Source organism: Amycolatopsis samaneae, assembly GCF_039541975.1.
Taxonomy (GTDB): domain Bacteria; phylum Actinomycetota; class Actinomycetes; order Mycobacteriales; family Pseudonocardiaceae; genus Amycolatopsis; species Amycolatopsis samaneae.
In genome coordinates, this window is sequence record NZ_BAABHG010000002.1 from 57672 (window position 1) to 288357 (window position 230686).

Below are 230686 nucleotides of genomic sequence, written 5' to 3' on the forward strand. Positions count from 1 at the left end.
GAGTCGAACCCGAGTTCCCGGAACGCCCGGTCCGGCTCGACCGCCGCGGCACCGTCGTGCCCGAGCACCCCGGCGACCCGCGCGCACACCAGCTCCAGCAGGACCCGCTCCCGATCCGGGCCGGCGAACCTCCGCCCGTCCCCGGCGCCGGTCGCGCGCACGGCCCGGCGCGCGGGACGCGGGACCAGGCCGCGCAGCAGCACCGGGACCTCGCCCTGGCCGGTGCGCAGCGCGGCGACGTCCGGCCGGAACGGCACCAGGTTGGCTTCGGGCGAGGTCATCGCGGTGTCGAACAGCGCCAGGCCCGTCTCCACCGAGAGCGGCGGGAGACCTTGGCGCCGCAGGGTTTCGGCGATCCCCGCGCCGGCCAGTTCCGCCATCCCGGGAACCTGGTCCCACAGGTGCCAGGCGAGCGAGGTCGCGGGCAGGCCCGCCCGGCGGCGGTGCTGGGCGAGGGCGTCGAGAAAGACGTTCGCGGCCGCGTAGTTCCCCTGCCCGGCGGGGAGCACGAGACCGGCGGTGGAGGAAAACAGGACGAAGGCGCCGAGGTCGAGGTCCCGGGTCAGCTCGTGGAGGTGCCACGATCCGTCCACTTTGGACCGCCACACCGGGTCGAGCCGTTCGGGCGTCAGCGCGGTGACCAGGCCGTCGTCGAGCGCGCCCGCGGCGTGCACGACCGCGCGCACCGGATGCCTGGCCAGCAGCCGCGCCAGCGCGTCCCGGTCGGCGACGTCGCAGGCGGCCACCTCGACCTCCGCGCCGAGCCCGGCCAGCTCCGCCCGCAGCGCCTCCGCCCCGGGGGCGGCGGGGCCGCGGCGACTCACCAGCAGCAGCCGCCGGACGCCGTGCGCGGTCACGAGGTGACGGGCCACCAGCGCGCCGAGACCGCTGACGCCCCCGGTGATCAGCACCCGCCCGGTGCCGTCCCAGGGCGTGCCACCGTCGTACTCGGGCGCCCTGGCGAGCCGGGGAATCCGGATTTCCCCCTGTCGCAGCGCGAGTTCCGGCTCACCGGAGGCCAGCGCCGCATCGAGCGCGGCCGTCGAGGCGTCCGAACCGTCGGAGTCCAGCAGGACGAACCGGCCGGGATGCTCGGCCCGCGCGGCGCGCACCAGCCCCCACACCGGGGCCTGCGCCAGGTCGACGGCCTCGCCGTCCCCGGTCACCACGGCGTTCCGGGTCACCAGAGCCAGCGTCGGTGCGGGCCGCTCCGCACCGTCCAGCCACGCCTGGATCTCCGCCAGGACCTCACCCGTCACCGCACGGGCCGCGGCGAGGACCTCACCGTCGTGGTGCGGCACGGACCACACCACCGCTTCCGGGCTTTCCCCTGCCGCGGAAGGTTTTTCGCCAAGGGGGACCCACCCGAGCCGGTACACCGGGCCGGCCGTCACCGGCGACGGGACCACCGACGGCCTCGACGTCAGCGCGTCGACCGTCGCCACCGGGGCGCCGTTCTCGTCGGCGATCCACAACGCCGACAGTTCGCCACCCCGCGGCCCGCGCACCCGCACCCGCGCCGCCGTCGCGCCGGAGGCGTGCAGGATCACCCCGCGCCAGGAGAACGGCAGAAGCGTTTCGGTGCCGCCGTCGAGCAGGTCGGCGTGCATCGCCGCGTCCCACAACGCCGGGTGGAGCCCGAACCCCTCGCTCCCGATGCCTTCGGGCAACGCGACCTCGGCGTACACGTCGTCCCCGTGCCGCCAGGCGGCCGTCAGGCCCCGGAACGCCGGGCCGTAGCCGTAACCACGGCCGGCCAGCCTGGTGTACGCGTCGTCGACCGGCACGGGGGTCGCCCCCGCGGGCGGCCATTCGGCCAGGCTGAACGCGGGCGGCGGCGCGTGCGGCAGGAGCACGCCCTCGGCGTGCCCCACCCACGACGCGGCGGACTCGTCGCCCCGTGAATAGACCTTCACCGTGCGCGCGCCCGACTCGGCTGGTTCGCCGACGGTGACGCGCAGCGCGACACCGCCGCGCTCGGGCAGCACGAGCGGCGCTTCGAGGACGAGTTCCTCGACGAACCGGCATCCGGTCTCGTCGGCGGCGCGCACGGCCAGTTCGGCGAACACCGTGCCGGGCACCAGGATCCGGCCGTCGATCCGGTGTTCGGCCAGCCAGTGCGTGGTGTCCACCGACAGGCGGCCGGTCAGCACGAGCGCGTCCGAGCCCGGCGCGGCGACCGCCGCGCTCAGCAGCGGATGGCCGAGTGGGGTGAGCCCGGCGTCGGCCAGTCCGGCGCCGGACCGGGTGATCCCGTCCAGCCAGTAGCGCCTGCGCTGGAAGGCATAGGTGGGCAGGTCGGCGTGCGCGGACCCGCGGCCGCCGAAGAACGACGGCCAGTCCACCGCCACGCCCCTGGCGTGGAGGCGGCCCAGCGCGGTCAGCACCGCGCGCACCGCGTCCCGGCCCCGCCGCGCGGCCGGGACGAACGCCGCGTCCGGGGCCGAACGCGGCCCCGCCGCGGAAAGGACGGCGTCCGGGCCGAGTTCGAGGAAGGTGGTGACCTCCAGGCTCGCGAGGTGCCGCACGCCGTCGCCGAAGCGCACTGCCTCGCGTACCTGGCCGACCCAGTACTCCGGGGAAGCCACGTCCCCTGCCGACGTCCCGGTCACCATGGACACCAGGGCGATCTCCGGTGCGGCGAAGGAAAGTCCGTCGACCACACCGCGGAACCCACCGAGCATCGGATCCATCAGCGCCGAGTGGAAGGCATGGGAAACCGCCAGCCGCCTGCACTTCCGCCCCTGTGCCCCGGCACGCGCGGCCACCGCCAGCACCGCCTCTTCGGCACCCGAGACCACCACCGCGTCCGGCCCGTTGACCGCCGCCAGGCTCACGCCCTCCGGTAGCCACGGCACGACCTCCGCCTCCGGCGCCTCGATCGCGAGCATCGCACCGCCCTCGGGCAACGCCTGCATCAACCGGCCCCGCGCCACCACCAACCGCGCCGCATCCGCCAGTGAAAGCACTCCAGCCACATAAGCCGCCGCGATCTCCCCCACCGAATGACCCGCCACAAAATCCGGCCGCACACCCCAACCCTCGAACAACCGAAACAACGCCACCTCAACCGCGAACAACCCCGGCTGCGCGAACTCCGTCCGATCCAGCACCCCCGCGTCCCCGCCCCAGACCACCTCCCGCAACGAACGACCCAGCTGCCGATCCAACTCCGCGACAACCTCGTCGAAAGCCGCGGCGAAAACCGGGAAAGACTCATACAGCTCACGACCCATCCCCACCCGCTGCGCACCCTGACCCGTGAACAGGAACGCGAGCTTGCCTTCGCGTGCCGAGTCGACGATCGCCGGGCCTTCCAGTCCGCTGAGGACTTCTTCGCGGGTCGAGGCGAGCACGACGGCGCGGTGCTCCTGCGCCGCCCGGGTGGTCGCCAGCGCGCGGGCGTAGTCCGCCAGTGACCGCGCCGGTCCGGATTCCACAGTGGACCTGAGACGCGCCAGCTGGGCTGTGAGCGCTTCCGGCGTTTTCGCGGATACCACCCACGGCACCGGGCCGCCGCCCGGGCCGGGTGCCGGACCGCCCTCGGCCTCCTCGCCGGGGGCCTGTTCGACGATGACGTGCGCGTTGGTCCCGCTGATGCCGAAGGAGGACACCCCGGCCCGGCGCGGCCGTCCGGTCTCCGGCCACGCACGGGCCTCCGTCAGCAGTTCCACCGCGCCCGAGGACCACTCCACCTGCGGGGAGGGTTCGTCCACGTGCACCGTGGCGGGCAGCACGCCGTGCCGCATCGCCTCGACCATCTTGATGATCCCCGCGACCCCGGCGGCGGCCTGGGTGTGCCCCAGGTTCGACTTGACCGACCCCAGCCACAACGGGCGTTCACGGTCCCGGCCGTACGTGTTCAGCAACGCCTGCGCCTCGATCGGGTCACCCAGCGTGGTGCCCGTTCCGTGGCCCTCGACCACGTCGACGTCCGAAGTGGACAGACCGGCGCTCGCCAGCGCCCGCCGGATCACCCGCTCCTGCGACGGGCCGTTCGGCGCGGTCAGGCCGTTCGACGCGCCGTCGGAGTTGACCGCGCTGCCCCGGACGAGCGCCAGCACGCGATGGCCGTTGCGCCGGGCATCGGAAAGGCGTTCCACCAGCAGCAGCCCGACGCCCTCGCTCCAGCCGGTCCCGTTCGCCCCGGCGGCGAACGACCGGCACCGGCCGTCCGGCGACAGCCCGCGCTGACGGCTCATGTCGACGAAAGTGTCCGGAGTGGACATCACGGTCACCCCGCCGGCCAGCGCCAGCGAACACTCGCCGGACCGCAACGCCTGCGCGGCCAGATGCAACGCCACCAACGACGACGAACACGCCGTGTCCACCGTCACCGCCGGCCCCTCCAGACCGTAGCTGTAGGCCACCCGCCCGGAGACGACGCTGGCGAGGCTGCCGTTGCCGTGGTAGCCCGCGATCTCCTCCGGCAGCGTCCCCAGCCGCAGTCCCCAGTCGTGGTACATGACGCCCGCGAACACGCCGGTGTCGCTGCCCCGCACGGAGTGCGGGTCGATCCCGGCCCGCTCGAAGGTCTCCCACGTGACTTCGAGCAGCAGCCTCTGCTGGGGGTCCATCGCCCTGGCCTCACGGGGGCTGATGTCGAAGAATCCGGCGTCGAACTCCGCCGCGTCGTGGAGGAACCCGCCCTCCCCGGTGTCGCTCCGGCCGGGTACACCGGGTTCGTGCAGGTCCGGATCCCAGCCGCGGTCGCCCGGGAACGCGGAGATCGCGTCGCCGCCGACCGAGACCAGCCGCCAGAGCCCTTCCGGCGAAGTGATTTCGCCGGGGTAGCGGCACGCCATGCCGACGATGGCGATCGGCTCGTCGTGCGTGGCGGCGACCACCGGGGACCGCGGCGTCACCGGGGACTCCTGGCCGAACCGGCCGGCCAGATGCCGGGCCAGCGCGGCGGGGTTCGGGTGGTCGAAGGTGAGGGTCGCGGTGAGCCGCAGGCCCGTCGCCGCGTTCAGCCGGTTGCGCAGTTCGACCGCGGCGAGCGAGTCGAACCCGATCTCGCCGAACGCCCGCTCCCTGCCGACCGCCTCGGCACCGTCGTGCCCGAGCACCGCGGCGACCTCGGTGCGTACCAGGCGCAGCAGGGCCTCCTCCCGGTCCTTTCCGGACAGTGCGGCGAACCGCGCGCCCGGCGTCCCGTGCTCTGGCACCGGCGCTTCGCCCGCCACCCGCCGCCTCGGCGCGCGGACCAGCCCTCGCAGCAACGCGGGGATCTCGGTACGGCGCCGGAGCGCACCCGGATCGACCCGCACGGGGACCACTCCCGGCTCGGTGCCGGCCAGTGCCCGGTCGAACAGCGCGAGGTTCTCCTCCACCGTCAGCGGCGGCAGCCCGAGTTCGCCGAGCCGCCGGACCGCGGCGTCGCCGAGCCCGTCGCCCATGCCGCCGGCACCGGACCACAGCCCCCAGGACAGCGAGAGGGCCGCCTGGCCATGGGCGCGCCGGTGCGCGGCCAGGCCGTCGAGGAAGGCGTTCGCCGCCGCGTAGTTGGCCTGCCCGGCACCGTCGAGCACGGCGGCCGTCGACGAGAAGAGCACGAACGCCGACAGGTCCGAGGTCAGCTCGTGCAGGTTCCACGCGCCGTCCACCTTGGGCCGGAACACCGAGTCGAGCCGCTCGGGAGTGAGCGAGCCGAGCACCCCGTCGTCCAGCACCCCGGCCGCGTGCACCACGGCCCGCACCGGCCAGCGGGCCAGCAGCCCGGCCAGTGCCTCCCGGTCCGCGACGTCGCAGGCCACGACGTCGGCTTCCGCGCCCAGTTCGAGCAGCTCCGCCTGCAGCCGGGCCGCGCCGGGGGCGTCCACTCCTCGCCGGCTCGTCAGCACCAGCCGCCGTACTCCGTGCGTCAGCACGAGATGCCGGGCGACGACCGCGCCGAGCCCGCCGGTGCCGCCGGTGACGAGCACCCGGCCCGCCTTGTCCCACAACGGTTCCCGGTCGCCGGCGGGTTCCTGGGTCGCGGCGAGCTCGCGCAGGCGCGGCACGCGGACCACGCCGTCCCGCACCGCCGCCGCCGGCTCGCCCGAGGCGAGCACCGCCGCGACGGCGGCCTCCTCCCCGGCTTCGCCCTCGACGTCCACCAGTACGTACCGGCCGGGGTGTTCCGCCTGCGCCGCCCGTACCAGGCCCCAGACCGGCGCGTGGGCAGGCTCGAGGTCCTCCCCGGGTGCCACGGCCACCGCCCGGCGGGTCACCACGACGAGCCGCGCGTCCGCGAACCGCTCGCCCTCGGCCCACTCCCGGAGCACGCCGAGCACCTCGGCGGTCACCGCGCGCACCCCGGCCGGGACATCCGGGGCGACGTGGACGGGACACCGGTACAGCACCGCCGGCGGGACGGGATCGCCCTCGGGCAGCGCGGGCCAGACGGGCGGCGCGATGGCCGTCCCCGGCATCGCCGCGGCCGGCGGTACCCACCGGATCGCGAAGCCCGGGCTCACCGGGTCACCGGCGACGAGCCGCCCCCCTGGCAGTTCCCGCACCAGATAGGAGTCCACCGTGGCCACCGGTTCCCCCGCCGCGTCCGCGATCCGCAGCGACACCTCGCCGGGGGCGCCGGCGACCAGCCGGACCCGGATCGCCGACGCGCCGGTGGCGTGCAGGGTCACCCCCCGCCAGGAAAACGGCAGCCGGAGGACACCGTCCCCGGACTCACCGGTGGCGAAGTCCGCGGCGTGCAGCGCGGCGTCGAGCAGAGCCGGATGCAGCCCGAAGGCGCCCGCATCGGCCTTCAGCTCGTCGGGCAGCGCCACTTCGGCGAACACCTCGTCGCCGCGGCGCCACGCGGCCCGCAGCCCCCGGAACGCGGGCCCGTAGCCGTAGCCGGCCCCGGCGAGGTCGTCGTACAGCCCGCTCACGTCGATCGGCCGCGCGCCCGGCGGCGGCCATCCGGCGGGACCGGGATCGGGAACCGCGGCCGGGACCGCGGGCGCGAGCACCGCGGTGGCGTGCCTCGTCCAGGGGAGATCGGCGGACGTGGTTTCGGCGCGGGCGTGGAACTCGGCGGCGCGGCGGCCGTCTTCACCCGCCGCGCCGACGACCACCTGCAGCGCGACCGGGCCGTCCTCGGGCAACCGCAGCGGCGCCTCCAGCGTGATCTCCTCCACCGTCGCGCAGCCGACCAGCTCGCCCGCCCGCAGGGCGAGTTCGAGAAAGGCGGTCCCCGGCAGCACCGGCGAGCCGGCGATCACGTGCTCGGCGAGCCAGGGCTGGGAACGGGACGACACGCGGCCGGTCAGCACCGCGCCGTCGGATCCGGCGAGCTCGACGACCGCGCCCAGCAGGGGGTGCCCGGCGTCCGCCTGCCCGAGGCCCGCGGCGTCGACCGCCGGTTTCGCCTCGGTCAGCCAGAACCGGCGGCGCTGGAAGGCGTAGGTCGGCAACGGGACACGTCGCGCGCCCGTTCCGGCGAAGAAGTCCTTTCCGGACAGTCCGGCGCCCCTCGCGTGCGCCAGCGCGGCCGCCGACACCACCTCGCGCCGTTCCCCGTGGTCCCGGCGCAGCGCGGGCACGAACGCGGCGGTCCCGGCCCGGTCACCGAGGCAGTCCTGACCGAGCGCGGACAACACCGCGTTCGGCCCCAGTTCCACGAACGTGCCCGCGCCCTGGCCGGCGAGCCCGCGGACGGCGTCGGCGAACCGCACCGCCTGGACGACATGGCGTACCCAGTAGTCCGGGGAGCACAGCTCCCCGGCCGTGGCGGGCAGGCCGGTCACGGTCGAGACCAGCGGTATCCGGGGCGCGGCGTAGCGCAGGATCCGCGCCACCCGGCCGAATTCGGCCAGCATCGGTTCCATCAGCGGTGAGTGGAACGCGTGCGACACCCGCAGCCGTCTGGTCCGGCGGCCGAGTTCGCGGAACCGCCGTTCCAGCGCCAGCACCCCGGCTTCGCCACCGGAGACCACCACCGCTTCCGGGCCGTTGACCGCCGCGACGGCGACGTCGCCTTCGAGCAGCGGCAGTACCTCGGACTCCGCCGCCCGCACGGCGAGCATCGCGCCGCCACCGGGCAGCTCCTGCATCAGCCTGCCGCGAGCCGCCACCAGCGTCGCGGCGTCGTCAAGGGAGAACACCCCGGCCACGTGTGCCGCCGCGATCTCGCCGATCGAATGCCCGGCGACGAAGTCCGGCCGCAGGCCCCACGAGTCCAGCAGCCGGGCCAGCGCGACCTCCGTCGCGAACAACGCGGGCTGGGCGTAGGCGGTCTCGTCGAGCAGCGCGGCGTCGCCGGTGCCCTCGGCCGCGAACAGCACGTCCCACAGCGACACCTCCAGCTGGAGGTCGAGATGACCGATCGCTTCGTCCAGCGCGTCCGCGTAGACCGGGTACACCTCGGCCAGCTCCCTGCCCATCCCGAGCCGCTGGCTGCCCTGTCCGGTGAACAGGAAGGCGAGACCCCGGCCCGGGACGCCGGTGAACACACCGGGCGCGTTCTCCCCCGCGGCCACCGCCCGCAGACCGCGGACCGCCTCGTCCAGGTCCTCCGCGACGACCACCGCGCGGTGGCCCAGCGCCGCCCGGCCGGTCGCGAGGGAGAAACCGAGATCGAGCGGTCCCGGCGCGCCCGGACCGTCCACAAGGGACAACAGCCGGGCCGCCTGCGCGCGCAGCGCGTCCGCCGACCCGGCGGAGATCATCAGCGGCACCGGCCCGCCGGGGGAACCTTCCGGCGCTTCACCGCTTTCGATGTTCTCGGTGTCCTCGACGGGCGGCTCCTCGATGATCACGTGCGCGTTCGTGCCACTGATGCCGAACGCCGAGATCCCGGCCCGCCGGGGCCCGTCACCCCGTTCCCAGGCCACCGGCTCTGTGAGCAGCCGCACGGTGCCCGCCGACCAGTCGACATTCGGTGTGGGCGTGTCCACGTGCAGCGTCTTCGGCAGCAGCGAATACCGCATCGCCATGATCATCTTGATCACGCTGGCCACCCCGCCCGCCGCCTGGGTGTGCCCGAGGTTCGACTTCACCGAACCCAGCCACAGCGGCCGGTCCCCGGCCCGCCCGGCGCCGTAGCTCGCGATGATGGCCCGTGCCTCGATGGGGTCGCCGAGCGTGGTCCCGGTGCCGTGCGCGTCGACCGCGCCGACCTCGTTCGCGGCGAGCCCGGCCTCGGCGAGCGCGTCGACGATCAGCCTCCGCTGGGCGCGGCCGCTCGGCGCGGTGAGCCCGTTGCTCGCGCCGTCGGAGTTCACCGCCGAGCCCCGCACCAGAGCCAGTACCCGGTGGCCCTCCCGGCGCGCGTCGGCCAGCCGCTCGACGACCAGCAGGCCGACCCCTTCGGCGAACCCGGTGCCGTCCGCGGCCGCCGCGAACGCCTTCACCCGCCCGTCCGGGGCGAGCCCGCGCTGCCTGCTGAACGCGGTGAACATGCCGGGACTGCCCATCACGGCCACCCCGCCGACCAGCGCCAGCGAGCACTCGTCGCGCCGCAGGGCCTGCGAGGCCAGGTGCAGTGAGACGATCGAGCCGGAGCAGGCCGTGTCGACGGTGACCGCGGGGCCCTCCAGCCCGAGCACGTAGGCGATGCGGCCGGACACGACGCTCGGCGCGTTGCCGGTCATCAGGTAGCCGTCGAGCCCCTCCGGCGCGTCGTGCACCCGGACGCCGTACTCGTGCACCTCGGCGCCGACGAACACTCCCGCGCGGCTGCCCCGCAGCGACGCGGGGTCGATGCCCGCGTCCTCCAGCGCCTCCCACGCGGTCTCCAGCGCGAGCCGCTGCTGCGGATCCATCGCCAGCGCCTCACGGGGGCTGATGCCGAAGAAGTCCGCGTCGAACTCCGTGGCCGTGTCGAGGAATCCACCACGGCGCACGTAACTCTTGCCGACGGCGCCGGGATCGTCGTCGAACATGCCGTCGAGGTCCCAGCCGCGGTCGGCGGGGAACTCGCCCAGCACCGACCGCTCTTCCGCGACCAGCCGCCAGAGGTCCTCCGCGGACGCCACGCCGCCGGGGAACCGGCAGCCGACGCCGACGATCGCGAGCGGCTCGTCCGCCGCGTCGTCCCGGACGGCCCGCGGCGGCACGTCGGTGGTTTCACCCAGCCCGAGCAGTTCGGACCGCAGGTGCCCGGCCAGCGCCGCCGGTGTCGGGTGATCGAACGCCACGGTGGGAGGCAGGTCGAGACCGGTCGCCTCGCCCAGCCGCACGTGCAGGTCGACCAGCGCGAGCGAGTCGAGCCCGGCGTCGCGGAACGCGCGGTCGGCGGCGATCGCGGTGCCGCCCTCGTCCGGCCTGGTCCTGCGCAGCACCGCGAGCGCGTGCTCGCGCACGAGCTCCAGCAGTGCGCGGATCTGCTCGGGAACCGGCAACCCCGCCAGCTTCAGCGAAAGACTTCCGGACTCGTTCATCTGCCTACCCCACGCTGTCCCGTCCTGACGGACCTGGCCGGCCCCCGGCCGGAGTCCGGCCACGGACTGTCGAATTTCCTTTGCATGTAGGACAAGTCCGCGAGCAGGGACGACGAGGTCACCCGTCGTCCCCGCCCGCTCCGCACCACCGGGGACAGCGGCAGCGAGCCGAGGTCGGCCCACTGGAGCCTGCCCTGCTCGTCGAGGTAGCTGCGCGTCCGGCCCCGGTTGTCCGGGTGCAGGCAGTACGGGATGTCGAGATAGCCGCGCGCGAACGCGGTGAGCAGGGCCCGCCCGATGTCCTCGTCCAGGTTCAGCACGGCCTCGACGAGGGCGGCGGCTTCCCGGTAGGTCTGCGAGTCCCCTTCGGGCGGCCCGCCACCCGGCGCCGCCGCCGTCCCCGCCGCGCTCGCGTGCTCGAGCGCCGCGACGTTTTCCCCGATGGTGGGAATACGCCGCGACTCGGCCACGGTCTTGACGATCATCCGCTCCGAGCCGGTGGTCACCGCCAGTTCGGCGGCCTGCCCCAGCAACCGGTACGCACCCGCGTCGGTCGTCGGGTACAGCCCCATGTACGCGTAGATCACGACGTGCCAGTTTTCGACCGGCAGCAGTTCGGCGCACAACCGGCGCAGCGCGAACACCGCCTCGACGTCCTGGTCCAGGTTGGTCTGCTGCGCGTAGCTGACCGAAAGACTGCGTATCCCGTGTGCGAAGAAGAACAGGGCCTCCAGCACACTCATCGCCACCAGCTGGCTCGGCGGGCAGAGCTGGCCCAGCAGGCACCCGCCGAACGTCTCCAGATGCGGCTCGACGCCGAACTCCCGGAGCCCGGCGAACCGCTCGGCGCACTCGGCCCAGTTCCGCACCGACTGGGCCAGCGCCGTGCGGCCGTAGGGCAGGCAGTAGGAGACGGGGCCGCCTTCGGTCGCGTTCATGCGCATCGCGACCAGCGCGGCGAAGATGTCGTGCGGTACGGCCGAACCGTGACGGACCTGGACCGGGAACCCGGCGTCGACGATCCCGGCCAGCACCGCGGTGGTCGTCGCGCGGTCGTGGGTGACCAGGGGATAGCCGTTGAGGGCCATACCGTCGCGCAACGCGCGGTCCACCGCGCCCAGCTCACCGACGCGGGTGTAGCTGTCGAGCGTGATCGTGCCGACGGTGCGCGCGTCCGCGTACTTCGTCGCGAGCAGCCCGGTCCGCATCTCGGCCGGGGTGCCGAAGCCCATCCGTGGTTGCACGACCAGCGCGCGGGATCCGCCGTGCGCACGGACGAACCGCCCGAAGTCGGCCGGCCCGGAGCAGGCGGACACGTGCTTCCCCGTTCCGGCGTCCCCGCTCATCCGGGCAGGCCCGAGTCCGTCGTCAGCCGGGGCGCCGCCGGGAACGTGTCCACGAACCGGCGGAACGCCGCGAGGCCGCCTCCGTTGTCCGGGAAGACCGCGTCGAACCCGGCTTCGGCCAGTTCCGCCACGCGCCGCGGGTCGAACTCGGCGGAGATGTCGAGCTTGCCGCCGATCACCATCGGCGTGGCCACCAGTTCGGGCGCCGCGCGCAGCGCGCGGACCACCCGCAGGCCGTCCTGGTAACCGTGCCCGTTGACACTGCTGAGCACCAGCAGCTCCGGCAGCAGCGCGGTGGTCCGCTCGACGAGCACCTCGTCGGGCACGCACGGCCCGAGGTTCACCACGGTGTAGCCGAGTTCCTCGATCACCAGCTGCAGGAAGACCAGGTTCCAGGTGTGCGAGTCCGACGCGACACCGCTCACGACCACGGTCCCCCGGTGGCGCACCGGAGCCGCGGCCGCGCGGGCGAGTACCTCGTCCGGCTTCACCACGGCCTCGGACGCGAGTCGTAGGAACGGTGGTACTCCAGCCGCGACACCGACACGACCTCGTCCCCGCGTACCAGTACCTCCGTCGGCGCGGGCCTGCCCAGGAACGCCAGCAGGCTGGCGGTGGGCCCGTACGCGCCGGCGTTCGGCACGCTCACCCGATCGCCCGCGGCGAGCGGGGGCAGCCCGATCTCCCGGCCGAGGACGTCCCCCGGCGTGCACAGCGGGCCGACCAGGCTGCCCGGCTCCAGCTCCTCGTCGGTGCCGACGCGCACGGAGACCGGCAGCAGCCTGCCGAGCCCGGACATGCCGCCGAAGGTGTTGATCCCCGCGTCCAGGATCACGAACCGGCGGCCGCGGCTCGTCTTGACGTTGACCACCCCGGCCACCAGCGTCCCGCTCGTCCCCGCCAGGAACCGCCCCGATTCACACGCCAGCCGGGGTTTTCCCTTACGCCACGCAGGAAGGAACTCGTCGAGCGCGTCCTCCAGCGCACCGCGCAGCCGGGGGTACCGCCCGCGCGCGCCCGCCGTGCCGTAGGGGGCGGCGAACCCGCCGCCGATGTCGAGGAAGCGCAACGGCAGGTCCAGTTCCGCCGACAGGCCGGCGGCCAGCGCGATGGTCTGCCGGAACTCGCCGATGAGACTGTCCTCGTCCCTGGCGTTGCTCAGCGGGAAGAAGTGCAGGCCGGTGATCCGCACACCGGGCGTCCGCAGCAGTTCCGGCAGGACTTCGCACAGCGTCTCGGCGTCGAAACCGAACTGCGACGGGGTGCCGGTCATCCGGATCGCCGTGGTCGCCGAGGCGGTGGCGCTGTTGATCCGCAGCAGGCAGTCCGCCTCGGCGCCCTGTTCGACCGCGGCTTCACCGACGTGCCGCACGTCGGTGACCGAATCGGTGGAGAACGTCCGCACCCCGGCACCGAGCGCCTCGCGCAGTTCGCCCGGGGTCTTCCCCGGCCCGGTGTACAGGCAGTCCGCGCCGGTGAACCCGGCGGCGAGTGCCGCGCCGAGTTCGCCGGTGGAGCTGATTTCCGCGCGACAGGCCGGAACGTCGCCCGCCGGGTCCGGCTCCCGGAGCGCGCGGACGAGCCCGGGATGGGGATTGGCCTTCAGCGCGTAGAAGAGTTCGAAGCCGTCGGGCAGCGCGGCGAACAACTCGCGGCGCGCGGCGTCGACCTCGTCCAGGTCGTAGACGTAAAGCGGGGTGCCGAACCGTTCGGCGAGTTCGAGGGGGCCGCTCACCGCGTGCTCCCGTCGAGCAGCGCGGCCAGTGCCTCGTGCGCGTTCTTGCCGTGCTGGGTCAGCGGCAGCTCCGCGACGACCCGGCACCGGGAGGGCACCTTGGCCGGTTCCAGCCGCTGTGCCAGCTCCTTCAGCACGACCTGGGGCTCCAGTTCCGACTCGACGAACAGGACGAGGTCCCGGTCGCCGGTGGGCGGGAGCGCGGCGGCCATGCGGACCCCGGGGACGTCCATCGCCGCGGCCTCGATCTCGAGCGTGCTCATCCGAATGCCCTTGCGCTTGAACATGTCGTCGCGGCGGCCCTCGAAGTAGAGGTAGCCGTCGGCGTCGACGCTGCCGTAGTCGCCCGTGTGCAGGCAGGGCTCGCCGGACAGTGGGTCCCGGCGGAAGGTGTGCGCGGAAAGGTCCGGGGAGCGCCAGTAGCCTGGCATCACGTGCGGCCCGATGGCGACGATCTCGCCCACTTCGCCCGCCGGCAGGCTTTCGCCGTCCGGGCCGAGGATCCGCACCCGGGTCCCCGGGAGCGGCCTGCCGACCGACCCCGGCCGCGTCCGGTCCTCTTCCGGCGGCATGACCGAGACGCGCTTGCACTCGGTCTGGCCGAACTGCCGGACCACCCGCGCCCCGGGGAAGGCCCGCCGCAGCGCGTCGATCGTCGGGGCGGGCAGCGCCGCGCCGGTGTTGGTGAACATCCGTACCGGCGGCGCGGGCTCGGTCTCCCGCGCGGCGAGGGTCGCGATCATCGTCGCCAGTGACGGCACGATCGGCACGACGGTGGCACCGCACTCCCGCATCCGCCGGAGCAGCAGGAGATCGGACTCCTCACCGGCGAGCACCAGTTCCGCGCGGCCGAGCCCCGCCAGGAGCACCTTGTACAGGCCGTAGTCCCAGGAAAGCGGGAACCGGCAGAACACGACGTCGTCCGGCCGGTAGCCGAGCACCGCCTGGATCGCCGAGGAGGCGAAGGTCATCTGCGCGTGCGGGCAGATGACCGCTTTCGGCGCCGAAGTGCTCCCCGAGGTGTAGACGAGGACGGCGACCTCGTCCGGCCGCACCGGCACCCGGACCGGGGGCGGGTCCCCGGCGGCCAGCTCCGCCACCTCGGCCCGGACCGCCTGCCCGGGCCACACCGGCACCGGGGTCAGGTCCCGGAACCCCGCGGCACGGGAGCTTTCCGCCACCACCAGCGCCGGTTCCGCGTTGGCCAGCACCGAGGCCAGGTGGAACCGCTTCATCGCCGGGTTGAGCGGAACGAAGATCACACCACAGCGGGACGCGCCGTAGAACATGGCCACCAGCTCACGCACGCTGGGCAGCTGCACCAGCACGCGGTCGCCGCGGCCGACGCCGCGCGCGCGAAGCCAGTGCGCGAACGCGTGGCTCATCCGGGCCAGTTCCCGGTAGGTCCACGCGCCGTCCGCGTCCCGCACGGCCGTCGCCTCCGGGGCGTGTGCCACGGCGTCGTCCAGCAGGTCGTGGACCAGCCGGACGGTGTGCTCGAAGCCGGCACGCGGACCGGCCGCTCCTACCTGGGTTTTCACTACGGCTCCTTGCGGCTCCGGTTCCCCTGTCGGCATCTCGCCTCGAGAAACCCTTCCAAAACCTCGAAGAATCGCGCTGGCTCCTCCAGGTGCGGCAGATGGCTCGAGTCCTCGAGCACCTCCCACCGCACGTCCGGGATCAGGTCCCGGAACGGCCGCACCACGGCCGGGGTCGCCTCGTCGTGCCGCCCGGAGATCACCAGTGACGGCACCGTGATTTCCGGCAGCGCCTTCGTGACAGACCAGTCGCGAAGGGTCCCGACGACGTGGAACTCGTTGGGCCCGTTCATCGTCCGATAGACGGTCGGGTCGTTGTAGATCTCGTAATAGGACGCCTGGTAGTCCCGCGGCCACGGCCTGAGCCGGCAGACGTGCCGCGCGTAGAACACCGCGGAGGCCTGGCGGTACTCCGCGCTGTCGGTCGTCCCGGCGGCTTCGTGCCGTCGCAGTACCTCGTCGACGCCCGGGGGAAGCGCGTCCCGCAGGACCTTCATCTCCCGCGACCACAGGGGGTAGGACGCCGGCGAGCTGACCACGACCAGCCCCCGCAGGCCGGCGGGCCGGGCCGCGGCGTGCGCGGCGGCCAGCGCCCCACCCCATGAATGTCCACAAAGGACGTAGTTGTCCGCGATGTCCAGCCGCCGGAGCAGGTTGTCCAGTTCGGCCAGGAACAGCCGCACCGTCCAGAAGCCGGGATCCGCGTCCGGCAGGTGCGTCGATCCGCCGTTCCCGAGCTGGTCGTAGTGCACGACCGGCCAGCCGCGCCCGGCCAGCCCCGCGAGGTTCGCGAGGTAGTCGTGCGTGCTGCCCGGTCCACCGTGCACCACGACCACCGCCGGCGGTTCGCCTCCCGGCGTACCGGTCAGCCGATACCAGGTCCGGTGCGCGCCGAACGGAACCGTCCCCTTCACCAGCGGTGGCACCGCGTACCTCCGCGAACTAGTGGGACGCGATCGTGGTCGTCGCCGTCTTCCGGAACGCGATCTGCGCCGTCGCCGTCTGCCGGTTCGCGTCGGTGACCCCGACGACGCAGCCCGACGCGACGGTGGCGCAGTCGACCGGGCCGACCACCTTGCCGGTCAGCGGGTCGGTGCCGGTCCACTGCCGGTGCACGGTGAAGGGAGTGGTGCCGTCGCCCTTGGCGTTGGACTGGTAGACCGCGGCGTGCTCGAGGTCGCACAGTTCGGTCCCGCCCGAGGGCGTGGCACATTCGACGGCGGCCGCCTGCGCATTGGCGGCGAAGCCACTACTCGACACCGTGACCACGGCACCGTCGGTCAGGTCGTTGTTCGGCGTCACGGACACGGACGGCGCGGACGGGCTCGCCATCGCGGCGGGTGCCAGCGCACCCCCGATCGCGACAGCCGCGACGCCGGTCAGGACGACACGACCGGAACGCTTGAGCCAGTTCGACATCATCAGCTTCTCTCCATTCGGCAATTACTCGTCGCACGCCGGGAACGGTTTCGCGGCGTGGTGCGGACCGGCCGGGGATCTCCCGTGTCAGTCCTCGGTGACAGTCACCGCTCCGGTGGGGCAAAAGCGCTCCGCCTCGAGCACGGTCTCCCACAGCTCCCGCGGCGGCCCGGCGGCCAGCAGCACCACCCGGCCGTCCCGCTCGTCCTGGTCGAAGACGCCGGGTTCGGTCAGCACACACGTACCCGATCCGACACACCGTTCACGGTCCACGACGACCCGCATCGGCACTCCCCGCTACCAGGCGACCGGCAGTTCGTGGATGTCGTAGACGAGTTCGTCGTCCGACTTGAAGCGCACCTGGTCGAGCGGCACCGCGAGGCGGAGACCGGGAAGCCGCTCGAACAGTGTCGTGTAGACGACTTCCAGTTCGAGCCGCGCGAGGGTCATCCCCACGCACTTGTGCACGCCGTGCCCGAAGGCGAGGTGGTTGTTCGAGGCGCGGTGGAAGTCGATCCGGTCGGGATCGGGGAACACGTTTTCGTCGTGGTTGGCGGAGTTGAGCGAGGCCATCACCCCGTCGCCCGCCTTGATGACCACGCCGCCCACCTCGATGTCGGCCGTCGCGACCCGCGAGGTGCCGCCGGTGTCCGCGATGGTGATCACCCGCGCGAGTTCGTCGACCGCCCTGCCCATGAGGGAGGGGTCGGCCTTCAGCTCGGCCAGGCGCTCGGGATGCTCGAGCAGGGCCAGCGTGCCGAGCGAGATCATGTTCGCCGTGCTCTGCCCGGCCGCGATCAGCACCAGCGCCAGCGAGGTGATGTCGGCCAGTTCGAGCTGGTTTTCCTCGCGGTTCTTGAGAATCAGCCTGCTGATCAGGTCGTCGGCGGGGTCGGCGTCCTTCTCGGCCACCAGCTTGGCGAGGTAGGCGCCCATCTCCTGCTGGATCCGCGCCTGCTGCTCCGGCGTGCTTTCCCGCGCCGTGACCTGCGTTCCCCAGCGGCGCAGGTCCTCGCGGTCCGCGTACGGGACGCCGAGCAGCTCGCACATCACCAGCAACGGGACCGGCACCGCCAGCGCCGAGGACAGGTCCGCCGGCGCGCCGTGCTCGATCATCGACGAGATCCGGTCGTCGACGATCCGCTGGATGTGCGGGCGGAGCGCCTCCATCCGCCGGACGGTGAACTCGGGGATCACCATCCGGCGGTGGACGGTGTGCACCGGCGGGTCCATGTGGAACAGCGTCAGCGGCGCGGCCTGCACCATTTCGTCGGGAATCTGGAGCTGCAGGGGGAATCCGGGCGCCTTCATGTTCGCGCTGATGGCCGGGTCGCTCAGCACCTGGCGAACGTGGTCGTACCGGGTCACCAGCCAGACCTGACGGCCGTTGAGCTTCAGGCTGACCTTTTTGATCGGTTCCGAGGCACGCAGCGCGGCGTATTCGGCCGGTGGTCCGAACGGGCACACCCTGGCCATCGGAAACGGGGGGAGTTCGTCTTTCGTGGCGGAACTGGTGTCACGAAGATCAGTCACGGCGCCCTCTGGTTTCTTCGCCCGGGAAAAGGCTCGGTCGGTCCGGAGTCAAACGGCAGATATTCGCCCCGGGCCACGCCCGTTCGTGCCGTCGAACGAACACTAATCGAGCGGACGCGGCGTCCCCCACCCCTAGCGGCCCCTAAGATCGGGGCCAGGACAGGCGATCCACCGAACGCGTCCGTCCATTCACGAACCGGATCCCTCCCGGTCGCCTTCCGCGGCCGCGCGAGCGAGCGCGGCCCGGTCGATCTTCCGGTTGGAGTTCAACGGGAACTCCCGCAGGTGCTCGAAGCGCTTCGGCATCATCCCGTCGGGCAGCACGTCGCGCAACTGCCCGGCCAGCAGCACCGGTGAGACGAATCGCCCGGTGTGATAGGCGATCAGCTCGACACCTTCGTCGGTGGTCCGGGCGACCACGACCGCGTCGTCCACCCCCGCGCAGCCGCGGACGGCGTGCTCGACCTCGGCGGGCTCGACCCGCCAGCCGTGAATCTGCACCTGCGCGTCCAGCCTGCCGAGGTAGACCAGTTCCCCGTTGCCCAGGCGCCGGACGCGGTCCCCGGTGCGGTACCAGTCGCGGCCGTCCCGGCGCAGGAAACGGCCCCGGTTGTCGGCGGGGTCGAGATATCCGGTCATCAACTGCGGTCCGGTGACGCACAGCTCGCCCTCGGCACCGGACTCCTCGCCGTCCGGTCCGAGCAGGACGTGGTCGTGTCCTTCGTGGACGGTCCCGATCGGCGCCAGCCCGTTGACGCACAGGCCGGGCGAGGTCTCCGGCGACCAGCTGTGCCGGGTCACGGTGACGGTGAGCTCGGTCGGCCCGTAGATGTTCTCCACCGTCGCGCGCGGTGCGGATTCCTGCCACTGCGCGGCGTCCCGCGCGCGCAGCGCTTCGCCCGCGAACAGCGACCACCGCAGGGTCGGCATCACCGAGGGCGCCAGCCGTCCCGTCCGCCGGACGAGGGAAATCGCGCTGGGGGTGGAAAACCACACGGTCATCGCGCGTTCGGCGACGAACGCCGGCAGGTCACGGTAGGCGTGCGGCGGCACCGGATGCACACTCGCCCCCGCGCCCCACGCGCAGAACAGATCGAAGATGCCACAGTCGAAGTTGAGGTCGAAGGTCTGCGAGAAGATGTCCTCTTCGTGGAAGTCGTACCGCTTGTCCAGCAGCTCGAAGTAGTGCCGGGTGCTGCCGTGCCGGATCGGGACGCCCTTCGGCCGGCCCGTCGAGCCCGAGGTGAACAACAGGTACGCGGGATCGGTGCCGGCCACCGGCCGCGGCTCGGCGAGCCCGGCACGCGGGCTGAGCGGGATGTGGTGGCGGCTGTCGAGACAGGCCGAACCCAGCGCCAGCACGGGAAGGTCGGGCTTGGCCCCGGCCAGCCCGGCGAGTCCCCTGTCGTCGGCCAGCAGCGCCGAGACCCCCGCCGCCTCGATCATCATGGCGGTCCGGTCCGCCGGGAAACCCGGGTGCAGCGGTACCACCGCGGCGCCGGTGTAGAGCGCGGCCAGGATGCCGACGTAGGCGTCGACCCCCTTCTCCATCAGGACACCGACGGCTTTCGGCGGTTCCGGCGTACCGTCGAGCAGCGAACCCGCGCACACCAGCGCCTTCTGGTGCAGCTCCTCGTAGGTGAGCCGTCGCGCGCCGACCCGCAGCGCGGCCCGGCGCGGCGAGCGCGCCAGCCCGCGGAGAAAGCGGTCGTACAGTGCGACGCCGATCGTTTCCTTCATGTGCCACCGCCCGGGAAGTAGGGGTCGTCAAGGGTTGTCCGCCACGCGCCGATGGCCTTTTCTCGTCTGAGACGACCAGCAGATCGAACATGGCAGGAAGATTCGGAGAAAATCATGTGGGACGACCGGTTCGAGAACATCCTGCGCAAATACCTTCCGTTCCTTTCCGATGACGAAACGCTCGCGAAGGAGACCTCGCTGCGCGACCTGGGTCTCGATTCGCTCGGCACCGTGGAACTGCTTTCCTCGCTGGAAGGGACGTACGGGGTCCGGTTCGTCGACGAGGCGCTCACCATGGAGACCTTCGCCACCGCCGGGGTCCTGTGGGACACCCTCGCGGAACTCCGCGGCGCGGCCGCCTGAACGCGGTGCGGGTCCGTCCACGACGGACCCGCACCGCGGCTCACCCGGCCGTCCGCCGCCGCCGGGGCCGTAACGCCCGCCGGGGGTCGACCGCCACCACCTCGAAGTTCGCCGTGGTGACCCCTACCCGCCCGAACAGGCGATCCGGTCCCGCGACGTACACCCTGCCCACGCCAAACCCGCGCAGCGCGGACACGACGTCGGGCCACCGCACCGGCCGGACGTAGCCGTCGAGGAGCATCCTCCGTACCCCGTCCCCGGTGCGCAGCACGGTCCCGTCCTGGTCCGCGACCACGGGCACCACCGGGTCGCGGAAGGAAACCTCGCTCAGGACCTCCGACGCCACTTCGTCGCGCAGCTCGGCGAAGGCGCTCGAATGCAACGGCGGCCACATCGTGTAGAGCGCCATGCCGCCGCCCGCGCGCACCCGTTGCCGGAACCAGTCGAGCGCGTCCTTCCGCAGCGACACCATGTGGAAGCTGTCGTCGACGTAACACGACATCTCGTGCCATTCGCCGCGGTCGTCCAGCTCGCCGAGGATTTCCTCCAGCACCGAGCGCGGCGTGCGGGCGAGCGACTGGGTCACCACGTCCTGGTGCGCCCGCGCGAAGTACCGTTCCTCGCGGCGGGCCAGTTCCCCGGTCAGCCACAGGGCTTCGGGAAACCCGAGCGCGCCCGAGTGGACGGCGGCGGCCTTCTCCCCGAAGCTCGGCCCCGTGCAGAAGTCCGGGGCCAGGCCGAGGTGCTCTCCCGCCCATTCGGCCAGCGCGAGGCAGTTCACCAGCATGGCCAGCTGCGCGGACACCGAGTAGTCCCGTTCCTCCTCGGCGTAGCGGTCGACCAGCGAGTACCCGAGCACCCGGTCGGCCTCGGCCAGCAGCCCGCGGGCGAACGGGTCGACGAGCATGAACTTCGCGACGTCGGCGAACCCGGTCGGGCCCATGCCGGGGAAGACCACCGCGGTCCGGGTCTCGGCCGGGGCGTTCACAGGGTGCCCAGCCATTCCTCGACGAGCCGTGCCGTTTCGGCCGACTTCCCTTCCAGCATCGTGAAGTGGTTCGCCAGCAGTGTCCGGCAGGTCTGGGTGGAGTCCCACGGCTCGGCCAGCACGGGCTCGCCGCCCGGCCCGGGTTCGGCGAACCATTCGAGGCATTGGACGAACAGCACCGGCGCGCCGATCCGGCCCGGGTCCACCAACGGCATCAGCTCGCCGTATCTGCCCATTGTGGACAGCCGGGCGCTGTCGAACCCGCCGAACGCCGACTCGCGTTCGAGCGCTCCCGCCAGGAAGTCCCCGCTCAGCTCGGCGCCGCCGCCGGTGAACCGGTCGAGACGGTAGCTGTCGAGCAGGACCACGCCGGCCGGCTCGACCTCCCGTACCGTTTCCAGCCGATGGGCGACCGCGTGGGCGAGCAGCCCGCCCGCGGAGTACCCGAGCAGGACGAACGGTTCGCCCTCGGCCGCGAGGAGCACGCTCTCGGTGAGCCCGTCGATCGCGGCCGCCGCGGTGGCGGGCAGCGGCTCCCCCGCGGCGAACCCGGACAGCGGGACCGCCGAAACCGTGCGCACGCCCCGGAAGGACGCCGCGATCCGCGCCAGCTGGTACGGCCCGCCGGTCACCATCGGCGTGCTGACGCAGATCAGCCGCGGCCCCGCGGGCCCTTCGGCCAGCTTCACCGGCGCGGGCGGCCGGTCGAGCTCCGCGGCCGAACCGAAGCTCGGGCGGACGGCGGCCACGGCGCGCAGGAGGTCCATCGCCCGCTCCACGGAAGCCTCGGCGAGCGCGGTCCGGAACACCTCGCTGAGCGTGTCCGCGCCGCGCGGAGCCACCGCGCCGGGCGAGGCCGCGCGCCCGCCGTCCCCGGTGTCCGGCGACGCGGCCAGTTCGGCCAGGACGTAGCGCGCGAGGGCCGCCGGGGTCTTGTTGTCGAACACCACCATCGGCGGCAGCCGCAGCCCGCCGGCCCGGCTGAGCCCGTTGCGCAGTTCCATGGCGGTGAGCGAGTCGAAACCGGACTCGAGGAAGTCGCGCTCGGGATCGACGTCGTCCGGGCCGGCGTACCCGAGGACCGTCGCGGCGTAGGTGAGCACGAGGTTCCGCACCACCTGTTCCTGTTCCGCCTCCGGCAGCCCGGCGAGCCGACCGCGCAGGGCGCCCTCTTCGACCGCGCCCGTGGCGGTCCGGCGCCGGACCGCGGGCGCGAGGCCACGCAGCAGCGCGGGGACGACCTCGGTGCCGGCCCGCAGGGTCACCGGATCCACCCGCATCGGGACCAGCGCCGTCCGGCCGGTGGCCAGCGCGGCGTCGAACATCCGCAGGCCCTCCGCCGCGGAGAAGGCGGGCAGCCCCTGCCGCCTGATCCGCTGCAGGTCGGCCTGGCTCAGCCACTGGCTCAGCCCCGTGCGGACGTCCCACAGGCCCCAGGCCAGCGCGGTCGCCGGGAGTCCTTCGGCCCGCCGGTGCGCGGCCAGCGCGTCGAGGAAGACGTTCCCCGCCGCGTAGCCCGCCTGCCCCGCGGCCAGCACCATGCCGCCCGCGGACGAGAAGACCACGAACGCGGTGAGGCCGAGATCCTTCGACAGCTCGTGCAGATGCCAGCCACCGTCGGCCTTCGGCCGCAGGCTCGTCGCGAGCCGTTCCGGGGTCAGCGCGCCGACCAGTCCGTTGTCGGCCGCGCCCGCCGCGTGCACGATCGCGGTCAGCGGCCGCTCCGCCGGGATCGAGGCGAACAGCCGCGCGACGGCCGCCCGGTCCGCGACGTCGCAGGCGGTCACCGTGACCCGCGCGCCCAGCGCGGTGAGCTCCTCGCACAGTTCCGTCGCGCCCGGGGCCTCCCTTCCCTGCCTACTGGTCAGCACCAGGTCGCGGACGCCGTGCCGGGTGACCAGGTGCCGGGCCACCAGCGCGCCGAGACCACCGGTGCCGCCGGTGATCAGCACCGTGCCGTCCCCGGTGAGGCCCGGCGGGACCTCGGTGTCCGGCTCGGGTACCGGGACCAGGCGGGGAACCAGCGGCTCGCCACCGCGCACCGCGAGTTCCGGTTCCCCGGACGCCGCGGCGAGGGCGAGCACCCGTGCCGACTCCGGGGCACCGTCGGTGTCCACCACCACGAACCTGCCGGGGTGCTCCGCCTGCGCGGCGCGGAGCACACCCCACACCGGCGCTTCGGCGAGGCTGACGGCGGCGCCCTCCTCGGTGACCACCGCGTTCCGGGTCACGACCGCCAGGGTGGCCGCGGCGAACCGTTCGTCGGCCAGCCAGTCCTGGAGCACACCGAGCACGCGGCCCGCGATGTCGTACAACGCGGGCAGTGGTTCGCCGTCGGGCGGCCCGGCCTCGAAGACGACGACGTCCGGCACCGCCCCCGCCGGCTGGAGACCTTCCCACGGACCCCAGGACACGGGCTCGGCGGGGAGCCGCGGGCGCTGCCAGTCGATCCGGAACAGGGAGTCGCCCCCGCGCCGCGCCGCGGACAGCTGCTCCTCCGGCACCGGACGGGGAATCAGGGAATCGACCGTCCACACCGGACTGCCGGTGCCGTCGGCGACCTCCACCGTGACGGCGTCCGGCCGGCCCCGGTCGACGCGCACCCGCAGGGCCGACGCGCCGACGGCGTGCAGCCGGACGCCCTCCCACACGAACGGGAGCACGGTCTCCGTGCCCCGTCCGCCGCCGTCGTCGATCAGCGCGACGTGCATCGCGGCGTCCAGCAGGGCCGGGTGCAGGCCGAACCGCCCGGCCTCGGCCCGCACCCGCTCCGGCAGCTCGACCTCGGCGAACAGCTCGTCGCCGCGCCGCCAGGCCGCCCGGAGCCCCCGGAACGCCGGCCCGTAGTCGTATCCCTGTTCCCCGAGCGCTTCGTAGGCACCGTCGATCACGATCGGGCTCGCGCCCGCGGGCGGCCACTGGGTCAGGTCGAAGGAACGCTCCGCCCCGCCTCGTGCCACTGTCCCCTCGGCGTGCAGGATCCACGGCGCCCCGGGCTCGTCCTCGGCGCGGGAACGCACGCGCACCGGCCGCCTGCCCGCGTCGTCCGCCTCGCCCAGCTCGACCCGCAGCGCGACCCCGCCCCGCTCGGCCGGCAGCAACGGGACGTGCAGGGCCAGTTCTTCGATGTGGTCGCACCCCGCCTCGTCGGCGGCCCTGGTGACCAGCTCGGCGAACGCGGTACCCGGCAGCAGGACCGTGCCCCGGACGCCGTGGTCGGCGAGCCACGGGTGGGTCCCCGGTGACAGCCTGCCCAGGAAGGTCAGCGCGTCCGAGTCCACCGCGGGGACCACCGCGCCGAGCAGGGGGTGGTCCACGGCGGTCAGCCCGAGCGAACCCGCGTCCCCGCCCGCCTGTTCGTCCCGGGTCCAGTACCGCCGGCGCTGGAAGGCGTAGGTCGGCAGCTCGATCCGGCGCGCGGCGCCGAAGTTTTCCGTCCAGTCCACCTCGACGCCCCGGACCTGCGCTTCGGCCAGCGAGGTCGTGAACCGGTCCACGTCGCCGTGCGCACGGCGCAGCGAACCCACCACGGCCACCTCGGCACCGGCGTCGGCGAGCGTCTCCTGGACGCCGACGCCGAGCACCGGATGCGGGCTCACCTCGACGAAAACCTGATGGCCGTCCTCGAACAGCGCGCGGGTCGCGTCGGCGAACAGGACCGGTTCCCTGGTGCTCGCGTACCAGTAGGCGGGGTCCATCGCCCCCGGCTCCAGCAGCCCGCCGGTCACCGTGGAGTAGATCGGGATCGCGGCCCGTCGCGGGACGACCGGTGCCAGGATCTCCCGCAGTTCGCCGGCGACCGCCTCCACGCGCGCGCAGTGGGTGGCGACCGAGGTCGCCACGCGCCGGGCCCGCACGCCTTCCGCGGTGAGCTCGGCTTCGAACTCCCCCAGCGCTTCGCTGTCGCCGGCGACGGTGACCAGCGCCGGGGAGTTGACCCCGGCGAGGAAGAGCCGGCCCTCCCACCGGGTGAGGCGCTCGGTGACCTCTTCGACGGGCAGCGCCACCGAACCGAGCTCGCCGTGGCCGATCAGGCGCTCGGCGAACAGCTTGCTGCGCTCCGCGATCATCCGCGCCCCGTCCGCGAGGGAGATCGCGCCCGCGACGCACGCCGCCGCGACCTCGCCCTGGCTCGTGCCCACGACGGAAGCCGGTTCCACCCCATACGAACGCCACAACGCCGCGAGCGACACCATCATCGCGAACAACGCGGGCTGCACGACGTCGATCCGATCCAGGGAGGGCGCGCCATCGTCACCGCGGAGGACCTCCAGCAGTGACCAGTCGAGGAAGGGTTCGAAAGCCTTCGCGCACGCCGAAACCTCCGCGCGGAAGACCTCGCTGGTCTCGTACAGCTCGCGGCCCATTCCGGTCCATTGGGAGCCCTGCCCCGGAAAGACGAACACCACCTTCGGGTCACGCACCGCGGTACCCCGCACCACGTTCCCCGCGGCCCCGCCGCCGATCAGCGCGTCGAGACCGTCGAGCTGTCCGGCGCGGTCACGGCCGAGCACCACCGCGCGGTGACCGAACCGCGCCCGGGTGGTGGCCAGCGAGAACCCGACGTCACCGGGATCGGCGCCGGGCTCCCCGGCGAACGCCCGCAACCGCCGGGCCTGCCCTGCCAGTGCCTCGGCACTCTTCGCGGTGAGCAGCCACGGCAGCGGTCCCCGGCCTTCCCCGCCTTCCCGGTCGTCGCGAGCGGCTTCGGGGCCGTCGGCGGCGGGCGCCTGCTCGATGATCACGTGCCCGTTCGTCCCGCTGATCCCGAACGACGAGACGGCGCCGCGGCGCGGGCGGCCGGAGTCCGGCCACGCGCGGGCCTCGGTCAGCAGCCGGACCGCGCCCGCGGACCAGTCGACCTGCGGGGTCGGTTCGGCCACGTGCAACGTCTTCGGCAGCACCCCGTGCCGGATCGCCTGCACCATCTTGATGATCCCGCCGACGCCCGCGGCGGCCTGGGTGTGCCCGAGGTTCGACTTCAGCGAACCCAGCCACAGCGGCCGCTGTTCGTCGCGGTCCCTGCCGTAGGTGGCCAGCAGCGCCTGCGCCTCGATCGGGTCCCCCAGCGTGGTACCGGTACCGTGCGCCTCGACGGCATCGACGTCCATTGTGGACAGACCGGCGGCGGCGAGCGCCTGCCGGATGACCCGCCGCTGGGACGGCCCGTTCGGGGCGGTCAGCCCGTTCGAAGCGCCGTCCTGGTTGATCGCGCTGCCGCGGACCACCGCGAGCACCGGGTGACCGTTGCGCCGCGCGTCCGAGAGGCGCTCCACCAGCAGGACACCGGCCCCCTCGGACAGCCCGGTCCCCTCGGCGTCACCGGAGAAGGCCCGGCAGCGGCCGTCGCGCGCCAGCCCGCGCTGCCTGCTGAACTCGACGTACATGTCGGGTGTGGCCATGACGGTGACCCCGCCGGCCAGCGCCAGCGCGCAGTCGCCCGACCGGAGCGCCTGGATCGCCGAGTGCAGCGCCACCAGCGAGGACGAGCACGCCGTGTCGACGGTCACGGCCGGGCCCTCCAGCCCCAGCACGTAGGACACCCGCCCGGAGGCGATCGCGCCGGCGGAGGTGTTGTAGGCGTAGTCGTGGTACATCAGCCCGGCGAACACCCCGGTGGGGCTGCCCTTGAGCGATCCGGGGTCGATCCCGGCCCGTTCGATGGCCTCCCAGCAGGTCTCCAGCAACAGCCGCTGCTGGGGGTCCATCGTCGTCGCCTCGTTCGGGCCGATCCCGAAGAACGCGGCGTCGAACTCGCCCGCGTCGTGCAGGAATCCCCCTTCCCGGGTGTAGGTCGTGTTCGGGGCCGCGCCGTCCGGGTCGTACACGGAGCCGAGGTCCCAGCCCCGGTCGGCGGGGAACTCCGACACGGCGTCGACCTCGTTCAGGACGGCGTGCCACAGCTCGTCCGGGGAACTCACCCCGCCCGGATAGCGGCAGGCCATGCCGACGATCGCGATCGGCTCGTCGTGGGCGGGGATCCGGGGGGCGGGCACCGGCACCCGGTCGGTCCCGGTGCCGGCGAACGCGGCCACGATCTCGGCCGCCACCGCGCGCGCGGTCGGCTGGTCGAACACCAGGGTGGCCGGGAGCCGGAGACCGGTGGCGGTGTTGAGCTGGTTGCGCAGTTCGACGGCGGTCAGCGAATCGAAGCCGAGTTCCTGGAACGCCCGGTCCGGTTCGATCGCGGCGGCCGAGGCGTGCCCGAGCACGGCCGCCACCTGGGACCGGACCAGGTCGAGCACGATCCGGTCGCGGTCCCCCTCGTGCGCGCCGGCGATCCGGCGTTCCCAGTCGGGCACGTCGGTCCGCGGCGTGCGAAGGCGGGTTCCCGCCGTCCGCAGGAGACCGCGCAGGAGCGCGGGGACCTCGTCGGTCCGCGCGCGCAGCGCCGGGACGTCCACCGGGAACGGCGCGACGAGCGCGTCCCCGGAGGCCAGCGCGGCGTCGAACAGGGCGAGGCCCTCTTCCACCTCCAGCGCGGGCAGGCCCTGCCCGCGCATGCGCCGCAGATCGGTTTCGCTCAGCCACTGTCCCATCCCGGTGCCCGCCCAGAGCCCGAACGCCATCGACGTCGCCGCCAGGCCGTCCGCCTTCCGGCGGAGGGCCAGCGCGTCGAGGAAGACGTTCGACGCCGCGTAGGCGCCCTGCCCGCCTGCCAGCACCATGCCGCCGGCGGAGGACAGCAGCACGAACATCGCCGGCGCGGCGGACGCGGTGAGTTCGTGCAGGTGCCAGGCGGCCTCCGCCTTGGGCGCCAGCACGGCGTCGAGCCGGTCGGGGGTCAGGGCGGACACGAGGCCGTTGTCCGCCACCCCGGCCGCGTGCACGACACCGGTCAGCGGATGCCCGGCGGGAATCCCCGCCAGCAGCGCGGCGAGCGCGTCGCGGTCGGCGACGTCGCAGGCCACGACCGTGACCCGGGCACCCCGCTCACCCAGCTCGGCGACCAGCTCCGCGGCGCCGGGCGCGTCCGGGCCCCTTCGGCCGGCGAGCACCAGCCGCCGGACCCCGTGCCCGGTCACCAGATGCCTCGCGAGCACCGCGCCGAGCCCGCCGGTCCCCCCGGTGACCAGCACCGTACCCTCGGGGTCGAGCCGAGGGCCGCCGTTCCCGCCGGGCGCGGCCCTCCTGGTGAGCCGCGGCGCCCACAACTGTCCACTTCGGACAGCGAGTTCGGGTTCGCCGGAGGCCGCCGCCGCGGCCAGCGCCGCGGTGGACTCCGCCCGCCCGTCGAGGTCGACCAGGACGAACCGGCCGGGGTTCTCGGCCTGCGCCGACCGGACGAGGCCCCAGACCGCGGCGTGGCCGAGGCCGACCTCGGAGCCGCCGGCGTCGACCGCGTCCCGCGTCGCCACGACCAGCCGGGAACCCGCGAAACGTTCGTCGGACAGCCATTCCCGGATCGCGGCGAGCACCTGGTGCGCCGCCTCGCGCACGCCGGCCGGCGGGTCGGCGTCCGGCTCCGCGCAGGTGAACACGACGACGCCGTTCTCGGTGCCGTCGCGGGAAACCCAGGGTTCCACCGGCGCGGGGTCACCGTCCGGCGTGGCGACGGGAACCCAGTTCACCGAGAACAGCGAATCCGGGCGCGGGCCGCGCAGCGCCGCGGCCGGAACCGGCCTGCCCGCCAGCGAGCCCACCGTCAGCACGGGCCGCCCCAGTTCGTCGGACACCGCCACCGAAACACCGTCGCGCGTCGGCGCGATCCGCACCCGGACACTCGTGGCGCCGCCCGCGTACAGGGAGACCCCGGCCCAGGCGAAGGGCAGGACGGTGCTCTCCTCCCCACTCTGCCCGGCCAGCATGGGGGCGTGCAGGCAGGCGTCGAACAACGCCGGGTGCAGGCCGAAGCGCCCGGCGTCCGCGCGGGCCCGCTCGGGCAGGGTGACCTCGGCGAAGACCTCGTCCCCCTCGGTCCAGGCCGCCTTGAGTCCCCGGAAGACCGGTCCGTAGCCGTAGCCCCGTTCCCGCAACAGCTCGTACGCGCCTTCGAGATCGACCGGGCTCGCGCCCGCGGGCGGCCACTCGGCGGACTCCGGGCCCGGCGCCTTCGCGCCGGTGCCCAGCAGTCCCTCCGCGTGCAGGGTCCACGGCGCGTCGTCCGGCTCCTCCGGCCGGGAGTGGACGGTCACCTCGCGCGTGCCCGACGGGCCGGGCGCCCCGACGGCCACCTGCAGCTGGACCGCGCCACGCCGGGGGACCCCGGTCCCGGCCAGCACCAGCGGCGCGCGCAGGGTGAGCTCTTCGAGCAGATCGCATCCGGCCCGTCCGCCCGCCCACAGGGCCAGTTCGACGAAACCGGTGCCGGGAAGCAGGACCGCGCCCAGCACGGCGTGATCGGCGAGCCAGGGGTGGGTGCCAACGGACAACCTCCCGGTGAGCACCAGCCCGCCGTCGTCCGCGAGGGTCACGACCGCGCCGAGCAGCGGGTGCTCCGCCGCGTCCAGGCCCATCGAGGCGGTGTCCGCGCCGAGAAGGGGGTCCTGGAGCCAGAAGCGCTCGTGCCGGAAGGCGTAGGTCGGCAGGTCGACGCGTTCCGCGCCGGGACCGGACAACGCCGCCCAGTCCGGGGAAAGGCCGGAGACGTGCAGGCGTGCCACCGCGGCGAGCAGCGCGAGTTCCTCGGGCCGATCCCTCCGCTGCGCGGAAACGGCCAGCGCCGTCGTGACCGTCTCGCCGACCACCGGGGACAGGGCCGCGTCCGGTCCCAGTTCGAGGAACCGCGTCACCCCGCGAGCGGCCAGGAACCCCACGGCGTCACCGAAACGAACGGTGTCCCGCACCTGCCGCACCCAGTACCCCGGCGAGGTCATGTCCGCCCCGGACGTCCCGGTCACCGCGGACACCAGCGGGATCCGCGGCTCGGTGAAGGAAAGCCCGGAGACCACCGCGCGGAACTCGTCCAGCATCGGCTCCATCAGCGTCGAGTGGAAGGCGTGGGAAACCGCCAGGCGCGTATGCCGGCGTCCGGCTTCCGCCGCCCGCGCGGCCACCGCGAGGACGTCCTCCTCGGCACCGGACACCACGACCGCGTCCGGCGCGTTCACCGCCGCGACGTCCGCGGTGCCGGGCAGCCACGCCAGCACCTCCGCCTCCGGCGCCCGCACCGCCAGCATCGCGCCGCCCTCGGGCAGCGCCTGCATGAGACGCCCCCTGGCCGCCACCAGCTTCGCGGCGTCCCGGAGGGAGAGCATCCCGGCCACCTGGGCCGCCGCCACCTCGCCGACGGAATGGCCCACGAGGAAGTCCGGCCGGAGCCCCCACGACTCCACCAGCCGGAACAACGCCACCTCGACCGCGAACAGCCCCGGCTGGGCGAACTCCGTCCGGTTCAGCGGGTCCGCCTCCGTGCCCCAGACCACCTCCCGCAGCGGGCGCGCGAGGTGCGCGTCCAGTTCCGCGGCCACCTCGTCGAACGCCTCCGCGAACACCGGGAACACCTCGTACAGTTCACGGCCCATACCGGGACGCTGCGCGCCCTGGCCGGTGAACAGGAAGGCCAGCCCGCCCTCGGGGTCCGCGGTCCCGGTGACGAGCTCGGCGGCGGGATCACCGCCGGCCAGCGCCGTCAGCCCCCGCGTCAGCTCCTCCCGGTCCCGCCCGACGACCGCCGCGCGGCTCTCCAGCGCCGACCGGCTCGTCGCCAGCGAGAACCCGACGTCCACAGTGGACAGATCGAGATCGGACTCCACAAAGGACAGCAGCCGGGCGGCCTGTGCGCGCAGCGCGGCCGGTGTCCGGCCGCTGACCGGCCACACCGCCGGCCCGGTGGACGAGCGCCCTCGGGGGCGATCGAGGGGCCGCTCGTCCACCGGGGCCTGTTCGAGGATCACGTGGGCATTGGTCCCGCTGAGACCGAACGACGACACCGCCGCCCGGCGGGGATGTCCCGTCTCCGGCCACTCCGTGGCCTCGGTGACCAGCTCCAGCGCCCCCGAAGACCAGTCCACCTGGTCGGAAGGCTTGTCCACGTGCAGGGTCTTCGGCACCACACCGTGCCGCATGGCCTCGACCATCTTGATGATCCCCGCGACCCCGGCGGCGGCCTGCGTGTGCCCGAGATTCGACTTCAGCGAACCCAGCAGCACCGGCCGCCCGCGTTCCCGCCCGTACGTCGCCAGCAGCGCCTGCGCCTCGACCGGATCGCCCAGCGTCGTGCCCGTCCCGTGCCCCTCCACGACATCGACCTGCTCGGCCGAGAGCCGCGCGGCCGCCAGCGCCTGCCGGATCACCCGCTCCTGCGAAGGACCGTTCGGCGCCGTCAAGCCGTTCGACGCGCCATCGGAGTTGACCGCGCTCCCGCGGACGATCGCCAGCACGCGGTGGCCGTTGCGCCGGGCGTCCGACAACCTCTCGACCACCAGCACGCCGACGCCCTCGCCCCAGCCGGTCCCGTCCGCGGCGGCCGCGAACGACTTGCACCGGCCGTCGGGGGCGAGGGCGCGCTGCCTGCTGAACTCGACGAACACCCCGGGCGTGGCCATCACCGCCACCCCACCCGCCAGCGCGAGCGCGCACTCACCGGTACGCAGCGCCTGGACGGCCCAGTGCAGCGCCACCAGCGAAGAGGAGCACGCCGTGTCCACGGTCACCGACGGGCCTTCGAGCCCCAGCACGTAGGACACCCTCCCGGAGGCCACGGCGCCCGTGCTGTTGTTGAGCGCGTAGTCGTGATACATCATCCCGGCGAACACGCCGGTCGAGGTCTCCTTGAGCGACAACGGGTCCAGCCCGGCCCGTTCGAGCGCCTCCCAGGAGGTTTCGAGGAGCAGGCGCTGCTGCGGATCCATCGTCAGCGCCTCGTTCGGGCTGATGCCGAAGAAGGCGGGATCGAACGCGGGCGCGTCGTGGAGGAACCCGCCCTCCCGTGCGTAGGTGGTGTTCTCCCGGGTGCCTTGGGGATCGTAGAGCGCGTCGACGTCCCAGCCGCGGTCCTCGGGAAAGCCGGAGACCGCGTCCACGCCGTCGGCGACCAGCCGCCACAGCTCGCCGGGCGAGGCGATCCCGCCGGGATACCGGCACGCCATCCCGACGATGGCGATCGGTTCCTCCAGCGTCGCGGAAAGCTTGCGGTTGCGCAGGCGCAGCCGTTCGGTCTCCTTGAGGGAGGCGCGAAGGGCCTCGACCAGTTTCTGCTCCGAACTACTGCTCATCCCAGTCTCACATTTCCCGCGTCGCGTCGTCGAACGCCATCGTGATCAGGCTTTCGGTGTCCATCTCGTCGATCGAATCCCCGTTTCCGTCCACTTCGGACGGTTCCGCTGTGCCGGCGGCGCCCGCCAGTTCGAGCAGGGGTTCCAGCAGTCCGGCGTCCCGCAGGCCGCGGAGCGGGACGGCCCGCAGGATCCGGCGGATCCGCTCCGCCTCGTCCCCGTCCTCGCCGCCGGGCTCGGGGGCCAGCTCGCGCCGCAGGTGCGCGGCGAGTGCCTTCGGCGTCGGATAGTCGAAGATCAGGGTCGCGGACAACCGGAGCCCCACGGCCGCGCTGACCCCGTTGCGGAACTCGACCGCCGAAAGCGAGTCGAATCCCAGCTCGCCGAACGCACGGTCGCCCGGCACCGCCGCGGGGCCGGCGTACCCGAGGATGGCGGCCACCTGCCCGCGCACGATCTCGAGCAGCGCCGCCTCCTGTTTCTCCGGCCGGAGACCGGCGAGACGCCGGCCGAGCGGCTCCGCGGCCGCTCCGCCGGCCCGGCGAGGACGAGGCCGGAAGAGCCCGCGCAACAGCGGCGGGAGGTCCCCGTCCGCGGCCGGGGCGTGCGGGTCCATCCGCATCGGCAGCACCGAGGGCAGGCCCAGCGCCGTGGCGAGGTCGAACAGCTCGAGCCCCTGTTCGACGGTCAGGCCGTCCGCGCCCGACCGCCGCAGCCGGCGGCGGTCGGACTCCGCGAGTTCACCCGCCATGCCCTCGTCACCGGCCCAGGGGCCCCAGGCGAGGGACTGGGCGGGCAGACCGGCTGCCTGCCGATGAGCGGCGAAGGCGTCGAGGAACGTGTTCGCCGCCGCGTAGCCGCCCTGCCCTGCCGCGCCGAACACCCCCGCCGCCGAGGAGAACAGCACGAACGCCGACAACTCCATGTCCGCGGTCAGCTCGTGCAGATTGAGCACCGCGTCGACCTTCGGGCGCAGGACCCCGGCGATCCGGTCCGGGGTCAGCGAACCGATCACCGCGTCGTCGAGCACGCCCGCCGCGTGCACGACCCCGGTCAGTGAACGCCCGGTGAGAAGCTTGGCCAGCGCGTCTCGGTCGGCGACGTCGCAGGCGGCGAGCTCGACCTCGGCGCCCAGCGCCGTCAGTTCCGCCCGCAGCCGGTCCGCGCCCGCGCCGTCCGGGCCGTTACGGCTGACCAGCAGGAGATCACGCACCCCGTGCCCGGTGACGAGATGCCGGGCCACCCGCGAGCCCAGCGCCCCGGTGGCGCCGGTGAGCAGCACGGTACCGCCCCCGGCGAAGCTCCCCGCCGGTCCGGCACCGTCCGCCCGGACCCGGGCGAGCCGCGCCGCGCGAGCCTCGCCGAGGCGCACCACCACCTGCGGCTCGTCGACCGCGAACGCGGCCGGCAGGTCGTCGCGCGCGCAGTCCGCCAGCACGATCCGGCCGGGATGCTCCGACTGCGCCGAGCGCACCAGGCCCCACACCGCCGCGCCCGCGAGATCGGTGACGTCCTCGTGCGGCAGCGCCATCGCGCCCTCGGTGGCCACCACGAGCGTCGACTCGGCGAACCGCTCGTCGGACAGCCAGCGCTGCAGGACGCCGAGGGTGCGCGCGGTCGCCTCTCGCACGGAGCCGGCGTCACCGCCCGGCACCGGCGTGAACACGACCACCGGCGGCGGTGTGCCGTCCCCGAGCCGTTCCCAGTCCACAAAGGACGGTTTGACCGGCCGGACGGCCGGGGCGGGAACCCATTCGAGCGCGAAGAGGGACTCCGCGGCCGCGGTGGAGGTCCCGGCCGTGGCCGGGCGGGAGGTCAGCGAGCCCACCGTGGCCACCGGCGCGCCGTCGAGACCGGCGAGTTCCAGCGCGACGGCGTTCTCCCCGGACGGCGTGATCCGCGCCCGCACGGCGGTGGAGCCGGTGGCGTGCCAGGCGACGTCGGCCCACGCGAACGGGAGCAGGGCGGGAGTGTCCCCGTCCCCGGCGATCATCGCCGCGTGCAGGCAGGAGTCCAGCAGCGCCGGGTGCATCCCGAACCCCTCCGCGCCGGGCACGGCCTGCTCGGGCAGGGAGACCTCCGCGAAGACCTCCTCACCGCGCCGCCAGAGGGCCGTCACCCCCTGGAAGACCGGACCGTAGCCGAACCCGTGCCCGGCCAGCCGTTCGTAGGCGCCGTCGAGGCTCACCGGAGTGGCACCGGTGGGCGGCCACGGGCCCCGGTCGGGCGGGGGCGGCGCGCCCTGGGGCCCGAGCAGCCCGTCCGCGTGCGCCGTCCAGGACGCACCGGGGCCGTCACCGCGCGCGTGGACACGCACCGGGCGCATGCCCTGGTCGTCGGCGTCGCCGACCACGACCTGCACCGCGACGCCGCCGTCCGCGGGCAGCACGAGCGGCGCCCGCACCGTCAGCTCCGCCAGCGCGGAGACGCCGGCCTCCTCGCCCGCCCGGATCGCCAGTTCGGCGAAAGCGGTACCCGGCAGCAGGACCGCGCCCAGCACTTCGTGATCGGCCAGCCACGGCTGGGTGCCGCGCGAGATCCGGCCGGTCAGGACGACCCCACCGGACTCCGGTGCCGGGACGGCGGCGGAGAGCAGCGGGTGGGCCACGGCCTCCTGTCCGGCCGCCGCGGCGTCGGCGGTGAGCGTCCCCGCGGTCAGCCAGTAACGCTCGCGCTCGAAAGCGGAGGTCGGCAGGTCGACACGACGCGCGCCGGCGAAGAACGCGGCCCAGTCGACGGCGCCGCCGGCGACGTAGGTCCCACCGAGCGCGGTGAGCACGGTGTCCGGTTCGGCGCGGTCCCCGCGCAGTGCCGGGAGGACCACCGCGGACCCCGCCGCATCCGGGACCATGGCCGACAGGGCGCCACCGGGACCGAGTTCGACGAAGGTGCGCACACCTTGGGTGGTCAGGAATTCGATCGCGTCGGCGAACCGGACGGTGGCCCTGGCCTGCCGCACCCAGTACTCCGGTGAAGCGAAATCCTCCGCCACAGCACCGCTCACCGTGGAGACCACCGGAATCCGCGGCTCCGCAAAAGAAAGCTCCGAAACCACCGCACGGAAATCCTCCAGCATCGGATCCATCAAAGCCGAATGGAACGCATGCGACACACTGAGCCGCCTGCACTTCCGGCCCGCCGCCCCGAACTTCGAAGCAAGCTCCTCGATCTCCGCCACGGGACCGGACAACACCACCGACTCCGGACCGTTGACCGCCGCCACACTCACGCCCACCGGCAACCACGGCACCACCTCGTCCTCAGCCGCACGCACCGAAAGCATCGCGCCCCCCTCGGGCAACGCCTGCATCAACCGGCCCCGCGCCACCACCAACCGCGCCGCATCCGCCAGTGAAAGCACTCCAGCCACATAAGCCGCCGCGATCTCCCCCACCGAATGACCCATCACGAAATCCGGACGCACACCCCAAGCCTCGAACAACCGGAACAACGCCACCTCGACCACGAACAACCCCGGCTGCGCGAACTCCGTCCGATCCAGGACCTCCACTTCCCCACCCCAGATCACCTCCCGCAACGAACACCCGAGCCACCCGTCCAGTTCGGCCACCACGACATCGAAAGCCCCAGCGAAAACCGGGAAAGACTCATACAGCTCACGACCCATCCCCAACCGCTGCGCACCCTGACCCGTGAACAGGAACGCCATGCGACCGTCGGCCGGGGAGCCGACGGCCACCCCGGGCCCCGTCTCGCCACCGACCACCGCGCCCAAGCGCCGCACCAGTTCGTCCCGATCCGCGCCCACGACCACGGCGCGATGCTCGAACGCCGCACGCCCCGTCGCCAACGAGAAACCCACGTCGGCCGGGGACAAGCCCGGTTCGGACTCCACAAAGGACAGTAGCCGCGCGGCCTGCGCCCGCAGCGCCTCCCCGGTCCTGCCGGACACCGGCCACACCACCGGCGCGCCGTCCGGAACCCGGTCCCCGGCGATCTCCGCCGGGACCTGTTCCAGGATGACGTGGGCGTTGGTGCCGCTGATGCCGAACGACGACACCGCCGCCCGGCGCGGCCGCCCCGTCTCCGGCCATTCCCTGGCCTCCGCCGCCAGCTCCACCGCTCCCGCCGCCCACTCCACCTGTCCGGACGGCTCATCCGCGTGCAACGTCTTCGGCACCACCCCGTGCCGCATCGCCATGACCATCTTGATGACCCCCGCCACCCCGGCCGCGGCCTGGGTGTGCCCCAGATTCGACTTCACCGACCCCAGCAACAACGGGCGTTCACGGTCCTGTCCGTACGTGGCCAAAAGCGCCTGCGCCTCGATCGGGTCCCCCAGCGCGGTGCCGGTACCGTGCCCCTCGACCACGTCAACGTCCGAAGTGGACAGTTCGGCGTTCGCCAGTGCCTGCAGGATCACCCGCTCCTGCGACGGGCCGTTCGGCGCCGTCAACCCGTTCGACGCGCCGTCCTGGTTCACCGCCGAACCCCGTACCAGCGCCAGCACCGGATGCCCGTTCCGCCGGGCGTCCGACAACCGCTCCACCAGCAGCATCCCGACGCCTTCACTCCACCCGGTCCCGTTCGCGTCCGCGGCGAACGACCGGCACCGGCCGTCCGGCGACAGCCCACGCTGGCGGGAGAACTCCACGAACGTGTCCGGCGTCGCCATCACGGCCACGCCACCGGCCAGCGCCAGCGAACACTCGCCGGACCGGAGTGCCTGCGCGGCCAGGTGCAGCGCGACCAGCGACGAGGAGCACGCCGTGTCCACGGTGACCGCCGGCCCCTCCAGACCGAGCACATAGGACACCCGGCCCGAAGCCACCGCTCCCGCGGAGTTGTTGTGCGCGTAGTCGTGGTACATCATCCCGGCGAAAACGCCGGTGGCCGTGCCCTTCACCGAACGCGGATCGATGCCCGCCCGCTCCAGCACCTCCCACGAAACCTCCAGCAACAACCGCTGCTGCGGATCCATGTACAACGCCTCGTTCGGACTGATCCCGAAAAACCCCGGATCGAACTCCCCCGCACCAGCGAGAAAACCACCTTGGCGGGTGTAGGACTTCCCGGGTTTTCCCGGTTCCGGGTCGTACAGGTTCGCGAGATCCCAGCCGCGGTCTGCCGGGAACCCGGCGATCGCGTCACGCGCGCCCGCCACCAGATCCCACAACCCCTCCGGCGAATCCACCCCGCCCGGATACCGGCCCGCCATCGCCACGATCGCGATCGGCTCGTCCCGGCTCGTGGTGACGGCCCTGGCCACACGTGTCCGCGCACCGGTCCCGGCCGCCCCGGCGGCGAGATGCCCGGCCAGCGCACGAGGGGTCGGATGATCGAACACCAGCGTGGCGGGCAGCCGGACGCCGAGCGCGTCGCCGAGCCCGTTGCGGAACTCGACCGCGGTCAGCGAATCGAAGCCGAGATCACCGAACGCGTGGTCCGGTTCGATCGCCTCCGGTCCCGCGTGCCCCAGCGTCGCCGCGGCCTGACGCCGGACCAGGTCCAGGGCCGCCGCCACCCGCTCGCGCTCGGGCAGCTCGGCGAGCCGCTGTCCCCACCTGCCGTGCTCGGCCGGACCGGACGCGGCGGACCGCCGCGTCCGGCGCCCGGTCAGACCGGCGAACAGCGGTGGCAGCTCACCGCCGGACGCCCGCAGCCGCCCGAGGTCGAGCCGCATCGGCAGCAGGGCGGGCGCGCCGGCCGCGATCGCCACGTCGAACAACGCGAGTCCCTGCTCCGCCGACAGCGCGCCGACGCCCAGCCGGCTCATCCGCTTCCGGTCGGCCGGCGCCGGTTCGCCGCCCATGCCCGCCTCGTTTGCCCACAGTCCCCAAGCGAGCGACTGCGCGGCCAGCCCCCGGCCGCGCCGGTGCGCGGCCAAGGCGTCGAGGAACGCGTTGGCGGCGCCGTAGTTGGCCTGCCCGGCGTTGCCCACCGTGCCCGCCGCCGAGGAGAACAGCACGAACGCCGACAGCTCCATGTCCTCGGTCAGCTCGTGCAGGTTGACCGCGGCGTCGACCTTGGGCCGGAGCACCTTTCCCAGCTGCTCCGCGGAAAGCGTGCCGAGCACGCCGTCGTCGAGGACACCGGCGAGGTGCACCACCGCGCGCAGGGGACGGTCCCCGGGGATCGCGGCCAGCACGGCGGCCAGTCCGTCCCGGTCCGCCGCGTCGCACGCGACGACCTCGACCCGCGCGCCGAGCGCGGTCAGCTCCCCGGCCAGCTCGGACATGCCGGGTGCCTCCCGGCCCCGGCGTCCGGTCAGCAGGAGGTCACGCACGCGATGGCCGGTGACCAGATGCCGGGCGAGCAGCCGCCCCAGCGCGCCGGTGGCGCCGGTGAGCAGCACCGTTCCCGAGGGGCCGAAGGTCGCCGACGGCTCTTCCGCCGCCATCGGCACCCGGCCCAGCCGTGCCGCGTGCGGCACCCCGGCACGGACGGCGACCTGCGGTTCGCCCGTGGCGAGTGCCGTCCGGAGGTCGGCCGCGGCGCAGTCGGCGAGCACGACCCGGCCCGGTTCCTCCGCCTGTACCGCGCGGACCAGGCCCCACACGGCGGCGCCGGCCAGATCCGTCACGTCTTCGCCGGGGAGCGCCACGGCGCCCTCGGTCCGGACGACGAGGGTGGAGGCGGCGAAACGCTCGTCGGCCAGCCATGTCCGCAGGACCTCCAGCACGGCCAAAGTGGCCGTGTGCGCCACGCCCGCACCGGTTCCGGCCGGGGGACGCAGCACCACGAACTCCGGGACCGGGCCCTCGCCGAGCGTGTCCCAGCCGACCGGCGTGACGTCGGCCGCGCGCACCGGGACGGCCGGCCACTCCAGCCGGAACAGCGACTCGTGGAACGCCGCGCGCGCGGCGTTCAGCTGCTCCGCGGTGATCTCACGCAGCGCCAGCGACGTGGCCGAAAGCACCGGCCGGCCCGCGGAATCCGCCACCGTCACCGAGACCGCGCCGGACGCGACCCCGGCCAGCCGCACCCGCAGTGCCGAAGCGCCCGCCGAGTGCAGCGTCACTCCCGTCCAGGCGAACGGCAGCGCGGCGCCGGACGGCGGCCCAGTCAGCGCGACCGCGTGCAGCGCCGCGTCCAGCAGCGCCGGATGCACTCCGTAACCGGCCGCGTCACCGGCTTCCGGCAGCGCCACTTCGGCGAAGACCGCGTCACCCGTCTTCCAGGCGGCGCGCAGCCCCTGGAACAGCGGGCCGTAGTCCAGCCCTGCCTCGGACAACGTCGCGTAGAACCCGGTCAGGTCAAGCGATTCCGCGTCCGGGGGCGGCCAGCTGGTCAGCTCGGCCTCGGGCTGGGTGGCCGCCGGGGCGAGGACACCGGTCGCGTGCCGCAGCCACGGCGCGCCGGGGTCGTCCTCCGCGCGTGAATGGATGGTCACGCCGCGAGTGCCGTTCTCGCCGGGCGCGGTCAGCACCACCTGGCAGATCACCGCGCCCCGCTCCGGCAGCGCCAGCGGCGTTTCGAGGGTCAGCTCGGCGAGCTCCGCCGCACCGGCCTGATCACCGGCGTGCACGGCCAGTTCGAGGAAACCGGTGCCCGGGAACAGCACCGTCCCGCCGACGACGTGATCGGCCAGCCACGGCTGGGTGGCCAGCGACAGCCGTCCGGTGCTCACCGTCGTGCCGGAGTCCGCCAGCGGCACGGTCGCGCCGAGCAGCGGGTGCCCCGCCGGGGCCAGGCCCGCCGACCCGGGATCGCCGTCGGCGCGGGCGCTGGGCAACCAGAAGTGCCGGTGCTCGAAGGCGTACGTGGGCAGGAGGGTGCGACGGGCTCCGGACCCGGCGAAGACCGCGTCCCAGTCGACCTTCCCGCCGCTGACCTGTACCGCGCCCAATGCGGCGTAGCAGGCTTCCACCTCCGGCCTGTCCCGGCGCGAAACCGGTACGGCCAGCGCGGCTTCGACCACGTCGGGCACCATCGCGGACAGCGCGCCGTCCGGGCCGAGTTCGACGAAGCGCGTCACGCCCTGGGCGGAGAGAAACCCGGCCGCGGCCGCGAAACGCACGGTCTCGCGCACCTGCCGCACCCAGTAGTCCGGCGAGGTCAGCTCGTCGGCGAGCACGCCCGAGACGGTCGAGACCACCGGGATCGCCGGCGGGGCTGGGGAGAGCTCCGCCGCCACGGCCCGGAATCCGTCCAGCATCGGGTCCATCAGCGCCGAGTGGAAGGCGTGCGACACGCTCAGGCGCGTGCACTTCCGTCCCCTCCCGGTGAACCGGTCCGCCACGGCCTGGACCTCGGGCTCCGCCCCGGACACCACAACCGATTCCGGCCCGTTGACCGCCGCGATCGACAGCTTCGCCGAGACGAACGGCGCCACCTCCGCCTCGGTCGCGCGTACGGCGAGCATCGCGCCTCCCTCGGGCAGCGCCTGCATCAACCGGCCACGCGCGACCACCAGCTTCGCCGCGTCAGCCAGGGAAAACACGCCGGCGACGTGTGCCGCCGCGAGCTCCCCGACGGAGTGACCGGCCACGAAACCGGGCCGCACGCCCCAGCTTTCGAGCAGCCGGAACACCGCCACCTCGACCGCGAACAAGGCGGGCTGCGCGAACTCCGTGCGGCTCAGGAGGACGGCGTCCCCGCCCCACACCACCTCGCGCAGTGGCTGCCCGAGGTGCCGGTCGAGTTCGGCCACCACGGCGTCGAAGGCGGTGGCGAACGCGGGGAAGGCGTCATACAGCTCACGACCCATGCCCGGCCGCTGCGCGCCCTGGCCGGTGAACAGGAACGCCGTGCCGCCCTCGGCCGGGGAGCCGGCAACCACCCCGGGCCCCGTTTCGCCACCGGCCACCGCGCCCAGCCGCCGCGTCAGCTCCGCGCGCCCGGCTCCCACCACCACGGCACGGTGCTCCAGCGCGCTCCGGCCGGTGGCCAGCGAGAACCCCACGTCGGCCGGAAGAAGCCCGGGTTCGGACTCCACAAAGGACAGCAGGCGGGCGGCCTGGGCCCGGAGCGCGTCCGGTGTCTTTCCGGACAGCACCCACGGCACCGTGGCGTCACCGACGGCGCGGCTCGCCGGGGAGTCCGCCGGAACGTCTTCGAGAACGACGTGGGCGTTGGTGCCGCTGATGCCGAACGACGACACCGCCGCCCGGCGCGGCCGCCCCGTCTCCGGCCACGCGCGAGACTCGGCGACCAGTTCCACCGCGCCGGTGGTCCAGTCCACCTGCTCCGAAGGCGCCTCCGCGTGCAACGTCCTCGGCACCACACCGTGCCGCATCGCCATGACCATCTTGATGATCCCCGCCACCCCGGCGGCGGCCTGCGTGTGCCCCAGATTCGACTTCACCGACCCCAGCAACAACGGGCGTTCACGATCCCGGCCATACGTGTTCAGCAACGCCTGCGCCTCGATCGGATCACCCAACGCGGTGCCGGTACCGTGCCCCTCCACCACATCGACGTCCGAAGTGGACAGTCCAGCGTTCGCCAGCGCCTGCCGGATCACCCGCTCCTGCGAAGGACCATTCGGCGCCGTCAACCCGTTCGACGCACCATCCTGGTTCACCGCCGAACCCCGCACCAGCGCCAGCACCTGACGGCCGTTGCGCCGGGCGTCGGACAGCCGTTCCAGCAACAGCAGGCCCACTCCCTCGCTCCAGCTCGTCCCGTTCGCGTCCGCGGCGAACGACCGGCACCGGCCGTCCGGCGACAACCCGCCCTGGCGGCTGAACTCGACGAAGACCTCGGGCGTCGCCATCACGGCCACCCCACCGGCCAGCGCCAGCGAACACTCGCCGGACCGCAACGCCTGCGCGGCCAGATGCAACGCCACCAACGACGACGAACACGCCGTGTCCACCGTCACCGCCGGCCCCTCCAGACCGAGCACATAGGACACCCGGCCCGAAGCCACCGCTCCCGCCGCGCTGTTGTGCGCGTAGTCGTGGTACATCATCCCCGCGAAAACGCCCGTATCACTCCCCCGCACCGAACGCGGATCGATGCCCGCCCGCTCCAGCACCTCCCACGCAACCTCCAGCAACAACCGCTGCTGCGGATCCATGTACAACGCCTCGTTCGGACTGATCCCGAAAAACCCCGGATCGAACTCCCCCGCACCAGCGAGAAAACCGCCCCGGTCCACATAACTCGTGCCCGGCCGCACACCGTCCGGGTCATACAGGTTCGCCAGATCCCAGCCCCGATCGACCGGGAACCCGGCGATCGCGTCCTCCCCGGCCGCCACCAGATCCCACAGACCCTCCGGTGAGACCACCCCACCCGGATACCGGCCCGCCATCGCCACGATCGCGATCGGCTCGTCCCGGCTCGTGGTGACCGGCGCGACGGCCCGTGCCGCCACCCCGCTCCCGGAGATCTCGCCCAGCAGGAACCGGGCCAGCGCGATCGGGTTCGGGTGGTCGAACACCACCGTGGCGGGCAGCCGCACCCCCACCGCCTCGCTCAGCGTGTTGCGGAATTCGACCGCGGTCAGCGAATCGAAGCCGAGTTCGCTGAACGCGCGGCCGGGATCCACCGCCGACGGCCCGGCGTGGCCGAGGATCGACGCCGCGCGGGCACGCACGAGGTCCACCAACGCCGTTTCGCGGTGTTCTTCGTCCAGTCCGGACAGCCGGCGAGCCGTTTCGCCGATCGCCGCCCCCTCGCCGACGGCCCGGCGCGAGCGGACGCGGACGAGACCGCGGAACACCGCGGGCAGCGCGTCCCCCGCCCCGGCCAGCAGCGCGAGATCGAGCCGGGCGGGCACCAGTACCGCGACGTCGGCCGAAACCGAGCGGTCGAACAGCGCCAGGCCCTCCTCGGCGGTCAGCGGGCGGACGCCGGTGCGGCCGATCCGCTGCCTGCCCGCGACACCGAGCCTGCCCGCCATGCCCGCCTCGTCGTCCCACAGTCCCCAGGCCAGTGCCTGGCCGGGCAGGCCGAGGGCCCGCCGGTGGGTCGCGAGCGCGTCCAGGAACGCGTTGGCGGCGGCGTAGTTGCCCTGTCCCGGCGCGCCGAGCACGCCCGCGGCGGAGGAGAACAGCACGAACGCCGACAGGTCCATCCCCTCGGTCAGCTCGTGCAGGTTCACCGCCGCGTCGACCTTGGGCCGCAGCACCGTGTCGATCCGTTCGGGCGTCAACGCCCCGAGCACGCCGTCGTCCAGGACCCCGGCCGCGTGGACGACCCCGCGCACCGGCCGCCGCGCCAGCAGCTCGGCCAGTGCCGCCCGGTCGGCCACGTCACAGGCGGCGAACTCGACGTCGGCGCCGAGGCCCGCCAGTTCGTCCCGTAGTTCCCCCGCGCCGGGGGCCGCCGCGCCCCGGCGGCTCACGAGCAGCAGGCTGTCGACGCCGTGGGCGGCCACGAGATGCCGTGCGACCAGCGCGCCCAGCGTCCCCGTCGCACCGGTGACCAGGACCGTGCCCCCGGGCGCGAATCCGCGCGAGGACGCCGGTTCCGGGGCGGGCACCCTGGCGAGCCGGGCCGCGAAGACCTCGCCCCCGCGCACGGCCACCTGCGGCTCGCCCGAGGCGAGCACCGCCGGGAGATCGCCGGGCCCGCAGTCGGCCAGCACGATCCGGCCCGGGTGTTCCGCCTGCGCCGAGCGCACCAGGCCCCAGACCGCCGCCCCGGCCAGGTCGGTGACGTCCTCGCCCGGCAGGGCCACCGCGCCCTCGGTGACCACGACCAGTGTGGCCTCGGCGAACCGCTCCCCGGACAGATACTCCCGGAGCACCGCGAGTGCCCGGTGGGTGGCCGCGCGCACGGCTTCCGGGCCGGTGCCCGGTGCGCTCCGGAGGACGACCGCGTCCGGGGTGGCCGCTTCGTCCGCACCGTCCCAGCCGGTGACGGAGACGGGCGAGCCCTCGGAGACCGGGACGGGAGTCCAGGCAGGCCGGAACAGGGCGTCGGGAACCCCGTGCGTCCCGGGCCCGTCCGCGACGATTTCCCGCAGCACCAGGGAATCGGCGGAGAGGACGGGATTCCCGGCCTCGTCAGCCACCGTGATCGCGTACCCGCTCGCCCCGGCAGGTGCCAGCCGGACCCGGACGCGGGAGGCGCCCGATGCGTGCAGGGTCACCCCGGACCAGGCGAAGGGCAGCCGCGCGGTCCGTTCTCCGCCCGGCCGTAGCGCCACCGCGTGCAGGCCGGCGTCGAGCACCGCCGGATGCAGTCCGTACTCCGCCGCGTCCCCGGCCACCGGCAGCTCGACCTCGGCGTAGACCTCGTCCCCGCGCAGCCAGGCGGCCCGCAGTCCCCGGAACACCGGGCCGTAGGCCAGCCCGCCTTCGGCGACCCAGTCGTAGAAACCGTCGAGCGACACCGCGGACGCCCCCGCCGGTGGCCACTCGGCCAGGCCGGGCGCCGCCGCCTTGGCCCGCCGCGGGCCGAGCACACCCTCGGCGTGTGCGATCCACGGCGCGCCGGGCTCCTCGGCGCGCGACCGGATGCCCAGTGTCCGCCTGCCCGCCGGCCCCGGTGCGCCGACGGTCACCCGCAACGCGACGCCGCCGCGCGCGGGAAGCGCCAGCGGCGCCCGCAGGGTCAGCTCTTCGAGCGAACCGCAGTCGACCTCGTCGCCGGCGCGGACCGCCAGCTCGACGAACCCGGTTCCCGGGAACAGCACCGCACCGGCCACCACGTGATCGGCGAGCCAGGACGGCGCGGACATCGCGAGCCTGCCGGTCAGCTGCACGTCCCCGGAGTCCGGCGACACGACCACCGCGCTCAGCAGCGGATGCCCGGCGGATTCCAGGCCGCTGGCCGTCACGTCGCCGAGCCCGGCCACCGAGCCGGCCCACGCCACGCTCCAGTAGTCCGCGATGTCGACCCAGTAGCGGTCCCGCCGGAACGCGTAGGTGGGCAGTTCCACGGCCTTGGCTCCCCGGCCGGCGAAGAACTCCGCCCAGTCGACGGCGATCCCGCGGACATGGCACACGCCGAGGGCCGAAACCAGCTCGCGCACCTCACTCCGGTCACGCCGCGACACCGGCACGAAGGCGACGTCCGGGCCCGCGCTGTCCGGCGCCACGCCCGACAGCACGCCGTCCGGCCCCAGTTCGAGGACCGTGCCGACACCGCGTTCCCCGAGTTCACGCACGCAGTCGGCGAAACGCACGGTGGCCCGGACCTGGTTCACCCAGTACCCGGGGGAATCCAGATCCTCGACGGCGGTTCCGCGCACCGTCGAGATCACCGGAATCTCCGGCGCGGCGAAGGAAAGCCCGGCCACCACCTCGCGGAAGCCGGCCAGCATCGGATCCATCGCCGCCGAGTGGAAGGCGTGGGACACCTTCAGCCGGGCACATTTCCGTCCGAGTTCCTCGAAACGCCGGGCGACGGCGAGCACGTCGGGCTCGGCGCCGGAGATCACCACGGACTCCGGCCCGTTGACCGCCGCGACCGAGACCTTTTCCGAGACGAACGGCAGGATCTCGGCCTCCGCCGCCCGGATCGCCACCATCGTGCCGCCTTCGGGCAGCGCCTGCATGAGACGTCCGCGCGCCACCACCAGTTCGGCCGCGTCGGCGAGGGAGAGCACACCGGCGACGTGCGCCGCGGTCACCTCGCCGATCGAGTGCCCGGCCACGAAGTCCGGCCGGACGCCCCAGCTCTCGAACAGGCGGAACAGCGCGACCTCGACCGCGAACAGGCCCGGCTGCGCGAACTCCGTCCGGTCCACCTCGCCGGTGTCCGCGCCCCAGATCACCTCGCGCAGCGGGCGGGCGAGCCGGGCGTCCAGCGCCGCGGTGACCGCGTCGAAGGCCGCGGCGAACGCGGGGAAGGTTTCGTACAGTTCGCGGCCCATGCCCGGCCGCTGCGCGCCCTGGCCGGTGAACAGGAACGCCGTGGACCCGGTGGCCGCCCGGCCGGTACCGCCGTCCTCCGCCGCCAGCGCGGCGAGCGAGCGGCGCAGTTCCTCGCGGGTCTCCCCCACCAGCACCGCGCGGTGCTCGAAGACCGCTCTCGACGTCGCCAGCGAGAACGCGACGTCGAGCGGAGACACCTCCGGCTGTTCGTCCACTGTGGACAGCAGGCGCGTGGCCTGTGCGCGCAGGGCCTCGGGGGTCCGTCCCGAAAGCACCCAGGGCACCACGCCCCCGGTGCCGGGCAGGGCACGGGCCTGGTCCCCGGCTTCGGCCTGTTCGAGGATCACGTGCGCGTTGGTGCCGCTGATCCCGAACGAGGAGACCGCGGCCCGGCGCGGACGCCCGGCGACCGGCCATTCCCTGGCCTCGGCCAGCAGTTCGACCGCGCCCGAGGACCAGTCCACCTCCCGGGTCGGCGTCTCGGCGTGCAGGGTCTTCGGCAGGACTCCGTGCCGCATCGCCTCGACCATCTTGATGACACCGGCGACCCCGGCCGCGGCCTGCGTGTGCCCGAGGTTCGACTTCAGCGACCCCAGCCACAGCGGCTCGCCGTCGCGGTCCCTGCCGTAGGTCGCGAGCAGTGCCTGTGCCTCGATCGGGTCCCCCAGCGGCGTGCCGGTGCCGTGCGCCTCGACGACGTCGACGTCCGAAGAGGACAGTCCGGCGCCTGCCAGCGCCTGCCGGATCACCCGCTGCTGCGCCGGGCCGTTGGGCGCGGTCAGCCCGTTGGACGCGCCGTCGGAGTTGACCGCGATCCCGCGGACCAGCGCCAGCACGCGATGCCCGCGACGGCGCGCGTCGGAGAGCCGCTCGACCAGCAGCAGGCCGGCGCCCTCGCCCCAGCCGGTCCCGTCGGTCCCGTCGGCGAACGACTTGCACCGGCCGTCGGCCGCCAGCGCGCGCTGCCGGCTGAACTCGACGAACATCTCCGGCGTCGCCATGACCGCGACGCCACCGGCCAGCGCGAGCTCGCACTCGCCGGAACGCAGCGCCTGCGCGGCGAGGTGCAGCGCCACCAGCGACGAGGAGCACGCGGTGTCCACCGTCATCGACGGCCCCTCGAACCCGAACACGTAGGACACCCGGCCCGAGGCGATCGCGCCGGTACTGCTGTTGGCGGCGTAGTCGTGGTAGGTCATCCCGGTGAACACCGCGGTCCGGCTGCCGCGCAGCGACGCCGGATCGATGCCCGCGTGTTCGAAGGTCTCCCAGGCCGTCTCCAGCAGCAGCCGTTGCTGCGGGTCCATCGTCAGCGCCTCGTTCGGGCTGATCCCGAAGAACGCCGGGTCGAAATCGGCGGCGTCGTGCAGGAAACCCCCGCTCAGGGTGTAGCTGGTGTTCGGCCGGTCGCCGGCGGGATCGTAGAGCGCGTCGAGGTCCCAGCCCCGATCCGGCGGGAACTCCGAGATCGCGTCCCCGCCCTCGGCGACCAGCCGCCACAGGTCGGCCGGGGAGGCGACACCGCCCGGGTACCGGCACGCCATCCCGACGATCGCGATCGGTTCGTCCGTGACGGCCGCCGGGGCCGTCGCCGCGGCGAGGTCCTCGTCCCCGGCGACCTCGGCCAGCAGATGCCGGGCGAGCACCTCGGCGGTCGGATAGTCGAACACCAGCGTGGCGGGCAGGTGGACACCTACGGCGTCGGCGAGCCCGTTGCGGAACTCGACCGCGGTGAGCGAGTCGAAGCCGAGTTCGCTGAACGCGCGGCCGGGATGCACCGCCCGCGCGGACTCGAAACCCAGCACCAGAGCGGCCTGGCCGAGGACGACGTCGAGCAGCGCGGCCTCCCACTCCGCCTCGGGCAGCGCCGCGAGCAGCCGCCGCAGCGCGCTCGCCGTCGCGCCGGGAGCACCGCCCGCCGCCGCCCGGCGCCGCGCGCCGAAGGCCAGCCCGCGCACCAGTTCCCCGGCGCCTTCCCCGTGCGCGCGCACCGCCGCCAGATCGAACCGCACCGGGGCGACGGCCGCGGACCTCGCGCCCATGGCCCTGTCGAACAGCGCCAAGCCGTCCTCGGGAGTCAGGGGGACCAACCCGCCCTGGGAAATCCTCGCCCGCCCCGCGCCGCCGAGCCCGCCCGCCATCCCGCCCTCGACCGCCCACAGGCCCCAGGCGAGCGAACACGCCGGCCGCCCCTCCGCCCTCCGGCGGGTCGCGAGCGCGTCCAGGAAGGCGTTGGCGGCCGCGTAGTTTCCCTGCCCCGGCGCGCCCAGCAGCCCCGCCGCGGAGGAGAACACCACGAACGCCGAGAGGTCCATGTCCGCGGTCAGCTCGTGCAGGTTCCACGCGCCCTCGGCCTTCGGGCCGAACACGACGTCCACCCGCTCCGGTGTCAGCGAACCGATCACCCCGTCGTCCACGACCCCGGCCGCGTGCACCACCCCGGTCAGCATCCGGCCGGCCAGCACACCGGCCAGTGCCACGCGGTCGGCCACGTCGCACGCCGCGAACTCCACCTCGGCGCCCAGCGCGGTCAGCTCGTCCCGCAGCTCGGTGGCGCCGGCGGCGTCCGCGCCTCGCCTGCTGACCAGCAGCAGGCTTTCCACGCCGTACGCGGTCACCAGGTGCCGCGCGACCAGCGCGCCCAGCGATCCCGTCGCGCCGGTGACCAGCACCGTGCCGCCGGGGCCGAATCCGGTGCCCACGCGTGCCTCGTCCAGCGGCGCGCGCACCAGCCGGGCCGCGCGCGAAACGCCGTCGCGGACCACGACCTGGGACGCGCCCGCGGCCACGACGGCCGCGAGGTCCGGCTCGCCCCGGACGTCGGCCAGCAGGATCCGGCCGGGGTGCTCGGACTGCGCCGACCGCACCAGGCCCCACACCGCCGCGCCCGCCAGATCGGGTGCCCCCTCCCCCGGCAACGCGACGGCGCCCTCGGTCACCACCAGCAGCCTGGCCGCGGAAAACCTCTTCTCGGCAAGGAAATCCCGCAGGACCGCGAGCGTCCGCCGGGTGGCCGCGAGCGCCGCCGCGCCGTCGGCGCCGGGAGCACAGCGCAGCACGACGACGTCGGGGACCTCGTCCGAAACCTCCTCCCAGTCCACAGTGGACACTGGAACCTCGGCGGCTCCCGGCGTGACCGCCCACTGGACTTCGAACAGCGAATCGGTGAAGCCGCTGCCCGGTTCGAGGGACGTCCGCCGCATCGTCACCGAGCCGATCGAGGCCACCGGGTCGCCCGTCGCGTCGGCGAGCACCAGCGCGACCCGGTCGGTGTCCAGCGCGGTGATCCTCACCCGCACCTCGGCGGCTCCCGCGGCGTGCAGCTCGAAGCCGGACCACGCGACCGCCTGGGCGTTCTCGTCGACGCCGAGCAGTGTCGCCAGACGAAGGCAGGACTCCAGCAGGCTGGGATGCAGGCCGAACCGGGCCGCTTCGCCGCGGATCCGGCCGGGCAGGGAGACCTCGGCGAACAGATCGTCACCGGATCGCCAGACGACCGGTGACTCCGGGAGCGCCGGGCCGGGATCGAGCTCCCTCGCGTCCGCGGGCGGCCACTCGGTCAGCGCTTCGGCCGCGCCACGCCCGCCGAGCAGCACCCCGGTCACCTGGCGGGTCCACGGCCCGTCGGGCCCGGCGACTTCGTCGCGCGCGTAGATCGTGACGACGTCGCGGGCTTCCTCGGGAGTGACGACGACCTGAAGCCAGACCCCGCCGGTTTCGGGCAGCACCAGCGGCCTGAGCACGGTGAGTTCGTCCAGCACGGCGCGCCCGCTCTGGTCACCCGCGCGGATGGCGAGTTCGGCGAAAGCCGCCGGGGGGAAGACGACGACGTCCTCCACCCGGTGCTCGGCCAGCCATGGCTGCGCGGCGACCGAGACCCGGCCGGTGAGCACCACGCCCCCGGAGTCGGCGAGAGTGATGGCCGCGCCCAGCAGCGGGTGGTCGGCACCGGCCAGACCCGCCGAGGCGAGGTCGCCCACCACGGACCGGGCGTCGATCCAGTAGTTCTCGCGCTGGAAGGCATACGTCGGCAGATCGGCGCGGCGCGCCCCGGAACCGGCGAACACCGCGGCCCAGTCCGGGGCCACGCCCGCCACGTGCAGCCGCGCGAGGGCGGCGAGCAGGCTGTCCGGTTCGGCCGTTTCCTTACGCAGCAAGGGAACGGCCACCGCCGGATCCACGATCGCCGGGACCATGGCGGACAGCACCCCGTCCGGGCCGAGCTCGGCGAACCGCGTCACCCCCGCCCCGGCCAGGAACCCGACACCGTCCCCGAACCGGACCGGCTCCCGCACGTGCCGCACCCAGTACTCCGGGCTGCCCCACTCCACGGCCGGGCCACCGGTCACAGTGGACACTCCGGAGATTTCCGGTTCGGCGAAGGAAAGTCCTTCGACCACGGCGCGGAACTCCGCCAGCATGGGGTCCATCAGCGCCGAGTGGAACGCGTGGGAAACGTCGAGCCGTCTGCACCTGCGGCCCCGCGCCCCGGCGAGCGCCGCCACGGCCAGCACCCCCGGTTCCGGGCCGGACACCACGACGGCGTCCGGCCCGTTGACCGCCGCGAGGTCCACGCCGTCCGGCAGCCAGGTCAGGACCTCCGCTTCGGGAGCGCCGACCGCGAGCATCGCGCCACCGGCGGGCAACGCCTGCATCAGGCGCCCGCGCGCGACCACCAGTTCGGCCGCGTCGGCCACCGGCCACACGCCCGCGACGTGGGCCGCGGCCACCTCGCCGATCGAGTGCCCGGCCACGAAGTCCGGCCGCACGCCCCAGGACTCGAACAACCGGAACAACGCCACCTCGACCGCGAACAGCCCCGGCTGCGCGAACTCCGTCCGGTGCACCGCCTCGGCGTCCTCGCCCCAGAGCACCGCGCGCAGCGAACACCCGAGCCGCGCGTCCAGCTCCGCGACCACCTCGTCGAACGCCTCCGCGAACACCGGGAACGCCTCGTACAGCTCGCGGCCCATGCCCGGCCGCTGCGCGCCCTGGCCGGTGAACAGGAAGGCCGTGGCCCCCGCGTCCGCCGTGCCGCGCGGCACGCCGGGCCGGGCCCGGTCCCGCGCCACGGCCGCCAGCCCGGCCAGCGCTTCCGCACGGTCCCCGGCCAGGACGACCGCGCGGTGTTCGAACGCGCCGCGGCCGGTGGCCAGCGAGAACCCGACGTCCAGCGGCGCCGTCCCCGGCCGGTCCTCCAGGTGCGCCAGCAGGCGCGCGGCCTGCTCCCGCAACGCTTCGGGCGTGTGGCCGGACAACGGCCACGGCACCGGGCCGGGCAGCCCGCCGGACGGGGTTTCGGCGGGCTGGTCGTCCGGCGCCTGCTCCAGGATGACGTGCGCGTTGGTCCCGCTCAGCCCGAACGCGGAGACGCCGGCTCGTCGCGGCCGCTCGGCGACCGGCCACGCGATCCGCTCGGTCAGCAGCTCGACCCGGCCCGTCGTCCAGTCGACGTGGCTGGTCGGCTCGGTCACGTGGAGGGTCTTCGGCAGCACGCCTTCGCGCAGCGCCATGACCATCTTGACGACCCCGGCGACCCCCGCCGCGCTCTGGGTGTGCCCCAGGTTCGACTTGACCGACCCCAGCCACAGCGGCCGGTCCGCCGGACGGCCGCGGCCGTAGGTGGCCAGCAGCGCCTGCGCCTCGATCGGGTCCCCCAGCGTGGTACCGGTACCGTGCGCCTCGACGGCATCGACGTCCATTGTGGACAGACCGGCGGCGGCGAGCGCCTGGCGGATGACGTCGCGCTGTGCCGATCCGTTCGGCGCGGTGAGCCCGTTGGACGCCCCGTCCGAGTTGACCGCGCTGCCCCGGACCACGGCGAGCACCGGATGCCCGAGCCGCCGCGCGTCGGAAAGCCTCTCCAGCAACAGCATCCCGGCGCCCTCGGACCAGCCCGTGCCGTCGGCCGAATCGGAGAACGGCTTGCAGCGGCCGTCCGGTGCCAGCCCGCGCTGCCTGCTGAACGCGACGAACGGCGCCGGGGTGGCCATCACCATCACCCCGCCGGCCAGCGCCATCGCGCACTCACCCGACCGCAGCGACCGGGAGGCCAGGTGCAGTGCGGTCAGCGACGACGAGCACGCGGTGTCCACCGTGACCGCGGGTCCCTCCAGCCCCAGCGTGTAGGCGACCCTGCCGGACACGACGGCGGACACGTTGGTGGTGGCCATGTACTGCTCGGCCAGTTCGGGCACCGACTCCAGCAGGGAGCCGTAGTCCTGCACCCCCGCACCGGCGAAGACGCCGACGCGGGATCCCCGCACCGAAGCCGGATCGATCCCGGCGCGCTCGAAGGCTTCCCAGCAGACCTCAAGCATCAGCCGCTGCTGCGGATCGGTGGCCAGCGCCTCGCGCGGGCTGATCCCGAAGAACCCGGGGTCGAACTCGCCCGCGTCGTGGAGGAAACCACCGGCGTGCACATAGCTGGTCCCGGTGCGGTCCGCACCCGGGTCCCGGAGCCGTTCGAGATCCCAGCCGCGGTTGTCCGGGAAACCGGTGATCGCGTCCCCGCCCTCGGCGACGAGCGCCCAGAGATCCTCCGGCGAGCGCACCCCGCCCGGGTACCGGCAGCTCATCGCGACGATCGCGATAGGTTCGGCCGCCGCCTCCTCGGTCTCCCGCAGCCGCCGGCGAGTCTGCTGCAGGTCGGCGGTGACGCGCTTCAGGTATTCGAGCAGCTTCTCGTCGTCGGGCATCGCAGTCCCAGGTCCCTTTTCCGGTCGCTCAGGCAAGGCCGAGTTCGTTGTCGATGAGGGCGAAGACGTCGTCGGCCGTGGCCGTCTCGAGCCGTCCCCCCAGGTCCTCGCCGTCGTCACGGGACGCGGTGAGCTTCGCCAGCACCGCCCGCAGCCGGCGGGTCACCTGCTCGGCGTCGTCCGGGGTGAGTCCCGGTACCGTTTCCTCGAACCGGTCGAGCACGGTGTGCACGTCGGTGGTTTCGCCCCCGCCCAGCTCGCCCCGCAGGTACTCGACCAGTGCCGACGGGCTGGCGTGGTCGAACGCCAGCGTGGCGGGCAGTTTCCTGCCCACCGCGGCGCTCAGCCGGTTGCGCAGGTCGACCGCGGTGACGGAGTCGAAGCCGAGATCCTTGAACGCCCTGCCGAGTTCGAGCTCCGTCGGCTCTTCGTAGCCGAGGATCGCCGCGACCTGCTCACGCACCAGGTCGAGCAGCGCGCGCCCGCGCTCGGCGGCCGTCATCGCCGCCAGGCGGGCCGCCATCCCCGCCGGATCGCCCGTCCCGGCCGCGGCGTCCTCGGCCAGGATCTCGCGGACCTCGGGCAGCGCGTCGAGCAGCGGGCGGGCGCGCGCGAGTGTGTACGCCGGCGCGAACCGCCGCCAGTCGAAGGCGGCGGCCACGAGGGTGGTCTCGTCCTGTTCGACCGCCTGCCGGAGCACCCGGATGGCCGCTTCCGCCGCCATCGGCTCCAGGCCGAGCCGCTTGAGCTCCGCACCGGCCTCCCCGCTCGACATCCCGCCGTCCCAGGCTCCCCACGCGATGGAGGTCGCGGGCCGTCCCCTCGCCCTTCGCCAGTGGGCGAACCCGTCGAGGTAGGCGTTCGCGAAGCCGTAGGCGGCCTGCCCGACACTCCCCCAGACCGCGGTGCCGGAAGAGAACAGCACGAACGCGTCGAGCGGCCGGTCACCGAGCACCTCGTCCAGGTTGCCCGCGCCCGCGATCTTGGCGTCGCCCACGGCCGCGAACTCGCCGGGTGACGCGTCCGCCAGCGGCGCGCCGAAGCTCGCCACCCCGGCGGCGTGCGCCACGGCCGTGAGTGGCCTGTCCGCGGGGATCGCCGCGATCAGGTCCGCCAGCGCGGCCCGGTCGGTGACGTCGCAGGCGGCGATCGTGACCTGGGCGCCCGAGTCGATCAGCTCCGCTTCGAGTTCGACGGCGCCGGTCGCCGCGCGACCGCGCCGACCGGCCAGCACCAGGTGCTCCGCGCCGTTCCGGGCCAGCCAGCGCGCCAGCCCGGCACCGAGACCGCCGGTACCCCCGGTGATCAGGATCGTGCCGCGCGGACGCCAAGGGCGTTTCGCGGCGACGTCGCCGAGGGGCGCGCGGACCAGGCGCCGGGCGAACAGCCGGTCACCGCGGACCGCCACCTGGTCACCGGCGGTCCCGGACAGGGCCGCCGCCAGCGCCGCCGGCGCGGCGGCGGGACCACCGAGGTCCAGCAGCCCGCCCCAGACCTCCGCCCGTTCGACGGCGAGGACCGCGCCGAGGCCCCACAGCGCGGTCTGACCGGGGTCCACCGGATCGCCCGCCCCGGCGACCGCGAAGGCGCCCGCGGTCACGCACCACCGGCGGGCGGCGACGCCGAGGTCGTCCAGCGCCTGCAGCAGGCCGATCGTGGCCACGCTCCCGAGGGACAGCGCCGGGTGAGCGGGATGCGCCCGCCCGTCCAGGCCGAGCAGCGACACCACACCGTCGGGTTCGGTGCCGCCGAACCTCGTGCGCAGCCACTCCCGCAGCGTCACCCTGTCCACTTCGGACGGTGCGACCGCCCGCGTCACCCCGGCGCCGAGCCCGGTCAGCGCCCCGGCGACCGCCTCCGCGAGTTCCCCGGCCCCGGCGGGAAGCACGACGAGCCAGCGGCCGTCGAGCCGGTCCGGTCGTGGACCGGCCACCGGCTCCCAGGTCAGCCGGTAGCGCCAGCCGTCGGTCATGGCGGCCGCGCGGCGCTCGGCGCGCCAGGCCGACAGCCCGGGAGCGACGGCCCCCAGAGCCGCGGCGTCGACCTGGAGACGCTCCGCCCACGCCGCCAGCTCACCGCGTTCGACGGCGTCCCAGAAGGCCGCGTCCCCGGGATCGGTGACCGCCCGCCCCTGCCCGGCCGGTGACCGGTGCCAGTAGTGGCGCCGCTGGAAGGCGTAGGTGGGCAGATCCACCGGGCGGCCACCGGGCAGCGTCACCGTCCAGTCCGGCGACACCCCACGCACGTGGAGTTCGCCGAGCGCGGAGTAGAACCGGTCCAGCCCGCCGTCGTCGCGGCGGAGCGTACCGGTCACCACGCCCGCGTGGTCCAGCGTGTCGAGTGTCTCCTGCGTGCTCATGGTCAGCACCGGATGGGGGCCGACCTCGACGAAAGTGGTGTGCCCCAGCTCGGTCAGTGTCCGCACCGCGGCGGTGAACTCCACCGTCTCGCGCAGGTTGGCGTACCAGTACGCGGCGTCCGCTTCGTCCGCGCCGAGCCACTCCCCGGTCACCGTGGAGAGCATCGGGATCTCGCCGTTCCCGGGGGACACGGGTGCCAGTTCGCGCAGCAGCCGTTCCCGGATGTCCTCGACCTGCGTGGAATGCGAGGCGTAGTCCACCGGGATCCGCTTGGCCCGGACGCCGGCCTCGGCCAGCTCCGCGACCAGCTCGTCGAGGGCGTCGCCCCCGCCGGCCACCACCACCGAACCGATCCCGTTGTCCGCCGCGATCGAAAGCCGCCCGGCCCAGCGCTCCAGCCGGGCCCTGGCCTCCGCAGCGGGCAGCGCGACCGACACCAGGCCGCCGCGCCCGGCGAGCACGTCGCCGATCGCGATGCTGCGCAACGCGACCACCCTGGCGGCGTCGGCGAGCGACAGGACACCCGCGACCGTCGCCGCGGCGATCTCGCCCTGCGAGTGACCGAGCACCGCGTCGGGCCGGATCCCGCAGGACCGCCACAGCGCCGCCAGTGCCACCATCACCGCCCACAGCGCCGGCTGGACGACGTCCACCCGCGCCGGGTCCGGTCCCCCGGCCTCGCCGCGGAGCACCGCGGTGAGCGACCAGCCGACGTAAGGGGAAAGGGCCTCCTCGCACGCGGCGATCCGGTCGGCGAACACCGGTGAGGTGGCGAGCAGCGACCGCGCCATCCCCGGCCACTGCGAACCCTGGCCGGGGAAGACGAAGACCGTCCTGCCCACCGGACCGGCCTGCCCGACGACCACCGAAGCGGCGGTTTCCCCGGCGGCCAGCTTCCGCAGCCCGGCGAGCAGCGTCTCGAGGTCCCGGCCGACGACCACCGCCCGGTGCTCGAAGTCCGAGCGCCGGGTCACCAGCGAATACCCGATGTCCAGCGCCGCCAGGTCTTCCTGGGTGTCCACATGCGACAGAAGTCGCCCGGCCTGCGCACGCAGCGCTTCTTCGGTCCGGCCGGAAAGTACCCAGGGCAGCGCGGCCACCTCGTCCCCGTCCCGTTCCTCGCCACCGGATCCGGCCGGGGCCTCTTCGAGGATCAGGTGCGCGTTCGTGCCGCTGATCCCGAACGAGGACACCGCGGCACGGCGCGGGCGATCGACCGCCGGCCAGTCCTCGGTCCCGGTGAGCAGCCGCACCGCGCCCGAGGCCCAGTCCACCTTCGGGGTCGGCCGGTCCAGGTGCAGCAGGGGCGGCAGCACACCGGCGCGCAGCGCCTGCACCATCTTGATCACCCCGGCCACGCCGGAGGCTCCCTGCGCGTGGCCGATGTTCGCCTTGATCGAGCCCAGCAGCAGCGGGCGGTCGGCCGGTCGGCCGGCGCCGTAGGTGGCGAGCAGCGCCTGCGCCTCGATGGGATCGCCGAGGGTGGTGCCGGTGCCGTGGGCCTCGACGGCGTCGACCTGGTCCGGCGTCAGCTGGGCGTCCGCGAGCGCCTGCCGGATCACCCGCTGCTGGGAGGGACCGTTCGGCGCGGTCAACCCGTTCGACGCGCCGTCGGAGTTGACCGCGCTGCCCCGGATCACCGCGAGCACCGGATGCCCGAGCCGCCGGGCGTCGGCGAGCCGCTCCACGACGAGCAGCCCGGCGCCCTCGCCCCAGCTGGTGCCGTCGGCGGCCGCGGCGAACGACTTCGACCTGCCGTCCGGGGCCAGGCCCCGATCCTGGCTGAACCCGACGAACGAGTCCGGGGTGGCCATCACGGTGACACCGCCCGCCAGCGCGAGCGAGCAGTCCCCGGCACGCAGGGCGCGCATCGCGGTGTGCAGAGCCACGAGCGACGACGAGCAGGCCGTGTCGATCGTGACGGCGGGCCCCTCGAGGCCGAAGGCGTACGCGACGCGGCCCGAGGCCACGCTGGCCAGCGCCCCGGTCGCCGAGTCGCCGGGGTAGTCGTGGTAGACGACCCCGGCGAACACCCCGGTCGCGCTTCCCTTGAGGGACACCGGGTCGAGGCCCGCGCGTTCGAAGGCCTCCCAGGCGATTTCCAGCAGCACGCGTTGCTGTGGATCGGTTTCCCGCGCCTCCCGGGGGCTGATCTTGAAGAACTCCGCGTCGAACTCACCGGCGTCGTGCAGGAACCCGCCTTCGCGGACGTAGGTCCGGCCCGGCGTCGCGGGTTCCGGGTCGTGGATCCCCTCGACGTCCCAGCCGCGGTTGCGCGGGAACGCCGAGATCCCGTCCGTGCCGGAGACGACGAGGTCCCACAGTTCTTCGGGGGTGGTGACACCGCCGGGGAAGCGACAGGCCATCCCGACGATCGCGATCGGCTCGTGCCGTTCGGCCTCGGCCTCGCGCAGCCGCCGTTTCGTCTGCTGAAGATCGGCGGTGGCGCGCTTGAGATACTCACGAAGTCGCTCGTCATTGCCCATCTGCGTCCCCAGCCAATCTCGAAACCATCCGTGGACACCCCGAGCCGCTCGGAACGGCGGGCGCCCGCGCCCCGATACCGAGTGTTTTTCCCTCTGCACAAGGAAGACCGGGAACGTGTCCGACGCTAGTGAGCACCGTGGCGCGCTGCCAACCCCTGCGTGTCCCGCACCTGCCCCTAAAGCAGCTTCAGTACCGGGCTGCGCACCTCGAACCAGGTGGCGACGTCGAGCATCCACTCCAGCGCGAACCGCACCGGCATCGGCAGCGGCGACTCCATGCCCACCGCGGCGGCGATCCTTTCCCGGTCGAACACGTCGAAGACCCGGCTTCCCGGTTCGGCGAGCAGGTCCCGGGCCTGTTCCCGCAACGCGTGGACGTACTTCGGGTCCTGTGTGGAGGGATAGGGGCTCTTGACGCGCTCAAGCACCGACCGCGGCAGCGCGTCCGCCGTCGCCGCGCGCAGCAGGCTCTTTTCCCTGCCGTCGAAGGCTTTCATCGACCACGGCGCGTTGAACACGTACTGCACCAGCCGGTGGTCGCAGTAGGGCACCCGGACCTCCAGGCCCACGGCCATGCTGAGCCGGTCCTTGCGATCGAGCAGCAGCCGAAGGTAGCGGGTCAGGTGCAGATAGCACAGTTCCCGCATCCGCCGCTCCTTCGGATCCTCCCCGTCGAGCCGCGGCACCTCGCGCAACGCGGACGCGTAGTGGTCCCGGATGTAGGTCCCGCCGTCCAGGACGCGGGCGAACTCGGGGGCGAAGAACGCCGACGCGGTGCCTTCGACATCCTTCTTCTTCGCCGGATCACCCATGAACGCCGCGACCCACGGGAAGGTTTCGGCGTTCACCACGTTCGGATCGTGGAACCAGCGGTAGCCACCGAAGGTTTCGTCGGCGGCCTCACCGGACAGTGCCACCGTGGAGTGTTCTCGGATGGCTTTGAAGAGCAGGTAAAGCGAGTTGTCGAGCTCGCCGACACCGATCGGCACGTCCTTCGCCTCGATCGTGGCCCGCCGGACGGCGGGATCGGCCAGCGCCTGTCCACTGAGGACGATGTCGCGGTGGTCCGTGCCGGAGTTCGCCACGACGTCGCGCACGAACGGCCCATCCGGGGTGTCGCGCAGGTCGTCGGGCACGAAGTTCGCGGACTGGCCCACGAAATCCACCATGAAGCTCCGGATCGGCGCGCCGGCCGGACCGGGATGCCGCGCGGCCAGCGCCGTGACCGCGCTCGAGTCCAGACCGCCGGAAAGCAGGGCGCACAACGGAACGTCGGACACGAGCTGCCGGGCCACCGAATCGTCCAGCAGCTCCCGCACGGTCGCGACCGTCGTGTCGAGGTCGTCGGCGTGCGCGGCCGCTTCCAGCCGCCAGTAGACGTGTTCCCGAAGCCCGGTGGCGTCGACCGTCACCACCGTGCCCGGCCGGACCTCCCGCATGCCGGCCCAGATCGCGTGCCCGGGCGTGCGCGAGCTGGTGAACAGCTCCCGTACCCCGTCCGTGGTCAGCATCGGCTCGGCCGACGGGTGCGCCAGGATCGCCTTCGGCTCCGAGGCGAACAGCATCCCGTCGGCGGTCCGGTGGTGGTAAAGCGGCTTCACGCCGAGCCTGTCGCGGACGAGCACGAGCTTTTCGCTCCGCCCGTCCCAGATGGCGAACGCGTACATACCGTTGAGCCGTTCCGCCATCGCCTCGCCCCACTCGAGGTAGGCGTGCAGGACGACCTCCGTGTCGCTGCGGGTGTCGAACCGGTGCCCGCGGCGACGCAGCTCGTCGCCGAGTTCGGCGTAGTTGTACACCTCGCCGCTGTAGGTCAGCGCGACCACGTCGTCCCCGGCCTCGGCCGTCATCGGCTGCGCGCCGCCGGGCGGGTCGATCACCGCCAGCCGCCGGTGACCGAGCCCGGCCCGCCGTCGCATCCAGAGACCGGAAGCGTCGGGGCCGCGGCACGCCATGGTCGCGGTCATGGCTTCGAGAACCTGCCGTTCGCGTGTGAGGTCACGCTCGAACGACACCCAACCGACGATTCCACACATACCGCTTTGCCTCCTGGGGCGGACGAGTTTCGGCGCCCCCGGCGAGCGTCGCCTGGTTTCGGCGGCCCTGCCCGTCCGAACCCGGCGGGAGCCGGCCGACGCCGAGGACGTCCAGATGTTCCCGATTACATCGGCGAACCCCGACAGTAGGAAAACCGTTCGCCTGCCGACACCCCTACGCGCCCCTAGCCGCACCCGTACCCGGTGCCGGAAAGCGCTATCGGCGACAGGGTGGCCGGTGTCGCGACAAGGCCACGTTCAGTCGTCGAGCCTTCCGGGAAGATCGCTCCTGCTGGTGACCCCCAGCTTGCGGTATATCCGCGTGAGGTGCTGCTCGACTGTGCTGACCGTGACGAACAGCTGACGCCCGATTTCCCGGTTCGTGTGGCCCAGCGCGGCGAGTTCGGCGACCCGCCGTTCGGCGCCGCTGAGCAGTGGCGGCTCGAGATCCTCGGCCGTACTCCCGTCCGGCTCGCCGGTTTCGGGGGCGACGTCGTCCGGGGCGGGGGCCCCGGCGTGGCAGAACTTGAGTTCCTGCGCGGCTCGCCGGGCGAGCAGCCGCGCCCGGTCGAACTCGCCCAGCTCCTGACAGGTCGCGCTCAACGCGGTGAGGGTCTTGGCCAGCTCGAGCCGGTCACCGGCGGCCTGCAGGCATTCGATCGCCTGCTTGAGCATGACCGGCCGGTCCGGCACCGGACTGGCCGCGGCGAGCACGCGCAGGGTGATGCCCTGGGTCCGCGAGTCCAGGGCCCTCGGGTGGTCGAGCTGCTGCCTGGCCAGATCACGCGCCACCGTCGTCCGCCCCAGCAGGAGGTTGGCCTCGGCGAGGTCGGTCCGCCAGGCCACCAGCATCGGCATGTCCAGTTCCCGCTCCCGCATCAGGAGACCGCACCGCTGGAAGTCGCTGATCGCCGCGAGAACGCGCTCGGTGCGGAGATGGTAGCGGCCGCGCGCGTGCAGGTAGCGCAGCCCGCCGAGGGTGGCGAACATGGCTTCCGGGACCGGCTGCCGGACGAGCTCGGCGGCCACGTCGAACCGGCCGAGCTCGGTGTTCGCCAGCAGCGACGTCGTCAGGGGATACCCGATGAGCACTCCCCAGCTCCGCGCGGGCAGCAGCTCGAACGCCGCCTTGACCTGCCGGGCGGCCGTGTCCGCCTCGCCGCGCCGCAGCGACAGGCCCGCGCGGATCGTGCCGAGCATCGCCTGCCAGGTCACCGCGCGCCGCCGGTCCGCCTCCTCGATCAGCCTCTCGCACCACCACGCGGCCCGGTCGCCCTTGCCGCCGTAGACCAGCGCCAGGATCGCGATGCCGACCGCCTCCAGCGTCGTGTCGCCCAGCCGGCAGCTCTGCAGGACGTGCTCCGCGCTCGCCGTCGCGGGCTCGCTCCCCCCGTCGGTCCACAGCCTGGCGAGGACGTTCGCCGCCGAGGCCCACGGATCACGCCCCGACTCCGAGGTGACGTCACTGAAACGCCCGTGCGAAGAGCCGTAGGACCACTCGTAGGCCAGTCGCAGCTCGGCCTCCACCTGGGCACTCGAGGAGTCCGCCGATCCGTTGAGCAGATCCAGCGCCTTCACGGTCGTCTCGCCGTCCCCCTGCCACAGGGAGTGCCGGACCACGGTGACAACGTCGTCACCGGCCAGCGTGCCCGCGAGCACCGCGTCCCGCAGGCGCGCGACATAGGGCGCCGCCGCCGAGGGGTTGACCCGCCAGGTGGCCTGCGCCAGCACCTTCGTGATCTTGATCTGCTCGTCGTCGTCCACGGCGGCGGTCAGGGCGAGTTCGAGGTACCGGCGGCCGAGAGAGATGTCGTCGCCGGCCAGGGCGACCGCCGCCGCGTCGCAGAGGACACCGACACCCCAGCTCGCCGGAACCTGGTCCGCGGCGAGCAGGTACCGGGCGACGCGTTCGGCGGAGAATCCCTGCCAGAAGAGCAGTTCACCGGCCCGGACCCGCAGGCGCGCGCGTTCGGGCCCCGAGAGGCTGTCGAGCACCGCCACCTCCGCGACCTCGTGCCGGAACCGGCAGGCGGCGGTGAGCAGTCCGGCGGCGGTGAGGACGTCGATGACCTGCCTCGCCCCCTCGGCCTGGATTCCGGCCAGCCGCCCGACGAGATCGAGCGTGGCGTCGTCGCGAAGGATCGCCACCGCCTGCGCGACGGTCAGCAGCTCGGGCTCCCACCGGTGCAGACAGGCCAGCACGGCCTGGCCGAAGGCAGGCCCGGCGACCGGCGGGCCCCCGGCCTCCCCACCCCAGGAATCCTCCACCAGCGCGTTGACGAGCATCGGATTGCCCCCGCTCAACCGGCGGAACTCCGCGGCGAACGAAGCCGCGCCCGGATCCGCGGTCTTCGCCACCAGCTCGGCAATCGATTTCTCCGACCACGCCGGCAGCCGGAACCGGTGATGAGGATGACGGGTGAATTCCGAACGGAACCAGGCCACCTCCGGATCCGGCCGATCCCATTCGGTGAACACCATCAGAATCGGTGCCGATCTTATCCGGCGTTGCACGTAAAGGAACTGCCTCAGCGACCAGCGGTCCGCGTGGTGGAGATCATCGACGGCGATCACGACCGGGCAGGTCCTCGCCAGTTCCAGCAACGCCGCGCAGACCTCCCGCACAGTGGAGACGCCGAGAGTTTCGATCGCACACTCGTCCCGTCGCTCGCACCCCGCGCCCGCCGAGCACTCGGTGAGCATCCGGGAAATACCTTCGGTGAGCCCCGCCGGCAGTCCGATTCCCCGGAAGAGCTGGTCGACGACCCCCATCTGCAGGCCGGTCTCCATTTTCGCCCCGCTCGCGGTCAGCAGCTGAACGTCGGCTTTTCCCGCTTCCTCCAGGAATTCGTTCAGAAGTTGCGTCTTTCCGCTCGCCAGCCCCCCGTCGACCAATACCGAACCGCCGGATCCGCCTACGGTTTTTTCGGTCAATTCACGCAAAAACACCAAAGCTTCGTCATATGAAGTTATCACCATTCCACCCCCTAGATCTCTGCCCCACCACCCCCGCACAGTGGCGCCCCCACGGCCAGCTACCCGCAGTCGCCATCCTAACCGCAGTTCCGCCCGAAAGGGTGACGCCGATCAACATCGCGGCCAGGCCACGGAGGCGAACATCCGATTACCCCAAAAGACCCAACGCGCCAAATTCCTTAGTCAGATTCAGGAAAATCAGCGGTTTTCGTCGTCAACTCACCAGTAGGGCCGATTATCGTAGACCGCACCCGAACACCCGGCGGGCCGGCGAGCCGACCGCCGGTGTAACACCGGCCGACACGGGGTCTGACGTTTTAACCACCACTTGACACAGTTCCCGGGTCGTCCGGTGTCCGGCGAGTCGCCTGCGCGTCACCCGGTCGCGCTCCGTGATCGGCATACACCGTACGCGCGACCAGGTCGCGGACCGCCCCGCTCCGGCCGCCTTCCGGAGCGCGAGCTCCCGGAAACCGGGATCCGCCCCGCTGTATGCCTGCGAATACGCCGTTCTACCATCGAACGGTGCCGCCACTGGAGAAGCTGATCGCCCGACTGCCCTATCCCTCCGCCGCGGTCCAGCGCGCGGTCGCCGTCGCGGCGGTCATCGCCCAGGCGGGGATCGGGGTGACCGGGTCGGTCGTGCGGGTCACCGGATCGGGCCTCGGCTGCCCGACCTGGCCCACCTGCGTCGAGGGCAGCATCGTCCCGGTCGCGCACCCGGAGCTGCACGCGCTCAACCAGTGGATCGAGTTCTCCAACCGCATGCTCACCGGCGTCGTGATCGCGGTGGCCGCGCTGTGCGTCATCACCGCGTGGCGGGTGCGGCTCGACCACCCGGAGCGCCGCCGCCTGGTCAAGCTCGCCTGGACGATGCCCGCGGGCGTGGTGCTGCAGGCCGTCGTCGGCGGGATGACCGTGCTGGCCAAGCTCGAATGGTGGACGGTCGCGATCCACTTCCTCGTCTCCACCCCGCTGGTGTGGTGCGCGGTGCTGCTGCTGCGCGCCTTCGGTGAGGGCGACGACGAACCGCGCTGGCTCGTCCCGCCCGCCGGACGGAAGATGCTCGTGGGGCTCATCGTGACGATGTGGGCGGTACTGATCGCCGGGACCACGGTCACCGGGGCCGGGCCGCACGGCGGTGACCTCAACACCCACCGGCTCGCCGCGCCGATCGCGACGCTCGCCCAGGTCCACGGTGGACTGCTGGTGGTCTACCTGATCGTGCTGGCGATGTTCGGCCTGCTGCTGACGCGGTCCGGCGCGCCCCGCGACCTGTGGCGCCGCTACGCGATCGTCTGGATCGTCGCGCTCGCCCAGGGCGGGCTCGGCTCGTTGCAGTACGCGCTCGGGGTGCCCGAGGCGATGGTCTCCTTCCACGTCCTCGGTTCGGCGCTGGTGATCATCGCGACCGCCGCGCTGTGGTGCGGCGCCCGCGACCGCGGCCCGGTCACCTCGCGCACCGCGCCGGAGCGGGAACTCGCCGCCACGAGCTGAGCCGCACCGGACTTCCAGCGGCCATCCGGACGTAATGTCGCGTCGGCGTCCCCGCCAGCCCGCGCGCCTACGCTCCGCCTCGGTACTCCCGCGAAGCGCCGAGGTGACGCTCCCATGAAGTCCAGCCCCGTCCGGTCCGGCACCGAGAAATCCGGCACCGTGAAATCCGGTGCCGAGAAGTCCGGCACCGCCCCGAAACCACTGATCTCCGGCCGCCGCGGCGCCGGCGAGATGATCGTCCTCAAGACCTTCCTGCTCATCCCGTTCGCGGCGCTGCTCGCCGCGCTCCCGCTGGCGTGGGGCTGGGGACTGTCCTGGCTGGACCTCACGCTGGCCGCGGTGTTCTACACCGTGGGCACGCTCGGGGTGACCGTCGGGTACCACCGCTACTTCACCCACGGCGCCTTCAAGACCGGGCGCCGCCTGCGGATCGTGCTGGCCGTGGCGGGCGGCATGGCGGTGCAGGGGTCGGTGATCTTCTGGGTCGCGAGCCACCGCCGTCACCACGCCTACGCCGACCGCGAGGGCGATCCGCACTCGCCGTGGCTGTTCGGGACCTCGCCCGTGGCGCTGCTGCGCGGTTTCTGGCACGCGCACATGGGCTGGCTGTTCCAGCGCGAGGTGACCAACTACGACCGGTTCGCGCCCGATCTGGTCGGCGATCGCGACCTGCGGTTCGTCAACCGGTACTTCTGGCTGTGGATCACGCTGAGCCTCGCGCTGCCCGCCGTGCTCGGCGGGCTGGTCAGCTGGTCGTGGTGGGGCGCGGTCACGGCGTTCTTCTGGGCGGGCCTGGTCCGGATCGCGTTCCTGCACCACGTGACGTGGTCGGTGAACTCGATCTGCCATCTGGTCGGCGACCGGCCGTTCGCCAGCAGGGACAAGGCCGCCAACTTCTGGCCGCTGGCGATCCTGTCCATGGGCGAGTCGTGGCACAACTCGCACCACGCCGACCCGACCTGCGCGCGGCACGGGGTGCTGCGCGGGCAGCTCGACGTCTCGGCGCGGGTGATCTGGCTGTTCGAACGCTTCGGCCTCGCCAGCGACGTCCGCTGGCCGCGCGCGGAACGCCTTGCCGCGAAACGGATCCCGGCCTAGGCGAGCTGCTGGCGCACGGCGGAGGCGAACCGCAGCGGCGCGCCGGGGTCGGCGTGGCGGAAGCCGAGGGACGGCTCGGCGAGCTCCAGTTCCAGCAGCAGCGGCGCGCCGTCCTCCCCGCGCACGAGATCGACCCTGGCGTAGAGCAGTTCGGCGCGCAGAATGCCGAGCAGCGCCGACGCCGCGTCGAGCGTGTCCTCGGCCAGCGCGCGCAGCTCGGCCGCCGGTTCGGTGGCCGCGAGGGTCTCGGTGAGGTAGAGGCCGGACGCGTCCAGTTCGGCGCCGAGCATCGCGCTCTTGGTGAAGGCGTGCGAGTAGATCCCGCCGAAGTACACCAGCGCCGTCTCGCCGTGCGTGTCCACACTGGACTGGTAGGGCTGGACGAGCGCGGTGTGCCCGTCGTCGTGCAGCGCGGCCAGGTGCGCCCGCGCGTCCTCGCCCGCCCCGGCGGCGAACCGCGCCGCGCCACGGGAACCGGCGCCCACCGACGGTTTGACGACGAAGTCCGAGCCGGGCCAGCGCGCCTCGTCGCCGGGCTTGACCAGTTCGGTCGGCACCACCGGCAGCCCGGTGCCGATCAGCTCGGCGAGGTAGGCCTTGTCGGTGTTCCAGCGCACCACCGGCGCCGCGTTCGCCAGCGCGGGCACGGACTCGCACCAGCCGAGGAACTCCTCGCGGCGCTCGGCGTAGTCCCAGCTCGCCCGCAGGACGACCACGTCGGCGGCGGCGAAGTCCACGGACTCCTCGTCCCACGACGCCCAGCGCACGCCGAAGCCGAGGTCGGCCAGCGCGGCGGGCACGGCGTGCTCGTCACCGTCGCCTTCGGGCAGCTGGGGGCAGCCGACGAGGATCGCCGAGAAGCTCACAGGCCGGCCATCCGGCGCCGGTGGTCCGGCCCGATCTTGGCGGCGTTGACCGTCTCGCTGTCCCAGGTGGCCGCTTCGAGGTCCTCGACGCCCGCGACGAGCGCTTCCCCGGCGTCGGTGTCCGCGACGACGACGTCGCCGAGCGCGCCATCGGCGCCCACCAGCACGACGCGGGCACCGGCCCGGCCGATGTTCTCCACCACCGCGCGCGAGGGCTTGCCGTGCCGCTTGACGAAGTCGCGCGCGGCGGAGAGCTGGCGCGCGGTCGGGACGCTCGGGTGCTCGGTCTGCTCAGCCACGTCCGGGAGCTTAACCGGCCGACGGCCATGGCGCGGAACAACCGTGGCCTCGGCCATAGTTACCACTGGCGGACCCACCCCCATGCGAGGAGGAACGATGCCCACCGCAGTACAGGTCGTCCGGCCCGGTGGCCCGGACGTGCTGGAGATCGCCGAGGTCGAGATCGCCGGGCCGGGGCCGGGCGAGCTCCTGGTCGACGTCGCCGCGGCCGGCGTGAACTACATCGACACCTACCAGCGGGAGGGCATCTACCCGATCCCGACGCCGTTCGTGCCGGGCCTGGAGGGCTCGGGCACGGTCGCCGCGGTGGGCGCGGACGTGACCGGCTTCACCCCCGGCGACCGCGTCGCCTGGCAGGGGTCGATCGGGAGCTACGCCACGCGCAAGCTGGTCCCGGCCGAGGTCGCGGTGAAGGTGCCCGAAGGCGTTTCGGACGAGGTCGCGGCCGCGACGATGCTGCAGGGCGTCACCGCGCACTACCTGGTCGCCTCGACCTACGAGGTCAAGCCCGGCGACGACGTGCTGATCCACGCCGCCGCGGGCGGGGTCGGCCTGCTGCTGGTCCAGCTGGCGAAGGCGCGCGGCGCCCGGGTGATCGGCACGGTGTCGACCGAGGAGAAGGAACAGCTCGCCCGCGAGGCGGGCGCCGACGACGTCATCCGTTACGACCGGGAGGACTTCGCCGCGCGTGCCAGGGAGCTGACCGGCGGCGAGGGCGTCTCGGTGGTGTACGACGGCGTCGGGAAGTCCACTGTGGACGGCAGCTTGGCGAGCCTGAAGGTGCGCGGGCTGCTGGCGCTGTTCGGCGCGGCGAGCGGCCCGGTGCCGCCGATCGACCCGCAGCGGCTCAACTCCGGCGGCTCGCTCTACCTCACCCGGCCGACCTCGGCGCACTACGTCCGCACGCGCGAGGAACTGGACTGGCGGGCCACCGAGCTGTTCGAGGCCGTGACCGACGGTGCGCTGAGCATCCGGATCGGCGGCCGGTACGCGCTGGCCGACGCGCGGAAGGCGCACGAGGACCTCCAGGGCCGCCGCACCACTGGCAAGCTCCTGCTCCTCCCCTGACCCGCACCGGACGGTCGTGGTCCGTGAATGCCACATTGAGGGACTCAGAGTCCCTCAATGTGGCATTCACGGACGGGCACGGAGTCAGTTCCGCGCGGGTTTGCGCAGCAGGTACAGGTAATAGCCGATGTGGTCACGGAACAACGACCGCATCAGCGGCAGCAGCCGATCCATCTCGGCGGTGAGCCCGGTCCCGTACCGCTCGGCGATCTCGTCGCGTTTCTCGGCGTAGAGCAGCGCCATCAGCTCGCCGCTGAACTCACAGCTCGGGGTCATGCTCTCGGCCTTGACCAGTTCGAAGCCCGCGGCCTCGGCCATCCCCAGCGTCTCGGTCAGCCGGACCGGGGGCGGGCAGCACCAGGTCCGGCGGTACGCGTCCAGGCCCTCCGGCGGCGGTGTCCCGCGGAGGGTGAAGTCGTTGAGCAGGAAGTGACCACCGGGCCGCAGCACCCGCGCGGTCTCCCGGAAGGCCCCCGGCCGGTCGGACAGATGCGCGTACGCGTCGACCGCCAGGGCCGCGTCGAACGTCCCGTCCGCGAAGTCGAGGGCCATCACGTTGCCGAGACGGAACGAAACGCGCTCCGAAACGCCGTGTTTCCGCGCCGTCCCGGTGGCCGTGGTGACCTGCTCCCGGCTGACGGTGATCCCGGTGACCCGGCCACCGCGGTGCTGGGCCATCCGGACCGCGGGCAGGCCGGTGCCGCACCCGATGTCCAGCAGGTGCTCGTCCGCGCGCAGCCCGAGGGTTTCGACGTGATAGGCGGTCTGCCGCTCCTGTGCCCGGTTCGCGAGATCGCCGAGCGTCGAGGAGGGCTCGCGTTCCCCCGGCCGGGCCCACATGCCCACGTGCAGGCCGACATCGCCGACGGTGAGCCCGTACAGATCACCGAACTTGTCGTAGTTCTCGCCGACTTCCTCCGGACTCGGCGCGGGTAATCCACTGGTGGCCTGATCGCCCGTCACTGTCATCGGCATTTCCTCCCCAACAGGTTCGCGCTATGACGCACATCACGCTAGCAGCCGGGGAGGCTTCGCCGCGATCACCGGAAATCAGATCTGGCCGTTGTTGACGATCTTGCCGTTCTGCACCCGGTAGCTCCAGACAGGCACGTCGGAAAGCTCGCCCTTCTCGTCCCACTTGAACTTCTTGGTCAGGCCCTGGCCGTCGTAGTTCTTGACGAAGTCGAGCAGACCGGCGCGATCCTTGGCGCCCTTGTCGATACCTTTCAGCAGAATCGTCGCGACGTCGTATCCCTCGGCCGAGTACGTCCCCGGGTCGTGCCCCTCGGCCTTTTTGTAGTTGTCGGTGAAGTCCTTGAAGTTGTCCTCCGGCACGCACGGGCAGGTGAAATAGGCGCTGCCCGCGGCACTACCCGCGTTCTTGACGAATTCCTGGTCCTTGACGCCGTCCGTGCCGACGAACTTCGCGGTGACACCCTTGTCGTGCAGCTGCTGGGCGAACGGCGCGCCCTCGTTGTAGTACCCGGCGTAGAAGACCGCGTCCGGCTTCTCACTGTTGACCTTGTTGACCACGGCCGAGAAATCGGTCTGCTTCGTCTTGATCTTGTCCGAGCACGAAGCCTTGGCGCCGAGCGCCTGCTTCGTCTGCGCCGCGAGGCCCATGCCGTACTCGGAGTCGTCCTCGATCACGCAGACCTTGTTGGCCTTGAGCTTGTCGGTGATGAACTTCGCCGCGGCGCGCCCCTGCACGATGTCGTTGCCCATGCCGCGGAAGAACGTCTTCCAGCTGTGCTCGGCCAGTGCCGGGTTGGTCGCCGAGGGCGTGATGTGCACGAGACCGGCCCGGAAGAGCAGATCACCGGTCGCCTTCGACTCGCCGGAGAACGGAAGCCCGATCACACCGATGATCGCCGCCTCGCTGACGGCCTGGGTGACCACACCGGGCGCCTTGTCCGGCTTGCCTTCGGTGTCGAACCGCTTGAGGGCGACCTGGCAGCCGGGGTTGGCCTGGTTGTGCTGCTTCACCGCCAGATCGACTCCGTAGACGATGTTGAGGCCGAGCGCGGCGTTGTCACCGTTGATGGTGCCGATGTAGGCGAGCGTCGCCCCGGAGCACTGGGCCTTGCCGTCGCCCTTGGGATCCGCCGCGTTCGCCGCCTGCTGCGGCGCGGACGCCGACGAGTTGGTGGTGCCACCGGGGCCGCCCTGGTCACGAGCCTCGCACGCGCCGAGCACCGCCACCGCGGCCACCGCCGGTACGAGAATCCGCGTGAATCGACTGTTCGCCATTCTTCCTCCCCAAAACCGATCACCCGGCGCCGGCGCGCCGGACACTGACCATCGCGGACGCCGTCCGGCGTGCCGCGCCCGTGTTCCGGATCAAGGAATTCAGCCACCCGGCCCGGATCCTAGACCACGAATGTCGTGATCAGAACACGAAAGCCGGCGACCGGTCCCCGCGACAAAACCACGGCGAGCGGCACCACGTCACCCGTTTCGTCTTTACGGCACCATCGCGGGCACGCACTTTCCGAAAACTCGTTTCGATCACGCCGAAAGTGCGAAATCCGCGCCGTGTGACGAAAGGCGCGCGTCTGCCCTGATCCGGTCAGTGCCGGCGCTGGGCCTCCTCCAGATAACGCAGGACGGCGGTGACCCGCCGGTCGGCCCGGTCGGCCGGGGCGAGGTCGAGCTTGGCGAAGATGCTGCGGATGTGCTTGTGGACCGCCCCGTCGGTGACGAACAGCCGCTCGGCGATCACGCCGTTGCCCAGGCCTTCCGCCATCAACGCCAGTACCTCGCGTTCCCGAGCGCTGAGCCGGGTCAGGCGAGGGTCGGGGCGGGTCTTGGTCATGAGCTGGGCGACGACCTCCGGGTCGATCGCGGTGCCCCCGCCCGCCACCCGTCGCAGCGCGTCCAGGAACTCCTCGACCCGGCCGACCCGTTCCTTGAGCAGGTAGCCGAGCCGGGAACTTCCCTGCGCCAGCAGATCGGTGGCGAAGGCCTGTTCGACGTAGGCCGAAAGCACGAGCACCGCCAGCTCCGGCTGCCGCCGCCGCGCCTCGACCGCGGCGGCGATGCCCTCGTCGGTGTGCGTCGGCGGCATCCGGACGTCCACAATGGCCACTTCGGGCCGGTGCGCGTCGATCGCGGCCAGGAAGCCACCGGGGTCGCCCGCGGTGGCCACGACGTCGAGGGACTCCGCGCGCAGCAGCAGCGTCATTCCCTCACGCAGCAACAGGTCGTCCTCGGCGATCACTATCCGCACGGCAGGCTCACCGTCAGGGTCGTGGGCCCGCCCACCGGGCTGGTCAGCGCGAACGTGCCGTCGTGGGCTTCGACCCGGCGGCGGATCCCGGCGATCCCGGACCCGCCGCGCTCGTCCGCGCCGCCGCGGCCGTTGTCGGTGACGGTGAGCCGCAGCGCCTCCCCCACCCGGCGCAGCCGGACAGCGGCGCACAGGGCGTCGCTGTGCTTGGTGACGTTGGTCAGCGCCTCGGCCACCACGAAGTAGGCGGTCGCCTCGACCGAGACCGCGCACCGCGTGGGCAGTTCGGCCTCGACCCGGCAGTCCACCGGGCACGCGGTCGCCAGCGAGACGAGCGCGTCGGGAAGGCTGCGGTCGGCCAGTACCGGCGGCAGGATGCCGCGGACGACGCCGCGCAGCTCGTCGAGCGCCTGCTCGACGGTGTCCTGCGCCCGGTCGAGCATGGCGTCCGCCTCGGCGGGATCCCTGGCCAGCGCGCGGCGGGTCGCGCCGAGCAGGACGTTGACCGCCACCAGCCGGTTCTGCGTGCCGTCGTGGAGCGAACGCTCGATCCGGCGCAGTTCGGCTGCGTGCGCGTCCAGCGCGGCGGCCCTGGTCGCGGTCAGCCGCGCCACCCGCAGCGCGAGATCGGCACCGGGCCCCGGCGAGAGCAGGCGGCGTCCCGGCCACGCCTGCAGCCACGCCATCACCGGCACCACGAGCAACGCGACACCGAGCCACCCCACGCCGAGCAGCGCCACCAGCAACGCGTCCGACGTGCTCCGCACCTCCACGAGATATGCCGTGTCGGTGGCCCTTTCCGGTGGTACGAGGCGCCACCACAGCACGAAGGTCAGATCGGTCACCACGTACAGCGACAGGGTCACCCCCAGCACCCCCAGCGCCAGCCCGACCGTCGCGTGGCAGAGCACCCACCGCAGGTCCCGCCGTACCGCGGGGTCCCGCACGGCGGCGACCAGCGCGGCGGGCACCGGCCCGGGATCGACGATCTCCGTGCCCCAGCGCGAAAGCCGGGCACGCTCCCGGTCGGCGATCACCCGCACCATCCGCAACGTCGCCGGGGCGAGGTACAGGCCGACACCGACGAGGCACAGCGCCGTGGTCACGGCCAGCACGAGCACCAGCCCCGCCGCCAGCACCGCCGTGCCGAGCCCGCCGACGAGGTGTTCGAAGGCGTCCATGCTCGTGCGGGCGCGGGCGGCCAGCGCGCCCGGCCGCACGGTGTTCGCGGCCCTGCGGATCGCCATGCGCGCCTCCCCTGTCCGACGCGTGCCAGCAGACCACAACCTCCGCGCCGGGCACAGGACCCGGCCCGAAAAGTACAGCCTGCTGCACCCGATTCGTCCAGACCACGGGATCGTCCCCGACGACGCCGCCGATTAGCGTCGGTGCGGTCCAGACAACGTTCGATCAGGAAGCGCGGCCGATGAACGACCCCCAGCAGCCCGACGAAGGATCCGAGCCACGCCGGGGAAAACCGGGCGGAGCCGGGCGCACGCTGCTGTGGCTGGCACTCGCCGCCGGCGTGGCCGGGACCATCGCGGTCTCCTCCAGCAACCTCGGCGCCGCCGCCGAGATCCCGTTCGGCCTGGTCACCCTCGGCTGCGCCGCCGCGCTGATCGTCCACCACTACCGGTACCGCCGGTAGCGGCTTTGCCACGGCGGCCCGGCGGGGCCGGAGCGGGGGGAAACACCGTGAAAACCGTCGAGGTCGCGATCCTGACGTCCGACCGGATCAGCAGACATGGCGCGCGAAGCCTGCTGGAGCGGCATCCGGAGGTCACCGTGCTCGACGACGCCGATCGCGCGCGGGCGAGTGTGCTGCTGGTGATCGAGGACGTCGTCACCGAGCCGGTGCTCGCCCGGTTGCGGGAAGCGGGCGCGGAACGGGAACACCCGGCGCGGGCGCACTGCGTCGTGGTGACCGACCGGTTCGACGAGGCGGGCATCCTGGCCGCCGTGGAGTGCGGGGTGACGGCGATCCTGCCGAAGGCGGAGATCGACTCCACCGGCCTGATCACGGCCGTCCTCGGCGCGAGGAACGGAACCGCGCACCTGTCCCCCCGGCTGCTGGGGGCGCTGCTGGCGCGGCTGGACCAGATACGGCGGGAACTGCTCGAACCGCGGGGACTCACGCTGTCGGTCCTGTCGATGCGGGAACGTGACGTGCTCCGGCTGGTGGCCGAAGGGCTGGACACCGTGGAGATCGCCGGGAAGCTGTCCTACTCGGAACGCACCGTGAAGAACACGCTCTACGGCCTGATGGCCCGCCACGACCTGAAGACCCGCGCGCACGCGGTCGCCTACGCCCTCCGCGCCGGCGCGCTCTGACGATCCCCTTCCCTTGCCCGGCAAGGGGATCCCGGCCCCGCGCTCACCCGTTCAGGAGACGGATCGGGGCGCCGGCGCCCGATGCCGCTCAGTGATCATCGCTCGCGATAGCGGCACCGCCCTCCCTCCATGGCCCCGTGCCTGGGCCGTGCGGGTGGGACCCCGGCGGGCCCGGCGAGCACAGCCCGTAGGCAATCACCGGGGAGCCTCATGCGATCGGATGCCGTTACCGGGTATCGCCGGAAAGGATGGTGTTGTCCTCGCGGCAGGACAGCGCGGAAGGGCGGTTGTAGCGTCGGTCGGCGGTGCCCTGGACAGCTGATCGGAAGGAGCATTCCGTACCGATGACGAGCCAGGTGGTCGGCGGCGGAACGCTGGCGCTGCGGATGACACGGACCCTGTTCGTCCTTTGTGGACGATTACCCTCGCTGGCCGTGACGGCGGTCCTTTCGCTGTTCCGGCGCGGGCACGACGGACGCGGGCGCTGGCTGGCGGACACCTTGGTCGCGCTGGGTCCCGCGTACGTGAAGGCGGCCCAGCTGCTCAGCACCCGCGCGGACCTCCTGCCCCCGCCGGTGTGCCGGGCACTGCACCGGCTCTACGACCGGGTCCGCCCGGTGCCGCCGCGCACGGCGGCGCCGATGCTGCGCTCGCGGCTGGGCGCCACCGGGACCCGGCTGGTCGGCGCGGGCAGCGTCGCGTGCGTGTACCGGTGTGTGCTGCCGGACGGCCGCGAGGTCGCGGTCAAGGTGCGCAGGCCGGGTGTCGACCGGTCGCTGCCCGCCGATCTCGCGCTGTTCGAGCGGGGCGCGGCGCTGCTCGCGCGGCTGCCGTGGCTGCGCGGCGTCCCGGTGACGGAGATCGTCACGCGGCTGACCGCGAGCATCCGCGCCCAGCTGGACTTCCGGCGGGAGGCGGAATCGCTCGACGGCTTCCGCGCCGCGCTGTCCTCGATCGCCGGGGTCACCGTGCCCGCCGTCGACCGGGAGCTGTCCACCGGTGACCTGCTGGTGATGGACTTCGTGGCCGGTCTCGTCCGGCAGGGCCCGGGGGAGCTGGACGACGCCGAGCGCGGGCGCGCGGTGGTGACCGCGCTCCGCGCGGTGTACCGGATGCTCTTCCTCGACGGCGTGGTGCACTGCGATCTGCATCCGGGCAACCTCTACCTCCGCCCCGGCGGCACGATCGTCATCCTCGACGCGGGGTTCACCGTGCGGCTGACGGACGAGGCGCGGGAGAAGTTCGCCGCGTTCTTCTACTGCATGAGCCAGGGCGACGGCGAGGCCTGCGCCGACATCGTGCTCTCCACCGCCGGGGACACGCCGGACGCCGATCGCGGCGCGTTCCGCGCCGGCCTCGCCGCGCTGGTGACGGCGCACACCGGCAGGCGAGGGGGCGAGTTCGACCTGGTTTCGTTCGCCACCCGGCTCTTCGACCTCCAGCGGCGGCACGGGTTCCACGCCGATCCGCAGTTCGTGTTCCCGATCCTTTCGCTGCTGGTGCTGGAGGGCACGGTGCGGGAGTTCCACCCGGACGTCGACTTCCAGCGGGAGGCCGAGCCCTTCCTGGTGACCGCGCTGATGGAACGCGTGCTGGTGACCCGGGGCGGGGCCCGGTGAGCGCCGGTGTGGTGGCGCGGCTGCTGCGCCAGGACATGGGCCGGGTCGACTTCGGGCCGCGCCGGTTCCGGCTGCGCCCCGGCCCGGCACGAGAGGTGCTCGAAACGGCGGGGCGGGCGTTCCTGACCGGGCTGAACGCCTCGCTCGAAACGAGCGGAGACGCGCTCGCCGCCCGGATCGCCGGACTGGGCCCGGAACTGGCCGGTTTCGCGTTCGAGGGGGCCGGGATGGGCTGCGCGCTGCTCGACCTGCTCCTCCCCCGGCGGCGCCACCGCGTCGATGCCCTGCTGCGCGGCCCGGCGGCGGGTCATCCGCATCTGGTGCACGTCGGCGTGGGCTGGGCGTACGCGCGGCTGCGGCTGCGGCCGGTGCGCGGCCCGGCGGGCGCGGACCCGCTGCTGCGCTGGCTGGCCTGGGACGGATTCGGCTTCCACCAAGGGTTTTTCCACGCCGACCGGGTGATCGGGCGGCAACGCGTGGAGCGCGGGCTCCACCGTGACGTCCGGCGGGTCCGCGACCAGGGACTGGGCCGCGCGCTGTGGTTCTGCGAATGCGCCGACCCCGACGGGGTGGCGTTGCGCATCGCCGAGTTCCCCGAGCCGCGGCGGGCGGACCTGTGGAGCGGGGCGGGGCTCGCCGCCACCTACGCGGGCGGTGCCGACGCGGGGGAACTGGCCAGGCTGGCCGAGGAGTCCGGGCCCTACCGCGCGCATCTCGCGCAGGGCAGCGCGTTCGCCTGCGCCGCGCGGCGAGTCGCCGGGATCGTCCCCGCGCACACCGACAAGGCCGCCGAGGTGCTGACGGGTGCCGACGCCGCCACCGCCGCGTCCTGGACCGACCGGGCACTGACCAAGCTGGGACCCCGGCCGCACGCACTCGCGCACTACCAGCGCTGGCGGGCGGAAATCCGGCATCTGTGGGAGAGGAACAGCCGATGAGACCGTTCATGCGCCGCCACCTCACCCGGGTGGTCGCACTGGCGGGCTGTGCCGCGGTGTTCGCGTTCACCGTCGCCCCCGCGCCGTCCTCGGCCGGGGAATCCGCGCTGGCGCAACGCTTTTCGTTCGCCGCGCACGCGGTCAGCCCGCCGGACGCGCCGGACCAGCGGCGGGTGCGGACGGTCGCCCCCGCCTACGAGCGGATCCGGTCGTGGATCTCCTCGGTGGGCGCGGCCACGGCGCTGTTCGCCGCGGACGGGGGCCGGGTCTCCCACGACGTCTGCCTGGTCGATCCGCGCACCGACACGGTGACCGTCGAACCCGCGCCGACCACCGGGGCGCGGTACCAGCCGTTCACCCTCACCCCGGCCGGTCTCGAAACGCCGTCCTACGCGGCGCCGATGGGCTGTCTTCCGGTGGACGTGGACGAGGACGGCTGGCAGGACGTGATCGTCTACTACTGGGGCCGGTCCCCGGTGGTGTTCGGGCGGGTCCCCGGCACGCCACCCTCGGCGGCGGCGTTCCGCCCCCGTGAGCTGGTCAGCCCGTGGCAGGTGTGGAACACCAACGCCGCCACGGTCGGGGACTTCGACGGCGACGGGCACGTCGATCTCGTGTTCGGCAACTACTTCCCCGACGGCGCCCGCGTGCTCGACCCCACCGCGCGGCAACCCGAGCTGGTGATGAACGACTCGCTCTCGCACGCGACGAACGCGGGCACCCTGCGGCTGTTCCGGTCCACCGGCGCCGGCCGGTTCGCCGAGGCGCCCGGCGCGTTCCCGGCGGAGGCCAGGACCGGCTGGGCGCTCGCGCTCGCCGCGCAGGACATCGGCGGCCGCGGGCTGCCGGACCTCTACGTCGCCAACGATTTCGGGCCCGATCACCTGCTGGTCAACGAATCCACCCCGGGACACCTCGCGTTCCGGACCGCGACCGGGACGCGGCACGCGGCGACGCCGAAGTCGAAGGTGCTCGGCACCGATTCGTTCAAGGGCATGGGCGTGGCCTTCGCCGACCTCGCCGCGCACGGTGTCCCGGACATCCTGGTCAGCAACATCACCGAGCCGTATGCCTTGCAGGAAAGCAACTTCGCCTTCGTCGCCACCGCCGACCGCGCCACGGCCGCCGAGCGGCTGCGCGCGGGCGACGCGCCGTATGACGACCACAGCGAGGACCTCGGGCTGGCCCGCTCGGGCTGGTCGTGGGACGTCAAGGCCGCCGACTTCGACAACGCCGGGTCCGACGAGGTCATGCACGCCACCGGGTTCGTCGCCGGGACGGTGAACCGGTGGGCGCAGTTGCAGGAGACGGCGATGTCGAACGACCTGGTGCTGAGCCACCCGGCGCTGTGGCCGCGGTTCACCGAGGGCACCGACCTGTCCGGCCACGACCGCAACACGTTCTTCGCGCGCGGCGAGGACGGCCGGTTCGTGAACGTCGCCGAGCGGGCCGGGGTCGGCACGGACGCGGTCAGCCGGGCGTTCGCCGTCGGCGACGTGGACGGCGACGGACGGCTGGACTTCGTCACCGCCAACCAGTGGGCACCGTCCACTTTGTACCGCAACACCGCGGCGGCCGGGGCCTTCCTCGGCCTGCGGCTGCTCCGCCCCGCCGGGGACGCGGCCTACCGGGCGGGCACCGCCGGTCCGCTGACCCCCGCGATCGGCGCCGAGGCGCAGGTACCCACACCGGACGGGGGCACCCGGCTGCAGGAGGTGTACCCGGCCAACGGGCACAACGGGGTCAACGCCCCGGACCTGCACTTCGGCCTGGGCGCGCGGCCACCGGAAAGGGTGCCGGTGCGGCTGGCGTGGCGGGACGGCTGCGGCCACCACCACACCGCGACGGCGTCGCTCGCACCCGGCTGGCACACCCTGCGCCTCGGCGCGGACGGGACGATCGAGGAGGAACGGTGAGCAAGTCACCCGCCGAGCGCCGGTCCGCGGCGCTGCGCCGGTTCGGGATGTCGATCACGGCGCTGACCGTGCTCGGGCACACCGTGCTCGGGTTCGAGCAGGCCTACCTGACCCCGGTCGTCGCGGCGCTCGCCGCGCTCGCCGCCGAGATCGTCCTCGAATCGGTGGAAGCCGCCGTCGAGCGACGCCGTCCCCGCTATCTCGGGAAACCGGGCGCGGTGGTGGACTTCCTGCTCCCGGCCTACATCACCGGCATCGCCTGCGCGATGCTGCTGTTCGCCGACGACCGGTTCATGCCGACGGTGCTCGCCGCGGTGGCGGGTGTGGCCACCAAGTACGTCTTCCGCGTCCGCGTCGGCGGGAAACTCCGGCACGTGCTCAATCCGAGCAACGCCGGGATCGTGCTGGTCCTGCTGCTGTTCCCGTGGGTCGGCATCGCGCCGCCGTACGAGTTCACCGAATGGGTCACCGGCGCCTGGGGTGCCGTGGTGCCCGCGCTGCTGCTGATCGCCGGGACGATGCTCAACGCGCAGCTGACCGGGAAGATCCCGCTGATCCTCGGCTGGGTCGGCGGCTTCCTCGCCCAGGCGGTGCTGCGCACGCTGATCACCGACATCTCACTGGTGAGCGCGGTCCTGCCGGTCACCGGCACCGCGTTCGTCCTGTTCACCAACTACATGATCACCGACCCCGGCACCACCCCGTCCAGCCGCCGCGGCCAGGTCCTCTTCGGACTCGCCACCGCCGCGGTGTACGGGGTGCTGGTGCAGTTCCACGTCGTGTTCGGGCTGTTCTTCGCGCTGACGATCACCTGCGTGCTGCGCGCGGTGGTGCTCGTCGTGGCCGCCCGCCGGAGTCCACAGTGGAACGTGCTGGTGCCGGCGCCGAGGGCCGAAATGCCGGTGCAGGCCAGGGAACCGGCGTGAGCCGCCGGGAACACGGCGAGCCGATCGCGGTCACCGGGATGGCCTGCCGCTATCCGGACGCCGACGATCCCGCCCAGCTCTGGGAGGTCGTGCTCCAGCGGCGGCGCGCGTTCCGCAGGCTGCCCGCCGAGCGGCTCGACCTCGAGGACTACTGGGCCGCCGACGCGGCCGTGCCGGACCGGACCTACAGCACCCGGGCGGCGGTACTGGCGGACTGGCACTTCGACCGCGACGAGTTCCGCGTCCCCGGCCCGGTCTTCCGCGCCACCGATCCGGCGCACTGGCTGGCGCTGGAGACCGCGGCACGCGCGCTCGCCGACGCCGGGCGGCCGGGGGGCGCCGGACTGGACACGGACCGGGTCACCGTGGTCGTGGGCAACAGCCTGACCGGGGACGTCACCAGGGCGAACGCGCTGCGCCTGCGCTGGCCCTACGTACGCGACGTGCTGCGCGCCTCGCTGTCCGAAGTGGACGACGCGGCGCTGGAGGCGGTCGAACGTCGTTATCTGGCGGCGTTTCCCGAGGTCGGTGACGAAACACTGGCCGGGAGCCTCGCCAACACCATCGCGGGCCGGATCTGCAACCACTTCGGCTTCCACGGCGGTGGGTACACTGTGGACGGTGCCTGCGCCTCCTCGGCGCTCGCGGTGATCACCGCCTGCCGCGCACTGGCCACCGGTGCCGCCGACTTCGCGCTGGCCGGTGGTGTCGACCTGTCGCTGGACCCGTTCGAGCTGGTGGGTTTCGCCAAGACGGGCGCGCTCGCCGCCGGGCCGATGCGGGTCTACGACGAGCGTTCGGCCGGGTTCTGGCCGGGCGAGGGCTGCGGCATGCTCGCGCTCGTCCGCGCCGGGGACGCGCGCGCGGCCGGGATGCCGGTGTACGCCGAGATCCGCGGCTGGGGCGTCTCCTCGGACGGGCGTGGCGGCATCACCCGCCCCGAGGTGGACGGGCAGGTGCTCGCGCTGCGCCGGGCGGCCGCGATGGCCGGGATCGGCCACGGCGAGGTCGGCCTCTACGAGGGGCACGGCACCGGGACCGCGGTCGGGGACCTCGTCGAGCTGACCGCGCTGAACCGCGTCCGCTCCGGCGCGGCGCCCGCCGCGCTCGGCTCGGTCAAGGCCAACATCGGGCACACCAAGGCCGCCGCCGGGGTCGCCGGGCTCGTCAAGGCCACGCTGAGCGTCGCCTCCGGTCTGCTGCCGCCCTCGACCGGGTGCGAGCGGCCGCACCCCGCGCTCGGCGAGACCCTGCGCGTGCTGTCCGCGCCGGAGCCGTGGCCCGGCGGGACGCGGACGGCGGGTGTCAGCGCCATGGGGTTCGGCGGGATCAACACCCACGTGCTGCTGAGCGCGCCCGGCCCGGCACCCCGGCGGCATCCCGCGCGGCCGGTGGTCGCCGAGCCCGCCCCGGAGGTGGACGTCGTCGCCGTCGGCGGCCACGACGTCGCCACCACGGTCGCCGCGCTGACCGAAATCGCCGCCGCCGCGCCCCGGTTGTCGTACGCGGAGCTGCACGACCTCGCCTGTCACCACGGCCGCCGGACGGCGGTGGGCCCGGTCCGCGCCGCGCTGGTGGTGCGGACCCCCGAGGAACTCGCCGAATTCGCGGCCAAGGCGGCGGCCGAGCTGCCCCATGTCCCTTGTGGACGGTTGTCCTCGGCGCCGGGGCGGTGGCTGGGCAACGACGTGGCGGGCCGGGTGACGCTGTTGTTCCCCGGCCAGGGCGCGAGCGGCGCGGAACCGGCCGACACCGCGCTGGCCCAGCCCGCGGTCTACCGCGCCTGCCTGTCCGCGCTGGCCGGGCTCGACACGCTGGGGGTGGCGCCGGTCGCCGCGATCGGGCACAGCCTCGGCGAGCTCGCGGCGCTGACCTGGGCGGGTGTTCTATCCACTGAGGACGGTGCGCGGCTGGTCGCCGAACGCGGCCGGATCATGGCCGGGCACGGCGCCGGTGGCACCGGGATGCTCGCCGTGACCGCCGACGCCGCCACGGCCGAGGAGCTCTGTGCCGGGACCGGCGTGGTGCTCGCGGCGGACAACGGCGCGCGGGCACAGGTGCTGGCGGGCCAGCTCGCGGAGCTGGACGCCGTGGCGGAAGCGGCCGCACGGCGCGGCGTCGCGACCCGGCGGCTCCCGGTCTCCCACGGGTTCCACAGCGCCGCCATGGCCGCCTGCGCCGGGCCGCTGCGCGAGGTTCTGCGGGAGATACCGGTCTCGGCGGCGGACCGCACCGTGCTGTCCACTGTGTACGGACGCGCGCTCACCGCCGCCGACGACCTGACCGAGCTGCTGGTCGCCCAGCTGTGTTCACCGGTGCTGTTCCGTGACGCGGTGCGGGCGGCCGAGGCGGGCACCGACCTGTTCTGCGAGGCGGGCGCGGGGCACGCGCTGACGAGCCTGGTGTCCGGGGAGTCGGCGGTCCCGGCGGTCGGCATGGACCCCGGGGCGCCCGGTGGCCGGGGCACGGCGGAGTCCGCCGGCGCGCTGTTCGCCGCCGGCGCGGCCAAGGAACTCGCCCCGCTGTTCGCCCGGCGCGCCGCCCGGCCCATCGACCTGGGCCGCGTGCCGGTGTTCCTGGCGAACCCCTGCGCGGCGGTGGCACCGGTGGTGCCCGCGCCCAGGACCGCCGGGGAAGCGGCCGTGCCCGCCCACGACGCCGCCGCGACGGTCACGCGCCTGCTGGCCGAGGCCACCGAACTCGGCACCGCGCTCATCCGGCCGGGAGCCCGGCTGCTCAGCGACCTCAACCTGAGTTCGCTGCGCGCCACGCAACTGCTCACCGAGGCGGCCGGGGCGCTGGGCCGGAAGCCGCCCGCGCTGTCGACGGCCTTCGCCGACGCCTCGGTCGCCGAGGTGATCGCCGAGCTCGAACGGCTGCCGGAAACCGACGAGCCCGCCGAGGGCGGCCCGGTCCCCGGCGTCCGGCCCTGGCAAGGCTGTTTCACCGAAACCCTCGTCCCGGTGCCGCCGGAACCGTGGCACCCCAGCGAAACCGTGTACCTGCCCGACCACGAGGACGTGGGGAAGCTGCTCGCCGCGGCACGGACCGCCCTCGATCGAGGTGCCCTCGTCGTAGTGACGCACGACCGGGCGTCCGCCGGCTTCTTCCGCTCGCTGCACCAGGAACACCCCGGCCTCGGCCTCACCCTCGTCCGGGTCCCGCCGGGGACGACGGACTTCTCCGCGTTCCACGCCGAGCCGGGCCGGTTCCGCGAACTCGTCGTGAGCCAGGACGGCGTACTCGCCGAACCGGCCGAGACACCACTGGCCCTGCCCGCCACTCCCGGCGAGCTTCCCTTCGACGAGCGGGACGTGCTGCTGGTGAGCGGCGGCGGCAGGGGCATCGGCCACGCGTGCGCCCGCGCGCTGGCCACGGCCACCGGCCTCACCCTCGCGATCCTCGGCCGCGCCCACCCGGACACGGACCCGGGCCTGAGGTCCACTTTGGACGCCCTGCGTGCGGACGGGATCCGCGTCGCCTACCAGTCCGCCGACGTCGCCGACGCCGAGGCCGTCGCACTGGCCGTCGAGAAGCTCACCGCCGAGACCGGGCCGGTCACCGCGCTGCTGCACGCGAGCGGTGTCAACACGCCCGCGCGGTTCGCCGAACTCGGCGAGGACGACTTCGCCCGGCATCTGTCGCCCAAGGTCACCGGGCTGCGCACACTGCTCGGCGCGCTCCCCCACGAGCCGCTGCGCTCGCTCGTCACCTTCGGCTCGGTGATCGGCACCCACGGCATGCCGGGCGCGAGCCACTACGCGCTCGCCAACGGGCTCCTCCGCGAGGAGCTGGCGCGCTGGGCGGCGCGGCTGCCAGGCCGCCGGGTGCTGAACATCGACTGGACCGCGTGGTCGGGCACCGGGATGGCCGATCGTCTCGGCGCGACGCGGGCGCTGGCCCGCACCGGCACGACGCCACTCCCGGTCGAGGAGGGGACGCGACTGTTCCTGCGCCTGCTCGCCGCTTCCGGGCTGCCGCCGAGCGTGGCGGTGCACGGCAGGCTCGGCGCGGGCGGCACGCCACCGGCGACCGGCGGCCGGTTCCTGGAGCGGATCCGCGTCCGGCACCCGGACGTCGAACTCGTCGCCGACACGACGCTGTCGGCGGCCACCGACCGCTGGCTGGCCGATCACCGGGTGGACGGGCTGCTCCTGCTGCCCGCGGTCGCCGGGCTGGAGGCCATGGCGCAGGCCGCCTCCGCCGTCGCGGGCCGCGCGCTGACCGTCGCGGAGCACGTCCGGTTCGACCGGCCTGTCCTCGTGCCCGGCACCGGCGAGCTCGTCGTCCGGGTCTGCGCGCTGCGCGAGGGCGAGAAGATCACCACCGTGCTGCGCAGCGCGGAGTCCGGCTTCGCGGCCGACCACTTCCGCGCCGAGTTTCCCTTGCACCCCAGTGCTTCCCGGCCCGATCCGGGGCCGGTGCCCGCGCGCGGCGCCGTCGATCCAGGGGAACTGTACGACCGGCTTCTGTTCCACAGTGGACAGTTCCGGCGGGTGGGCGCCGCCGCCGTGCCGGATCCGTGGTCCTGCCGGGCCGGCATCGACGCGCGCGAGGGCGATCCGTGGTTCACCACCGTGCTCGGCGATCCGGCCGCCCACGACGCCACCATCCACGTCCTGCAGGCCTGCGTCCCCGCGCGCAGGCTGCTACCGGTGGGCTGCGACCGCGTCGAGACGAACCCGGCCGCCCGTGGCCGGTGGACCCTGCGCGGTGTCGAACGCGCGGCGGCGGACGGCCACTACACCTGGGATGTGCTCGCCGAGGACGACGGCGGCGCGGTCGCCGTCGCGTGGACCGGGCTGCGGCTCGCGGACTCCGGGCCGCTCCCGCACGACCGGCCGTGGCCCGCCGTGCTGCTGTCCGCGCTGCTCACCCGCGCCGCGGTCGCGCTCGGCCTGGACCACTCGGTGCGGGTGTCCGTCGGCGAACCGTTCACCGTGACGGTCACCGGCGACGGCCCGGTCACGAGCGCCTGGGCACCGGTCGATCCGGCGGCCGCGCCCGGCGACCCCGGGCTGACCCGGCTCATCGCGGGCCCGTGCGCGGAAACCGGGGACACCGTCGCCGCGCGGGCCGTCACCATCGCGCGCTGCCTCGCACAGCGGGGCGTTTCCCCTTCGGTGGCAGAGTTTTCCGGGTTCTACGACGGCGGCTGGCTGGTGCTGCGCGCCGGGGGCGCGCTGGTCGCCTCGGCCGTGGTCCCCGTCGCCGGGCAGCCGCATCCGGTCGCGATCGCGGTGCTGGCCGGGGAGGCCACACAGTGACCCCCGCCTACCGTTATCGCCACCCGGTCACGCTGGAGGAGACCAACCTCGTCGGCAACGTCTACTTCGCCCACTACGTGCGCTGGCAGGGACACTGCCGGGAACGCTTCCTCGCCGAGCACGCCCCCGATGTCGTCGCAGCGCTGTCGGACGGCTTCGCCATGGTCACCACCACCTGCGGCTGCGACTACTTCGGCGAGCTGACCGCGAACGACGTCGTCGAACTGCGCATGACCCTCACCGCGCTCGAAGGCCACCGGGTCGCGATGGCCTTCGACTACTTCCGCACCGAGGTCGCGCTCCCGCAGCTGGTCGCCCGCGGCCACCAGGCCATCGCCTGCATGACCCGCGGCCCGGCCGGGCTGGAGCCGGTCCCGGTGCCCGAGCAGCTCCGGACGGCCCTCACGCCGTACTTGAAAATCCAGTAGTACGCTGGGGCGGTGGAACGCCACTACCGCCAGTACTGCGGGCTGGCCGCCGCGCTCGACACGGTCGGCGAGCGCTGGACGCTGCTGATCGTGCGGGAGCTGCTGCTCGGCCCCCGCCGCTACACCGAACTGATCGCCGATCTCCCCGGCCTGGGCACCAATCTGCTCGCCGACCGGCTGAAGAAGCTGTGCGCGGCCGAGATCGTCGTACGGGAGGACACCGGGGCCTACCGGCTCGGGCCACTCGGCGAGCGGTTGCGCGAACCGGTGCTGGCACTGTCCAAATGGGGCATCGGGCTGCTCGGCGAGCCCACGCCGGAGATGATCACCCGGCCGCACTGGGCGCTGCTGGCGGTCCAGGCGATGGCCGACGCGAGCAGGCTGCCGGAGCTCGCCGAGACCTACGAATTCCAGGTGGACGACGAGGTTTTCCACCTCACCGTCGACCACGGCGCGCTGCTCACCGCGCGAGGCCCGGCCGCGTCGCCGTCGATGCGCGTCCGCACCGACGCGACCACGTTCGTCCGCATCGGCGCCGGCGCCATCGGGCCGTTCGCGGCGCTCGCCACCGGCGACCTGTCCTTCACCGGCGACCCGGACGCCGTCCTACGCTGCTCGACTGTGCTGGGCCTGGTGAACGTTCCAGCCGATCAGCCCCGTCCGTCGCCGAAGTGCTGAAGGACGCTTTCAGTGCGTTGGGCGTGCTGAAGGACGCCTTCAGTGCACTGAACGCACCGATGGCGTCCTTCAGCACACCCGAGGATCAGAGGCCGCCGACCTTCACCGGGAACTTCTGGATGGTCGCGATGGTCGTGTCCGGGTCGTCCGGCAGCACCAGGTCCACCGGGTTCTGCAACTGATAGAGATCACCCCGCGGCGGGAACTGGGTCAGCTTCCCGACCAGCAATCCCGGGTCCTTCGTGGTCAGTACCAGCGGCTCGTAGGCCTTGCTGGAGCGGATCCCGGCCTGGCGCAGCAGAGCGTCCGGCTGGTCGATGGTCATGGTGAAGCTCAGCACCATGACCTGCTCGAACCTCGGCGGGAACCGTTGCGTCAGCTTCAACAGGCTCTTCGCGTCGACATCGATGTCGTTCTGTTCGATCGTGATCGTGCCGCCCTGGCTCACGCCGTCCCCGCCCGGCAGCTCGGCACTGACCCGGTGCCCGACCACCCGCAGCCGCACCGAGTTGATCGGATCGTCCGGGTTCACGTCGACCCGCACCTTGATCCCGCCCCGGAAGTCGACGCTGACCAGCGCCGTCCTGATCTGCAACGGGGTGTTGATCGCGAGGCAGCTGCACGGGATCTCCGCGCCGATCGGCGGGAGACCGGTCTGCTGCTGACCGGCCTGCGCGGCCTGGCCGCCCAGCAGGCCACCGGCGGCTACGCCGCCGACCCCCATCGCCGCCGCCGCGGCGGCTCCCTTCAGGAAGTCCCGCCTGCCCGAGCCGGGCCGGCTTTCCTCGTCGTCATCGTTCGGAGCAGGCATCGTCAACCTCCGCAGTCTGATGTCGAAAGAGTCCGCCCGCTTGAATTTAAGATAGTTGTCCGCGCGGGGACAGGGCGCTCGGCACGATCAACACGGACGTGTCCGCGCGTGCTGACCCACCGCCGACGATGAACACGAAGCCTTGCCCCGTCGAGGGACCCCGGCCACGCGATCGGGGCACGCCTCCGCGACGGCCTACCCGCCCGGTACCGGCTCGAACGGCCGGTGGTCCGGGACGCACCGGGTCCCGGGCGCGGGAAGCCGGAGATCGACGAGGTACTCCTCGCGCAGCCGGTCGGCGCAGGCGCTGCCGAGCGGGTTGTGCCCGTGCCCGTCGACCACGACCAGCCGGGCGTTGCCCAGCGCGCGCCGGGCGTCGTGGGCGAAGGCCACCGAGGTGACCGGGTCGAAGCGGTTGTTGACCAGCAGCGCGGGAGTCCGGGAACGCAGCGTCCACGGCCCCCGGTGCCGCTGCGGGTAGCCGCCCGGCGGCGCGGCCCAGGACGCGCAGGCCTGGAGCTGGTACAGCCAGTGTCTGCCGTAGACCGGCGCGGCCGTGTCGAACGCGCGCGCCAGCGCGGGCCACGCCCCGGGAACCGGCGGGAACTCGTTGTCCGCACAGGAAATCGCCGTGTAGGAGTCCAGGAAGTCCAGCCGGAAGCCGGTGACCCGGTAGATCTCCCGCAGCGGCGCCGGATCGCCGTCCGGGCCGCGCTCCAGCCCGGCGAGCAGCTCGGCCAGCGCGGGCCAGCCTTGCGCGGTGTCGTAGAGCAGCTGCGCGTGCAGCGGGACGACGTCGGCGTAGCGCAGTTCCAGCGCGTCCGCGCCGCGGCCGACGGTGACCGGCCCGCGCTTAAGCCGGGCCAGCACGGCGGCGTTGCGTGCCAGGGTGTCCCCGGCCAGCGGGCACCGCGCGGCACCGGCTTCGGTGCACAGCCGCGCGAACTCGCGCAGCACCTCCTCGGTCCCCGCCGAACGCCGCCACAGCATCCCGAGCGTGTCCCCGGTGTACCCGGCGGGGTCGATCATCGCGTTCAGCTGCAACGCGCGAACCCGGCCGGGGAACAACGCGCCGTAGACCTCGCCGAGATAGCTGGCGTACGAGCCGCCGCTGAACGTCGTCTCGCGATCGCCGACGGCGCGACGCAGCAGATCGAGGTCGCTGGCGGCGTCGACCGTGGTGAGGTGCCCGATCAGCTCCGCGTCGTGCGTGGCGCAGCCGCGCGCGAGCTCCCGGCTTTTCCGTTCGGCCAGCCGTTCCTCCGCCGGATTCGCGGGCGGCAGCGCCGTGCCCGCCCAGAACCGTTCCTGCTCGGCGGGCGAGGCGAAACACCGCACCTGACGGCTGCGGCCGATCCCCCGCTGGTCGAAACTCACCACGTCGAACCGGCGAGCCAGCTCACCCCCAGCGAGCTGCCCCTGTTTCGCCGCGTCGAACCCCGACCCGCCGGGCCCGCCCACCGCGGTGAACAACGTGCCGATCCGCCGGGCGGGATCGGCGGCGGGCTGCCGGATCACCGCCAGCGGCAACCGTTTCCCGTGCGGGCGGGTGTAGTCCAGCGGCACCAGGGCCACCGCGCACCGGTACCGCTCCAGCCCCGGTTCCCGGCACGGGCCCCAGTCGAGCACCGGGGTCTCGGCCGCGTCCGCCCGCGCGGCCGCCGCCGATCTCCCGGCCGCCGACACCGCCGGCGCGGCGGTACCGAGCAGGAGCAGAACCAGCGTGCCGAGCAGCGCCTTCCGGAAGATCACCCCCGGATCATGGCCGCGACGGCGAACCGCCGTCGTCCGTCGAAAGAAGGACGGCCCCTCACCCGGAAGACGCTGGCAATTGTGCCGAGGCGTCACCCCGGCCCGCCCTGTCACCCTCGAAGCATGGGGATCACGCGCACCGGGAACCGGACCGCCCGCACACTCGCCTGCGTACTCGGTACGGGCGCGCTGCTCGCGCCCGTACCGGCGTCGGCCGCCGCCGCGCCCACGCTCGGCATCGCCTCGCCGAATCTGGTTTTCCTCCAGGGCCACAACACCATCGCGCTCAGCTCGACGGAACCACGGGTGCGGTGGAGCGTCGCCGACGCCGACGGTCACCCCGCCGCGTCGGGGACCGCGGTGCTGGACCGGCGGCACGGCGTCATCGACGTGAGCGCGCTCGGTCCCGGCTACTACCGCCTCCGGGCGACCGCCACCACCGCCGGGACGAGCACGACCCGCGACACCGCTTTCGCCGTCCTGACCCCAGTGCCGGACGGCGCGCTGAATCCCGCCTCGCCGTTCGGGGTCAACACGCATTTCGCCGGGCGTAGCTGGGACATCGGCTACGAAAAGCCGTTGCTCGACACGATCGCCAGGATCGGGTTCGGGCACCTGCGCGAAAGCATGGAGTGGAACTCGGTCGAGAAGACCCGGAACGTCTACACCGTTCCCGCCGCCTATCAGGACATCCTGGTCACCGCGAAGCACAAGGGAATCACCCCGATGCTCATCGCCGCCTACCACAACCCCTTCTACGACGGGAACAAAACGCCCAGCAGCACCACCGGGCTGAACGCCTTCGCCAGGTTCGAAAGCCAGTGGCTGGCGCACTTCCGGAAACTCGGCGTCACCCAGGACATCGAGACCTACAACGAGTACTACGGCGGCTTCAACACCGGCACCTGCGGCGCCACCCCCGCCTGCCAGTACCGGCTGATCAAACCGGCGTACACGGTGACCAAGAAGGAGAACCCGGACGCCAACGTCGTCGTCGACGTCAACAGCAGGCCGGAATGGCACGTCCCGCTGTTCCAGCAGGGCGGACTGTCCGCAATGGACACCGTGAACACGCACATCTACGCCTGCAAGGACGGGCCGGAGGGCGTCGTCGACGCCAAGATCGCCACGCTGCGGCAGAACGTCAGGAAGTACAACCAGGGCAAGGACAAGCCGATCTGGATGACCGAGACCGGCTGCACCACGACCCCGAGCGCGGGCGGCGACGAGGCCAAACAGGCCGACTACGTGATCCGCGCCGAAACCCTCGCGCTGGCGGCGGGCGTCGGGCAGGTCTACCTCTACGACCTGCTCGACGACGGCACCGACCCGAACGACAAGGAACAGAACTTCGGCCTGCTGCGCAAGGCCCGCGACGGCGTCGCCGCGCCGGCACCCAAACCGGGGCTCGCCGCGCAGGCCGTGCTGATCCGGATGCTGTCCGGGCTGCGGCCGAGCGGACGGGACACCCTCGCCGCGTCGTCGTACTCCTACCGGTTCGGCGCCGGGCCGGACGCCACCCGCGTGCTCTGGTCCACCGGCACGGACCGCGCCACCGTCACCGCGTCCGGACCCGTGCGGCTGACCGACCGGTTCGGCCGCGCCCGCACCCTGATCCCGTCGGGCGGGCGGCTGACGCTGTCCCTCGACCGGCACCCGGTGTTCCTCACCGGCCCCGTCCAGTCCGTCACCCCCGGCTGATCGGAGGCCCGCCCCTGAGGATCGGCTGTGAATTCCGCGCGCCGAGCACTTTCGCGACGCTGTCCGCGTTGTCCGGTTAACGGCGGCGAAAAGGTGTCGACGGGAGTGAACTGCCATGGGTGTTCTCGGAACGCTGCTCGGGTTCGTGGTGACGCTGTTCATCATCGTGCTGGTGGGGCGGATGGTGCTGGACTGGGCGGGCGCGCTGGTGGACAGCCCGCCGTGGACCCGGCGGGCGCGGCGGCTGGCGCACGCGGTGACCGAGCCGGTGATCGCGCCGGTCCGGCGGGTCGCGCGGCCGGTGCGGGTCGGCGGGATCTCGCTCGATCTCGCCTTCACGATCGTGTTCGTGGCCGCGCTCATCGTCCGCGGGATCCTGTTCAGTCTGTGACCCGGCGACCACCGCGGGCATCGAGGGTTACGGCAAACGAGTGAACATGGCCGAGACGGCGCCGAGCACCGTCATACGGACGGTGCGCGCCCGTCCCCCCGATGCCCGCCCCGACGTCCCCCGGGGCGGGACCCCTGCAGGGCGGTGCGGGTCGCGATCCCCCCAAGCGACCCGCACCGCCCGCCCCCGGCCCCGCTCAGTCCACTTCGGACGGTCGAGCGGCGGAAAATCGGACGCGACGGCGGAGAGCGGTCGCTACACTCCGCGACCATGGGCCATCTGGAAGCAGCACACGTCGAATACACCCTGCCCGACGGGCGGACGCTGCTCGGCGACGTCTCGTTCCGGGTCGGCGACGGCGCGGTCGTGGCGCTGGTGGGCCCCAACGGCGCCGGGAAGACGACGTTGCTCCGGCTGCTGTCCGGCGAACTGCGCCCGCACGCCGGGTCGGTGACCGTCTCCGGCGGGCTCGGCGTGATGGCCCAGTTCGTCGGCTCGGTCCGCGACGAACGCACGGTGCGTGATCTGCTGATTTCGGTTGCGCCCCAGCGCGTCCGCGACGCGGCGATCGCGCTGGACGCCGCCGAGGAACTGATCATGACGGCCGACGACGAGGCCGCGCAGCTGAAGTACGCGCAGGCGCTGGCCGACTGGGCCGAAGCGCGCGGGTACGAGTCCGAAACGCTCTGGGACGTCTGCACCACCTCGGCGCTCGGGATGCCCTACGACAAGGCCCGGTGGCGGCTCGTGCGGACACTGAGCGGCGGCGAGCAGAAACGCCTCGTCCTCGAAGCGCTGCTGCGCGGCCCGGACGAGGTGCTGCTGCTCGACGAACCGGACAACTACCTGGACGTACCGGGAAAACGGTGGCTGGAGGAGCGGCTGGGACAGACCCGTAAGACGGTGCTGTTCGTTTCCCACGACCGGGAGCTGCTCGCGCGGGCCGCCGAGAAGATCGTCAGCGTCGAGCCGGGCCCGGCGGGCAGCGACGCCTGGGTGCACGGCGGCGGGTTCGCCACCTACCACGAGGCACGCAAGGAACGCTTCGCCCGCTACGAAGAACTCAAGCGGCGCTGGGAGGAGAAGCACGCCCAGCTCAAGCGGCTCGTGCTGGACATGCAGCAGTACGCCGCGCGCAGCGACGAGATGGCCTCACGCTACAAAGCCGCCAAGACCCGGCTGCGGAAGTTCGAGGAGGCGGGCCCGCCCGCCGAACCGCCGCGGCCGCAGGACATCCGGATGCGGCTGCGCGGCGGCCGGACGGGCGTGCGGGCCTTCACCTGCGAGCGGCTGGAGCTCACCGGGCTGATGAAGCCGTTCTCGCTGGAGATCTTATTCGGCGAACGGGTCGCGGTGCTGGGCTCCAACGGCTCGGGCAAGTCGCACTTCCTCCGGCTGCTGGCGGGGGAGGACGTCGCGCACACCGGACTGTGGAAGTCCGGGGCGCGGGTCGTCCCCGGTCACTTCGCCCAGACCCACGCCCATCCGGAGCTGACCGGACGGACGCTCGTCGACATCCTCTGGACCGAGCACGCGAAGGATCGCGGCGCCGCGATGGCCGTGCTGCGCCGCTACGAACTCGAGCGCCAGGGCGACCACGTCTTCGACAAGCTGTCCGGCGGGCAGCAGGCGCGGTTCCAGATCCTCCAGCTGGAGCTGGCGGGCACCACCGCGCTGCTGCTGGACGAGCCGACCGACAACCTGGACCTCGAATCCGCCGAGGCGCTGCAGGACAGCCTGGAGACCTACGAGGGCACGGTGCTCGCGGTGACCCACGACCGCTGGTTCGCCCGGACGTTCGACCGCTACCTCGTCTTCGGCTCCGACGGCGTCGTCCGCGAAACCCCGGAACCGGTCTGGGACGAGGGCCGCGTCGTCCGCGCCCGCTGAAGCCCTCTGAAGGCCACCTTGAGGGACTTGAGTTCCCTCAAGGTGGCCTTCAGAGGCCGTCACGGGCCGGTGTCGCCGGAGACCTTGACGGCGTCGGTGACGAACACCAGGGTCTCGTTGGGCTTGACGCCGTTGCCGCCCTGGCGGTAGCCGAGGTCGGGCGGGATGATCAGCAGCCGCCGCGCGCCCTGCTTGATGCCGGCCAGGCCCTGGTCCCAGCCCTGGATGACCTTGCCCGCGCCCAGCGGCAGCGGGAACGTCTCGCCACGGTCGAACGAGCTGTCCAGCTTCTTCTTGTCCGACCAGGTGACCAGCGTGTAGTTCATTTCCAGCTGCTGGCCGGGCCGGGCGCCCTCACCGGTGCCGTCCGAGAGGTCCTTGGTGACGAGCTTCTTCGGCGGGGTGCAGTCGTCCGGGATGGTGATCGTCGGCGCCTCGCCGAACTTCCCGGTGGTCTTGACGTCGTCCGCCGTGCACTCGCGACTCGGGCTCTGCGCGGCGGCGGGGGCGTCCTTCTGACCGCACGCGGTCAACGCGAGGGCGGCCGTGGCCAGCGCGGCGCCCATCGCGGCGATCTTGCCGATGTTCTGCATGCGGGCACCTTAACCAAGCGCGGACAGTGCCGGAACCGTCGATCCGGTGGAGATCACGCCGAGCCGCCTCGTCGCCCTGGTGAGGGCCACGTACAGGTCGTTGAGGCCACGCGGCGAGTCCGCCACGATCTCGTCCGGCGCGAGCAGCAGCACGGCGTCGAACTCCAGGCCCTTGGCCCGCTCGACCGTGAGCACGCTCACCCGGTCGCCTGCGCCGTCGAGCAGCGCGCGGACCTCGTCGAGGCGGGCGGCCGGGGTGAGCACCGCCACCGTCCCACCGTCCACAGCGGACAGTTCGGCGGTGACGAGGCCCGGCAGCTCGGCCGCGACGTCGGCCGGGGTGACCGACCACGGCGCGACCCCGCTCTCCCGCACCGAGGAAGGCGCTTCCAGCGCGGGGTCGACCTCGGCCAGCACCCGCGCCGCGACGGCCATGATCTCGGCGGGCGTGCGGTAGTTCACGGTGAGCTGTTCGAGCCGCCAGCGATCCGCGACATACGGCGAAAGCACCTCGCCCCAGGTACGCGCCCCGCCCGCGGCGCCGGTCTGCGCGACGTCGCCGACGAGCGTCATCGACCGGTTGGGCGAGCGGCGCATCAGCAGCCGCCAGTCCATTGCGGACAGTTCCTGCGCCTCGTCGACGATGACGTGCCCGAAGGTCCACGTCCGGTCCTGCGCGGCGCGCTGGGCGGCGGTCAGCTCGCTGCGGGCCTGCTGCCGCTCGGCGAACAGCTCGGCGTCGAGCACGTCGGACACGCGCAGCAGTTCCTCGTCGATGATCTCCTCGTCCTGTTCGAGGATGTCCAGCACGCCCTCGGCGTACGCGCGGTCCTCACGCTCGCGGCGCTTGCGCTCGACGCGGGCCTCGGTGTCGTCCACGCCGAGCAGCTCGGCCAGCTCGTCCAGCAGGGGAACATCCGCGGGAGTCCACCGTGCGTCGCGACCGCTCTTCAAACACGAACGTTCGGCGTCGGACAGGAGTTTCCCCGCCGCACTGTCCAACCGTTCACTATCGGCGAACAGGTCGTCGAGCACGCCTTCCGGGGTGAGGACCGGCCACAGTGACTCCAGCGCCGCCGCGATGTTCGCGTCCGCGGCCAGTTCCGCGCGGATGTCCTGCACGTCCCGCGCGTCGAGCAGGTCCTCCCCCAGCCGTCGCGCGGCCTGGCGGGTCAGCGCGTCGAGGACGTCGGACACGAACAGCCGCCGCGCGAGGTTGTGCGGACGGCGCGAGCGGCGGGCCCGCGTCCGCGCGTCGACACAGGTCCTGCGGTCCAGCCGCAGCAGCTCGCGCTCGTATTCGATCTCCAGCACGGGTTCCGGGACCCGCTGCCGGTCGCGGACGGCGTTGGCCAGCACGTCGGCCAGGACGATCCGGCCCTTGATCTCGGCGGCCTCGCGGGACTCGACGCCGGTGGCGTCCAGTCCGGGATAAAGCTGCCCGATCGTGGCGAGCAGCACGCCGGTCTCCCCCAGCGAGGGCAGGACCTGCCCGATGTAGCGCAGGAATGTGCTGTTCGGCCCGACCACGAGCACGCCGCGCGTGGTGAGCTGCTGGCGGTGGGTGTAGAGCAGGTAGGCCGCGCGGTGCAGGGCGACGGCGGTCTTGCCGGTGCCGGGCCCGCCCTGTACGACCATGACCCCGCCCAGCGGCGCGCGGATGATCCGGTCCTGTTCGGCCTGGATGGTCGCGACGATGTCGCCCATCTCACCCGTGCGGCGCTGCTCCAGCGCGGCGAGCAGCGCGGCTTCGCCCGCCAGGCCGAGATCCTGGCCCTGGTCGGCGGCGGTGAGATCGAGGATTTCGTCGTCGAGGCCGGTGACCTTACGGCTCAGCGACCGGATGTGCCTGCGCCGCCGCACCCCTTCGGGGGACGCCGCGGTCGCCAGGTAGAACGGCCGCGCGACCGGCGCCCGCCAGTCGACCAGCAGCGGCTTGTAGTCGTCGTCGGAGTCGAACAGGCCGAGCCTGCCGATGTAGGTCGTCTCCTCGGCGTGACCGGGGACGAAGTCGAGCCGCCCGAAGCACAGCCCCTGCTCGACCGAGCCCAGCTGGGCCAGCCGATCGGTGTACAGCGTCGTCGCGACGTCGCGTTCGGTGCGCGCCTGCGGGGTGCCGCCGGTCAGCTGGAGGGTTTCGTCAAGCCTGCGCTGTGCCTCGGCGCGTTCGGCGTCGAGCTTGCGGTAAAGGGTGGTGACGTAGTCCTGCTCGCGAGCGAGTTCCTCGGTACTAATGGTTCAGCTCACGAACGAACGCGGACCACGCGGCGGCCGGGACGGTCAGCGCGGGCAGGGCCGGGACCTTGGAGTCCCGGACACCGACGGCCACCTCCCCGAACGCCACCTCGACACAGTTGGCCGTCGAGTTGCTGTAGCTGCTCTTGAACCAGTGGGGACCTGGCAGATCGTATGAACTCATGGAGCTATTGTCCCATGCTGGGGCTCAGGAAAACCGCTTGGCGGCGGCTGTGAGCAACTCGACGGACTCCTCCGGACCGGGACACAGTTCCGTCAGCGTCGCCCAGGTCTGTGCGTAGATCTCGATGTGTTCCGGCTCGTCCAGGAACAGGCTGGACACCTTGTTCTCCAACAGAACCAAGCTCGCTTCGTCGTCGTACTCCAGGATCGTGAACGAGCCCGCCAGACCAGGATGCAGACCGGCCTCGGTCGGCAGAATCTGGATCGAAACATGATCCTGACCGGCGCTGTCGACCAACCGACGCAGCTGGCGAGCGTGTGCACCACGCGCGCCGAATGGCTGGCTGAGCACACCTTCGCCGACAATCACCTTGAGTTCCAAGGGTTTTGACTTCGACAGCACGCCCTGGCGCGCCATCCTGCTGGTCACCAACGCATCTACCTCATCGGCCGAAAGCCCGTTCCCCGTTGCCTCGATGATCGCTTTGGCGTACTCGGGTGTCTGGAGCAGGCCAGGAATCACCAACGGCTCGTATTGCATCAGGCCGCTGGCTTCGGCTTCGAAGTCGACCCAGGTCTGCCAGTCCTGGGGCTGGTTCGGGGTGTTCATGCGCAGCCAGCCGCGTTGCTCGGCGTGCCGGGCGATGTCCATGATCTCGACGCGGCGCTTCGCCGACACGCGGTAGAAGTCGAGAAGCTTCTCCAGATCGTCCATGTAGAAGCCGATCTCGGCGTTCTCCATGCGGTTGACCTTGCTGGCCGACAGTTCGGTCTGCCTGCTCACCTCGGCCGCGCTCAGCCCGGTGGCCGCGCGCAGCCGCCGCAACAGGATCGCCATCCGCCGGGACTTCACCGACGGACCCGCTCGACGAGCCACTCCACACCTCCGTAATCGACTGGTCTAGAGTCAACCCCGCCGCAGTTGATATCGCCAGCACCCTCACTCTATCGAGGGATTGCAGATAAATCTGACGCACGTCAATATTACACCTATGACCAGTGACCTTTCCGATCTGTCGGTGTTCACCCTGGACGCACCTCAGCGCGAGTGGTTCGTCCGCTGCACGGACGCCCACCTGCGACTGCGCGTCTGCTCGGTCGAGGCGAACAACGGGGAACTCGCGATCGTGAGCCCGGACGAGGAGATCTTCATGTTCTCCCGCCGCGACATCGCCGAGCTCCAGACAGCTCTCGCCGCCGCCATCACCCAGGCCGCGCAGGACCTGGCCGACGCCTGACCGTGGAGCGGCGGAGGGCGGGCGAGATGTTCGCTACTTGCCCGGCGCGCCCTTGATCGCCCGGTCGGCGGCGTCGATCCTTGACACGTGCTGGGAAGCCACCAGGGCACACCAGATCGGCGGCAAGCTCCAGCACGGATCGCTCGCTGAGGCCGAAGCGCACCGCCAACTCACTCGGTCACAGCTCCCCAGCGGCAGCAGCCCAGGGAATGGCCCGAGGCTGCGTGCCGCTGACAAGGAATTCCTTGAGCCCGGCCGCCACAACACCGACCGGCAGTCCCGATCCCGGTGGGAACTCTTCGTCCTGCGAATCGTACTCCGGCGATTCCGGATCGCCGTCCGCGAACACCAGCCCCACCGAGTCCGAGGTGTACGAGATGTAAGCGAAGCTCTCGTGCACACCGACGTGAAGAAGCTGACCTGTCCAGACGTCCTGCCTGATGTCCGGTCCCCAGACTTTCGCGGTACCGGCTCGCGGTGACCGCAGTCGCTCCACGAGTTGGTCCGCCTCGGCGGCAGTGCTCACCACGACGTTCTCACCACCGACGTGACCGGCCGGGTCGTCGGGATAGATGTCCCAGATGGCGCGGAAACTCATGCGGGATCCTCGTCTCCGGTGTAAACGCGTCGCGTGCCGTCAGGTTCGATCACGGTCAGTGTAGTACCCGGCGGCAGGTAGGTTGCCAGTTGCTTGTCGCAGGTCAGAGCCCAGTCGCTCTGATGCGCAAGTGTCCCGCATACCTCCCGGTCCATTCTGAGAACCTCGTGTTTCCCAGCTCCACTTCCCGACGTCCGCATGCGCATCGCGAGCTTGATCTCCACATGTTTGGACAGATCCAGACTTGCACGGGAGTCAGGAGGAATCAGACCGCGGGCGCGGGCGAACTGTTCTGCGGCGTGCCACCATTCGTCACCCCGGCCGCTGCGGAGTACGACATCCTCGCCGTCACGAGTTCGCCAGCGGCCTTCCGCTTTGGCCTTCAGCAGCCCTCGTGGCACCGGAGTATCCGCAGACGGCAGCACACCCCTCGACACACCTGTTCGTTGGATCGGTTCTCGCGGCGGGGCGACAGGCTGCGTGTCGCCACGTGAAGAGTCGATCTTGACGGTGCGATAGTGGCCGAGTAAGGCTTCGGCCGCGTCAAGCAGCGGAGCCGTTACGGTGATCGAACGAACAGCTTCGTCGCCCGGAACGGTGAGCTCGCTCCGAGAAGCGGGAGTGTCAGCGATCTGCCCAAGCAGTTCTTGACGTTGTTCCTGAAGGCGCAGCGCCCGCGCCATGGCCACCTTCGCGGCCGCGATCTTCCCGGTTACAAGCGCCAGGGTGGCCTTTAGGTTCTCGAACCCAGAGTCCACCCCCACACGCTCCGCCCGCTGGCCGACACCTGACGCGACCATACGGACGGTGAATCCGAATTAGCAACGCCCCGCGTCGTATCCGCACGGGGCCACCGGAGGCATCACCGTGGCCGCGAGCCCTGTCGCGAAGTCTCTGAAGGCCACCATGAGGGCGTTAGAGTCCCTCATGGTGGCCTTCAGAGACCACGGAAAAGCTAGAAGGGCAGGCCCAGGACTGGCAGGCCGATGGCGGAGTCGACGGCCAGCGCGACGAACACGATCATCAGGTACGTGTTGGAGCGGTGGAACAACGACATCGGCTTGGTCTGCTCGCCCCGGCGGACGGCGGCCTGCAGCCGGTGCGCGTAGAAGAGGAACCAGGCGCCCGCCAGCACCGCGAACGTCGCGTACAGCCACGAGGTCACCGGGAGCAGCAGCAGCGTCCAGGCCACCATCACCCACGAGTAGATGACGATCTGGCGGGCGACGTGCTGCTCGGTGGCGACCACCGGCAGCATCGGCACCCCGGCGCGCTCGTAGTCCTCGCGGTACTTCATGCCCAGCGCCCAGGTGTGCGGCGGGGTCCAGAAGAAGATGACGCCGAACATCACGAACGCCGGCCACTGCACGGTGCCGGTCACCGCGGCCCAGCCGATCACCACCGGCATGCAGCCCGCGGCACCGCCCCAGACGACGTTCTGCGAGGTCCGCCGCTTCAGGCCGAGGGTGTAGACGAAGATGTAGAAGAGGATCGTCGCGATCGCGAGGATCGCCGAGAGCAGGTTCACCGTGAAATACAGCACGACGAACGACGCGGCCCCGAGCACCAGCCCGAAGATCAGCGCGTTGCGCCGGGGCACCGAGTCCTTGACGAGAGGCCGCCGCTTCGTGCGGTTCATCACCTTGTCGATGTCCGCGTCGATCACGCAGTTGAGCGCGTTCGCGCTGCCCGCGGCCATCGTCCCGCCGACCAGCGTGGCCAGCACCAGCCACGGCGACGGGATCTCGCGGCCGGCGAGGAACATCGCGGGGATCGTGGTCACCAGGAGGAGTTCGATCACCCGCGGCTTGGCGAGCGCGGCGTAGGCGCCGACGACCTGGCGGACGGTTCGCCTGCCACCCCGCGGAGTTTCACCGGTCGGGCGGACGGCGCTGGTGTCGTCACTGCGTCCGTGCGCAGCGTTCACCAACGACATTTCACTCCCTGTGTCAGGTCGGGCGGGTTACCGGCCCGGGTGAGGTGTGGTGACCCGGAACACCTGCCTGGTTGAACCCTTGAACGATGGTAGACGTGCTGGTTCCCGTGGGTGATCGCGGGTCCCGCGCGAGGCGAACCACTAGGCTGACCGCGAGGGCCCGCGTCCTGCCCTGCGCGAGGCTGCCAGCAGGAATATCGTCCCTTCCGGATCGATTGAGATGTACAGGCAGCGCGCCAGGCACCAGCGAAGTACCGGAAACCAGCACAACCTCATGACGAGGAGTTCGATCTCAGTGTCCGAAACCGCCTCCACCAGCGAGAACAACCCCCTCCTCCGGCGCGCCGTGCCAGCCGACTGGACCGACACCGACACCCGCGCCGTGGACACCGTCCGGGTCCTCGCCGCGGACGCGGTGGAGAACTGTGGCAGCGGGCACCCCGGCACCGCGATGAGCCTGGCGCCGCTGGCCTACACGCTGTTCCAGCGCAGCCTGCGGCACGACCCGGCCGACCCGCACTGGGCCGGGCGCGACCGCTTCGTCCTGTCGGCGGGGCACTCCAGCCTGACCCTCTACATCCAGCTGTACCTCGCCGGGTTCGGGCTGGAGCTGGAGGACCTCAAGCAGCTGCGCAAGTGGGGCTCGCTCACCCCCGGCCACCCGGAGTACCACCACACCAAGGGCGTCGAGACCACCACCGGCCCGCTCGGCCAGGGCCTGGCCAACGCGGTCGGCATGGCGATGGCCGCCCGCCGCGAGCGCGGACTGTTCGATCCGGACACCGCGCCGGGCGAGAGTGTCTTCGACCACTTCGTCTACGTGATCGCCTCCGACGGCGACATCGAGGAGGGCGTCACCTCCGAGGCGTCGTCGATCGCGGGCCGCCAGCAGCTGGGCAACCTGATCGTCTTCTACGACGACAACAAGATCTCCATCGAGGACGACACGAACATCGCCCTCTCGGAGGATGTCGCGGCGCGGTACGAGGCGTACGGCTGGCACGTGCAGACCGTCGAGGGCGGCGAGGACGTCGTCGCGATCGAGGCCGCCATCGCCGCGGCGAAGGCCGAGACGGCGCGTCCGTCGTTCATCGCGCTGAAGACCGTCATCGGCTACCCGGCGCCGACGAAGATGAACACCGGCAAGGCACACGGCGCCGCGCTGGGCGCCGAGGAGGTCGCGGCGGTCAAGAAGATCCTCGGCTTCGACCCGGAGCGGAACTTCCAGGTCGACGACGAGGTCATCGCGCACACCCGGCAGGCCCTCGACCGCGGCAAGAGCGCGCGGGCGACCTGGCAGGAGAAGTTCGACGCCTGGGCCGCGGCGAACCCGGAGCGCAGGGCGCTGTTCGACCGGCTCTCCGCCCGCGCGCTGCCGGAGGGCTTCGCCGAAGCGCTGCCGTCGTGGGAGCCCGACGCCAAGGGTGTCGCGACCCGCAAGGCCTCCGGCGAGGTGCTCAACGCGCTCGCCGGGCCGCTGCCCGAGCTGTGGGGCGGCTCCGCGGACCTCGCGGAGAGCAACAACACCACGATGAAGGGCGCGGACTCCTTCGGCCCCGTCGAGGCAGGCACCGACATGTGGAAGACCAGCCCGTACGGCCGGACCCTCCACTTCGGAATCCGCGAGCACGCGATGGGCTCGATCCTCAACGGCATCGCGCTGCACGGCGGGACCCGGCCCTACGGCGCGACGTTCCTGATCTTCTCCGACTACATGCGCCCGCCGGTCCGGCTCGCCGCGCTGATGGGCCTGCCGGTCACCTACGTGTGGACGCACGACTCGATCGGCCTCGGCGAGGACGGCCCGACGCACCAGCCGATCGAACAGCTTTCCGCGCTGCGCGCGATCCCCGGCCTCAACGTCGTCCGCCCGGCGGACGCCAACGAGACCGCCTACGCGTGGAAGGCCGTGCTCGAGGACGTCGAGCACCCGTCCGGGATCGCGCTGACCCGGCAGAACGTGCCGGTGCTGGAGGGAACCGACGCCGAGGGCGTCAAGAAGGGCGGCTACGTGCTGGCCGAGGCGTCCACCGGCGCCCCGGAGGTCGTGCTGATCGCCACCGGTTCCGAGGTGCAGCTCGCGGTCAAGGCCCGCGAGACCCTGGAAGCCGACGGCATCCCGGCGAGCGTCGTCTCGATGCCGTGTGTCGAGTGGTTCGACGCGCAGGAGCAGTCCTACAAGGACGCGGTGCTCCCGCCGTCGGTCAAGGCCCGCGTGTCGGTCGAGGCCGGTGTCGCCCAGTCGTGGATCCGGTTCACCGGCGACGCCGGTGAGAACGTGTCGATCGAGCACTTCGGTGCCTCCGCCGACGCGGCCACCCTGTTCCGCGAGTTCGGTTTCACCGCCGAAGCCGTCGTCGACGCGGCCCGCCGGTCCCTCGCCAAAGCCAAGAACGCCTGAATTTCCGAAGGGGATGAACAACAGTCATGAGCACCACTGATCGGCTCGCGCAACTGTCGGAAGCCGGTGTTTCCATCTGGCTGGACGACCTCTCGCGCGAGCGCCTGGACTCGGGCAACCTCGCCGGGCTGATCCGCGAGAAGCACGTCGTCGGTGTCACCACGAACCCGACGATCTTCGCCAACGCGCTGGCCAAGGGCGACGCCTACGACGCGCAGGTGCGTGAGCTGGCCGCCCGCGGCGCCGACCTCGACGGCACGGTCCGCGAGCTGACCACCACCGACGTCCGCAACGCGGCCGACCTGTTCCGCGACGTCTACAACGCCACGAACGGCGTCGACGGCCGGGTGTCCATCGAGGTGGACCCGCGCTTGGCCAACGACACCGCGAAGACGGTGGCCGAGGCCAAGGACCTGTGGAAGACCGTCGACCGGCCGAACGTGCTGATCAAGATCCCGGCCACCGAGGCGGGGCTGCCCGCGATCACCGCGACGCTGGCCGAGGGCATCAGCGTCAACGTCACGCTGATCTTCTCCGTCGAGCGCTACGAGGCGGTCATCAACGCCTTCTTCGCCGGGCTGGAGCAGGCCAAGGCCAACGGCCACGACGTCAAGGGCATCCACTCGGTCGCCTCGTTCTTCGTGTCCCGTGTGGACAGTGAGATCGACAAGCGGCTGGAGAAGATCGGCACCGAGGAGGCCAAGGCGCTGCGCGGCCAGGCGGCGATCGCCAACGCGCTGCTCGCCTACGCCGCCTTCGAGAAGCTGTTCACCTCCGACCGCTGGTCGGTGCTGGCGGCCGAGGGCGCCAACGCGCAGCGTCCGCTGTGGGCGTCCACCGGGGTCAAGGACCCGTCCTATTCGGACACGCGCTACGTCGACCAGCTCGTCGTGCGCGACATCGTGAACACGATGCCGGAGAAGACCCTCGACGCGGTCGCCGACCACGCCGAGATCGACGGCGACAAGGTGACCGGCAAGGGCGCCGCCGCCCAGGAGGTGTTCGACAAGCTCGCGAGTGTCGGCATCGACATCCCGGACGTCTTCCGGGTCCTCGAGGAAGAGGGCGTGGAGAAGTTCGAGAAGTCCTGGCAGGAGCTGCTGGACACCGTCACCGGACAGCTGGCCAAGGCGAAGGGCTGAAGCGCACGATGGCAGGGGATGTGACCGGCGTCGAGATCGTCGACGCCGAACTGGCGGAGAAGGCGGCGCCCCTGGTCGAGCGGCTCGTGGCGGACAAGGCCGCCTCGAAACTCGCCGCGAAGGACGCGACCCTGTGGGGCGCGGACGCGGAGCCGGAGGCGTCGATCCGGCTGTCGTGGACGACGCTGCACAAGACGTCGCGGCCGCTGATCGGGGAGATCGAGACGCTGCTCGCCGAGCTGCGCGCCGAGGGCGTCGACCGGGTGGTCCTCGCGGGCATGGGCGGTTCGTCGCTCGCGCCCGAGGTGATCACCGCGACCGAAGGCGTCGCGCTGACCGTGCTCGACACCACCGACCCCGGCCAGGTCGCCGACGCGCTCGCCGGTGACCTGGAGCGCACGGTCCTCGTGGTGTCGTCGAAGTCCGGCGGCACCGTGGAGACCGACAGCCACCGGCGGATCTTCGCGAAGGCCTTCGCCGAGGCGGGAGTCGACGCGGCGCGGCGGATCGTGGTCGTCACCGACCCGGGCTCGCCGTTCGCGGAACTGTCCGAAAAGGAGGGTTACCGCAAGACCTTCCTCGCCGACCCGCACGTCGGCGGCCGTTACTCGGCGCTCACCGCGTTCGGGCTGGTGCCCGCCGGGCTGGCCGGGGTGGACGTCGCGCGGCTGCTGGACCAGGCCGCCGCGGCGGCCGAGCAGCTCGCCACGGACTCGGCGGACAACCCGGCGATCCGGCTCGCCGCGGCCTGGGCCGCGGCACACGAGGCCGGGGCCGAGAAGGTCGTGCTGGCCGACACCGGTTCCGGGATCAACGGTTTCCCGGACTGGGCCGAGCAGCTGATCGCGGAGTCGACCGGCAAGCTCGGCACCGGGCTGCTGCCGGTCGCGGTCGAGAACATCGAGGCGCCCGGCTTCGCCGACGCGAAGTCCGACGCCACCCCGGTGGCCGTCGGCCCGGCCGCGGGCGCCGCGAAGGTCGCCACCTCGGGCCCGCTGGGCGGGCAGTTCCTGCTGTGGGAGTTCGCCACCGCGCTCGCGGGACGGCTGATCGGGATCAACCCGTTCGACCAGCCCGACGTCGAGGCGGCGAAGAAGGCGGCGCGGGCGCTGCTGGACGACCCGGCGAAGCTGTCCGGCGGCGAGACCGCGTCCAATGTGGACGGCGCGGTGGAGATCTTCGGCTCGGAAGGCGTTGCCACCGAAGGAAGTCTGGGCGAGGTGCTCCGCGCGTTCTTCGCCTCGGCGCCGGACGCGGGCTACCTCGCGGTGCAGGCCTACCTGGACCGCCTCGACGACGCGTCGACCGCGTTGCTGCGGCCCGAGATCGCCAGGCGCACCGGGCTGCAGACGACGTTCGGCTGGGGACCCCGGTTCCTGCACTCGACCGGCCAGTACCACAAGGGCGGTCACCAGAACGGGGTATTCCTGCAGATCACCGGCGCGGTCGCGGAGGATCTCGCGGTGCCGGAGCGGCCCTACACGCTGGGGCAGCTGCAGCACGCGCAGGCGCTCGGCGACGGGCAGGTGCTCGCCGAGCACGGCCGCCCGGTGCTGCGCCTGCACCTGACGGACCGGGCCGCGGGCCTGGCCGAACTGGTCCGGGCGGTACAGGAGGCCGGCGAGTGAACTGGAAGAACCCGCTTCGCGATCCGAGGGACAAGCGGCTCCCCCGGATCGCCGGGCCGTCCAGCCTGGTGATCTTCGGCGTCACCGGCGACCTGGCCCGCAAGAAGCTGATGCCCGCGATCTACGACCTCGCCCACCGCGGGCTGCTGCCCGCCGGGTTCTCCCTCGTCGGGTTCGCCCGGCGGGACTGGGAGCACCAGGACTTCGGCGAGCTCGTGCACGATTCGGTGCGGGAGCACGCGCGGACCCCCTTCCGCGAGTCGGTGTGGAACCGGCTCGCCGAGGGCATCCGGTTCGTCCAGGGCACGTTCGACGACGACAACGCCTTCGACCGGCTCGCCGAGACGGTCCGTGAGCTCGACGCCGAGCGCGGCACCGGCGGCAACACCGCGTTCTACCTGTCGATCCCGCCGAGCGCGTTCCCGGTGGTCACCAAGCAGCTGGCCCGGTCCGGGCTGGCGAACGCCGACGCCGACACCTGGCGCCGGGTGGTCATCGAGAAGCCGTTCGGGCACGACCTGAAGAGCGCGAAAGAGCTGAACCAGATCGTCAACGACGTCTTCCCCGAGGAGTCGGTCTTCCGCATCGACCACTACCTCGGCAAGGAGACGGTGCAGAACATCCTGGCGCTGCGCTTCGCGAACCAGCTGTTCGAGCCGATCTGGAACGCCAACTTCGTCGACCACGTGCAGATCACCATGGCCGAGGACATCGGTCTCGGCGGTCGCGCGGGGTACTACGACGGGATCGGCGCGGCACGCGACGTCATCCAGAACCACCTGTTGCAACTGCTCGCCTTCACCGCGATGGAGGAGCCGCTGTCGTTCGAGCCGCGGGCGCTGCGCGCGGAGAAGGTCAAGGTCCTCGCCGCGACCGAGCCGATGGGCCCGCTGGACCGGACCACCGCGCGCGGGCAGTACGCCGGGGGCTGGCAGGGCGGCACGAAGGTGCCGGGCCTGTTGCAGGAAGCCGGTTTCGCGAAGGACTCGAAGACCGAGACCTACGCCGCGGTGACGCTGGAGGTGAAGAACCGCCGCTGGGCGGGGGTTCCGTTCTACCTGCGCACCGGCAAGCGGCTCGGGCGCCGCGTCACCGAGATCGCCGTGGTGTTCAAGCGGGCGCCGCACCTGCCGTTCGACTCGACCTCGACCGAGGAACTGGGGCAGAACGCGCTGGTGATCCGGGTGCAACCGGACGAGGGCATCACGCTGCGGTTCGGATCGAAGGTGCCGGGGACCACGATGGAGGTCCGCGACGTCACGATGGACTTCGGGTACGGGCACGCGTTCACCGAGTCCTCCCCCGAGGCCTACGAGCGGCTCATCCTCGACGTGCTGCTCGGCGAGCCGTCGCTGTTCCCGGTGAACGAGGAGGTCGAGCTCTCCTGGGAGATCCTCGACCCGATCCTCGCGCACTGGGCGAAGCTGGGGACCGCGCCGGAGCAGTATCCGCCGGGGACCTGGGGGCCGCCGTCGGCTGACGAGATGATGGAACGGACCGGTCGTCACTGGAGGCGTCCATGATTGTCGATTTGCCGTCCACCACGACGTCGCAGCTGAACAAGAAGCTCGTCGAGATCCGTGAACGCGGTGGCCAGGTGGCGCTCGGCCGGGTGCTGACGCTGGTGATCGTCGCGGACGACGACGACAAGCTGGAAGAGGCCATCGAGGCGGCGAACGAGGCCAGCCGCGAGCACCCGTCGCGGGTGATCGTGGTGGCCAAGGGCGCGCGCACGGCGGCGCCGCGCATCGACGGCCAGATCCGGGTCGGCGGGGACGCCGGGGCCAGTGAGGTCATCGTGCTGCGGCTCTACGGGCCGCTGGCCGCGCAGGGGCAGAGCGCGGTGGTGCCGCTGCTGCTGCCGGACGCGCCGATCGTCACCTGGTGGCCTGGTGTCGGCCCGAAGTCGCCCGCCAAGGACCCGCTCGGCGAGCTGGCGCAGCGCCGGATCACCGACTCGGCGGCGGAGAAGAACCCGGTCCGTTCGCTCACCACCCGCGCGAAGTCCTATGTGGATGGTGACACGGACCTGGCGTGGACGAGGCTCACCCGCTGGCGCGCCCAGCTGGTGTCCGCTTTGGACCTTCCGCCGTACGAGAAGGTCACCGGTGCCACGGTGACCGGCGAGGCCGATTCGCCGTCGACGGAGCTGCTCGCTGGCTGGCTCGCCGAGTACCTCAAAGTGCCGGTGAAGCGGGTCAAGAGCTCCAGCGCGCAGGGCATCATCTCGGTGTCGCTGGAACGCCGCTCGGGCGCGGTGGTGCTGCACCGGCCGGACGGCCGGGTCGGCACGCTGACGCAGCCGGGCCAGCCGACGCGGCGGATCGCGCTGCAGCGGCGGACCACGCCGGACTGTCTGGTCGAGGAACTCCGCAGGCTCGACACGGACGAGATCTACGAGGCGGCGCTGAAGGGCCTCGGGAAGTTCTCGGCCGGGACCAACGGCAAGGCGGCGGCGAAGCCCGCTTCCCCTGCCGCGGCGAAGAAGAAGGCGGCGGCGGGAAAGGCCACTTCATGAGCAAGACCGAGGTCGTCGTCTACGCCAACGCCGAGCTGCTCGCCGCCGCGGCGGCGGCCAGGCTGGTCACGCGGCTGGTGGACGTGCAGGCCGCCAAGGGATCCGCGTCGGTGGTGCTGACCGGCGGCGGGACCGGGATCGCGGTGCTGCGGGAGCTGCGGGACTCCGCGGCACGGGACGCGATCGACTGGTCGCGGCTGGACGTCTACTGGGGTGACGAGCGGTTCGTCCCGGCGGATTCGGACGAGCGGAACGAGAAGCAGGCCCGCGAGGCCCTGCTCGACCACGTCCCGCTCGACCCGGCACGGGTGCACGCGATGGCTGCCTCGGACGGCGAGTTCGGTGATGACGTGGACAGCGCTGCCGCCGCCTACGCCCAGGTGCTCGCGGCGAACGCGGGCCCGGAGGACCACGGGGACGTCCCGTCGTTCGACGTCATGCTGCTGGGGCTCGGCGGCGAGGGGCACACCGCTTCGGTGTTCCCGGAGTCGCCGGCGGTCTACGAGACCGAGCGTTCGGTGGTGCCCGTGCGCAACTGTCCCAAGCCGCCGCCGACCCGGGTTTCGCTGACCCTGCCCGCCATCCGCCGCGCGCGCGACGTGTGGCTGATGACCGGGGGCGAGGCGAAGGCCGACGCGGTGGCGCTGGCGTTGTCCGGGGCGGGTGAGGTCCAGCTCCCGGTGGCCGGTGCCCGCGGGCACCGGCGGACCCTGTGGCTGCTCGACCGTGGTGCGGCCGGAAAGCTCACGAAGGTCTACCAGCCACCGACCGCGTAACGTTTCCGCTGTTCGAAGGCCCCGGCGATCCGATGATCGCCGGGGCCTTCGTCGTGTGACTCGCGTCCCTTCGGCATATCTATCACTTTTGCTACGATCGTATGCATGACGAACGAAACTGAGATCCGGATGCCCCTCGACACGAAGGCGGTCATCTGGATCTTCTGCGGTGCGGCGGGCGCCGGTCTCGGCTTCGCCGTCCCCTGGCTCCTCCAGTTCGCCGCCAAACACCCGATCCCCTACGCGGACACCCTGAAGTTCCTCGGCTCGTTCGACTCCCCCGCCATGGTGATCGGCCGCCCGGCGGCGCTCGCCGTCGTCGGCCTCGTCATCGCGTTCTTCGTCACCTACCACAGCGCGACCCTGCGCATCTCGGACGAGCGCATCACCATCATCGAAGGCGACGACACCCGGGTGCTCACCCGCGAGCAGATCGGTGGCGTCTTCCGCCACGGCGGCAAGGTACGGATCGAATCCCTGGAGGGACGCGTCCTGTTCGACGACGACGTCGAAGGCAAGAAGACGACGATCGCCGCGGCATTCCGCAACCACGGCTACCCCTGGGAAAGCAGTTGAGTCCCGAGGCAGGATCAAGCACGCTGGGGCACCCGCGCGCCGAGCAGAAGGCACGACAGTTTGTTCCCCTCCACGATCACCGACTACTGAGTCTCTACCCCCTCAAAGAGAGAGATCCTTTACGCGACAGCATTTTCGTCGTCATCATCGATCCCGATTTGACCGAGGACTCCCGCGATGTCCACGGCGCTGGGACTCGGTTCCGGGCAGCAGCACGACGAGGCGATTTCCGTTTTTACTTCACAGACACCGCGCGGGAAGCACTGCCTACATGAGCAGGGCGATCGGCTCGACTGCACGGCGCACCGTAGACCCCTGGGACGACGCGCCGATCGCGGACCTCGGAGCCCTTACGCTGCCTCAGTTTCGCGGAAGGGCCACGCGCGACGCGTCGCACGCGCCCTCGCACGCCACCGCCATCGGGCGGGACCACGAACCGCAGCTCGACAACCACGCCTCCGAGGCGCTGGCCGATTCGGTCGGCCTGACCAGGTTCGGCACCTGGGACGTCCTCGCGTCCGACTCATAGCCCGCGAGCACATCGACAGAAACCCTTACACACCAAGGAAAACATCCCGCAAGAGATTCAGCCGATCGATAGCACATGTGTTCGATCGGGCGGCGTAGTGTGGAGGTATGGCAGTCCAGTGCAGTACCTCCGCATCGCGCACCGAGTGGTGGCGCGAGGATGCCGACTGCCTGCTGTCCGAACTCGTCCGCACCGAACGGCAGCAGCGGCGATTGGCGGCGCGGCAAGGAGAAATCCTGGCCGAGCTGGAACGCCGCGGAGTCCGGGAGGTCACGGGGTATGGGAGTCTGGCGCGGTTGTTGTGTGAGACGTTGCATCTTCCGTTCTCCGAGGCGAAAGCCCGAGCGGCACGGGCGGTGGCGTTGAACGGCACCCGCGATCTCACCACCGGCGAACAACCCCCGATCGCGCCCGCCACAGCACTCGCGGCGGCAGACGGTGCGATCGGGGCGGCACAGATCGACAAGATCCTCAGTGTTCTCGGGAAACTCCCCAAGACACTGCCAGGGGGCGAGCGGGAGCAGGCGGAGAAGATCCTCGCCGAGCTGGCTCGTGCGGCCGGGCCTCGGGAGATCGACAAGGCCGGGGCCCGGTTGTTGGCCCAGCTCGATCCGGACGGCCCGGAGCCGAAGAACCCGGACCCGAAACCCTTCCGGCCCGAGTTCTCCATCGCCCCACACCGCGACGGCGGACACCAGATCAAAGCCCACGTCGACGACGAAACCTCCGCACGCCTCCAGGCAATGCTCAATCCCCTGGCGAAACCCCGCCCCGCCACCGAAGCCGAAGGCCGCGACACCCGCTCACCCTGGGAACGACGCGGACACGCCTTCTCCGAACTGGTGCGGATGTGGGCTGAGCTTCCGGAGTTGCCGACTCAGGCCGGGGAAGCCACCCATATCGTCGTCACCGTCGGGCTGGAGGAACTGCGGACCGGGATCGGACAGGCCACCCTCGACCCGTCGGGCGAGATCACCGCCGCCCAAGCCCGACGGCTGGCCTGCGACGCCAAGATCATCCCCATGGTCCTGGGCACCCACAGTGAACCTCTTGATGTGGGCCGGGCGCAGCGACTCGCCACCCCGGCCATCCGCCGCGCCCTGATCCACCGAGACCGGGGATGCGCCTTCCCGGGCTGCGAAGCCCCCGCCTCCCAATGCACCGCGCATCACATCGTCTACTGGGCACATCACGGCAAGTCCAAAGTGGACAATCTGGTCCTCTTATGTTCCGTGCACCACAAGGTGATTCACCGGTCCGAATGGGAGGTTCGCATCGCCACCGACGGGCTACCGGAGTTCCTGCCACCCGCCTGGCTCGACCCGACCCGTACGCCTCGACGCAATACCATCCACCGAACCTGAGCCGGGGGCGATCCATTGACTTCAAGCCCACTGGAAGTTCTACGGTCGCACCCATGACGCCGGTGGAAAGCGAAACCCAGTCCCATGAAACCGACATCGAGGAGATCAGGCAGGTGATCGCCGAGTTCCAGCACGCCTATGAACATCACCTCGTGGACGAGTACATGAGTCTGTTCAAACAGGACGCGATCGCCACGATGGCCGGCGGCAAGGTCCTGATCGGCCAGGACGAGCTGGCCGAGCATGTGCGCACCGCGTTCGCGCGGAAGGCCGAAGGCGCGTCGACCTATGAGCTGGTGCACGTGCTGTTCATCCGCCCCGACGTGGCCGCGGTCAAACTGCGTCAGGTGCACACCAGCTACACCGACGACCAGGTGCGCGACGAGGGCACACCGCTGTGGATCATGACCCGCGAAGACGGACGATGGTGGCTGGCCACCACGCAGAACACGCCCGTACTCAAGGGCTGAGCGCCTTTCCGGCCCGGTCGGCCGGGTACTGGATGTCGGCGGTGGCGGCGTTGTCGTGTTGGGCCTCGATCTCGGCCAGACGCTGCCGCAGGGTGCCCGTCATCAGCTGCCAGGCGTCCGAGCCCAGGACGAGGCGGCGTGGCGGGCTCGCCGATTCCGCGGCGCGAATGATGGCCGCGACGGTGTTTTCCTGGCTGTCGGGCATGTTCTCCACCGGGATCGGTTCCTGGTCGGCCGGGCCGCCCCGGTACGGCGCGCTGACGGGCACCCGGGTGGCCGCGTCGAAGAAGCCGGTGCGGACCATGCCCGGCTCGATCAGCGTGGTGCGGATCCCGAACGGCTCCACCTCGGCGGCCAGCGCGTCGTAGAAGCCTTCGATGCCCCACTTGGCCACGTGGTACAGCGAGAAACCGGGAAAGGTGAGCTGGCCGCCCATGCTCGACATCTGCATCAGCAGCCCGCCGCCCCGCGCCCGCAGATGCGGCAGTACCGCGCGGGCGAGGTGGATCGAGCCGGTCAGGTTGGTCGCGATCAGCTGGTCGATCTGCGTGTCGGTCAGGTCTTCCGCGGTGGCGAACACGCCGTAGCCGGCGTTGGACACGACGACGTCGACGCGCTCGTGGGCGGCGAACGCCTCGTCGACCACGGCACGCAGCCGCGTGGTGTCCGTGACGTCCAGCGCGCGGACCCACAGCCGGTCGCCGAAGCGCGCCTTCAGGTCGTCGAGCCGCTCCGGACGGCGCAGGGTGGCCGCGACCCGGTCGCCGCGGTCGAGTGCCTGCTCGACGAGCTCGCGTCCCATGCCACGGGAGGCGCCGGTCACGAACCAGGTCCTTGTCACGATCGGTTTCCCTTTCACTGGGCGAATGCCTTCTGTTTCGGCGACTTCCATGCTGGCCACCAAAAGTCCATACGTCCAATGAAAGATTCGGATGCAAGCGATACGTCTCGCGTATGGCTAGGATGAGCGCGTGAGTGAGCTGACCTTGACCGGGCTGCGGGTCGTACGGGAGATCGCGCTGACCGGATCGTTCACCGCGGCGGCGCGGCTGCTGGGCTACACGCAGCCGACGATCTCGCGCCAGGTGGCCGCGATGGAGACCGCGGCGGGGGCCCCGCTGTTCGTCCGCGAGGGCCGCGGTGTCCGGGTCAGCCCGGCCGGCGCCGTCGTGGTGGAGCACGCGGGCCGGATCCTGGCCGGGGTGGAGACGCTGCGGCAGGATCTGGCCGCGCTGGGCGACCGGGTGGCCGGCCGGATCAAGCTGGGCGCCTTTCCCTCGGCGACCGCGGTGCTGGCGCCCCGCGCGCTGGCGCGGCTGCGTGCCGACCATCCACGCCTGGAGGTGGCGCTGGCCGAGGCGCCGACGCCCACCCTGCTGCGGCAGCTGCGGGCGGGACGGTTGGCGGTGGCCGTCATCGGGGTCGGCGCGGGGCTGCCGGACTACGACCTGGCCGGCCTCGACCAGCGGATCGTGTTCGCCGGTGACCTGTGTGTGGCGGTGCCCGCCGGGCACCGCCTGGCCGAGGCAGGCACCGCCCCGGTGGCCGAGCTGGCCGGCGAGACCTGGGTCGTCGGCGAGGACGCGGGCGGGGAGCCGCAGTTCGGGGCCTGGCCCACGCTCACCGATCCGGTCATCGGTCACGTCGTGCGCGGATGGCCCGCGCGGCTGGGCCTGGTCGCCGCCGGACTGGGCCTGTGCCTGGTTCCCGAAATCGCGGCCCTGTCCGTCCCGACCGGTGTGGTCACCATCGGCGTCGACGATCCGGGCTGGCTCGGCCGGGCCACGGTGGCCCTCACCGCCCCGGCCGCCGGCGCCGAAGCCGCCGCCGTGGTCGCCGCGCTACGCCACGCGGGCGAGGAAATCCGGCTCCGCCGATGAGCGGCGCCGCCCACCCGGCGCGCGCCGTCGACGGCTCAGCGTGTGCTGCTCGCCGGATGTTCCAGGCGGATGGGGAACTTCTGGACTTCCTGCTCCGTCCCGTCCCAACCGGACACGCGTAGCCAGTCCTCAAAGGACATCAGGCGCGGATGGATCTCGGCCAGCAGTGCGCGGTCACGATCCCGCTCGGCGACCTCCCGTTCCTGGAAGAAGCGGAACATGGCGGCGAAATCGTGTCCAGTGTCCGGAATGGACGATCGCAGGACGTGCGGGGGCAGCGGGGTGTAGGCCGACGGGGTCCCGGTGACCCGTTCGAAGGTCGCGGCGATCTGTTCACCGCTCAGGCTGTCCCCGACGACGGCCAGGTCGCGGCTCCCCCAGCTCTGCCAGTTCTCGAACATGAAGTCGGCGAACCAGGCGATGTCGTCGAGCCCGACCAACGGGTACTTGCCGGTCCCGAGTGGAAGGGAGAAGACCAGCCCCGTACGGCCGTCGGGCAGTGTGCCCGGTCGCGGCGCCAGCCGCAGCTGGAGGTTTTCGAAGTAGGGCGCGGTCGTCAGGACCGACACGTGCTCGGTGTACCAGCCGTCGGTCTCCGTCCGCATCATTTCGTCGGACCGGAGCAGGTTGATGTGCGCGGCGACCGCGCCCTTGGCGTCGAAATGCGGGACGGGAACGGTCCCGTTCGTCAGTGTCACCGCACTGTCGAGCGAGGACCAGATGAACCTGTCCACGCCCGCGGCGCGCGCCGCTTCGAGGACCGCGATGCCCTGGCCGTACTCGCCGACCGGAGTGCCGGTGGCGAAGAAGTCGGTGTTGCAGAACACCCTGTCGACGCTGGAGACCGCGGCCAGCACGCTGGCGGAGTCGTCCAGATCGCCCTGCAGCATCCGGACTCGGCCGCCGCCGTGCGCGAGCAGTTCGGCCGCGCGCGGCGAGCGGGGGTCGCGGGTGAACACGGCGACCGTCGCGTCCGCCCGTTCGAGAAGACGCCGGACGGTCCGTCCGCCCATCGCGCCGGTACCGCCGATGACGAGAGTGTCGGTCATGGTTTTGGCTCAGATCCCTTCGATCTCGGTGGCATGGCGCAGAACGTGCTCCGCCACCTGGTGGTGCGTGGCCGTCCACACGTCCTCGCCCGCCCGCTCGACACGGCCGAGGATCTCGTCGAACACGCTCGCGAGGTACGGTCTGCCACCGACATGGGCGTGCACGGTGATGGTGAACATCCCGGGCCCCGGCGCGCCGAGCAGGTGCTCCAGCAGGTCCAGGTGGATGTCGCGGTATGCCCTCGGCCCGGCGGCGGCCCCGCGCACGTCGGAGAAGTCGCTGTGCATGATCGACACGAGCGGTCCGCTCCGCGTCGGGATCACCCGGGGCAGATCGCGGTCGTTGTCGTCACGCGTCCAGGTGTAGCCGGCCTCGGCGAGCAGCGCCGGGGTGCTCGCGGAACCGGTGGCACGGGGGCTCATCCACCCGGCCGGGCGAACGCCGGTCAGCTCGGCGAACGTCTCGGTGCACCGGCGGATGTTGTCGCGTTCGGCCTCCGGGTCCAGCAGCCCCGGTATGACGTCCTGTGCGTAGGAATGCGCCGCGATTTCGTGTCCCGCCTCGTGCACGGCCAGCACCGCGTCCGGGAAGCGGTCGGCGACCAGGCCGCTGATGCCGAAGGTCGCGGGCAGGCGACGGGCCCGCAGGATGTCGAGCAGGCGCCAGACTCCCGTCGTGGCACCGTATTCGGCCCAGGACACGCTGTGCGTGTCGTGCGCGGAAGGCAGCGGCCACGCCGACGCCATCGGCGCGTAGTGCGGCCAGTGCCCTGGCGACCACAGTTCGACGGCCACGGTGATCAGGACCGCGACCTTCCTGGTGCCGGGCCAGCCGGTCAGCGCGGCGGTCAAGGGCGTCCCTCCTTCGGCGGTCCCGGACGGGAGCGCGTGCGACTCGACTCCACTCTGCGGGCGGCGCGCCCCGGGGTCCAATGCCCATGTCGGATCCGGACAGGCCCGCGAGGCATGGCGGCGGATTACAGTACGGACATGACCGAGGCTTCGCTGCCCGCTCCGGACCTGGACCTGCGCCTGATCAGGTACTTCATCGCCGTCGCCGAGCACGGGCAGTTCAGCAGGGCCGCGGCCACCCTGCACATCGGCCAGCCCTCGCTCAGCAGGCAGATCCGCGGTCTCGAACACCAGCTGGGGGTCCGCCTGTTCGAGCGCACCCCTCGCGGCACCCTCCTCAGCGAAGCCGGCGAGGCCTTTCTGCCCAAGGCGAAAGCGCTGCTGCGCGCGGCGGACGAAGCGGCCGCCGTCGCACGCGCGACGAAGGCGCCCGGCCGGCTGACCATCGGCTACGCCGGAGGTCTCGTCGTCACCCCGGCCACCCTCGAACTACGGCGCCTGCACCCGGAGGCCGAGGTGCGGACGGTCTACCTCGGCTGGTGCCGTCCGGCCGAAGCCCTGCTCGACCACCAGGTCGACGCCGTGGTGGCACGGCGGCCGTTTCCGGAACACGGGCTGCGGGTCACGCACCTCTACGACGAGCCGCGAGCGGTGGTGGTCCGCCGCGATCACCGGCTGGCCGCACGACCGTTCGTCACCATCGAGGACATCGCCGACGAGCCGCTGCCCTGGGTTCCCGGGACCGATCCCGCCTGCACGGCCTTCTGGCGGCTGGAACCGCGCCCGGACGGACGTCCCGCGCCGGCGGGACCCGCCATGAACGCCCTCGACGACACCTGGGAGTTCGTCGCGGCCGGTGACGCCGTCGCCGTCACGTTCCTCAGCCACGGGCACACCGTCCGGCCGGACCTCACGCTGGTCCCCCTGCGCGGCGTCGAACCCAGTCACGTCGCACTGGCCACCCGCGCCGACGACGAGCCCCTCGTCTCGGAATTCCGCCGCTGCGCCGTCACCCACCTGACACCGCGGGGCTGACACGGACGATCTCAGGAAACCTGTCCCAGAGCGCGGCCGACCGGCTTCACGGCACGCCTCGGGGTGGTTACGCGGGATTCACTTCGCTTTCTCCGGCGAGGCGGGTTCGGCGGCGTCCCCGGCGTCACGGTCGCGGGCGGCGGGGTCGGGCCAGTCCAGCCCGGTTTCGGTCAGCACGCTGTCGAAGATGGGGGTCGGGTCGGAGCGCTCGCCGGTCATCACACCGCCACCGCGTCGACGATCGTGTCCGCGCGGATCCACACGGGCTCGGTGTCCTCGGCGTGGCCGTCGAGCCGGACCGGCACCCAGGTGACCTCGGCGTGCGCGTCGGCCACCGGCGTTCCGACGACCACGCCACGCCGGCACAGCTGCCGCCGCGAGGTGTCCCGCGGCCTGCCGGGCACGTAGGTGACACGGTGCCCGGTCGCCACCGCCGGCACGCTTCTTCCACTGCCTTCGCCGACGCCGCCGAGCGGCGTCGCGTCCGGGTGACGGTTCACCACGGCATCCACCTCGCGTTCTCCAGGATCCAGGCCGGTCGGCAACGCGACCTCACGACTCCGGCGCCATGACGCGCCCTCACCCTGTTACCTGGATCACATCGCGCCGGATCCGGCCCGCCGAGTCCGTTGTGGACGCAGCGGGCCGGGCACGGCTCAGGCGGGCATGTGCCGGTGCAGCCAGCCGGTGAGGCGGGTCAGGAAGTCGGTGAGCGCGGGCTGCGCGCGCACTCCGTGCCCTTCGAGGGGATAGATCACCAGCCCGGACTCGGTCCCGTGCGCCAGCAGCGCGCGGTGGAACTCCTCGGCCTGCCCCGGCGGGGTACAGCGGTCCTTCGCGCCGGCCACGACGAGGGTCGGGGTGACGACCCTGCTCGCGTGCATGACCGGGCTGCGCCGGTGCACCGGGTTGCCCGGTTCCTCCGGATCCGCGCCGAGGAACGTGGTGCCCCAGCCGGCGATGTTGCTGGTGAACGTCTGGCTGTACCAGTCCGTGACCGGTGCGACGGGGACAGAGGCCGCGAACCGGGTGCTGCGGGTGACGAGCCAGGAGGACATGAACCCGCCGTAGCTGCCGCCGGTGAGCCCGATCCGCGCGGGATCGGCGATCCCGCGGTCCACCAGCGCGTCGAGACCGGCGAGCAGGTCGTCCGCGTCGGCCCCGCCCATGTCGTGCACGACGTGCCGGGCGAACTCCTGTCCGCGTCCGCTGCTGCCGCGCGGGTTCGGGTTGAGCACGGCGTAGCCGCGGGAGACCAGCAGCGGCACCCACGGGTAGTTGATCTGCCAGGAGTTCAGGAACGACCAGATCGGCCCGCCGTGGATGTTCACCACGAGCGGGAAGGGCCCCTCCCCCGGCGGCGTGCAGAGGATGCCCTCGATCTCCAGCCCGTCGGGAGCCTCCCAGGAAACCGGGGCGGCGGTGCCCGCGACGGCGAGCAGTCGCTTCGTGCCCTCATGGGCCACCGACGCGAGCACCTCTTCGGTACCGGGCCCGGACCACGTCACCTGGTGTGGCAGGTGATAGGCGTGCTGGACGGTGATCACCCGGCCGTCGGCGGTGAAGGCGCCGTCGGGGTACCAGGGCCCGCCGACGGCGTGGCCCACCGAGAACAGCTCGCGGGCCGTACCCGCCGCGTCGACGATCCCGGCGACCGAGTCCAGGTGCCGTCGCCCGAGGTAGCCGAGCCGTCCCGCGTCGAGCCAGGACAGGAAGGTCACGTCGGTGCCGTGGGTGTCGATCTCGGTGCTCGCCCCGGTTTCCACGTCGATCACCGCGAGGTCGCCCGCCACGAGCCAGCGGTCGCTGCACACCGCCCGCACGATCGCGACCCGGCCGCCGTCCGGCGTCGCGGCGGGCAGGCCGAGCTGCGCCGGGCTCCGGTACAGTTCGCGGGTTTCCCCGGTCGGCACGTCCACCAGGGTCAGCACCGCCGAGTACCAGCTGTCCTCGCCCGGGTCCGGGGACGTCACCGAGACCACCCGGTCCGGACCGCACCAGCCCGACTCCCAGCAGTTCAGTCCCTCCGGCGAGAGTTTCACCAGCTCACCCGAGTCCACCGTGTACAGCCACAGCGATCGCCACGCCGCGTCGGTGGCGCCGGATTCCACGCGGGGCAGCCAGTTGTCCGCCTCCGGGGCCGCGGTGACGTTCGTCCCCGAGCCCTGGCCGCCGGCGAGGTCGGCGCCGAGACCGGCCACGCACAGCAGGATCCGCGTGCCGTCCGGTGACCAGTGCGCGAACTCCAACGTGCCGGGCACCTCGGGTCCGGCGACCGCTTCCCCGCCGTCCTTCCCGACGTCGAGCAGGTAGAGCTGGAAGACGCGGGCGGTGGCCCGGTCGGACAGGAAGGCGAGCCGCTTCCCGTCGGGCGAGAACCGTGCCCAGCGCGCCGAACCGGGCGAGCCCGCGAGCGGCCGCAGTTCGCCGTCCCGTACCCGGTAGAGCGCGGTCCTCGGCAGTCCCTCCAGCTTGTCGTAGACGGCCCCGGTCACCACCACCGCGGAACCGTCGGCGGTGGCGTGCGGTTCCGTCAGCGCGTGCGGCCTGCCGAACGCCGGTTCGTGCAACCGGAGGAGATAGTCGGCGACGGCCTGGTATTCGGGGGTCTCCCGCAGATCGTTCCTCATCGCGCTCCCTCGTCTATCCTTTGTGGACAATCTCGGCCCGGTACGGCCCACGGCCACCGTCGTGGTGGCGTGTTCCCATGATCCGGCCCGGCGCGGCCCGGGACATCGGGCGAACGTCGCCGGTTTCCCGTGCCGGGCGCCCTCTGTCGTACCGGTCGGCGGCCGGGTCGTTCCGCCGCTGTGAAACGCTGTGGGGCGCACCTGGCACAAGACGAGGAAGAACCGGCGTTGACCCAGCTCTCCGAACCCCGGCCCAGCTACTTCACCCGGCTGGACGAACACCGCTTCGCACCGACCAGCCACGCGGGCGGGGCCTGGCGCGACGACGAACAGCACTTCAGCCCGCTGGGCGGGCTCCTCGTCCACGAGATCGAACGCGTCCGTGCCCGCGAACAACGGCCCGGCCTACTGGTCAGCCGCATCGGCTTCGACATCCTCGGCCGCATCGCGCTGGAGGAGTTCGAGATCCACGTGAGCACGCCCCGGCCGGCCGCACCATCGAGCTGGCCGAGGCCACCGCGGTCATCGGCGGGCGTCCCGCGGTCACCGCGCGCGTGTGGTTCCTCGCCGCGCAGGACACCGGCATCGTCGCCGGTGGCGCGCCCGCGCCGCTGCCGCCGCCCGGCTCGTGCGCGCCGTGGGCGATGAGCGACCTGTGGCCCGGCGGGTACATCGCGTCCCTGGACGTCCGCACCACCGCCCCGCCCCAGCCGGGCCGCACCACCGCCTGGGTGTCCACGCCGCTCGACCTCGTCGCGGGCGAGCGGGTGAGCCCGGTGGCGTCGTTCGTCGCGCTCGTCGACACGGCCAACGGCGTCGCGGTGCGGCAGGAGCCGACCAAGTGGCTGTTCCCCAACGTCGACCTGTCGATCCACCTGCACCGCCTGCCCGAGGGCCGGTGGACCGGCCTCGACACCGGCGTCGTCTTCGGCGAGCACGGGCAGGGGGTCACCAGCACGGTGCTGCACGACGAACGGGGCGCGGTCGGCCACGCGCAGCAGATCCTCACCGTCCGGCCCCTGGAGCACTGAACCAGCGCGGACTGCGCCGAACGGATCAGCGGACTACGGAATCCGGACAACGACACCCGGTTTACGGGTGAAACTTACCGCCGCACCACACCTTCTCGTTAGCATCCGCACATTTGTTCGTAGTTGCGCGTCCCGATCGGGGCTCGCGCACCTCTCATCATCAAGTCCACAAGACGAGAGAGGTCGCCGCGATGAGCACTGAGGGACTCTCGATTCCCGGCATCTCGATGGGCAGCCCTGGCGCGGGGGCCGCCGATCGCGTCCGTCGTCCGGCCCTGACCGGGCTGTTCACCTCGATGCGACGGCCGGTGGTGATGATGCTCGCCTTCGACGCGGCGCTGGTGCTGCTGGCTGTACTCGACGTCTGGCTGGTCGTCCCCGGCAAGGCACAGCCCTACTCGACCTACCTGTCGGCCGCCGCGTGCCTCGCGGTCGTGTTCCGCCGCAAGTTCCCCTTCCTCGCCGCGCTCGCCACCGTGCCCGGTTTCCTCGCCGGCTGGTCGCAGCTCGCCGCGATGATCAACCTGGGCATGCTCGCGACCCGCAGGCAGTCGCACTGGCAGACCTGGCTCTGCGCGGGCCTGGTCTGGACCTGCCGGTTCGTGCGGTGGCCGCTGGCGGACTTCGCCGAGCTCAGCTGGCGGGAACACATCCTCGACGGGATCTACGGCGTCCTCGTCGCCGGCATGCCCATCGCGATCGGCATGCTCATCGGCGCGCGGGCCGAGATCTCGAACAAGCTCGCCGAGCTGGCCACGAGCCGCGACCGCGAGCGCCGCTTCCACGCCGACGCCGTCCGCGCCGAGGAGCGCGCCCGGTTGGCGCGCGAGATGCACGACGTCGTCTCACACCAGATCACGCTGATCGCGATGCAGGCCGGCGCGCTGCAGGCGCAGACCACCGACTCCCGCTCACTGGAGACCGCCCAGGTCATCCGCAAGCTGAGCACCCGCACACTGGAGGAGCTGCGCTCGCTGGTCAGCGTGCTGCGCTCCGGCTCGGACGACGACGGCCCGCAGCCGGGCATCACCGAGCTGGACCGGCTGATCCGCTCCACCGACGTCCCGGTGCACCTCACCGTCGAACAGCTGCCGGAGTTCCTGCCGAACCAGGTGTCCGCGGCCGCCTACCGCACGGTGCAGGAATGCCTGACCAACGTCTACAAGCACGCGCCCGGCGCCACCGCGAGCATCCGTATCCGCGGCGAAGGCGGGGCGCTCAAGGTGGAGGTCAAGAACGAGCGCGCCGAGGCGCCCGGTGCCGCCCTGCCCTCGGGAGGGCACGGGCTCACCGGGCTGGCTGAGCGCGCACGGCTGCTGGGTGGGAGCTTCGAGACCTCCGACACCGAGGACGGCGGGTTCCGGGTGCGTGCCCGGTACCCGCTCGACCGGTGAGGGACAACCTCAGATGAGCTCCCGGCGCTGGCGCAACCGCTCCAGCGCCTCGGCGAGGATGGCCTCGCCGTCGGCGTCGCTGCGCCGTTCCTTCACGTACGCCAGATGGGTCTTGTAGGGCTCGGTCCGGGGCGCCGCGGGCGGGTTCTTCTCGTCCTGCCCGCCGGGCAGACCGCACCGGGGACAGTCCCACTCGTCGGGAATCTCGGCGTCCATCGAGAAGGACGGCCGGGCCTCGTGCCCGTTGGCGCACCAGTAGGAAATCCGCCGGCGAGGCGCCGATTCGCCCCGCTCCGATTCGCCCGAAGGTCCAGCACCCACCCGGGTGCCCCGAATCGCATTACCGCCAACCATGAATCCTCACACCTAGGAGTCGGCGGCGCGCCCCCCACGGGCACGCCGAATCACTCGGGCCTGGATCAGACCTTGAGCAGCAGGCCGAGGCCCACGATGCTGATCAGCCACACGGCCCCGAGCAGCAGGGTGATGCGGTCGAGGTTCTTCTCGGCCACGCTCGAGCCCGCCAGGCTGGACTGCATACCGCCACCGAACAGCGACGACAGACCGCCACCCCGGCCGCGGTGCAGCAGCACGGCCACGACCAGCAGCACGCTGGAGACGATCAACAGAATTTGCAGGAACAGCTTCATGTCATCCTCTGTGCTCATCGGAGAATGCAGGGGTACGGCGTATGTTTCACCGTACCCCTGGACTCGTCCACTGCTGTGACGGACCGGATACACAGGTTACCCGGTCGTGGCCACGATCAGGGCAGCGGCCCGCCCGCGGCCAGTGCGCAGAGTTTGGTGAACTCCTCGCCGTCCAGGCTCGCGCCACCGACGAGTGCGCCGTCGACGTTCTCGCAGGCCACGAGGTCACCGACGTTGTTCGCCTTCGCCGAGCCGCCGTAGAGCACCCGGACACCGCCCGCGATCTCGTCGCCGTACTTCTCCCGCAGCGTCTCGCGGATGGCCTTGCAGACCTCCTCCGCGTCCGCGGGGGTGGCGACCTTGCCGGTGCCGATCGCCCAGACCGGCTCGTACGCGACGACCACGTTCGCGACCTGCTCGGTCTTGAGGCCCTTGAGCCCCTCGATCAGCTGCGTGGTGGTGTGCTGGATGTGCTCGCCGGCCTCGCGGACCTCGAGCTTCTCCCCCACGCAGAGGATCGGCGTGATCCCGTGCTTGAGCGCGGCCCTGACCTTCTTGTTCACCAGCTCGTCGGTCTCGGCGTGGTATTCGCGCCGTTCCGAGTGCCCGACCACGACGTAGCTGCAGCCGAGCTTGGCCAGCATCGCCCCCGACACGTCCCCGGTGTAGGCACCGGACTCGTGCGGCGACACGTCCTGCGCGCCGTAGGTGAGCGACAGCTTCTCGCCGTCGGTCAGCGTCTGCACGCTGCGGATGTCGGTGAACGGCGGAAGGACCGTGACGTCGACCTTCGCGTAGTACTTCTCCGGCAGCGCGAAGGCGATCTTCTGCACCAGGGCGATGGCCTCGAGGTGGTTCAGATTCATCTTCCAGTTGCCGGCGATGAGGACCTTGCGTGCCACTTAGCTCTGCCCCTCCGAGTAAGACACAGCGACGACCCCGGGCAATGTCTTGCCCTCGAGGTATTCCAGCGACGCGCCGCCACCGGTCGAGATGTGCGAGAACCCGTCCTCGGGCAGGCCCAGCTGCCGCACGGCCGCGGCGGAGTCGCCGCCGCCGACCACGGTGAAGCCCTCGCTCGCGACCAGCGCCTCGGCGACGGCACGGGTGCCGCCGGCGAACGCCGCGAACTCGAACACGCCCATCGGGCCGTTCCAGAACACCGTCGCCGCGTCGGCGAGCTTGCTCGCGAACAGCTCACCGCTGCGCGGGCCGATGTCCAGGCCCATCCGGTCGGCCGGGATGGCGGTGACGTCGACGACCGCGTGCTCCGCGTCGGCGGCGAACCCGGCGGCCGCGAGCACGTCGACCGGCAGCACCAGTTCGACGCCGCGCTTCTCCGCCTCGGCGATGAAGCCCTTGACCTGGTCGAGCTGGTCCTCCTGCAGCAGCGACGTGCCGACCTCGTGGCCCTGGGCCTTGAGGAAGGTGTACGCCATGCCGCCGCCGATGAGCAGCCGGTCGACCTTGGTCAGCAGGTTCGCGATGACACCGAGCTTGTCGGACACCTTCGACCCGCCGAGCGCGACCACGTACGGGCGCCGGACGTCGTCGGTGAGCTTCTTCAGCACGTCCAGCTCGGCCAGCACGAGGCCGCCCGCGTAGGCCGGGAGCACCGAGGCGATCTCGTAGACCGAGGCCTGCTTGCGGTGCACCACACCGAATCCGTCGGAGACGAACGCGCCGCCCGGGACGAGCGCGGCCAGCTCCGCGGCCAGCTCGGACCGGTCGACCGCGTCCTTGCTGGTCTCGCGCGCGTCGAAACGCACGTTCTCCAGCAGCGCGACCTGGCCGTCCGCCAGCCCGGCGGTGAGCGCCTTCGCCGACTCGCCGACGAGGTCACCGGCGAGCGGGACCTCGGCGCCGAGCAGCTCGCCCAGCCGCTCGGCGACCGGCGCGAGCGAGAACTTCGGGTCCGGCTCGCCCTTCGGGCGGCCGAGGTGGGCGGTGACGACCACCTTCGCACCGGCGTCCGACAGCTTCTTCAGCGTCGGGAGCGCGGCGCGGACACGGCCGTCGTCGGTGATGGCCGACCCGTCGAGCGGGACGTTCAGGTCGCTGCGCACCAGCACGTAGCGGCCCCGAACGTCCTCGCCCAGCAGGTCGTCGAGGTTCTTGACGGTCATCGGGTCAGAGCTTCGAACCGACGAGCTTGATCAGGTCGGCGAGGCGGTTGGAGTAGCCCCACTCGTTGTCGTACCAGCCGACGACCTTGACCTGGTTGCCGATGACCTTGGTCAGCGGCGAGTCGTAGATGCAGGACGCCGGGTCGGTGACGATGTCCGCCGAGACGATCGGGTCGACCGAGTAACGCAGGATGCCGGAGAGGGGGCCCTCGGCGGCGGCCTTGTAGGCCTCGTTGATCTCCTCGACGGTGGCCGACTTCTTCAGGGTCACGGTGAGGTCGGTGGCCGAGCCGGTCGGGACCGGGACGCGCAGCGCGTAGCCGTCCAGCTTGCCGAGCAGTTCCGGCAGCACCAGGCCGATGGCCTTCGCGGCGCCGGTCGAGGCGGGCACCACGTTCAGCGCGGCGGCACGGGCGCGGCGCAGGTCCTTGTGCGGGCCGTCCTGCAGGTTCTGGTCCTGCGTGTACGCGTGGATCGTGGTCATCAGGCCCTGCTCGATGCCGAAGGCGTCGTTGAGGACCTTGGCCAGCGGGCCGAGGCAGTTGGTGGTGCAGGAGGCGTTGGAGATGATGGTCTGCGAGCCGTCGTACTTGTCGTCGTTGACGCCGAGGACGACGGTCAGGTCCTCGCCCTTGGCGGGCGCGGAGATGATGACCTTCTTCGCGCCACCGGCGATGTGCGCCTTGGCGGCGTCGGCGTTGGTGAAGAAGCCGGTCGACTCGACGACGACGTCCACGCCGAGGTCGCCCCAGGGCAGGTTGGCCGGGTCCCGCTCGGCGAGCGCCTTGATGGTCTTGCCGCCGACGACGATGCCCTCGTCACTGACGGTGACCTCTTCGGGGTACCGGCCGAGGATGGAGTCGTACTTCAGCAGGTGGGCCATCGTCGCGACGTCGCCGAGGTCGTTGAACGCGACCACCTCGATGTCGTGACCGCTCGCCTGCACGGCGCGGAAGAAGTTGCGGCCGATCCGGCCGAAGCCGTTGACACCTACGCGAACGGTCACTGCTGCCACTCCTTTGAGACTCGACCGGGGCCACCCCGGAAGATTTGCGGGCTCGGGCGCCACCCTAGCGTGCTGGCCTGGGCTTCTTTCGACGCCCCAACGAGACTTCCACCACTCGCGGGACGGGTCAAGAATCGATCCAGAAGGGGTGAGTGGTCCGCCGTGGTCCGGTCCCCCGCCGCCTCAGCCCGCGAGTTCCCGTTCGAGCGGGGTGCGGAACCGGGGCACCACCCGGACCACACCGAACCACCCGGAAAGCCGGTCCGCCTCGGCCTCGGCGGCGGCCTTCGCCTCCGCGCCGACGTCCTCCAGCAGCCCGATCCGGACCTCACCGTCCGTACGCTGCGCCCACGCGCCGACCACGCGGCCGTCGCACCAGACCGTCGGCCCGATGTTGCCGCTGCGGTCGAACAGCGCGGCCCGGTGCTCCCCCACGTACCAGTCGCGCGCGGCCCAGCCCATGGGCGTCGGGTCGAGGGCGGGCAGCAGCGCCACCCACGGCCCCGGCGCGGGAACGGGTTCGAGGTCGTCCGCGAGCGCCAGCCCGGTGCCCGAAGGGACACCTTCGAGGTCGACCTCCACGGTGTCGAGCGCGGCGAGGGCCTGTTTCACCTGGCCGGCCGTCCAGCCTGTCCACCAGCGCAGGTCTTCGGCGGGCGCCGGCCCGTACGCGTGAAGCCAGCGCCGCGCGAGTTCGGCGCGGGCCGCCGGTGCCTCCCAGTCCGCGAGACCGGCGGGGAGCCAGGTGTCGAACGTGGCCCAGTGGTACTGGGTGCTGACCCAGCTCCCCCTCGGCCGCCCGCGCACGATCCGGCCGTCCACGCCGAGCTGGGTGAGCACGCGGCTGGTGATGGCGCCGATCGCCTCGTACGGCTTGCCCTTCGCCATGATCAGCCGCTGCCGCAGCCGGGGCTCGGCCTCGGCGAGTTCCTGCGCGGGGGCCTGGCCGCGCGCGGCGAGGGCCGCCACGGTGGCCCGCTCGACCTCGGCGAGCCAGCGGTCGGCGTCCGGGACGTTCTCCGGATGCCCCTGTTCGGCGAGGTGCTTGACCAGCCGTTTGCGTTGCTGGGCCGCCACCGCGGGCGCGCAGCCCGCCTGGATCAGCGCCGCGACCTCCAGCCCCGCGACGAACATCGTGCGCCGCATGCCGAGCAGCCGCAGCAGCACACGGTCGGTGTACAACGCGCGCTCGAGGTCCTCGACCGCGGTGTCCTTCCCGGCCAGCCGGGCGCGCGCGGCGAGGTACACCGTCGCGGGATCGGTGGCGTGCAGCGCGAGGACGCCACCGGCTGCCTCCTCGGCGGTGGCCGCCGGGACGGCGAGGTGGTGGCGCACGGCGAGCCGGGCCCGGCGCTGGGTGAGATCGAACTTCCGCGTCACCTCCCCTTCCTAGCAGCGGGCACCGACAAGAACCGGCACGCGCGCTAGGCCCGGCCGTCCACGGGGTACCCCCACGCGCGGGAGAACGGCTCCAGCTCCGGCGTCGGGCCGTGCTCGGGGAAGGGGCGCCGGACCCGCTGGATCACCCCGGACCTGAGCTCGTCGGTCAGGTCCCCGACGTCCTCGGCCACCCCGACGTGCTCACGCGAGCCGTAGTCGAGCATCCGCGAATCCCATGGCACGCCGAGGAAATCGCACAGCTCGCGCACCACGCGCACCGGGTCGCCGGTCAGCTCCTCGTAGCGGACACGGAAGCCGCCGAGGTTCTCCCGCGCCTCCTGCATCGCACGCAGGTACTCGACGATCCGGCCGAGGTGGCCATCCATCCGGACCTTCGCCCGGTACGACCGCAGGATCTGCTCGGGGTGCCTGATCAGCAGCACGAACTTCGCCTTCGGCCACGCCTCGGCGATCCGCCGCCACTGGAAGACGTTCGACGGGGTCTTGTCCACGAACACCGACTTGCCGCTGCCCGCCAGCAGCCGCTGCATCACCGCGTCCCACAGCAGGTTTTCCAGATCACGCGTACTCACCCCGAGCACTTCGAGCGAGCGAAGCGCCAGCCGATGCGCGGGCTCGACCCGGAAGTCGGCCAGGTGCAGCTCGTGCGGCGCGTGGATCCACGGATGGCTGTCGAGCACGCAGCGCAGCAACGTCGAACCGGTGCGCGGCGGGGAGAGCAGGAAGACCGGCGATGCCGTGACAGGCTGGAAGTTCACCCGGCGACCACACCACTGCCCGCGACGCGGCGAGCGATGACGTGCCCGTTCGGCTCTTCTCTTTGCCCACCGAGGAAACGGATTTCGGGGACCGGTCCCGGAGAAAGGGCTTAGCCTGGCGCGATGTACCAGACGCGGACGGAAAAGGATCTTCCCACGAAAGCGGGAATCGATTCCCCTCGATGGCCGCACGGGGGTAGCCGACCGTGACGATCTTTGCCGCCGTTCGAGTGGTCGTCCGGGTCCGCACCGCCACTTACCCACCGAAACGGAACTGGGTACCCGTCACATCGACTAGAACTACACCGTGATCCAGGGCGGGGAAACTCTCGGGCACCGGCGGGCGATGCAGCTCGTCCGCCGGTACATGGAGCGTGAACAACAACGCCGGTCCACACAGAGCCTGAGACACCCGGTACTGGTCATCGAAGGGGCGCGCGGATGCGGTAAGACGGCATTCGCCGACGCGCTCGGGCGGCGCCTCGGAGAGCGCATTCCGCACGCCAGGATCGATTTCGAACGGTCTCGCAGCGCGAGTGTTCCGACAGTGCTTTCTTCGATCGCCTTTCAGCTGGGAAAAAAGTGCGATCGGTATGGATCACTACGATTTCCGTTGCTCACGATCGGCAGACTGGCTGTCCGGGCCGACCTGCCGGACGACCGGCAGGAGGCTCGCGAGACGCTCCGCAAGCTGCTCGCCTCGCCGATCAACCTGGACGCGATGCGCGCGATCCTGTGGGAGGCCTCCGACGGGCTCGCCCCGGAACTCGTGTCCGGCCCGATCGCCGACATCGTGCGCGCCATAGCGCGCGTGGGGATCAACGCGGCGCTGCGGATGATGGTCCGCCGCGCGAAGTCGCTGTCCCTCGCCTGGTACGGCCACCGCGACCGCGACCTCCATCCCGACCCGCTCGACGTGCTGATCGACCTCAACGGCTGGGCCGAGGCCGGGCTGACGCGTCAGGTCGACCAGCTGCTCTGGGAGGCGTTCCTGGCGGACCTTCGGGAAGCCTTCCGGTCCTCGCGGCACGCGTCGGAGATGACGCTGAACTGCATGGCCGTGCTCGACGACTGCGACACCCCGCTGGGGCAGGAATTCGTCGCCGGCCTGGTGGACGCGCGCAAGGACCGGCTCGCGCTCGGGCTGGACCCGGCCGATCCGCTCACCGTAGTCGCGACCAGCCGGGGCGTCCTGCTGACCGGTATGCCCGCCGCGGAAGTGACCGAATCCGACGGCCCTGACGACGAGCGCGCATCGGCGGGCAGCGCCTACGAGCCTCATTGGTGGACCCGGCACGTCCTGCCCGAGCTGAGCGAACGCGAGACCGGCGTCATGGTGTCGGCGCGCGCGCCGGTCCAGGGCGGCGACGTCCCGCTGATCGAACACCACCAGCTGACGCCGATGGTGTACGGCTTCACCGGCGGCCATCCGGCGGCGACCGCGCTGCTGGTCGAGGCGATCCACGAACGCCCGCTCGAACACGGGGACACCCTGCTGACGCTGCTCGACCGCGCGGAACCCGGCCGCGACCCGGATCGCCCACTGCTGGCGGACAGCCTGCGGAAGCAGTTGCTCGGCGATTTCCCCGCGTACAACTACGAGGACCTGGTCACCTGTGCGGCGGCCAGAACGAAACAGCACGCCAGCCTGCTGGCCGCGCGAGGGGAGCTGCTCGTCGGGGGCATCAACAGCTACCGCGAGATCGCCCCCGTGCTGTGGCCCGCCTCCGGCGGCGCCGGACCGGCCGTCCTGCGGCGGCTGCTGTTGCGCCAGCTCGCCGCGCGTGACGACGACGAGGTGGCGAGCTGGGCCTCGGTCGTCGACTGGTTCCGGGCGCGGTGCGCGCAGGAGGGCGATGACGAGGGCGTCCTGCACTACGCGATGGCCGCCGGGGACCTCGCGACCGTCTCCGAGGGCCTGCGGCAACGGCTGGCCACCGACGAGCCACACGACTGGGTCGCCCTGCTCCGGTCGGTGACCTCGGTACCCCGGCGCCCGAACGGCACTGGGCTGGCCCCGATGGACGAGCTGCACGCCGCGATCGACAAGTGGTCACAGCGGCTGACCAGGCTGATAGTCGCCCGGTGGATCGCCTTCGACCCGCTCGTGTCCGACCGGCGCCGCGCGCTGCACCGGCTGATCGCGACCGACTACGACTTCGTCGCCGGGCTCGCGCAGGGCAATCCGGAGCCGCTGCTGGACGAGGCCGACTACCACCGTAAACAAGCCGAGCTGTGGAGCTGAGGAGGGACCGTGCCCGAGGACCACGATCTGTTCGGTCCGGAAGACGGCGAGATCGTGCCACCGGCGCCGCCGGGTCCGCTGCCCCGGATCAGGATCTGGGTACGCGACCACGTCCGCCTGGTCTCGCTGGTGACGGTGGTGATCGTGGCCGCCGGGGCGCTGACCGCCGTCTTCTGGCCGGACAACGCCTGCGGGGGCGGGGACTCCGGGGTGCGGAAGCTGGACGGGGAATGCGTCGGCGTCACCGACGGCACGTACGTCTTCCACGACTCCTACACCGACGTCCAGGCCAAGATCGCCGCGGAGAACGCCTCGGTCGCCGGTTCCGGGCGCACGGTGACGATCGCGGTGCTGGATCCCCTGACGGTCAACGACACCTCGGCCGTGACGCTCGACCAGATCCGGACCGAGCTGGAAGGCGCGTACACCGCGCAGTACCGGATCAACCACACCGCGGCCGTCGGCGACCAGCGCCCGCTGGTGAAACTGGCGCTGGCCAACTGGGGCAGCCACGAACTGCACTGGCAGACCGTGGTCGAGCAGCTGGAAGGCATGGTGCACGACCCGGACCCGCTGGTGGCCGTCGTCGGCCTGCGGCTGTCCACGGTGCAGACCGAGCAGGCGGCCAAACACCTGGCGCAGCACGACATCCCGATGGTCAGCTCGATCGCCACCGCCGACCAGCTCAACTACGGCGCCATCCGCGGTTTCCTGCGCGCCTCGCCCGCGAACGCCGAGTACGTCACCGCGCTGCAGGGATATCTGCGGCATCATCCCGGCCTCGACTCGGCGATGCTGGTCTACGACGCCAACTCCGACATCAACAACGACCCGGGCACGGCCTCCGGCGCGGACCTGTTCACCCGGTCGCTGCGCGACGACGTCAACCGCGCCTTCGCGCCGCTGCTCAAGTACCCGGCGCAGAACTTCGTCGGGCTGTCCGGCCCGACCGGGGCGGCCCCCGACCTGTTCACCAACATCACCACGAACATCTGCGCGGTGAAACCGAAGGTGGTGTTCTACGCCGGGCGCGTCGTCGACTTCACCGGCTTCCTGCAGTCGCTGCACAACCGCGTCTGCCCGAACTCCCCGTTGACCGCCGTCGTTTCCGGCGCCGACTTCGGTTCCCTCCAGCTCCGCACGAAGGAGGCCGAGCTGCGGGAGAAGAACATCAGCGTCGTCTACGCGACCGAGGCCGATCCGCGGGGCTGGCTGCAGGGCGCGACCGGGACTCCCCCGTTCTTCAAGGAGTTCCACGACCAGTTCGGCAGGCTCGGGTTCCCCGCGGCCGACCTCGACGACGGCGGTGCCATCTCCGTGCACGACTCGCTGCTCATCGCGGCGAAGGCGGCGCGGCTGTCCACTCGCTCGCATCCCGGCCACGCCGTGCCGAGCCACAGCGACGTGCTCAACCAGATGCTGAACCTGAACAGCCTGGACGAGGTCCCCGGCGCGTCCGGTCAGCTGAGCTTCAGCTTCCGCGGCGCGGAAAGCGGCAACCCCGGCAACAAGCCGATCCCGGTGATCGAGGTGCCCTCCGCGGCGGCGGCGCAGACCGCCGAGGTCTACCACACGAAGTAATCGGTGGAGCGGCGCCGGGACGGCGGTTAGGGTCGGCCCATGGTGTCGACGGGTCACTTCTGGGCGTTCGCGGCGCTCACCTTCCTGATGATCATCGTGCCCGGTCCGAGCGTGCTGTTCACCATCAGCCGCGCGCTGACGGTCGGGCGGCGCGACGCGCTGCTGACCGTGGCCGGGAACGCGGCGGGCGTGTACACCCAGGTGATCGCCGTGGCCTTCGGCCTCGGCGCGATCGTGACCACCTCCGCGACCGTGTTCACCGCGATCAAGCTGTGCGGCGCCGGTTACCTCTGCTATCTCGGCGTGCAGGCCTTCCGGCACCGCCGCAGGCTCGCCGACGCCTTCGCCGCCGAGGTCAGCGTGACGACCGGCCGCACCCTGACCGTGCTGCGCGACGGTTTCGTGGTCGGCTTCGCGAACCCGAAGTCGATCGTGTTCCTGGCCGCGATCCTCCCCCAGTTCGTCGACGCCCACGCCGGGCCGGTGCCGCCGCAGATGCTGCTGCTGGGCGTCTGCCTGCCGGTGATCGCGCTCGTCTGCGACAGCGGGTGGGCGCTCGTCGCGGGCACGGCACGCGGCTGGTTCGCGCGGTCGCCCCGGCGGCTGCGCATGGTCGGGGGCACCGGCGGGCTGGTGATGATCGGCCTCGGCACGACGCTCGCGTTCACCGGCCGCAAGGACTGATCCTCGGGTCACGCCGCGTCGCATGCCTCGCGACGCAAGCGGAGGTCGCGCGGTCCCCCCGCCGAGAAAGGCACCTCTCTCGCACGCACCTCAGTGATCAGGATGAAGCCGCGGCCTCGTCATCTGCCGCGTCCAGTGGCGTCCTCGCCAGATCGTCCATGGCTTGCCGGTAGATGAGCGGCACTTTGCCCAACACACTGTAGAAATCAGCCTTTGACAGATCAGGACCTGGAATCTCGGAAGCCCAGTCGTTGTTGTTCAGCTCATAAGCCCGCTCAGGACGAGATTTACCAACACCAAGAAAGGAAAGAAAGTTGCGAACGGAGCTCGGATTACGAGATTTCACGCCGCCTGCATCGTGCATCAGATCTTCGGTTGCCATCACCGTTCCTCCTCCCCCTCCACCCGAGGCCGACAAAGAACCTTCGGACTCTACCATTCGTGTCATGACATGTCACCCTCTACAGTTGAATATTCAAACTCTTCGGGCCTGCGGTTGCCAAGGTAGGCGAAGTACGCAAACCTCATGACATAGGTGCAGAACACGATGCTCGCATTGAGCAACGCCGCGAGCATGAGCAACAACCAAGGCCAACTCGTGACTCCCAGCAACGCCCAGCCTTCCGGCAGCCGGGGCCACGCATACTGAACGATATCGCCGCGCACCACGATGCCACCCGAATCGACCTCTGGTTTGCTGAGTGCCTTGTAAACCATAAACAGCGCACTCGAAGAGACTGATACCACGGCCGTTCCGATCAGACTCAACCGCGCCGCCAGTGTACTGTCGAACAAACCGCGGCTCGGACTGTCCGCGCCCACGAGCGTCGCCGCTACTGCCGGAAAAGCCAGCAAAATAGCGGGGGCATCCGTCCCGATGTCGGCCTTTCGCGACAAGACGACCCCGACCGCCCAAACCAGGAGGAACGCAGCGATAGCCGCGACCGCCGCCCGAAACACCGAACCCGGCGGAATCTCATAAAAAGAGAACTTGATCGACGGCGCCTCCCGAAAACTCTGCAGCTGCGGGGATTCCGGGAAGAAACGCGCATAGAAGTGTCCGTAGGACTGGCCAAGCCTTTTCCGGAATCTGATATATGCCGGAGTAGGTGAGCCTTCACGAATACTTTGCAATGTTTCCTTTGACGCTGACAGCTTCTGGCGACCAAGGTACAGATGATCAGGGCAATTGGCGCGCACATGATAGCTCTGACAGGTGGCGGCATTCTTTAGACCGACGACCAACTGCAACGGCTTGGCTCCCAGCGCGCTCGATATCCAATTTCGCCGCCTCCGCAACGCCTCGGTTGGTATCATCGTCTGCTCGTACTTCACAATGAATCGACCGGTACGGTCCGGCCGCGTAGCCACCACGACCAAGTAGTGACCATGCAACACCCTGGCCAGCCCCGCAGCAACAGTTCCCGCAGTACGCGCCCCCTTTCCTGCAAACTTAACCAATTCGAGTAGCTCTACCCAGGCAGCCTTCTCCCCGCTGACAGGTACGATTCCATCACAGTTCCTCCGTTGCGCTATCTCGCACAACGCCGCCAATTCTGCTTTTTTCGCCCTCTGCGTGGCGAGGCCGGTCGCAAGCAAAAGGCGTAACGTGCCGGCCACCAGCTTCAGATACTCTCGATAGGAAAGGACAAACAATGGCTTTCCGTCGGCATCGTACGCATCGAAGTTATCCTGAAGCTTCCCCTTTTCGGCAAGAAGAATCGGAAAGTAGACAACCTCAAGCTCAGCCGGAAGAGTTGTCCGCGACGGGGACAAGCCAGAGCAACCCCCATCACGCAGGGCCTGATCCCGTGACGCCCCCGCACACAAAGTGGACAGCGGCAACTGCACCTCGATGGACACTTTTTGCCTCACCGTGGCACCATTAGGCGTGTAGGTTTCAACTATTCTCTCACGCACATCCGACGGCCGAAGCACGGAAATCGCAAAAACTTCCGCCTGCATCGCGTTTATCAGCTCGTCCACACCCGCGTCGCGCTGCAACTTACGGGCGGCGCGCACCGGAACAAGGTGCACGTGCGAGTGCCTATGCTCTCTACTGGTCCTGCTCCTACGCACCGCACGAAGACATCGGCCGACCAGCGCGACACCGCCTGCCAACATGACCAACTTGCCCAGCGCTGTGACCAGAACCGCCCAGGCTGGATCGAGATGCAGGTAAACCGAAAAATTGGGCGCAAGCAGCCCCGCGAAAACCAACATCGAGCCAATAAGGCCGAAAAGTACAGCACCGACGCCTACACCCAGGCCTCTCGCTCCGCGTGCGTTGCCGCGCCCACCCTTCCGGGAAGGATCGTTCAAACAGCTTTCCAGCTCCCCCCTCAGAGAGTTAGTGGCTCTTATTTGAAGATAGATGGTCTCTTCAAGAGAATCCCGAACAGAATCGTTGTACGGCTGCTCCCTGAACTTCCGAACCGCGTGCGCGCGCCCAGCCCCGGAAAGATGACGATCCACGATATCGGCCACCTGGAACGCGTTGCGCTCACGACCGCTCAGATGCGGAGAATCACGGGAAATCCCCGAGTTCACACAGTATCGCGCATCCACCATCGCCCGTACGGCAACGGCAGCCAACTCCGCTGAATCCATCGCTCACCCCTCCCCACCCGGGACCATCACGCCTCGGCCACACGCAACGGGCCAAGTGCCGCATGCCACAGGATCATCATCGTTGATACCGGTAGTCGCCCGTACCGGAAGTGCCGTTACGCAGCCGCGTCGCACACGCCGATCGTTATGATCCAGCGTCTCAAAATCCACGGAATCAACTTTCGAAAATTCTCCAGAAGGTGGTAAAAACGTTCACCTTTGACGTCGAGCGGACAACTTTCTTCGCGACAGATACGTCATGCGGCGTGTAGCGAACGTTCCGGTACGAGAACGGCCGCTGGGCGCGGGCGCACCACCACGGCAGCATCAACGACGCCGGCGCGCTCACCGGCTACCAGGCGGCTGTCCGCGGATGAGCCGTCATCCCGCCCCGCCGTCTGTTCCCGAGAAAATTCCCTTGTGCGCCAAGCGTTCCCGCACGAGCGGCAGGACGTCGGCGCAGAGCGCGGCGAGGTCGGGCAGGTAGTCGGGGAAGGTGAACTGGACGCTGTCGACGTCGTGGTCCGCCACCTCGGCCACGATCCGCTCCGCCACCGTCTCCGCGCCGCCGACGACCGTCGTCCCGGTGCCGAAGCCGACGGTGTCGGGTGACCGCAGAAAGTGCGTCCGGAACTCGTAGGAGGACCGGCCGCTGCGGGTGTATCCGGCGATGACGTTGTCGAGTGCCTCGGTGTCCAGGCCAGCCCGGAGCCGGTCGAACCGCGCCCGCGCGCGCTCGTCGTCGCGGTCCTGGACGACGAGCAGGTTGGTGACGACGCGGATGCGCCGCCCGGCCGCCGCGGCCAGCTCACGCACCTTCGCCACCGCGGGCGAGGGGTTGCCGACGAAGGAGTAGTCGGCCTGCCGCGCGGTGAACGCGAGCCCCTCGTCGGAGAGCCCAGCGCACACGATCGTCGGCCGCCGCGCGGGTTTCGGCAGCGAAACACAGTCGGTGAGGTGGAAGAAACGGCCGTCGAAGGTGACGCTGTCCTCGGCCCACAGCCGCTTCACGACCCGCAGCCATTCCTCGGCGTAGGCGTAGCGCGCGCCGTCGTAGCCCTCGGGCACCAGGCCCATCTGCAGGTACTCGTCGAGGGTGTTGCCGGTGACGACGTTGATCCCGAACCGGCCGTCGCTGCACTCGTCCGCCGTCGCGATCGTCTTCGCCGCCACCGCCGGATGCGTCAGCAGCGGGCTGACCGTCGCGAACAGCCGGATCCGCCCGGTCGACGCGGCGACCGCGGTCGCGAGCGTCACCGGCTCCAGCGACTGCTCCCAGAACCCGGTCGTCCCGCCGTAGCCGCGCCATTTTCCCATCCAGAAGAGGAAATCCAGGCCACCCTCCTCGGCCAGCCTGGCGATGTCGCGGTTGTGGGCGAAGCTCGGTTCGTACCGGGGCGCGTTCGTGGAGAAGACGAACCCGTTGCTCGCCACGGGCATGAACACCCCGAACTCGGCGCGCCTGCTTCCGGTGGTGTCCATCCGTCCCCCGTTCTCACGCCTCCTGAACGACCTCCTCATCCTGGTCCGGAACGGGCCGCGAGAACAAGCGGGTGGCGGACAGCCGGGCGACGCCGTCGGGATCGCCCAGGTCGTCGAGCGGGTTGCGGATCGTGGCGTCGACCGAGAGGTACTTGCGGCCCGCGCGCAGGTCGGCGTCGTTGCGCAGCCGCACGATCAGCGGGAACTCCGCCAGCGCGCCCGCGTCGAACAGCCCGGTCGTGTAGATCAGCTGCACGCCCAGCGCCTCGGCGACCGCGCGTTGCAGTTCCAGCAGGTACCCCGCCGACGCGCGGCCGATCGGGTTGTCCAGGAACAGCACGCCGGAGTGCCGGTTCCGCACCTTGCCCCGGTTGTTGGCGCGCAGCGCGGCGAGCGTGCAGTACAGGATGATCGCGGCGGTCAGCTGCTGGCCGCCGGAGAACACGTCGCGGATCTCCGAGACCCGCTGGCGTTCGGTCCGCAGCACCGAGTCCGGCTTGAGCATGTCGACCCGGAATCCCTTCGGCGCCGCGGCCCGCACTCCGCGCAGGACGAGGGAAAGCCCGTCACGCTTGACGTCGCGGCCGTCGGCGGTCTTGCCCGCCGCGGCCTCGTCGACCACCTCGCCGAGCTTCTCGGCGAGGTCGTTGTCCTCCAGTTCGGTGAACCGGATCCGCAGGAACTCCTGCCCCGACCAGTCGCCGAGCCCGTCCGGGAGCCGCGAGACGCGCTGGGCCGAGCGCAGTGTCCGCAGCGCGCCGTCGACCATGCCCTGCAACCGCGTGATGATCCCGCCGCGGTGCCGGTCGATCTGCGCGAGGTCGTCGGTGAGCGTGCGCAGCCGGGGCCGCAGCGCCTCGGCCCATTCGGCGGCGTGCGCGGGCAGCTGGTCGCGCTTGACCGAGATCACCTGCTGCCGCACCGGGGTACTGAGCTTCTCGAACCGTTTCTCCGTCGCGTACTGCGCCAGCTGGTCGGCCGCCGCGCGCACCCTGCGGTCCCCGGCGTCGGCGGACTCCTGCGCCTCGGTGAACGCGGTGTGCAGCTTGGCGTGCCGGGCCCGCGCGGAATCCACGTCGCCTTCGTAGGCCGGGACGTCGTCGCCTTCCGGGGCCAGATGCGCCATCGACTCCGCGAGCAGGGCGAACCCGGACGCCGACGCCTTCGCCGAGTCCAGCGTCGCCTCGGCCGCGGCCCGCCGCTCCTGCAGTTCCTCCCACTTCCGCGCGGCCGTGGAGACTTCGAGGCTCGCGGCGTCGATGAGTTCGAGACCGTGCTCGATGTCGCGCGGCCGCTCCCCCGCCGCGCCCGGCTGCGCCGGGAACTGCTCCAGTTCGGCCTTGCGAGTGGACACCAGCCCGATCGCCTCGGTGCGTTCGTCCTCCAGCGCCGCCACGACCCGTTTCGCGCGCGCCAACGCCGCCGCGCGGGCGGAGGAGTCCGAGCCGTCCGGGGTTTCCAGCAGTTCGGCGGCCCGCGCGCGGACGGCGTCGTCCAGCGCCTCGACCGCGGCGCCGGCCGCGGCTTCGGCGCTTTCCGCCTGGTCCAGCTCGGCCCGCAGATCGCTGCCGACCTCGACCTTCCCGTACGCCTCCGACGCCGAGGCGAACGTCCGCCGCAGCGCGTCCACGGGTTCCTCCGGCGCGGGGTCGTCCTCGGACACCTCGCCCGCGCCGGGGACCTCGGCGAGCTCGCCCTTCGCGGTGCTCACCGTGCGGCGGTGCCCGTCGGCGGTGCGCTGCTCCTCGGCGGCCTGCTCGCGCAGCCGGGCCGCCTTCCCGGCGGCCTCGGCCGCGGTTTCGTCGGCGCGCTCGGCGATCTCGGTGGCCCGCTCGACGTCCTCCGTCCACTCCGGAATCCGCGCGGTGCGGGTGGCGAGTTCGCCGAGCCTGCGTGCCTTCTCCTCGGCCTCGGCCAGCGCGGCGCGCAGCGCGGGGACCTTCTCGCGCAGGGACGCCGCTTTTTCCTTGAGCCGCGCCAGTTCCGCGTCGGCCTGTTCGAGCGCGGTCCGCGCGGTCTCCCGCGCGGCTCGGGCGGTCTGGGCCTGCTCGGCCAGTGTCGCGACGGCACCCGGCGGGTAGTCCTCACGCCACGTCGTGAGCTTCCACGACAACGCGCCATCCGTGGCGAGCGAGGACGCCAGCCGTTCCAGCCGCCGCTGGCGTTCGGCCTGCCTCAGCGCGATCGCCTCGCGCTCGGCGTCGGCGGCTTCCTCGTCGTACATCGCCGGGTTCGGCGGCACCAGGAACTCGACACCGGACGCCGCGGAAAGTCCTTCCGCGTACACGGTTTCCGTCGTGCCGACGGCGATGATCGCACTGGGCAGCAGCCTGCGGGCGGTGAGCACCTCACGGGCCCGCCCGACATGCGCGACGTCGTTGAGCAGCACCCCGGACACCAGCTGCGGCACGGTTTCCAGCACCTCGGCCCGGCGCGGAGTGTCCAAACGGGACAGATAACGCCAGCCGGACCACGCGGTGATCCCGGCTTCCTCCAGCGCGTCCAGCGCGGCCTGGACGTCCTCGGGCGGCGGTAGCAGCCCACCGGACCCGAGCGCGGCGAGCGCGCGCTCGTCGGCCGATTCCTCCATGCGCAGCGCGGTCTGTTCCTTCTCGACCGCCGCGCTCGCCTCGCGCAGCCGCTCCACCAGTACCGGGAAGTCGTTCTCCAGCACGATGTCCTCGGCGCCGAGCAGCTCGATCAGCCGCCCTTCGGCGGCGAGGGTGTCGGTGCGCCGGTGCGCGCGGTCCAGTTCCTCGGCCGCCCGCTCGAACCTGTCCTGTGTGGACCCGGCGAGCTGGTGCGCCTCGTTCACGGTCCGTTGCGCCGCTTGGAGTTCCTCGCCGACACGGTCCAGTTCGGACTCCCGCCGGGTGAACTCGGCGGACGCGCTCTCGGCCGCGGAACGCGCCGCGCGCGCAGCCTCGCCGACGTCGGCGCCCGCGGTCAGCAGGCCGCCGCGGACGGCCTCGGCGATCTCCTCGCGCAGTTCGGCGATCCGGGTGGTCAGGCCACGCGCCTCCGCCCGGCGGCCGGCGGCGAGGTTCGCGGCCTCGTCGCGTTCGGTCTGCGCCTTCTCCGCCTCGGCACGCAACGCGCCCGCGTGCGCCTCGGCCCGGTCCGCCTGCCGTTGCGCGTCCTTGACCAGCGCGAGCAGCCCGCGGGCGAGCGCGGCGGCGGCCGTGTTGCGGGCGACCAGCGCGGGCTGCGCCTTCTGTTCCCGGTTGCCGACCAGCTCGCGCAGGTCGCGGGCCTTGCGCGCGGCGCCGAGCTGGTTGAGCACGGTCGCCGTCTCGCGCCACGCCTCGGCGGCCGTCTTGGCCTCGGCCAGCTCGGCGTCGGCGCGCTCGCGTGCTTCCTGCGCCTCGTCCAGCCGCAGCGCCGCGACCTGGCGGCGCAGTTCAGTGACGGTCGAGGTCAGGCGCCGGTGGTCGCCCTCGGCGAGCTTCTCCGACGAGGCGATCTCGGCGACGTGCTCTTCGAGACCGCCCAGCCGCGCGTTCTCCAGCCCGTCGCGCGCGGCGACCCGACCGGCCAGTTCCCGCATCTCCGCCTTCGCGGCGGTCGCGATCCGCCGGGACGCCGCGGCGACACCCTCCTCTTCGGCGAGCGGGCCGAGCAGTTCCAGCGCCCCGGCGACGAAGTCGCGTTCGGCCATGAGATCGCCGCGCTGCGCGAGGTTGTGCGCGTAGGTGGCGACGACCTCGGCGAGGTCCTTCGGCTCGTCCTCGGACAGCACCGCGCGCAACAGGAACTCGACGAACGCCTCGTCGGTGGAGAACGCGAACGCGTCGGCCGCCTCGCCCTCGCCCGCGTTCATCGCGCGCTGGTAGCGGAACAGCTCGGTGTCCAGGCCGAGCCCGTCGAGCCTGCCGGTCCACTCGTGGTGCCGCCGCGTCCAGAACAGCTCCAGCTCGGGCTCGGCGGCGAAGACGTCGGTGAGCCTGCCGTGGAAGGCCGACATGGTGAGGTACCGGCCGTCCTCGATCAGCGGCAATGAATCGAGGCCGAGGCTGGGGGTCGGGCGGAAGCAGTACCAGGAGTCGACCAGGTTCTCCGAGTCCGCGGACACGACGTGCCCGCGCCATTCCGAGGCCTTGCCGGTGATGACGCGGTGTCCGGTCTCCACATGCAGCCATTCGAGGACGACGTGCGAAACGTCCTTGCCGCCGACGAACTTCTCCAGCACCTTGGTGTTCGTCGTGCCCACCACCTGGCGGCGGCCGGGCAGCATGACCGAGAAGATCAGCTTGATCAGCACGGACTTGCCGCCGCCGTTCTCCAGGAACAGCACGCTCGCCGGGGACGGGCGGCGCACCTCGCCTGCGCCCGCGTGGATCCCGGCGCTGAACAGCGCGTCCTGCTGGGGCGCGGTGATCTTCGCGCCGGCGTCGCTGAAGTCGAGCACCACGTCCTGGTAGCGGGCGCCCGCCGGCCCCACCGAATGCAGGCGTACCCGCGAAAGCTCGTACATCGGTTCCCCTCTTGGTTACAGCGTCTCGGAGGCGGCCGCGCGCAGCGAGCCGCCCTCGTTCGCCACCGCCACCACGTTCAGCGCCAGCAGATCGTCGAAGGCCGCGTCGGCGGCCAGTTCGCGGACCTGGATCTGGTAGCGGGGCGTGGTGCGGTAGGTGCCGCCCTGCTCGTCGCTCACCGGCACCAGGAATCCTTGGTCGGCAAGGAAACGCAGGGCGCGGGACACCATGCCGCGGGTGGTGTCGGCGGCGAGCCTGCCGTCCTTGGTGGCCGCGGCGGCGGGGCGGCGCGCGTAGGCCCGCCACGCCTGTTCCAGCTCCGGCGCGTCCGCCAGGGGGTCGTTGTTCGCCTCGGCCTCCGCGGCGCGCTCGTCGAGCATCCGCGCGGCCTCACGGACCATCGCGTCGACCTGTTCGACGCTGACCCGGCCGATGTAGGTGTCGTTGGCGAGGTCGTCCGGGCGCGGGTAGCCGAGCGCGGCGGTGGCCAGGTGGATGAGCCCGTGCAGCACCTTCTCGGTTTCGCGGCGCTCACGGATCTTGCTCTGCCGCGCGTAGCTGTCCATGCGGATCTCGAACACCGACTCGTCGGTCGCGGCGAGCACCGCGCCCGCCTGCTGGTTGACCTCCAGCACCATCAGCCCCAGCCCGGCCGCGACCGCGTGGGTGAGCGCCTTGAACGCGTTGTCCTCGGCGTAGCGGCGCACCAGTTCGCCGTACACGACGTCGCGCGCGGGCAGCTGCTTGGGCCGCATGCCGTAGGCGACCAGCCGCGCGGCGGCCTCGGCGTCCACGCTGCTGTGGGACACGGCCATCAGGCGACCTCCTCGTTCTCGGGTTCTTCGTCGGCACGGTCGAGCTGCGCGGTGGACAGCAGCAGGTCGGCGCCGCCGAAGTCCGGGTCGGCCAGGAGGGTGCCGTCGTCGACGGCGAGCAGCACCTCGCGCTCCCCCTGCCGCCGCGCGGCGCCGACCTCGGGACTGTAGGCGTGCAGCGCGCGCAGCGCGACCAGTGACGGCAACGCCGGATCGATCCGGCGGGCCTCCTCCAGCAGACCGGACAGCCTGCGCGGCACCTCGGGCAGGTGGAGCAGTTCGTCGGCGCGGCGCCAGACCTCGTCGCCGAAGCGGTCGTTGTCCTCGGCGGGCATCAGCTCGGGCTCGGGGATCTCGCCGATCAGCTGCTCGCGTTCCGGCGCGGGCCGCAGCAGCAGCGAGACCAGCGCCGACAGCGACGGCACCACCGGCGGCGTGATCCCGGCGACGGCGTGGAAGAACGACTCGGCCGGGGCCGCCGCGTCGGCCAGCGGCAGATCGAGCGTGGGCACCAGCAGCTGGCCGAACAGGTCGAGCGTCGCCCGCTGCGGCGGACCGGAGAACTGCTGGCGGTCCTGTTCGGCCCGGAACACCGCGCCCGCGTCGGCCAGCCGCGACTGGAGGCGGGTGTGGCGGCGGATGCAGTCGCCCACGATGTCGACGAGCTCGGCCGCGCGGCGCTTGCGGTCCAGGTCCTCGGTCTCGTCGCGCGCGGTGGTGATGTTCTTGAGGATCGCGTTCTCCGCGCGGAAGCGGGACTCGATATGGCTCAGCGCGTTGTCCAGCAGCTCGGGGACCTCGCGTTCCCAGTCCACCGCGCGGACGTCGCGGCGGGTCGCGTCCAGCTTCGCGCGCAGCGTCTCGCCGTACTGGACGGTGCGGTAGCGGGCCTGCTCGGCGGCCAGCTTGGCGTCGGCGAGGCGGCCGCGGGTGATCAGGTTCTCCAGCTTGACCTCGGCCGCGATCTGCGCCGACTCGACGTCGGTGTCCAGCGCGCCGACCAGGACGTTGATCGCCTCGTCGGTGGCGCGCAGGTAGACCTCGCCGTCCGGGGCGGCCAGCTCGACCAGCAGCTTGAAGTCGAACTGGCGGCGCTGGTAGCCGCCGGGCCCGATCGACCCGTAGACGCGCCGGAAGCCGCGATCGGTGGTGCCGACGTTGATCATGTTGTCGAGTACCCACTTGGCCACCCGGACGTGCTCCTCGGGCATCCGCGACGGTGCCTGGAGCGCGATGAACGGCAGCAGCCGGTCGATCACCTCGTCGTGCCCGGCGCCGGTGTCGAAGTCCATCGCGATGGTGACCTGGTCGATCGTGTGCAGCGCGATCTCGGCCATCTGGTAGATCGTGGCGTCGGCCCAGTCCAGCTTCGCCTTGCGCGCGTCGAGGTCGTGCAGCGGCGCGGTGCAGGCGAGAGCCTTGAGCCGCCGCGTCAGGCCCTCGTCGGCCAGTCCCGCCGCGGTCAGTTCGTCGTCTCGCACAGCAGGCCAGGCTAGTCGGCCTTCCCCGGGCGCACGCACGGGTGACCTATTACCTCCATCCATGCCCCCGCCACCGCCCTCAACGGGGGCGCTGCGCGCCGCGGGTCTAACTTGAGATCATGCACGAGATGAGCAGGGACGAATGGTGGGCGTTCGCGACCGAGGGGACCCGGACGGGCATGCTCGCGGTGGTGCGCGCCAGCGGCGCGCCGATCGTGACGCCGGTGTGGTTCCTGCTGGACGAGACCCCCGACGGGGACGAGCTGGTGTTCACCACCGGCACGGACACCCTGAAGGGCAAGGCGATCCGCCGCGACCCGCGGATCTCGCTGTGCGTCGACGACCAGCGGCCGCCCTACTCCTACGTCCAGTTCACCGCCGAGGCGCGGCTGACCCACGACCTGCCCGAGATGCTCGACTGGGCCACCCGGCTCGGCGGCCGGTACATGGGGCAGGAGCGGGCCGAGGCCTACGGCAGGCGCAACGCCGTCCCGGAGGAGTCCCTCGTCCGGGCGAAGATCACCAAGGTCATCGCGCGCCGCGGCATCGCCTCCTGACGCTGAAGGACGCCTTTAGTGCGCTCGATGCACTGAAAGCGTCCTTCAGCTCCCCCAGGCCACGTGGACGGCGCCGGGTTTGCGGAACACCAGGCCCGACGGCGTGGACGGGGCGGCCAGCCGGACGCCGGGCAGCCGGTCGAGGACCGTTTCGACGGCGATCCGGGTCTCCAGCCGGGCGAGGTCGGCGCCGAGACAGTAGTGCGGCCCGTGCGCGAACGCGAGCTGCCCGCGCGGTTCCGGGCGGCGGGGATCGAAGACGTCCGGGTCCGCGAACACCGCCGAGTCCCGGTTGGCCGCGGTCAGCGACACCGTGACCAGGTCGCCCGCGGCGATCGGTGCCCCGGCGAGCTCGACGTCGCGCGTGGCGTACCGGTCGACCACCGCGGCGGCGGGCTCCAGCCGCAGCGACTCCTCGACGACGGCGGGCACCAGCGTCCGGTCCGCCCGGACTTCGGCCAGCCACGCGGGCTCGGTCAGCAGGTGCCGCAGGACGTTGGCGATCATGCCCTCGGTCGTCTCGATGCCGCCGAACATCAGCACCGCCGCGTTCGCCACCACCTCGGGCAGCGCCAGCGCCGCCGCCGCGTCGGTCAGCATCGAGGGATCGCGGGCGGCCACCGAACCCTCGATGTGCGCGCGCAGCTCGCCGAACGCCTCCGCGCCACCGTTCCCCGGTTCCCGTCCTGCCGTGTAGTCGTCCACAGTGGACACAATGGCGTCGTACCAGGCGAGGACGCGGGCGACGTCGGCGTCGCGCAGGCCCAGCGCGTGCGCCACCACCGCGGCGGACAGCGGACCGGCCAGCGCCCGCCGCAGCTCGGCGCCGCCCTCGTCGCGGAAACCGGCGACCAGCCGTTCGCACTCCTCGCGCACGTAGGCGCCGAACCGCTCCTCGACCTCCCTCGGCCGGAACCGCCGCGAGAACGGGGCCCGGTGCCGGGCGTGCTCGTCCCCGTCCCGTGACAGCATCGACGGGCCGACGACCCTGGCGGTGGAGAACCGGGGATCGTCCACGGTGAAGGCCGCCGCGTCGCGCATGACCCGCAGCGCCAGATCGTGCCGGGTGACCAGCCAGCCGTTCAGCGCGGGCAGCCACGACACCGGCTCGGCCGCGCGCAGCCGCGCCAGTACCGGATGGGGATCGGCGGCCAGTTCGACGGCCGTCACCGCGGCCCCGACGGGAAACACTGGCCAAAGTTACCCCTCGATGGCCGGTCACCGCCGGGCTTTTATTCGTCGGCGTCGCGGACCAGCAGCGCGATCTGGACCCGGTTGCCGAGGCCGAGCTTGGTGAACAGGGCGCTGGTGTGCGCCTTCACCGTCGCGACGCTGATGAAGAGCCGTCCGGCGATCTCGGTGTTGGACAGCCCCTCGGCGATGGCACGCGCGGTCTCCCGCTCGCGTTCGGTGAGCGCGGCCAGCTTCCGCCGCGCCGCGTCCCGGGCCGCCCGCCGCTCCCCGGCCGACCCCGGCCCGGTCGCCGCGGCGATCAGCCGGGCCGTGGCGGCCGGGGAGAGCGCGGGGTTCCCGGCGGCCACGGCGCGGACGGCGGCGACGATCTCGGCGGGCGGGGTGTCCTTGAGGACGAACCCGAGCGCCCCGGCACGCAGGGCGCCGAGCACCATCTCGTCGGAGTCGAACGTGGTCAGCACGAGCACGCGCGGCGGCTCGGGCCGGGCGAGGATCTCCGCGGTCGCGCTCAGCCCGTCGCGGCCGGGCATCCGCACGTCCATCAGGACGACGTCGGGGCCCCGCTCGGCCACCAGCGCGATCGCCGCGTCCCCGTCGGCCGCCTCGCCGGTCACGACCAGGTCGGGTTCGCCCTCCAGGACGAGCCGCAGCGCCATCCGCACCAGCTGGTCGTCGTCGACCAGCACGATCCGCACCGGTTCCGTTTCGGTGTCCACTCACGCGTTCCCTTCGCCGGTACGGACCGGCCACGGCAGCCGTGCCCCGAGTTCGAAGCCACCCCCGGGGACCGGGTGGTGCTCCAGGGTCCCACCGGCCAGCCCGACCCGTTCGGCGAGGCCGAGCAGCCCGAATCCGGACGCGGGTGTCCCGCCGGCCGACCGCGAAGCCCCGGTGTCGCGGACGGTCACCCGCAGGTCCTCGCCCGCCGCGCCCTCGATCGCGACCCGCACGCGCGCGCCCGGGGCGTGTTTTCCCGCGTTGGTCAGTCCTTCCTGGACGATCCGGTACACGGTCCGCCCGAGCAGATCCGGGGGCTGTCCGGTCACCGCGGTGGTGACCTCGACGTCGAGGCCGAGCGCCCGCGCGTCGGCGGCGAGCGCCGGGACGCCGTCGAGCGAGGGCTGCGGCGGCTCGGGGCCGTCCGGGTTCGCGCGCAGCACGCCGAGGACCTCGCGCAGTTCCTCCAGCGCCTGGTGGGACCCGTCGGCGATACCGCGGGCCAGCACGGCGACCTGGTCGGCGGGCAGGTCGGTGCGGTGGCCCAGCACCCCGGCCTGCATGGCGACCAGCGAGACCCGGTGCGCGAGGACGTCGTGCATCTCGCGGGCGATCCGGTGCCGCTCCAGCGTCCGGGTCTCCGCCTCCCGCGCGGCCTGCTCCCGCTCCGCGCTCTCCGCCCGATCCCGCAGCGACCGCAGTTCCTCCCGCCGCGCCCCGACCGCGACGCCCACCGCCACCACGATGCCCACGATGAGGGCCGGGTAGGCCAGCGTCAGCCACAACGGCTGCGGTTCGCCCCGCTGCGGATAGAGGCCGTTGGTGAGCGGGGCGGTGAGCACGCAGGCCACCGCCAGGAACACGGTCTGCACCGGGCGCCGTCGCGCGGCCAGCGAGCCGATCGCGAGCAGCACGGCGCCGCTCGCGAGTGTCGACACGGTCGAGACGGCCACGACCGCCGTGGTGACGGTGAGCGGGTAACGCCGCCGCCAGATCAGCAGCACCAGGCATACGAGCGCCACCAGCGGGTCACCGATGAGCAGCCAGCCGAGCACCGGGCCCGAGGTCCCGTACGGCAGCTGGCCCGCGGCGACGAGCCAGACCAGCACCCCCAGCACCGCGGCCGCGAGCGGCCGCCACGCGTGCTGCCACGGGCCGAGCGGCGGCGCGGCATCCCCCGCCTTTGCTTTCACCGGCCCATCATCCTCGATCCGCCCGGCCCCGCGCAGCCCGCCGCGGGACGGTGCCACCCCGACCGGAGTCGAAGATCCTTCTCCGACTCCGGTCGGGGCCACCGCGCGCCACGGAGCCGATGTGTCCGGCCGTCACTCCCGCGAGACTGGACGTCACCAGGGCGAGAACGCCCCGAACGGAAGGACCACGATGCACAAGGGCGGCTACGTCGCGCTGCAGATTCTCGGCATGGTGATCACCATCGTCTTCGCACAGGCCGCCATCCGCAGCCTGTTCGACCACACCTCGGCCCCGCTGTGGGGTGCCCTCGACGGGATACCCGGTGGCTGGGGCGGGCGGCTGGTCGTGCTCCTGCTCCTCACCGCCGTCGGAGTCGTACTCGCGGGCTGGGCACACGACCGCCAGAAGAAGGCGCCGCGCTGACCACGGACGTCGGTCACGAAGCGCCGAGGGGGCGTTTCGTGGCCGCGTCACGCGAGCGCCGGAATGGGGGGGGGGGGGAAACCTCATGCCGGAACGAAACCCGCACGCGGCCTCGGCCGTGTTCACCGCGGCCGAGGCCGCGGGCGCGCACCTCGACCAGGAGAGCTGGGCCCGCTACGACACGCCCGCCGTGCGCGCGGCGCGCGAGCTGACCGGCGACGGCACGGCGGAGCAGGAGCCGCTGGACGCCCCCACCGCCGCCGACGCGTGAGTGCCGTCGCACCCGGTCAGCCCGGCGGCCCGCTGTCATCCGTGCCCGCGGACGCCCTCGGCCAGTTCGCGGGTGAGCGCGCGGACGGCCGCGATCCCTTCCGCCGCACCGGACGCGTCGAGCATCGCGCGCACCAGGGCGGAGCCGACGATCACCCCGTCCGCGAAACCCGCGACCTCGGCGGCCTGCCGTCCGTTCGCGACCCCGATGCCGACGCAGACGGGAAGCCCGGTCCTGGCCCGGACGCGCCCGACCAGGTCCCCCGCGGCTTCGCCGACCGCGGCGCGGGCCCCGGTGACTCCCAGCAGGGAGCTCGCGTAGACGAACCCGGAGCTCGCCGCCGCGATCTCCGCCAGCCGCGCGTCCGTGCTGCTGGGCGCGGCCAGGAAAATCGTGGCCAGGTCGTGCTTCTCGGCGTGTCCGCGCCAGCGCGCGGACTCCTGGACCGGCAGGTCGGGCAGGACGCAGCCCGCTCCCCCCGCCGCGGCGAGCTCGGCGGCGAACCGCCCGGCACCGTAGCGGTCGACCGGGTTCCAGTACGTCATCACCAGTACCGGCTTTCCCGACGCGGTGTGGGCCGCGCGGACGGTGCGCAGCACGTCGGCGATCCGGACGCCACCGCGCAGGGCGAGGTCGTCGGCGGTCTGGATGACCGGCCCGTCGAGCACCGGATCGCTGTGCGGCAGCCCGACTTCGACGATGTCGGCGCCGGAGTCGAGCATCGCCCCGATCGCCTCGACTGCGCCGTCAACGGTCGGGAAGCCCGCCGGGAAATAGGTCACCAGGGCGGCGCGCCCCTCGGCCTTCGCCCGCGCGAGCGTGTCGGCGAGCAGCTGCCGGTTTCCTTGTGCGACAACGGGAAACGTGGTCATCGTGTCACCGCCGGCAGCCCGAAGTGACGGGCGGCGGTGTCCATGTCCTTGTCCCCGCGCCCGGACAGGCTCACCACCAGCAGGCCGTCCTCGCCCAGTTCCCGGCCCAGTTCGAGCGCCCCGGCCAGCGCGTGGGCGCTCTCGATCGCCGGGATGATGCCCTCGGTCCGGGAAAGCAGCCGGAACGCGCGCATCGCCGCGTCGTCGGTGACCGGGAGGTATTCGCCACGGCCGAGGTCACGCAGGTACGCGTGCTCGGGCCCGACGCCGGGATAGTCCAGCCCGGCGGAGATCGAGTAGGCCTCGGTGATCTGCCCCTCGTCGTCCTGCAGGACGTAGGAACGCGAACCGTGCAGGATCCCGGGCGCGCCCGCGGACAACGACGCCGCGTGCTCCCCGGTCCCGACACCGTGCCCGGCGGCCTCGCAGCCGACGAGCCGGACGCCGTCGTCGGCGAGGAACGGGTGGAACATGCCGATCGCGTTCGAGCCACCGCCGACGCAGGCGACGACCGCGTCCGGCAGCCGCCCGGCACGCCCGAGGACCTGGCGGCGGGTCTCGACGCCGATGACACGCTGGAAGTCGCGGATCATCGCGGGGAAGGGATGCGGCCCGGCGACCGTGCCGAAGACGTAGTGCGTGGAATCGACGTTCGCGACCCAGTCGCGGAAGGTCTCGTTGATGGCGACCTTGAGCGTGCGGGAGCCGGAGCCGACCGGGACGACCTCCGCGCCGAGCATCCGCATCCGGTCGACGTTCAGCGCCTGCCGCCGCACGTCGGTCTCTCCCATGTAGACAGTGCACTCCAGACCGAAGAGGGCGCAGGCGGTCGCGGTCGCCACGCCGTGCGAACCGGCGCCGGTCTCCGCGATGACCCGCGACTTGCCCATGCGCCTGGTGAGCAGCGCCTGGCCGAGCACGTTGGTGATCTTGTGCGAGCCGGTGTGGTTCAGGTCCTCGCGTTTGAGGAACACCCGGGCACCGCCCGCGTGCCCGGCGAAGCGGGGCACCTCGGTGAGCGCGCTCGGGCGCCCGGCGTAGTGGGCCAGCAGGTCTTCGAACTCCGTGACGAACGCGGGATCGTCCTTGGCCTTCTCGTATTCGGCCCCCACCTCGCCGACGGCGGCGACCAGCGCCTCCGGGACGAACTGTCCGCCGAACGCGCCGAAGTACCCCTCGGCGTCGGGCCCCTGGTTTTCCGGTGCGGGGAAGAAGAATTCGCTGTCGCGCATTTTCCGGCATGCTCCTAGCCCGGGGCGGATGGCCCCGGTTTCCGGCCGATGATGGTCACGGGCGGGCGCGTCCGCGCGGCGAATCACCCCGCCGTTTCCGGCGTCCACGGCGTCCGTGAACATGCCGGTCCCGACGTGGTGAAAGCAGGACGGGGGAAGAGAAAACCCTCGGAAGCCCTACGCGGCGCGGCGCGCGCGGCGCCATCGCATCCCGTTGACCTGACCGGGTTCGGCGCCGATCACGTACCGCACCCGGCGCCCGCGCACCCGGCGGGCGGGCGCCCGGCAGCCACGCGGACGGCAGCCGCGGGCGAGGCGCAGGGCGATGGGCACACCGGAATCCTAGCCCATCCTCCGGCGCCCGGTCACGGCTATTCGTGGAACCGGGTGGTCTCGCCGAGCCCGGCACGCGGGGTCCTGACCCGGTTGACCGGGGCGGAATCGCAGGCGTAGCCGAAGGAAACGCCGAACAGCACCTTGCCGCCGGTCACGCCCAGCGACTCGCGCACCGCGTCCCCGTAGAAGCCCAGCAGACCCTGCGGGCAGCTGGCCACCCCGTAGGCCGTCATCGCCAGGAGCAGCGTTTGCCCGTACATGCCCACATCGGCGGTCATCCGTTCGTCCGCATTGGACGGTGCGAACACCAGGGCTACGTGGGGAGCGCCGTAGAACCGCAGGCTCTCCGCGTTGTGGGCGTCGCGGGCTTCGGTGTCTTCCCGGCCGATGCCGAGAGCTCCGTACATCGCTTCACCGAAACCCTTGCGCCGCTGTTGATGCGTCTCGCTGTACAGCGCGTCCCGATAGGGGAAGTCCACCGACAGACGGCGCCGTGTGTGTGCCGAGAGCAGCGCGTCGCTCAGCCGCTCGCGGGCCGCGCCGCTGACCACCTCGGCCCGCCAGGGCTGCGTGTTGGAGTTCGACGGGGCCGCCCCCGCCAGCGCGAAGATCGCCCGCATCGTCTCGCCGGGGACGGGATCGGGCCGGAAGGCCCGGATGGCCCGCCTGCCACGGATCAGCTTCTCGGCGTGTTCGGCCAGTGGGGTCGGCACAGCGTCACTCCTCGCTCGATTATGTACACACTCACGTTTACCTAAGGCCGACGCTAGCAGAAGACGACGGCGTTAAGTAAACGGACGTGTATGCTTAAGGGGTGAGCGAGCGGGAGACGGTCCGGCGACGCCGGGGCAGGGGCGGGCGCGAGCGCATCCTCGGCGCGGCCACCGCCCTGTTCGAGGCGCACGGGATCAACCCGACGGGCATGGAACAGGTCGCGGCCGCCGCGCCGGTGTCCAAACGCACCCTCTACACACACTTCCCCACCAAGGACGAGCTCGTGGTGGGCTACCTCCGGCACCTCGTGGAATCCGGGCGCACCACCGAAGGCGTGCTCGACCGCGAAGACCTTTCCCCTCGGGAGCGGCTTCTCGCACTGTTCACCGTGCCGGAGGGGAACGGCCCGATCCGCGGCTGCCCGTTCGTCGACGCGGCGGCGGAGTTCCCCGATCCGGGCAGCCCCGTCCACGTCTACGCGGCCGAGCAGAAACAGCGGCTGGCCACCCGACTGACCGCGCTGGTGAGCGAGCTCGGGATCGCGGAACCGCGGGCGCTGGGCGAGCAGCTGGCGGTCCTCGTGGACGGTGCCGCCAGCCGCTCGATGGTGCTCGACGATCCGGGCTGCGCCCGCTACGCGAGAACGGCGGCGGAGACCCTGCTCGACGCGGCGCTCGCCACCGGAGGTCCGTGAAGGACGGAATGCCAGACGGGCGCCTGGCTCAGGCGGCCAGGTGGAACGTGTTCGCGAAGCGGCCGAGGAGATCGCCGGGCCCGCGCAGCACCTCGACCACACCGGTCGCGATCGCGCGGTCCGGGGCGAGCTCGCCGGAGATGAGCCCGCGGATGTCCGGCCCCGCGGCGAAGGCGAGGTCGACCGGCCCGTCGCCGCGCGTCACGTCGAGGGCGGGACCGTCCACCCGGATGAGCAGCTCGGCGGAACCGAAGCGCGCCGCGTAGGCGGTCGCCGGGAGATCCGCCGCCACCCGCGGCCGGAAGGCGGTACGGAGCGCGATGGTCATCGAGTCGGGAGTGACGATCTGCTCCTCCCTCGGCTCACCCATCGCCTTGAAACCCCAGGCACCGAGCGCGAGCACGACGGGCTCCAGTTCACGGCCGTAGGGCGTCAGCTCGTAGAGCACGACGCGTGAGCGCGGCGCCCGGCGGATGACACCGGCCTCCTGCAACTCCTTGAGCCGCGCCGCCAGGATGTTGCTCGGGATCCGGGGCAGTCCCGCGGCGAGTTCCCCGTAACGGCGCGGCCCGACGAGCAGGTCGCGGACGATGAGCAGGGCCCAGCGCTCGCCCACGAGCTCCAGTGCCCGCGTGACGTTGCAGTACTGCCCGTAGTCGCGTGCGGCCATCGACCTCAGGCCTGCTGGTTCGCGACGGCCTCGGGCCCCTGCTCGGCGGCGACCGGGTCCATGTAGCCGAACTCGAGGACGTTGCCGTCGGGGTCGGTGAGCTGACGCTGGTACATGAAGCCGTAGTCCGCGACGGGGTGCGACTCGGAGCCACCCGCGGCGACGCCCTTGGCGAGCGTCGCGTCCACCGCGTCCCGGCTTTCGAGGAAGATCGCGGTCGACACCGAAACGGCCGCCGCCGGGTCGCCGATCGGCCGGTCGGTGAAGGTCTGGAAGAAGTCGCGCGCCAGGATCATGATGCCGCTGTGGCCGTCCTCGACGACGACGCAGGCCGCGTTGTGATCGCTGAACAGCGGGTTGATGGTGAATCCGATCGCCGTGTAGAACGCCTTCGCGCGCTCCAGGTCGGTCACCGGCAGGTTGACGAACATCGTGGTCATCGGGGTCTCCCTCTCGCGGGTCCGTTGTGGACCGCCCTACACTTGCAAAAAACAAGTGGAGCGTCAAGGCCACGAAAAAGCCTCCTTGAGGGGGACCCGAAGGCCCTCAAGGAGGCTTTCCCTGACCGGCGTACCGGACGTGGATCAGGAGGTCGGCCGCTCCGGGGCCAGCGAGTTCCCGGCCGGGATGTGCCCGCAGCTGGTCGGCGCGGCCTTGCCGGCGAACCGGTCGTTGAGCCAGCCGATCGCCGACGGCGCCCACGCGGCGGCCGCCCCGACGTGGCTGAGCACGTCGTACTGCTCGTACTTGATCGACCTGTTGCCGGTGGCGCAGTACTGGTTCGCCAGCGCGCGGACGTCACCGGCGACCATCACGCCGTCGCCGGTCCCGATGCCGGGCGGGTTGCCGAAGGTGCCCTCGAAGACGCCGCCGTTGCCCTGCGCGATGAAACCGGGGGCGGTCGGCGTGGGCGCCTGGCCGATGTTGATCTTGTTCACCGCTTCGACGAACGGGCGGATCGAGTTCGGGTTGACGTACTCCGGCTTGACCAGCTTCGCCCAGGTCAGCCCGGGATAGTGCCCCACCGCGTCGATGATCGACGCCTTTTCGAGGTCCTTGAGCACCTGCAGGCCATAACTGCTCGCGTAGGGCTTGAGGTCGATGCCGAAAGCCCGGGACGCCCCGATCAGCGCCATCGGCAGGACACCGGTCCACGCGACGCTGCCGTCGACGTACTTGAGGTTGTGCGCCGGGGCGACGAGCACGCCGCCTTCGGTGAAGCCGACGAGGTTCCGGTCGACGTCGGGCGCGTAACCCGGGGCGAGCGCGGCGGCCCAGCCGGTCGCGATGGCACCACCCGAGTACCCGATGAGCCCGAACTTCGTGCTCGCGTTCATGCCCGTTTCCGCGGACCTCGTCGCGGCGCGGACCGAGTCCAGGGTGTTGGTGCCGTACTCCGGCCCCGCCGCGAAGTTCGCGGTCTGCCCCTCGGTGTCGGGGATGACCACGTTGTAGCCCAGCAGCAGCGCGGGCGCGATGAACAGCGCCTCCGCGTTCGGGATGAGGCCACCCAGCGAAACATCGCCCGCGATCGCCCGCGACGGACCGTGCTCCGGGTTCAGCGAGTCATAGAACGACTGGTACGAAACGGCTTTACCGCTGTCGCCGGTGAGACTGCGGACCACCGTGGTCACATTGGCGGACGGGCGGCCCTGTGCGTCGGTCGTCCGGTAGAGCAACTGGACGGCCTTGAGCGGAGTGGGAACACCGACGACGTGGTAGTTCAGCGTCCGGGTCTTGAGCACGGTCCCGGGGGCGAACGACGAAAGCGGCTCATCGCCGCTGTAGGCGTAGAACGGGTCGGCCGAGGTGGTCGCCGGCCCTGCCGCCGTGGCGGCCGTGGCGGCCGGCGCGGCGACGAAGGTCAACGTGAGGGCGACCGCGGCGGCCAGCAGGCGAACAGGGTTCTTGACCATGACTCCCCTTTGAATCATGAAGTGGATCACAGTGCGACGTCGGCAAACCTACCAGTCGGTAACTACCATGTACAGCGCCGTACATCGATCGTGCGCACCGTTCACTTTTCACAGTCGGTCACCCTGCCGCTCCGCTATTGACATCGGGCGGCCGAGGGTGTGTGATTTCCGCTATAGATAGGAAACTTTCCTAACTATGACGCTCCACCGGTGGGCCGCCGCCCATTTCCGCCGCGCTGTCCCTCCCTGACCCCGATCCAGAGACCCAGCAGGAGGCTCCAGTGGCACCCCGCCCACCGTGGCGCGCGGCCTTGACATGTCTGGCCGCCGCGGCGCTCGGCACCGCCGCGCTGCCCGTGCTCAGCGCGTCCGCCGCGTCGACCGACTACGAGTCGGAAAGCGCTTTCATCAGTAAGGGCAAGGTCGAGTCCAACCACGCCGGGTACTCCGGCAAGGGGTTCGTCAACCTCGACAACGTCGTCGGCAGCTACCTCGAATACTCCGTCGACGCGGCACAGGCCGGCACGCACACGCTGACCTTCCGCTACGCCAACGGAACCACGGCCGACCGGCCGCTCGCGCTCACCGTCGGCGGCGGCCAGGCCACCACCCTTTCCTTCCCCGCCACCGGGTCCTGGACGACGTGGAAGACCGTGACCACGACGGTGAAGCTCGCCGCCGGGGTGAACAAGGTCCGCACCACCTCGACCACCGCGGACGGCGGCCCGAACGCCGACAAGCTCACCGACACCTTCACCGGCTCCGACGACGGCGAACCGCCGACCCCGCCGAAGAACCTCAAGGTGAACGACGTCAAACCCGCCTCGGCGACGTTCACCTGGGAGGCCTCGTCCGACAACGTCGGCGTCACGCGCTATGAGATCAACCGCGGCGGCAACATCCTCAAGACCGTCGACGGGAACACGCTTTCCGCGACCGTGGACACGCTGACCCCGAACACCGCCTACGACATCTCGATCGGCGCGTTCGACGCGGCGGGCAATCCCTCGCAGCAGAGCAACGTCGTCACCTTCACCACTCCCCCGAGCGACGACACCACGCCGCCGAGCGCGCCCGGCGGCCTCAAGGTGACCGGGACGACCGCGAACAGCGTGTCACTGGCCTGGAACGCCGCCACCGACAACAGCGGCACCATCGCGGGCTACGACGTGTACCAGGGCGCCACCAAGGTCGCGACGACCACGGCGCTGGAGGCCACGGTCACCGACCTGGCCCCGGCCACCTCCTACACGTTCACGGTGAAATCCCGTGACCCCAACGGGAACACCTCGGCCGCGAGCGACGCGGTCACCGCGAAGACCACCGGCGGCGGCACCGGCGGGGGCGGGATCCCGGAGTACGACAGGGACATCGCGAAGGTCGACCTCGCCTGGTCGGTCGGCTTCCTGCCCGACGGCTCGGCGCTGGCCACCGAACGCGACCGGTTCGAGGTCGTCCACGTGACCCCGGACGGGCAGAAGACCGTGGCGGGCAAGGTCCCCGGCACCGTCACCACGAACGGCGAGGGCGGCCTGCTCGGGCTGGCGGTTTCCCCGGCGTTCACCACCGACCACGCCGTGTACCTCTTCCAGACCACCGCGAACGACAACCGCGTCGTGCGGATGAAGTACGAGAACGGCGCGCTGTCGAAGACCGCCGAGCCGGTCCTCACCGGGATCGCCAAGAACCGCTTCCACAACGGCGGCCGGATCCGGTTCGGCCCGGACGGCAAGCTGTACGCGACCGCGGGCGACGCGAAGAACGGCGGCAACGCGCAGAACAAGAACTCGCTCAACGGGAAGATCCTGCGGCTCAACGCGGACGGCTCCGCGCCCTCGGACAACCCGTTCTACGGCAGCGGCGGCAACGCCCGGTACGTCTGGAGCTACGGCCACCGCAACCCGCAGGGGCTGGCGTGGGACTCGCGCGGTCAGCTGTGGGCGGCCGAGTTCGGGGACAGCAAGCTGGACGAGCTGAACCTGATCCAAAAGGGCGGCAACTACGGCTGGGACAAGTGCGAGGGCACCCAGGGCGACTGCTCGGGGTACATCGCGCCGAAGAAGACCTGGCCGACTTCGCAGGCGGGCCCGAGCGGCATCGAGATCGTCGGTGACTGGATCTACGTCGCCGGGGTGACCGGCGAACAGCTGTGGGTCATGCAGATCAACGCGGCGGGCACCGGCGTCGGCCCGGCGCAGGCGGTGTTCTCCGGCCGCTGGGGCAGGCTGCGCTCGGTGACGAAGTCGCCGGACGGCGGGATGTGGCTCACCTCCACCAACAACGACAAGAACGGTGGCACGCCGGACAAGCTGGACAACGTCATCGTGCGGCTGAAGTTCGCCGGCGGGACCGCCCCCGGCGCCGACTTCAAGCTGGCCAGCACGGCGTTCGCGGACAACGCGAAGATCCCGGACCGCTTCACCTGCGCCGGGGACCACTCCGCCGGGCAGGACACCTCCCCGCCGCTGGCGTGGGGTGCCGGAAAGACCGGTGCCAAGGGCTACGCGATCGTGTTCGCCGACGTCGCGAACAACGGCACCAAGCTGCACTGGGCGATCTGGGACGTCCCGGCCGCGACGACGTCGCTGCCGGAGGGTCTCGGCGCCGGGTACGCCGTGCCGGACCAGGGTGGCGCCAAGCAGAAGGCGATGGGCAGCGGGGCGAACGCGAAGAAGTTCTTCGGCCCGTGCCCCGGCGGTTCCAGCCATCCGTACACGTTCACGCTCCACGCGCTGAACACCGCGACCGTACCCGGCCTGAGCTCGTCCTCGACGATGGCCGAGATCGAGAAGGCGATCAAGAACGCTTCGACGGCGAGCGTGAAGCTGCGCGGGACCTCCAGCGCGGCAGCCGGTTGAGCCGCGGGTGGGGTGACCGGAGCGGCGCCGGTCACCCCACCCGCACCCACCACGGACATCTCGCGGGAAACCACCGCCGTTACGCGGTTCCCGGTCGCACGGCACGCGACGTCGATCACAGCCCGGTCCGGTGGACCGGGCTGTTTTCGTCCCCGGGGCAGGGGTTCCGGGGAGATCTTCACCGAATTCGAGCAACGAAACCGGGAACTTTCCGGGAATCCCCGCGCGGCAACGACACAGCGTAGTGATTCACCCGCCTTTCACCTGTCCACCTTGCTTCAAGTTTCCTTGACACAACCTTTGCAATCCCTTTACTTTGGCCGGGCGATGACCGTTTCGGTCACCGCGGTCCCGTATTCCGCTTCGGAGGTATCGCATGGACAAGCTGGTCAAGCTGATCGCGCAGGACAAGGTGTGGGACAAGTGGGTCGCGGCGAATTCGGCGCCGAGCGCGAACAAGCAGGGCTGCATTTCGCGGTCCAAGCAGGGCTGCATTTCCCGTTCCCGCAAGGCCTGACGCTCCCCGGGACCGGCGGCCCCGCACGGGCCGCCGGTCTCCGGCTTCGGATGATGGGTGAACATGACGAGCCAGCCACCGGCCGAGATGGTCGACGCGGTCCGCGACATCCCCCTGTACCGGGAATCCCTCGCCCGCGGTGAGTTCCCGATTCTCGAAAAAGAACGCATCGCGCGGGGATTCCCGGACAACTGGATGACCCCGGAACTGCGCACGGCACTGGACTCCGGTGACGCGGAGTTCGTGCTGTCCACCGGCACGAACCACGCGCGCATGCAGCTGATCCGGCCGCCGTACTTCCTGCTGAAGTCCTACTACCGGTTGTGGAGCGAACATCCCGACATCGCGCACACCTGGGAAAAGGGCTGCCCGCGCGTGTCGCTCACGACCGTGCTGGCCACCCAGCACGTCGCGCGGGTCAACGCGCGTGCCCGCGGTGAGCAGCCCGCCGAGCGCCCGGGACTGGCGGATCGGCGCCTCGACGAGCGCACCGTGTACGTCAACCAGCGGCTGGACCCGGCGCTGTGGACCCGCGAGGATGTCGCCGGGATGCTCGACGAGATCGAGCGGACCCGCGCGGAGCACCCCAGCGGGAGCTACCACCTCGACTGTTCGAGCTATCACCTCGCGCACCTGGCCGGGAAGGCGCGGCAGTGGGGCCTGGCCGACCGGCTGCCCCGTCCGGACAGCATCGTGCACGCCTACGAGTACACCCCGGACAACGTGGCCCGGTTCCTGCGCGCCGAGTTCGACTGCCCGATCGTCGATCTGTTCGGCAGCACCGAACTCGGCTACCTCTATTACAGCGACGGCGAAGGCCGGTATCACCCCTACCTCGACCGGATGCGGGTCGAGCTGGTCCCGGTCGAAGCGGGCAGCACGCTGTACAGCCTGATCGTCTCCAGTATCCGCAACCCGTACATGCCGCTGATCCGCTACCGGTCCGGCGACTGCGCGCGCACCGTGGACGGCAGCCCCGACCCCGCCCGGATCGCGCGGTTCTGCGGCCGGGAAAAGGAACTGGTCCGGGTCGGGTCCACGCTGCTGTGCCACGGCGACCTCGACCGGTGGATCGGCGCCTGCGCCCCGCCGGTGTTCCTCTACCGGCTGCGCGTCGGCGAAGGCTCCGGCGCGGAGCTGGAGTACACCACGTTCGACGGCGGCCCGCTCGACGCGCCGGCCGCCGCGTCGCTGGTCGCCGCGCTGGCCGAACATCTCGAACTGTCCGTCGAACCGGTGCACCGGCGGCACATCCCCATCGGAAAGTCCGGCAAGTACGCCTGGCTGCACCCGGAATCCCGCGACCACTAGGAGAACCGTGCCCGCTGTATCCGCCGCCGACCCGCGTGCCCTGCTGGGCGAACCGTTGTACGCGGAGGTCGTCGAGTACTTCGTCGCCAAGACCGGCCAGTCCGCCGAACACGTCGGACGGCAGACGCTGGAATGCCTCCGTTACCTGTACCTGGTTTCCGCCTACGAGGAGGAGCTCGCCGGACTGTTCCTCCCCGTCGAACAGGAGATCGACGAGATCTGGCACTACCTGATCCTGCAGACCGCGCAGTACCGCGAGTTCTGCGAGCGGCTGCCCGGCGGGTTCTTCGTCGAGCACCGCAGCATCAGCTACACCGACTACCAGTCCGAGCCGCCGCGCGAACAGGCCGCGGGTGAGGCGCTGCGCTGGATCCCGTTGTACGTCAAGGAGTTCGGCCCGTTCGACGAGGGCGCCCTGCCGCACTGGACGATCGTGCGCTTCCTGCACGAGGAGCTAGACATGTCGCTGGCGCAGATCGCCGAACTCGCTCCGGTCAGCTGACCGGAGCCAGGGCCCTGGCGTCGCGTTCCCGGGAGGCGAACGCGACGCCGAGGCCGACGGCGAGCTGGACCGCCAGCACGACGCCGAACGCCGTCGCGTATCCCTGTCCACTGTGGAGGGTCCCGAACAGCGTGCCCAGCGCCGCGACGCCGATCGCCATCGCGCCCTGCTGGGTGGTCACCAGCACGCCGCCGCCGACGCTCGCGTAGGCGGCGGGCACCGCGCCGAGCACCGAGATGTTCGCCGCGCCCACCACCAGCGCCTGGCCGAGGCCGACCAGCACCAGTCCGGGCAGCGCGCTCCACACGGTGCCGCCGAACCAGCCCAGCGGCAGCGCGGCGAGCAGCCAGGCCACCCCGAGTCCCTGCACCAGGGCGCCGTACGAGGTCACCCGGCCCGCCAGCCGGGCCCGCAGCGCCGGGACCGCGAACGAGCCGAGCAGGAACGCCAGCGACATCGGGGCCACCGCCAGCCCGGCGGTCAGCGGGTCGAGGCCGAAACCGTGCTGCACCGTCAGTGGCAGGGCGAACAGGAAACCCGCCCAGGCCGCCAGGAACGGCGCGAGCAGCAGCAGTCCCCCGCGTACCTGGGGTGCGGCGAGTACCGACGGCGGCAGCAGCGGCACCGCCCCGGCGGCGGCCACCCGCTTTTCCGTGCGCCACAACGCGGTCGCGGCCACCGGTGCCAGCAACGGCAGCGCGATCGTCCACCAGGGCCACCCCAGCAGCGGACCGCGGTTCAGCGGCACCAGTACCGCCAGCACCAGCGCGCCGAGCAGCGCGGTACCCCGCCAGTCGATGCCCGCCGGGTGCGCGGAGCGGCTGTCGGGCACCACGAACACGGCCAGCACGGCGGCGATCAGGCCGAGCGGCAGGTTGACCAGGAACAGCAATCGCCACGAGGTGCCCCAGAGGTCGACCTTGAGCAGTACCCCGCCGAGGACCAGGCCCAGGATCGCCGCCAGGCCGCTGACCGCCGCGTACCGGCTCATCGCCTTCGCCCGCCGGTCCGGCGGGACGGCGGCCTGGATGGTGCCCAGGACCTGCGGCGGGATCAGCGCCGCCGTCGCGCCCTGGAGGACCCGCGCGGCCACCAGCCACTCGGCCCCGGTCGCGACCGCGCACAGCAGGGAGGCGAGCACGAAGCCGAGCAGCCCGGCCACCAGCGTCCGCCGTCTGCCGAACGCGTCCCCGAGCCGTCCGCCCGGCACCAGCAGCAGGGTGAAGGCGATGCCGTACCCCGCGACCACGAGTTCGAGGTCGGCGTTGGCCGCGCCCAGCTCGTCGGCGATGGTCGGCAGCGCGACGTTGACGATGAACGAGTCCATCATCGGCAGGAGCGTGGCCAGCAGCACCACGCCCAGCCCGAAGGCGGACAGCGGACGGCTCACTGCGTCACCGCGTCCCGTGTGTCCACATGCGACAGACGGAAGCCGTGATAGCCCTCCTGAGCCACGGAATCACAGACGCGCCGGTAGACGTCGAGACCGCCGGCGTAGGGCATGAACACCCGTGCCTTGCCCGCGATGTTCGCGCCGAGGTAGTAGGAGTCGGCGTGGTGGTAGAGCGTCCGGCCCGCCGCCTCGGCGACCCGTTCCGCCCAGTCCTCCTGCGCGGCCCTGCCCGCCTCCGCGGTCCCGACGCCCGCCGAGCGCAGGCGCACCAGCAGGTCCCGGATCCAGGCGACGTGGTGCTCGATCGCCCGGAGCATGTTCGAGAGCACCATCGTGCTGCCGGGGCCGGTGATCGTGAACAGGTTCGGGAACCCGGCGACGGCGAGCCCGAGATACGTCCGGGGGCCGTCGGCCCACTCCTCGGCCAGCCGGGCGCCGTCCCGGCCGGTGACGTCCATCCTGGTCAGCGCGCCGGTGAACGCGTCGTAGCCGGTGGCGAAGACGAGCACGTCGAGCGGGTAGTGCCGCCGTGTGGTGCGGAGCCCGTTCTCGGTGATCTCCGCGATCGGCTCATCGCGCAGATCCACCAGCCGGACGTGGTCGCGGTTGAACGTCTCGTAGTAGCCGTCGTCGACACAGAGCCGCTTCGTGCCGATCGGGTGACCGCGGGGAACGAGCCGTTCGGCGGTCCCGGCGTCGGCGACGGTCTTCCTGATCTTGTCGCGGAAGAAGTCCGCCAGCAGCGCGTTCGCGGTGAGGTCGCGGCCGGTGTCGGTGAACGTCGCGACGATCCCGGTACCGCCGGTGGCCCAGCGGCGTTCCAGCGCGGCCTCCCGCTCGGCGGGTTCGGTCTCCACAATGGACTGTCCGGTGCCCGCCACCACGTGCCCGAACCGCGTCGTGCTCGCCAGCTCGACGCGCTCGCCGTACTTCGCCGGCTCCCCCGCCAGCTCGGCCCCGGTCAGCGGCCGGTTCCTGGCGGGCACGCTGAAGTTCGCGGTCCGCTGGAACACGACGAGTTCCGCGGCCTGTTCGGCGAGCCGGGGGATCACCTGGATCCCGGACGACCCGGTGCCGAGCACGCCGACGCGCCTGTCCGCGAGGCCGGCCGGCTCGCGTGGCCACCGGCCGGTGTGGAACCGCTCGCCGCGGAACCGCGCCAGCCCCGGCAGGTCCGGCACCTGCGCGGCCGACATGCAGCCGACGGCGGTGACGAGGAAGCGGCACCGCGCCTCGCCGCCCTGCTCGGTGCGCACCAGCCAGGTCGAGGACGGCTCGTCGAACGTGGCCGCGACGATCTTCGTGCCGAAGCTGATGAACGGCAGCACCCCGGCCCGTTCGGCGAAGTGCTCGGCGTAGCGCAGGATCTCCGGCTGCCCGGCGAACCGCTCGGACCAGCGCCAGTCCCGATGCAGTTCGGGGTCGTGCAGGTAGCAGTAGTCGAGGCTCTCGATGTCACAGCGCGCGCCCGGATACCGGTTCCAGTACCAGGTCCCGCCGACCCCGTCGCCGGTTTCGAAGCCGTGACAGGAGAATCCGCTCTTCCTCAGCTCGGCGAGCATGTGCAGCCCCGCGAACCCGGCCCCGATCACGATGACGTCGTGGTCGATCCGCCTGCCGTCGCCCAAGGGGATCCCTCTCGTCCCGGCGCCACCGGGGCCGCCGCGTGTCAGCTCACCGCCACCCTACCGACAAAACGGACTTTACGCACAGACCGGTCACTGTTGCCCAGTGGACGAGCGCCCCAATGTGGCATTGGGTGCATGTCCCAGCGATCCACAAAGGACGGACGGGACGAACCGGAGCGAACGGCTCACGAAGCGCGCAGTGCCTTGACGGTCAGTTCGTAGGACCGCGCGCGGGCCGCCGGGTCGTACACCGGGGTCTCCAGCATCAGCTCGTCCGCGCCGGTCCGCGCCGCGATCGCCGTCAACTGCCGCGCCACCGTCTCCGGCGAGCCTTCCGCCTGCTGCGCGTGATAGGCCGCGAGCCCCTCTTCGAGTTCGGGCGCGAAGACGTGCTCCGCCGCCTCGGCGACGCTGGGGAACGGCGCGGTGTCGTCCTGCTTGGCGATGTTCTCCGTCAATACCCGCGCGGGCCGCCCCAGCACGGCGGCCTCGGCGTCGGAGTCCGCGCAGATCGTCCGTACCGCGACGATCACGTAGGGCTCCGCGCCCCAGCGCGACGGCCGGAACCCCGCCCGGTACCGCTCCACCACCTCGACCGTGCTCTGCGGCCGGATGTGGTGGGCGACCGCGATCGGCAGCCCCAGTTCGGCGGCGAGCCCCGCGCCCGCCGGGCTGGACACCAGCAGCCACGGCCGCGGCCGCTCGACGCCGGGCAACAGGGAGGTCTCGTCGCCGAGGAACCCCAGCACCGCGCGCACGCCCTCGCGGTACTCCTCGTCGGTCGCGATCCCCGCGCCCCGGCGCAGCGCGCGGATCACCGGCTCGCGGAAGGTGCCCGGCCCGCGCCCCATGCCGAGGTCGATCCGGCCGGGATGCAGCGCGGACAGGGTCAGGAACTGCTCGGCGAGCGCCAGCGGCGCGTGGTTGGGCACCAGCACCCCGCCCGAGCCGACCCGGATCGTGCCGGTCGCCGCCGCGTACGAGGCCGCCAGCACCGGGGGCGACACGCTGGCGATGATCGGCGTGCCGTGGTGCTCGGTCAGCCACATCCGCCGGAAGCCGAGTTCCTCGGCGCGGCGCGCGGTGGTGACCGTCGCGGCCAAGGTGTCACCGGCCTTCCCGCCCGCCTCGACGAGCGTGAGTTCCAGTACGGACAAGGGAAGATCGTTCATGAGGGCCACGGTAGCGAAAACTGTCGGTGCCGGGTGCCACTATGGCCGGACCCGCGAGGAAGGGGAGGAAATGCGCACTCCGGTCACCGGCGAGGTCCACGTCCACTATGGACAGATCTACGTCCAGGGCGAGCACTACGGCTCGAACATGGGGGAGATGTTCGCCGGCCAGCGAAACGGCCACCTTCCCCGAACTGGCCTCGCCATGACGCGCACACGCGGGAGAACGTCACCCGGCGCGGTCCGCGGGCGGCGCGGCGAGCCGCGCGGCCAGGGCGCCCGCCTCCTCCTCGCGGTGCTGCGCGCGATAGAGGTCGACGGCCTGCCGCCAGGCGTCCCGCGCCCCGGCGTGCCTGCCCACCGCCTCGAGCGCGGTGCCGAGCCGGCCGAGCGTGCCGGCCCGGTCGTAGGTGTTGTCGATTTCCTGTTGCACGGCAAGGGCTTCCCGGTAGCGCGCGATCGCCTCGGCGTAGTGGCCCGCGTGCTGGGCGAGATAGCCGAGGCTGTCCAGCGCGTTCGCCTCGCCCTGCCGGTCGGCGTGCCCGCGGTGCAGCGCGAGGGCGCGTTCGCAGTGGGCACGCGCCTCGGTGTGGTTGCCCAGCCGGACGTGACACCGGCCGAGCAGGTTGTGCGCGTTGGCCGCGCCGACCGGGTCGTCGAGCGTGCCGAACAACCGCAGCGACTCGGTCGCGTGCGTGCGCGCCAGCTCGTCTTCGCCCTGTTGTGCCAGTGCCAGCGCGAGAAACCGGTGCGTGTTGCCGAGGTTGGCAACGTCGCCGGTCCGTTCGGTGGCGGCCACGGCCTCGCGCAGGTGCTCGATCCCGTCCGCCCGCCTGCCGAGCCGGGCGTAGGCGTGGCCGAGCCGCCGGTGCGCCCAGGACAGCGCGGTGGGCGTGCCGAGCCGGCGCGCGGCGCCGAGCCCGTCGAGCCAGACGCGGAGGTTGTCGGCCAGGTGACCACGCCGGTAGTGGAAGGTGTCCAGCGACCACGCCAGCCGCCATGCCTGCTCGTCCCGGCCCTCGGTGGCGGCGAACCGGTGCGCGGCGAGCAGGCAGTGGTGTTCCGCGTCGAACCAGGCGAGCGCCCCGGCCTCGTCATCGAGGGGATCCGGCCGGACGTGCCCGGCGGGCACCCCTGGCTCGATCGGCGGCCGATGAGGTTCGAGCAGCCGCTCCCCCGCGTAGGCGGTGTGCAGGAAGTAGTCGACAAGGCGGCCCAGCGCCGCGGCGCGCACGGATCCGGCGAGCCCCCGGCGGGCCTGCTCGGCGGCGTGGAGCCGGACCAGGTCGTGCATCCGGTAGCGGCCGGGTACCGGCTGGGCCACCAGGTGCGCCGCCTCCAGCTCCCGCAGCAGCACCCGCGTCCCGGCGGCGGGCAGCCCGGCCAGCGCGGCCGCGGCCGCCAGGCCGATGTCGGGGCCCGGCGCCAGCCCGAGCAGGCCGAACAGGGTGGCCGCCGCCTCGTCCAGCGCGTGGGTGGAGGCGGTGAACACCGCACGCAGGTTCGCCGACACCTCGCCCGCGTCCAGCGCGTCGAGCCGGCCGGCGGTGTCGCGGAGCTCGTCGGCCAGTGCGCGCAACGGCAGTCCGGGCTGCGTCGCCACCCGCGCGGCGACGATCCCGAGCGCCAGCGGGAGGCCGCCGCACAGCGCGAGCAGATCGTCGACCGCGTCCGGTTCGGCCGCCACCCGGCCGGCGCCGAGATGCCGGGTCAGCAGTTCCCGGCCCTCCCCCTCGGTCCAGACGTCGAGGGTGAGCAGCAGCGCACCGTGCGTGGCCACCAGCCCGCCGAGCCGGTGTCGGCTGGTGACCACCACCACGCACTCCGGGCCGCCCGGCAGCAACGCGGCCGCCTGGGCGGCGTCGCGGGCGTTGTCGAGCACCACCAGCATCCGCCGCTCGGCGACGAGGCTGCGGTACAGGGCGAAGCGGGCCTGCTCGTCCGCCGGGATCGCCTCGGGCGCCACCCGCAGGGCGTCCAGGAAACCGCGGACGGCGACCGCCGGGGGCACCGGCTCGGCCGTGGGGTCGAACCCGCGCAGGTTGACATACAGCTGCCCGTCCGGGAAGCGGTGCGCGTTCCGGTGGGCCCAGTGCAGCGCCAGCCAGGTCTTGCCGATCCCGCCGATGCCCCCGAGCGCCGAGATCACCATGGTGCCGCGGCGGTCGGCGCCGGCGTCGAGTGCCGCGCCGAGGCGGGCCAGCTCACGGGTCCGGCCGGTGAACAGCCGCGGCGGCGCGGGCAGCTGCCGCGGCACCGGCCGGGCCGGGGGCGCTTCCCCGGCCCGGCCGTCTTCCGGGCCGGGCACCTCCTGGGCGAGCACCCGGCGGTGCGCCTCACGCAGGTCGGCGCCCGGGTCGACGCCGAGTTCGGCGGCGAGCCGGGCGCGGATGCCGGTGAAACGCCGCAACGCCTCCGCCTGTTGCCCATCACCCGCGAGCGCGAGCATCAGCCGGGCGGCGAGCCCTTCGTGCAGGGGTTCCTCGTCCGCGAGCGCGCGCAGCCGGGCCACCGCAGCGCCGGCCCGTCCCAGTTCACGCGCGGTGTCCGCATAGCGGAGCGTGGCCTCGGTGCGGCGGCGGAGCACCGCGACCGCGGCCGGGTGCGCCCGGATCCGGCTGTCCACATTGGTCAGCAGAGCACCACGCCACAGCCCGAGCGCGGTCTCGTACGCGTCGAGAGCCGCCCGCGGGTTCCCTGCGGCGCGGTGCCGGTCCGCCTCGCCGATCAGCTCGTCGAAGCGCGGCAGGTCCAGCTGGTCCCCGGTCACCCTGAGCCGGTAACCGCCGCGGGTCGCGGCGATGAGCGGCACCGCGCCCGCGTCCCGGTCCGGTTCGAGGATCCGGCGCAGCCGGGCGACGTAGGTGTGCAGCAGGTTCGCGGCGGACTTCGGCGGGTCCTCGCCCCACAGCAGGCCGGCCAGCTCGTCCCTGCCGATCGCCCGGTCGGGCTGCAGCGCCAGCACCGCGAGCAGCGTGCGCTGTTTGAGCGCGCCCACCTCGACCGGATTCCCGTTGTGCCAGAAGGCCAACGGGCCCAGCACCGAGATACGCGGCCCCGGCGGCTGCTCGGCGCCGCGCGCGGGCTCCGGTGGCCGCAGCCCGGCCGCTTCGGCGAGCCGCCGGGTGGACTCGCCGCGCGGCCTGCCGACCGTGCCCAGCTCCACCCCGCGCAGAGTGCGTTCGCTCACGCCCGCCCGCCGGGCGAGTTCGGCCTGGCTCAGCCCGGCCCGCAGTCGCGCGGCGCGCAGCCGTTCCCCGAACGGCTCCGCCTGGCGCATGCTCATCCCGTCCTCTTCGCGGTCCCCCGTGCGGTCGCCCCGGCCCGGCACCGACCCCCTGCCATCCTGCCCGAGCGGACGGGCCGGGGAAAAGCCGCGCGCGGTGTCCGCCGTGCCGCGTCGGCATTGCCGATGCTGCCGGTCGCCGCCGCGCCCCTGCCGCCGGACAGCGCTGTTCGCCCTGGCCGGAGCCTCGCCACCCGGTCGGGTCCGCGTGCGGGGCCGGTCCAGTTCCGGTACAGCAAGACGTCGGCCGCACCGGACTACCGTGGTCCCGGTGATCATCGGAGCCAACGGGCGAGCGACCGTTCCGGCGGGTGCGGACCCGCCGCGTCCCGCGCGGCGCCACGCGCTGGCCACGCTCCTCGGGGCCACCAGGGCACGGGTGCTGGAGGCGACGGAAACCGGCTGCACCACCACCGGTCTGAGCCGCACGCTGGCCATCTCGGCCGCGTCGGCGAGCTACCACACCACGATCCTGCGCGCGGCGGGTCTCATCGAAACCCACCGCGCGGGCTACGCGGTGCGCCACGAGATCACCGCGCTGGGCGCGGCCCTGCTGACCGGCCGGCTAGGGGGCGGCCGGTCGGCGGGTGCCGCCCCGGCGAGCGAAGCACGCACGGCCGCCGACACCCCGCCGCGTCCTCGGCTGCCCGAGGAGCACCCCGGCCGCTGACACGCGACACACCCGAGGCCGTCCGGCGCGCACCACGGCCCCACCCTCCACTGTGGACACCGATGGCGGCCCGGCCGCTACGCCTCTTCTTCGAGCATCTCCGGGGTCACCGCGGATTCGGTGTCCGGGAGGCCGAGTTCCTTGGCACGCTTGTCCGCCATCGCGAGCAGCCGCCGGATCCGGCCCGCCACCGCGTCCTTCGTCATCTGTGGATCCGAGAGCTGGCCCAGTTCCTCCAGCGAGGCCTGCCGGTTGGACAACCGCAGCTTGCCCGCCGCGAGCAGGTGATCGGGCGCGGTGTCGCCGAGGATTTCGAGCGCGCGCTCGACCCTGGCCGCGGCGGCGACCGCGGCGCGCGCCGACCGCCGCAGGTTCGCGTCGTCGAAGTTGGCGAGGCGGTTGGCCGTGGCCCGCACCTCGCGGCGCATCCGGCGCTCCTCCCACTGCAGCACGCTCGTGTGTGCGCCGAGCCGGGTCAGCAGCGCGCCGATCGCGTCGCCGTCGCGGACCACGACCCGGTCCGCGCCACGAACCTCGCGGGACTTCGCCTGGATACCCATCCGGCGGGCGGCGCCGACCAGCGCGAGCGCGGCCTCCGGGCCGGGGCAGGTGACCTCCAGCGACGAAGAGCGGCCGGGTTCGGTCAGCGAGCCGTGGGCGAGGAAGGCGCCGCGCCAGGCGGCCTCCGCGTCGGCCACGCCCCCGGACACCACCGCGGCGGGCAGCCCGCGCACCGGGCGGCCACGCTGGTCGATCAGGCCGGTCTGCCTGGCCAGGCCCTCACCGTCCTTCACCACCCGCACGACGTACCGCGTCCCCTTGCGCAGCCCGCCGCTCGCCGTGATGACGTGCACGTCCGAATGGTGCCCGTAGAGCTCGTGGATCTCCTTGCGCAGCCGGCGCGCGACCGAGCCGGTGTCCAGTTCGGCCTCCACCACGACCCGGCCCGCCACGATGTGCAGCCCGCCCGCGAAACGCAGCAACGACGCGACCTCGGCCCGGCGTGGCCCGATCTTCGTGATCTCCAGCCGGCTCAACTCGTCCTTCACCGCAGCGGTCATCGCCATTGCTGCCCCTCCCTGCCTTCCGCTCCGCCCCCGTGTGCCGCGCCCGCCCCGGTACTGCCCCTTTCGAGACCGAGAGCCTCCCGCACGCAGCGCGCGAGCGCATCAGGATCATGCCGTCCCACCACTTCCGGGTCAGCCACCGCCCCCAGGTGGGCCACCCCGCCCAGCCGCTCCGCCGCCTTGCGGAGCCGGGGCGGGTCGGGGACCGAATCGCGGTCCGCGATCACGGCGTCCACCCGCAGCAGCGGCGCGTGATCGAAGAGCACGTCCAGATGCTGTTCCGGCGAGAATCCCGCGGTTTCACCCGGCTGGGGGACAAGATTCAGGATGACCACCTTGGTCGCCGTGGTCCGGACCAACGCGTCGTGCAGATCCGGCACCAGCAGATGCGGCAGCACGCTGGTGAACCACGAGCCGGGCCCGAGGAAGACGACGTCGGCCGCGAGCACCGCGTCGATCGCCTCCTGGCAGGCCCGGGGCGGGCGCTCCACCCGCCCGCCGGGGTGCAGGCTGATCCGCCGCACCTGCCCCGGCGTCGTCGCCACCGCCACCTGGCCGCGGATGCGGCGCAGCGCGGTGGCGTCCTCGCTGTCCAGGCCGCTGACCTCGGCCTCGATCTCCAGTGGTTCCGGCGACATCGGCAGCACCCGGCCGGAGACCCCGATGAGCCTGCTCGCCTCGTCGAGCGCGGCCACCGGATCGCCGAGCACCTCGAACAGCCCGGCCAGCAGCAGGTTGCCCACGGCGTGCCCGGCGAGCGCGCCGTCCCCGCCGAACCGGTGCTGGAACACCTCGGCCCACAGCGTGCCGCCGTCCTCGGCGGCGAACGCCGCGAAGGCCTGGCGCAGATCGCCGGGCGGCAGCAGGCCGAGCTCGCGGCGCAGCCGTCCGGACGATCCGCCGTCGTCGGCGACGGTGACCACCGCGGTGACCTCGCGCGTCACCCGCCGCAGCGCGGTGAGCGTCGCGTGCAGTCCGTGCCCGCCCCCGAGCGCGACCGCGCGCACGTTACTCGCGGCCAAGGTCGCGGTGCACCACCTTCACGGCCATACCGTCCTCATTGGACAGACGCTGGGCGAGTTCCTCGGAGATCGCGACGCTGCGGTGCTTTCCGCCGGTGCAGCCCACCGCGAGCGTCAGGTACCGCTTGCCCTCGCGCTTGTACCCGGCGCCGATGAGCCGCAGCAACTGGTGGTAGCGGTCCAGGAACTCCTCGGCGCCCTCCTGGCTGAGCACGTAGTTGCGTACCTCGTTCTCCAGCCCGGTGTGCTCGCGCAGCTCCGGGATCCAGAACGGGTTCGGCAGGAACCGCACGTCCATCACGAGATCGGCGTCCATCGGGAGACCGTACTTGTACCCGAAGGACAGCACGGTCACCCGGGTCGTCGTGCCCGCCTCGGACCCGAACGCGTCCTCGATCTTGGCCCGCAGGTCGTGCACCGACAGCGACGAGGTGTCCAGCACCAGGTCGGCCTCCTCGCGCAGCGGCTCCAGCAGCGTGCGCTCGGCGGTGATCCCGTCGGCCAGCCGCCCGTCCCCCTGCATCGGGTGCCCGCGCCGGACCGCCTCGAACCGGCGCACCAGCACCGCGTCGGTGGCCTCCAGGAACAGCACGCGCGGCTTGTACCCGCGCGCGTCCAGATCCTTGATCACCGAGGCGAGGTCGTCGGTGAACGCCCGCGAGCGCACGTCCATCACCACCGCGACCTTCGTGATCGCCCCGCGGGCCTGCGCGCCGAGCTCCACCATCGTGGCGATCAGCTCCGGCGGCAGATTGTCCACCACGAACCAGCCGAGGTCCTCCAGGCACTTGGCCGCCGTGCTGCGGCCGGCGCCGGACAGCCCGGACACGACCGCGACCTCCATCCCGGACCCGCGGTTCTCCTCGTTCGCACTCACTTCGCGTTACCTTCCCCGATCATGTTCCCGGCTCCCCTCCCGCGGCCACCGCGCCGGTCTCCCCGGCCAGCGCGGCCACCACGGCCTCCGCGGTGCGCCTGCCGAAGCCGGGCACCGCCTCGATCTCCTCGACCCTGGCCTGCTTGAGCTTCTTCACCGAGCCGAAGTGCTTGATCAGCGCGGTACGGCGAGCCTGCCCCAGGCCCGGCACACTGTCCAATTCGGACGTCTGCATCCGCTTGGACCGCTTCTCCCGGTGGTACCGGATGGCGAAGCGGTGCGCCTCGTCCCGGACCCGCTGCATCAGGTACAGCGCGTCGGAGGTGCGCGGCAGGATCACCGGGTCCGGGTCCCCCGGCAGCCAGACCTCTTCGAGCCGTTTCGCCAGCCCCACCACGGCGACGTCGTGCACGCCCAGCTCGGCCAGCACCTCCGCGGCAGCGGTGGCCTGCGGCCCCGCGCCGTCGACGACGAGCAGGTTCGGCGCGTACGCGAACTTGCGCGGTTTCCCCGTCTCCGGGTCGATCCCCGGCTTCGCCGGGTCGACCTCGACCGCCTCCCCCTCGGCGGCTGCTGCCGCGGTTTCCTTGAGGTAGCGGGAAAAACGGCGACGGACGACCTCGGCGATGGACGCGACGTCGCCCTCGTCGGCGGCCTCGCGCAACGCGAAGCGCCGGTACTCGGACTTACGGGCGACCCCGTCCTCGAACACCACCAGCGACGCCACGACGTCGCTGCCCTGGATGTGGCTGATGTCCACGCATTCGATGCGCAGCGGCGCGTTTTCGAGCGCGAGGTAGTCCTGCAGTTCGGACAGCGCCGCCGACCGCGCGGTGAGGTCGCCGGCACGGCGCAGCTTGTGCTGGGTGAACGCCTCGGCGGCGTTGCGCTCGACGGTCTCGGCCAGCGCGCGTTTTTCCCCGCGCTGCGCGACCCGTAGCCGCACCTTGGACCCGCGCAGGCCGGACAGCCATTCGGTGACCGCGTCGGCGTCCGCGGGCAGCTCCGGCACCAGCACCTCGCGCGGCACCGGCGAGCCCGCGTCGACCTCGTCACGCGCGGCGAGATCGGCCTCCTCCCCGTAGAACTGCGTGAGGAAGTGGTCGACCAGTGCCGGGACGTCCATCTCCTCGGCCTTGTCGATGACCCAGCCGCGCTGCCCGCGCACCCGCCCGCCGCGCACGTGGAAGACCTGGACCGCGGCCTCCAGCTCGTCGTGGGCGAAGGCGACGACGTCGGCGTCCGTGCCGTCGCCGAGCACCACGGCCTGCTTCTCCATCGCCCGGCGCAGCGCTCCCAGATCGTCGCGCAGGCGGGCGGCGCGCTCGAACTCCAGCTCCTCGGACGCGGCGGCCATCTCCCGTTCGAGCCTGCGGATCATGCCCTCGGTGCGCCCGGCGAGGAAATCACAGAAGTCCTCGACGATCGCGCGGTGCTCGTCGGCCGAGACCCGGCCCACGCACGGCGCCGAGCACTTCTCGATGTAGCCGAGCAGGCAGGGCCTGCCGATCTGCCCGTGCCGCCGGAACACCCCGGCCGAGCAGGTGCGGGCCGGGAAGACACGCAGCAGCAGGTCGAGCGTCTCGCGGATGGCCCACGCGTGCGAGTACGGCCCGAAGTAGCGGACGCCCTTCTTCCGCGCGCCGCGGTAGACGTGCAGACGCGGGAACTCCTCGTTCAACGTCACCGCGAGCACCGGGTAGCTCTTGTCGTCGCGGTAGCGGACGTTGAACCGGGGGTCGAACTCCTTGATCCAGTTGTACTCCAGCTGCAGCGCCTCGACCTCGGTGGACACCACGGTCCACTCGACGCTCGCCGCGGTGGTCACCATCTGGCGGGTGCGCGGGTGCAGCCCGGAGAGATCCGCGAAGTACGAGTTCAGCCTGCTGCGCAGGCTTTTCGCCTTGCCGACGTAGATGACCCGGCGCGTGTCGTCGCGGAACTTGTACACGCCGGGAGCGTCCGGGATGCTCCCCGGCGAGGGACGGTAGGTGGACGGGTCAGCCACGCCCCCAAGACTATGGCTCGCCCCCGACAGTCTTGCGAGCCCCCGGTGCTCGGCACCGCGTACCAGGCCTTTTCGTGCCCGCCCGACGGAAGTCGGGTGATCGGGACGGACCCGACGTTCGTTGGTACACCACGTCCGATTCGACGGTTACTTTCCCACCAGCCGAGAGATCGGCGCTCTCCGGTCCCCACCGCGAAAGGAACCGCTCGTGAGCCGTATCCGCACCATCGGCGCGGCGTGCACCGCCGCCGTCGCGCTCACTCTCTCCGGCGGCGCGCTCGCCGCCGCGTCGGGAGTCCAGCCGAACATCGTCGGCGGGACCACCGCGCCCACCGTCAGCTGGGGCGCCCAGGTCTACGTCAAGACCGCCGGTCGTCCGTTCAACGGCTTCAACTGCTCCGGCTCGGTCATCGCCGCGGAGTGGGTCATGACCGCCGTGCACTGCCTCGACGAGGACGGCAGCGGCATGTTCGTCCGGGTCGGCAGCAACGAGCTCGGCGGTGGCACGAAGATCGAGGTGGACAAGAAGGTCGAGTCGCCGGAAGGGGACATCGCGCTGCTGCACCTGGCGCAGGCCACCACCGCCAAGCCGATCGCCCTCGGTGACGCCGACCCCGCGCGCGGCACCACCGACCAGCTCTACGGCTGGGGCCGCGAGACCCCGACCGGCCCGCCCGCCCCCGCGCTGAAGACGACGAACGTGCAGGTCACCGGCTCGTCGACGGACGCGTACGGTGGTCGCGCCGTGCAGAGCGTCGGGATCAACGGGTCGGCGTGGAAGGGCGACTCCGGCGGCCCGGAGGTCTCCGGCGGCAAGCAGGTCGGCGTCGCCTCGACCGTGCAGAACCAGGACGGCACGAACACCAAGGGCACCAACAACTACGCGAGCGTCGCGACCAGCCGCTCGTGGATCAAGAGCACCGCGGGCGTCTGATCCCGCGGCAGGTCTCTGAAGGCCACCTTGAGGGACTTGAGTTCCCTCAAGGTGGCCTTCAGAGCACGTCAGGGTGTGTGGAATCCTCGGCGGCATGCGGATCGCGACCTGGAACGTCAACTCCATCCTGCCGCGGCTGCCCCGGGTCCTGGAGTGGCTCGGGCAGACCGGCACGGACGTGCTGTGCGTGCAGGAACTCAAGAACACCACGGAGGCGTTCCCGGTCGAACCCGTCCGCGAGCTCGGCTACGAGGTCGCGGCGTACGGCCTCGGCCGGTGGAACGGCGTCGCGATCCTCTCGAAGGCCGGGCTCGAGGACGTCACCCGCGGCCTCACCGGTGAACCGCGGTTCGACGGCGCCGCCGAGGCCCGCGCGATCGGCGCCACCTGCGGTGGCGTGCGCGTGTGGTCGGTGTACGTCCCCAACGGCCGCGAGCCGGAGAACCCGCACTACGCCTACAAACTGGAGTGGCTGGCCGCGCTGCGCGCCACGGTCGCCGCCGAGCTCGGCGCGGAGCGGCCGTTCGCGGTGCTCGGTGACTTCAACGTCGCCCCCGACGACGCGGACGTCTGGGACATCACGGCCTTCGCCGGGTCGACACACGTGACCCCGCCCGAGCGCGCGGCGCTGGCGGCGCTGCGCGAAACGGGCCTGGCGGACGTCTTCCCCCGCCCGCTCAAGTACGACCACCCGTTCACCTACTGGGACTACCGCGCCGGGAACTTCCCGAACAACCGGGGCATGCGGATCGACCTGGTCTACGGCAACGCGGCCTTCACCGGCGCGGTCACGGATTCCTATGTGGACCGTGAGGCCCGCAAGGGCAAGGGCCCGTCCGACCACGCCCCGGTCGTCGTCGACCTGGCGTTGTGAAGCCCGGCGGACGCACGACCGGGTCGGGAAGGCTCAGTTTTCCCAGGCTTCGCGGTGCAGGCGGCGCAGGGCGCGCACGGCCTCCACGGCGTGTTCCCGGTCGACGGCCTGCACGGCCAGCACCGAGTAGTACTCGTCGTCGGGCAGCTCCAGCCGCGCCCACGACGCGCCGTCGGGGAAGCTCACCGACAGCACCTCCGACCACGCGAAGCGCTTGGCGGTCAGCACGTTGCGGACCTCGATGCCCTCGGCGTCGGCACGCACCCGCGCGTTCGCGAACAGCATCGTGCCCGCGGACAGGAGGATCCCGATGCCGACCATCGCCGCCTGGTCCGAGGTCTCGAAGATCACCCCGGTGTCGGTCCGGCGCAGCAGCACCGCCACCACGACGAACACCACGAGCAGCGCGGCCGCGAGCACGCTGCACATCCACACCGCGCGCCGGGGCCGGATCACCAGTTTTCCCTGCTTCTGTTTCACGACGGCCTCGCCAACGCCCCCGGTCACACGAAGCCCCGCTCGGTCCACGGCTGGCGCAGGCCACGCAGCGTGTGCGCGGTGTCCAGCGCCGCGACGGTCGCCTCGTAGCCCTTGTCCTCCGTGGCGCCCGGTAGGCCGGAGCGGGCGATCGCCTGTTCCTCGGTGTCGCAGGTGAGGACGCCGTTGCCGACCGGGGTGCTCTCGTCGAGCGCCACCCTGGTCAGGCCCGCGGTCACCGCGTCACAGACGTACTCGAAGTGCGGCGTGCCCCCGCGGATCACCACCCCGAGCGCGACGACGGCGTCGTGGTTGTTCGCCAGCGCCTGCGCCACCACCGGCAGCTCGACCGCCCCGGCGCAGCGCACCACGGTCGGCTCCTCCTCCAGCTGGGCGTCCTTCGCGGCGGCGAGCGCGCGTTCCAGCAGCGCGTCGGTGATCTTCGGATGCCACCGGGTGACCACGATGCCCAGCCGCAGGGCCTTGCAGTCGCTCAGATCGAGTCCGACCTCGGGACGACCCTCGCCGCTCACGAAAACGCCTCCTAGTCCTGGCCGGGCTTCTCCGGGCGCTCGGCCCCGGCCTGGTCGTAGTTTTCCAGATGCGGCAGGTCATGGCCCATCCGGTCCCGTTTGGTCCGCAGGTACCGCAGGTTCTCCGGGTTCGGCGAGATGGGCAGCGGCACCCGGCCGGTCACCCGCAGGCCGTAGCCCTCCAGCGCGACCCGCTTCGACGGGTTGTTCGTCAGCAGCCGCATCGAGCGCACGCCCAGATCGCACAGGATCTGCGCGCCGGTGCCGTAGTCGCGGGCGTCCGCGGGCACACCGAGGGCGAGGTTCGCGTCGACCGTGTCCGCGCCCTGGTCCTGCAGCTGGTAGGCCTGCATCTTGTGCAGCAGGCCGATCCCCCGGCCCTCGTGCCCGCGGATGTAGAGCACGACGCCGCGGCCCTCCTCGGCCACCGCCTGGAGCGCGGACTGCAGCTGCGGGCCGCAGTCGCAGCGCAGCGAGCCGAAGATGTCGCCGGTGAGGCATTCGGAGTGGACGCGCACGAGCACGTCCTCGCCGTCGCCGATCTCGCCGTAGACGAAGGCGACGTGCTCGATGCCGTCGAGCAGGCTGTCGTAGCCGACCGCGCGGAAGGTACCCGCCACGAGCGGGACCCTGGCCTCGGCGACACGCTCGACCTGCTTCTCGTGCCGTTTGCGGTAGGCGATCAGGTCGGCGATGGTGATCAGCCGCAGGTCGTGGTCGGCGGCGAACACCTCCAGTTCCTCGCGCCGGGCCATGCCGCCGTCGTCCTTCTGGGACACGATCTCGCACAGCACCCCGGCCGGGTGCAGCCCGGCCAGCCGGGCGAGGTCGACGGCGGCCTCGGTGTGGCCCGCCCGGCGCAGCACGCCGCCTTCCTTGGCGCGCAACGGGACCACGTGCCCCGGCCGGCGGAAGTCGGTGGCCTTGGAGTCCGGGTCGGCCAGCAGCCGGATGGTGTGCGCGCGGTCCGACGCCGAGATGCCGGTGGTGACGCCCGCGGCGGCGTCGACCGTGACGGTGTACGCGGTGCCGCGCTGGTCCTGGTTGGTGTGGTACATCGGCGGCAGTTCGAGCCGGTCCGCCTCGGCCTCGGTCACCGGCACGCACACGTAGCCCGAGGTGTAGCGGACCATGAACGCCATCAGCTCCGGCGTCGCCTTCTCGGCGGCGAAGATCAGGTCGCCCTCGTTCTCGCGGTCCTCGTCGTCCACCACGATCACCGCGCGGCCCGCCGCGATGTCCGCGATGGCCGCGTCGATCCCGCCCTCGTCGAAGGCGGCACCGCCGCCGCAGGCCGACCGGCCCGCGGCCGTCGTCCCCGTACTCGTTTCACTCACGACCGTTCCTCCGTCCCGCGCTCCTGTGCCCCGCGCAGATGCGGCGTGGCCAGCTTCTCCACGTACTTCGCGACCACGTCCACCTCGAGATTCACCAGGTCGCCCGCCTCGCGGCGGCCCAGCGTCGTCAGCTGCAGGGTGGTCGGGATCAGCGCGACCGAGAACTGGTCGCCGGTGATCGCGGCGACCGTCAGCGAGACGCCGTCGACCGCGATCGATCCCTTCTCCACCACGTAGCGCGCGAGCGCGGGCGGCAGCGCGAAGGTCGTCAAGCCGTTCTCGTCGCGGGAGAGGAAGACGCCGGTGCCGTCCACGTGTCCCTGCATGATGTGCCCGCCGAGCCGTCCGCCCGCCGCGGTCGCGCGTTCCAGGTTGACCGCGTCGCCCACCGCCACCTTCGCCAGGCTGGACCGCTGGAGCGACTCGTTGACCACGTCCACGATGAACGCCCCGCCGGCGACCTCGACCACGGTGAGGCACACCCCGCTCACGGCGATCGAGTCCCCGTGCCGGGCGTCCCCGGTGACGACCGGTCCGCGGACGGTGAGCCGCGCCGCGTTCGTCAGCTGCTCGACCGCGGTGACCTCGCCGATCTCCTCGACAATGCCGGTGAACACCCCTGTTGCCTCCTCGCCCGTCCCCCGCTGCTGTCTTCCATCCAACACCCGCCCGCGCGGCCGGGCTTCTCCAGTTCCCGCCTGCCGCGCGCGAGGGCGTCAGCCGGTACGGTGACTGGCCGCCCGCGCCCGCAGCGCGGCCACCGCCTTGCCGGGGTCGGCGGCGCCGTAGACCGCGGACCCGGCGACGAAGCAGTCGACGCCCGCCTCGGCGGCCTGCTCGATGGTGTCGGCGTTGATGCCGCCGTCGATCTCGACGACCAGCCGCAGGTGACCGGTGTCGACCAGGCGCCGCGCGGTGCGGACCTTCTCCAGCACGCCGGGGATGAACGACTGCCCGCCGAAGCCGGGCTCGACCGACATCACCAGCAGTGTGTCGTAGTGCTTGAGCGTGTCGAGGTGGTCCTCCAGCCGCGTGCCCGGCTTGATCGACAGCCCGGCCTTCGCGCCCGCGGCGCGCAGGTTCTTCGCCAGGGTCACCGGGTCCGCGGCGGCCTCGGCGTGCACGGTGACGTTGTACGCGCCCGCCTCGGCGTACCCGATCGCCCAGCGGTCCGGGTCCTCGATCATGAGGTGGCAGTCCAGCGGCACGTCGGTGGACTTGAGCAGGGACTCCACCACGGGAAGGCCGAGAGTGAGGTTCGGGACGAAGTGGGCGTCCATGACGTCCACGTGCACCCAGTCGGCACGGGTGTCCCCGGCACCGGCCACGGCGGCGATCTCCTCGCCGAGCCGGGCGAAGTCCGCGGACAGGATGCTGGGTGCGATCAAAGGTCGGTCTGCCACGTGCCGAGTGTAGGAGGCCGTGCTAACGGCCGCTAACCACCTGTGACGAGTACGTCTCCGGCGGGTCCGCCGGGATGGCCGATCGGCCGAGGGGATCTGGCTCCGTGGAGGGAGGTCCCGCCGGTGGGGGCCACATTAGCCTTTCCGGTATGGCCGTACTGAGATCCCTGTCGCGCCCCGGTGAGTACCGCGGCCTTCCCTACGCGGTGGCCGGAGTGGTCCTCACCGTCCCCGCGACCCCGTTCGCCCTGATCGTGGGGGTGTCGGTACGGGGCACGACCGAGCTGCGCATGCTCGGCTTCCTGGTCGGGCTCGGTGTCGCGATGGGACTGTTCGGCCTGCTCGCGCCGGCGCGGCGGCTCAGCGTGTGGCTGGCCAACGACGTGCTCGGCGCGCGGATCCCGCCGCCCGGCCCCGCGCGTCCGGCCTGGCCGGACCGGCTGCGGTCGGCGCTGTGGCTGGTGGTGCACGGCGCGCTCGGCTGGCTCCTGCTCGGCCTGGCCGGGATGACGCTGCTGACCGGCCTGGCCGGGCCGCTGATCTGGTTCAGCGGCGGCGAACGGGACGCGATCGCGTTCTACGGCTGGAAACTGAACATCGAGGACGGCTGGGCCGGTTCGTGGACGCTCGTGCTCGGCCTGGTGACGCTGCTGCTCGTGGCCGTCTTCTGTGTCGGCGGGACGCGGCTGTTCCGGCTGCTCGCGCCGCCGCTGCTCGGCCCGTCCGCCGACGAACGCGCGGCGGAGGCCGAACAGCGCGCCGCCGTCCTCGCGCAGCGCAACCGGCTGGCGCGGGAGCTGCACGACTCCATCGGTCACACGCTGACCACCTCCACGATCCAGGCGGCCGCCGCGGCCGAGCTGATCGAGGCGGACCCGCAGCAGGCGCGGCGCGCGCTGGGCACCATCGAGGAGTCCTCACGCTCCGCGCTGGAGGATCTCGACCACGTACTGGGCCTGCTGCGGGAGGAGCCGTCGGCGAAGGCTCCACAACGGACACTCACCGAGATCGACGTCCTGGCGGGGCGGGCCCGTGACGCCGGGGCCGAAGTGGACCTCGCGGTCACCGGGCCGCTCGGCGAACTGCCCGCGACCGTTTCGCGCGAGGGCTACCGCATCGTCCAAGAAGGACTGACGAACGCCCTGCGGCACGGCGGGGACGGGCCGGTCGTCGTGGTGGTCGCGGCCGCGGCCGCCGCACTGCGGATCGAGGTGGTCAACCCGCTGCCGGGCACCGGGCCCCGGTCCGGGCGCCGGGGGCTGACCGGGCTCGCCGAACGCGTCGAGGCGCTGCGCGGCGCGCTCCACGCCGGGCCAGAGGGCGAGCTGTGGCGCCTGACCGCGGACATCCCGTTGAGGCAGGCCAGGTGAGCACTCCGGAAACCCTGTCCGTCCTCATCGCCGACGACGAACCGCTGGTACGCGCCGGACTGCGCGCGCTGCTGGACCGGCAGCCGGACCTCACGGTGGTCGGTGAGGCCGCCGACGGCGCGGAGGTGCTGGACCGGATCGTGGCCACCCAGCCCGACGTCGTGCTGATGGACGTCCGGATGCCCGGCACCGACGGCATCACCGCGACCCGTCAGGTGCTGGCCACCCTGGCCGCGCCGCCGAAGATCCTGGTGATCACGACGTTCGACAACGACGACTACGTGCACGAGGCGCTGCTGGCCGGTGCCAACGGGTTCCTGCTCAAGCGGGCCCGCAAGGAGGAGATCGCGCACGCCATCCGCACCGTCGCGGCCGGGGAGTCGCTGCTGTTCCCCGGCGCGGTCCGGCGGCTGCTCGCCGCGCGCCCGCCCGCCCCCGCCACGCGCGTGACCTCGTCGCTGACCCGGCGCGAGACCGAGGTGCTCCGGCTGATCGCCGCCGGTCTGTCCAACCCGGACATCGCGGCGGAACTGTTCATCAGCCTCGAAACGGTGAAGACCCACGTGGGCAACATCTTCACGAAACTCGACGCGGCCAACCGGGCACAGGCCGTGGTCATCGCCTACGAATCCGGGCTCGTCACACCGGGCGAAGCGCGGTAGGTGTCGCGGGTCACCACTCGCGAGCGACCTGTTCACCTGGCGATCACCCGTTGCTCCACTGGGTGCCGCGAAGCGCACACATGCGCGGGGACTAATGACCCATGCCCGGCCAACCGGGCGATTTTCCCGAGTCCCCCCAAGGAGAACCGATGCCTTCGCTGTTCGCGGGCCGCCGGAAGTGGCTGGCGGCGGGCGCGCTCGCCGTGGCGGCGGTCGCCGCCGCCCCGGTCGCCTTCGCCGGCACCGACGCCGAATTCCGTTCCGCCGGCACCGGCGACCGCACCCAGGACGTCCGTTCCGCCGTCCGCGGCGGATTCGCCAAGAACGTCATCCTGTTCATCGGCGACGGGATGGGCCAGTCCGAGATCACCTCGGCCCGCAACTACGAGCGCGGCGCCGCCGGACGGCTCGCGATGGACGAGTTCCCGCTCACCGGCGACTACACCACCTACGCCGTGGAGAAGAACAACCCGGCGAAGCCGGACTACGTCACCGACTCCGCCGCGTCCGGCACCGGCTGGGCGACCGGCACCAAGACCTACAACGGCGCGATTTCCGTCGACCCGTACGGGAACCCGGTGCCGACCATCCTGGAGCTGGCCAAGCGGGCCGGGCTGCGCACCGGCGACGTCACCACCGCCGAGGTGCAGGACGCCACCCCGGCCGTGCTCGGCGCGCACGTCGTCAACCGCGACTGCAAGGGCCCGAACGAGACGACCGCGAAGTGCGCGGTCAACGCCAAGGAGAACGGCGGCGCCGGCTCGATCACCGAGCAGCTGGTGCAGACCCGCCCCGACGTCCTGCTCGGCGGCGGCGCGAAGTACTTCAAGCAGCAGCTGAAGGCCGGGGCGTTCCAGGGCAAGACCGGGCTGGACCAGGCCAAGGCCGCGGGCTACCAGGTCGTCGACAACGCCGAAGCCCTCAACGCCGCCAAGCCCGGCAAGCCGGTGCTCGGCCTGTTCGCCGAGGGCAACCTGCCGACCAACTGGACCGGCCCCGCCGCGCGCCAGGGCGGCACCCCGCCGACCCGCTGCGCCCCGAACCCCGCCCTGCCCAAGACCCAGCCGAAGCTGGCCGACCAGACCAGGAAGGCGCTTCAGCTGCTCGACGACCGTCGCGGTGGCAAGGGATTCTTCCTCCAGGTCGAGGGCGCGAGCATCGACAAGCAGGACCACGCGGCCGACCCGTGCGGCCAGATCGGGGAGACGGTCGACTTCGACGCCGCCGTCGCGGCCGGTCTCGCGTTCGCGCGCAGCAACCCGGACACCCTGGTGATCGTCACCGCCGACCACGGCCACACCAGCCAGATCGTCGAGAACGGCACCGTCAGCCCCGGCCAGACCGCGACGCTGGTCACGAACGAGGGCGTGAACATGACCCTCAACTACGCCACCGCGATGCCCGGTTCCTCGCAGGAGCACACCGGCACCCAGGTGCGGATCGCGGGCTACGGCCCGCAGGCGGCGAACGTCGTCGGGCTGACCAACCAGACCGACCTGTTCGGCACCCTGAGGCGGGCCCTGCGCCTGCGCTGATCCACCACCGTCCACTCGCGACGGTGCGGTTCCGTGAAGGCCTCCTTCACAGCGCTCAACGCTGTGAAGGAGGCCTTCACGGCGTTTCCGGGCCGGGGATTCGCCGTGTCATCGGGATGTCATGACCGCGGCCTAGCTTCGGGGACATGGCTCAGCTGTTCGTCCTCCTGGTCGGTCTCTCCGTCCTGTTCTCCGTGATCGCGTTCGAGCACGGCAACGTGCCGATCGGTGTCCTGTTCGCGCTGGTGGCGGTCTCCCCCGTCGCGTTCCTCGTCTTCGCCGCGGCGCGGGGGAAGCGCGAGCCGGGTCCCGGAAACCCCGGCAGGGGCAGGACACTGGCGCTACGGCTGGTCGCGGTCGCCGTGGTGGCCGCGATCGGCTACGGCGGCTACTGGGTCCTGTTCGCGCCGAAGGCCGCCGACACCCCGGCCAGGGTGTCGGACCTCAAGACGGGCTGTTCGAGCAGGTACTTCCCGCAGAACGACGCCTACACCGGCACCGGCCCGCACCCCATCGGCGTGTTCCTCACCGACGACGCCGACTTCACCACCATCGCCTCGATGGGCGGCGACGTGCCCCCGCCGTGGGACGACATCCGGCTGAACGCGCGCCAGGTCCAGGTCATCGCCTGCCTCGACAAACCGGAGGACGGCCCGTACCTCAAGGAGTGCGCGTTCAAATCCGACACGCTCAAGCTCTATCAGGGCGTGTACGACGTCACGGTGTACGAGGCCAAAACCGGCAAGAAGCTCGGCACCGAACAGATCCGGGGCAGCGAGAAACCCAGCTGCCCCGGGATGACCTTCACCAAACGCGGCGCGAGCAGCATCCACACCGAACCGGACACCGCCGCCTACCGCGCGCTTCTCGGCAGGTACGTCGGCGGCTGACCGCGTCCGTCCATTATGGATCGACGAGCAGTTTCCCCGCCAGCGCGACGATCGGCTCCCGCAGCGCCCGCAGCCCGTCGACGTCGTCCTCGACGAAGCGGGCGGTCACCAGCGACACGATCGTCCCGACGAGCGCCTGGCAGCCGAAGCGTGCCTCGGCGGACCGCGCGTCGAAGGTCAGCGCGATCAGGTCGACGAAGTGCCGCTGCAGTTCCAGCCTGCGGCGCATCGCTTCCGGGCCCGCGGCGTAGGTCTCGATGAGGAACAGCCGGGCGAGCGCGGGTTCGGCCGCCAGGCTCGCGAGGTACGTCCCGAGGAACCGGTCGAAACGCTCCAGCGGCGTGCCCGTAGTGATCGGTTCCCCGGCCGCGGCCAGTTGCCCGATCGCGGCTTCGAGCGCCGCGACGAAACACGCCTGCTTGTTGGTGAACTGCTGGTAGAACGTCTCCCGCGAGACTCCGGCGCGCTTGATGACGTCGGCGACGGTGGTGGCCGCGTAGCCGCGCTCGGCCATCGCGTCGGCGGCGGCGCGCAGCATCCGGGCACGCTGCGCGCCGGCGACCTCGTCGCGGGTGAGCTGGTGCCGCCCGCTCGGCAGCCGTCCGGTCATCGCCTCGGCCCGTCCGGCCGGACGCGCAGCGTGGTGAGGAACGCCGCCAGCATGTCGTAGTGGCCGGCCAGCAACAGGAATTCGATCGCGGCCTTTTCGTCGAGATGCTCCCGCAGCGCCGACCAGGTGCCGTCGTCCAGGTCCCGGCGCGCCAGCAGGACGTCCGTCGCGGTCAGCAGCGCGCGTTCGCGCGGTGACCAGCCCGCCTCCGCGGGCCCCGCCTCGACCCGCCGGACGTCCCCGGCGGTGACCCCGGCCCGCCTGCCGAGCCGGACGTGGTGGTCGAACTCGTAGCGGCACCCGCGCACGTGCGCGACCCGCAGGATGACCAGCTCGGTCTCGCGCCGCGGCAGTGTGCCGCCGGGCATGAGCCGGGCGGCGAACCGCAGCCAGCCCCGGAACAGCCGCCGGTGCCGCGCCATGGTCAGGAACAGGTTCGGCGGTGTCGTGCCCGCGATCCGGCCGCTCACCCGCGCCAGCAGCCAGGCGAACCGGCCGACCTCGGCCGGGCCGCCGGGCGCGATCCGCGGCGCGGTCACCGGGCGGCCGCCGGGCGCAGCACCCGGCGCATGACGAGGTTGGCCAGGCGCATCAGCAGAACGTACACCGGCGGGCACAGGCGCTGGAGAAGATGGAGGAGCCGGATGTCGCGCGAGGTGTACACCAGGTACCGGCCGCGCCGCACCGCCCGCACCGTCACCGCGGCGACGCGTTCGGGGCTCACCGCGTGCCTGCGGAACCCGTCCCGCAGCCGGGCGAACGCCCGGCCCGTCGTGTCGACGCCGGCGACCTCGAGCGTGTCGGCCAGCGGCGTGCGAACCCCGCCGGGACAGACCAGGCTGACCCCGATGCCGTGCGCGCGCAGATCGAACCGCAGCACCTCGGACACCCCGCGCAGCCCGAACTTGCTCGCGCTGTAGGCCGCGTGCCACGGCAGCCCGAGCAGCCCGGCGGCCGAGGAGACGTTGACCAGGTGGCCGCCGCGCCCGGCGGCGATCATCGGCGGCAGGAACGTCTCGATCACGTGGATCGGCCCCATCAGGTTGACCTCGACCATCGACCGCCAGTGCCGGTGTTCGAGCCGTTCCACCGTGCCCCACGCGGAGATGCCCGCGACGTTCATGACGATGTCGAGGCTGCCGCAGGCGGCGTGGATCTCCTCCCCGATCCGCCGGACGTCGGGCAGCTCGCTGACGTCGGCGGCCCCGGCGTAGGCGACCACCCCGCCCCCGGCCTGGATCTCCCGCGCCGTCTCGGCCAGCAGCCCGGCGTCGAGGTCGGTGAGGTAGAGCCGCGCGCCCTCGGCCGCCGCGAGCCGGGCGAGGGCCCGGCCGATGCCGCTCGCCGCGCCCGTGATCAGTACCCGCTTGCCCGCGATCTCCACAACGCGGAACTTTTTCACGAACACTGGTGTTCGTCAATAGGTACGCGTAACTTCCGGTAACGGTTTCGCGGTGGTCAGGGTGCGGGGAGCAGGTCCAGTGCCTCGGTCCAGGACCGTCGCGGATCCAGGCGGTGCAGGATCACGCCCGCCTCGGCCAGGGTGTCCAGATGACGCCGCCACGCCGGATGGTGTGCCCGGGTGTCCTGGATCTGGTAGGCCACGACGATGGTGACGCCCGGCGCGCCCAGCACGTCGCCGAGCACGGTCAGCGCCTGGTTGTCCGCGATGCCCAGCGCCAGCTTCGCCACCGAGTTCGCCGAGGCGGGCGCGAAGAGGAACACCTCGGGGTCCGGATGCGGGCGCGTCTCCCCCGGCAGCCGCGAAACGCTGCGGACCGGAAGGTCGGTGCACGGCGCGAGTTCGGCGAGACCGCCGGTGTGCGTGAGCCACCGGGCGGCGGTCGGGGTCAGCGTGATCGCGAGCCGCCAGCCCATGGCGGCGGCGGGCTTCGCCAGCTCGGCGGCGAACCGGGTGTCCAGCCCGCCGCACGAGCCGGCGATCAGCCCGAGGTTCCTCACGGTTTGCGCAGCACGGCGCAGAACATCGCGTCGGTGCCGTGCCGGTGCGGCCACAGCTGCACGTACGGCCCGTTGCCGAGCTGCGGCACCTCCGGGAAGAACTCGCGCGCGTCGAGCACCTCGCTCTTGGTGCGCCGCGCGATCTCCCCGACGACGCCCTCGGTCTCGGCCAGGTGCGGCGAGCAGACGACGTAGGTGACGATCCCGCCCGGCCGCGTGAGATCCAGCGCCGCGACGAGGAGTTCGCCCTGGAGCTTCGTCAGGTCCGCGACGTCGCCCGGCTGCCGCCGCCAGCGTGCCTCGGGGCGCCGCCGCAGCGCGCCGAGGCCGCTGCACGGCGCGTCGACCAGCACCCGGTCGTAGCCCGGTTCGAGCCCGGACTCCCGGCCGTCGGCGACGTGCACGGTGATCGGCAGGCCCTCGGTGGCCTTCTCGATCAGCCGCGCGCGGTGCGGGGCCTTTTCCACCGCGTCGACGCGCGCCCCGCTCAGCCCGGCCAGCGCGCCCAGCAGGGCCGCCTTCCCGCCGGGACCGGCGCACAGGTCGAGCCAGCGCTCGTCCGAACCGGTCAGCGGCACCTTCGTGACCGCGACGGCGCACAGCTGACTGCCCTCGTCCTGCACCGCCGCGAGCCGCTCGCGCACCGGTTCCGCGTCGGCCGGATCGCCCGCGCCCGAGGGCAGCCGGACACCGTAGGGCGAGTACGGCGCCGGGTCTCCCCCGGTGACCGCGGCCAGCTCGTCCGCGCTGATCTCGCCCGGCCGCGCCACCAGGTGGACCTCCGGCCGCGTGTCGTCGGCCTCCAGCGCCGCCTTCAGCTCGGCGCCCTTGTCCCCCAGTGCTTCGGCGAACGAGCGCGCGACCCAGCGCGGATGCGCGGTCCGCATGGCGTACGCGCCGATCGGGTCTGCGGCCTCGTCGGGGGCCAGCTCGTCCAGCCAGGCCGCCTCGTCCTTTTCGGACACCTTGCGCAACATGGCGTTCACGAAACCTGTTACGTAGGAACCGACTTCGGCACGCGCGAGGTCCACAGTGGACCCGACGGCGGCGTGCTCGGGGATACGGGTGCGCAGCAGCTGGTAGGCGCCCAGTCGCAGCGCGTCCACCACCAGCGGGTCCGCCTTGGACAGTGGCCGGTCGGCGCAGGCCTCCAGCACGGCGTCGAGCAGGCCCTGCGCCCGCGAGGCGCCGTAGGTCAGCTCGGTGGCCAGCGCCGCGTCACGGCCGGTGATCCGCCGCTCCCGCAACAGATCCGGCAGGACCAGGTTGGCGTAGGCGTCCCGCTCCCGGACGGCGCGGAGCACGTCGAACGCGACCTGCCGGGCCGGGTCCACCTGCGGCGGACGGCGCGGGCCTTCCTTGCGCGGGGCCGGCCGGTCCCGCTGCGGCCGCGACGGCCGCCGTTGCCTGTGCTCGTTCACCGCAGGCGCTCTCCTTCTTCGATCCGTGTCCCGCGCGCCCAGTCGGTGGCGGCCATCCGTTTCTTGCCCGGCGCCTGCACCTCGCCGAGTTGCAGGGGTTTCGTCGCCGTGCCGACGAGCACCCGGCGGCGCTGCACCACCAGCTCGCCCGGTGGCGGGCCCGGCTCGTCGACCACCCGCACCGGGCCGAGCTTGAGCCGCTCGCCCCGGAACTCCGCCCACGCGCCCGGCTCCGGCGTCACCGCGCGCACCTGACGGTCGACGGCCGAGGCGGGGTCGGCGAAGGACACCCGCGCGTCCTCGACGGTCACCTTCGGCGCGTAGCTCACGCCGACGGCGGACTGCTCCACCGCGTGCACCGAGCCGTCCGCCATGCCGTCCATAGTGGACACCAGCAGCCGGGCGCCGGACTCGGCGAGCCTGCCCAGCAGCGCGCCCGCGGTGTCCTCGGCCCCGATCGGCTCGGTGACCACGCCGTAGACCGGCCCGGCGTCCAGCTCCTTGACGATCCGGAAGGTGGACGCGCCGGTGATCTCGTCGCCCGCGCGGATCGCGGCCTGCACCGGCGCGGCGCCGCGCCAGGCGGGCAGCAGCGAGAAGTGCAGGTTGACCCAGCCGCGCGCCGGGATGTCGAGCGCCGAGCGTGGCAGCAGCGCGCCATAGGCGACCACCGGGCAGGCGTCCGGCGCCAGCTCGGCCAGGCGCGCCAGGAACGCGGGATCACCGGCGCGCTCCGGCGTCAGCACCTCGATGCCGTGCTCGTCGGCGAGCGCGCCGACCGGGGAGCGCACGACCCGGCGGCCGCGCCCCGCCTGGGCGTCCGGACGGGTCACCACGGCGACGACCTCGTGCCGCTCCGAGGAGATCAGCGCGCGCAGGGACGGGACTGCGGGTTCGGGGGTCCCGGCGAAGACGAGGCGCATCAGACCCCCACCGGGTATTCAGACTGGACCATCGGGGACAGTCTAGAAGGCGCCCGCACCCCCGGCGCGCTGTGCCGCCCCAAGCGGGGTTCGGGGGCCGTTCAGCGCTCGCCGGGCCACCGCCAGGGGAACACGACCTGGGCGGAGCCGACGCCGCGGCGGACCGGTTCGGCGGCCGCGATCCAGCGCCCGTCCCGCAGCCGTTCGACGCCGGTCGAGGCCCCGATCTCCGCGGGCGCGTCCGAAAAGCCCTGTCCCCGCGCCTTCAGCGCGGCGGTCTCCGGCTGGTCGAGGAACCCCTGTTCCACCTGCGCCTGCGCCGAGTTCCGCTGCGAGGCCCGCGGCGCGGCGATGGCGTCCTCCAGCGACAGCCCGCGGTCGACCCGGCCGAGGATCACCTGCAGCACGGTGGTGATGATCGACGCGCCGCCCGGCGAACCGGTCGCGAAGAACGGCCTGCCCTCGCGCAGCAGGATCGTCGGCGCCATCGACGAGCGGGGCCGCTTGCCCGCGCCGGGCAGGTTCGGGTCGGGCACGCCGGGGGTGACCGGCGTGAACGAGAAGTCCGTCAGCTCGTTGTTGAGCAGGAACCCGCGGCCGGGCACCACGATGCCGCTGCCACCCTCCTGCTCGATGGTCAGGGTGTAGGCGACGACGTTGCCCCACCGGTCGGCGACCGTGAGGTGCGTGGTGTTCTCCCCCTCGTACGGCGTGGGGGCGCCGGTCGTGCCTGCGGCGCACTTCTCCGGGTGCCGGGGATCCGCCGGGGCGACCGGGCTCGTCGCGGCCTTGTCCTTCGAGATCAGGCACGCCCGGGAATCGGCGAAACGCCGGCTCAGCAGCTCGCGCGCCGGGACGTCGACGGTCGCGGGGTCGCCGATCCAGCGGTTGCGGTCGGCGAAGGCGAACCGCGTCGACTCCAGGAAGTACTGGAGGTAGTCGGCCTTGCTCGCCTTCTTGAGGTCGAAGTTCTCCAGGATGTTCAGCGCCTCGCCGACGGTCAGCCCGCCCGAGGACGGCGCGGGCATGCCGTAGACGTCGAGGCCCTGGTACCTCGTGTGCGTGGGGTCGCGTTCGATCGCCCGGTACGCGGCGAGGTCCGAAGTGCTCAGCTTGCCGGGACGCACGTTCAGCTTCGACGCCGGATCGACGGGCGGCCGCTGGACGGTCTTCGCGACGTCGGCGCCGATCGGGCCGTGGTAGAGCGCGCCGGTGCCCTGCTTCGCCAGCTGCGCGTAGGTGTCGGCGAGGTCGGGGTTCCGGAACGTCGTGCCGACCACCGGCGGGGCGCCGCCGGGCAGGTACAGCGACCGCGTCGACGGGAACGCGGCGAACCGCCCGGCGTTGTTAGCGACCTGGTCGTGGAACGTCCTGTCCACGGAGAAACCCTTGCGCGCCAGCTGTTCCGCCGGCCGGATCGACTGTGCGAACGAGCGCGTGCCCCACTTGTCCAGCGCCTGCTGCCAGGTCGCGGGGGTGCCGGGGACACCGACGCTGAGCCCGCTGGTGACCGCGTCGGCGAACGGGATCGCCTTGCCGTTCTCGACGAACAGGTCGGCGTTCGCGGCCGACGGCGCGGTCTCCCTGCCGTCGAGCGTGTGCACGCGGCCGGTCTTCGCGTCGTAGTACACGAAGAACCCGCCGCCGCCGATCCCCGCCGAGAACGGGTCGGTGACCCCGAGCGCGGCGGCGACCGCCACCGCGGCGTCGACGGCGTTGCCGCCCTCGCGCAGCACCTTCGTGCCGATCGCGGTCGCGTCGGCGTCGATGCTGGACACGGCGCCGCCGTAGCCCACCGCGACCGGGGACTTCGGCGTCGGGCGGGCTTCGGGCGCCGCGGAAGCGATTCCGGCCCCGGTGGTGGTGAGCAGTGCGGTGACGGCGGCGAGCGCGAAAACGCGTCGCGGCGTCCGGGTTCTGTGCGCGGGCATGCGCGCGAGTCTGCCCCGTCGGCGCGGGGTGGACAAGCCTCCGGAACGGCAATACCAACGTCGCTACTGCGAGCGTCCACGAACTGGGACTGTCACGGGAAATGGTCACCACTGGAGGACTCGTGCCCAGATACTGGCGTGCCCTGCTGCCCGTACTCGTCGCCACCCCCATGTTCGCGGCCCCCGGCCTCGCCTCGGCGGGCACCGGGACGGACTGCTTCGACAGGAACGTCCCGCTCACCGTCGAAGAGCAGCGGCTGACCGCGACGTTGCCCGCCGGAGGCCCCGCCGTGGGGCCCGAGCTGATCCGCCTCGCCGGGTTCGACACGCTCACCGGCGGCTTCGCCGGGAAACTGTGCGGCAGCACGACCCCGCGCCGCGCGGAACGGGCCGCGGCCGAGGCCGGGACCCGGCTGTGGCGTACGGCCGTCGACCGCGCGCAGGGCCGCCGGCCCGATCTCGGCACTCTCGACCGCTACGACGACCGGCCGCTGTACTGGGCCCGGCTGCGGATGAGCGCGGCGCTGCGCCAGTGGAAGCCGTCGTTCCCGCTGTCCCCCGCCGCGCGGGAACGGCTGCTCACCACGTTCGACCGGGGTTCGCGCGGGCTCGACGACGTCCGGTTCCCGCTCGGGCACCTCACCCGGCGGGTGCTGGTGAGCGGCTTCGACCCGTTCCAGCTCGACGGTGCCGGGGTACGGATCTCGAACCCGGCGGGTGTGTCCGCCCTCCAGCTGGACGGACAGGTGCTCCGGACCCCGGACGGGCCCGCGCTGGTGCACACCGTCACGTTCCCGGTCGTGTGGAGCTATTTCGACAAGGGCATCGTGGAAAGCGCTTTCGGCTCGGCACTGCGGGATCGCGCGCGGCGGCCCGACGTGATCATGACGGTGAGCCAGGGACGGCCGGGACAGTTCGACATCGAACGCTGGGCGGGCAACTGGCGCGGCGGGTCGCCGGACAACAACCGCGCGTCCTCGACCGGCCCGGTGCCACCCGCCGCCGGCTGGCCGCAGCCGGACGTCCAGTTCATCGAGACCACGCTGCCCCACGAGCGCATGCGGGCCGCCCCGCCCGGCGCGTACCCGGTGAAGTTCAACCGGCAGTTCTGCGTGTGGCCGGACGCCGCCCACCCCGGCACCGGAAAGCCGGTGTGCCGCGAGGACGAACCGCGCCCCGGCGAGATCGCGGCCTCCGGAGGCGGCGGCACGTATCTGAGCAACGAATCGATGTTCCGGAGCAACCGCGTCCGCCTCGGCCTCGGCCTGCCCGAGCTCCCCGGCGGGCACCTGCACACCCCCGTCCTCGGCCAGCCCACCGCCCCGACGGCCCTGACCGACCCGGACTTCGAGTCCCGCCGCCGCGCCATCGCCGACCAGGTGGTCACCCTCACCACCGCCGCCGGCTGAGTCGCCCCGATCACGCGAGATCGCCGCTCAATCACGTGAGATACGCGCTCAATCACGCGAGTTGACCGAAACGTCCTGAGCCGAATTTCGGGCTCGCGTGCGGGAATACGCGACTCGCGTGATCAGGGGCGTGACTCGCGTGATCGGGGACGTAACTCGGATGTCCGGATCAGATCAGGGCCAGGGGGTCCAGTTGGAGGCGGATGGGCTCGGCGGCCTTGCGGGCGTCGCGGCGGGCGCTCGCGTCGTGCAGGGCGGCGGCGAGGGCCTTGCCGTCGGCGCGCGTGACGCGCACGAGGACGCGTTCGCGGGCGGCGTTGCCCTCGTCGTCGAGCTCGCCGATCGGGACCGGGCCCAGCAGCTCGCCGGAATCCGGGAGCGGGAGGTCGTCGAGCAGCTCGGCGACCGCGCCGGGGCTGCCCTCGACGCTGGCCATGCGCATCGCGGGCGGGAAGCCGAGCTCCCGGCGCTCGGCCAGCTCCAGTCCGGCGTGCCACGACGGGTCCCAGCGCACCAGCGCCTGGACCACGGCCATCCCGGCCTCGGCACCGACCACGACCCGGCCGCCGGAGGCCGCGGGCCGCACGAGCGCGGCCGCCGCCATCCACCGGCGCAGTGTCTCCTCCCCCGCGCGCAGGTCCTGCCTGCCCAGCAGCGCCCAGCCGTCGAGCAGCAGCGCCGCGCCGTAACCGCCTTCGGCGACCGGCTCCGCGCCCGGGGTGCACACCACGAGCGCGGGTTTTCCCGGCACGCTCGCCAGTACCTCCGCCGCGCCGGAGGTGCGCACCGGGACGCCGGGGAAGGCGCGGCCCAGTTCCTCGGCGGTCCGTTTCGCGCCGACGATGACCGCCCGCAACCGGACCGATCCGCAGGCCGGGCAGCGGAACGCCGTCTCCGGGACGCCGCACCACCGGCACGCGGGCGGTTTGGGCGCGCCGTCGACCGAGCCGCCCGGGAGCGTGAGCGGTCCCGCGCACCGGCGGCAGCGGGCGGAGGTCCGGCACTGCCCGCACGCGAGGCCGGGGACGTACCCGCGCCGGGGCACCTGCACGAGTGCGGGCGCGCCCGCGCCGAACGCCTGCCGCGCGGCCTCGAACGCCACCGCCGGGAGCCGGGCGGCCCGGGCGGCCTCGTCCCGCGCCACGTCGAAGTCCTCGCCGACCGGGGTGACCCTCGGCGCCGCGGCCCGCAGCTCCGGACGCGCGGCGAGCACCGGCTGGGCCCAGCCCGACTCGACCAGGAACTGCGCCTCCGCGGTGCGGGCGAACCCGCCGACGAGCAGCGACGAGCGGGTGGCGTGCGCCCGGTCCATCAGCACGTCCCGCACGTGCGGGTACGGGGCGTGCGGATCGAGGTGCAGGTCGTCGCCGTCGTCCCAGACCACGAACAGGCCGGGATCGGCGACCGGGGCGAACATCGCCGCGCGGGTGCCGACCACGATCCGCACCGCGCCCCGCAGCACCGCGAGCCAGCGGCGGTACCGTTCCGCGGGCCCCAGCCCGGCGATCAGCGCGACGACCGCGTCCGCCCCGGCGAGCTCGGCGCACGCCTCGTGCACCCGCGCCAGATCACGGTGGTCGGGGACCACGAGGACCGCGCCCCGGCCCCGCGCGGCGACCGTGGTGGCGACCTCGGCGAGCCGGCGTGGCCAGTCCTCACCGGGCAGGGCCTGCCAGACGGCGTTGGCCGGACGGCCCTGCACCAGCGCGTCCAGGAACGCGGGCCCCGCCTGGTATTTCGCCCACGCCGCGCGCTCCGGCGGCTCCGGCGGCGGCGCGGGTTCGCGCGGTGGTTCGCCCTCGGCCTTGGCGTGCCGGGGCGGGATGGCCAGCCGGAGGATGTCACTGAGCGTGCCGCCGTAGCGGTCCGCCGCCGACCGGCACACCGCGTGCAGCGCCGGGGGAAGCACCGGTTCGCTGGAGGTCACGCGTTCCAGGAACGCGAGCTTGCGTTCGTACTCGGTGGTTTCGGAACGTTCGACCAGGAAGCCGTCGACGAGCTGCCCGGCGAAGCGCACCCGGACGCGGCAGCCGGGCACGGCGGCCTCGTGCAGCTTCTCCGGGACCTGATAGTCGAAAGGACGGTCGAGGTGCGCGAGCGGGATGTCGACGACGACGCGGGCGACCGGGAGTTCGGGCGCGGGCCGCTGCTGGCCCTTGCGCGGCTGACCGAGCCTGGCCGAGGCCTTGGCCGGTTTCGCGCGCGCCGGTTTCGCCTTCGGCGCCGGCGCGGGTCGCGAAGGCTCCGGGAGGTCCCACAGCGGGGCGGATTCGGAGCTCACCCCGTGATCTCTACCAGACCACCCCGACACCCTCCGCGGCACAGCCACCCCGTCAGTCCGTGAATGCCACATTGAGGGACTCAGAGTCCCTCAATGTGGCATTCACGGACTTCTGCGAACAGGGAGCCGGTCAGGCGCCGGCGACGGACTTGAGGGCCTCGGCGCGGGCGGTGTTCTCCCACGGCAGGTCCAGGTCCGGACGGCCGAAGTGACCGTAGGCCGCGGTCGGGGCGTAGATCGGGCGCAGCAGGTCCAAATCACGGATGATCGCCGCCGGCCGCAAATCGAACACCTCGCTGATCGCGGCCTGGATCTTCGACGGATCCACCGTCTCGGTCCCGAACGTCTCCACGAACAACCCCACCGGCGCCGCCTTCCCGATCGCGTACGCCACCTGCACCTCGGCACGCTGCGCCAACCCCGCCGCCACCACGTTCTTCGCCACCCAGCGCATCGCGTACGCCGCCGAACGGTCCACCTTGGACGGATCCTTACCCGAGAACGCGCCACCACCGTGCCGCGCCATCCCACCGTAGGTGTCCACGATGATCTTCCGCCCGGTCAGCCCCGCGTCCCCCATCGGACCACCGATCACGAACCGGCCCGTCGGGTTCACCAGCAACCGCACGTTCGAGGTGTCCAGGCCCAGCTCGGCCAGCTCCGGCGCGACGACGTGCTCCTTGACGTCCACACCCAGCATCCGGTCGAGATCGATGCCCTCCGCGTGCTGCGTCGACACGACCACCGTGTCCAGCCGCACCGGCTGGTCACCCGCGTACTCGATCGTCACCTGCGTCTTGCCGTCCGGGCGCAGATACGGCAGGACACCGTCCTTGCGCACCGCCGACAGCCGCCGGGAAAGCCGGTGCGCCAGCGCGATCGGCAGCGGCATCAGCTCGGGCGTGTCCGAGCACGCGTACCCGAACATCAGACCCTGGTCACCCGCGCCCTGCCGGTTGATCTCGTCCTCGTCCGACTCCACCCGCGACTCGTACGCGGTGTCCACACCCTGCGCGATATCCGGCGACTGGGAACCGATCGCGACGTTGACGCCGCAGGAGTTCCCGTCGAAGCCCTTGGCCGAGGAGTCGTACCCGATCCGCAGGATGACGTCCCGGACGATGGTCGGGATGTCGGCGTAGGCCTCGGTGGTCACCTCACCCGCCACATGCACCTGACCGGTCGTGATGAGCGTTTCCACGGCGACACGGCTGCGCGGATCCTTCGACAGCAGACCATCGAGGATCGAATCACTGATGGCGTCACAAATCTTGTCGGGGTGCCCCTCGGTCACCGACTCCGACGTGAACAATCGACGGCTGGACGCGGTCACGGTGGCAGTCACTTCCTCACCTCGACGAAGGATACCCGGAAAGTTAGGCACCCCTTACCCGGTCCAGCCTACTGATCGCAGCTGGAACCACGGTCAACGCTTGATTAAGCCCACTACAGCGTCCCACACTGTGGACGCCAGTTGCGCTTTCGCGCCCAACGGAATGGACCTTTCGGTCCCGTCCGCGGCGAGCAGCCAGCCGGAGTTGTCCTCCGTCTCGAACGCCTTGCCGTCCCCCACCGCGTTGACCACCAGCAGGTCGGCACCCTTGCGCTTCAGTTTTACCCGAGCGTGGTCCAGCACGCTGCCCTGTTCGTCGCCGGTTTCCGCCGCGAACCCCACGACGAGCTGACCGGGACGCCGGTCCCGGACCAGTTCGGCGAGAATGTCCGGATTCCGGTCCAGGGTGACGACCGGATCGGGCAGTTCGTCGGATTTCTTGATTTTCACGTCGGCTCGGGTGGCGGGGCGGAAATCCGCGACGGCGGCGGCCATCACGACGACGTCCGCCGACGCGGCCTCGGCGTGCATGGCCTCGCGCAGCTCCAGCGCGGTCGACACGTGCCGCACGGTGGCGCCCGCGGGGTCCGGCAGCGCCACCGTGTGCCCGGCCACCAGCGTGACCTCGGCGCCGCGCTGCGCGGCGACCCTGGCCAGCGCGTAGCCCTGCTTGCCGGAGGACCGGTTGCCGAGGTAGCGCACCGGGTCCAGCGGTTCGCGGGTGCCACCGGCGGAGATGACCACCCGTACGCCTTCGAGGTCGCGGGGCAGCGCGCCGGGCGCGGCGAGCAGCAGCCGGGCGAGGTCGACGATCTCGGCCGGGTTCGCGAGCCTGCCTTTGCCGGTGTCGACGCCGGTCAGCCTGCCGGAGTCGGGTTCGGTGACGATCGCCCCGCGCGAGCGCAGCAGCGCCACGTTGTCGCGGGTCGCGGGGTGCTCCCACATCTCGGTGTGCATCGCCGGGAAGAAGACCACCGGGCACCGGGCGGTGAGCAGGGTGTTGGTCAGCAGGTCGTCCGCGATGCCGTGCGCGGCCTTGGCGAGCAGGTTCGCCGTGGCCGGGACCACGAGCACCAGGTCGGCCTCCTTGCCGACGCGGACGTGCTGCACCTCGGGCACCTCGGTGAACACACCGGTGTGCACCGGGTGCCCGGACAGTGCCTCGAAGGTGGCCGCGCCGACGAAGTTCAGCGCGGCTTCCGTGGGCACCACGCGGACGTCGTGACCGGACTCGGTCAGGCCGCGCAGTACCTCACAGGCCTTGTAGGCGGCGATCCCGCCGCCCACGCCCAGGACGACCCTGGGCTTGCGGTCACTCACCCTCGGTGTGCTCGAGCAGCCCGCCGTGGATCTCGCGCAGCGCGATCGAGAGCGGCTTCTCCCGGGGGCCGGGCTCGACCAGCGGGCCGACGTACTCCAGCAGGCCCTCGCCCAGCTGGGCGTAGTAGTCGTTGATCTGCCGGGCGCGCTTGGCCGAGTAGATCACCAGCGCGTACTTGGAGCTGACCTTTTCGAGCAGGTCGTCGATCGGCGGGTTGGTGATGCCTTCGAGCTCTTCGTGGATGCCGAGCGTGGACGTGGTCGTCACTCGTGGTGCTCCGAATCTTCAAGGATGTTGTCGCCGGTTATCAAGTTTAGCAAGCGCTCAGCGGCTTCTCGCACGTCGGCGTTCACGAGCCGCACGTCGAACTCCCCGGCGGCGGCCAGCTCGCGCTCGGCCTCGGCCAGCCGGGCCCGCACCGAGGACTCGGATTCGGTGCCCCGCCCGGTCAGCCTGCCGACCAGTTCCTCCCAGGACGGCGGCATCAGCATCACCAGCCGGGCCTCCGGCATGGCCCGGCGGACCTGCCGCGCGCCCTGCAGCTCGATCTCGAGCACCGCCGGGCGGCCGTCGGCGAGCGCCTTCTCCACCGGCTCGCGCGGTGTGCCGTAGCAGTTGCCCGCGAACTCGGCGTGTTCCAGCAGGCTGCCCTCGGCGATCATGGCGTCGAACCGTGCCCGGTCGACGAAGTGGTAGTGCCCCCCGTCGACCTCGCCGGGGCGGGGCTTCCGCGTCGTGACCGAGACGCTGAAATAGATCTCGGGGGCCAGCTCGCGCAGCTGTCCCACCACACTCGACTTCCCGACCCCGGACGGCCCCGATACGACCGTGAGCCGGTGCCGGGAGTTCTCCCCCGCCACCGGCTCACTGCCGCGGTCGGCGCCCCGGGTCACCGGGTTGTCCTGACCGACGCCGCTCACTCGCCGCTGAACTCGGCCAGCAGCGCCTTGCGCTGCCGGTCGCCAAGCCCGCGGAGGCGGCGGCTGGGCGCGATCTCCAGTCGTTCCATGGTCTGCTGGGCACGGACCTTGCCGACGCCGGGGAGGGCCTCGAGCAGAGCCGACACCTTCATCTTGCCGAGGACTTCGTTCTCCTCGGCCTGCTTCAGCACGTCGACCAGAGTGGTACCGCCCCGCTTCAGCCGCTCCTTCAGCTCAGCACGGATGCGGCGGGCGGCGGCGGCCTTCTCCAGCGCCGCAGCGCGCTGTTCCTCTGTCAGCTGGGGAAGTGCCACGTTTTCCTCCGGTAGTTCTCAAATCTGGGTGGGTGACGCGACGGTACCCACCCGCGAGCACCGCCCACAATGCGGGGGTGCTGGTCCCATGCCGATTCCGGGGCCTGCTATTGGCCGTTTTCCTGCGGTCCGGCGAGGAGTTCACGGGTCGCGCGGACCGCCGTTCGCAACGCCGCCGCGTCCGGCCCGTGCCGCAGGATGTCCCGCGACGACGCCGGAAGTACGCCCTTTGCCAGCAGCGCGTCCCCGAAAACGGCCCGTAAATCGGCCACAGTCGCGCCCTGAGCCCCGAAACCCGGTGCCAGGACCGGACCGTTCAGCGCGGTCAGATCGAGCTCCCCAGGGGCGATCGTGGCCCCGGCGACCACACCGACGTCACCGAGCGGCCCGGCACCGGCGTTGAGTGCCGCCGCGGCGTCGACGACGCTCTGCGCGACCGTCCTGCCGTCCGGCAACTTCGCACTCTGCAAGGCGTGTGCCTCGGGGTTCGACGTCCGCGCGAGCACGAACACGCCCCGCCCCGCTTCGCGGCCGGTGGCCACACACTGCTCCAAAGAGCCGAATCCGAGATAGGGCGACACGGTGATCGCGTCGGCCGCGATCGCCGCGCCACCGGCCACGTAGGCGGCGGTGTAGGCCGCCATGGTGGACCCGATGTCCCCGCGCTTGACGTCGAGCAGCACCAGCGCGCCCGCGTCCCGCGCCAGCGCGACGACGCGCTCCAGCACGGCGACACCGGCCGCCCCGAACGCCTCGAAGAACGCCGACTGCGGCTTGACGATCGCGGTTTCCGCGGCCAGCACCTCGGTGGCGCCGAGTGCGAACCGTTCCAGCCCGCTCGCGTCGACCGGCAGCCCCCACGCTTCGAGAAGCCCGGGGTGGGGGTCGATCCCGGCGCAGAGCGGGCCCCGCGCCGAGATCGCCTTCGCCAGCCGCGCCCCGAACCGCTCGGGCGCGCTCACGCCTTGGCCTTCAGCGCCGCCTGCAGGTGCTGCAGGGACCGGACCCCGATGTCGCCTCGGATAAGCGCTTCGATGCCGTGTACGGCCGCCGCGGCGCCCTGCACGGTGGTGACGCAGGGGATGTCGCGGGACACCGCGGCGGTGCGGATTTCGTAGCCGTCGACGCGGGGGCCGCTGTTTCCGTACGGGGTGTTGATGACCATGTCGACGCCGCCGTCGAGGATGACGTCCACGATGTTCTGCACGGCCTCGGTCGAGCCCTCGGAGTACTTGCGCACGACGGTGCAGGGAATCCCGTTGCGCCGCAACACTTCCCCGGTGCCCGCGGTGGCGAGGACCTCGAAGCCGAGGTCGGCCAGCCGCTTGATCGGGAACACCATGGACCGCTTGTCCCGGTTGGCCACCGAGACGAACACCCGCCCGGAGGTGGGCAGTGATCCGTAGGCGCCGGACTGGGATTTCGCGAACGCCTTGCCGAAGGAGACGTCGACGCCCATGACCTCGCCGGTGGACTTCATCTCCGGGCCGAGCAGCGAGTCGACGCCGTGTCCTTCGGGGGTGCGGAAGCGGTGGAAGGGCAGCACGGCCTCCTTGACCGCGACCGGCGAGTCGGCGGGCAGGTGCCCGCCGTCACCCTCGGCGGGCAGCACGCCCGCGGTCCGCAGGTCCTTGATCGTGGAGCCGGTCATGATCCGCGCGGCGGCCTTGGCCAGCGGCACCGCGGTCGCCTTGGACACGAACGGGACGGTGCGCGAGGCACGCGGGTTCGCCTCCAGGACGTAGAGCACGTCGTCCTTGAGCGCGTACTGGACGTTGAGCAGCCCACGCACGCCGACGCCGCGGGCGATCGCCTCGGTGGAGCGCCGCACGGCCTGCAGATCGGTCGCGCCGAGGGTGATCGGCGGCAGCGCGCAGGAGGAGTCGCCGGAGTGGATCCCGGCCTCCTCGATGTGCTCCATCACGCCGCCGAGGTAGAGCTCTTCGCCGTCGTAGAGCGCGTCGACGTCGATTTCGATGGCGTCGTCGAGGAAACGGTCGACCAGCACCGGGTGTTCCGGAGTGACCTCGGTGGCGCGGCGGATGTAGCCGGCGAGGGTCTGTTCGTCGTAGACGATCTCCATGCCGCGCCCGCCCAGCACGTAGGACGGGCGGACGAGCACCGGGTAGCCGATCTCGTCGGCGATCCGCTTGGCGCCCTCGAACGAGGTCGCGGTGCCGTAGCGCGGGGCGGGCAGCCCGGCGTCGGTGAGCACCTCGCCGAACGCGCCGCGGTCCTCGGCGAGGTGGATCGCCTCCGGCGGCGTCCCGACCACCGGGACACCGGCGTCGGCGAGCCGCTTCGCCAGGCCCAGCGGGGTCTGCCCGCCGAGCTGGACGATGACCCCGGCGACCGTGCCGGAGGCCTGCTCGGCGTGTACGACCTCCAGGACGTCCTCGAAGGACAGCGGCTCGAAGTACAGCCGGTCGGAGGTGTCGTAGTCGGTGGACACGGTTTCCGGGTTGCAGTTGACCATGACGGCCTCGAACCCGGCCTCCCGCAACGCGATCGCCGCGTGCACGCAGGAGTAGTCGAACTCGATGCCCTGCCCGATCCGGTTCGGCCCCGAGCCCAGGATGAGCACCTTGGGCTTCTCGGTCTGCGCGGCGACCTCGGACTGGGCCTCGGGGTCGGTTTCGTAGCAGGAGTAGTGGTACGGCGTCTTGGCGGCGAACTCGGCCGCGCAGGTGTCCACGGTCTTGAACACCGGCCGCACGCCGAGCCGGTGGCGCAGCGCGCGGACGCCGTCCTCCCCGGCCAGTTCCGGCCGCAGCGCGGCGACCTGACGGTCCGACAGCCCGGTGCGCTTCGCCCGGCGCAGCAGCTCGCCGTCGAGCACCGGCGCCTCGCGCACCTCGGCGCCGACCTCGCCGATCAGCGCGATCTGGTCGATGAACCAGGGGTCGATGCCGGAGGCCTCGTGGACCTGCTCGACCGTGCCGCCCAGCCGCAGCGCCCGCTCGACCTCGTAGAGCCGTCCCTCGTGCGGCGTGCGCAGCGAGTCCAAAGTGGACTCCAGGGTGACGCCGTCGGGGTCGGGCAGGGTCCAGAACCCGGTCGCCTTGGTCTCGATCGAGCGCATCGCCTTGCCGAGCGCCTCGGGGAAACTGCGGCCGAACGACATCGCCTCGCCGACGCTCTTCATCGTCGTGGTCAGCGTCGGGTCCGCGCCGGGGAACTTCTCGAACGCGAACCGCGGCACCTTCACCACGACGTAGTCCAGCGCGGGCTCGAACGACGCCGGGGTCTCGCCGGTGATGTCGTTGCGGATCTCGTCCAGCGTGTACCCGATGGCGAGCTTCGCGGCGATCTTGGCGATCGGGAACCCGGTCGCCTTCGACGCCAGCGCGGAACTGCGCGACACCCGCGGGTTCATCTCGATCACGACCATCCGGCCGTCACGCGGGTTGATCGCGAACTGGATGTTGCAGCCACCGGTGTCGACACCGACCTCGCGCAGCACCGCGATGCCGACGTCACGCATGACCTGGTACTCGCGGTCGGTCAGCGTCATCGTCGGCGCCACCGTGACCGAGTCACCGGTGTGCACGCCCATCGCGTCGACGTTCTCGATCGAACACACGACCACGACGTTGTCGTGCTTGTCGCGCATCAGCTCGAGCTCGTACTCCTTCCACCCGAGCACGCTCTCCTCGATGAGCACCTCGGTCACCGGCGACTCGGTGAGCCCGGTGGAAGCCAGCCGCTCCAGGTCCTCGGCCGTGTGGGCCATGCCCGAACCGAGCCCGCCCATGGTGAACGAGGGCCGGATGACCACCGGCAGGCCGAGCTCGGCCACCGTCGCGCGGACCTCGTCCATGTCGTGACACACCCGCGAACGCGGGACCTCGGCGCCGATCGTGCGCACGATGTCCTTGAACTTCTGCCGGTCCTCACCACGCTGGATCGCGTCGATGTCCGCGCCGATCAGCTCGACGCCGTACTTCTCCAGCACCCCGCGCTCGTGCAGCGCCACCGCGCAGTTGAGCGCCGTCTGCCCGCCGAGCGTCGCCAGCAGCGCGTCCGGGCGCTCTTCGGCGATGACCTTCTCCACGAAGTCCGGCGTCACCGGCTCGATGTAGGTGGCGTCGGCGAACTCCGGGTCGGTCATGATCGTCGCCGGATTGGAGTTCACCAGGCTCACGCGCAGCCCCTCGGCGCGCAGCACCCGGCAGGCCTGGGTCCCGGAGTAGTCGAACTCCGCGGCCTGCCCGATCACGATCGGACCCGATCCGATCACCAGCACGTGCTGGATGTCAGTCCTCTTGGGCATTACTTTTCCTCACTCACCAGGCGCCGCAGACCGTCGCGGAAGACCTGAAAACTCTGGGAACGATTGTTCTCGACATCCATATGCGGCGCGATCTCAGCCGCTGCCGTTAGCTTCCGCAACCTCTCACGGTGATACCCGTGGCGCTGCAGGACCGTCTCCAGCGCTTCCCACGTACCACCGGAGATGGCATCCGGGTCCCGATACTTCACCTGATCGCCGAGGTTCGCCGGCACTCGGGGGTATGCCTTGCGGATCGCGGGCACATCGCCGAAGAACCACGCCTCCAGTTCTTCGACCACGATCCGCAGCAGCACGTCGCCGGATTCCCGGCACCGCACCGCGGAAGCGGTCCGCAGACCACTCGCCACGACGATGTCGTCCAATGTCTTCTTCAACCGGACACAGTCCTCGGCGTCCCGGTCGACGAGCACCACGATCTTGCTGCCGGTGAACGGCATGCCGACCGCACAACCACGCAGCCGGCCGGGCAGTTTCCGGAGCAGTTCGTTCTTGCTGGTGAACGCCACCGTGGTGAAATCGACCCCGGGAATGATCTTCGGCACCAGAACACGAACTGCCACCTCCGCGGACGGCTCCTCGAGCATCAGCTCGACGGAAACGGGTACGTCCACATTCACCGCGAGTCCGCCAGCGGGTCACCGACGCCGAAGTAGCCCTCGGTCCAGAGATCGCCCAGCGCCCCGCCGGCTTCCAGCATCGCTGTCACCCTCGGCAGGTCGGCAGCGCGCCGGACCCGTGCGTATCCGTCCTCGCCGCGATACATCGTCCACAATTCGTCCGGCCGCACCGCGTCGACGAATCTCGGCGAATGCGTCGCCACGATGATCTGCCCCGACGCGGTTCCCCGCCGGAAGTCCTCCGCGAGGGGATAGTGCAACTTGGGGTGGACGTTGTTCTCGGGCTCCTCGACCGTGAGCACGGACGCTCCGGACCGCCGGATCGCCACGAGCTGCGCGAGCAGTTTGAGCGTCCCCTCCGAAACCGCGTCCGACGGCGCGGTCTCGTCGAAGGTGCGATCCTTGAGCCGGATGAGCAGCCGCCCCTCCGCCGTGTGCTCGACGCGCACCGACTCCAGCTTCGGCACCAGCCGACGCAGGTCCCGGATCAACTCGTCGTACTCGCCGGTGCCCTCCAGATCCCGGAGTACCCGCACGAGGTCCGCCCCGTCCGGTGCGCGCCAGAGCGAGTTCCGGCTGCCCGTCACTCCGGCGGGTACCCCCGCACGAACCCGCGCGACGTCGATATCGACGTTTCGCCAGCCGAGAACGAACTGCCGGAACCTCTTGATCCCGTCGAACCTCGACAGCCGGCCCAGCGTGTCCAGCGCGAGCAGATCGCCCTCGATGACCTCGCGCGTACGACCGTACACGGCGCCGCTCCCCCCGGCGAAGTCCAGGAGCGGTTGCCAGTCGGTCTGTCCCGCCGCCCGCTGTTCCAGGATCTCGGCCACGGGCGTGGTGTCGTCCACCGCCAACCGCAACCGATAGCGATACCGGTGTTCGACCGGGGCGAACCGGCATTCGACGGTCACCTCCACCGGCCCTGACGAGCCGAAGGAACGCAGTGCCGAAAGCCCGCCCCGCCGTGCCGCCGCGGAGCCCACTCCGTCCTCCACGGCGTCCGACAGAAAGGCCAAGACGTCCAGGACCGTGGACTTGCCGCTGCCGTTCGGCCCGAGAAGGACCGTCAGCGGCATGAGTTCCGAGAACGTGACGTCACGGAGTACCCGATAGTTCCGGACGGCCAGCCCGGTGATCACCGGTCCATCGACCAGTGGCCTGTTCATGACTTCTTTTCCATCAGCGTCACGAATTCGTCGAAGAGCGGCGCGGCGTCGTGCGGGCCGGCGGCCGCCTCGGGGTGGTACTGCACCGAGAACGCCGGGACGTCGAAGGCGCGCACACCCTCGACCGTGTCGTCGTTCGGGCAGTAGTGCGAGATCTGCGCGGCGCCGTAGGGCGAATCGAACCGCTGACCGGGCTCGCCCTCCAGCGCGAAACCGTGGTTCTGCGCGGTGATCGCCACCCGGCCGGTCGCCACGTCGATCACCGGGATGTTGATGCCCCGGTGCCCGTAGCGCATCTTGTAGGTCCCCAGTCCCAGCGCGCGGCCGAGGATCTGGTTGCCGAAGCAGATGCCGAACAGCGGGATCTCCCGCTCCAGCACCGCCTTCGTCAGCGCCGTCGCGTGCGCGGTGGTCGCCGGGTCGCCGGGGCCGTTGGACAGGAACACCCCGTCCGTCTCCAGCGCCAGCAGCTCCTCCACCGGCGTCGCCGAGGGCAGCACGTGCACCTCGATGCCGCGCGCGGCCATCAGCCGCGGCGTGTTCGACTTGATCCCCAGGTCCAGCGCGGCGACGCGGAACCGGCGCTCGCCCTGGGCTTCCACCACGTACGGCTGGTCCGTGCTGACCTCGCCGGCCAGGTCGGCGCCCTTCATCTGCGGGCTCGCCAGCACCTGCGCGACCATGTCCTCAGTGGACACCAGCGCGTCACCGGAGAAGACTCCCGCGCGCATCGCGCCGCGCTCCCGCAGATACCGGGTCAACGACCGGGTGTCCACTTCGGAAATTCCGACCACGCCCTGCCGCGCCAGCTCGGCGTCCAGCGTCCGCGTGGCCCGCCAGTTCGACGGCGTACGCGCCGGATCCCGCACCACGTAACCGGAAACCCAGATCCGCGCCGACTCGTCGTCCTCGTCGTTCCAGCCGGTGTTGCCGATCTGCGGTGCCGTCTGCACCACGATCTGCCGGTGGTACGACGGATCGGTCAACGTCTCCTGGTAGCCCGTCATGCCGGTGCAGAACACCGCCTCGCCGAGCGTCCGCCCGCGCGCGCCGTAGGCCGCGCCGCGGAACACCCGGCCGTCTTCCAGTACCAGCGCGGCCGGGGTGCGGGCGCCGTTCACGGTGCTCACTGGGCACCTCCCTTGATGTCGTGATCGGAAAGCTGTTCGATCCACTGTGGATAGTCGTCGAGATCGTCGCCGCGGAACCCGGTGTCCAGCTCGGCGTCACCGAGCCGCCAGGTGAGCACGAGCAGCGCGTCGGTGCCCATCACCTTCCCGGCGATCGCCCTGTCCCGGCGGATCCCGGTGACCGACTCGCGCGGGATCCAGAAGTCCGGCCCGCCGGACCGCTCGACCGCGATCCCGCCCGGGTGCAGCCGCCAGATCGCGCTCGTGCGCAGCCCGGCGCCGCGGGTGACGACACGGTCCTGCCAGTGGCCCGCGAAGATCGTGCTGACGTAGAGGCCCTGTGACTCCAGCAGCACCTCGCCGGGCTCGGCGGGAGCCTCGGGAAAGGGCGGCACCCGGACGCTCTGCTCGCGGGACTTGCGCCGCCAGCCGAGCCAGCAGCCCCACAGGCACAGCAGGAAGAACGCGACCAGCGCGAGGATGAGAAGAAACCGCTCCATCAGGCAATCTTCCCTTCCCGCGCGGTGATCCGCCCGCGCAACAGCGTGGCGGTCACCACGCCGGGCAGGCGCATTCCCTCGTACGGGGTGTTGGCCGACACGCTGGCCAGCTCGGGCCCGCGCACGGTCCACTCGGCGTCCGGGTCGACGAGGGTGAGGTTGGCGGGCTCGCCGACCTCGATCGGGCGACCGTGGTCGGGCAGGTTCCCGATCTCCGCGGGCCGTTCACTCATGACGCGGGCCACCCCCCGCCAGTCGAGCAGCCCGGTGCGGACCATCGTCTCGGCCACAATGGACAGTGCGGTCTGCAGGCCGAGCATGCCCGGCCGGGCCGCGCTCCACTCGCAGTCCTTGTCCTGCACCGCGTGCGGCGCGTGGTCGGTGGCCACGCAGTCGATGACGCCCTCGGCGAGCGCCGCCCGCAGCTTCTCCGCGTCGGTTCCGGTGCGCAGCGGCGGGTTGACCTTGTTCACCGGGTCGTAGCTCGTCAGGCGCTCGTCGGTGAGCAGCAGGTGGTGCGGGGTCACCTCGGCGGACACCCTGGTCCCCCGGTCCTTCGCCCAGCGCAGCACGTCCGCGGTGCCCGAGGTCGAGACGTGACACACGTGCAGCCGCGCCCCGGCGTGGAAGGCGAGCAGGCAGTCCCGCGCGACGATCGACTCCTCCGCCGAGGCCGGCCAGCCGGTGTAGCCCAGCCGCGCCGCGCGCTCCCCTTCGTGGGCCTGCGCGCCGACGGTCAGCCGCGGTTCCTCGGCGTGCTGCGCGATCACCACGTCCAGCGAGGTCGAGTACTCCAGCGCCCGGCGCATCAGCAGCGGGTCGGCCACGCACAGGCCGTCGTCGGAGAACACCCGGACGCCCGCGGCCGAACGGTTCATCGTGCCCAGCTCGGCGAGCTTCTCGCCCTTGAGCCCGACGGTGACCGCGCCGACCGGGTGTACGTCGACCAGTCCGACCTCCCGGCCGCGCCGCCACACGTGCTCGACCACGACCGCGTTGTCGGCGACCGGATCGGTGTTGGCCATGGCGAACACGGCGGTGTAGCCGCCGAGCGCGGCGGCGGCGGACCCGGTCTCGATGGTCTCGGTGTCCTCACGGCCCGGCTCGCGCAGGTGGGTGTGCAGGTCGACGAACCCGGGCAGCAGCACCTGGCCCCCGGCCTCGATCACCTCGGCGCCGTCCGGCACTCGGACCGACCCGATGGCGGTGATCACCCCGTCCTCGACGAGGACGTCGACCGGGTCGCCCTCGCCGTACGGTCGGGCACCCTTGATCAACACGGGGCTCACGCGATGTTCCCTTCTTCACTGGCGAGGAGGTGGTAGAGAACAGCCATCCGCACGTGCACGCCGTTGCGGACCTGTTCGGTGATGACCGAGGCCGGGGAGTCGGCGACCACCGAGGCGATCTCCATCCCGCGCAGCATCGGCCCGGGGTGCAGCACGATCGCGTGCTCCGGCAGCAGTTTCATCCGCTTTTCGTTGAGGCCGTAGGCGATCGAGTACTCCCGCGCGGACGGGAAGAACCCCCCGTGCATACGCTCGGCCTGCACGCGCAGCATCATCACCGCGTCGACCGCGGGCAGCTCGGCGTCCAGCTCGTGCGAAACGGTGACCGGCAGGCTCTCGACGCCGTAGGGCAGCAACGTCGGCGGGGCCACCAGGACGACCTCGGCGCCCAGCGTCGAGAGCAGGTGGATGTTCGAGCGCGCGACCCGGCTGTGCAGCACGTCGCCGACGATCGCGATCCGCCGGTCCTTCAGCGAGCCGAGCCGCTCGCGCAGGGTGGCGGCGTCCAGCAGCGCCTGCGTCGGGTGCTCGTGCGTGCCGTCCCCGGCGTTGACCACGGCGGTGCCCGCCTCGGCCAGCCAGCCGGACAGCCGCTGCGCGGCGCCGGAGGCGGGGTGGCGGACGATCACGCAGTCGGCGCCGGCGGCGGCGAGGGTGAGCGCGGTGTCGCGCAGCGATTCGCCCTTGTTCACCGAGGAGCTGGACGCCGAGACGTTGATCACGTCCGCGCTCATCCACTTCCCGGCGATCTCGAACGAGACCCGGGTGCGGGTCGAGTTCTCGTAGAACAGCGTGACGACGGTGCGGCCGCGCAGTGTCGGCAGCTTGCGGACCTGGCGGCCGAGCAGCGTGTGCTTCAGCTCGTCGGCGGTGTCCAGGACGGCGGTGGCCAGGCCCGCGTCCAGTCCGTCGGTGGCGAGCAGGTGTTTCACTGACCTTCTCCTGGTGCTTCGGCTGGGCGGAGCAGGACCGCGTCCCGGCCGTCCGTTTCGGACAGCAGCACGGACACGCCCTCGGCGCGGGCGGTGGGCACGTTCTTGCCCACGTAGTCGGCCCGGATGGGCAGCTCACGATGGCCGCGGTCGACCAGCACCGCCAGCTGGACCGCGCGCGGGCGGCCGTGGTCGCGCAGCGCGTCGAGGGCGGCGCGGATGGTGCGGCCGGAGAACAGCACGTCGTCGACCAGGATCACCACCCGGTCGTCGATCCCGGCGGGCGGCAGCTGGGTCTGCTCCAGCGCGCGCGGCGGGCGGCGGCGCAGATCGTCGCGGTAGAGGGTGACGTCGAGGGCGCCCGTCGGCGGGCGGATCCCGGAGAACTCGGCCACGCGCTCGGCGAGCCGGGCGGCCAGCGGCGTGCCCCGGGTGGGGATGCCGAGCAGCACCGGCGGAGCAGCGTTTTCCTCGCGCCCGGAACCGAGCGCGGTCTTCTCGATGACCTGATGGGCCATCCGGGCGATGGTGCGCGCGACATCACCGGCCGACAGGAGCTCGCGCTCCCCGGCCGGGCCTGCCGCGTCACGCGGGCGTGACGACACAGCGGACTCCTTCCCCGCCTCGCTGGACGGGTCCTTAAAGGACGTCGATCTCCTGCTTACCGAGGAAATCGCACCGACAGTAGCAGGAGGACCCGCTCAGCCTTACGGGTGGTGTGCCGCACTCCGCCACCAGGTCTCCCAACCTTCTGCTTGACCTGGTGACAACTATGCGTAACCATTACTCTGAGTATTCGACTCGAGAAGTCCCCTGGACCGGTCATCCCGGCCGGGCAGGGGGTGAAGAAACGGAGAACCACCAGATGGGCGATTACGCCAAGGCGCTCGGGGCCAAGCTCCGCGGTATCCGCCAGCAACAGGGCCTGTCCCTGCACGGGGTCGAGCAGAAGTCCGGCGGCCGCTGGAAGGCCGTCGTCGTCGGCTCGTACGAGCGTGGCGATCGAGCCGTCACCGTCCAGAAGCTGGCCGAGCTGGCCGACTTCTACGGCGTGCCGGTGGTCGAACTGCTGCCGGAGGGCCGGGTCCCCTCGGGTGCCGAGCCCGCCACCAAGATCGTCATCAACCTGGAGCGGCTCCAGCAGCTCCCGGCCGAGAAGGTCGGACCGCTGGCCCGGTACGCGGCCACCATCCAGAGCCAGCGCGGCGACTACAACGGCAAGGTGCTGTCCATCCGCACCGAGGACCTGCGGTCGCTGGCCATCATCTACGACATGACCCCCGGCGAGCTGACCGAGCAGCTCATCGACTGGGGAGTGCTGCCCCCCGAGGCTCGCCCCTCGAAGGAGGACTGATCGGGCTCTGCTTGAGCGTTTTCGGTTGTGGGGAACCGAAAACGCTCAAGCACGTGGTGGTTCAGAGCACCGCGCGCAGCCGGTCGGCGATGGTGCCGATGCGGCCGAGCACCCCGTTCACGAAACGGGGCGAGTCGTCGGTGGAAAGCGCCTTCGCGAGGCCGACCGCCTCGTCGATGGCGACCGCGTCCGGCACGTCCGCCGACCACAGCATCTCGTAGACCCCGACCCGCAGCACCGCCAGGTCCACCGGCGGCATCCGCTCGATCGTCCAGCCGTGCGCGTGCTCCGCGAGCAGCTCGTCGATCTGGTCACGCCGCCCGGTGACACCCTCGACCAGTTCGATCGTGTAGTCGCCGATCGGGTCGACCTCGATCGCCCCCACCCGCTCGGACAGCAGGGTGACCGCGTCGGCCTCCCGCTGCCCGGCTTCGTACAGCATTTCCACGGCCCGCTGCCGGGCCTGGCGGCGGCTGATCGGCCCGCCGCGCTTTGGTTTCGGTTTCGGCGTCCCGTCCATCAGTTGGAGACGCGGCCCAGATAGCGGCCGTCACGGGTGTCGACCTTGATCTTCTCGCCGGTGCTCAGGAACAGCGGGACCTGGATCTCCGCGCCCGTCTCCAGCGTGGCCGGCTTGGTGCCGCCGGTGGAGCGGTCGCCCTGCAGGCCGGGGTCGGTGTGCTGCACGACGAGCTCGACCGAGGTCGGGAGCTCGACGTAGAGCGGGTTGCCCTCGTGCACCGCGACCTGGACCTCGGTGTTCTCCAGCAGGTAGTTCGCGTTGTCCCCGACGACCTCGGCCAGCACGGTGATCTGGTCGTAGGTGTCGCCGTCCATGAAGACGAAGTCGGCGCCGTCCTTGTAGAGGTAGGTCATGTTCCGGCGGTCGACGGTCGCGGTGTCCACCTTGGTGCCCGCGTTGAACGTCTTGTCGACGACCTTGCCGGTCAGCACGTGCTTGAGCGTGGTGCGGACGAACGCGCCGCCCTTGCCCGGCTTGACGTGCTGGAACGCGGTGACGGTCCACAGCTGGCCCTCGAGGTTGAGGACGAGCCCGTTCTTCAGGTCGTTGGTGGTGGCCACGAGCTTGCAGTCTCCTGTATCGGTGTGTCCCCGCGGCCGTTAGAGGGCCACGAGGTCCTTCGTGCTCTGGGTGAGGAGCTCCGGCTCGCCGTCTCGCACGACGAGCGTGTCCTCGATGCGGACGCCACCCCGGCCGGCGAGGTAGACGCCGGGCTCGACGGTGACCGCCATACCGGCGGACAGTGTACCGACGCCCGTGGTAGCGAGGCTCGGCGCCTCGTGGACGTGCAGGCCGACGCCGTGCCCGAGCCCGTGCCCGAAGTGCTCGCCGTGCCCCTCCCCGGCGATCACCGACCGCGCCGCGGCGTCCACTTCGGACACCTCGGCGCCCGGCCGCACCGCGGCGGTGCCCGCCGCCTGGGCGCGGTGCACGAGGTCGTAGAGGTCACGCTGCCAGCCGGCGGGCTCGCCGAGCACGAACGTGCGGGTCATGTCCGAGTGGTAGCCCTCGACGGTGGCGCCGAAGTCCAGCTTCACGAAGTCGCCCGCGGTGAGCACCGCGTCGCCGTACTGGTGATGCGGAATGGCGGAGTTCGCGCCGGTGGCCACGATCGACCGGAACGACGGCTCGGACGAGCCGTGCTCCAGCATCCGGTTCTCCAGGTCCCTGGCCACCTCGCGCTCGGTGCGTCCGGCGCGCAGTCCCCCGGCGGCGACCAGATCGGCCAGCGCGCGGTCGGCCGCGGCGCAGGCGGCACGCAGCGCGGCGACCTCGGTGTCGTCCTTGACCGTCCGGAGCCGCTCGACCAGGCCGGGAGCCCGGACCAGCTCGACGGCGCCAAAACCCTCCTTGAGGGACTCGTGCTGCTCGACGCTGACGTGCTGGCTCTCGAACCCGGTGCGGCCGTAGGTCCGCCGGGCGGCGGCCGCGCGGGTGGCCAGTGCCGCCGCGCTGGCCCGGTCCAGCACGCGTTCGAGATCCGGGACCTCGGCCGAGGACTGGGTGTCGTAGCGGCTGTCGGTGCAGAACACGGTGTCCCGCTCGCCGCCGGTGTGCACGAGCAGGGCGGCGTTGGATCCGGTGAACCCGGTCAGGTACCGGATGTTGGTGAGGTCGGTGACGAGGATCGCGTCGACCCCGGCCCCGGCGAGCAGCTCGCGCAGCGCGGCGCGACGGCGTGAATGGGTTTCGGCCACGCCACCAGCCTAGTGGTGCCGCTCCCCTCCTTTGGTGGTGTTCCCCGCGCCCGGATCTCCCTCGCGGACGAGCGCCCCAATGTGGCATTGGGTGCTCCGCTCCTTGCCCCCACCACCACCCTCAACGGAGACGCTCCGCGTCCAGCCCCCATTCCACGCACCGAACGCCACATTGGGTGCGTCCAGCGCAGCGAATGCCACATTGGGGCGCATGGGCCACCCGGTTCCGGGCGCCTACACTGCCAAGATGCCTGGCTGGTTGACGCGGGGGCTGGTGATGGCGCTGGTGCACGGCGCCGCCGTCACGGTGCTCGCCAAGTACTCGGTGTACCACCCGACCGACCAGGCCTTCCCGATCTCGCTGGCACTCGCGCTGCTGGTCGGCGCCGCCGCGCTGTGGGGGGCCGTGGACGCCTGGCTGGACCGCCCCGACCGCGGCCGGAACTGGTTCGTCGCCGCGCTGGTCACCGGGCCGGTCGCGGGCGTGCTCTACGTGATCGGGCGGGCGGTGTTCGTCGACCAGACCGGCGCCTCCGAGCTCGGCGGGGCGCTCACCGGCGGTGCCGCGTTCTCCGCGCTGCTCGTGCTGGTCCCGGCGGGTCTCGGGCTGTTCGTCGGCGGGCGGATCGGGCGGGGGACGCGCGCCGCTCAGCCGCCCAGCGAGGACGCCCGCGGGTAGGCGTCCCACCGCGCGGGCGGGATCTCCACGACCGCGGAGTCGTTGGCCGCGACGACCCCGGCGTCGGGCAGACCCCACAGGGTGTCCCGGTCCAGCAGGACGCCGAGCGCGCGCCCGTCGGCCTTGACCACCGTCGCCCCGGCGCGCAGCCGCGCGGCGAGGGGGAACCCGGACGCGGGGGCGATCGGGTGCTCGGCGACCTGCCCGGCCAGCGCGACGGCCACCGCCCGCCGGTCGACCCGCACGAGCTTCCCGCCGCGCACCAGGTCCATGGTCCGCTCCGGCGAGGGCATCGCGAGCCCGTCGAAGGTGATCGCGGTCCGTTCGGGAGAGGAGCAGCCCCCGGCGCCCCGCACGTCGAGGCCGAAGTGCCGCAGCCCGGTCGGCGCGCCGCTGGCGTCGAGGCCGGTCGCGCGCACGACGTCGAACGGGACCCGGTCGCAGGGCGCGGCGACGTCGAGCGGGGCGTGCCCGTCCGGGCGCCGGACGAGGCCGGGGCCCTCCTTCCAGTCGCCGCCGATGACGAGCGGGCGGTAGGGCTGCTCGGTGAAGTCCTTCGTCCAGAACGTGAGGGTGGTGCCTTCGGCGGTCTCGTGGGCGATCACGAACGCGTTGAGCGCGCCCGACCACATCAGGTCGGCGCTGAACCCGTCCACGATCGACCGCTCCCGTGGCGCGGCGGTGGAGGGCACCGGGCCGAAGCCACCGGGCCCGAGTGCCTCGACCCCGGTGGCGAACGCCGGATCGTGCGACCGGACGAGGAACTGGCCCGCCCCGTTCCAGCCCGCCGCCCTGCCGGTGGTGTCGGTGAACATGAGGTAGAACCAGCCGTCGAGGTACACCACCGAGGGCTGGCCCGCGCCGTAGACGTTGTCGCGGTGTGTGTCGTGCGACGGGGACAGGATCGGCCGCCCGCCCGCCGCGCGGGTCCAGTCCACCCCGTCCTGGCTGGTGGCGAGGCCGACGGCGTTGCCGAGCGCGTGATCGCCCGCGGCGCCGGTGTAGTACAGGTAGTAGGTCGTGCCGATGCGCAGCACCGAGGGGTCGCAGGTGTGCATCCCGTCGAAACCGCCGGGCGCGCCCGACAGCACCGCGGCGGGATCGCCGCCGCCGGGGCCGGTGAAGGGCCCGTCGGCCGTCGGGGCCTCGGCGTAGAGGATGTCGTCGCCGGGCGGGGGCGCGCTGCCGTACTGGCTGCACCACCACATCCGGGTGCGCCCGCCGTCGAGCATCACCGACGGGACGTAGTTGTACACCGCGTCCTGGCCGCCCGCGGCGACCACGCCGGCGCTCTGCCGGGGATCGCCGGTGGCCAGCCGGGTGTCGGCCACCTTCGCCTGGCTCGGCGCCGTCTGCGCCACCGGTCTGTCCACTTGGGACTGTGCGTAGCCGTCACCGCACCCGGCGAGGAGGACACAGCCGCACAGGGCTGCGGACAGGGCGCTGGCGATTCGCCCGCCCCCACGACGAATCGGACGCACGATCGCCGAGTGTAGCGATGACTCACCTGGTCGAGTGACCCCGGCAGTGGGTCACTCGATCGCGACGAGTTCGACCTCGAACCCGTCTTCGTTCTCCAGGTACGCGGCGTAGTGCTCGTCGCCGCCCGCGTGCGGGTACCGGTCGGCGAACAGCGGGCGCCAGCCGTGCGCGGCCGATCCGGCGGCGAGCGCGTCCACCCCGTCCCGGGTGGCCACGTGCAGCGCGAGGTGGTTCAGGCCGGGCCGGGTGCGCTCGTGCGCGGTGCCGCTCAGCGCCGGGGACCGCTCCACCACCAGGTACGTGGCGCCCAGCCGCCAGCTGACCCCGGCGGACCAGCGCTGGTACTCGCGCCAGCCGAGCGCCGTCAGCAGCCAGCCCCAGGAGCGTTCCGCGCGGGCGAGGTCCGGCACCCACAGTTCGAGGTGGTGCGGGCGGCCGTGCGCGGAGGGCAACGCGGCGAACACCCGGTGTGGCATGCCCTCGTATTCGTGGCCGCCGACGTCGAGAAAGCCCAGCCGCCGCAACACTTTCCGGCTCGCCGCGTGGTCTTCGCGCGCGAGTGCCCACACCGCGGGCAGGCCGAGCGTGCCGAACCCGTGGTCGAGCAGGGCCCGCGCCGCCTCGGTGGCCAGGCCCTGACCACCGTGCTCGCGGGCGAGGTAGTAACCGATCGACGTGACGCCTCCCGGCAGCCGCCGAGACGGGCTCAGATGCGCGAGGCCGACGAACTCGCCGTCGCGGTCGATCGCCCAGTGCCCCTGCCCCGCCGGGCCGTCGTAGGACAGCCGGCGGTCCATCATGGCGCGCAGCTGCCGGGGATCGGTGAAGTCGTGGACGAGGAACCGGCTCATCTCCGGGTCGGCGAAGACCCGGGCCGCCGCGGCGGTGTCCGCCTCGGTGAGCGCGCGCAGCCGCAGCCGCGCCGTGACGAGCTCCGGGACACTCACCGGGTGTGGTCGGCGAGCCAGCGCAGGGCGAGCCGGTAGCCGTCCACGCCGAGCCCCGCGATGACGCCGGTCGCGATGTCGGAGAGCACGCTGTGGTGCCGGAACGGCTCGCGCTTGTGGACGTTGGAGATGTGCAGCTCGATCAGCGGCGCGGTGAGCTGGGCCGCCGCGTCGCGGACCGCGATCGAGTAGTGCGTCCAGGCACCGGCGTTGAGTACCACCGGGACGCCGCTGTCGGCCGCCTCGTGCAGCCAGCCGACCAGCTCGCCCTCGTGGTCGGTCTGCCGGACGTCGACGTCCAGGCCCAGCTCGGCGCCGGTGTCGACGCACAGCGCGATGAGGTCGTCGTGGGTGGTGGAGCCGTAGACGTCCGGCTCGCGCTTGCCGAGCCGCCCGAGGTTGGGTCCGTTGAGCACGAACGCCTTCACAGCAGCACGCTCCCGCCGCTCTGCTCCCCGGCCGCGACCGCCGAGTACGCGGCGGCCAGCAGTGCCGGGTCGGGGCCCTCCAGCCTGCCCGGCTTCGCCAGCCCGTCGAGGACGACGAAACGCAGGACCCCGGAGCGGGTCTTCTTGTCGCCCTTCATGGTCTCCAGCAGCTGCGGCAGCGCGGTCGGGTCGTAGGTGGTGGGCAGCCCGAGCAGGCGCAGGACGGCGGCGTGCCGCTCGGCCGTCGCGTCGTCGAGCCGCCCGGCGAGGCGGGCCAGCTCGGCGGCGAACACGAGCCCGACACTCACCGCCGCGCCGTGCCGCCAGCGGTAGCGCTCGCGGCGCTCGATGGCGTGACCGAGGGTGTGGCCGTAGTTGAGGATCTCGCGCAGATCCGCCTCGCGCAGATCGGCGGCGACGACATCGGCCTTGACCTGGATGGAGCGGCGGACCAGCTCACCCAGCACGTCGCCGGTCGTGTCGACCGCGGCGGCCGGGTCGGACTCGATGAGCTCCAGGATCTTCGGATCGGCGATGAACCCGGCCTTGACGACCTCGGCCATCCCCGCGACCAGCTCGTTCGGCGGCAGCGTCTCCAGGGTGGCCAGGTCGACGAGGACCGCGCTCGGCTCGTGGAACACCCCGACGAGGTTCTTGCCCGCCTCGGTGTTGATGCCGGTCTTGCCGCCGACCGCCGCGTCGACCATGCCCAGCAGCGTGGTCGGCACGTTGACCAGCCGGACCCCGCGCATCCAGGTGCCCGCGACGAACCCGGCGAGGTCGGTGACCGCGCCACCGCCGAGGCCGACCACGACCCCGCGGCGGTCGAGGCCGATGCGGCCGAGGACCTCCCAGCAGAAGCTCGCCACGGTGAGCGCCTTGCCGTCCTCGGCGTCCGGGATCTCGACGCGGTGGGCGTCGAGCCCGGCGGCGATCAGCTCCTCGCGGACGGTCTCGGCGGTGGTGGTCAGCGTCGGCGGGTGGATCAGCGCGATCTTCGACGCGTCCCGCAGCTGGGCGGTGAGCTCGTCGAGCAGGCCGCGGCCCACCAGGACGTCGTACGGCTTCGCGGTGGCGACCGGGATACGGACCGGGTCGGACATCGTGCTCCTTTTCTCAGTTCGGCCGTCGTTCGGCGGCGAGCCCCTCGATGCGGGCCGCGAGCAGCTCCACCAGTTCCTCCGGGGTGCGCTCGTCGGTGTCCACCTCGATCGTGGCCACCTCGCGGTACACCGGGACCCGCGCGTCGAGCAGTGCCTTGTAGGTCGCCCGGGGGTTGACCCCGGCGAGCAGCGGGCGCGCGGTGGACAGCCCGGTGCGCCGGATCCCCGCCGCCATCCCGACGTTGAGGAAGACGACCGTGTGCGCGGACAGCCGGGCCCGGGTCCCTGGCGTGATCGGCGCGCCCCCGCCGAGGGACAGCACGCCGACGTGCTCGGCGAGCGCCGCCGCGACGGCCTCCTCTTCCAGCGCGCGGAAGGCGGGCTCGCCGTCCTCGGCGAAGATGTCGGTGATCGCGCGCCCGGCGCGGGCGACGATGTCGTCGTCGGTGTCGCGGAAGGCGACGCCGAGCCGGGCGGCCAGCAGCGGGCCGACCGTGCTCTTGCCCGAGCCCGGCGGCCCGACGACCACCGCGCGCGGGGTCACCAGCGCTCCTCGAGCGCCTTCAGGTAGGCCTGCGCGTTGCGCCTGCTCTCGTCCAGCGAGTCGCCGCCGAACTTCTCCAGCGCGGCGTCGGCGAGCACGAGCGCCACCACCGACTCCAGCACGACCCCGGCCCTCGGGACCGCGCAGACGTCGGAGCGCTGGTGGATCGCGACCGCGGGCTCACCGGTTGTGACGTCCACAGTGGACAGTGCCTTCGGGACGGTCGAGATCGGCTTCATGGCGACCCGCACACGCAGCGGCTCGCCGTTGGTGATGCCGCCCTCCAGCCCGCCCGCGCGGTTGGACCGCCGGGTGACCCCGACCGGGCCGGAGCCGCGGTCGATCTCGTCGTGGGCCTGGCTGCCCCAGCGGCGTGCCGTGGTGAAGCCGTCGCCGACCTCGACACCCTTCATCGCCTGGACGCCCATGAGCGCGCCCGCGAGCCGGGCGTCGAGCCTGCGGTCCCAGTGGACGTGCGAGCCGAGACCCGGGGGCAGGCCGTAGACGATCACCTCGATCACACCGCCGACGGTGTCGCCCGCCTTCCGCACCGCGTCCACCTCGGCGACCATCGCCTCGGTGCCCTCCGCACCGAAGGCACGGACCGGGCTCTCGTCGATGGCGGGCAGGTCCGCCGCGGTGGGCAGCGGGCCCGCCGGGGCGTCGGCGCCGCCGATGGACACCACGTGGCTGAGCACCTCGATGCCGAGCAGCTGCCGCAGGTAGTTGCGCGCGACCGTGCCCAGGGCGGTACGCGACGCCGTCTCCCGCGCGCTCGCCCGCTCCAGCACCGGCCTGGCCTCGGCGAAGCCGTACTTCTGCATGCCGGGCAGGTCGGCGTGCCCCGGCCGGGGCCGGGTGAGCGGCTCGTTGCGGGCGAGCCCGGCCAGCTCCTCCGGATCCACCGGATCGGCCGCCATGACCTTCTCCCACTTGGGCCATTCGGCGTTCTCGATCTGGACCGCGATCGGGCCGCCCTGGGTGAGCCCGTGGCGCACCCCGCCGAGAAACTCGATGTGGTCGGTCTCGAAGCCCATCCGGGGACTGCGCCCGAAGCCGAGCCGGCGCCGGGCCAGCTGCTCGGTCACGTCCGTGGTCGTGACGCCCACACCGGCGACCATGCCTTCGAGCACGGCGGCGAGTGCGGGGCCGTGTGATTCACCCGCGGTGATCCAGCGCAACACCCGACGATCCTGTCACGTCGCCACGACCGGGCGAGCAAGGACTCCCCGGGTTCGGCTCTCCGGCGGGCACCCGCGCCGTCCGGTTCCGGTCAGCCCAGGCCCGCCCCCGATCCCGCCGGTGGCAGGAGCGCGCACAGCCAGGCCGCGGCGAGCAGGCCCGGCCCGTGCGGGACCGCGCCCGCGGACGCCCGGCGGCACATCGCGAGCGCCACGCTGAGCAGCGCCGCCGCTACCGCGCCGAGGACGAGGGCCGGCCAGCCCACCGCGGCGAGCACCGCGCCGAGGACGCCCGACAGCTTCACGTCGCCGGCGCCGAGCGACCCGGGCGCGCGCAGGTGGACCAGCGCGTGCGCACCGCCGAACACCGCCGCCCCGGCCAGCGCCCGGACCGCCGGGCCCGGGCCGCCGCCCGCCACCGCGGCGACCGCCAGCACGAGGGCGAACGCCGGGTACGCGGGCAGGGTGAGCACGTCCGGCAGCCGCAGATGCCGCAGATCGGCCAGCGCGAGCGGGACGGCGAGGACGGTCAGCAGGCACGGCACCGGGAGCCACCAGCCCGGACAGCCACCGGACTGCCAGCGCCAGCAGACCACGCCAAGGCCCAGCGCGGTGAGCCCCGCCGCGGACGGCACGGCGATCGGCGCGCCCGCCCGGCGCAGCAGGGCGGCGGTCGCCGGGGCGAGGGCGGCCCCGGCGGCCGTGAACAGGAGGAGCAGCAGTACGCGGTACACGTGATCCACGCTGCCCCGGACCACCTCACCAGGGCAAACCCCGGACGGCGCGAGTGGACCGCTCGTACCGTTTCCGGCCCGGGTTCACCCGTTGGATGACTCTCGGCGGCGCTCAGCGGGGCCTCAGTGCCGTGAAGGACTCCTTCACGGCTCGCGGCACAGGACCAGCCAGAGGGCCGCGCACCGATCGTTCCGAAAGGGAGTGAACCGGACGGGCGCGGCGTCCGTGTCCACGGGTATGACTGCCGAACCACACTCCCGCCGTTCCGTCCTCAGCGCGGGCGCCGCCGTGGCGGGCGCCGCGGTGGGCGCCGCCGCGCTGGCCGCCTGCGGCTCGTCGGGCACCGCCGCCGCACCGGACACGAAGAAGGCCCAGCCCGCGCCCGGCGGGCCGCTCGTCGCGCTCGCCGACGTACCGGTCGGCGAGGTCAAGGCCGCCAAGGGCCCCGACGGCTCGGACATCGTCGTGGCCAGGACCGCGGAGAACACCGTGGCGGCGTTCAGCGCGATCTGCACGCACCAGGGCTGCACGGTGACACCACAGGGCACCGAGCTCAAGTGCCCGTGCCACGGGTCGGTGTTCGACGCGCGCACCGGCGCCGTCAAGCAGGGACCGGCGAAGAAGCCGCTGGCCTCGGTGCCGGTCAAGATCGACAACGGACAGGTCGTCACCGGCTGACCTCTGTCCTCTGTAGACATTCCACAAGGGACGGACAGGGCCGTCCCGGCCGCTCGGCGGAGCGTCGGGGCGGCCCTCCCGCACGTCCGCCCCGGGCCTTCGACGAAAACGGGGCCCCTCCGCACGGAGGAGCCCCGTTCCCTCGGTCTCGTCCGGACGCTCAGGCGTCCCAGGTGAACACTCGGTCACCCGCCGCGACGTCGCCCTCGGCCAGCGCCGAAAGCACTTCGGCCTGCGCGTCGAGCGCCACGACCGGGACGATCGCGGAGTACCCGGCCTCGGCGACCGCAGTCGGGTTCCAGCCGACGATCGGCTGCCCGGCCCGCACCCGCTCACCCTTCACGACGTGCAGGGTGAACCCTTCGCCCTTCTCCTTCACCGTGTCGATGCCGAGGTGGACCAGCACGGCGCGGCCGTCCTCGCCCGCCACCACGAAGGCGTGCGGGTGCAGGGTCATGATGGTGCCGTCGATCGGCGCGACGGCGTCGGCGGGCCCGGCCGCGGGCTGGACCGCGATACCGGGGCCCACCATGGCCTGCGCGAACACCGGGTCGGGCACCTCGGTCATGGCCACCGCGCGCCCGGCGACCGGGCTCCGTACCTCCAGGCTCACAGCAGATCCTCGATGTCGCTGGCGATGTTGTCGGCCTCCGGCCCGACGATCACCTGCAGGGCCGTCGAGCCCATCTTCACCACGCCCATCGAACCGGCGGCCTTGAGCCCCGCTTCGTCGACGAGGCTCATGTCTTCGACCTCACACCGCAGGCGGGTGATGCACCCCTCGATCTCGGTCAGGTTGTCCGCGCCGCCGAGCGCCGCGAGAATCTTTTCCGCCCTGTCATCCGCCATCGCGGTCTCCTTGTTCCCTGTCGGTTTTCCACCTGGGGCGAAGCTGACGATCCAGCTGTACTACGCCGTTCGTCGGCATGCACCCCACCGCTGGCCACGAACGCATAACGGTGGTTGACACCCGCTCGTGCGGCGGAGCATCCTGCCCCATCAGACATTGGTCTAGACCGGAACGTACCAATCTTCCGGCCCGGACGCGAGCACCGGCCCCAGCGGCCTTCGACGAGGAGGGTGACGTACATGAGCGCGGCCGCGCCCGTCCCGCCACCCGATCGGGTCGTCAACGGACCGACCCCGAAACACGCCCAGCTGCGCGAGATCCTGCGCCGGACGGTCGAGCGGGAACTGCCGCCCGGCGCGCCCATCCCGTCCGAACGGGACCTCGCCCAGCGCTACGGCGTCTCCCGGCTGACCGTGCGCTCGGCAATCGGCAAGCTGGTCGAGGAGGGCCTGCTCGCCCGCGTCCGCGGCAAGGGCACCTTCACCGCGGCCCGCCGGATGGAGCTGCAGGTCTACCTGATGTCGTTCACCGACGACATGCGCCGCCGCGGGCTGACCCCGGCGACCGAAGTGGTCTCGACCTCATTGGAGGTTCCGCCGGTCACTTCCGCGCAGGCGCTGGGCCTCGCCGGTGGGGTGCCCGCGCACCGGCTGGTCCGGCTGCGCCGCGCCGACGGCGTCCCGCTCGCGGTGGAACGCGGCTGGTACCACGCGGGCCGCACGCCGGGCCTGCTCGATCTCGACCTGAGCCGCTCGCTGTACGCACAGCTCGCGGACAACTACGGAGTGCGGCCCGACCACGCGTGGCAGACGGTCTGGGCCGAGTCCGCGGACCGTGAAACGGCGCGCCTGCTCAACATCAGGGCGGGCAGCCCGCTCCTCGTCTTCCGCAGGGTTTCCAGTTCGAACGGGGAACCCGTGGAGGACATGACTTCCTGGTACCGGGGAGACCACTACCAGGTGACTATGCAGTTGGACCGGAACGCCCCGGATTCCGGCCATCAACCCCATGGAGGTAATCGATGAGCGCCACCACCGCGGAGGGGGCGAAGAGCAAGGGCGGAGGCGGACTCGCCGGGCTCCAGCGCTTCGGCCGCAGCCTCATGCTCCCTATCGCCACCCTGCCCGCAGCCGGTCTGCTCAACCGCCTCGGCCAAGAGGATCTGCTCGGCAAGAAGGGACTCGGCTGGGACAAGGTCGCAGAGGTCGTCGGAGGAGCGGGCAGCAGCCTGTTCAACTGGCTGCCGCTGCTGTTCGCCGTCGGCATCGCGGTCGGGTTCGCCCGCAAGGGTGACGGCTCGACCGGTGTCGCCGCCGTTGTCGGCTGGGTCGTGTTCAACGCCGTCGTGCGGGTCTTCGCGCCGGTCAAGGAACTGGACGGCTACAAGTACGGTTGGGAGTTCAATCCGCTCAACTGGCCCTACAGTGTGCTGGGCGGCGTGATCGTCGGGCTGGTGACGGCGCTGCTGTGGCAGCGGTACCACCGGATCAAACTGCCCTCGTGGCTGGCGTTCTTCGGCGGGCGCCGGTTCGTACCGATCATCACCGCGCTCGCGATGATCGTTATCGGCGTGGTGTTGGGTCTGCTGTTCAAGTACGTCGACCAGGGCATCCACGCCGTCGGCGAGGCGGTGATGGGCTCCCCGGTCGTCGGTGGCGGTATCTACGGCCTGCTCAACCGGCTGCTCATCCCGGTCGGCCTGCACCAGCTGCTGAACGTGCCGGTGTGGTTCGTCTTCGGCGGCGGTGACCTGAACAACTTCTTCGGCCACGTCCAGGGTTCCGGCTCGTTCATGACCGGGTTCTTCCCGATCTTCATGTTCGCGCTGCCCGCCGCGGCGCTGGCGATCATGCAGTCCGCCAAGCCGAGCCAGCGCAAGGTCGTCGGCAGTGTGATGATCGCGGCCGCGCTGACCGCGTTCGTCACCGGTGTCACCGAGCCGATCGAGTTCTCGTTCATGTTCGTCGCGTGGCCGCTGTACGTGTTCCACGCGGTGATGACCGGTATCTCACTGGCACTGGTCAACGCGCTGGGGATCAAGCTCGGTTTCTCCTTCTCCGCCGGGGCGATCGACTTCGCGCTCAACTCCACATTGGACACCGCGCACAAGGCGTGGCTGCTGATCCCGATCGGCCTGGTCTTCGCGGCCATCTACTACGTGGTGTTCCGCTGGGTCATCACCAAGTGGAACCTGCGCACACCGGGCCGTGAGGACGACTCGATCGAGGCCGACCTGGACCGCACGGCCGCGAAGTAGACTCGGACCGCACGAGAAGCAAGACGAAAGAGGACGAACAATGCCGGAGAAACGTGTCACCGTGGCGAGCAAGGTCGGCCTGCACGCCAGGCCCGCCGCGCTGGTCGCCAAGGCGGCCGCCGCGCAGCCCGTCGCGGTGCTGATCGCCAAGGACGGCGGCGACCCGGTGGCCGCCGGCAGCGTGCTCAACCTGATGACGCTCGCCGCCGGACACGGCGACGAGGTGATCATCAGCGCCGACGGTGAAGGCGCTCAGGCCGCCGTCGACGCGGTCGCCGAACTGGTCGCGACCGACCTCGACGGGTAGGCCGCCCCGGGGTAGCTGCACGAGCCGTGCGGGATGCGTGGACCACGCATCCCGCACGGCTCTGTCGTTTCCGGCGAGCCGCCGTCGCGTCACTCCCCCGAAGCCGAACCCGTCCGGAACCGACGTCGGACCGGTCGACGTCACCTTTGTCCCACCGGCGCTCGCGCAGCCGGAACTCCGTCGGCGCACCGACCACGGCGACGCAACTTTCGAAAGTTCAAGGATAATTCGTAAGCTGATAGGATGCGGCATGGCCAAGAGCGGCGGCGCGACCCGCACCGACGGCATCCACCAGGCCTTGCGCGCCGACATCCTCGCCGCGCGGCTGATGCCGGGCGAACGGCTCAAGTTCCCGGACCTGGCCGAGCGCTACAAGGTGAGCGTCGGCGTCACCCGCGAGGCGCTGACGAGGCTGGTCGCCGAAGGGCTGGTGGTGGCCAGGCCGCATCAGGGCTACCTGGTCCGGCCACTGTCCCATCAGGACCTGGCCGAGCTGACGCAGGCACGGGTGGAGATCGAATCCCTGGTCCTGCGGCTGTCGGTGCGGGAAGGCGACCTGCGCTGGGAGGCCGACGCCGTTGCCGCGCACCATCTTCTGGAACGCGCTCCGTACCGTGACCCGGCCGATCCGGACCTTCTGGCCGACGAGTGGTCGCGGGCACACGCGGCCTTTCACCTCGCGCTGCTGGCCGGCTGCCGCAACCGGCGGCTGCTCGACACGGCACGGTCGTTGCGGCAGGAGGCCGAGCTGTACCGGCAGTGGTCGGTCTCCCTCGGCAACGAACCCGGCCGCGACGTCGCCGCCGAGCATCGAGCACTACTCGACGCCGCCGTCGCCCGCGACGCCGAGCAAGCGCGGAACCTGCTGCGCGACCACATCGCTCACACCGCCCAGCTGCTGATCAGCTGCGCACCCGATCACCCCAACCAGACCGGCGGAGAACAGGGCGGGCGGTGATGCGGGCCTGGGTCAGGAAGCTGAGCCCGCGTGGTGCGGTCGACCTCGCGCAGGCGGCGTGCCCTCGGCCGATCATCGAGGAGGCCATCGCACTCGTCGGGGAGGGTCCGGTGCGCTGGGCCATCGAACTGGGCGGCGAGGTCGCGGCGCAGATCCTCAAGGAGGTGCCCTCCCTCGGGGGCGGCGCCGGGGCCCGCGAACGGCTCCGCCGCGGCACCGAGGCGTCCGCCGTGCAGGTGCTGGCCGCCCTCGTCGGGCAGTCCGGGGAGCGCCCGCCGATCAGCGAGCCCACGGCGGAGGGGATGCGTGAGTACGTCCACCGGGCCATCCCGCTCGAGCAGGTGTTGCGCGGGCTGCGCATCGCGCACGCGCTGACGACCGAGGCGTTCCACCGTGCCTGCGCCGAGCTCCTCGATCCGGCCGCGGTGATCGAAGAACTCACGGCGGTCACGCAAGAACTCTTCGGCCGCATCGACAAGCTCACCGACGCGATGATCCGGGAATACCTCACGGAACACGCCGCGTGGAGCGTCAGCACGGCCGCCGCGCGCGCCGGTGCCGTTCGCGCACTGCTTTCCGACAGTCCGCCCGCGGACACCGAGCAGGCTTCACACGCCCTCGGGTACGACCTCGACCGCGCGCACGTGGCTGTCGTCCTGTGGTCGGACTCGCCCACCGCGAACCCCGCGCTGCAGACGGCCGCGACCGAGATGCTGCGCGCACAGGGCGCGACCGCGACGCTGGTGGTGCCGATGGCGCCCGGCCAGGTGTGGGCGTGGGGCGCCGTACGCGCGCCGATGGCCGGTCCGGCGGACGCCCGCGCGCTGGCGCCCGGCCTCCAGCCACAGCACGGGCTGCACGTGGGCATCGGCCTTCCCGCCAACGGTGTCGACGGTTTCCGCCGCTCGCACGCCGAAGCCTGCCGGGCGGAACGATTCGAACACCTGCGCCGCGAGGCCGGCCAACGCCCACGCGAGTCGACCGCGTACGCCGACGTCGCCGTCGCGGCGCTGCTGACCGCCGACCTGACCGCCGCCGGCGAACTCGTGCGCCGTGAACTCGGCGCGCTGGCCACGCGCACCGAGACGATGGCGATCCTCCGCACGACCCTGCGGCACTACCTCGACGCCGAGCGCAGCCTGGTGACCGTGGCCCAGCGCCTGCACATCGCGCGCGGCACCGTCACCTATCGCGTACGGCGCGCACAAGAAGTACTCGAACGCACGGTGGACGAACGCCCGCTCGCCCTGCGGACCGCCTTGGAGCTCGCCGAAGAACTGGGCGACGCGGTCCTGCGCTGAACGCGGCAAGACGGCCGCGCGCAATGTCGCGGCGCGATCTTGCGCTCGCAGGCCAAGAGACACCCGCCTTCCCCACGGTCTCATAGGTGAGGCCGGAGCACTTCCGGCGCCCCACGACCGGAAGGCCCAGCGATGATCGACCGAGACACCTTCGCCGACCTGGTGAGCGCACTGTGCTCGCCGGTCACCGTGGTGACCACGATGACCGGCGAGGGTCCCTACGGCAGCACCGTTTCCAGCTTCACCTCGCTGTCGAACGACCCGCCGCTGATGACCTTCGCCCTCTCCCGCACCTCCGGGCTGTTGAAGTACCTGCGGCCCGGCGCGCGGGTCGGGGCGAACGTCCTCGGCGCCGACCAGCGGGACCTCGCGTCCGCCTTCGCACACCGCAACCGCGGGCCGTGCGCGAAGTTCGCCGGGATCGACTGGCGGCCGCGCGGCGGGCTGCCGTACCTGCCCGAGTCCGCGGGCTGGACCGCCGGTCACGTGGAGCGCCACGTCGACGGCGGCGACCACGTACTGCTCGTCGTGCGGGTCGAAGAAGCCGAGTCGACCACGACCGCTCCCCTGATCTACGCGCGCCGGGTCTTCGGCACGCATTCCGCCCACGCCCTCGCCGGCTGACCCCGCATCACTACCCGAAAGCGAGAAACCATGAGCATCGCACTGGACGCACCGCACGTCACCGACAAAGCCCGCGAGCTGCGCGCCGACCTCGTCGAGCGCGCCACCAAACTGCGGCCGCTGATCGCCGGGAACGCCGACCGGACCGACCGCGAGCGCGACGTGCCCGCGGAGAACGTCGCCGCGCTGGCCGAAAGCGGCCTGCTCTCCCTGCTGCGGCCCGCTCGCCACGGCGGCCTGCAGACCGACTTCCGCACGCTGCTGGAAGTCAGCCGCGAGGTCGGCAGGGCCTGCGGCTCGACCTCCTGGGTCACCACGCTGCTCAACATCAACTCCTGGTTCGTCGGGCTCTTTCCCGCCCAGGCGCAGGACGACGTCTGGGGCGGCACCCCGCAGTCCCACATCGCCGGCGTCATCACCCCCTCCGGGACCGCGGAGGCGGCCGACGGTGGCTACCTTGTCAGCGGACGCTGGGCGCCCGCGTCCGGCAGCGCCCACGCGGACTGGGCGATGCTCGGTGTGAAGCGGCCGGACGCGGAAGGCACCACCGACGCCACCGGGCTGGTGCTCGTGCCGATGTCGGAGCTGACCGTCGAGGACACCTGGTTCGTCAGCGGGATGCGGGGAACCGCCTCGAACACACTGGTCGGCAAGGACATCTTCGTTCCCGCGCACCGCTTCCACTCCACGCCGGACGCGGTCGAAGGTCACTACGCCACCCCCTACACCGACGAAGCGCTCTACCGGTCGGCGTTCGTGCCTGCCGCCGCGCTCGTGCTGGCGGGACCCCAGCTGGGACTCGCCGAGGCCGCCGTCGAAATCCTGCGGGAGAAGGCGCCGCAGCGGTCGCTGACCCAGACGTTCTACGCCATCCAGGCCGAAGCCCCGATCATCCAGCAGGCCGCCGCGCAGGCCGCGTCCCTGGTCGACTCCGCCCTGCTGCACGCCTACCGCGCGGCGGCGGACATCGACGAGGCCGCGCACCACGGGATCCAGCCGGACTACGACGTCCGGGCCCGGATCCGGATGGACGCCGGGGTAGCCGCGGTGCACGCGCGGGAGGCGATCCGCCTGGTGTGCTCCGCGCAGGGTGCCTCGAGCTTCGGCGAATCGAACCCGCTGCAACGGATCTGGCGCGACAGCGAGACCGGGAGCCGGCACGCGGCGCTGCGCTCCGATGTCGCCTCGGACATCTACGGCAAGTCCCTCTTCGGTATCCGCGGCACGGTGACCGAATTCGTCTGAGCACCGCCCATCCCGGAGCGTTTCATGGGCTGATCGCCGCGCGATGCGGGGCCGCTCCCTCTTCCGGCCCCGCACCGCGCCGGCGCCTCAGCCCGCCGCGGGTACCGCGGCCGGGGCGCCGAACCAGGCGGACAGCGCGTCCGCCAGCCCGTCCGTGGTCACCCCGGCCGCCGCCCACGCGACGTAGCCGTCCGGGCGGACGAGCAGTCCCGCGAGGCCGGGGTGCGCGCCGGCGACCCGCACCCGGTCCTCGTAACCCCGTGCCACCGCACGGATTTCCGGCGCGTCGGCCAGCAGGACCGCCTCGCCCGCCGGCGCCGGGATCACCGGACCGGGCGCGAACCGGCCGACCGGTGACGGGGCTTCCGGCGCGTAGTCGATGTCCGTCCCGTTCGCCATCGCGATGAACCGGTCCAGCACCACCGGGATGGCCAGGGTCTCCCCCAGTACCTCGCGCAGCGCGTCGGTCTGCGGACCGGGACGCATCAGCGCGACCTGGGCCCGCGTGTTCCGCAGCACCCGGGCCCCGACCGGGTGCCGCTCGGCGTGGTAAGTGTCCAAAAGGGACTCGGGGGCGAGGCCGCGGACGACGAGGCCGAGCTTCCAGCCGAGGTTCATCGCGTCCTGGATTCCGAGGTTCAGTCCCTGGCCGCCGATCGGCGAGTGGACGTGCGCGGCGTCCCCGGCCAGCAGTATCCGGCCCTGCCGGTACGTCGCCGCCTGCCGGGTGTTGTCGCTGTAGCGGATCCCGGCCTCCACCCGCTTCACCGCGATGTCCCGCCCGGTGACCCGGCGGAGGCTGCCGCTCAGCTCCTCGGCGGTGAACGGGGCGTCCCGGTCGGCCGGTCCCCCGTCGAACTCGATGGTGGCGATCTCGCCCCGGACCAACGACAGGTTGACCAGCCCGCCGGGCGCCCGCAGGGACGAGGTGAGCGAATCGGGGTCGGCCAGCTCCGCGACCACCGTCCGGCCGGTCATCGTCGGTTCGGTCCCGGGGAACCCGATCCCGGCCCCGCGGCGCACGACGCTGCGGCCGCCGTCGCAGCCGACCAGGTACGCCGCGCGCTCGGTCCGGCCGTCGTCCGCCACGACGGTCACCGCGTCGTCCGCGGCGACGACGTCGGCCACGGTCCAGCCGTGCTCGATCCGCACTCCCAGCCCGCGAGCCCGCTCGGCGAGGATCCGTTCCAGCGTGTGCTGTTTCATCAGGTGGTTCGGCGTGGCCTCGCCCCCTTCGCCCGGGTCCTTGACCAGCGCCAGCCCGCCGAAGTGCCCCCGCGCCCTGCCCTCGCGGACCAGCCGCAGCAGCACCTCGGGCGTCTCACGGCCGCCCGGCAGCTCGCCCATCTCGGCGAACACCTCCTCCTGCGCCTCGGCCAGCGGTCCGAGCAGGTCACGCAGCGCCAGCGACTGCGTGCTGCGGCCGTTGACACCTCGCAGCCCGAAGCTGCGGGCGCGGCGCGCGGCGCCGTCCGGCGCGGCCTCCAGCACCAGCGGATCGGCCCCGGCCAGCTTCAGCTCGCTCGCCAGCAGCAATCCCACCGGACCGCCCCCGGCGACGATCACGTCCGCCATGATCCCTCCCGATATTTACGCCGTAAATTTACAACGTAAATACTCCGGACTAGACTCGGCGCTGTCAAGCAGCACATCGACCGAGGAGACCGACCGTGGCCCGACGAGAGCCGCTCAACAGGGAGAAAGTCCTGGACGCGGCACTGGCGCTCGCCGACAGCGAAGGCCTGGACGGGCTGACCATGCGCAAGCTCGCCAAGACGCTGGGCGTCGAGGCGATGGCGTTGTACAACCACGTCTCGAACAAGGCCGACATCCTCGACGGCATCGCGGAGCGGGTGATGGCCGACATCCCGAGCGCCGATCCCGCCCTGCCGTGGGCCGAACGGGTGCGGACGCTGGCGCTGGGCATGTACCGGGCCTATCGCGTCCATCCGGTGGTCCCGCTGGCCATGGTCTCCGATCAGGCGAACCCGGCCTCGCCGGCCGCGTTGCGCCCGGTCGAGGCCTTGGCGGGCGCGTTCGTCGAAGCCGGGTTCGACGACGACGGGCTCCGCTGGGCCGTCGGCGCGGTCAACAGCCTCGTGTTCGGCTCGCTGCTGCTGATCACCTCGGGCTTCGGCACCGCGCCACCCGGTCCGGAACAGCTGGAGCCGTTCGCCGGCGTCGACCCGGCGGAGCTCCCGCACTTCAGCAGGCTGCTCGGCGCGCTGCGGCGGCTCGACCCGGAGAAGGACTTCGAGCGGGCGCTGGACGTGCTGATCGCCGGACTGGAAGCCGCCGCGGCGGGGAAGTCCCCCGGCGGTTCCACGCGCCGGTGAACAGATCACCGAGCCTCTCCGAGGGGTGCCCTGCCCGGCAGGTCACGATCCGCTGGGAACCTTCTGGGAATGTTCTGGCAGGCGCGCGGACATCGGGGCAGGTACGGCGCCGCTGCCCGCGGCCGGTTCACAGTCCCCGGTCATCTCGGCCGGTCAAGGTCGGTCCCATGGGAACATCGGCTATCGAGGCACAGGGCCTCACCAAACACTTCCGGCACACGGTCGCGGTCGACGACCTCACGTTTTCCGTCGAGTCCGGCCGCGTCACCGGTTTTCTCGGGCCGAACGGCGCGGGCAAGACGACCACGATGCGCCTCATCCTCGGGCTGGACGCGCCGTCGTCGGGAAGCGCGACGGTGTTCGGCGACCGGTACGTCGACGTCGCCGAACCGTTGAGGACGGTCGGCGCGCTCCTGAACGCCAGGGCGGTCCACCCTTCCCGCACCGCCGCCGCGCATCTGCTGTGCCTCGCGCAGGCCGCCGGGATGTCCGCGCGCCGGGTCGACACCGTCCTCGGCATGGTCGGGCTGAGCGACGTCGCGGGCAAGAAGGCGGGAACCTTCTCGCTCGGGATGAGCCAGCGGCTCGGCATCGCGGCCGCGCTGCTGGGCGATCCACCGGTCCTGATCTTCGACGAACCGGTGAACGGCCTCGATCCCGAGGGAATCCGGTGGATCCGCACCCTCATGCGCGCACTGGCGGCCGAGGGCCGCACCGTGCTGGTGTCGAGTCACCTGATGAGCGAGATGGCACTGACCTCGGACCACCTGCTGGTCGTCGGCCGCGGCCGGCTCATCGCCGACAGCCCGATGACCGAGTTCATCGACCGCCACGACCGGCGGGTCGTGCGGGTCCGCACGGACCACGAACGGGCACTGATTCCTTTGCTCAGCGCGGAAGGCGCCCACGTTCAGTCCGAAAAGGACGGATCGCTGACCGTGACCGGACTGGAAAGCGGGCAGATCGGCGTGCTCGCCGCGTCCTGCCGGGCAGCGCTCGCCGAACTGACGCCGGTGCGCGGTTCTCTCGAAGACGTCTTCATGGACGTCACCCGCGACGTCGTGGATTACGGGGTTTCGTCATGAACGGCCTCATCCGATCCGAATGGACCAAGCTCCGGAGCCTGCGCTCGACCTGGCTCACCCTGGTGGGCACGGCGGTGCTCTGCGTCGGCCTCGGCACCCTCATAGCCCGCGGTCAGGCGAGCGCCCACGTCCGCGCCGCGCCCGCCGACCGCCCGGCGTTCGACCCGACCGCGCTGAGTTTGTCGGGCATCTTCCTGGCGCAGCTGACCATCGGGGTGCTGGGCGTGCTGGTGATGACCTCCGAGTACTCGACCGGCATGATCCAATCGAGTTTGACGGTGGTGCCCCGCCGAGGCAGGCTCTACGTGGCGAAGATCTGTTCTTTCGGTGCTTTCGCGCTGCTCTCGGGGCAGGTGATCGGTTTCGCTTCGTTCCTCCTCGGCCAAGCGCTCATCGCCGGTGCCGGCGCGCCGCACACCACCCTTGCCGATCCCGGGGTCTTCCGTGCGGTCGTGGGCAGCGGGCTCTACCTCGCCCTGCTCGGGCTGCTCGGGCTCGCGCTGGGCGCCATGGTCCGGGCCACCGCGGGCGCGCTCGCCCTGCTGGTGACGATCACCCTGCTGGTCCGGCTGGTCAGCGCGACCCTCCCGGCCACCTGGCAGCAGCGCGTCAACCAGTACTGGCCGACGTCGGCGGGCACCCGGATCACCACCGTGGTCCCGGATTCCCATTCGCTGGCGCCGTGGGCGGGCTTCGGCGTGCTCTGCGCGTTCACCGCGGCCTGCCTGCTCGGCGGCTTCGCGCTGCTCCGGGCACGGGACGTCTGATGCGGTCGCGCGTGCCCGCCGGGCTCGGGGCCGTACGGACATGAGGCTCCTGGTGGTCGAGGACGACCCGACGCTGCGCGACCTGCTCTCGGCGAGCCTGCGGTTCGCGGGATTCACCGTGTCGTCGGCGGGCTCGGGCGCCGAGGCGCTCGCCGCGGCGAAAGCCGACGTGCCGGACCTCGTGGTGCTGGACGTCATGCTGCCGGATCTCGACGGCTTCGAGGTGCTGCGCCGGCTCAGGACACGGGGCGCGCGGCTCCCGGTGCTGTTCCTGACGGCGAGGGACGCGGACGAAGACCTCATCGCGGGACTCACCGGCGGTGCGGACGACTACGTCACGAAGCCGTTCAAGCTCGAAGAGCTGATCGCCCGGATCCGGGCCATCCTGCGGCGTCGCGGGACCACCGGCGCGGTCGCCGGGCTGGAGCTGGACGCCGAGTCCCACAGCGTGGTGCGGGGCGGTACGACCGTCACCCTTTCGCCGACCGAGTTCACGTTGCTGAGCTACCTCGTCGAACACGCCGGTCAAGTGCTGTCGCGCGCGCAGATCCTGCGGCACGTGTGGAAGTACGAGTTCGGCGGCGACGCGAGCATCATCGACTCGTACATCAGCTACCTGCGGCGGAAGATCGACACCACGGAACCCCGGCTGATCCACACCGTACGCGGGGTGGGGTACGTACTGCGCGGGCCGAAATGAACCGCCTCTCGCTGCGCACCAGGATCGTGCTGATCATGATCACGCTGCTCGCCGCCGGGCTGACGGCGAGCGATCTCGTCGTCATCGTCGCGGTGCGCGGCCCGCTGATGGACCGGGTGGACTCGCAGCTGCGCCTGTTCAGCCTGGCCATGGCCCGGCTCCCCGAGCCGCTACGGCAGCCGACGCCCCAGCCGCTCACCGCGCCGGGTCAGGTGCTCGACCTGATCGACGAGTTCTACGTCGGCCTGCTCGACGAGCGCGGCACTGTGGTCCGGCTCGCGCGGCCGGGCGGGCCGGTCGCCGACGGCGGCCCCGAACTCGAACGGCTCGACACCGCCGCGGTCGCCGCCAGGGGCGGCCGTCCCTTCGACGACCGATCCGGACGCTGGCGCGCCGTCGTCGCGCCCCGCTCCCCCGGGCCGGGCAGTGTGGTGGTGGCGGCGACGACCGCCGTGGACTCCACCGTCGCCGGGGTCCGGCGGATCTGCCTGTTCGTCGGAATCGGCCTGCTGCTCGTTCTCGCGGCGGCGGGCTGGCTCTGGGTCCGGGCGGGACTGCGCCCGCTGCGCCGGATCGAGGAGACCGCGGCGGCCATCGCCGCGGGCGACCTGACGAGCCGGGTTCCCGAACTGGGCAGGCCGAACACCGAGGTGGGCAGCCTGGCGCGGTCGCTCAACGGCATGCTCCGGCAGGTCGAACTCGCCGTCGCCGCCCGCAGCGGCTCCGAAGCCCGCATGCGGCGTTTCGTCGCCGACGCCAGCCACGAGATGCGGACTCCCCTGGCGGGGATAAGCGGGTACGCCGAGTTGCACCGGATGGGCGCCCTTCCCGACGCCGAGGCCGTCGATACGACCTTCGCCCACATCGAGCGGGAATCCCAGCGCCTCGGCCACCTGGTGGAGGACCTGCTCCTGCTCGCCCAGCTCGACGAGAGCTCCCGGATGCTGCGGCTCGCCCCGCTCGACCTTCGTACGCTGGCCGTCGACGCGGTGCATGATCTGCGCGCACTCGACCCGGCCCGGGAGGTCGAAATGCTCGAATCCGGTGTCACACCGGTCCGGGGCGACGAAGCGCGGCTCCGGCAGGTGGTCAGCAATCTGATCGGGAACGTGGTCGCCCACACGCCCGCGGGCAGTCCGGTCGTGCTCTTCGCCGGCGCGGTGGGCGACAGGGCGGTGCTCGAGATCCGCGACCGAGGGCCGGGACTCACCCCCGAACAGGCGGCGCGGGTGTTCGAACGATTCTACCGCGCGGACGCCTCCCGGAGCAGGACGACCGGCGGGGCCGGGCTCGGGCTGTCCATCGCCTCCTCCATCGTCACCGCGCACCACGGCGTGCTGGAACTGGACTCGGTCCCCGGCGCGGGCGCCACGTTCCGCGTGTCCCTGCCCCGGTCACCCGGCGACACGACCTGAGCCGGGTGCCATACGCTGGCGCCATGGACAGCGTTCGCCTGATCGACGAATGGCCGGTCGAGGCCGCCGCGACCGCGGTCGTGGGCCCGGACGGCGCCGTGCTCGGCACGCACGGGGACACCGGGCGCCCGTTCCGGCTCGCGTCGGTCACCAAGCCGCTGACCGCCTACACCGCGCTGATCGCCATCGAGGAGGGCGTGTTCGAGCTGGACACCCCGGCCGGGCCCGAGGGCTCGACCGTGCGTCACCTGCTCGCACACACCTCCGGGCTCGCCTTCGACGCGCACAAAGCGATGGCCGGGCCGGGCACCCGGCGGCTGTATTCCAACGCCGGGTTCGAACAGCTCGCCGACGCGCTGGCCGAGCACTCGGGCATCCCGTTCGCGCGGTACCAGGCGGAGGCGTTGTTCGGCCCGCTCGGCCTGTCCGGCACCCGGCTCGACGGGTCCCCCGCGTCCGGCGCCGTGTCCACTGTGGACGACTTGGCCGCCTTCGCCGCGGAGCTGCAGGCACCGAAGCTGATCGACGCGGCGACCCTGCGCGAGGCGACGAACGTGGTGTTCCCCGGCCTTTCCGGTGTGCTGCCCGGATTCGGCCACCAGAAGCCGAACGACTGGGGACTCGGCTTCGAGATCCGCGACCACAAGAACCCGCACTGGACGGGATCGGCCAGCTCGCCCGCGACGTTCGGCCACTTCGGACAGTCCGGGACTTTCCTGTGGGTCGACCCGGACGCGCGCGCCGCCTGCGTCGCGCTCACCGACCGCGCCTTCGGCCCGTGGGCCGCCGAGGCGTGGCCCCGATACACCGACGCGGTGCTGGCGGAGCTGCGCGGCTGATGCGGGCCCGGCGCGGCGCGCTGGCCGCCGTCCTGCTGCTGGCCCTCACCGCGTGCGCCCCGGCCCCGGCCGACCCGCCGCCGTCCGGCCCGGTCGCCGGGCGGGCCGGGACGTCGCCGGCTCCCCCGCCGCTGGGCACCGGCGGCGCGGCCGTCCCCGAGCTGCGCTGGACACCGTGTCACGGATCGTTCCAGTGCGCGGGCGCCCCGGTGCCACTGAACTACCGCGAGCCGCACGGAAAGACGATCACGCTGTCGGTGATCAGGCTCCCGGCGAAGGATCCCGCACGGCGCGCCGGGTCGCTGTTCGTCAACTTCGGCGGGCCCGGCACGGACGGCGTCGGCGAGCTGACCCGGTTCGGCCCGCACTACCCCGAACACCTGCGGGACCGGTACGACCTGGTGAGCTTCGATCCCCGGGGCATCGGCGGCTCGGCCCCGGTCAGCTGCCCCGGTGCGGAGGAACCGAAGCTCGAGGGATCACCGCTGCGTCCCGAGCAGCGCGAAGCGTTCTACGCCGCCGGCGCCGCCGTGGGCAGGGCGTGCGCGGCCGGGTCGGGTGAACTGCTGAACCACCTTTCGACGGCCAACACGGCGCGGGACATGGACCTGCTGCGCCAGGCCG

The 230686-nt window shown here is 72.1% G+C and carries 175 protein-coding genes and 1 pseudogene (2 of these 176 only partly in view); 68 read left to right on the plus strand and 108 right to left on the minus strand.

Going from position 1 to position 230686, the window contains the following annotated elements:
• From ABD987_RS03695 to ABD987_RS03740, 10 genes are all read right to left on the minus strand, one after another.
• Window positions 1-10367 carry the 5' portion of an SDR family NAD(P)-dependent oxidoreductase gene (locus ABD987_RS03695; RefSeq protein ID WP_345386901.1) on the minus strand. It extends 5413 nt beyond the left edge of the window, so only the first 10367 of its 15780 coding nucleotides appear in the window; the start codon lies at window positions 10365-10367; its stop codon lies beyond the left edge, outside the window.
• Window positions 10364-11713 carry a methylaspartate mutase gene (locus tag ABD987_RS03700; protein WP_345386903.1) on the minus strand — a complete coding sequence of 450 codons (1350 nt, stop codon included), beginning with the start codon at window positions 11711-11713 and terminating at the stop codon, window positions 10364-10366. The genes ABD987_RS03695 and ABD987_RS03700 overlap by 4 nt, the downstream gene beginning before the upstream one ends.
• Window positions 11710-12207 (minus strand): cobalamin B12-binding domain-containing protein, encoded by a 498-nt coding sequence (locus ABD987_RS03705; protein WP_345386905.1) that lies wholly within the window; start codon window positions 12205-12207, stop codon window positions 11710-11712. Before ABD987_RS03705 ends, ABD987_RS03700 begins: the two co-directional genes overlap by 4 nt.
• Window positions 12201-13448 carry a type III PLP-dependent enzyme domain-containing protein gene (locus ABD987_RS03710; protein WP_345386907.1) on the minus strand — a complete coding sequence of 416 codons (1248 nt, stop codon included), beginning with the start codon at window positions 13446-13448 and terminating at the stop codon, window positions 12201-12203. The genes ABD987_RS03705 and ABD987_RS03710 overlap by 7 nt, the downstream gene beginning before the upstream one ends.
• Window positions 13445-14989, minus strand: a complete 1545-nt coding sequence (locus tag ABD987_RS03715) for an AMP-binding protein (protein ID WP_345386909.1) — start codon at window positions 14987-14989, stop codon at window positions 13445-13447. Before ABD987_RS03715 ends, ABD987_RS03710 begins: the two co-directional genes overlap by 4 nt.
• A complete protein-coding gene (locus ABD987_RS03720; RefSeq protein WP_345386911.1) occupies window positions 14989-15912 on the minus strand; it encodes a proline iminopeptidase-family hydrolase in 924 nt (307 codons plus the stop codon). Before ABD987_RS03720 ends, ABD987_RS03715 begins: the two co-directional genes overlap by 1 nt.
• Before the next feature lie 16 nt (window positions 15913-15928).
• Entirely contained in the window at window positions 15929-16408 is a 480-nt protein-coding gene (locus tag ABD987_RS03725) for an enediyne antibiotic chromoprotein (protein ID WP_345386914.1), read from the minus strand.
• A gap of 84 nt (window positions 16409-16492) precedes the next feature.
• Window positions 16493-16690, minus strand: coding sequence for a ferredoxin (locus ABD987_RS03730; protein ID WP_345386916.1), 198 nt, complete (start codon window positions 16688-16690; stop codon window positions 16493-16495).
• A 12-nt stretch (window positions 16691-16702) separates the two neighbouring features.
• Window positions 16703-17872: a cytochrome P450 gene (locus tag ABD987_RS03735; RefSeq protein WP_378214353.1), complete on the minus strand. Its 1170-nt coding sequence runs from the start codon at window positions 17870-17872 to the stop codon at window positions 16703-16705.
• 255 nt (window positions 17873-18127) lie between these two features.
• On the minus strand, window positions 18128-19678 hold the full coding sequence (locus ABD987_RS03740; RefSeq protein ID WP_345386920.1) for an AMP-binding protein: 1551 nt from the start codon (window positions 19676-19678) through the stop codon (window positions 18128-18130).
• 114 nt (window positions 19679-19792) lie between these two features.
• Between ABD987_RS03740 and ABD987_RS03745 the strand changes: the two genes are divergently transcribed.
• Window positions 19793-20041 carry a phosphopantetheine-binding protein gene (locus tag ABD987_RS03745; RefSeq protein WP_345386922.1) on the plus strand — a complete coding sequence of 83 codons (249 nt, stop codon included), beginning with the start codon at window positions 19793-19795 and terminating at the stop codon, window positions 20039-20041.
• A 40-nt stretch (window positions 20042-20081) separates the two neighbouring features.
• On the opposite strand, the gene ABD987_RS03750 is transcribed toward ABD987_RS03745, so the two are convergent.
• The 6 genes and pseudogenes from ABD987_RS03750 to ABD987_RS03775 form a co-directional block, all read right to left on the minus strand.
• On the minus strand, window positions 20082-21044 hold the full coding sequence (locus ABD987_RS03750) for an ACP S-malonyltransferase (RefSeq protein ID WP_345386924.1): 963 nt from the start codon (window positions 21042-21044) through the stop codon (window positions 20082-20084).
• Window positions 21026-32185 (minus strand): type I polyketide synthase, encoded by an 11160-nt coding sequence (locus ABD987_RS03755; protein ID WP_345386926.1) that lies wholly within the window; start codon window positions 32183-32185, stop codon window positions 21026-21028. The genes ABD987_RS03750 and ABD987_RS03755 overlap by 19 nt, the downstream gene beginning before the upstream one ends.
• 7 nt (window positions 32186-32192) lie before the next feature.
• Window positions 32193-52619, minus strand: a complete 20427-nt coding sequence (locus ABD987_RS03760) for an SDR family NAD(P)-dependent oxidoreductase (protein ID WP_345386928.1) — start codon at window positions 52617-52619, stop codon at window positions 32193-32195.
• Window positions 52620-52647: 28 nt separating this feature from the next.
• Window positions 52648-57465: pseudogene (locus tag ABD987_RS03765) on the minus strand (type I polyketide synthase); the annotation flags it as partial.
• Window positions 57466-57641: 176 nt separating this feature from the next.
• Window positions 57642-59501 (minus strand): asparagine synthase (glutamine-hydrolyzing), encoded by a 1860-nt coding sequence (gene asnB, locus ABD987_RS03770; protein ID WP_345386932.1) that lies wholly within the window; start codon window positions 59499-59501, stop codon window positions 57642-57644.
• Window positions 59502-59759: 258 nt separating this feature from the next.
• Entirely contained in the window at window positions 59760-62480 is a 2721-nt protein-coding gene (locus ABD987_RS03775) for a LuxR C-terminal-related transcriptional regulator (RefSeq protein ID WP_345386934.1), read from the minus strand.
• 522 nt (window positions 62481-63002) lie between these two features.
• On the opposite strand from ABD987_RS03775, the gene ABD987_RS03780 reads away from it, so the two are divergent.
• On the plus strand, window positions 63003-63974 hold the full coding sequence (locus tag ABD987_RS03780; protein ID WP_345386936.1) for a COX15/CtaA family protein: 972 nt from the start codon (window positions 63003-63005) through the stop codon (window positions 63972-63974).
• 231 nt (window positions 63975-64205) lie between these two features.
• Complete coding sequence (locus tag ABD987_RS03785; RefSeq protein ID WP_345388219.1) at window positions 64206-65072, plus strand: acyl-CoA desaturase; 867 nt, start codon at window positions 64206-64208, stop codon at window positions 65070-65072.
• Here ABD987_RS03785 and ABD987_RS03790 read toward each other — a convergent pair.
• Together ABD987_RS03790 and ABD987_RS03795 are read right to left on the minus strand one after the other, a co-directional pair.
• Window positions 65069-65938 (minus strand): ATP-grasp domain-containing protein, encoded by an 870-nt coding sequence (locus ABD987_RS03790; RefSeq protein WP_345386938.1) that lies wholly within the window; start codon window positions 65936-65938, stop codon window positions 65069-65071. The two genes, ABD987_RS03785 and ABD987_RS03790, sit on opposite strands and share 4 nt — an antisense overlap.
• Window positions 65935-66237 (minus strand): hypothetical protein, encoded by a 303-nt coding sequence (locus ABD987_RS03795; protein ID WP_345386940.1) that lies wholly within the window; start codon window positions 66235-66237, stop codon window positions 65935-65937. Before ABD987_RS03795 ends, ABD987_RS03790 begins: the two co-directional genes overlap by 4 nt.
• A 97-nt stretch (window positions 66238-66334) precedes the next feature.
• Here ABD987_RS03795 and ABD987_RS03800 point away from each other — a divergent pair, with 97 nt between their 5' ends.
• Window positions 66335-67306, plus strand: coding sequence for a quinone oxidoreductase family protein (locus tag ABD987_RS03800; RefSeq protein WP_345386942.1), 972 nt, complete (start codon window positions 66335-66337; stop codon window positions 67304-67306).
• Between the two features lie 84 nt (window positions 67307-67390).
• On the opposite strand, the gene ABD987_RS03805 is transcribed toward ABD987_RS03800, so the two are convergent.
• The 4 genes from ABD987_RS03805 to ABD987_RS03820 all read right to left on the minus strand — a co-directional run bounded on the left by ABD987_RS03805 (window position 67391) and on the right by ABD987_RS03820 (window position 71782).
• Entirely contained in the window at window positions 67391-68275 is an 885-nt protein-coding gene (locus ABD987_RS03805) for an SAM-dependent methyltransferase (protein ID WP_345386944.1), read from the minus strand.
• A gap of 81 nt (window positions 68276-68356) precedes the next feature.
• A complete protein-coding gene (locus tag ABD987_RS03810) occupies window positions 68357-69556 on the minus strand; it encodes a branched-chain amino acid ABC transporter substrate-binding protein (protein ID WP_345386946.1) in 1200 nt (399 codons plus the stop codon).
• A 319-nt stretch (window positions 69557-69875) separates the two neighbouring features.
• Window positions 69876-70535, minus strand: coding sequence for a response regulator transcription factor (locus tag ABD987_RS03815; RefSeq protein ID WP_345386948.1), 660 nt, complete (start codon window positions 70533-70535; stop codon window positions 69876-69878).
• Window positions 70526-71782: a sensor histidine kinase gene (locus tag ABD987_RS03820; RefSeq protein WP_345386950.1), complete on the minus strand. Its 1257-nt coding sequence runs from the start codon at window positions 71780-71782 to the stop codon at window positions 70526-70528. The genes ABD987_RS03815 and ABD987_RS03820 overlap by 10 nt, the downstream gene beginning before the upstream one ends.
• A gap of 179 nt (window positions 71783-71961) precedes the next feature.
• Between ABD987_RS03820 and ABD987_RS03825 the strand changes: the two genes are divergently transcribed.
• The 9 genes from ABD987_RS03825 to ABD987_RS03865 all read left to right on the plus strand — a co-directional run bounded on the left by ABD987_RS03825 (window position 71962) and on the right by ABD987_RS03865 (window position 84638).
• Entirely contained in the window at window positions 71962-72183 is a 222-nt protein-coding gene (locus ABD987_RS03825; protein WP_345386952.1) for a hypothetical protein, read from the plus strand.
• A gap of 47 nt (window positions 72184-72230) precedes the next feature.
• A complete protein-coding gene (locus ABD987_RS03830) occupies window positions 72231-72866 on the plus strand; it encodes a helix-turn-helix transcriptional regulator (RefSeq protein ID WP_345386954.1) in 636 nt (211 codons plus the stop codon).
• A 344-nt stretch (window positions 72867-73210) separates the two neighbouring features.
• The gene (locus ABD987_RS03835) at window positions 73211-74485 is read left to right on the plus strand and encodes an ABC1 kinase family protein (protein ID WP_345386956.1); all 1275 of its coding nucleotides are present in this window, start codon (window positions 73211-73213) and stop codon (window positions 74483-74485) included.
• Window positions 74482-75423, plus strand: coding sequence for a DUF1702 family protein (locus tag ABD987_RS03840; protein WP_345386958.1), 942 nt, complete (start codon window positions 74482-74484; stop codon window positions 75421-75423). Before ABD987_RS03835 ends, ABD987_RS03840 begins: the two co-directional genes overlap by 4 nt.
• A complete protein-coding gene (locus tag ABD987_RS03845; protein ID WP_345386960.1) occupies window positions 75420-77339 on the plus strand; it encodes an FG-GAP-like repeat-containing protein in 1920 nt (639 codons plus the stop codon). Before ABD987_RS03840 ends, ABD987_RS03845 begins: the two co-directional genes overlap by 4 nt.
• Window positions 77336-78265: an enediyne biosynthesis protein UnbU gene (locus tag ABD987_RS03850; protein ID WP_345386963.1), complete on the plus strand. Its 930-nt coding sequence runs from the start codon at window positions 77336-77338 to the stop codon at window positions 78263-78265. Before ABD987_RS03845 ends, ABD987_RS03850 begins: the two co-directional genes overlap by 4 nt.
• Window positions 78262-83532: an SDR family NAD(P)-dependent oxidoreductase gene (locus tag ABD987_RS03855; RefSeq protein WP_345386965.1), complete on the plus strand. Its 5271-nt coding sequence runs from the start codon at window positions 78262-78264 to the stop codon at window positions 83530-83532. Before ABD987_RS03850 ends, ABD987_RS03855 begins: the two co-directional genes overlap by 4 nt.
• Window positions 83529-83960: an acyl-CoA thioesterase gene (locus tag ABD987_RS03860; protein ID WP_345386967.1), complete on the plus strand. Its 432-nt coding sequence runs from the start codon at window positions 83529-83531 to the stop codon at window positions 83958-83960. Before ABD987_RS03855 ends, ABD987_RS03860 begins: the two co-directional genes overlap by 4 nt.
• A 12-nt stretch (window positions 83961-83972) precedes the next feature.
• Window positions 83973-84638, plus strand: coding sequence for a winged helix-turn-helix transcriptional regulator (locus ABD987_RS03865; RefSeq protein WP_345386969.1), 666 nt, complete (start codon window positions 83973-83975; stop codon window positions 84636-84638).
• A gap of 85 nt (window positions 84639-84723) precedes the next feature.
• Here ABD987_RS03865 and ABD987_RS03870 read toward each other — a convergent pair whose 3' ends face one another.
• Entirely contained in the window at window positions 84724-85449 is a 726-nt protein-coding gene (locus ABD987_RS03870) for a twin-arginine translocation signal domain-containing protein (RefSeq protein ID WP_345386971.1), read from the minus strand.
• Window positions 85450-85644: 195 nt separating this feature from the next.
• Complete coding sequence (locus ABD987_RS03875; protein ID WP_345386973.1) at window positions 85645-87201, minus strand: alpha/beta hydrolase; 1557 nt, start codon at window positions 87199-87201, stop codon at window positions 85645-85647.
• 123 nt (window positions 87202-87324) lie between these two features.
• Between ABD987_RS03875 and ABD987_RS03880 the strand changes: the two genes are divergently transcribed.
• The 3 genes from ABD987_RS03880 (at window position 87325) to ABD987_RS03890 (ending at window position 91183) form a co-directional block, all read left to right on the plus strand.
• Entirely contained in the window at window positions 87325-88902 is a 1578-nt protein-coding gene (locus ABD987_RS03880; RefSeq protein WP_345386975.1) for a glycosyl hydrolase, read from the plus strand.
• 115 nt (window positions 88903-89017) lie between these two features.
• Entirely contained in the window at window positions 89018-89293 is a 276-nt protein-coding gene (locus tag ABD987_RS03885) for a YggT family protein (protein WP_345386977.1), read from the plus strand.
• Between the two features lie 270 nt (window positions 89294-89563).
• Entirely contained in the window at window positions 89564-91183 is a 1620-nt protein-coding gene (locus ABD987_RS03890; protein WP_345386979.1) for an ABC-F family ATP-binding cassette domain-containing protein, read from the plus strand.
• Between the two features lie 59 nt (window positions 91184-91242).
• Here the strand turns inward: ABD987_RS03890 and ABD987_RS03895 are convergent, their stop codons facing one another.
• From ABD987_RS03895 to ABD987_RS03910, 4 genes are read right to left on the minus strand one after another with little or no spacing between them, the layout of a single operon-like run.
• Entirely contained in the window at window positions 91243-91776 is a 534-nt protein-coding gene (locus ABD987_RS03895; RefSeq protein WP_345386981.1) for an FKBP-type peptidyl-prolyl cis-trans isomerase, read from the minus strand.
• Window positions 91777-91785: 9 nt separating this feature from the next.
• A complete protein-coding gene (locus ABD987_RS03900) occupies window positions 91786-94011 on the minus strand; it encodes a HelD family protein (RefSeq protein WP_345388221.1) in 2226 nt (741 codons plus the stop codon).
• A complete protein-coding gene (locus ABD987_RS03905) occupies window positions 94007-94195 on the minus strand; it encodes a DUF397 domain-containing protein (RefSeq protein ID WP_345386983.1) in 189 nt (62 codons plus the stop codon). The genes ABD987_RS03900 and ABD987_RS03905 overlap by 5 nt, the downstream gene beginning before the upstream one ends.
• A gap of 24 nt (window positions 94196-94219) precedes the next feature.
• On the minus strand, window positions 94220-95032 hold the full coding sequence (locus tag ABD987_RS03910) for a helix-turn-helix domain-containing protein (protein ID WP_345386985.1): 813 nt from the start codon (window positions 95030-95032) through the stop codon (window positions 94220-94222).
• A gap of 154 nt (window positions 95033-95186) precedes the next feature.
• On the opposite strand from ABD987_RS03910, the gene ABD987_RS03915 reads away from it, so the two are divergent.
• Window positions 95187-95432 (plus strand): hypothetical protein, encoded by a 246-nt coding sequence (locus tag ABD987_RS03915; RefSeq protein WP_345386987.1) that lies wholly within the window; start codon window positions 95187-95189, stop codon window positions 95430-95432.
• Between the two features lie 178 nt (window positions 95433-95610).
• On the opposite strand, the gene ABD987_RS03920 is transcribed toward ABD987_RS03915, so the two are convergent.
• From ABD987_RS03920 to ABD987_RS03930, 3 genes are all read right to left on the minus strand, one after another.
• Window positions 95611-96030 (minus strand): Imm1 family immunity protein, encoded by a 420-nt coding sequence (locus tag ABD987_RS03920; RefSeq protein ID WP_345386989.1) that lies wholly within the window; start codon window positions 96028-96030, stop codon window positions 95611-95613.
• On the minus strand, window positions 96027-96788 hold the full coding sequence (locus ABD987_RS03925; RefSeq protein ID WP_345386991.1) for a DddA-like double-stranded DNA deaminase toxin: 762 nt from the start codon (window positions 96786-96788) through the stop codon (window positions 96027-96029). Before ABD987_RS03925 ends, ABD987_RS03920 begins: the two co-directional genes overlap by 4 nt.
• 197 nt (window positions 96789-96985) lie before the next feature.
• The gene (locus ABD987_RS03930) at window positions 96986-97966 is read right to left on the minus strand and encodes a heme o synthase (protein ID WP_345386993.1); all 981 of its coding nucleotides are present in this window, start codon (window positions 97964-97966) and stop codon (window positions 96986-96988) included.
• 295 nt (window positions 97967-98261) lie between these two features.
• Between ABD987_RS03930 and tkt the strand changes: the two genes are divergently transcribed.
• From tkt to ABD987_RS03980, 10 genes are all read left to right on the plus strand, one after another.
• The gene (tkt, locus tag ABD987_RS03935) at window positions 98262-100367 is read left to right on the plus strand and encodes a transketolase (RefSeq protein ID WP_345386995.1); all 2106 of its coding nucleotides are present in this window, start codon (window positions 98262-98264) and stop codon (window positions 100365-100367) included.
• A 26-nt stretch (window positions 100368-100393) separates the two neighbouring features.
• Window positions 100394-101509, plus strand: coding sequence for a transaldolase (tal, locus tag ABD987_RS03940; protein ID WP_345386997.1), 1116 nt, complete (start codon window positions 100394-100396; stop codon window positions 101507-101509).
• A gap of 8 nt (window positions 101510-101517) precedes the next feature.
• Entirely contained in the window at window positions 101518-103137 is a 1620-nt protein-coding gene (locus ABD987_RS03945) for a glucose-6-phosphate isomerase (RefSeq protein WP_345386999.1), read from the plus strand.
• Window positions 103134-104660: a glucose-6-phosphate dehydrogenase gene (zwf, locus tag ABD987_RS03950; protein WP_345387001.1), complete on the plus strand. Its 1527-nt coding sequence runs from the start codon at window positions 103134-103136 to the stop codon at window positions 104658-104660. Before ABD987_RS03945 ends, zwf begins: the two co-directional genes overlap by 4 nt.
• A complete protein-coding gene (opcA, locus tag ABD987_RS03955; RefSeq protein WP_345387003.1) occupies window positions 104657-105655 on the plus strand; it encodes a glucose-6-phosphate dehydrogenase assembly protein OpcA in 999 nt (332 codons plus the stop codon). The genes zwf and opcA overlap by 4 nt, the downstream gene beginning before the upstream one ends.
• A complete protein-coding gene (gene pgl, locus ABD987_RS03960) occupies window positions 105652-106431 on the plus strand; it encodes a 6-phosphogluconolactonase (protein WP_345387005.1) in 780 nt (259 codons plus the stop codon). The genes opcA and pgl overlap by 4 nt, the downstream gene beginning before the upstream one ends.
• 105 nt (window positions 106432-106536) lie before the next feature.
• Window positions 106537-107007, plus strand: coding sequence for a YqeB family protein (locus ABD987_RS03965; RefSeq protein ID WP_345387007.1), 471 nt, complete (start codon window positions 106537-106539; stop codon window positions 107005-107007).
• Window positions 107008-107278: 271 nt separating this feature from the next.
• Window positions 107279-107536 (plus strand): hypothetical protein, encoded by a 258-nt coding sequence (locus tag ABD987_RS03970; RefSeq protein WP_345387009.1) that lies wholly within the window; start codon window positions 107279-107281, stop codon window positions 107534-107536.
• Window positions 107537-107643: 107 nt separating this feature from the next.
• Window positions 107644-108900, plus strand: a complete 1257-nt coding sequence (locus ABD987_RS03975) for an HNH endonuclease signature motif containing protein (RefSeq protein ID WP_345387011.1) — start codon at window positions 107644-107646, stop codon at window positions 108898-108900.
• A 53-nt stretch (window positions 108901-108953) separates the two neighbouring features.
• The gene (locus tag ABD987_RS03980; protein WP_345387013.1) at window positions 108954-109370 is read left to right on the plus strand and encodes an SgcJ/EcaC family oxidoreductase; all 417 of its coding nucleotides are present in this window, start codon (window positions 108954-108956) and stop codon (window positions 109368-109370) included.
• On the opposite strand, the gene ABD987_RS03985 is transcribed toward ABD987_RS03980, so the two are convergent.
• Window positions 109360-110211 carry an SDR family oxidoreductase gene (locus tag ABD987_RS03985; RefSeq protein WP_345387016.1) on the minus strand — a complete coding sequence of 284 codons (852 nt, stop codon included), beginning with the start codon at window positions 110209-110211 and terminating at the stop codon, window positions 109360-109362. The two genes, ABD987_RS03980 and ABD987_RS03985, sit on opposite strands and share 11 nt — an antisense overlap.
• Before the next feature lie 130 nt (window positions 110212-110341).
• Here ABD987_RS03985 and ABD987_RS03990 point away from each other — a divergent pair, with 130 nt between their 5' ends.
• Window positions 110342-111250: a LysR family transcriptional regulator gene (locus tag ABD987_RS03990; protein ID WP_345387018.1), complete on the plus strand. Its 909-nt coding sequence runs from the start codon at window positions 110342-110344 to the stop codon at window positions 111248-111250.
• Between the two features lie 35 nt (window positions 111251-111285).
• Here the strand turns inward: ABD987_RS03990 and ABD987_RS03995 are convergent, their stop codons facing one another.
• Together ABD987_RS03995 and ABD987_RS04000 are read right to left on the minus strand one after the other, a co-directional pair.
• The gene (locus ABD987_RS03995) at window positions 111286-112299 is read right to left on the minus strand and encodes an NmrA/HSCARG family protein (protein ID WP_345387020.1); all 1014 of its coding nucleotides are present in this window, start codon (window positions 112297-112299) and stop codon (window positions 111286-111288) included.
• Between the two features lie 9 nt (window positions 112300-112308).
• On the minus strand, window positions 112309-113151 hold the full coding sequence (locus tag ABD987_RS04000; RefSeq protein ID WP_345387022.1) for a polysaccharide deacetylase family protein: 843 nt from the start codon (window positions 113149-113151) through the stop codon (window positions 112309-112311).
• Between the two features lie 138 nt (window positions 113152-113289).
• Here ABD987_RS04000 and ABD987_RS04005 point away from each other — a divergent pair, with 138 nt between their 5' ends.
• Window positions 113290-114186 carry a LysR family transcriptional regulator gene (locus ABD987_RS04005; RefSeq protein WP_345387024.1) on the plus strand — a complete coding sequence of 299 codons (897 nt, stop codon included), beginning with the start codon at window positions 113290-113292 and terminating at the stop codon, window positions 114184-114186.
• Between the two features lie 78 nt (window positions 114187-114264).
• On the opposite strand, the gene ABD987_RS04010 is transcribed toward ABD987_RS04005, so the two are convergent.
• From ABD987_RS04010 to ABD987_RS04020, 3 genes are all read right to left on the minus strand, one after another.
• Window positions 114265-114405, minus strand: a complete 141-nt coding sequence (locus ABD987_RS04010; RefSeq protein ID WP_345387026.1) for a hypothetical protein — start codon at window positions 114403-114405, stop codon at window positions 114265-114267.
• The gene (locus tag ABD987_RS04015) at window positions 114405-114689 is read right to left on the minus strand and encodes a hypothetical protein (RefSeq protein ID WP_345387028.1); all 285 of its coding nucleotides are present in this window, start codon (window positions 114687-114689) and stop codon (window positions 114405-114407) included. Before ABD987_RS04015 ends, ABD987_RS04010 begins: the two co-directional genes overlap by 1 nt.
• Window positions 114690-114842: 153 nt before the next feature.
• Window positions 114843-116816 (minus strand): S9 family peptidase, encoded by a 1974-nt coding sequence (locus ABD987_RS04020; RefSeq protein WP_345387032.1) that lies wholly within the window; start codon window positions 116814-116816, stop codon window positions 114843-114845.
• Window positions 116817-117044: 228 nt separating this feature from the next.
• Between ABD987_RS04020 and ABD987_RS04025 the strand changes: the two genes are divergently transcribed.
• The 3 genes from ABD987_RS04025 to ABD987_RS04035 all read left to right on the plus strand — a co-directional run bounded on the left by ABD987_RS04025 (window position 117045) and on the right by ABD987_RS04035 (window position 119241).
• The gene (locus tag ABD987_RS04025; protein ID WP_345387034.1) at window positions 117045-117464 is read left to right on the plus strand and encodes a hypothetical protein; all 420 of its coding nucleotides are present in this window, start codon (window positions 117045-117047) and stop codon (window positions 117462-117464) included.
• Window positions 117371-117847: a thioesterase family protein gene (locus ABD987_RS04030; RefSeq protein WP_345387036.1), complete on the plus strand. Its 477-nt coding sequence runs from the start codon at window positions 117371-117373 to the stop codon at window positions 117845-117847. The genes ABD987_RS04025 and ABD987_RS04030 overlap by 94 nt, the downstream gene beginning before the upstream one ends.
• Window positions 117848-118038: 191 nt before the next feature.
• Window positions 118039-119241 carry a sensor histidine kinase gene (locus ABD987_RS04035; RefSeq protein WP_378214350.1) on the plus strand — a complete coding sequence of 401 codons (1203 nt, stop codon included), beginning with the start codon at window positions 118039-118041 and terminating at the stop codon, window positions 119239-119241.
• A 9-nt stretch (window positions 119242-119250) separates the two neighbouring features.
• Here the strand turns inward: ABD987_RS04035 and ABD987_RS04040 are convergent, their stop codons facing one another.
• The 7 genes from ABD987_RS04040 to ABD987_RS04070 all read right to left on the minus strand — a co-directional run bounded on the left by ABD987_RS04040 (window position 119251) and on the right by ABD987_RS04070 (window position 125182).
• Window positions 119251-119595 (minus strand): RNA polymerase-binding protein RbpA, encoded by a 345-nt coding sequence (locus tag ABD987_RS04040; protein ID WP_345387038.1) that lies wholly within the window; start codon window positions 119593-119595, stop codon window positions 119251-119253.
• A 65-nt stretch (window positions 119596-119660) separates the two neighbouring features.
• The gene (gene secG, locus ABD987_RS04045; protein WP_003071471.1) at window positions 119661-119891 is read right to left on the minus strand and encodes a preprotein translocase subunit SecG; all 231 of its coding nucleotides are present in this window, start codon (window positions 119889-119891) and stop codon (window positions 119661-119663) included.
• A gap of 116 nt (window positions 119892-120007) precedes the next feature.
• Window positions 120008-120793 (minus strand): triose-phosphate isomerase, encoded by a 786-nt coding sequence (gene tpiA, locus ABD987_RS04050; protein WP_345387040.1) that lies wholly within the window; start codon window positions 120791-120793, stop codon window positions 120008-120010.
• Window positions 120794-122017, minus strand: coding sequence for a phosphoglycerate kinase (locus ABD987_RS04055; protein WP_345387042.1), 1224 nt, complete (start codon window positions 122015-122017; stop codon window positions 120794-120796). It lies immediately after the preceding gene.
• Between the two features lie 4 nt (window positions 122018-122021).
• The gene (gene gap / locus ABD987_RS04060; RefSeq protein ID WP_345387044.1) at window positions 122022-123023 is read right to left on the minus strand and encodes a type I glyceraldehyde-3-phosphate dehydrogenase; all 1002 of its coding nucleotides are present in this window, start codon (window positions 123021-123023) and stop codon (window positions 122022-122024) included.
• A gap of 183 nt (window positions 123024-123206) precedes the next feature.
• A complete protein-coding gene (locus ABD987_RS04065; RefSeq protein WP_345387046.1) occupies window positions 123207-124403 on the minus strand; it encodes a winged helix DNA-binding domain-containing protein in 1197 nt (398 codons plus the stop codon).
• A 44-nt stretch (window positions 124404-124447) separates the two neighbouring features.
• Complete coding sequence (locus tag ABD987_RS04070; protein WP_345387048.1) at window positions 124448-125182, minus strand: sulfotransferase family protein; 735 nt, start codon at window positions 125180-125182, stop codon at window positions 124448-124450.
• A gap of 613 nt (window positions 125183-125795) precedes the next feature.
• On the opposite strand from ABD987_RS04070, the gene ABD987_RS04075 reads away from it, so the two are divergent.
• The 3 genes from ABD987_RS04075 to ABD987_RS04085 are packed head-to-tail and all read left to right on the plus strand — an operon-like array spanning window position 125796 to window position 129692.
• A complete protein-coding gene (locus ABD987_RS04075; RefSeq protein ID WP_345387050.1) occupies window positions 125796-127427 on the plus strand; it encodes a hypothetical protein in 1632 nt (543 codons plus the stop codon).
• A gap of 9 nt (window positions 127428-127436) precedes the next feature.
• On the plus strand, window positions 127437-129008 hold the full coding sequence (locus ABD987_RS04080) for an ABC transporter substrate-binding protein (protein ID WP_345387052.1): 1572 nt from the start codon (window positions 127437-127439) through the stop codon (window positions 129006-129008).
• Window positions 129009-129047: 39 nt separating this feature from the next.
• Window positions 129048-129692, plus strand: coding sequence for a LysE family translocator (locus tag ABD987_RS04085; RefSeq protein WP_345387054.1), 645 nt, complete (start codon window positions 129048-129050; stop codon window positions 129690-129692).
• 97 nt (window positions 129693-129789) lie between these two features.
• Here ABD987_RS04085 and ABD987_RS04090 read toward each other — a convergent pair whose 3' ends face one another.
• From ABD987_RS04090 to ABD987_RS04115, 6 genes are all read right to left on the minus strand, one after another.
• Window positions 129790-130074, minus strand: coding sequence for a hypothetical protein (locus tag ABD987_RS04090; protein WP_345387056.1), 285 nt, complete (start codon window positions 130072-130074; stop codon window positions 129790-129792).
• A gap of 62 nt (window positions 130075-130136) precedes the next feature.
• Window positions 130137-132302, minus strand: coding sequence for a phage holin family protein (locus ABD987_RS04095; protein ID WP_345387058.1), 2166 nt, complete (start codon window positions 132300-132302; stop codon window positions 130137-130139).
• Between the two features lie 381 nt (window positions 132303-132683).
• Window positions 132684-133784 (minus strand): LLM class flavin-dependent oxidoreductase, encoded by a 1101-nt coding sequence (locus tag ABD987_RS04100; RefSeq protein ID WP_345387060.1) that lies wholly within the window; start codon window positions 133782-133784, stop codon window positions 132684-132686.
• Between the two features lie 13 nt (window positions 133785-133797).
• Window positions 133798-138258: a coiled-coil domain-containing protein gene (locus tag ABD987_RS04105; RefSeq protein ID WP_345387062.1), complete on the minus strand. Its 4461-nt coding sequence runs from the start codon at window positions 138256-138258 to the stop codon at window positions 133798-133800.
• Window positions 138259-138273: 15 nt separating this feature from the next.
• Entirely contained in the window at window positions 138274-139074 is an 801-nt protein-coding gene (locus tag ABD987_RS04110; RefSeq protein ID WP_345387065.1) for a hypothetical protein, read from the minus strand.
• Window positions 139074-140555: a hypothetical protein gene (locus tag ABD987_RS04115; protein WP_345387067.1), complete on the minus strand. Its 1482-nt coding sequence runs from the start codon at window positions 140553-140555 to the stop codon at window positions 139074-139076. The genes ABD987_RS04110 and ABD987_RS04115 overlap by 1 nt, the downstream gene beginning before the upstream one ends.
• Before the next feature lie 119 nt (window positions 140556-140674).
• Between ABD987_RS04115 and ABD987_RS04120 the strand changes: the two genes are divergently transcribed.
• Window positions 140675-141112, plus strand: a complete 438-nt coding sequence (locus ABD987_RS04120) for a PPOX class F420-dependent oxidoreductase (RefSeq protein ID WP_345387069.1) — start codon at window positions 140675-140677, stop codon at window positions 141110-141112.
• 45 nt (window positions 141113-141157) lie between these two features.
• Here ABD987_RS04120 and ABD987_RS04125 read toward each other — a convergent pair whose 3' ends face one another.
• Genes ABD987_RS04125 through ABD987_RS04135 form a run of 3 tightly spaced genes read right to left on the minus strand, consistent with a single transcriptional unit; the run spans window position 141158 to window position 144216 of the window.
• Entirely contained in the window at window positions 141158-142303 is a 1146-nt protein-coding gene (locus tag ABD987_RS04125) for a cytochrome P450 (RefSeq protein WP_345387072.1), read from the minus strand.
• A gap of 41 nt (window positions 142304-142344) precedes the next feature.
• Window positions 142345-143022, minus strand: a complete 678-nt coding sequence (locus ABD987_RS04130) for a response regulator (RefSeq protein ID WP_345387074.1) — start codon at window positions 143020-143022, stop codon at window positions 142345-142347.
• Window positions 143023-144216 carry a sensor histidine kinase gene (locus tag ABD987_RS04135; protein ID WP_345387076.1) on the minus strand — a complete coding sequence of 398 codons (1194 nt, stop codon included), beginning with the start codon at window positions 144214-144216 and terminating at the stop codon, window positions 143023-143025. It abuts the gene before it with no gap.
• 190 nt (window positions 144217-144406) lie between these two features.
• Between ABD987_RS04135 and ABD987_RS04140 the strand changes: the two genes are divergently transcribed.
• Both ABD987_RS04140 and ABD987_RS04145 read left to right on the plus strand, forming a co-directional pair.
• A complete protein-coding gene (locus ABD987_RS04140) occupies window positions 144407-144640 on the plus strand; it encodes a hypothetical protein (protein WP_345387078.1) in 234 nt (77 codons plus the stop codon).
• An 85-nt stretch (window positions 144641-144725) separates the two neighbouring features.
• Window positions 144726-144911 (plus strand): hypothetical protein, encoded by a 186-nt coding sequence (locus ABD987_RS04145; protein ID WP_345387080.1) that lies wholly within the window; start codon window positions 144726-144728, stop codon window positions 144909-144911.
• Window positions 144912-144946: 35 nt separating this feature from the next.
• Here ABD987_RS04145 and trpA read toward each other — a convergent pair whose 3' ends face one another.
• The 4 genes from trpA to ABD987_RS04165 form a co-directional block, all read right to left on the minus strand.
• A complete protein-coding gene (gene trpA, locus ABD987_RS04150; RefSeq protein WP_345387082.1) occupies window positions 144947-145783 on the minus strand; it encodes a tryptophan synthase subunit alpha in 837 nt (278 codons plus the stop codon).
• Complete coding sequence (trpB, locus tag ABD987_RS04155; protein WP_345387084.1) at window positions 145780-147015, minus strand: tryptophan synthase subunit beta; 1236 nt, start codon at window positions 147013-147015, stop codon at window positions 145780-145782. Before trpB ends, trpA begins: the two co-directional genes overlap by 4 nt.
• Window positions 147016-147192: 177 nt before the next feature.
• Window positions 147193-147348, minus strand: coding sequence for a tryptophan biosynthesis modulator TrpM (trpM, locus tag ABD987_RS04160; protein ID WP_345387086.1), 156 nt, complete (start codon window positions 147346-147348; stop codon window positions 147193-147195).
• Between the two features lie 38 nt (window positions 147349-147386).
• Window positions 147387-148064 carry a nitroreductase gene (locus tag ABD987_RS04165; RefSeq protein WP_345387088.1) on the minus strand — a complete coding sequence of 226 codons (678 nt, stop codon included), beginning with the start codon at window positions 148062-148064 and terminating at the stop codon, window positions 147387-147389.
• 101 nt (window positions 148065-148165) lie between these two features.
• Between ABD987_RS04165 and ABD987_RS04170 the strand changes: the two genes are divergently transcribed.
• The gene (locus ABD987_RS04170) at window positions 148166-148759 is read left to right on the plus strand and encodes a TetR family transcriptional regulator (protein ID WP_345387090.1); all 594 of its coding nucleotides are present in this window, start codon (window positions 148166-148168) and stop codon (window positions 148757-148759) included.
• Window positions 148760-148787: 28 nt separating this feature from the next.
• Here ABD987_RS04170 and ABD987_RS04175 read toward each other — a convergent pair whose 3' ends face one another.
• The 3 genes from ABD987_RS04175 to ABD987_RS04185 all read right to left on the minus strand — a co-directional run bounded on the left by ABD987_RS04175 (window position 148788) and on the right by ABD987_RS04185 (window position 151363).
• Window positions 148788-149429 (minus strand): winged helix-turn-helix transcriptional regulator, encoded by a 642-nt coding sequence (locus tag ABD987_RS04175; RefSeq protein WP_345387092.1) that lies wholly within the window; start codon window positions 149427-149429, stop codon window positions 148788-148790.
• A gap of 5 nt (window positions 149430-149434) precedes the next feature.
• Window positions 149435-149869 carry a VOC family protein gene (locus tag ABD987_RS04180; RefSeq protein WP_345387094.1) on the minus strand — a complete coding sequence of 145 codons (435 nt, stop codon included), beginning with the start codon at window positions 149867-149869 and terminating at the stop codon, window positions 149435-149437.
• 144 nt (window positions 149870-150013) lie between these two features.
• Window positions 150014-151363, minus strand: a complete 1350-nt coding sequence (locus ABD987_RS04185; protein ID WP_345387096.1) for a lipase family protein — start codon at window positions 151361-151363, stop codon at window positions 150014-150016.
• A 263-nt stretch (window positions 151364-151626) separates the two neighbouring features.
• On the opposite strand from ABD987_RS04185, the gene ABD987_RS04190 reads away from it, so the two are divergent.
• From ABD987_RS04190 to ABD987_RS04205, 4 genes are all read left to right on the plus strand, one after another.
• Entirely contained in the window at window positions 151627-154203 is a 2577-nt protein-coding gene (locus ABD987_RS04190; RefSeq protein WP_345387098.1) for a YbhB/YbcL family Raf kinase inhibitor-like protein, read from the plus strand.
• Between the two features lie 376 nt (window positions 154204-154579).
• Entirely contained in the window at window positions 154580-154720 is a 141-nt protein-coding gene (locus tag ABD987_RS04195) for a hypothetical protein (protein ID WP_345387100.1), read from the plus strand.
• Window positions 154721-154783: 63 nt separating this feature from the next.
• Window positions 154784-156031 (plus strand): phenylacetate--CoA ligase family protein, encoded by a 1248-nt coding sequence (locus ABD987_RS04200; protein ID WP_345387102.1) that lies wholly within the window; start codon window positions 154784-154786, stop codon window positions 156029-156031.
• Between the two features lie 7 nt (window positions 156032-156038).
• A complete protein-coding gene (locus tag ABD987_RS04205) occupies window positions 156039-156533 on the plus strand; it encodes a glycine-rich domain-containing protein (protein WP_345387104.1) in 495 nt (164 codons plus the stop codon).
• On the opposite strand, the gene ABD987_RS04210 is transcribed toward ABD987_RS04205, so the two are convergent.
• The 4 genes from ABD987_RS04210 to ABD987_RS04225 form a co-directional block, all read right to left on the minus strand.
• Window positions 156526-157923: an MFS transporter gene (locus tag ABD987_RS04210; protein WP_345387106.1), complete on the minus strand. Its 1398-nt coding sequence runs from the start codon at window positions 157921-157923 to the stop codon at window positions 156526-156528. The genes ABD987_RS04205 and ABD987_RS04210 overlap by 8 nt on opposite strands.
• Window positions 157920-159554, minus strand: a complete 1635-nt coding sequence (locus ABD987_RS04215) for a flavin-containing monooxygenase (RefSeq protein WP_345387108.1) — start codon at window positions 159552-159554, stop codon at window positions 157920-157922. The genes ABD987_RS04210 and ABD987_RS04215 overlap by 4 nt, the downstream gene beginning before the upstream one ends.
• Before the next feature lie 185 nt (window positions 159555-159739).
• Window positions 159740-160726, minus strand: coding sequence for an LLM class flavin-dependent oxidoreductase (locus ABD987_RS04220; protein WP_345387110.1), 987 nt, complete (start codon window positions 160724-160726; stop codon window positions 159740-159742).
• A gap of 229 nt (window positions 160727-160955) precedes the next feature.
• Window positions 160956-164012: a BTAD domain-containing putative transcriptional regulator gene (locus ABD987_RS04225; RefSeq protein ID WP_345387112.1), complete on the minus strand. Its 3057-nt coding sequence runs from the start codon at window positions 164010-164012 to the stop codon at window positions 160956-160958.
• 271 nt (window positions 164013-164283) lie between these two features.
• Between ABD987_RS04225 and ABD987_RS04230 the strand changes: the two genes are divergently transcribed.
• Window positions 164284-164682 (plus strand): ArsR/SmtB family transcription factor, encoded by a 399-nt coding sequence (locus ABD987_RS04230; RefSeq protein ID WP_345387114.1) that lies wholly within the window; start codon window positions 164284-164286, stop codon window positions 164680-164682.
• A gap of 77 nt (window positions 164683-164759) precedes the next feature.
• Here the strand turns inward: ABD987_RS04230 and whiA are convergent, their stop codons facing one another.
• From whiA to uvrC, 4 genes are read right to left on the minus strand one after another with little or no spacing between them, the layout of a single operon-like run.
• The gene (whiA, locus tag ABD987_RS04235) at window positions 164760-165749 is read right to left on the minus strand and encodes a DNA-binding protein WhiA (RefSeq protein WP_345387116.1); all 990 of its coding nucleotides are present in this window, start codon (window positions 165747-165749) and stop codon (window positions 164760-164762) included.
• Window positions 165740-166756 (minus strand): gluconeogenesis factor YvcK family protein, encoded by a 1017-nt coding sequence (locus ABD987_RS04240; RefSeq protein ID WP_345388229.1) that lies wholly within the window; start codon window positions 166754-166756, stop codon window positions 165740-165742. Before ABD987_RS04240 ends, whiA begins: the two co-directional genes overlap by 10 nt.
• A gap of 1 nt (window position 166757) precedes the next feature.
• Window positions 166758-167615, minus strand: coding sequence for an RNase adapter RapZ (gene rapZ / locus ABD987_RS04245; protein ID WP_345388231.1), 858 nt, complete (start codon window positions 167613-167615; stop codon window positions 166758-166760).
• Window positions 167616-167667: 52 nt separating this feature from the next.
• Entirely contained in the window at window positions 167668-169656 is a 1989-nt protein-coding gene (gene uvrC / locus ABD987_RS04250; protein ID WP_345387118.1) for an excinuclease ABC subunit UvrC, read from the minus strand.
• Between the two features lie 208 nt (window positions 169657-169864).
• Between uvrC and ABD987_RS04255 the strand changes: the two genes are divergently transcribed.
• Complete coding sequence (locus ABD987_RS04255; protein WP_345387120.1) at window positions 169865-170590, plus strand: S1 family peptidase; 726 nt, start codon at window positions 169865-169867, stop codon at window positions 170588-170590.
• 94 nt (window positions 170591-170684) lie between these two features.
• Window positions 170685-171464, plus strand: a complete 780-nt coding sequence (locus ABD987_RS04260; protein ID WP_345387122.1) for an exodeoxyribonuclease III — start codon at window positions 170685-170687, stop codon at window positions 171462-171464.
• A 33-nt stretch (window positions 171465-171497) separates the two neighbouring features.
• On the opposite strand, the gene ABD987_RS04265 is transcribed toward ABD987_RS04260, so the two are convergent.
• From ABD987_RS04265 to rpe, 5 genes are all read right to left on the minus strand, one after another.
• A complete protein-coding gene (locus ABD987_RS04265) occupies window positions 171498-171893 on the minus strand; it encodes a PH domain-containing protein (RefSeq protein WP_345388233.1) in 396 nt (131 codons plus the stop codon).
• Window positions 171894-171967: 74 nt separating this feature from the next.
• On the minus strand, window positions 171968-172474 hold the full coding sequence (gene ribH / locus ABD987_RS04270) for a 6,7-dimethyl-8-ribityllumazine synthase (protein ID WP_345387124.1): 507 nt from the start codon (window positions 172472-172474) through the stop codon (window positions 171968-171970).
• An 11-nt stretch (window positions 172475-172485) separates the two neighbouring features.
• On the minus strand, window positions 172486-173733 hold the full coding sequence (locus ABD987_RS04275; protein WP_378214360.1) for a bifunctional 3,4-dihydroxy-2-butanone-4-phosphate synthase/GTP cyclohydrolase II: 1248 nt from the start codon (window positions 173731-173733) through the stop codon (window positions 172486-172488).
• A 74-nt stretch (window positions 173734-173807) separates the two neighbouring features.
• Complete coding sequence (locus ABD987_RS04280; RefSeq protein ID WP_345387128.1) at window positions 173808-174428, minus strand: riboflavin synthase; 621 nt, start codon at window positions 174426-174428, stop codon at window positions 173808-173810.
• 99 nt (window positions 174429-174527) lie between these two features.
• A complete protein-coding gene (gene rpe, locus ABD987_RS04285; protein ID WP_345388235.1) occupies window positions 174528-175199 on the minus strand; it encodes a ribulose-phosphate 3-epimerase in 672 nt (223 codons plus the stop codon).
• Window positions 175200-175363: 164 nt separating this feature from the next.
• On the opposite strand from rpe, the gene ABD987_RS04290 reads away from it, so the two are divergent.
• The 4 genes from ABD987_RS04290 (at window position 175364) to ABD987_RS04305 (ending at window position 179671) form a co-directional block, all read left to right on the plus strand.
• Window positions 175364-176584, plus strand: coding sequence for a sensor histidine kinase (locus ABD987_RS04290; RefSeq protein ID WP_345387130.1), 1221 nt, complete (start codon window positions 175364-175366; stop codon window positions 176582-176584).
• A complete protein-coding gene (locus ABD987_RS04295) occupies window positions 176581-177246 on the plus strand; it encodes a response regulator transcription factor (protein ID WP_345387132.1) in 666 nt (221 codons plus the stop codon). Before ABD987_RS04290 ends, ABD987_RS04295 begins: the two co-directional genes overlap by 4 nt.
• Window positions 177247-177395: 149 nt before the next feature.
• Window positions 177396-178781, plus strand: a complete 1386-nt coding sequence (gene phoA / locus ABD987_RS04300; protein ID WP_345387135.1) for an alkaline phosphatase — start codon at window positions 177396-177398, stop codon at window positions 178779-178781.
• A 146-nt stretch (window positions 178782-178927) separates the two neighbouring features.
• Window positions 178928-179671 carry a hypothetical protein gene (locus tag ABD987_RS04305; RefSeq protein WP_345387137.1) on the plus strand — a complete coding sequence of 248 codons (744 nt, stop codon included), beginning with the start codon at window positions 178928-178930 and terminating at the stop codon, window positions 179669-179671.
• Between the two features lie 13 nt (window positions 179672-179684).
• On the opposite strand, the gene ABD987_RS04310 is transcribed toward ABD987_RS04305, so the two are convergent.
• The 7 genes from ABD987_RS04310 to ggt form a co-directional block, all read right to left on the minus strand.
• Window positions 179685-180281, minus strand: a complete 597-nt coding sequence (locus ABD987_RS04310) for a TetR/AcrR family transcriptional regulator (protein WP_345387139.1) — start codon at window positions 180279-180281, stop codon at window positions 179685-179687.
• On the minus strand, window positions 180278-180820 hold the full coding sequence (locus ABD987_RS04315) for a carboxymuconolactone decarboxylase family protein (protein WP_345387141.1): 543 nt from the start codon (window positions 180818-180820) through the stop codon (window positions 180278-180280). The genes ABD987_RS04310 and ABD987_RS04315 overlap by 4 nt, the downstream gene beginning before the upstream one ends.
• Complete coding sequence (locus tag ABD987_RS04320) at window positions 180817-181683, minus strand: SDR family oxidoreductase (protein ID WP_345387143.1); 867 nt, start codon at window positions 181681-181683, stop codon at window positions 180817-180819. The genes ABD987_RS04315 and ABD987_RS04320 overlap by 4 nt, the downstream gene beginning before the upstream one ends.
• Before the next feature lie 56 nt (window positions 181684-181739).
• Window positions 181740-182243 carry a flavoprotein gene (locus tag ABD987_RS04325; RefSeq protein WP_345387145.1) on the minus strand — a complete coding sequence of 168 codons (504 nt, stop codon included), beginning with the start codon at window positions 182241-182243 and terminating at the stop codon, window positions 181740-181742.
• Window positions 182240-183664, minus strand: coding sequence for an RsmB/NOP family class I SAM-dependent RNA methyltransferase (locus tag ABD987_RS04330; protein WP_345387146.1), 1425 nt, complete (start codon window positions 183662-183664; stop codon window positions 182240-182242). The genes ABD987_RS04325 and ABD987_RS04330 overlap by 4 nt, the downstream gene beginning before the upstream one ends.
• Window positions 183661-184587 (minus strand): methionyl-tRNA formyltransferase, encoded by a 927-nt coding sequence (gene fmt / locus ABD987_RS04335; protein WP_345387147.1) that lies wholly within the window; start codon window positions 184585-184587, stop codon window positions 183661-183663. Before fmt ends, ABD987_RS04330 begins: the two co-directional genes overlap by 4 nt.
• Window positions 184588-184688: 101 nt before the next feature.
• Entirely contained in the window at window positions 184689-186518 is a 1830-nt protein-coding gene (gene ggt, locus ABD987_RS04340; RefSeq protein ID WP_345387149.1) for a gamma-glutamyltransferase, read from the minus strand.
• Window positions 186519-186619: 101 nt separating this feature from the next.
• On the opposite strand from ggt, the gene ABD987_RS04345 reads away from it, so the two are divergent.
• A complete protein-coding gene (locus ABD987_RS04345; protein WP_378214348.1) occupies window positions 186620-187927 on the plus strand; it encodes a pyroglutamyl-peptidase I in 1308 nt (435 codons plus the stop codon).
• A gap of 169 nt (window positions 187928-188096) precedes the next feature.
• Here ABD987_RS04345 and ABD987_RS04350 read toward each other — a convergent pair whose 3' ends face one another.
• The 15 genes from ABD987_RS04350 to pyrR form a co-directional block, all read right to left on the minus strand.
• Complete coding sequence (locus ABD987_RS04350) at window positions 188097-190208, minus strand: primosomal protein N' (RefSeq protein ID WP_345387151.1); 2112 nt, start codon at window positions 190206-190208, stop codon at window positions 188097-188099.
• A gap of 130 nt (window positions 190209-190338) precedes the next feature.
• On the minus strand, window positions 190339-191541 hold the full coding sequence (metK, locus tag ABD987_RS04355) for a methionine adenosyltransferase (protein WP_345388239.1): 1203 nt from the start codon (window positions 191539-191541) through the stop codon (window positions 190339-190341).
• Window positions 191542-191634: 93 nt separating this feature from the next.
• Window positions 191635-192861 carry a bifunctional phosphopantothenoylcysteine decarboxylase/phosphopantothenate--cysteine ligase CoaBC gene (gene coaBC / locus ABD987_RS04360; protein ID WP_345387153.1) on the minus strand — a complete coding sequence of 409 codons (1227 nt, stop codon included), beginning with the start codon at window positions 192859-192861 and terminating at the stop codon, window positions 191635-191637.
• Window positions 192854-193129 (minus strand): DNA-directed RNA polymerase subunit omega, encoded by a 276-nt coding sequence (rpoZ, locus tag ABD987_RS04365; protein ID WP_345387155.1) that lies wholly within the window; start codon window positions 193127-193129, stop codon window positions 192854-192856. Before rpoZ ends, coaBC begins: the two co-directional genes overlap by 8 nt.
• The gene (gene gmk / locus ABD987_RS04370) at window positions 193126-193782 is read right to left on the minus strand and encodes a guanylate kinase (protein WP_345387157.1); all 657 of its coding nucleotides are present in this window, start codon (window positions 193780-193782) and stop codon (window positions 193126-193128) included. Before gmk ends, rpoZ begins: the two co-directional genes overlap by 4 nt.
• Window positions 193779-194096, minus strand: coding sequence for an integration host factor, actinobacterial type (gene mihF / locus ABD987_RS04375; protein WP_003096398.1), 318 nt, complete (start codon window positions 194094-194096; stop codon window positions 193779-193781). Before mihF ends, gmk begins: the two co-directional genes overlap by 4 nt.
• A 107-nt stretch (window positions 194097-194203) precedes the next feature.
• Window positions 194204-195058 (minus strand): orotidine-5'-phosphate decarboxylase, encoded by an 855-nt coding sequence (gene pyrF / locus ABD987_RS04380; RefSeq protein WP_345387160.1) that lies wholly within the window; start codon window positions 195056-195058, stop codon window positions 194204-194206.
• Entirely contained in the window at window positions 195055-198369 is a 3315-nt protein-coding gene (carB, locus tag ABD987_RS04385) for a carbamoyl-phosphate synthase large subunit (protein WP_345387163.1), read from the minus strand. Before carB ends, pyrF begins: the two co-directional genes overlap by 4 nt.
• A complete protein-coding gene (locus ABD987_RS04390; RefSeq protein ID WP_345388241.1) occupies window positions 198369-198974 on the minus strand; it encodes a DUF4276 family protein in 606 nt (201 codons plus the stop codon). Before ABD987_RS04390 ends, carB begins: the two co-directional genes overlap by 1 nt.
• A 29-nt stretch (window positions 198975-199003) precedes the next feature.
• Complete coding sequence (locus tag ABD987_RS04395; RefSeq protein ID WP_345387165.1) at window positions 199004-200176, minus strand: AAA family ATPase; 1173 nt, start codon at window positions 200174-200176, stop codon at window positions 199004-199006.
• Window positions 200173-201306, minus strand: a complete 1134-nt coding sequence (gene carA, locus ABD987_RS04400; RefSeq protein ID WP_345387167.1) for a glutamine-hydrolyzing carbamoyl-phosphate synthase small subunit — start codon at window positions 201304-201306, stop codon at window positions 200173-200175. Before carA ends, ABD987_RS04395 begins: the two co-directional genes overlap by 4 nt.
• Complete coding sequence (locus ABD987_RS04405; protein WP_345387169.1) at window positions 201303-201806, minus strand: PH-like domain-containing protein; 504 nt, start codon at window positions 201804-201806, stop codon at window positions 201303-201305. Before ABD987_RS04405 ends, carA begins: the two co-directional genes overlap by 4 nt.
• Window positions 201806-203095, minus strand: coding sequence for a dihydroorotase (locus ABD987_RS04410; RefSeq protein ID WP_345387171.1), 1290 nt, complete (start codon window positions 203093-203095; stop codon window positions 201806-201808). The genes ABD987_RS04405 and ABD987_RS04410 overlap by 1 nt, the downstream gene beginning before the upstream one ends.
• On the minus strand, window positions 203092-204027 hold the full coding sequence (locus ABD987_RS04415) for an aspartate carbamoyltransferase catalytic subunit (RefSeq protein WP_345387173.1): 936 nt from the start codon (window positions 204025-204027) through the stop codon (window positions 203092-203094). The genes ABD987_RS04410 and ABD987_RS04415 overlap by 4 nt, the downstream gene beginning before the upstream one ends.
• Entirely contained in the window at window positions 204024-204632 is a 609-nt protein-coding gene (pyrR, locus tag ABD987_RS04420; RefSeq protein ID WP_345387175.1) for a bifunctional pyr operon transcriptional regulator/uracil phosphoribosyltransferase PyrR, read from the minus strand. Before pyrR ends, ABD987_RS04415 begins: the two co-directional genes overlap by 4 nt.
• Window positions 204633-204892: 260 nt before the next feature.
• Here pyrR and bldD point away from each other — a divergent pair, with 260 nt between their 5' ends.
• Window positions 204893-205381: a transcriptional regulator BldD gene (bldD, locus tag ABD987_RS04425; RefSeq protein ID WP_003096372.1), complete on the plus strand. Its 489-nt coding sequence runs from the start codon at window positions 204893-204895 to the stop codon at window positions 205379-205381.
• A gap of 61 nt (window positions 205382-205442) precedes the next feature.
• Here the strand turns inward: bldD and nusB are convergent, their stop codons facing one another.
• From nusB to ABD987_RS04440, 3 genes are read right to left on the minus strand one after another with little or no spacing between them, the layout of a single operon-like run.
• Window positions 205443-205901, minus strand: coding sequence for a transcription antitermination factor NusB (gene nusB / locus ABD987_RS04430; RefSeq protein WP_345387177.1), 459 nt, complete (start codon window positions 205899-205901; stop codon window positions 205443-205445).
• The gene (gene efp, locus ABD987_RS04435) at window positions 205901-206464 is read right to left on the minus strand and encodes an elongation factor P (RefSeq protein ID WP_345387179.1); all 564 of its coding nucleotides are present in this window, start codon (window positions 206462-206464) and stop codon (window positions 205901-205903) included. The genes nusB and efp overlap by 1 nt, the downstream gene beginning before the upstream one ends.
• 39 nt (window positions 206465-206503) lie before the next feature.
• Window positions 206504-207601 (minus strand): M24 family metallopeptidase, encoded by a 1098-nt coding sequence (locus tag ABD987_RS04440; protein WP_345387181.1) that lies wholly within the window; start codon window positions 207599-207601, stop codon window positions 206504-206506.
• 277 nt (window positions 207602-207878) lie between these two features.
• On the opposite strand from ABD987_RS04440, the gene ABD987_RS04445 reads away from it, so the two are divergent.
• Complete coding sequence (locus ABD987_RS04445; RefSeq protein WP_345388243.1) at window positions 207879-208280, plus strand: B-4DMT family transporter; 402 nt, start codon at window positions 207879-207881, stop codon at window positions 208278-208280.
• Here the strand turns inward: ABD987_RS04445 and ABD987_RS04450 are convergent.
• The 7 genes from ABD987_RS04450 to ABD987_RS04480 form a co-directional block, all read right to left on the minus strand.
• Window positions 208250-209719 (minus strand): glycoside hydrolase family protein, encoded by a 1470-nt coding sequence (locus tag ABD987_RS04450; RefSeq protein ID WP_345388245.1) that lies wholly within the window; start codon window positions 209717-209719, stop codon window positions 208250-208252. The genes ABD987_RS04445 and ABD987_RS04450 overlap by 31 nt on opposite strands.
• Before the next feature lie 93 nt (window positions 209720-209812).
• Window positions 209813-210709 (minus strand): GNAT family N-acetyltransferase, encoded by an 897-nt coding sequence (locus ABD987_RS04455; RefSeq protein WP_345387183.1) that lies wholly within the window; start codon window positions 210707-210709, stop codon window positions 209813-209815.
• Window positions 210706-211137, minus strand: coding sequence for a type II 3-dehydroquinate dehydratase (gene aroQ / locus ABD987_RS04460; protein WP_345387185.1), 432 nt, complete (start codon window positions 211135-211137; stop codon window positions 210706-210708). The genes ABD987_RS04455 and aroQ overlap by 4 nt, the downstream gene beginning before the upstream one ends.
• The gene (gene aroB, locus ABD987_RS04465) at window positions 211134-212240 is read right to left on the minus strand and encodes a 3-dehydroquinate synthase (RefSeq protein ID WP_345387187.1); all 1107 of its coding nucleotides are present in this window, start codon (window positions 212238-212240) and stop codon (window positions 211134-211136) included. The genes aroQ and aroB overlap by 4 nt, the downstream gene beginning before the upstream one ends.
• Before the next feature lie 13 nt (window positions 212241-212253).
• Complete coding sequence (locus ABD987_RS04470; protein WP_345387189.1) at window positions 212254-212784, minus strand: shikimate kinase; 531 nt, start codon at window positions 212782-212784, stop codon at window positions 212254-212256.
• A complete protein-coding gene (aroC, locus tag ABD987_RS04475; protein WP_345387191.1) occupies window positions 212781-213968 on the minus strand; it encodes a chorismate synthase in 1188 nt (395 codons plus the stop codon). Before aroC ends, ABD987_RS04470 begins: the two co-directional genes overlap by 4 nt.
• Before the next feature lie 89 nt (window positions 213969-214057).
• Window positions 214058-214699 (minus strand): prepilin peptidase, encoded by a 642-nt coding sequence (locus tag ABD987_RS04480; protein WP_345387193.1) that lies wholly within the window; start codon window positions 214697-214699, stop codon window positions 214058-214060.
• A gap of 238 nt (window positions 214700-214937) precedes the next feature.
• Between ABD987_RS04480 and ABD987_RS04485 the strand changes: the two genes are divergently transcribed.
• The gene (locus ABD987_RS04485; protein ID WP_345387195.1) at window positions 214938-215378 is read left to right on the plus strand and encodes a Rieske (2Fe-2S) protein; all 441 of its coding nucleotides are present in this window, start codon (window positions 214938-214940) and stop codon (window positions 215376-215378) included.
• Between the two features lie 160 nt (window positions 215379-215538).
• On the opposite strand, the gene ABD987_RS04490 is transcribed toward ABD987_RS04485, so the two are convergent.
• The gene (locus ABD987_RS04490; protein WP_345387197.1) at window positions 215539-215991 is read right to left on the minus strand and encodes a PTS sugar transporter subunit IIA; all 453 of its coding nucleotides are present in this window, start codon (window positions 215989-215991) and stop codon (window positions 215539-215541) included.
• Window positions 215988-216278, minus strand: coding sequence for a PTS sugar transporter subunit IIB (locus ABD987_RS04495; RefSeq protein ID WP_345388247.1), 291 nt, complete (start codon window positions 216276-216278; stop codon window positions 215988-215990). Before ABD987_RS04495 ends, ABD987_RS04490 begins: the two co-directional genes overlap by 4 nt.
• Before the next feature lie 189 nt (window positions 216279-216467).
• Between ABD987_RS04495 and ABD987_RS04500 the strand changes: the two genes are divergently transcribed.
• The 7 genes from ABD987_RS04500 to ABD987_RS04530 all read left to right on the plus strand — a co-directional run bounded on the left by ABD987_RS04500 (window position 216468) and on the right by ABD987_RS04530 (window position 222920).
• Window positions 216468-217253 (plus strand): GntR family transcriptional regulator, encoded by a 786-nt coding sequence (locus ABD987_RS04500; RefSeq protein WP_345387199.1) that lies wholly within the window; start codon window positions 216468-216470, stop codon window positions 217251-217253.
• Window positions 217250-218485: a PTS transporter subunit EIIC gene (locus ABD987_RS04505; RefSeq protein WP_345387201.1), complete on the plus strand. Its 1236-nt coding sequence runs from the start codon at window positions 217250-217252 to the stop codon at window positions 218483-218485. Before ABD987_RS04500 ends, ABD987_RS04505 begins: the two co-directional genes overlap by 4 nt.
• A 40-nt stretch (window positions 218486-218525) precedes the next feature.
• Complete coding sequence (locus ABD987_RS04510) at window positions 218526-218792, plus strand: HPr family phosphocarrier protein (protein ID WP_345387203.1); 267 nt, start codon at window positions 218526-218528, stop codon at window positions 218790-218792.
• 250 nt (window positions 218793-219042) lie between these two features.
• Complete coding sequence (locus tag ABD987_RS04515) at window positions 219043-219750, plus strand: GntR family transcriptional regulator (RefSeq protein ID WP_345387205.1); 708 nt, start codon at window positions 219043-219045, stop codon at window positions 219748-219750.
• Window positions 219750-221051, plus strand: a complete 1302-nt coding sequence (locus tag ABD987_RS04520) for a PucR family transcriptional regulator (RefSeq protein WP_345387209.1) — start codon at window positions 219750-219752, stop codon at window positions 221049-221051. The genes ABD987_RS04515 and ABD987_RS04520 overlap by 1 nt, the downstream gene beginning before the upstream one ends.
• Before the next feature lie 132 nt (window positions 221052-221183).
• Window positions 221184-221675: a flavin reductase family protein gene (locus ABD987_RS04525; RefSeq protein WP_345387211.1), complete on the plus strand. Its 492-nt coding sequence runs from the start codon at window positions 221184-221186 to the stop codon at window positions 221673-221675.
• A 30-nt stretch (window positions 221676-221705) separates the two neighbouring features.
• Window positions 221706-222920: an acyl-CoA dehydrogenase family protein gene (locus ABD987_RS04530; RefSeq protein ID WP_345387213.1), complete on the plus strand. Its 1215-nt coding sequence runs from the start codon at window positions 221706-221708 to the stop codon at window positions 222918-222920.
• 87 nt (window positions 222921-223007) lie between these two features.
• Here ABD987_RS04530 and ABD987_RS04535 read toward each other — a convergent pair whose 3' ends face one another.
• A complete protein-coding gene (locus ABD987_RS04535; protein ID WP_345387215.1) occupies window positions 223008-224495 on the minus strand; it encodes an FAD-dependent monooxygenase in 1488 nt (495 codons plus the stop codon).
• Window positions 224496-224590: 95 nt separating this feature from the next.
• Here ABD987_RS04535 and ABD987_RS04540 point away from each other — a divergent pair, with 95 nt between their 5' ends.
• From ABD987_RS04540 to ABD987_RS04570, 7 genes are all read left to right on the plus strand, one after another.
• Window positions 224591-225256 (plus strand): TetR/AcrR family transcriptional regulator C-terminal domain-containing protein, encoded by a 666-nt coding sequence (locus ABD987_RS04540; protein WP_345387217.1) that lies wholly within the window; start codon window positions 224591-224593, stop codon window positions 225254-225256.
• A gap of 167 nt (window positions 225257-225423) precedes the next feature.
• Entirely contained in the window at window positions 225424-226341 is a 918-nt protein-coding gene (locus ABD987_RS04545; protein WP_345387219.1) for an ABC transporter ATP-binding protein, read from the plus strand.
• On the plus strand, window positions 226338-227108 hold the full coding sequence (locus ABD987_RS04550; RefSeq protein WP_345387221.1) for an ABC transporter permease: 771 nt from the start codon (window positions 226338-226340) through the stop codon (window positions 227106-227108). The genes ABD987_RS04545 and ABD987_RS04550 overlap by 4 nt, the downstream gene beginning before the upstream one ends.
• A gap of 40 nt (window positions 227109-227148) precedes the next feature.
• Window positions 227149-227808 carry a response regulator transcription factor gene (locus ABD987_RS04555; RefSeq protein WP_345387223.1) on the plus strand — a complete coding sequence of 220 codons (660 nt, stop codon included), beginning with the start codon at window positions 227149-227151 and terminating at the stop codon, window positions 227806-227808.
• A complete protein-coding gene (locus tag ABD987_RS04560; protein ID WP_345387225.1) occupies window positions 227805-229223 on the plus strand; it encodes a sensor histidine kinase in 1419 nt (472 codons plus the stop codon). The genes ABD987_RS04555 and ABD987_RS04560 overlap by 4 nt, the downstream gene beginning before the upstream one ends.
• Window positions 229224-229246: 23 nt before the next feature.
• Window positions 229247-230062 carry a serine hydrolase domain-containing protein gene (locus tag ABD987_RS04565; protein ID WP_345387227.1) on the plus strand — a complete coding sequence of 272 codons (816 nt, stop codon included), beginning with the start codon at window positions 229247-229249 and terminating at the stop codon, window positions 230060-230062.
• A protein-coding gene (locus ABD987_RS04570; protein WP_345387229.1) for an alpha/beta hydrolase crosses the window boundary here: on the plus strand, window positions 230062-230686 show its 5' end (the start). It continues 908 nt past the right edge of the window; 625 of the gene's 1533 nt are visible here — the first part of the coding sequence; it begins with the start codon at window positions 230062-230064; the stop codon falls past the right edge of the window. The genes ABD987_RS04565 and ABD987_RS04570 overlap by 1 nt, the downstream gene beginning before the upstream one ends.

Excerpts from the sequence above, each read along its gene's own strand:
- ABD987_RS03785 (WP_345388219.1), top strand. The coding sequence starts at position 64,206 with ATGATCGTCCTCAAGACCTTCCTGCTCATCCCGTTCGCGGCGCTGCTC.
- fmt (WP_345387147.1), bottom strand. The coding sequence starts at position 184,587 with ATGCGCCTCGTCTTCGCCGGGACCCCCGAACCCGCAGTCCCGTCCCTG.
- secG (WP_003071471.1), bottom strand. The coding sequence starts at position 119,891 with ATGAAGCTGTTCCTGCAAATTCTGTTGATCGTCTCCAGCGTGCTGCTG.
- ABD987_RS03750 (WP_345386924.1), bottom strand. The coding sequence starts at position 21,044 with ATGGCTGGGCACCCTGTGAACGCCCCGGCCGAGACCCGGACCGCGGTG.
- asnB (WP_345386932.1), bottom strand. The coding sequence starts at position 59,501 with ATGTGTGGAATCGTCGGTTGGGTGTCGTTCGAGCGTGACCTCACACGC.
- ABD987_RS04110 (WP_345387065.1), bottom strand. The coding sequence starts at position 139,074 with ATGGCCGTGTCCCACAGCAGCGTGGACGCCGAGGCCGCCGCGCGGCTG.
- ABD987_RS03905 (WP_345386983.1), bottom strand. The coding sequence starts at position 94,195 with ATGAGTTCATACGATCTGCCAGGTCCCCACTGGTTCAAGAGCAGCTAC.
- ABD987_RS03730 (WP_345386916.1), bottom strand. The coding sequence starts at position 16,690 with ATGCGGGTCGTCGTGGACCGTGAACGGTGTGTCGGATCGGGTACGTGT.
- ABD987_RS04105 (WP_345387062.1), bottom strand. The coding sequence starts at position 138,258 with ATGTACGAGCTTTCGCGGGTACGCCTGCATTCGGTGGGGCCGGCGGGC.
- pgl (WP_345387005.1), top strand. The coding sequence starts at position 105,652 with ATGAGCAAGACCGAGGTCGTCGTCTACGCCAACGCCGAGCTGCTCGCC.
- ABD987_RS03895 (WP_345386981.1), bottom strand. The coding sequence starts at position 91,776 with ATGCAGAACATCGGCAAGATCGCCGCGATGGGCGCCGCGCTGGCCACG.
- ABD987_RS04485 (WP_345387195.1), top strand. The coding sequence starts at position 214,938 with ATGACTGCCGAACCACACTCCCGCCGTTCCGTCCTCAGCGCGGGCGCC.
- ABD987_RS04005 (WP_345387024.1), top strand. The coding sequence starts at position 113,290 with ATGACCGAGGCTTCGCTGCCCGCTCCGGACCTGGACCTGCGCCTGATC.
- ABD987_RS03880 (WP_345386975.1), top strand. The coding sequence starts at position 87,325 with ATGGGGATCACGCGCACCGGGAACCGGACCGCCCGCACACTCGCCTGC.
- ABD987_RS04085 (WP_345387054.1), top strand. The coding sequence starts at position 129,048 with ATGGTGTCGACGGGTCACTTCTGGGCGTTCGCGGCGCTCACCTTCCTG.
- ABD987_RS04010 (WP_345387026.1), bottom strand. The coding sequence starts at position 114,405 with ATGACCGGCGAGCGCTCCGACCCGACCCCCATCTTCGACAGCGTGCTG.
- ABD987_RS04290 (WP_345387130.1), top strand. The coding sequence starts at position 175,364 with ATGGCCGTACTGAGATCCCTGTCGCGCCCCGGTGAGTACCGCGGCCTT.
- aroB (WP_345387187.1), bottom strand. The coding sequence starts at position 212,240 with ATGTCCGACCCGGTCCGTATCCCGGTCGCCACCGCGAAGCCGTACGAC.
- ABD987_RS03725 (WP_345386914.1), bottom strand. The coding sequence starts at position 16,408 with ATGATGTCGAACTGGCTCAAGCGTTCCGGTCGTGTCGTCCTGACCGGC.
- ABD987_RS04260 (WP_345387122.1), top strand. The coding sequence starts at position 170,685 with ATGCGGATCGCGACCTGGAACGTCAACTCCATCCTGCCGCGGCTGCCC.
- ABD987_RS03700 (WP_345386903.1), bottom strand. The coding sequence starts at position 11,713 with ATGAGCGGGGACGCCGGAACGGGGAAGCACGTGTCCGCCTGCTCCGGG.
- ABD987_RS04100 (WP_345387060.1), bottom strand. The coding sequence starts at position 133,784 with ATGGACACCACCGGAAGCAGGCGCGCCGAGTTCGGGGTGTTCATGCCC.
- ABD987_RS03805 (WP_345386944.1), bottom strand. The coding sequence starts at position 68,275 with ATGACAGTGACGGGCGATCAGGCCACCAGTGGATTACCCGCGCCGAGT.
- ABD987_RS04525 (WP_345387211.1), top strand. The coding sequence starts at position 221,184 with ATGATCGACCGAGACACCTTCGCCGACCTGGTGAGCGCACTGTGCTCG.
- ABD987_RS03800 (WP_345386942.1), top strand. The coding sequence starts at position 66,335 with ATGCCCACCGCAGTACAGGTCGTCCGGCCCGGTGGCCCGGACGTGCTG.
- tal (WP_345386997.1), top strand. The coding sequence starts at position 100,394 with ATGAGCACCACTGATCGGCTCGCGCAACTGTCGGAAGCCGGTGTTTCC.
- ABD987_RS04145 (WP_345387080.1), top strand. The coding sequence starts at position 144,726 with ATGCCGGAACGAAACCCGCACGCGGCCTCGGCCGTGTTCACCGCGGCC.
- ABD987_RS04305 (WP_345387137.1), top strand. The coding sequence starts at position 178,928 with ATGGCTCAGCTGTTCGTCCTCCTGGTCGGTCTCTCCGTCCTGTTCTCC.
- ABD987_RS03890 (WP_345386979.1), top strand. The coding sequence starts at position 89,564 with ATGGGCCATCTGGAAGCAGCACACGTCGAATACACCCTGCCCGACGGG.
- ABD987_RS04405 (WP_345387169.1), bottom strand. The coding sequence starts at position 201,806 with ATGGAGCGGTTTCTTCTCATCCTCGCGCTGGTCGCGTTCTTCCTGCTG.
- ABD987_RS04225 (WP_345387112.1), bottom strand. The coding sequence starts at position 164,012 with ATGAGCATGCGCCAGGCGGAGCCGTTCGGGGAACGGCTGCGCGCCGCG.
- ABD987_RS03945 (WP_345386999.1), top strand. The coding sequence starts at position 101,518 with ATGGCAGGGGATGTGACCGGCGTCGAGATCGTCGACGCCGAACTGGCG.
- ABD987_RS03885 (WP_345386977.1), top strand. The coding sequence starts at position 89,018 with ATGGGTGTTCTCGGAACGCTGCTCGGGTTCGTGGTGACGCTGTTCATC.
- ABD987_RS04505 (WP_345387201.1), top strand. The coding sequence starts at position 217,250 with ATGAGCGCCACCACCGCGGAGGGGGCGAAGAGCAAGGGCGGAGGCGGA.
- ABD987_RS04175 (WP_345387092.1), bottom strand. The coding sequence starts at position 149,429 with ATGGCCGCACGCGACTACGGGCAGTACTGCAACGTCACGCGGGCACTG.
- ABD987_RS03740 (WP_345386920.1), bottom strand. The coding sequence starts at position 19,678 with ATGAAGGAAACGATCGGCGTCGCACTGTACGACCGCTTTCTCCGCGGG.
- nusB (WP_345387177.1), bottom strand. The coding sequence starts at position 205,901 with ATGGACGGGACGCCGAAACCGAAACCAAAGCGCGGCGGGCCGATCAGC.
- rapZ (WP_345388231.1), bottom strand. The coding sequence starts at position 167,615 with ATGGAGGTCGCGGTCGTGTCCGGGCTGTCCGGCGCCGGCCGCAGCACG.
- ABD987_RS04510 (WP_345387203.1), top strand. The coding sequence starts at position 218,526 with ATGCCGGAGAAACGTGTCACCGTGGCGAGCAAGGTCGGCCTGCACGCC.
- ABD987_RS04530 (WP_345387213.1), top strand. The coding sequence starts at position 221,706 with ATGAGCATCGCACTGGACGCACCGCACGTCACCGACAAAGCCCGCGAG.
- ABD987_RS03970 (WP_345387009.1), top strand. The coding sequence starts at position 107,279 with ATGAGCAGGGCGATCGGCTCGACTGCACGGCGCACCGTAGACCCCTGG.
- ABD987_RS04560 (WP_345387225.1), top strand. The coding sequence starts at position 227,805 with ATGAACCGCCTCTCGCTGCGCACCAGGATCGTGCTGATCATGATCACG.
- ABD987_RS03755 (WP_345386926.1), bottom strand. The coding sequence starts at position 32,185 with ATGAGCAGTAGTTCGGAGCAGAAACTGGTCGAGGCCCTTCGCGCCTCC.
- trpB (WP_345387084.1), bottom strand. The coding sequence starts at position 147,015 with ATGCGCGACAGCGAATTCTTCTTCCCCGCACCGGAAAACCAGGGGCCC.
- ABD987_RS03980 (WP_345387013.1), top strand. The coding sequence starts at position 108,954 with ATGACGCCGGTGGAAAGCGAAACCCAGTCCCATGAAACCGACATCGAG.
- ABD987_RS04095 (WP_345387058.1), bottom strand. The coding sequence starts at position 132,302 with ATGGATTCAGCGGAGTTGGCTGCCGTTGCCGTACGGGCGATGGTGGAT.
- ABD987_RS04520 (WP_345387209.1), top strand. The coding sequence starts at position 219,750 with ATGCGGGCCTGGGTCAGGAAGCTGAGCCCGCGTGGTGCGGTCGACCTC.
- ABD987_RS04545 (WP_345387219.1), top strand. The coding sequence starts at position 225,424 with ATGGGAACATCGGCTATCGAGGCACAGGGCCTCACCAAACACTTCCGG.
- ABD987_RS03915 (WP_345386987.1), top strand. The coding sequence starts at position 95,187 with ATGACCAGTGACCTTTCCGATCTGTCGGTGTTCACCCTGGACGCACCT.
- ABD987_RS04515 (WP_345387205.1), top strand. The coding sequence starts at position 219,043 with ATGGCCAAGAGCGGCGGCGCGACCCGCACCGACGGCATCCACCAGGCC.
- ABD987_RS04090 (WP_345387056.1), bottom strand. The coding sequence starts at position 130,074 with ATGGCAACCGAAGATCTGATGCACGATGCAGGCGGCGTGAAATCTCGT.
- ABD987_RS04195 (WP_345387100.1), top strand. The coding sequence starts at position 154,580 with ATGGACAAGCTGGTCAAGCTGATCGCGCAGGACAAGGTGTGGGACAAG.
- ABD987_RS03965 (WP_345387007.1), top strand. The coding sequence starts at position 106,537 with ATGACGAACGAAACTGAGATCCGGATGCCCCTCGACACGAAGGCGGTC.
- ABD987_RS03845 (WP_345386960.1), top strand. The coding sequence starts at position 75,420 with ATGAGACCGTTCATGCGCCGCCACCTCACCCGGGTGGTCGCACTGGCG.
- ABD987_RS04535 (WP_345387215.1), bottom strand. The coding sequence starts at position 224,495 with ATGGCGGACGTGATCGTCGCCGGGGGCGGTCCGGTGGGATTGCTGCTG.
- ABD987_RS03930 (WP_345386993.1), bottom strand. The coding sequence starts at position 97,966 with ATGTCGTTGGTGAACGCTGCGCACGGACGCAGTGACGACACCAGCGCC.
- ABD987_RS04040 (WP_345387038.1), bottom strand. The coding sequence starts at position 119,595 with ATGGTTGGCGGTAATGCGATTCGGGGCACCCGGGTGGGTGCTGGACCT.
- ABD987_RS03920 (WP_345386989.1), bottom strand. The coding sequence starts at position 96,030 with ATGAGTTTCCGCGCCATCTGGGACATCTATCCCGACGACCCGGCCGGT.
- bldD (WP_003096372.1), top strand. The coding sequence starts at position 204,893 with ATGGGCGATTACGCCAAGGCGCTCGGGGCCAAGCTCCGCGGTATCCGC.
- ABD987_RS03975 (WP_345387011.1), top strand. The coding sequence starts at position 107,644 with ATGGCAGTCCAGTGCAGTACCTCCGCATCGCGCACCGAGTGGTGGCGC.
- ABD987_RS03810 (WP_345386946.1), bottom strand. The coding sequence starts at position 69,556 with ATGGCGAACAGTCGATTCACGCGGATTCTCGTACCGGCGGTGGCCGCG.
- ggt (WP_345387149.1), bottom strand. The coding sequence starts at position 186,518 with ATGCCCGCGCACAGAACCCGGACGCCGCGACGCGTTTTCGCGCTCGCC.
- carB (WP_345387163.1), bottom strand. The coding sequence starts at position 198,369 with ATGCCCAAGAGGACTGACATCCAGCACGTGCTGGTGATCGGATCGGGT.
- phoA (WP_345387135.1), top strand. The coding sequence starts at position 177,396 with ATGCCTTCGCTGTTCGCGGGCCGCCGGAAGTGGCTGGCGGCGGGCGCG.
- ABD987_RS04180 (WP_345387094.1), bottom strand. The coding sequence starts at position 149,869 with ATGACCACGATGTTCGTCAACCTGCCGGTGACCGACCTGGAGCGCGCG.
- ABD987_RS04345 (WP_378214348.1), top strand. The coding sequence starts at position 186,620 with ATGGTCACCACTGGAGGACTCGTGCCCAGATACTGGCGTGCCCTGCTG.
- ABD987_RS04055 (WP_345387042.1), bottom strand. The coding sequence starts at position 122,017 with ATGACCGTCAAGAACCTCGACGACCTGCTGGGCGAGGACGTTCGGGGC.
- ABD987_RS03835 (WP_345386956.1), top strand. The coding sequence starts at position 73,211 with ATGACGAGCCAGGTGGTCGGCGGCGGAACGCTGGCGCTGCGGATGACA.
- ABD987_RS04185 (WP_345387096.1), bottom strand. The coding sequence starts at position 151,363 with ATGATTCAAAGGGGAGTCATGGTCAAGAACCCTGTTCGCCTGCTGGCC.
- ABD987_RS04550 (WP_345387221.1), top strand. The coding sequence starts at position 226,338 with ATGAACGGCCTCATCCGATCCGAATGGACCAAGCTCCGGAGCCTGCGC.
- ABD987_RS04500 (WP_345387199.1), top strand. The coding sequence starts at position 216,468 with ATGAGCGCGGCCGCGCCCGTCCCGCCACCCGATCGGGTCGTCAACGGA.
- ABD987_RS04565 (WP_345387227.1), top strand. The coding sequence starts at position 229,247 with ATGGACAGCGTTCGCCTGATCGACGAATGGCCGGTCGAGGCCGCCGCG.
- ABD987_RS04200 (WP_345387102.1), top strand. The coding sequence starts at position 154,784 with ATGACGAGCCAGCCACCGGCCGAGATGGTCGACGCGGTCCGCGACATC.
- ABD987_RS04395 (WP_345387165.1), bottom strand. The coding sequence starts at position 200,176 with ATGAACAGGCCACTGGTCGATGGACCGGTGATCACCGGGCTGGCCGTC.
- ABD987_RS04555 (WP_345387223.1), top strand. The coding sequence starts at position 227,149 with ATGAGGCTCCTGGTGGTCGAGGACGACCCGACGCTGCGCGACCTGCTC.
- ABD987_RS04265 (WP_345388233.1), bottom strand. The coding sequence starts at position 171,893 with ATGTGCAGCGTGCTCGCGGCCGCGCTGCTCGTGGTGTTCGTCGTGGTG.
- ABD987_RS04035 (WP_378214350.1), top strand. The coding sequence starts at position 118,039 with ATGAGCACTGAGGGACTCTCGATTCCCGGCATCTCGATGGGCAGCCCT.
- whiA (WP_345387116.1), bottom strand. The coding sequence starts at position 165,749 with ATGGCGATGACCGCTGCGGTGAAGGACGAGTTGAGCCGGCTGGAGATC.
- ABD987_RS04020 (WP_345387032.1), bottom strand. The coding sequence starts at position 116,816 with ATGAGGAACGATCTGCGGGAGACCCCCGAATACCAGGCCGTCGCCGAC.
- ABD987_RS04310 (WP_345387139.1), bottom strand. The coding sequence starts at position 180,281 with ATGACCGGACGGCTGCCGAGCGGGCGGCACCAGCTCACCCGCGACGAG.
- ABD987_RS03820 (WP_345386950.1), bottom strand. The coding sequence starts at position 71,782 with ATGGCGATCCGCAGGGCCGCGAACACCGTGCGGCCGGGCGCGCTGGCC.
- ABD987_RS04120 (WP_345387069.1), top strand. The coding sequence starts at position 140,675 with ATGCACGAGATGAGCAGGGACGAATGGTGGGCGTTCGCGACCGAGGGG.
- ABD987_RS04140 (WP_345387078.1), top strand. The coding sequence starts at position 144,407 with ATGCACAAGGGCGGCTACGTCGCGCTGCAGATTCTCGGCATGGTGATC.
- ABD987_RS03825 (WP_345386952.1), top strand. The coding sequence starts at position 71,962 with ATGAACGACCCCCAGCAGCCCGACGAAGGATCCGAGCCACGCCGGGGA.
- ABD987_RS03910 (WP_345386985.1), bottom strand. The coding sequence starts at position 95,032 with ATGGCGATCCTGTTGCGGCGGCTGCGCGCGGCCACCGGGCTGAGCGCG.
- trpA (WP_345387082.1), bottom strand. The coding sequence starts at position 145,783 with ATGACCACGTTTCCCGTTGTCGCACAAGGAAACCGGCAGCTGCTCGCC.
- ABD987_RS04390 (WP_345388241.1), bottom strand. The coding sequence starts at position 198,974 with ATGCTCGAGGAGCCGTCCGCGGAGGTGGCAGTTCGTGTTCTGGTGCCG.
- opcA (WP_345387003.1), top strand. The coding sequence starts at position 104,657 with ATGATTGTCGATTTGCCGTCCACCACGACGTCGCAGCTGAACAAGAAG.
- ABD987_RS03760 (WP_345386928.1), bottom strand. The coding sequence starts at position 52,619 with ATGCCCGACGACGAGAAGCTGCTCGAATACCTGAAGCGCGTCACCGCC.
- ABD987_RS04220 (WP_345387110.1), bottom strand. The coding sequence starts at position 160,726 with ATGAACGATCTTCCCTTGTCCGTACTGGAACTCACGCTCGTCGAGGCG.
- ABD987_RS03870 (WP_345386971.1), bottom strand. The coding sequence starts at position 85,449 with ATGCCTGCTCCGAACGATGACGACGAGGAAAGCCGGCCCGGCTCGGGC.
- ABD987_RS03745 (WP_345386922.1), top strand. The coding sequence starts at position 19,793 with ATGTGGGACGACCGGTTCGAGAACATCCTGCGCAAATACCTTCCGTTC.
- ABD987_RS04445 (WP_345388243.1), top strand. The coding sequence starts at position 207,879 with ATGGCGCTGGTGCACGGCGCCGCCGTCACGGTGCTCGCCAAGTACTCG.
- ABD987_RS03775 (WP_345386934.1), bottom strand. The coding sequence starts at position 62,480 with ATGGTGATAACTTCATATGACGAAGCTTTGGTGTTTTTGCGTGAATTG.
- ABD987_RS03995 (WP_345387020.1), bottom strand. The coding sequence starts at position 112,299 with ATGACCGACACTCTCGTCATCGGCGGTACCGGCGCGATGGGCGGACGG.